The 228,251-nt window shown below is 54.2% G+C and carries 217 protein-coding genes, 3 tRNA genes, 1 rRNA gene and 1 other RNA gene (1 of these 222 running past the window's edge); 95 read left to right on the top strand and 127 right to left on the bottom strand.

Annotated features, from left to right (window positions below; genetic code table 11):
- The 3 genes in view from hldE to V6944_RS09375 are tightly spaced (at most 47 nt apart) and all read right to left on the bottom strand, a layout consistent with a single transcriptional unit that may run on beyond the window.
- A protein-coding gene (hldE, locus tag V6944_RS09385) for a bifunctional D-glycero-beta-D-manno-heptose-7-phosphate kinase/D-glycero-beta-D-manno-heptose 1-phosphate adenylyltransferase HldE (protein WP_333498753.1) crosses the window boundary here: on the bottom strand, positions 1-178 show its 5' end (the start). It extends 1,256 nt beyond the left edge of the window; 178 of the gene's 1,434 nt are visible here — the first part of the coding sequence; the start codon lies at positions 176-178; its stop codon lies beyond the left edge, outside the window.
- A 47-nt stretch (positions 179-225) separates the two neighbouring features.
- Positions 226-3,066, bottom strand: a complete 2,841-nt coding sequence (gene glnE / locus V6944_RS09380; protein ID WP_333498752.1) for a bifunctional [glutamate--ammonia ligase]-adenylyl-L-tyrosine phosphorylase/[glutamate--ammonia-ligase] adenylyltransferase — start codon at positions 3,064-3,066, stop codon at positions 226-228.
- A gap of 21 nt (positions 3,067-3,087) precedes the next feature.
- The gene (locus tag V6944_RS09375) at positions 3,088-4,389 is read right to left on the bottom strand and encodes a CYTH domain-containing protein (protein ID WP_333498751.1); all 1,302 of its coding nucleotides are present in this window, start codon (positions 4,387-4,389) and stop codon (positions 3,088-3,090) included.
- Between the two features lie 234 nt (positions 4,390-4,623).
- On the opposite strand from V6944_RS09375, the gene V6944_RS09370 reads away from it, so the two are divergent.
- Together V6944_RS09370 and V6944_RS09365 are read left to right on the top strand one after the other, a co-directional pair.
- A complete protein-coding gene (locus V6944_RS09370; RefSeq protein WP_333498750.1) occupies positions 4,624-5,244 on the top strand; it encodes a TIGR04211 family SH3 domain-containing protein in 621 nt (206 codons plus the stop codon).
- A gap of 68 nt (positions 5,245-5,312) precedes the next feature.
- A complete protein-coding gene (locus V6944_RS09365) occupies positions 5,313-6,554 on the top strand; it encodes a multifunctional CCA addition/repair protein (protein WP_333498749.1) in 1,242 nt (413 codons plus the stop codon).
- A 10-nt stretch (positions 6,555-6,564) separates the two neighbouring features.
- Here V6944_RS09365 and bacA read toward each other — a convergent pair whose 3' ends face one another.
- Positions 6,565-7,386: an undecaprenyl-diphosphate phosphatase gene (bacA, locus tag V6944_RS09360; protein WP_035893692.1), complete on the bottom strand. Its 822-nt coding sequence runs from the start codon at positions 7,384-7,386 to the stop codon at positions 6,565-6,567.
- A 92-nt stretch (positions 7,387-7,478) separates the two neighbouring features.
- The gene (gene folB, locus V6944_RS09355) at positions 7,479-7,838 is read right to left on the bottom strand and encodes a bifunctional dihydroneopterin aldolase/7,8-dihydroneopterin epimerase (protein ID WP_333498748.1); all 360 of its coding nucleotides are present in this window, start codon (positions 7,836-7,838) and stop codon (positions 7,479-7,481) included.
- 107 nt (positions 7,839-7,945) lie between these two features.
- On the opposite strand from folB, the gene plsY reads away from it, so the two are divergent.
- Entirely contained in the window at positions 7,946-8,566 is a 621-nt protein-coding gene (gene plsY / locus V6944_RS09350; protein WP_333498747.1) for a glycerol-3-phosphate 1-O-acyltransferase PlsY, read from the top strand.
- 94 nt (positions 8,567-8,660) lie between these two features.
- Here the strand turns inward: plsY and tsaD are convergent, their stop codons facing one another.
- Positions 8,661-9,674, bottom strand: a complete 1,014-nt coding sequence (tsaD, locus tag V6944_RS09345) for a tRNA (adenosine(37)-N6)-threonylcarbamoyltransferase complex transferase subunit TsaD (RefSeq protein ID WP_333498746.1) — start codon at positions 9,672-9,674, stop codon at positions 8,661-8,663.
- 236 nt (positions 9,675-9,910) lie between these two features.
- Here tsaD and rpsU point away from each other — a divergent pair, with 236 nt between their 5' ends.
- The 3 genes from rpsU to rpoD all read left to right on the top strand — a co-directional run bounded on the left by rpsU (position 9,911) and on the right by rpoD (position 14,105).
- A complete protein-coding gene (gene rpsU, locus V6944_RS09340; RefSeq protein WP_001144069.1) occupies positions 9,911-10,126 on the top strand; it encodes a 30S ribosomal protein S21 in 216 nt (71 codons plus the stop codon).
- 238 nt (positions 10,127-10,364) lie between these two features.
- Positions 10,365-12,107 (top strand): DNA primase, encoded by a 1,743-nt coding sequence (dnaG, locus tag V6944_RS09335; RefSeq protein WP_185668406.1) that lies wholly within the window; start codon positions 10,365-10,367, stop codon positions 12,105-12,107.
- A 153-nt stretch (positions 12,108-12,260) separates the two neighbouring features.
- The gene (gene rpoD / locus V6944_RS09330) at positions 12,261-14,105 is read left to right on the top strand and encodes an RNA polymerase sigma factor RpoD (protein ID WP_333498745.1); all 1,845 of its coding nucleotides are present in this window, start codon (positions 12,261-12,263) and stop codon (positions 14,103-14,105) included.
- Between the two features lie 146 nt (positions 14,106-14,251).
- Here the strand turns inward: rpoD and mug are convergent, their stop codons facing one another.
- The gene (gene mug, locus V6944_RS09325) at positions 14,252-14,758 is read right to left on the bottom strand and encodes a G/U mismatch-specific DNA glycosylase (RefSeq protein WP_333498744.1); all 507 of its coding nucleotides are present in this window, start codon (positions 14,756-14,758) and stop codon (positions 14,252-14,254) included.
- Between the two features lie 126 nt (positions 14,759-14,884).
- On the opposite strand from mug, the gene V6944_RS09320 reads away from it, so the two are divergent.
- A tRNA-Ile gene (locus tag V6944_RS09320) sits at positions 14,885-14,960 on the top strand.
- 113 nt (positions 14,961-15,073) lie between these two features.
- On the opposite strand, the gene V6944_RS09315 is transcribed toward V6944_RS09320, so the two are convergent.
- The 12 genes from V6944_RS09315 to V6944_RS09260 form a co-directional block, all read right to left on the bottom strand.
- Positions 15,074-16,525: an ATP-dependent nuclease gene (locus tag V6944_RS09315; RefSeq protein WP_032673034.1), complete on the bottom strand. Its 1,452-nt coding sequence runs from the start codon at positions 16,523-16,525 to the stop codon at positions 15,074-15,076.
- A gap of 198 nt (positions 16,526-16,723) precedes the next feature.
- A complete protein-coding gene (locus V6944_RS09310) occupies positions 16,724-16,912 on the bottom strand; it encodes a hypothetical protein (protein ID WP_032673037.1) in 189 nt (62 codons plus the stop codon).
- An 8-nt stretch (positions 16,913-16,920) separates the two neighbouring features.
- Positions 16,921-17,535: a tail assembly protein gene (locus V6944_RS09305; protein ID WP_023309411.1), complete on the bottom strand. Its 615-nt coding sequence runs from the start codon at positions 17,533-17,535 to the stop codon at positions 16,921-16,923.
- Between the two features lie 11 nt (positions 17,536-17,546).
- Positions 17,547-19,208 carry a terminase large subunit gene (locus V6944_RS09300; RefSeq protein ID WP_333498743.1) on the bottom strand — a complete coding sequence of 554 codons (1,662 nt, stop codon included), beginning with the start codon at positions 19,206-19,208 and terminating at the stop codon, positions 17,547-17,549.
- The gene (locus tag V6944_RS09295; RefSeq protein WP_316944019.1) at positions 19,192-19,548 is read right to left on the bottom strand and encodes a phage terminase small subunit P27 family; all 357 of its coding nucleotides are present in this window, start codon (positions 19,546-19,548) and stop codon (positions 19,192-19,194) included. The genes V6944_RS09300 and V6944_RS09295 overlap by 17 nt, the downstream gene beginning before the upstream one ends.
- A gap of 128 nt (positions 19,549-19,676) precedes the next feature.
- Complete coding sequence (locus tag V6944_RS09290; RefSeq protein ID WP_162184623.1) at positions 19,677-19,829, bottom strand: hypothetical protein; 153 nt, start codon at positions 19,827-19,829, stop codon at positions 19,677-19,679.
- Entirely contained in the window at positions 19,822-20,265 is a 444-nt protein-coding gene (locus V6944_RS09285) for an HNH endonuclease signature motif containing protein (protein WP_032673045.1), read from the bottom strand. The genes V6944_RS09290 and V6944_RS09285 overlap by 8 nt, the downstream gene beginning before the upstream one ends.
- Positions 20,265-20,558, bottom strand: coding sequence for a head-tail connector protein (locus V6944_RS09280; RefSeq protein WP_032673046.1), 294 nt, complete (start codon positions 20,556-20,558; stop codon positions 20,265-20,267). The genes V6944_RS09285 and V6944_RS09280 overlap by 1 nt, the downstream gene beginning before the upstream one ends.
- Positions 20,555-20,893 carry a phage head closure protein gene (locus V6944_RS09275; RefSeq protein WP_032673047.1) on the bottom strand — a complete coding sequence of 113 codons (339 nt, stop codon included), beginning with the start codon at positions 20,891-20,893 and terminating at the stop codon, positions 20,555-20,557. The genes V6944_RS09280 and V6944_RS09275 overlap by 4 nt, the downstream gene beginning before the upstream one ends.
- Positions 20,890-22,125 (bottom strand): phage portal protein, encoded by a 1,236-nt coding sequence (locus tag V6944_RS09270; protein WP_032673048.1) that lies wholly within the window; start codon positions 22,123-22,125, stop codon positions 20,890-20,892. The genes V6944_RS09275 and V6944_RS09270 overlap by 4 nt, the downstream gene beginning before the upstream one ends.
- A gap of 1 nt (position 22,126) precedes the next feature.
- Positions 22,127-22,687: an HK97 family phage prohead protease gene (locus V6944_RS09265; RefSeq protein ID WP_333498742.1), complete on the bottom strand. Its 561-nt coding sequence runs from the start codon at positions 22,685-22,687 to the stop codon at positions 22,127-22,129.
- Positions 22,688-22,738: 51 nt separating this feature from the next.
- On the bottom strand, positions 22,739-23,905 hold the full coding sequence (locus tag V6944_RS09260; RefSeq protein ID WP_032673050.1) for a phage major capsid protein: 1,167 nt from the start codon (positions 23,903-23,905) through the stop codon (positions 22,739-22,741).
- A gap of 285 nt (positions 23,906-24,190) precedes the next feature.
- On the opposite strand from V6944_RS09260, the gene V6944_RS09255 reads away from it, so the two are divergent.
- Positions 24,191-24,697 carry a hypothetical protein gene (locus V6944_RS09255; protein ID WP_032673052.1) on the top strand — a complete coding sequence of 169 codons (507 nt, stop codon included), beginning with the start codon at positions 24,191-24,193 and terminating at the stop codon, positions 24,695-24,697.
- A gap of 32 nt (positions 24,698-24,729) precedes the next feature.
- On the opposite strand, the gene V6944_RS09250 is transcribed toward V6944_RS09255, so the two are convergent.
- From V6944_RS09250 to V6944_RS09225, 6 genes are all read right to left on the bottom strand, one after another.
- Positions 24,730-24,990, bottom strand: a complete 261-nt coding sequence (locus V6944_RS09250; protein ID WP_032673054.1) for a hypothetical protein — start codon at positions 24,988-24,990, stop codon at positions 24,730-24,732.
- 214 nt (positions 24,991-25,204) lie between these two features.
- On the bottom strand, positions 25,205-26,569 hold the full coding sequence (locus V6944_RS09245; protein WP_096217611.1) for a helicase RepA family protein: 1,365 nt from the start codon (positions 26,567-26,569) through the stop codon (positions 25,205-25,207).
- Positions 26,566-26,934, bottom strand: a complete 369-nt coding sequence (locus V6944_RS09240; RefSeq protein WP_045324750.1) for a hypothetical protein — start codon at positions 26,932-26,934, stop codon at positions 26,566-26,568. The genes V6944_RS09245 and V6944_RS09240 overlap by 4 nt, the downstream gene beginning before the upstream one ends.
- Positions 26,931-27,158: a hypothetical protein gene (locus V6944_RS09235; protein WP_047361515.1), complete on the bottom strand. Its 228-nt coding sequence runs from the start codon at positions 27,156-27,158 to the stop codon at positions 26,931-26,933. Before V6944_RS09235 ends, V6944_RS09240 begins: the two co-directional genes overlap by 4 nt.
- Positions 27,151-27,336, bottom strand: coding sequence for a hypothetical protein (locus tag V6944_RS09230; RefSeq protein ID WP_047361513.1), 186 nt, complete (start codon positions 27,334-27,336; stop codon positions 27,151-27,153). The genes V6944_RS09235 and V6944_RS09230 overlap by 8 nt, the downstream gene beginning before the upstream one ends.
- Positions 27,329-27,598, bottom strand: a complete 270-nt coding sequence (locus V6944_RS09225; protein WP_110292558.1) for a host cell division inhibitor Icd-like protein — start codon at positions 27,596-27,598, stop codon at positions 27,329-27,331. The genes V6944_RS09230 and V6944_RS09225 overlap by 8 nt, the downstream gene beginning before the upstream one ends.
- 188 nt (positions 27,599-27,786) lie before the next feature.
- Between V6944_RS09225 and V6944_RS09220 the strand changes: the two genes are divergently transcribed.
- Positions 27,787-27,972, top strand: a complete 186-nt coding sequence (locus V6944_RS09220) for a YlcI/YnfO family protein (protein ID WP_047745543.1) — start codon at positions 27,787-27,789, stop codon at positions 27,970-27,972.
- Between the two features lie 294 nt (positions 27,973-28,266).
- Here the strand turns inward: V6944_RS09220 and V6944_RS09215 are convergent, their stop codons facing one another.
- From V6944_RS09215 to wecA, 12 genes are all read right to left on the bottom strand, one after another.
- Positions 28,267-29,049: a phage antirepressor KilAC domain-containing protein gene (locus V6944_RS09215; RefSeq protein WP_406807663.1), complete on the bottom strand. Its 783-nt coding sequence runs from the start codon at positions 29,047-29,049 to the stop codon at positions 28,267-28,269.
- Positions 29,046-29,255 carry a helix-turn-helix domain-containing protein gene (locus V6944_RS09210; RefSeq protein ID WP_071993127.1) on the bottom strand — a complete coding sequence of 70 codons (210 nt, stop codon included), beginning with the start codon at positions 29,253-29,255 and terminating at the stop codon, positions 29,046-29,048. Before V6944_RS09210 ends, V6944_RS09215 begins: the two co-directional genes overlap by 4 nt.
- Before the next feature lie 134 nt (positions 29,256-29,389).
- Positions 29,390-30,124: a hypothetical protein gene (locus tag V6944_RS09205; RefSeq protein WP_223866215.1), complete on the bottom strand. Its 735-nt coding sequence runs from the start codon at positions 30,122-30,124 to the stop codon at positions 29,390-29,392.
- On the bottom strand, positions 30,121-31,542 hold the full coding sequence (locus tag V6944_RS09200) for a tyrosine-type recombinase/integrase (RefSeq protein WP_032673327.1): 1,422 nt from the start codon (positions 31,540-31,542) through the stop codon (positions 30,121-30,123). Before V6944_RS09200 ends, V6944_RS09205 begins: the two co-directional genes overlap by 4 nt.
- 405 nt (positions 31,543-31,947) lie before the next feature.
- Positions 31,948-34,056 carry a YjbH domain-containing protein gene (locus V6944_RS09195; protein WP_333498741.1) on the bottom strand — a complete coding sequence of 703 codons (2,109 nt, stop codon included), beginning with the start codon at positions 34,054-34,056 and terminating at the stop codon, positions 31,948-31,950.
- Positions 34,053-34,802: a capsule biosynthesis GfcC D2 domain-containing protein gene (locus tag V6944_RS09190; protein ID WP_333498740.1), complete on the bottom strand. Its 750-nt coding sequence runs from the start codon at positions 34,800-34,802 to the stop codon at positions 34,053-34,055. The genes V6944_RS09195 and V6944_RS09190 overlap by 4 nt, the downstream gene beginning before the upstream one ends.
- A complete protein-coding gene (locus V6944_RS09185; RefSeq protein WP_333498739.1) occupies positions 34,802-35,446 on the bottom strand; it encodes a YjbF family lipoprotein in 645 nt (214 codons plus the stop codon). Before V6944_RS09185 ends, V6944_RS09190 begins: the two co-directional genes overlap by 1 nt.
- A gap of 64 nt (positions 35,447-35,510) precedes the next feature.
- Positions 35,511-35,792, bottom strand: a complete 282-nt coding sequence (locus V6944_RS09180; RefSeq protein ID WP_333498738.1) for a hypothetical protein — start codon at positions 35,790-35,792, stop codon at positions 35,511-35,513.
- A 339-nt stretch (positions 35,793-36,131) separates the two neighbouring features.
- Complete coding sequence (locus tag V6944_RS09175) at positions 36,132-38,267, bottom strand: polysaccharide biosynthesis tyrosine autokinase (RefSeq protein WP_333498737.1); 2,136 nt, start codon at positions 38,265-38,267, stop codon at positions 36,132-36,134.
- 22 nt (positions 38,268-38,289) lie between these two features.
- Positions 38,290-38,724 (bottom strand): arsenate reductase/protein-tyrosine-phosphatase family protein, encoded by a 435-nt coding sequence (locus V6944_RS09170; protein ID WP_333498736.1) that lies wholly within the window; start codon positions 38,722-38,724, stop codon positions 38,290-38,292.
- Between the two features lie 2 nt (positions 38,725-38,726).
- A complete protein-coding gene (locus tag V6944_RS09165; protein WP_333498735.1) occupies positions 38,727-39,860 on the bottom strand; it encodes a polysaccharide export protein in 1,134 nt (377 codons plus the stop codon).
- Positions 39,861-39,933: 73 nt separating this feature from the next.
- Positions 39,934-41,037 carry a UDP-N-acetylglucosamine--undecaprenyl-phosphate N-acetylglucosaminephosphotransferase gene (gene wecA / locus V6944_RS09160; protein ID WP_333498734.1) on the bottom strand — a complete coding sequence of 368 codons (1,104 nt, stop codon included), beginning with the start codon at positions 41,035-41,037 and terminating at the stop codon, positions 39,934-39,936.
- A 2,395-nt stretch (positions 41,038-43,432) separates the two neighbouring features.
- Between wecA and V6944_RS09155 the strand changes: the two genes are divergently transcribed.
- On the top strand, positions 43,433-43,723 hold the full coding sequence (locus V6944_RS09155; RefSeq protein WP_333498861.1) for a hypothetical protein: 291 nt from the start codon (positions 43,433-43,435) through the stop codon (positions 43,721-43,723).
- Between the two features lie 112 nt (positions 43,724-43,835).
- On the opposite strand, the gene prpE is transcribed toward V6944_RS09155, so the two are convergent.
- The 4 genes from prpE to prpB all read right to left on the bottom strand — a co-directional run bounded on the left by prpE (position 43,836) and on the right by prpB (position 49,370).
- Positions 43,836-45,725, bottom strand: a complete 1,890-nt coding sequence (gene prpE / locus V6944_RS09150) for a propionate--CoA ligase (protein ID WP_333498733.1) — start codon at positions 45,723-45,725, stop codon at positions 43,836-43,838.
- A gap of 39 nt (positions 45,726-45,764) precedes the next feature.
- Positions 45,765-47,216, bottom strand: coding sequence for a bifunctional 2-methylcitrate dehydratase/aconitate hydratase (locus V6944_RS09145; RefSeq protein WP_333498732.1), 1,452 nt, complete (start codon positions 47,214-47,216; stop codon positions 45,765-45,767).
- Positions 47,217-47,255: 39 nt separating this feature from the next.
- Positions 47,256-48,425: a bifunctional 2-methylcitrate synthase/citrate synthase gene (prpC, locus tag V6944_RS09140; protein ID WP_333498731.1), complete on the bottom strand. Its 1,170-nt coding sequence runs from the start codon at positions 48,423-48,425 to the stop codon at positions 47,256-47,258.
- A 63-nt stretch (positions 48,426-48,488) separates the two neighbouring features.
- Positions 48,489-49,370: a methylisocitrate lyase gene (gene prpB / locus V6944_RS09135; RefSeq protein WP_333498730.1), complete on the bottom strand. Its 882-nt coding sequence runs from the start codon at positions 49,368-49,370 to the stop codon at positions 48,489-48,491.
- 250 nt (positions 49,371-49,620) lie between these two features.
- Here prpB and prpR point away from each other — a divergent pair, with 250 nt between their 5' ends.
- The gene (gene prpR, locus V6944_RS09130; RefSeq protein WP_333498729.1) at positions 49,621-51,222 is read left to right on the top strand and encodes a propionate catabolism operon regulatory protein PrpR; all 1,602 of its coding nucleotides are present in this window, start codon (positions 49,621-49,623) and stop codon (positions 51,220-51,222) included.
- 93 nt (positions 51,223-51,315) lie between these two features.
- Here prpR and V6944_RS09125 read toward each other — a convergent pair whose 3' ends face one another.
- From V6944_RS09125 to V6944_RS09110, 4 genes are all read right to left on the bottom strand, one after another.
- A complete protein-coding gene (locus V6944_RS09125) occupies positions 51,316-52,401 on the bottom strand; it encodes a porin (protein WP_333498728.1) in 1,086 nt (361 codons plus the stop codon).
- 1,030 nt (positions 52,402-53,431) lie between these two features.
- On the bottom strand, positions 53,432-53,731 hold the full coding sequence (locus V6944_RS09120) for a DUF1889 family protein (RefSeq protein ID WP_333498727.1): 300 nt from the start codon (positions 53,729-53,731) through the stop codon (positions 53,432-53,434).
- Positions 53,732-53,934: 203 nt separating this feature from the next.
- On the bottom strand, positions 53,935-55,488 hold the full coding sequence (locus V6944_RS09115) for a peptide MFS transporter (RefSeq protein ID WP_185667889.1): 1,554 nt from the start codon (positions 55,486-55,488) through the stop codon (positions 53,935-53,937).
- Positions 55,489-56,061: 573 nt separating this feature from the next.
- Entirely contained in the window at positions 56,062-56,826 is a 765-nt protein-coding gene (locus tag V6944_RS09110; protein ID WP_333498726.1) for a siderophore-interacting protein, read from the bottom strand.
- Positions 56,827-57,062: 236 nt separating this feature from the next.
- Between V6944_RS09110 and V6944_RS09105 the strand changes: the two genes are divergently transcribed.
- A complete protein-coding gene (locus tag V6944_RS09105; RefSeq protein ID WP_333498725.1) occupies positions 57,063-57,644 on the top strand; it encodes a PadR family transcriptional regulator in 582 nt (193 codons plus the stop codon).
- On the opposite strand, the gene V6944_RS09100 is transcribed toward V6944_RS09105, so the two are convergent.
- Positions 57,641-59,161 (bottom strand): methyl-accepting chemotaxis protein, encoded by a 1,521-nt coding sequence (locus V6944_RS09100; RefSeq protein ID WP_333498724.1) that lies wholly within the window; start codon positions 59,159-59,161, stop codon positions 57,641-57,643. The genes V6944_RS09105 and V6944_RS09100 overlap by 4 nt on opposite strands.
- 365 nt (positions 59,162-59,526) lie before the next feature.
- Here V6944_RS09100 and ygjG point away from each other — a divergent pair, with 365 nt between their 5' ends.
- Both ygjG and V6944_RS09090 read left to right on the top strand, forming a co-directional pair.
- Entirely contained in the window at positions 59,527-60,918 is a 1,392-nt protein-coding gene (ygjG, locus tag V6944_RS09095; protein WP_220440917.1) for a putrescine aminotransferase, read from the top strand.
- Between the two features lie 145 nt (positions 60,919-61,063).
- Positions 61,064-63,082 carry an NADPH-dependent 2,4-dienoyl-CoA reductase gene (locus tag V6944_RS09090; RefSeq protein WP_333498723.1) on the top strand — a complete coding sequence of 673 codons (2,019 nt, stop codon included), beginning with the start codon at positions 61,064-61,066 and terminating at the stop codon, positions 63,080-63,082.
- Between the two features lie 88 nt (positions 63,083-63,170).
- Here V6944_RS09090 and rlmG read toward each other — a convergent pair whose 3' ends face one another.
- Entirely contained in the window at positions 63,171-64,307 is a 1,137-nt protein-coding gene (rlmG, locus tag V6944_RS09085) for a 23S rRNA (guanine(1835)-N(2))-methyltransferase RlmG (protein ID WP_333498722.1), read from the bottom strand.
- Between the two features lie 83 nt (positions 64,308-64,390).
- Between rlmG and V6944_RS09080 the strand changes: the two genes are divergently transcribed.
- The 4 genes from V6944_RS09080 to sstT all read left to right on the top strand — a co-directional run bounded on the left by V6944_RS09080 (position 64,391) and on the right by sstT (position 68,727).
- Entirely contained in the window at positions 64,391-64,891 is a 501-nt protein-coding gene (locus V6944_RS09080) for a M48 metallopeptidase family protein (RefSeq protein ID WP_333498721.1), read from the top strand.
- A gap of 72 nt (positions 64,892-64,963) precedes the next feature.
- On the top strand, positions 64,964-65,950 hold the full coding sequence (locus V6944_RS09075; RefSeq protein ID WP_185667881.1) for a Gfo/Idh/MocA family protein: 987 nt from the start codon (positions 64,964-64,966) through the stop codon (positions 65,948-65,950).
- A gap of 274 nt (positions 65,951-66,224) precedes the next feature.
- Entirely contained in the window at positions 66,225-67,193 is a 969-nt protein-coding gene (locus V6944_RS09070) for a TerC family protein (RefSeq protein WP_333498720.1), read from the top strand.
- Between the two features lie 286 nt (positions 67,194-67,479).
- Positions 67,480-68,727, top strand: a complete 1,248-nt coding sequence (sstT, locus tag V6944_RS09065) for a serine/threonine transporter SstT (protein WP_333498719.1) — start codon at positions 67,480-67,482, stop codon at positions 68,725-68,727.
- A gap of 20 nt (positions 68,728-68,747) precedes the next feature.
- Here sstT and V6944_RS09060 read toward each other — a convergent pair whose 3' ends face one another.
- The 3 genes from V6944_RS09060 to uxaC form a co-directional block, all read right to left on the bottom strand.
- Positions 68,748-69,299 (bottom strand): YgjV family protein, encoded by a 552-nt coding sequence (locus V6944_RS09060; protein WP_333498718.1) that lies wholly within the window; start codon positions 69,297-69,299, stop codon positions 68,748-68,750.
- Positions 69,300-69,380: 81 nt separating this feature from the next.
- Positions 69,381-70,868, bottom strand: a complete 1,488-nt coding sequence (locus V6944_RS09055) for a UxaA family hydrolase (protein WP_333498717.1) — start codon at positions 70,866-70,868, stop codon at positions 69,381-69,383.
- 14 nt (positions 70,869-70,882) lie between these two features.
- Complete coding sequence (gene uxaC, locus V6944_RS09050) at positions 70,883-72,295, bottom strand: glucuronate isomerase (RefSeq protein ID WP_333498716.1); 1,413 nt, start codon at positions 72,293-72,295, stop codon at positions 70,883-70,885.
- Positions 72,296-72,771: 476 nt separating this feature from the next.
- Between uxaC and V6944_RS09045 the strand changes: the two genes are divergently transcribed.
- The 11 genes from V6944_RS09045 to V6944_RS08995 all read left to right on the top strand — a co-directional run bounded on the left by V6944_RS09045 (position 72,772) and on the right by V6944_RS08995 (position 80,006).
- Positions 72,772-74,076, top strand: a complete 1,305-nt coding sequence (locus V6944_RS09045) for an MFS transporter (protein WP_333498715.1) — start codon at positions 72,772-72,774, stop codon at positions 74,074-74,076.
- A 129-nt stretch (positions 74,077-74,205) separates the two neighbouring features.
- Positions 74,206-74,982 carry a transcriptional regulator ExuR gene (gene exuR / locus V6944_RS09040; protein WP_333496212.1) on the top strand — a complete coding sequence of 259 codons (777 nt, stop codon included), beginning with the start codon at positions 74,206-74,208 and terminating at the stop codon, positions 74,980-74,982.
- Between the two features lie 306 nt (positions 74,983-75,288).
- The gene (yqjA, locus tag V6944_RS09035; protein ID WP_333496213.1) at positions 75,289-75,951 is read left to right on the top strand and encodes a DedA family general envelope maintenance protein YqjA; all 663 of its coding nucleotides are present in this window, start codon (positions 75,289-75,291) and stop codon (positions 75,949-75,951) included.
- A 2-nt stretch (positions 75,952-75,953) separates the two neighbouring features.
- Positions 75,954-76,334: an EnvZ/OmpR regulon moderator MzrA gene (gene mzrA / locus V6944_RS09030; protein WP_333498714.1), complete on the top strand. Its 381-nt coding sequence runs from the start codon at positions 75,954-75,956 to the stop codon at positions 76,332-76,334.
- A 147-nt stretch (positions 76,335-76,481) separates the two neighbouring features.
- Positions 76,482-76,850, top strand: a complete 369-nt coding sequence (locus V6944_RS09025) for a DUF1090 domain-containing protein (protein WP_333498713.1) — start codon at positions 76,482-76,484, stop codon at positions 76,848-76,850.
- Positions 76,851-76,876: 26 nt separating this feature from the next.
- Positions 76,877-77,182: a DUF883 family protein gene (locus V6944_RS09020; protein ID WP_185667870.1), complete on the top strand. Its 306-nt coding sequence runs from the start codon at positions 76,877-76,879 to the stop codon at positions 77,180-77,182.
- 2 nt (positions 77,183-77,184) lie between these two features.
- Positions 77,185-77,583: a phage holin family protein gene (locus tag V6944_RS09015; protein WP_333498712.1), complete on the top strand. Its 399-nt coding sequence runs from the start codon at positions 77,185-77,187 to the stop codon at positions 77,581-77,583.
- Complete coding sequence (locus V6944_RS09010; protein WP_333496216.1) at positions 77,580-77,870, top strand: YqjK-like family protein; 291 nt, start codon at positions 77,580-77,582, stop codon at positions 77,868-77,870. The genes V6944_RS09015 and V6944_RS09010 overlap by 4 nt, the downstream gene beginning before the upstream one ends.
- 191 nt (positions 77,871-78,061) lie before the next feature.
- Positions 78,062-78,454, top strand: a complete 393-nt coding sequence (locus V6944_RS09005; RefSeq protein WP_064542109.1) for a DoxX family protein — start codon at positions 78,062-78,064, stop codon at positions 78,452-78,454.
- A gap of 70 nt (positions 78,455-78,524) precedes the next feature.
- A complete protein-coding gene (locus V6944_RS09000; protein ID WP_333498711.1) occupies positions 78,525-79,511 on the top strand; it encodes a glutathione S-transferase family protein in 987 nt (328 codons plus the stop codon).
- Positions 79,512-79,640: 129 nt separating this feature from the next.
- Positions 79,641-80,006, top strand: coding sequence for a DUF805 domain-containing protein (locus V6944_RS08995; RefSeq protein ID WP_333498710.1), 366 nt, complete (start codon positions 79,641-79,643; stop codon positions 80,004-80,006).
- 64 nt (positions 80,007-80,070) lie between these two features.
- Here the strand turns inward: V6944_RS08995 and V6944_RS08990 are convergent, their stop codons facing one another.
- A complete protein-coding gene (locus V6944_RS08990; protein WP_185667865.1) occupies positions 80,071-80,967 on the bottom strand; it encodes a LysR family transcriptional regulator in 897 nt (298 codons plus the stop codon).
- Positions 80,968-81,071: 104 nt separating this feature from the next.
- Here V6944_RS08990 and V6944_RS08985 point away from each other — a divergent pair, with 104 nt between their 5' ends.
- Both V6944_RS08985 and V6944_RS08980 read left to right on the top strand, forming a co-directional pair.
- Positions 81,072-81,773, top strand: a complete 702-nt coding sequence (locus V6944_RS08985) for a pirin family protein (RefSeq protein ID WP_333498709.1) — start codon at positions 81,072-81,074, stop codon at positions 81,771-81,773.
- 26 nt (positions 81,774-81,799) lie between these two features.
- Positions 81,800-81,961: a hypothetical protein gene (locus tag V6944_RS08980; protein WP_333498708.1), complete on the top strand. Its 162-nt coding sequence runs from the start codon at positions 81,800-81,802 to the stop codon at positions 81,959-81,961.
- A gap of 33 nt (positions 81,962-81,994) precedes the next feature.
- On the opposite strand, the gene V6944_RS08975 is transcribed toward V6944_RS08980, so the two are convergent.
- The 7 genes from V6944_RS08975 to V6944_RS08945 all read right to left on the bottom strand — a co-directional run bounded on the left by V6944_RS08975 (position 81,995) and on the right by V6944_RS08945 (position 89,903).
- Positions 81,995-83,299: an L-cysteine desulfidase family protein gene (locus tag V6944_RS08975; RefSeq protein WP_333498707.1), complete on the bottom strand. Its 1,305-nt coding sequence runs from the start codon at positions 83,297-83,299 to the stop codon at positions 81,995-81,997.
- Positions 83,300-83,318: 19 nt separating this feature from the next.
- Complete coding sequence (locus tag V6944_RS08970) at positions 83,319-84,644, bottom strand: hypothetical protein (protein ID WP_333498706.1); 1,326 nt, start codon at positions 84,642-84,644, stop codon at positions 83,319-83,321.
- A 546-nt stretch (positions 84,645-85,190) separates the two neighbouring features.
- Positions 85,191-85,571: RNase P RNA component class A (gene rnpB / locus V6944_RS08965), an RNA gene on the bottom strand.
- Between the two features lie 32 nt (positions 85,572-85,603).
- Positions 85,604-86,749 carry a glycerate 2-kinase gene (gene garK / locus V6944_RS08960; RefSeq protein ID WP_333498705.1) on the bottom strand — a complete coding sequence of 382 codons (1,146 nt, stop codon included), beginning with the start codon at positions 86,747-86,749 and terminating at the stop codon, positions 85,604-85,606.
- 95 nt (positions 86,750-86,844) lie between these two features.
- On the bottom strand, positions 86,845-87,735 hold the full coding sequence (gene garR / locus V6944_RS08955; protein WP_185667859.1) for a 2-hydroxy-3-oxopropionate reductase: 891 nt from the start codon (positions 87,733-87,735) through the stop codon (positions 86,845-86,847).
- Positions 87,736-87,765: 30 nt separating this feature from the next.
- A complete protein-coding gene (garL, locus tag V6944_RS08950) occupies positions 87,766-88,536 on the bottom strand; it encodes a 2-dehydro-3-deoxyglucarate aldolase (protein WP_220440907.1) in 771 nt (256 codons plus the stop codon).
- A 26-nt stretch (positions 88,537-88,562) separates the two neighbouring features.
- Positions 88,563-89,903, bottom strand: a complete 1,341-nt coding sequence (locus V6944_RS08945; RefSeq protein WP_333498704.1) for an MFS transporter — start codon at positions 89,901-89,903, stop codon at positions 88,563-88,565.
- Between the two features lie 413 nt (positions 89,904-90,316).
- On the opposite strand from V6944_RS08945, the gene garD reads away from it, so the two are divergent.
- On the top strand, positions 90,317-91,888 hold the full coding sequence (gene garD, locus V6944_RS08940) for a galactarate dehydratase (RefSeq protein WP_333498703.1): 1,572 nt from the start codon (positions 90,317-90,319) through the stop codon (positions 91,886-91,888).
- A 54-nt stretch (positions 91,889-91,942) separates the two neighbouring features.
- Here the strand turns inward: garD and V6944_RS08935 are convergent, their stop codons facing one another.
- A complete protein-coding gene (locus V6944_RS08935) occupies positions 91,943-92,752 on the bottom strand; it encodes a DeoR family transcriptional regulator (protein ID WP_333498702.1) in 810 nt (269 codons plus the stop codon).
- Between the two features lie 268 nt (positions 92,753-93,020).
- Between V6944_RS08935 and kbaZ the strand changes: the two genes are divergently transcribed.
- From kbaZ to V6944_RS08885, 10 genes are all read left to right on the top strand, one after another.
- Positions 93,021-94,298, top strand: coding sequence for a tagatose-bisphosphate aldolase subunit KbaZ (kbaZ, locus tag V6944_RS08930; RefSeq protein ID WP_442910729.1), 1,278 nt, complete (start codon positions 93,021-93,023; stop codon positions 94,296-94,298).
- A gap of 19 nt (positions 94,299-94,317) precedes the next feature.
- Complete coding sequence (gene agaV, locus V6944_RS08925) at positions 94,318-94,791, top strand: PTS N-acetylgalactosamine transporter subunit IIB (protein ID WP_035891033.1); 474 nt, start codon at positions 94,318-94,320, stop codon at positions 94,789-94,791.
- Positions 94,792-94,801: 10 nt separating this feature from the next.
- Positions 94,802-95,581 (top strand): PTS N-acetylgalactosamine transporter subunit IIC, encoded by a 780-nt coding sequence (gene agaW / locus V6944_RS08920; protein WP_035891034.1) that lies wholly within the window; start codon positions 94,802-94,804, stop codon positions 95,579-95,581.
- Complete coding sequence (gene agaE, locus V6944_RS08915; RefSeq protein WP_123652330.1) at positions 95,571-96,449, top strand: PTS N-acetylgalactosamine transporter subunit IID; 879 nt, start codon at positions 95,571-95,573, stop codon at positions 96,447-96,449. Before agaW ends, agaE begins: the two co-directional genes overlap by 11 nt.
- A gap of 17 nt (positions 96,450-96,466) precedes the next feature.
- Positions 96,467-96,901, top strand: a complete 435-nt coding sequence (gene agaF / locus V6944_RS08910) for a PTS galactosamine/N-acetylgalactosamine transporter subunit IIA (RefSeq protein WP_333498700.1) — start codon at positions 96,467-96,469, stop codon at positions 96,899-96,901.
- Positions 96,898-98,031 (top strand): N-acetylglucosamine-6-phosphate deacetylase, encoded by a 1,134-nt coding sequence (gene nagA / locus V6944_RS08905; protein WP_333498699.1) that lies wholly within the window; start codon positions 96,898-96,900, stop codon positions 98,029-98,031. The genes agaF and nagA overlap by 4 nt, the downstream gene beginning before the upstream one ends.
- A gap of 301 nt (positions 98,032-98,332) precedes the next feature.
- Complete coding sequence (locus V6944_RS08900; protein WP_333498698.1) at positions 98,333-99,487, top strand: SIS domain-containing protein; 1,155 nt, start codon at positions 98,333-98,335, stop codon at positions 99,485-99,487.
- Positions 99,488-99,499: 12 nt separating this feature from the next.
- Positions 99,500-100,372 carry a tagatose-bisphosphate aldolase subunit KbaY gene (gene kbaY / locus V6944_RS08895; protein WP_333498697.1) on the top strand — a complete coding sequence of 291 codons (873 nt, stop codon included), beginning with the start codon at positions 99,500-99,502 and terminating at the stop codon, positions 100,370-100,372.
- A gap of 122 nt (positions 100,373-100,494) precedes the next feature.
- Positions 100,495-102,066, top strand: a complete 1,572-nt coding sequence (malX, locus tag V6944_RS08890; RefSeq protein ID WP_333498696.1) for a maltose/glucose-specific PTS transporter subunit IIBC — start codon at positions 100,495-100,497, stop codon at positions 102,064-102,066.
- A gap of 13 nt (positions 102,067-102,079) precedes the next feature.
- The gene (locus tag V6944_RS08885; protein WP_333498695.1) at positions 102,080-103,246 is read left to right on the top strand and encodes a MalY/PatB family protein; all 1,167 of its coding nucleotides are present in this window, start codon (positions 102,080-102,082) and stop codon (positions 103,244-103,246) included.
- Between the two features lie 44 nt (positions 103,247-103,290).
- On the opposite strand, the gene V6944_RS08880 is transcribed toward V6944_RS08885, so the two are convergent.
- Both V6944_RS08880 and rsmI read right to left on the bottom strand, forming a co-directional pair.
- The gene (locus V6944_RS08880) at positions 103,291-104,292 is read right to left on the bottom strand and encodes a Fic family protein (protein ID WP_333498694.1); all 1,002 of its coding nucleotides are present in this window, start codon (positions 104,290-104,292) and stop codon (positions 103,291-103,293) included.
- 2 nt (positions 104,293-104,294) lie between these two features.
- Positions 104,295-105,158, bottom strand: a complete 864-nt coding sequence (rsmI, locus tag V6944_RS08875) for a 16S rRNA (cytidine(1402)-2'-O)-methyltransferase (protein ID WP_333498693.1) — start codon at positions 105,156-105,158, stop codon at positions 104,295-104,297.
- Positions 105,159-105,220: 62 nt separating this feature from the next.
- Here rsmI and V6944_RS08870 point away from each other — a divergent pair, with 62 nt between their 5' ends.
- The 4 genes from V6944_RS08870 to dolP are packed head-to-tail and all read left to right on the top strand — an operon-like array spanning position 105,221 to position 108,853.
- Positions 105,221-107,314, top strand: a complete 2,094-nt coding sequence (locus V6944_RS08870; RefSeq protein ID WP_333498692.1) for a penicillin-binding protein activator — start codon at positions 105,221-105,223, stop codon at positions 107,312-107,314.
- Positions 107,272-107,661 carry a YraN family protein gene (locus V6944_RS08865; RefSeq protein WP_333498691.1) on the top strand — a complete coding sequence of 130 codons (390 nt, stop codon included), beginning with the start codon at positions 107,272-107,274 and terminating at the stop codon, positions 107,659-107,661. The genes V6944_RS08870 and V6944_RS08865 overlap by 43 nt, the downstream gene beginning before the upstream one ends.
- A 16-nt stretch (positions 107,662-107,677) precedes the next feature.
- The gene (gene diaA / locus V6944_RS08860; RefSeq protein WP_035891056.1) at positions 107,678-108,268 is read left to right on the top strand and encodes a DnaA initiator-associating protein DiaA; all 591 of its coding nucleotides are present in this window, start codon (positions 107,678-107,680) and stop codon (positions 108,266-108,268) included.
- 9 nt (positions 108,269-108,277) lie between these two features.
- Entirely contained in the window at positions 108,278-108,853 is a 576-nt protein-coding gene (dolP, locus tag V6944_RS08855) for a division/outer membrane stress-associated lipid-binding lipoprotein (RefSeq protein ID WP_333498690.1), read from the top strand.
- 24 nt (positions 108,854-108,877) lie between these two features.
- Here dolP and V6944_RS08850 read toward each other — a convergent pair whose 3' ends face one another.
- Genes V6944_RS08850 through V6944_RS08830 form a run of 5 tightly spaced genes read right to left on the bottom strand, consistent with a single transcriptional unit; the run spans position 108,878 to position 115,706 of the window.
- Positions 108,878-109,516, bottom strand: coding sequence for an NAD(P)H-binding protein (locus V6944_RS08850; protein WP_333498689.1), 639 nt, complete (start codon positions 109,514-109,516; stop codon positions 108,878-108,880).
- Positions 109,517-109,562: 46 nt separating this feature from the next.
- Positions 109,563-112,706, bottom strand: a complete 3,144-nt coding sequence (locus V6944_RS08845) for a CusA/CzcA family heavy metal efflux RND transporter (protein WP_333498688.1) — start codon at positions 112,704-112,706, stop codon at positions 109,563-109,565.
- A gap of 10 nt (positions 112,707-112,716) precedes the next feature.
- Positions 112,717-113,952, bottom strand: coding sequence for an efflux RND transporter periplasmic adaptor subunit (locus V6944_RS08840; RefSeq protein WP_333498687.1), 1,236 nt, complete (start codon positions 113,950-113,952; stop codon positions 112,717-112,719).
- Positions 113,952-114,296: a copper-binding protein gene (locus V6944_RS08835; RefSeq protein WP_333498686.1), complete on the bottom strand. Its 345-nt coding sequence runs from the start codon at positions 114,294-114,296 to the stop codon at positions 113,952-113,954. Before V6944_RS08835 ends, V6944_RS08840 begins: the two co-directional genes overlap by 1 nt.
- 24 nt (positions 114,297-114,320) lie before the next feature.
- Positions 114,321-115,706, bottom strand: a complete 1,386-nt coding sequence (locus V6944_RS08830) for a Cu(I)/Ag(I) efflux RND transporter outer membrane protein (protein WP_333498685.1) — start codon at positions 115,704-115,706, stop codon at positions 114,321-114,323.
- A 510-nt stretch (positions 115,707-116,216) separates the two neighbouring features.
- Here V6944_RS08830 and V6944_RS08825 point away from each other — a divergent pair.
- Positions 116,217-117,503 carry an ABC transporter substrate-binding protein gene (locus V6944_RS08825; RefSeq protein WP_333498684.1) on the top strand — a complete coding sequence of 429 codons (1,287 nt, stop codon included), beginning with the start codon at positions 116,217-116,219 and terminating at the stop codon, positions 117,501-117,503.
- A 95-nt stretch (positions 117,504-117,598) separates the two neighbouring features.
- Here the strand turns inward: V6944_RS08825 and V6944_RS08820 are convergent, their stop codons facing one another.
- Positions 117,599-118,015: a helix-turn-helix domain-containing protein gene (locus V6944_RS08820; RefSeq protein WP_333498683.1), complete on the bottom strand. Its 417-nt coding sequence runs from the start codon at positions 118,013-118,015 to the stop codon at positions 117,599-117,601.
- Entirely contained in the window at positions 118,012-118,323 is a 312-nt protein-coding gene (locus V6944_RS08815; protein WP_333498682.1) for a type II toxin-antitoxin system HigB family toxin, read from the bottom strand. Before V6944_RS08815 ends, V6944_RS08820 begins: the two co-directional genes overlap by 4 nt.
- Positions 118,324-118,514: 191 nt before the next feature.
- On the opposite strand from V6944_RS08815, the gene V6944_RS08810 reads away from it, so the two are divergent.
- Both V6944_RS08810 and V6944_RS08805 read left to right on the top strand, forming a co-directional pair.
- Positions 118,515-119,198, top strand: a complete 684-nt coding sequence (locus tag V6944_RS08810; RefSeq protein WP_185667834.1) for a copper/silver response regulator transcription factor — start codon at positions 118,515-118,517, stop codon at positions 119,196-119,198.
- Positions 119,188-120,633: a Cu(+)/Ag(+) sensor histidine kinase gene (locus V6944_RS08805; protein WP_333498681.1), complete on the top strand. Its 1,446-nt coding sequence runs from the start codon at positions 119,188-119,190 to the stop codon at positions 120,631-120,633. The genes V6944_RS08810 and V6944_RS08805 overlap by 11 nt, the downstream gene beginning before the upstream one ends.
- Here V6944_RS08805 and V6944_RS08800 read toward each other — a convergent pair.
- Positions 120,630-121,055: a YhbP family protein gene (locus tag V6944_RS08800; protein WP_185667832.1), complete on the bottom strand. Its 426-nt coding sequence runs from the start codon at positions 121,053-121,055 to the stop codon at positions 120,630-120,632. The two genes, V6944_RS08805 and V6944_RS08800, sit on opposite strands and share 4 nt — an antisense overlap.
- Positions 121,056-121,109: 54 nt before the next feature.
- Here V6944_RS08800 and V6944_RS08795 point away from each other — a divergent pair, with 54 nt between their 5' ends.
- Entirely contained in the window at positions 121,110-121,394 is a 285-nt protein-coding gene (locus V6944_RS08795) for a GIY-YIG nuclease family protein (protein ID WP_333498680.1), read from the top strand.
- Here the strand turns inward: V6944_RS08795 and V6944_RS08790 are convergent.
- Entirely contained in the window at positions 121,381-121,884 is a 504-nt protein-coding gene (locus tag V6944_RS08790; protein WP_333496243.1) for a GNAT family N-acetyltransferase, read from the bottom strand. The two genes, V6944_RS08795 and V6944_RS08790, sit on opposite strands and share 14 nt — an antisense overlap.
- Entirely contained in the window at positions 121,878-122,402 is a 525-nt protein-coding gene (gene ubiT, locus V6944_RS08785; RefSeq protein WP_333496244.1) for a ubiquinone anaerobic biosynthesis accessory factor UbiT, read from the bottom strand. Before ubiT ends, V6944_RS08790 begins: the two co-directional genes overlap by 7 nt.
- Before the next feature lie 217 nt (positions 122,403-122,619).
- Between ubiT and ubiU the strand changes: the two genes are divergently transcribed.
- The 3 genes from ubiU (at position 122,620) to V6944_RS08770 (ending at position 125,685) form a co-directional block, all read left to right on the top strand.
- A complete protein-coding gene (ubiU, locus tag V6944_RS08780; RefSeq protein ID WP_220440893.1) occupies positions 122,620-123,615 on the top strand; it encodes a ubiquinone anaerobic biosynthesis protein UbiU in 996 nt (331 codons plus the stop codon).
- A gap of 8 nt (positions 123,616-123,623) precedes the next feature.
- Positions 123,624-124,502 carry a U32 family peptidase gene (locus V6944_RS08775; protein WP_333498679.1) on the top strand — a complete coding sequence of 293 codons (879 nt, stop codon included), beginning with the start codon at positions 123,624-123,626 and terminating at the stop codon, positions 124,500-124,502.
- 175 nt (positions 124,503-124,677) lie between these two features.
- A complete protein-coding gene (locus V6944_RS08770; protein ID WP_333498678.1) occupies positions 124,678-125,685 on the top strand; it encodes a luciferase-like monooxygenase in 1,008 nt (335 codons plus the stop codon).
- 105 nt (positions 125,686-125,790) lie between these two features.
- On the opposite strand, the gene mtr is transcribed toward V6944_RS08770, so the two are convergent.
- The 12 genes from mtr to V6944_RS08710 all read right to left on the bottom strand — a co-directional run bounded on the left by mtr (position 125,791) and on the right by V6944_RS08710 (position 139,674).
- Complete coding sequence (gene mtr, locus V6944_RS08765; RefSeq protein ID WP_333498677.1) at positions 125,791-127,035, bottom strand: tryptophan permease; 1,245 nt, start codon at positions 127,033-127,035, stop codon at positions 125,791-125,793.
- A gap of 145 nt (positions 127,036-127,180) precedes the next feature.
- Entirely contained in the window at positions 127,181-129,163 is a 1,983-nt protein-coding gene (locus V6944_RS08760) for a DEAD/DEAH family ATP-dependent RNA helicase (protein ID WP_333498676.1), read from the bottom strand.
- Positions 129,156-129,236 carry a protein YrbN gene (gene yrbN, locus V6944_RS08755; protein WP_100249910.1) on the bottom strand — a complete coding sequence of 27 codons (81 nt, stop codon included), beginning with the start codon at positions 129,234-129,236 and terminating at the stop codon, positions 129,156-129,158. The genes V6944_RS08760 and yrbN overlap by 8 nt, the downstream gene beginning before the upstream one ends.
- A 106-nt stretch (positions 129,237-129,342) precedes the next feature.
- Positions 129,343-130,227, bottom strand: coding sequence for a lipoprotein NlpI (gene nlpI, locus V6944_RS08750; RefSeq protein ID WP_333498675.1), 885 nt, complete (start codon positions 130,225-130,227; stop codon positions 129,343-129,345).
- Between the two features lie 110 nt (positions 130,228-130,337).
- Positions 130,338-132,473, bottom strand: coding sequence for a polyribonucleotide nucleotidyltransferase (gene pnp / locus V6944_RS08745; RefSeq protein WP_333498674.1), 2,136 nt, complete (start codon positions 132,471-132,473; stop codon positions 130,338-130,340).
- A 359-nt stretch (positions 132,474-132,832) separates the two neighbouring features.
- Positions 132,833-133,102 carry a 30S ribosomal protein S15 gene (rpsO, locus tag V6944_RS08740; protein WP_035891092.1) on the bottom strand — a complete coding sequence of 90 codons (270 nt, stop codon included), beginning with the start codon at positions 133,100-133,102 and terminating at the stop codon, positions 132,833-132,835.
- A 152-nt stretch (positions 133,103-133,254) separates the two neighbouring features.
- On the bottom strand, positions 133,255-134,199 hold the full coding sequence (truB, locus tag V6944_RS08735; protein ID WP_333498673.1) for a tRNA pseudouridine(55) synthase TruB: 945 nt from the start codon (positions 134,197-134,199) through the stop codon (positions 133,255-133,257).
- Positions 134,199-134,603, bottom strand: a complete 405-nt coding sequence (gene rbfA / locus V6944_RS08730; protein ID WP_035891095.1) for a 30S ribosome-binding factor RbfA — start codon at positions 134,601-134,603, stop codon at positions 134,199-134,201. Before rbfA ends, truB begins: the two co-directional genes overlap by 1 nt.
- Positions 134,604-134,705: 102 nt before the next feature.
- Positions 134,706-137,396 (bottom strand): translation initiation factor IF-2, encoded by a 2,691-nt coding sequence (infB, locus tag V6944_RS08725; protein ID WP_220440891.1) that lies wholly within the window; start codon positions 137,394-137,396, stop codon positions 134,706-134,708.
- Positions 137,397-137,420: 24 nt separating this feature from the next.
- Entirely contained in the window at positions 137,421-138,908 is a 1,488-nt protein-coding gene (gene nusA / locus V6944_RS08720; protein ID WP_123651655.1) for a transcription termination factor NusA, read from the bottom strand.
- 28 nt (positions 138,909-138,936) lie between these two features.
- The gene (gene rimP / locus V6944_RS08715; RefSeq protein WP_333498672.1) at positions 138,937-139,389 is read right to left on the bottom strand and encodes a ribosome maturation factor RimP; all 453 of its coding nucleotides are present in this window, start codon (positions 139,387-139,389) and stop codon (positions 138,937-138,939) included.
- Between the two features lie 208 nt (positions 139,390-139,597).
- Positions 139,598-139,674: transfer RNA gene (locus V6944_RS08710), tRNA-Met, on the bottom strand.
- 334 nt (positions 139,675-140,008) lie between these two features.
- On the opposite strand from V6944_RS08710, the gene argG reads away from it, so the two are divergent.
- Positions 140,009-141,352, top strand: a complete 1,344-nt coding sequence (gene argG, locus V6944_RS08705) for an argininosuccinate synthase (protein WP_333496250.1) — start codon at positions 140,009-140,011, stop codon at positions 141,350-141,352.
- 113 nt (positions 141,353-141,465) lie between these two features.
- Here argG and V6944_RS08700 read toward each other — a convergent pair whose 3' ends face one another.
- A complete protein-coding gene (locus tag V6944_RS08700) occupies positions 141,466-142,371 on the bottom strand; it encodes an AraC family transcriptional regulator (protein WP_333498671.1) in 906 nt (301 codons plus the stop codon).
- 116 nt (positions 142,372-142,487) lie between these two features.
- Between V6944_RS08700 and V6944_RS08695 the strand changes: the two genes are divergently transcribed.
- Positions 142,488-143,024, top strand: a complete 537-nt coding sequence (locus V6944_RS08695; protein WP_333498670.1) for a carboxymuconolactone decarboxylase family protein — start codon at positions 142,488-142,490, stop codon at positions 143,022-143,024.
- 107 nt (positions 143,025-143,131) lie between these two features.
- Here V6944_RS08695 and V6944_RS08690 read toward each other — a convergent pair.
- The 6 genes from V6944_RS08690 to rlmE all read right to left on the bottom strand — a co-directional run bounded on the left by V6944_RS08690 (position 143,132) and on the right by rlmE (position 148,725).
- Positions 143,132-143,218, bottom strand: a tRNA-Leu gene (locus V6944_RS08690).
- Between the two features lie 13 nt (positions 143,219-143,231).
- Positions 143,232-143,564: a preprotein translocase subunit SecG gene (secG, locus tag V6944_RS08685; RefSeq protein WP_333498669.1), complete on the bottom strand. Its 333-nt coding sequence runs from the start codon at positions 143,562-143,564 to the stop codon at positions 143,232-143,234.
- Between the two features lie 225 nt (positions 143,565-143,789).
- The gene (gene glmM / locus V6944_RS08680) at positions 143,790-145,127 is read right to left on the bottom strand and encodes a phosphoglucosamine mutase (protein WP_333498668.1); all 1,338 of its coding nucleotides are present in this window, start codon (positions 145,125-145,127) and stop codon (positions 143,790-143,792) included.
- A complete protein-coding gene (gene folP, locus V6944_RS08675) occupies positions 145,120-145,968 on the bottom strand; it encodes a dihydropteroate synthase (protein WP_333498667.1) in 849 nt (282 codons plus the stop codon). The genes glmM and folP overlap by 8 nt, the downstream gene beginning before the upstream one ends.
- A gap of 95 nt (positions 145,969-146,063) precedes the next feature.
- Positions 146,064-147,995, bottom strand: coding sequence for an ATP-dependent zinc metalloprotease FtsH (gene ftsH / locus V6944_RS08670; RefSeq protein WP_333498666.1), 1,932 nt, complete (start codon positions 147,993-147,995; stop codon positions 146,064-146,066).
- Positions 147,996-148,098: 103 nt separating this feature from the next.
- A complete protein-coding gene (rlmE, locus tag V6944_RS08665) occupies positions 148,099-148,725 on the bottom strand; it encodes a 23S rRNA (uridine(2552)-2'-O)-methyltransferase RlmE (protein ID WP_035891117.1) in 627 nt (208 codons plus the stop codon).
- Positions 148,726-148,851: 126 nt separating this feature from the next.
- Between rlmE and yhbY the strand changes: the two genes are divergently transcribed.
- Positions 148,852-149,145, top strand: a complete 294-nt coding sequence (yhbY, locus tag V6944_RS08660) for a ribosome assembly RNA-binding protein YhbY (protein ID WP_185667939.1) — start codon at positions 148,852-148,854, stop codon at positions 149,143-149,145.
- A gap of 154 nt (positions 149,146-149,299) precedes the next feature.
- Here yhbY and greA read toward each other — a convergent pair whose 3' ends face one another.
- Positions 149,300-149,776, bottom strand: a complete 477-nt coding sequence (gene greA / locus V6944_RS08655; RefSeq protein ID WP_220440885.1) for a transcription elongation factor GreA — start codon at positions 149,774-149,776, stop codon at positions 149,300-149,302.
- A 246-nt stretch (positions 149,777-150,022) separates the two neighbouring features.
- On the opposite strand from greA, the gene dacB reads away from it, so the two are divergent.
- On the top strand, positions 150,023-151,456 hold the full coding sequence (gene dacB, locus V6944_RS08650; protein WP_333498665.1) for a serine-type D-Ala-D-Ala carboxypeptidase: 1,434 nt from the start codon (positions 150,023-150,025) through the stop codon (positions 151,454-151,456).
- 123 nt (positions 151,457-151,579) lie between these two features.
- Here dacB and cgtA read toward each other — a convergent pair whose 3' ends face one another.
- The 4 genes from cgtA to rplU form a co-directional block, all read right to left on the bottom strand.
- Complete coding sequence (cgtA, locus tag V6944_RS08645; protein WP_220440883.1) at positions 151,580-152,755, bottom strand: Obg family GTPase CgtA; 1,176 nt, start codon at positions 152,753-152,755, stop codon at positions 151,580-151,582.
- 15 nt (positions 152,756-152,770) lie between these two features.
- The gene (locus V6944_RS08640) at positions 152,771-153,736 is read right to left on the bottom strand and encodes a DMT family transporter (RefSeq protein WP_333498664.1); all 966 of its coding nucleotides are present in this window, start codon (positions 153,734-153,736) and stop codon (positions 152,771-152,773) included.
- Positions 153,737-153,849: 113 nt separating this feature from the next.
- Positions 153,850-154,107 (bottom strand): 50S ribosomal protein L27, encoded by a 258-nt coding sequence (gene rpmA / locus V6944_RS08635; RefSeq protein WP_035891128.1) that lies wholly within the window; start codon positions 154,105-154,107, stop codon positions 153,850-153,852.
- A gap of 19 nt (positions 154,108-154,126) precedes the next feature.
- The gene (gene rplU, locus V6944_RS08630) at positions 154,127-154,438 is read right to left on the bottom strand and encodes a 50S ribosomal protein L21 (RefSeq protein WP_003025032.1); all 312 of its coding nucleotides are present in this window, start codon (positions 154,436-154,438) and stop codon (positions 154,127-154,129) included.
- Positions 154,439-154,694: 256 nt separating this feature from the next.
- Here rplU and ispB point away from each other — a divergent pair, with 256 nt between their 5' ends.
- Positions 154,695-155,666, top strand: coding sequence for an octaprenyl diphosphate synthase (ispB, locus tag V6944_RS08625; protein ID WP_333498663.1), 972 nt, complete (start codon positions 154,695-154,697; stop codon positions 155,664-155,666).
- 182 nt (positions 155,667-155,848) lie between these two features.
- Complete coding sequence (gene sfsB / locus V6944_RS08620; protein WP_333498662.1) at positions 155,849-156,121, top strand: DNA-binding transcriptional regulator SfsB; 273 nt, start codon at positions 155,849-155,851, stop codon at positions 156,119-156,121.
- Positions 156,122-156,180: 59 nt separating this feature from the next.
- On the opposite strand, the gene murA is transcribed toward sfsB, so the two are convergent.
- The 7 genes from murA to mlaF all read right to left on the bottom strand — a co-directional run bounded on the left by murA (position 156,181) and on the right by mlaF (position 161,004).
- The gene (murA, locus tag V6944_RS08615) at positions 156,181-157,440 is read right to left on the bottom strand and encodes a UDP-N-acetylglucosamine 1-carboxyvinyltransferase (RefSeq protein WP_333498661.1); all 1,260 of its coding nucleotides are present in this window, start codon (positions 157,438-157,440) and stop codon (positions 156,181-156,183) included.
- 65 nt (positions 157,441-157,505) lie between these two features.
- On the bottom strand, positions 157,506-157,760 hold the full coding sequence (gene ibaG / locus V6944_RS08610) for a BolA family iron metabolism protein IbaG (RefSeq protein ID WP_035891140.1): 255 nt from the start codon (positions 157,758-157,760) through the stop codon (positions 157,506-157,508).
- 138 nt (positions 157,761-157,898) lie between these two features.
- Positions 157,899-158,189, bottom strand: coding sequence for a lipid asymmetry maintenance protein MlaB (gene mlaB, locus V6944_RS08605; RefSeq protein WP_333498660.1), 291 nt, complete (start codon positions 158,187-158,189; stop codon positions 157,899-157,901).
- Positions 158,189-158,824: a phospholipid-binding protein MlaC gene (gene mlaC, locus V6944_RS08600; RefSeq protein WP_333498659.1), complete on the bottom strand. Its 636-nt coding sequence runs from the start codon at positions 158,822-158,824 to the stop codon at positions 158,189-158,191. Before mlaC ends, mlaB begins: the two co-directional genes overlap by 1 nt.
- Positions 158,825-158,842: 18 nt before the next feature.
- A complete protein-coding gene (mlaD, locus tag V6944_RS08595; RefSeq protein WP_333498658.1) occupies positions 158,843-159,397 on the bottom strand; it encodes an outer membrane lipid asymmetry maintenance protein MlaD in 555 nt (184 codons plus the stop codon).
- Positions 159,398-159,401: 4 nt separating this feature from the next.
- On the bottom strand, positions 159,402-160,184 hold the full coding sequence (gene mlaE / locus V6944_RS08590) for a lipid asymmetry maintenance ABC transporter permease subunit MlaE (protein WP_185667800.1): 783 nt from the start codon (positions 160,182-160,184) through the stop codon (positions 159,402-159,404).
- Between the two features lie 7 nt (positions 160,185-160,191).
- Positions 160,192-161,004 (bottom strand): phospholipid ABC transporter ATP-binding protein MlaF, encoded by an 813-nt coding sequence (gene mlaF / locus V6944_RS08585; RefSeq protein WP_333498657.1) that lies wholly within the window; start codon positions 161,002-161,004, stop codon positions 160,192-160,194.
- 188 nt (positions 161,005-161,192) lie between these two features.
- Between mlaF and V6944_RS08580 the strand changes: the two genes are divergently transcribed.
- From V6944_RS08580 to npr, 11 genes are read left to right on the top strand one after another with little or no spacing between them, the layout of a single operon-like run.
- Positions 161,193-162,167, top strand: coding sequence for a calcium/sodium antiporter (locus tag V6944_RS08580; protein WP_333498656.1), 975 nt, complete (start codon positions 161,193-161,195; stop codon positions 162,165-162,167).
- A gap of 14 nt (positions 162,168-162,181) precedes the next feature.
- Positions 162,182-163,168: an arabinose-5-phosphate isomerase KdsD gene (gene kdsD, locus V6944_RS08575; RefSeq protein WP_317983845.1), complete on the top strand. Its 987-nt coding sequence runs from the start codon at positions 162,182-162,184 to the stop codon at positions 163,166-163,168.
- 15 nt (positions 163,169-163,183) lie between these two features.
- Positions 163,184-163,750, top strand: a complete 567-nt coding sequence (gene kdsC / locus V6944_RS08570) for a 3-deoxy-manno-octulosonate-8-phosphatase KdsC (RefSeq protein ID WP_185667797.1) — start codon at positions 163,184-163,186, stop codon at positions 163,748-163,750.
- Positions 163,747-164,322, top strand: a complete 576-nt coding sequence (gene lptC / locus V6944_RS08565) for an LPS export ABC transporter periplasmic protein LptC (protein ID WP_333498655.1) — start codon at positions 163,747-163,749, stop codon at positions 164,320-164,322. The genes kdsC and lptC overlap by 4 nt, the downstream gene beginning before the upstream one ends.
- A complete protein-coding gene (gene lptA, locus V6944_RS08560; protein WP_333498654.1) occupies positions 164,291-164,845 on the top strand; it encodes a lipopolysaccharide ABC transporter substrate-binding protein LptA in 555 nt (184 codons plus the stop codon). The genes lptC and lptA overlap by 32 nt, the downstream gene beginning before the upstream one ends.
- A gap of 6 nt (positions 164,846-164,851) precedes the next feature.
- Positions 164,852-165,577: an LPS export ABC transporter ATP-binding protein gene (lptB, locus tag V6944_RS08555; RefSeq protein WP_035891167.1), complete on the top strand. Its 726-nt coding sequence runs from the start codon at positions 164,852-164,854 to the stop codon at positions 165,575-165,577.
- Positions 165,578-165,622: 45 nt separating this feature from the next.
- The gene (gene rpoN / locus V6944_RS08550) at positions 165,623-167,056 is read left to right on the top strand and encodes an RNA polymerase factor sigma-54 (RefSeq protein WP_333496264.1); all 1,434 of its coding nucleotides are present in this window, start codon (positions 165,623-165,625) and stop codon (positions 167,054-167,056) included.
- 22 nt (positions 167,057-167,078) lie between these two features.
- Positions 167,079-167,366 (top strand): ribosome hibernation promoting factor, encoded by a 288-nt coding sequence (hpf, locus tag V6944_RS08545; RefSeq protein WP_333498653.1) that lies wholly within the window; start codon positions 167,079-167,081, stop codon positions 167,364-167,366.
- Between the two features lie 55 nt (positions 167,367-167,421).
- Entirely contained in the window at positions 167,422-167,910 is a 489-nt protein-coding gene (gene ptsN / locus V6944_RS08540; RefSeq protein WP_035891171.1) for a PTS IIA-like nitrogen regulatory protein PtsN, read from the top strand.
- Between the two features lie 33 nt (positions 167,911-167,943).
- Positions 167,944-168,798, top strand: a complete 855-nt coding sequence (gene rapZ, locus V6944_RS08535; protein ID WP_035891172.1) for an RNase adapter RapZ — start codon at positions 167,944-167,946, stop codon at positions 168,796-168,798.
- Entirely contained in the window at positions 168,795-169,067 is a 273-nt protein-coding gene (npr, locus tag V6944_RS08530; RefSeq protein WP_185667791.1) for a PTS phosphocarrier protein NPr, read from the top strand. Before rapZ ends, npr begins: the two co-directional genes overlap by 4 nt.
- A 64-nt stretch (positions 169,068-169,131) precedes the next feature.
- Here npr and mtgA read toward each other — a convergent pair whose 3' ends face one another.
- The 3 genes from mtgA to V6944_RS08515 all read right to left on the bottom strand — a co-directional run bounded on the left by mtgA (position 169,132) and on the right by V6944_RS08515 (position 173,504).
- A complete protein-coding gene (gene mtgA, locus V6944_RS08525; RefSeq protein WP_185667937.1) occupies positions 169,132-169,851 on the bottom strand; it encodes a monofunctional biosynthetic peptidoglycan transglycosylase in 720 nt (239 codons plus the stop codon).
- Positions 169,852-170,077: 226 nt separating this feature from the next.
- The gene (arcB, locus tag V6944_RS08520) at positions 170,078-172,417 is read right to left on the bottom strand and encodes an aerobic respiration two-component sensor histidine kinase ArcB (RefSeq protein WP_333498652.1); all 2,340 of its coding nucleotides are present in this window, start codon (positions 172,415-172,417) and stop codon (positions 170,078-170,080) included.
- A 163-nt stretch (positions 172,418-172,580) separates the two neighbouring features.
- Positions 172,581-173,504, bottom strand: a complete 924-nt coding sequence (locus V6944_RS08515; RefSeq protein WP_333498651.1) for a TIGR01212 family radical SAM protein — start codon at positions 173,502-173,504, stop codon at positions 172,581-172,583.
- Between the two features lie 685 nt (positions 173,505-174,189).
- Here V6944_RS08515 and gltB point away from each other — a divergent pair.
- The 3 genes from gltB (at position 174,190) to V6944_RS08500 (ending at position 181,367) form a co-directional block, all read left to right on the top strand.
- Entirely contained in the window at positions 174,190-178,650 is a 4,461-nt protein-coding gene (gene gltB, locus V6944_RS08510) for a glutamate synthase large subunit (protein WP_220440877.1), read from the top strand.
- A 9-nt stretch (positions 178,651-178,659) separates the two neighbouring features.
- On the top strand, positions 178,660-180,078 hold the full coding sequence (gene gltD / locus V6944_RS08505) for a glutamate synthase subunit GltD (RefSeq protein ID WP_333498650.1): 1,419 nt from the start codon (positions 178,660-178,662) through the stop codon (positions 180,076-180,078).
- A 209-nt stretch (positions 180,079-180,287) separates the two neighbouring features.
- Positions 180,288-181,367 carry a PDDEXK nuclease domain-containing protein gene (locus V6944_RS08500; RefSeq protein ID WP_333498649.1) on the top strand — a complete coding sequence of 360 codons (1,080 nt, stop codon included), beginning with the start codon at positions 180,288-180,290 and terminating at the stop codon, positions 181,365-181,367.
- 36 nt (positions 181,368-181,403) lie between these two features.
- Here the strand turns inward: V6944_RS08500 and sspB are convergent, their stop codons facing one another.
- The 5 genes from sspB to zapE all read right to left on the bottom strand — a co-directional run bounded on the left by sspB (position 181,404) and on the right by zapE (position 185,138).
- Positions 181,404-181,904 (bottom strand): ClpXP protease specificity-enhancing factor, encoded by a 501-nt coding sequence (gene sspB / locus V6944_RS08495; protein ID WP_333498648.1) that lies wholly within the window; start codon positions 181,902-181,904, stop codon positions 181,404-181,406.
- Between the two features lie 4 nt (positions 181,905-181,908).
- Positions 181,909-182,547: a stringent starvation protein SspA gene (sspA, locus tag V6944_RS08490; protein ID WP_185667785.1), complete on the bottom strand. Its 639-nt coding sequence runs from the start codon at positions 182,545-182,547 to the stop codon at positions 181,909-181,911.
- 299 nt (positions 182,548-182,846) lie between these two features.
- The gene (gene rpsI, locus V6944_RS08485; protein ID WP_000829818.1) at positions 182,847-183,239 is read right to left on the bottom strand and encodes a 30S ribosomal protein S9; all 393 of its coding nucleotides are present in this window, start codon (positions 183,237-183,239) and stop codon (positions 182,847-182,849) included.
- Positions 183,240-183,254: 15 nt separating this feature from the next.
- Positions 183,255-183,683: a 50S ribosomal protein L13 gene (gene rplM, locus V6944_RS08480; protein WP_185667784.1), complete on the bottom strand. Its 429-nt coding sequence runs from the start codon at positions 183,681-183,683 to the stop codon at positions 183,255-183,257.
- 324 nt (positions 183,684-184,007) lie between these two features.
- Positions 184,008-185,138 carry a cell division protein ZapE gene (gene zapE, locus V6944_RS08475; protein ID WP_333498647.1) on the bottom strand — a complete coding sequence of 377 codons (1,131 nt, stop codon included), beginning with the start codon at positions 185,136-185,138 and terminating at the stop codon, positions 184,008-184,010.
- Between the two features lie 198 nt (positions 185,139-185,336).
- On the opposite strand from zapE, the gene zapG reads away from it, so the two are divergent.
- The 3 genes from zapG (at position 185,337) to degS (ending at position 188,406) form a co-directional block, all read left to right on the top strand.
- On the top strand, positions 185,337-185,735 hold the full coding sequence (zapG, locus tag V6944_RS08470) for a Z-ring associated protein ZapG (protein ID WP_333498646.1): 399 nt from the start codon (positions 185,337-185,339) through the stop codon (positions 185,733-185,735).
- Between the two features lie 138 nt (positions 185,736-185,873).
- Positions 185,874-187,250 carry a serine endoprotease DegQ gene (gene degQ, locus V6944_RS08465; protein WP_333498645.1) on the top strand — a complete coding sequence of 459 codons (1,377 nt, stop codon included), beginning with the start codon at positions 185,874-185,876 and terminating at the stop codon, positions 187,248-187,250.
- A gap of 88 nt (positions 187,251-187,338) precedes the next feature.
- The gene (degS, locus tag V6944_RS08460; protein WP_333498644.1) at positions 187,339-188,406 is read left to right on the top strand and encodes an outer membrane-stress sensor serine endopeptidase DegS; all 1,068 of its coding nucleotides are present in this window, start codon (positions 187,339-187,341) and stop codon (positions 188,404-188,406) included.
- A gap of 54 nt (positions 188,407-188,460) precedes the next feature.
- Here degS and mdh read toward each other — a convergent pair whose 3' ends face one another.
- Positions 188,461-189,399 (bottom strand): malate dehydrogenase, encoded by a 939-nt coding sequence (mdh, locus tag V6944_RS08455; protein WP_333498643.1) that lies wholly within the window; start codon positions 189,397-189,399, stop codon positions 188,461-188,463.
- Between the two features lie 455 nt (positions 189,400-189,854).
- Here mdh and argR point away from each other — a divergent pair, with 455 nt between their 5' ends.
- The 3 genes from argR (at position 189,855) to yhcN-B (ending at position 191,333) form a co-directional block, all read left to right on the top strand.
- Positions 189,855-190,325: a transcriptional regulator ArgR gene (gene argR, locus V6944_RS08450; protein ID WP_185669807.1), complete on the top strand. Its 471-nt coding sequence runs from the start codon at positions 189,855-189,857 to the stop codon at positions 190,323-190,325.
- 376 nt (positions 190,326-190,701) lie between these two features.
- Positions 190,702-190,965: a peroxide/acid stress response protein YhcN gene (gene yhcN / locus V6944_RS08445; RefSeq protein WP_185669806.1), complete on the top strand. Its 264-nt coding sequence runs from the start codon at positions 190,702-190,704 to the stop codon at positions 190,963-190,965.
- Between the two features lie 101 nt (positions 190,966-191,066).
- Entirely contained in the window at positions 191,067-191,333 is a 267-nt protein-coding gene (gene yhcN-B, locus V6944_RS08440; protein WP_333498642.1) for a DUF1471 family stress response protein YhcN-B, read from the top strand.
- Positions 191,334-191,387: 54 nt separating this feature from the next.
- On the opposite strand, the gene V6944_RS08435 is transcribed toward yhcN-B, so the two are convergent.
- Both V6944_RS08435 and V6944_RS08430 read right to left on the bottom strand, forming a co-directional pair.
- Positions 191,388-191,663 carry a barstar family protein gene (locus V6944_RS08435; RefSeq protein WP_333496278.1) on the bottom strand — a complete coding sequence of 92 codons (276 nt, stop codon included), beginning with the start codon at positions 191,661-191,663 and terminating at the stop codon, positions 191,388-191,390.
- 27 nt (positions 191,664-191,690) lie between these two features.
- Complete coding sequence (locus V6944_RS08430) at positions 191,691-193,145, bottom strand: NAD-dependent succinate-semialdehyde dehydrogenase (protein ID WP_333498641.1); 1,455 nt, start codon at positions 193,143-193,145, stop codon at positions 191,691-191,693.
- Positions 193,146-193,245: 100 nt separating this feature from the next.
- Between V6944_RS08430 and V6944_RS08425 the strand changes: the two genes are divergently transcribed.
- Positions 193,246-194,622, top strand: a complete 1,377-nt coding sequence (locus V6944_RS08425) for a CoA transferase (protein WP_333498640.1) — start codon at positions 193,246-193,248, stop codon at positions 194,620-194,622.
- Between the two features lie 79 nt (positions 194,623-194,701).
- On the opposite strand, the gene aaeB is transcribed toward V6944_RS08425, so the two are convergent.
- The 3 genes from aaeB to aaeX are packed head-to-tail and all read right to left on the bottom strand — an operon-like array spanning position 194,702 to position 197,818.
- Positions 194,702-196,669, bottom strand: coding sequence for a p-hydroxybenzoic acid efflux pump subunit AaeB (aaeB, locus tag V6944_RS08420; protein WP_333498639.1), 1,968 nt, complete (start codon positions 196,667-196,669; stop codon positions 194,702-194,704).
- 5 nt (positions 196,670-196,674) lie between these two features.
- Positions 196,675-197,607, bottom strand: coding sequence for a p-hydroxybenzoic acid efflux pump subunit AaeA (aaeA, locus tag V6944_RS08415; RefSeq protein ID WP_333498638.1), 933 nt, complete (start codon positions 197,605-197,607; stop codon positions 196,675-196,677).
- 7 nt (positions 197,608-197,614) lie between these two features.
- On the bottom strand, positions 197,615-197,818 hold the full coding sequence (gene aaeX / locus V6944_RS08410; RefSeq protein ID WP_035891204.1) for a p-hydroxybenzoic acid efflux pump operon protein AaeX: 204 nt from the start codon (positions 197,816-197,818) through the stop codon (positions 197,615-197,617).
- 129 nt (positions 197,819-197,947) lie between these two features.
- On the opposite strand from aaeX, the gene aaeR reads away from it, so the two are divergent.
- Positions 197,948-198,874 carry an HTH-type transcriptional activator AaeR gene (aaeR, locus tag V6944_RS08405; protein ID WP_333498637.1) on the top strand — a complete coding sequence of 309 codons (927 nt, stop codon included), beginning with the start codon at positions 197,948-197,950 and terminating at the stop codon, positions 198,872-198,874.
- A 58-nt stretch (positions 198,875-198,932) separates the two neighbouring features.
- Here the strand turns inward: aaeR and tldD are convergent, their stop codons facing one another.
- The 8 genes from tldD to csrD all read right to left on the bottom strand — a co-directional run bounded on the left by tldD (position 198,933) and on the right by csrD (position 211,233).
- Positions 198,933-200,378: a metalloprotease TldD gene (tldD, locus tag V6944_RS08400; protein ID WP_333498636.1), complete on the bottom strand. Its 1,446-nt coding sequence runs from the start codon at positions 200,376-200,378 to the stop codon at positions 198,933-198,935.
- Between the two features lie 101 nt (positions 200,379-200,479).
- Positions 200,480-204,286, bottom strand: coding sequence for an AsmA2 domain-containing protein YhdP (gene yhdP, locus V6944_RS08395; RefSeq protein WP_333498635.1), 3,807 nt, complete (start codon positions 204,284-204,286; stop codon positions 200,480-200,482).
- 33 nt (positions 204,287-204,319) lie between these two features.
- Complete coding sequence (gene rng, locus V6944_RS08390; protein ID WP_064541745.1) at positions 204,320-205,789, bottom strand: ribonuclease G; 1,470 nt, start codon at positions 205,787-205,789, stop codon at positions 204,320-204,322.
- Complete coding sequence (locus V6944_RS08385; protein ID WP_333498634.1) at positions 205,779-206,372, bottom strand: Maf family protein; 594 nt, start codon at positions 206,370-206,372, stop codon at positions 205,779-205,781. The genes rng and V6944_RS08385 overlap by 11 nt, the downstream gene beginning before the upstream one ends.
- A 7-nt stretch (positions 206,373-206,379) precedes the next feature.
- The gene (gene mreD, locus V6944_RS08380; protein ID WP_185669794.1) at positions 206,380-206,868 is read right to left on the bottom strand and encodes a rod shape-determining protein MreD; all 489 of its coding nucleotides are present in this window, start codon (positions 206,866-206,868) and stop codon (positions 206,380-206,382) included.
- The gene (gene mreC / locus V6944_RS08375; RefSeq protein ID WP_163446532.1) at positions 206,868-207,875 is read right to left on the bottom strand and encodes a rod shape-determining protein MreC; all 1,008 of its coding nucleotides are present in this window, start codon (positions 207,873-207,875) and stop codon (positions 206,868-206,870) included. Before mreC ends, mreD begins: the two co-directional genes overlap by 1 nt.
- 68 nt (positions 207,876-207,943) lie before the next feature.
- A complete protein-coding gene (mreB, locus tag V6944_RS08370; protein WP_000913396.1) occupies positions 207,944-208,987 on the bottom strand; it encodes a rod shape-determining protein MreB in 1,044 nt (347 codons plus the stop codon).
- Between the two features lie 305 nt (positions 208,988-209,292).
- On the bottom strand, positions 209,293-211,233 hold the full coding sequence (csrD, locus tag V6944_RS08365) for an RNase E specificity factor CsrD (RefSeq protein WP_333498633.1): 1,941 nt from the start codon (positions 211,231-211,233) through the stop codon (positions 209,293-209,295).
- A gap of 219 nt (positions 211,234-211,452) precedes the next feature.
- On the opposite strand from csrD, the gene acuI reads away from it, so the two are divergent.
- From acuI to fis, 11 genes are all read left to right on the top strand, one after another.
- Complete coding sequence (acuI, locus tag V6944_RS08360; RefSeq protein WP_333498632.1) at positions 211,453-212,427, top strand: acrylyl-CoA reductase (NADPH); 975 nt, start codon at positions 211,453-211,455, stop codon at positions 212,425-212,427.
- Positions 212,428-212,503: 76 nt separating this feature from the next.
- Positions 212,504-213,502: a protein-methionine-sulfoxide reductase catalytic subunit MsrP gene (gene msrP / locus V6944_RS08355; protein WP_333498631.1), complete on the top strand. Its 999-nt coding sequence runs from the start codon at positions 212,504-212,506 to the stop codon at positions 213,500-213,502.
- A complete protein-coding gene (gene msrQ, locus V6944_RS08350; protein ID WP_333498630.1) occupies positions 213,502-214,101 on the top strand; it encodes a protein-methionine-sulfoxide reductase heme-binding subunit MsrQ in 600 nt (199 codons plus the stop codon). The genes msrP and msrQ overlap by 1 nt, the downstream gene beginning before the upstream one ends.
- 234 nt (positions 214,102-214,335) lie before the next feature.
- A complete protein-coding gene (aroQ, locus tag V6944_RS08345) occupies positions 214,336-214,788 on the top strand; it encodes a type II 3-dehydroquinate dehydratase (protein WP_035891225.1) in 453 nt (150 codons plus the stop codon).
- A gap of 22 nt (positions 214,789-214,810) precedes the next feature.
- On the top strand, positions 214,811-215,272 hold the full coding sequence (gene accB / locus V6944_RS08340; protein ID WP_185669788.1) for an acetyl-CoA carboxylase biotin carboxyl carrier protein: 462 nt from the start codon (positions 214,811-214,813) through the stop codon (positions 215,270-215,272).
- A gap of 10 nt (positions 215,273-215,282) precedes the next feature.
- The gene (gene accC / locus V6944_RS08335; RefSeq protein WP_185669787.1) at positions 215,283-216,632 is read left to right on the top strand and encodes an acetyl-CoA carboxylase biotin carboxylase subunit; all 1,350 of its coding nucleotides are present in this window, start codon (positions 215,283-215,285) and stop codon (positions 216,630-216,632) included.
- A 110-nt stretch (positions 216,633-216,742) separates the two neighbouring features.
- Positions 216,743-216,985, top strand: a complete 243-nt coding sequence (locus V6944_RS08330; RefSeq protein WP_333498629.1) for a YhdT family protein — start codon at positions 216,743-216,745, stop codon at positions 216,983-216,985.
- Complete coding sequence (gene panF, locus V6944_RS08325) at positions 216,975-218,426, top strand: sodium/pantothenate symporter (protein WP_333498628.1); 1,452 nt, start codon at positions 216,975-216,977, stop codon at positions 218,424-218,426. Before V6944_RS08330 ends, panF begins: the two co-directional genes overlap by 11 nt.
- 11 nt (positions 218,427-218,437) lie before the next feature.
- Positions 218,438-219,319, top strand: a complete 882-nt coding sequence (gene prmA, locus V6944_RS08320; protein WP_333498627.1) for a 50S ribosomal protein L11 methyltransferase — start codon at positions 218,438-218,440, stop codon at positions 219,317-219,319.
- Positions 219,320-219,680: 361 nt separating this feature from the next.
- A complete protein-coding gene (gene dusB / locus V6944_RS08315; RefSeq protein ID WP_333498626.1) occupies positions 219,681-220,646 on the top strand; it encodes a tRNA dihydrouridine synthase DusB in 966 nt (321 codons plus the stop codon).
- A gap of 23 nt (positions 220,647-220,669) precedes the next feature.
- Positions 220,670-220,966 carry a DNA-binding transcriptional regulator Fis gene (gene fis / locus V6944_RS08310; RefSeq protein WP_000462905.1) on the top strand — a complete coding sequence of 99 codons (297 nt, stop codon included), beginning with the start codon at positions 220,670-220,672 and terminating at the stop codon, positions 220,964-220,966.
- A 71-nt stretch (positions 220,967-221,037) separates the two neighbouring features.
- Here the strand turns inward: fis and V6944_RS08305 are convergent, their stop codons facing one another.
- Positions 221,038-221,871 (bottom strand): MBL fold metallo-hydrolase, encoded by an 834-nt coding sequence (locus tag V6944_RS08305; RefSeq protein WP_333498625.1) that lies wholly within the window; start codon positions 221,869-221,871, stop codon positions 221,038-221,040.
- A gap of 121 nt (positions 221,872-221,992) precedes the next feature.
- Positions 221,993-222,646 carry an acrEF/envCD operon transcriptional regulator gene (gene envR / locus V6944_RS08300; protein ID WP_333498624.1) on the bottom strand — a complete coding sequence of 218 codons (654 nt, stop codon included), beginning with the start codon at positions 222,644-222,646 and terminating at the stop codon, positions 221,993-221,995.
- A 361-nt stretch (positions 222,647-223,007) separates the two neighbouring features.
- Here envR and V6944_RS08295 point away from each other — a divergent pair, with 361 nt between their 5' ends.
- The 3 genes from V6944_RS08295 to V6944_RS08285 all read left to right on the top strand — a co-directional run bounded on the left by V6944_RS08295 (position 223,008) and on the right by V6944_RS08285 (position 227,810).
- Complete coding sequence (locus tag V6944_RS08295) at positions 223,008-224,147, top strand: efflux RND transporter periplasmic adaptor subunit (protein WP_333498623.1); 1,140 nt, start codon at positions 223,008-223,010, stop codon at positions 224,145-224,147.
- 12 nt (positions 224,148-224,159) lie between these two features.
- A complete protein-coding gene (locus V6944_RS08290) occupies positions 224,160-227,270 on the top strand; it encodes an efflux RND transporter permease subunit (protein WP_333498622.1) in 3,111 nt (1,036 codons plus the stop codon).
- Between the two features lie 318 nt (positions 227,271-227,588).
- A complete protein-coding gene (locus V6944_RS08285; RefSeq protein ID WP_035891258.1) occupies positions 227,589-227,810 on the top strand; it encodes a lipoprotein in 222 nt (73 codons plus the stop codon).
- 334 nt (positions 227,811-228,144) lie between these two features.
- On the opposite strand, the gene rrf is transcribed toward V6944_RS08285, so the two are convergent.
- Positions 228,145-228,251 (bottom strand): 5S ribosomal RNA (rrf, locus tag V6944_RS08280); the annotation flags it as partial.

Below are 228,251 nucleotides of genomic sequence, written 5' to 3'. Positions count from 1 at the left end.
TGTTCATCGCCACGTTTGCCGCGCCGCCAGGACGTTCTTCGATAGTTTCCACCTTCACCACGGGAACCGGGGCTTCTGGGGAAATACGGCTGGTTGGGCCATACCAATAGCGATCCAGCATGACGTCGCCAACCACCATCACTCCTGCGCGTTCAAATTCCGGCAGCGTTACTTTCATTCTTGTCTCCTGGGAGAATCAAAATTTTGGCGCGATAATAGCACATTTCACGGTTGAACCAGCCACTTCTTCCAGCTGGCGCTAACGAGTTCGCGTTCCCGAACGAAGCTTGATAAATCGACATTTCCCGGCAGTTCCTGAAGCGCCAGGTGATGTAACGCATCGCGCAACGTGGTGTAGGCGCGGGTAAGTGCCTGCGCTTCGTGCTCGTCCATAATATCGTTTTGCGCCAGCAGTTCGAGAATGCGCACATTATCCGACCAACGGGTCAGCTTCGGCTTCTCGTGGGCGTAGCGCAGCACTAGATACTGGGTAATAAACTCAATGTCGGTGATCCCGCCCGCGTCAGTTTTGATATCAAAACGATCGCGCTGTTTACCGCCAAGATGGGCGCGCATTTTTTCACGCATCTCGCGCACTTCGGTTTGCAGCGCGCTGCCTTCCCGCGCGGTGGTCAGGATCTGTCGGCGAATGTCGTCGAACTGCTGCTGCAGCTGCGGGTCACCGTAGACCACACGGGCGCGCACCAGCGCTTGATGCTCCCAGGTCCACGCTTCGTTTTGCTGATAATCAGCAAATGATTCGGCGGTGGTCACCAGCATGCCCGCCGCACCGGACGGACGCAGACGCGCATCAACCTCATACAGAATGCCGGACGAGGTGCGGGTACTGAACAGGTGCATAATGCGCTGCGCCAGACGCAGATAGAACTGACGGCCGTCGATTTCTCGTTCACCGTCGGTCATCGCATCCATCGGGCAGTCATGCAAGAACACCAGATCCAGATCCGAGCTGTAGCCCAGTTCCCAGCCGCCAAGCTTGCCGTAGCCAATGACCGCAAAACCGCGACCATGGCGCTCCCGCAGGTGCGTTGGCTGGCCATAGCGCGCCACCATCTGCACCCACGCTTGCTGGACAACGGCATCGATCATCGCTTCTGCAAGCCAGGTTAAATGGTCACTGACCTTCATCACCGGCAACGTACCAGCAATATCGGCGGCGGCAATGTGCAGCAGCTGCGCCTGCTTAAACTGGCGCAGCGCTTCCAACTGCTGCTCTTCATCCTCTTCCGGCACGCGCAGCAGATACTGACGCAGCTCGTCACGATAGGCATCGGTCGCCGTCGGTTGGTAAAGCGTGTTGGGGTCTAGCAGTTCATCCAGCAGCAGCGGGTAGCGCGCCAGCTGGCTTGCCACCATCGGAGACGCAGCACACAGGCGGATAAGATGCTTTAGGGTGCCAGGGTATTCGCTTAATAATTCGAGGTAGGTGGTACGAGTGACGATGCCACTCAGCAACGGGGTAATTCGCGTGAGCAGCACCGTGGCATCTTCACGCGAGCACACTTCGCTCAGCAGATGCGGCATCAGCGAGTCCAGCACCTGACGCCCGCGCGGGCCAATGGTGCGCTTATCCAGCTCTTTACGGAAATCAGTAATTTGCGACAACACGCGATGACGGTCATCGTTACCAAGGTGCACCAGCCCCGACGGGGTGTCATCTTCCTGCAAGGTGTCCTGCCACAGTTCGCGCCAGGATTCTGAAAGCTGCTCTTCCTGCGATGGCTCTTCATCGTCGCCGATCAGTTCGTTAAAGACGCGGCGGACTTCGGCCATCAGCGCATCCAGACGCGCGGTCATCGCCGCCCAGTCGGCAAAATGCATCCCCCACGCCAGACGGGCGCGGTTAAGGTCGTCGCCGGGCAGCGTCTGGGTCTGTTCGTCGTTGATACTTTGCAGCAGGTTTTCGAGGCGGCGTAAAAAGAGATAGGCTTCACGCAGCGCCTGCGCGTCGGTTTCCGACAGCAGATTCAGGGTTTCAATGGCTTTGAGGGTTGGCAGCAGCGAGCGGCTTTGCAGCATCGGCTCTCGCCCGCCGCGGATCAGCTGAAAGACCTGGACGATAAATTCAATTTCGCGAATACCGCCCGCACCGAGCTTGATGTTGTCCTTCAGGCCACGGCGGCGCACTTCGCGGGTGATCATCCCTTTCATATTACGCAGGGACTGGATCACGCTGAAGTCGATATAGCGGCGGAAGACAAACGGTCGCAGCATCGCCCGCAGCTCGCTGGTGTATACGCCATCGTCATCGCCCATGATCCGCGCCTTGACCATCGCATAACGCTCCCAGTCGCGCCCCTGCTCCTGGTAATAATCTTCCAGCGCAGCAAAGCTCAGCACCAGCGGGCCGCTGTCGCCAAACGGCCGCAAACGCATATCAACGCGGTAGACGAAGCCATCCTGCGTCGGCTGGTCCAACACCTTAATCAGACGCTGACCAAGACGGGTAAAGAACTGGGCGTTATCCAGCTCGCGGCGACCGCCCTGGGTGCTGCCATGTTCTGGCCAGGCGAAGATCAGGTCGATATCGGAAGAAAAATTAAGCTCTCCGCCGCCTAGTTTGCCCATCCCGAGGATCAGCAGCGGCTGCGGCACGCCTTCTGCACTGCACGGCGTGCCCCAATCGCGACAGCAGGCTTCGTAGAGCCAGTTGCGCGCATTGACGATCAGGGTCTCTGCCAGGTGGCTTAGCTGCTGTAGCGTATCTTCTTCAGATACCTGCGACAGCGCCTGTGCCCAGGCAATGCGCACCATCACCCGGCGGCGGAACAGCCGCAGGGTGCGCATCAGCGCCGTTTCATCATAAACTTCTGCCAGCTCTGCCTGGAGCCAACCCGCGTATTGCCGCCACTCATCCGCCTGCGGCGGGTCGCTTTCCAGCGACGCCAGCCACTCAGGATGCGCCGTTAAACTTTGCTGAACAAAATCACTAAAGGTGAAAACAGCCTGCGCTTCACGACCGAGCGCCTCAAGAGGAAAATCCTCCGGGGCACGCTCAACGAGTGTTTGCCAGTGCTGCTGTAACTGCGAAGAAAGCGGCGTCATACGCGGGTTCCCTGAAGTTAATTAACGTTTTCCGCTGTGCAGCCAGAACGGCTCAACCGACAGTGCTTCATTACGGAAATGTTCAATTTCAATGTGCTGACGGGTTTCGATAGCGTGGCGCAGCCCCTGCCAGTTCGCCAGCCAGCGGTCAGCCTGTTCGGTGTCGTAATAGCCGGCCAGCAGCTGAACGGTATTAATATCACGCTTCAGGCGCGGCAGTTGGTCACCGTAGGCATCACCCAACGGGTAGGCGAAAACGGTGCGCAGTTCAGCGGCCTGACGCGACAGATGAATATCGGCAAAACGTTTAAATGAGTCGGCCAGTTTGGCCTCTGCTTTGGCGTCGAGGAACGCTTCCCAGCCGCGCAGCACCAGCCATTCGGTATAGGCAAGCTTCGTCAGCGCCGTTTCACGGCTGAACACCGCATCGTGTGCGGACGCATCGCTCGCCATCAGCGCATCAACCTGGGTCAGGCCATCACGCAGCGCGGCGCTCGCCTTACGCGGCACAATACCGCCGAACAGCGTCAGGATATGGCGCACCAGACCCTGGGCATTCAGCACTTCGACTTTTGCCTTTTTGTTGCCACGTAGCCACAGCTCTTCGTGGTACTGCCAGTGGGCAAGCGCTTTTTCTAACGCCGCTTCCAGCGCCTGGCCTACCGTCGCTTTCGGCGGCAGTGAGAGAATAGTCAGCGGTTTGATCGCGCGTTCTTCATTGCCCTGCGCCAGATGATATCCGCGCGCGGCTTTGCTCAGGCTGCCCTGACGCAGCAGGCCGGTTTCCGCCAGCTGTTTCGCCAGCGTTAGTACGTCGGCGGTTTCACCGCTCAGCAGTTCAAGCTCCAGCTCGCAGATGGCCTCCTGATGCTCACCGGCTTTGACGTCACCCAGATCCAGCGCGACTTCAATGCGGCTTTTCCCCTGCGCTATCACCCACTTCTCGCGGAAGAAATCGGTGCTGAACAGCGGCTGAACCTGCTCCGCCAGCCCTTCCGGCATCTCACCGTTCGGCCAGACTTCCGCAGGCAGTTTGTCGAGCGCCAGTTCGGGCGTGCTGATATCAATATTGTATTCCGGGCGCTGATGCAGCCCGCCCACGGTGCGCCCGGCGATTTTCATCGTCATCTCATAACGACCGTTATCGCCGCGAATACGCAGCCCCATGTCATGGCGGCGCAGCCACTTATCGGCGGTTTCATAATAGATATTCAGCAGCTGAGCCGGTGGCGTGTGCTCGGCATTGAGGGTCTGAAGGTGGTTACGCAGCGTCTCAACGCCCGCATTATCAACGATAAATTTTAATTCGATTTCTTGAGCCATGATTGAATTCTTGTGGTTTCGTTGCCCGGAAATACCTTTGTGGCGAACTTACAGGTATTCTTTTTGTCAGTAGATAGTATTTTGCGACAAATTGCCATGCAATGCGCAATTTGTCGGGCTAATCGCTGATGGCGTTTTTTCCTCCTGGAGGATTCTGATTGCCGCAGAATGCTTTGCGTCGTCAGACTGTTGCCACTACTATCGTTCCACTTTTATGACAAAAACGATGATCTGATGCCAAAATTACGCTTAATTGCCATTACTTTACTGACACTTACCGCTTCCACCATCGCGCACGCTGATGAAAAGCGTTACGTTTCCGACGAATTGAACACCTGGGTCCGCAGCGGCCCGGGCGATAACTACCGTCTGGCAGGCTCCCTGAACGCAGGCGAAGAAGTCACCCTGCTGCAGACCAACGATACGACCCAATACGGCCAGGTGCGCGACAGCAACGGGCGCACCGCGTGGATCCCGCTGAAAGAGCTGACCGCTACGCCAAGCCTGCGTACTCGTGTGCCGGATCTGGAAAATCAGGTCAAAACCCTGACCGACAAGCTCAATAATATCGACACCACCTGGAACCAGCGCACCGCAGAAATGCAGAAAAAGGTCGCTGAGAGCGATAGCGTGATTAATGGTTTAAAAAATGAAAACCAGAAGCTTAAGAATGAGCTTATCGTCGCGCAGAAAAAAGTGAACGCTGCCAACCTGCAGCTGGATGACAAGCAGCGCACCATTATTATGCAGTGGTTTATGTACGGCGGTGGCGTATTGGGTATCGGTCTGCTTCTCGGTCTGGTGCTGCCACACATCATCCCAAGCCGTAAGCGCAAAGATCGCTGGATGAACTAACCCCGATTCGCGTTCTCTGTGCTTCTTTCGTATCATCATCAAAGATAAGAGACGAGGAGAAGCGTGGCGTGAAGAGTTATCTGGTCGGTGGTGCAGTTCGGGACGGGTTGTTAGGGCTACCGGTCAAAGATAAAGATTGGGTGGTAGTTGGCGCTACACCGCAGCAAATGCTCGACGCGGGCTACCAGCAGGTAGGCCGCGACTTTCCTGTGTTTCTGCACCCTGAAAGCCACGAAGAGTATGCGCTTGCCCGAACCGAGCGCAAATCAGGCTCGGGCTATACTGGCTTTACCTGCTATGCCGCACCGGACGTTACGCTGGAGCAGGATCTTCTGCGCCGCGATTTAACCGTCAACGCCCTCGCTCAGGATGCCGACGGCACTATTATTGACCCTTACGACGGCAAGTCCGACCTCCAGCAGCGCATCCTGCGCCACGTATCTCCTGCTTTCGGTGAAGACCCGCTACGCGTGCTGCGCGTGGCGCGCTTTGCCGCGCGCTACGCGCATCTGAGCTTCCGCATTGCCGATGAAACAATGGCGCTGATGCGCGAGATGACTGAGGCTGGCGAGCTGGCGCACCTCACGGCGGAGCGCGTGTGGAAAGAGACGGAAAACGCACTCGGCACCCGCAACCCTCAGGTCTTCTTCCAGACGCTGCGCGACTGCGGCGCCCTGAAAGTCCTGTTCCCGGAAATTGATGCGCTGTACGGCGTACCGGCGCCGGAAAAATGGCATCCGGAAATTGATACCGGCGTCCATACGCTGATGACCGTGACCATGGCGGCGATGCTGAGCCCGGAGATTGATGTGCGCTTTGCAACGCTGTGCCATGATTTAGGCAAGGGCTTAACGCCAAAGGCGTTCTGGCCTCGCCATCACGGCCATGGCCCGGCGGGCGTGAAGCTGGTTGAGCAGCTCTGCCAGCGGCTGAAGGTGCCAAACGAGATGCGCGACCTGGCAAAGCTGGTTGCCGAATTCCACGATCTCATCCACACCCTGCCGATTCTGCAGCCCAAAACCCTGGTGAAGCTGTTTGACGCCATCGACGCCTGGCGCAAGCCGCAGCGAGTAGAACAGATTGCGCTGACCAGCGAAGCGGACGTGCGTGGTCGTACCCATTTTGAAGCCTGCGACTATCCACAGGGCCGTCTGCTGCGTGAAGCCTGGCAGGTGGCGAAAGCGGTAGGCAACAAAGAGGTTATCGACGATGGCTTTAAAGGGCCGGAGATTCGTGAAGAGCTGACGCGTCGGCGGATTCAGGCGGTCGCGAACTGGAAGGAAAAACGTTGCCCTCAGCCCAAAGACTGAGGGCAGTTCATCAGAAGAAGACCACGTAGACAGCGGCTGCGACGATGAAGCGGTAGATAGCGAACGGGATAAACGAAATTCGTTTCACCAACTGCAGGAAGGTTTTGATAGCCACCAGGGCGACCAGGAAAGCCATCACGAAGCCCACCGCGAACATCGGAATATCGGCAGCGGTCAGGAAGTGCCAGCTCTTATAGAGATCCAGCACCGTCGCGCCCATCATCATCGGCACCGCCAGCAGGAACGAGAACTCAGAGGCCGCGTAGCGGCTCACGCCCATCAGCATACCACCAGAAATCGTCGCCCCGGAGCGGGAGAAGCCCGGCCACAGCGCCAGGCACTGGAAGCAGCCAATCGCGAAGGCCTGACGATAGCTCATATCATCAATCCCCACCGCGCTGGGCTTTTTCGGCTTCAGCAGTTCGGCCGCGATTAACAGCAGGCCGCCCACAATCAGGGCGTACATCACGTTAACCGGGTTAAACAGCGATTTGATTTTATCGTGTAGCACCAACCCTAGTACCACGGCGGGGATCATGCCAAGCAGAATATGAATCAGCGATAAACGCCCGGAGCCTTCACCTTCGTGAACCGGCGGACGCCCAAAGTTAATGCCAATCAACCCAAACAGGCGACGCCAGAACATCACCACCACCGCCAGAATCGAGCCCAGCTGGATAACTACTTCAAAGGTATCCGCCGTCTCACCTTCAAACCCCAGCAGATGGCCCACGATAATCATGTGACCAGTACTGGATACGGGCAGAAACTCCGTCAGTCCTTCGACCACACCCAAAATTGCCGCAACCAGCAGCGAGTGTATATCGCTCATTAATAAACCCTTAAAAAGTAAACAATAAAATAATCCCGGCACTAAGACCGGTATAAATGACTTTGGTTTAAATTATATGACGACTGAATGTTTTATTTCAGATTATGGCCACGCTCAATAATTACACCAACGTTGGCTGCGCGGGCGACTGCACCTGGCTTGCTGACTTTGATACGTACCCACGGGGAGTTAAAGCGAGACATCAGTAGCTCAGCCAACTCTTCCGCTACGCGTTCAACCAGCGCAAAACGACTCCCTTCGACGTGTTTGACCACCGCCTCGCTGATATCTGCATAGCTCAGGCAGTCCTCCACGTTGTCGCTGGCAGCGGCTTTGCGGTTATCCCAGCCTAATTCGATATCGAACACCAGCTTCTGTTCAATGGTTTGTTCCCAATCATAAACACCGATAGTGGTGATTACCGAAAGTTGCTCTATAAATACAATATCCATCACGACCTGCTTGGTTTTAGGCTAAACCGGATACCACTCCCGGCGAATTATGCGTATTATCCACAGATGCAGAGAATACTTCGACATTTTCAAAATGGAACAGCGTTATGAGTGCAATCGAGCCTGGCATGATCCTTCTTGCCTACCTTTGCGGCTCAATTTCCAGCGCCATTCTGGTCTGCCGCATCGCGGGGTTACCCGATCCTCGCGCCAGTGGTTCCGGTAACCCCGGCGCCACTAATGTGTTACGCATCGGCGGAAAAGGCGCAGCCGCAGCCGTTCTGATTTTCGACGTCCTGAAAGGGATGCTGCCCGTTTGGGGCGCGTATGCCCTTGGCCTCTCCCCATTCTGGTTAGGCCTGGTGGCCATTGCCGCCTGTCTGGGCCACATCTGGCCAGTATTTTTTCATTTCCAGGGTGGGAAAGGCGTTGCCACCGCGTTTGGCGCCATTGCGCCAATCGGCTGGGATCTCACCGGCGTCATGGCTGGAACCTGGCTGCTGACCATTTTGCTCAGCGGCTATTCGTCTCTGGGCGCCATCGTCAGCGCGCTGATCGCACCGTTCTACGTCTGGTGGTTTAAACCCCAGTACACTTTCCCGGTATCGATGCTCTCCTGTCTGATCCTGTTGCGTCATCATGACAACATTCAGCGCCTATGGCGACGTCAGGAGACAAAAATCTGGGCGCGTTTGAAAAAGCGTAAGCAGAAGAAAGAAGAAGAGTAACAGAAGAATTGACGTAGCCCGGCCGAGCAAAACGACGCCGGGATAGCCCCGGGGTCGGCGTGAACGCCTCGCCCGGGCTACCCTTTGTCATATTTTATGCGGCAGGCAGTTCAGCCAGCGGCCAGCGCGGACGAACGGTCACGCCCAGCGACGCATTCACGCCGGTTTTCAGGCGAACCATACCCGCATAGGCAATCATCGCACCGTTATCGGTACAGAATTCCGGACGCGCATAGAACACTTCACCACGACGTTTTTGCATCATCTCCGCCAGCTTCGCACGCAGCGTACGGTTGGCGCTCACGCCACCTGCCATCACCAGACGTTTGAAACCGGTTTGATCCAGCGCGCGTTTGCACTTGATCATCAGCGTATCCACCACCGCATCTTCAAATGCACGGGCGATATCGGCACGGGTTTGATCGTCAGCGTCATTATTGCGGATGGTATTGGCCGCGAACGTTTTCAGGCCAGAGAAGCTGAAGTCCAGCCCCGGACGGTCGGTCATCGGACGCGGGAAGACGAAGCGTCCTTCCGTGCCCTGCGAGGCCAGCTTCGATAGCATTGGCCCACCTGGGTAATCCAGGCCGAGCAGTTTCGCCGTCTTATCAAAGGCTTCGCCGGCTGCGTCGTCAATCGACTCGCCGAGCAGGGTGTATTCACCAATGCCGGTGACGCTAATCAGCTGCGTATGGCCGCCGGAAACCAGCAGCGCCACAAACGGGTATTCAGGCGGGTTATCTTCCAGCATGGGCGCCAGAAGGTGACCTTCCATATGGTGTACCGGAATGGCCGGCACGTTCCAGGCAAACGCCAGCGAACGCCCTACGGTTGCGCCAACCAACAGCGCACCGACCAGACCAGGCCCTGCGGTATAGGCAACGGCGTCGATATCTTTCGCCGTCAGATTAGCCTCTTTCAAGGCTTCCTGAATCAGGGGCACCGTCTTACGCACGTGATCGCGCGAGGCCAGTTCAGGCACCACGCCGCCGTAATCAGCATGCAATTTCACCTGACTATACAGTTGGTTGGCTAACAGACCTTTTTCATCGTCATAAATTGCGATGCCGGTTTCATCGCAGGATGTTTCAATACCCAGTACACGCATGGCTATATTTACCTCGTTTCAATACCGCGCAGTTTAGGTTTTCTATCCCGGCTTGTAAAACATTGTTCGCCCCAGGAAGCTGCCTCGTGTATACTCCTCACCCTTAAAAAGTTCATTTCAAAAAAGGCTCCGGTGCTTTACAAAGCAGCAGTAGTTGCAGTAAAATTCCGCACCATTTTGAAATAAGCTGGCGCTGATGCCAGCAGCAAACCGAATTAATCAAAGGTGAGAGGCACATGCCGGTAATTAAAGTACGTGAAAACGAGCCGTTCGACGTAGCTCTGCGTCGCTTCAAGCGTTCCTGCGAAAAAGCAGGTGTTCTGGCGGAAGTTCGTCGTCGTGAGTTCTATGAAAAACCGACTACCGAACGTAAGCGCGCTAAAGCTTCTGCAGTGAAACGTCACGCGAAGAAACTGGCTCGCGAAAACGCACGCCGTACTCGTCTGTACTAATCTCTTGAGAGCATCGGCTCTCAATTGTCAGACCGAGTTGTAGTTGCAAGGCCGTGCTTCCGAAAGGAATGCGCGGCTTGTTTTCGTTTATAAATCAGCATTTACACAAAATCATTCATGCTGTATCAAGGCGGCAAGCGAGTGAATCCCCGGAGCTTACATCAGTAAGTGACAGGGGTGAACGAACGCAGCCAACGCAGAGACAGTTTGAAGGATGAAGTGTAAATAAACGGGGCTTATGGCTGGACGAATCCCACGCGTATTCATCAATGACCTGCTGGCACGCACCGACATCATCGATCTGATCGATGCGCGAGTGAAGCTGAAAAAGCAGGGCAAGAATTACCATGCGTGCTGTCCGTTCCATAACGAGAAAACCCCCTCTTTCACCGTGAACGGTGATAAGCAGTTTTACCACTGCTTCGGCTGCGGCGCGCACGGTAACGCCATCGACTTTTTGATGAACTACGACAAGCTCGAGTTCGTTGAAACCGTTGAAGAACTGGCGGCCATGCACAATCTTGAAGTGCCGTATGAAGCCGGAACAGGCCTGAGCCAGATAGAACGCCATCAACGGCAGAATCTCTATCAACTCATGGAAGGATTAAATGATTTTTATCAGCAATCCTTCACGCAACCCATCGCCGAGCCTGCACGCCAGTACCTGGAGCAACGTGGCCTTAGCGCCGAGATTGTCCAGCGTTTTGCTATTGGTTTTGCACCGCCAGGCTGGGATAACGCCTTAAAACGTTTCGGCGGTAATGTCGACAACAGAAAGCTGCTGCTCGATGCCGGAATGCTGGTCAACAACGACCAGGGAAGAACGTACGACCGTTTCCGCAATCGCGTGATGTTCCCGATTCGCGACAAACGAGGCCGGGTGATTGGATTTGGTGGCCGCGTATTAGGTAACGATACGCCGAAATACCTCAACTCCCCGGAAACCGATATTTTCCATAAGGGTCGTCAGCTTTATGGCCTTTATGAAGCCCAACAGCATAGCGCGGAACCCCAGCGCCTGCTGGTTGTCGAAGGTTATATGGATGTCGTTGCCCTGGCGCAATACGGTATTAACTACGCCGTCGCTTCGCTGGGTACATCGACCACGGCCGACCACATCCATATGCTGTTCCGTGCGACAAATAACGTGATTTGCTGTTACGACGGCGACCGCGCCGGGCGCGATGCCGCATGGCGTGCGCTGGAAACGGCCATGCCTTACATGACCGACGGTCGTCAGCTACGCTTTATGTTCCTGCCCGACGGTGAAGACCCGGATACGCTGGTACGTAAAGAAGGCAAAGAGGCTTTTGAAGCCCGGATGGAGCATGCACAACCGCTCTCCGTGTTCTTGTTCAACAGCCTCTTACCGCAGGTTGACCTGAGTACGCCAGACGGCAGCACCCAGCTCGCAGCGCTGGCGCTACCGTTAATCAGCCAGGTACCTGGCGATGCGCACCGTATTCAGCTACGTCAAACGCTGGGCCTGAAGCTCGGCATTTTTGATGACGCGCAGCTTGATCGTTTAATGCCAAAACAGGCAGAAAGTGGTGTTGTACGCCCGACTCAGCAGATAAAACAGACGCCTATGCGTATACTGATAGGACTGCTGGTGCAAAACCCAAATCTGGCACCACTTGTCCCCCCAATGCATGGGGTGAGTCAGACGAAACTACCAGGGCTCAACCTGTTCACCGAGCTCGTAAGTCTATGCGTTGCGCAACCGGGCCTGACAACAGGCCAGCTGTTAGAGAATTATCGTGGCACAAGTGAATACTCAACACTTGAAAAACTCTCAGCCTGGAACGATATAAAGGATGAGAACGTTGAAAAAATGTTCACCGACACGCTCAACCGAATTTTTGATTCAATGCTTGAACAGCGACAGGAAGAGTTGATAGCTCGCGATCGCACGCACGGTTTAAGCAGTGAAGAACGCAGGGAGTTCTGGGAAATCAGACAGGCCCTGGAAAAAAAATGAATTCAACGGCTTAAGTGCCGAATACCGATCGGGAAGCCCCCGACAGCCGCTCGAGGCGCAGCGGCACTAATATAAGTACGCCCTCGCTTTAAATGTTGGCGGTTCGTTCGCCGACCGACACCAATCAAATGAATTAAGTGTGGATACCGTCTTATGGAGCAAAACCCGCAGTCACAGCTCAAGCTTCTTGTCCAACGTGGTAAGGAGCAAGGCTATCTGACCTATGCCGAGGTCAATGACCATCTGCCGGAAGATATCGTCGATTCAGATCAGATCGAAGACATCATCCAAATGATCAACGACATGGGCATTCAGGTGATGGAAGAAGCGCCGGATGCCGATGATCTGTTGCTGGCTGAAACCTCCAACAACACTGATGAAGACGCAGAAGAAGCGGCTGCACAGGTTCTGTCCAGCGTGGAATCTGAAATCGGGCGTACCACCGACCCGGTGCGCATGTACATGCGCGAAATGGGTACGGTAGAACTGCTGACCCGTGAAGGCGAAATCGACATCGCTAAGCGCATCGAAGACGGGATCAACCAGGTTCAGTGTTCCGTTGCCGAATACCCAGAAGCCATTACTTATCTGCTGGAACAGTACGATCGCGTTGAAGCTGAAGAAGCGCGTCTGTCTGACCTGATCACCGGTTTCGTTGACCCGAACGCTGAAGAAGATATGGCGCCTACCGCCACTCACGTCGGTTCCGAACTGTCTCAGGAAGAGATGGACGACGACGATGAAGACGAAGACGAAGACAGCGACGACAGCAGCGACGATGACAACAGCATCGACCCAGAGCTGGCACGTGAGAAATTTGGCGAGCTGCGTACTCAGTACGAGATCACTCGCGACACGATCAAAGCAAAAGGCCGTAGCCACGCCAGCGCTCAGGAAGAGATCCTGAAGCTGTCTGAAGTGTTCAAGCAGTTCCGTCTGGTACCGAAGCAGTTCGACTACCTGGTAAACAGCATGCGTACCATGATGGACCGCGTGCGCACCCAGGAACGTATCATCATGAAGATGTGCGTTGAACAGTGCAAAATGCCGAAGAAGAACTTCATCACCCTCTTCACTGGCAACGAAACCAGCGAAACCTGGTTCAACGCGGCTATCGCGATGAACAAGCCGTGGTCTGAAAAGCTGCACGACGTGAAAGACGACGTTATGCGTAGCCTGCAGAAACTGCAGCAGATTGAAGAAGAGACCGGCCTGACCATCGAGCAGGTTAAAGACATCAACCGTCGTATGTCCATCGGTGAAGCGAAAGCTCGCCGTGCGAAGAAAGAGATGGTTGAAGCGAACTTACGTCTGGTTATTTCTATCGCTAAGAAATACACCAACCGCGGTCTGCAGTTCCTTGACCTGATTCAGGAAGGCAACATCGGCCTGATGAAAGCGGTAGATAAGTTTGAATACCGTCGCGGCTACAAGTTCTCCACCTACGCTACCTGGTGGATCCGTCAGGCGATCACCCGTTCTATCGCAGACCAGGCGCGCACCATCCGTATTCCGGTGCATATGATTGAGACCATCAACAAACTCAACCGTATCTCCCGCCAGATGCTGCAAGAGATGGGTCGTGAACCGACGCCGGAAGAGCTGGCCGAACGCATGCTGATGCCAGAAGATAAGATTCGTAAGGTGCTGAAAATCGCCAAAGAGCCAATCTCCATGGAAACGCCAATCGGCGACGATGAAGATTCGCATCTGGGTGACTTCATCGAGGATACTACACTCGAGCTGCCGCTGGACTCTGCGACCACCGAGAGCCTGCGCGCTGCCACCCACGACGTTCTGGCTGGCCTGACCGCCCGTGAGGCGAAAGTCCTGCGTATGCGTTTCGGTATCGATATGAACACCGACCACACGCTGGAAGAAGTGGGTAAACAGTTCGACGTTACCCGCGAACGTATCCGTCAGATCGAAGCGAAGGCGCTGCGTAAACTGCGTCATCCAAGCCGCTCTGAAGTGCTGCGTAGCTTCCTGGACGATTAATCGCCCGGTAAAAAACGTAAAAAGCTCCCATCAGGGAGCTTTTTTTTGCCTGTCGTTTTGTGCATTCCCCGGCGGCGCTGCGCTTGGCCGGGCTACAGGCCGGAGTAGCCCGGCCAAGCGCAGCGCCGCCGGGATCGGCTCAATGCCTATAACCCGCGTGCCTTCAACGCCACGTCCAGTTCCTGATACGCCTCTACCAGTTTATCCAGCGTAATCCGGCTCAGCCCGCTCGGGTTCGGCAGCACCCACACCTCGGTATCACCAATCATGTACGTCTGCTTGCCCCACGTCGCCCCGCGCTGCCCTAAGCCGCGCTCAAAGGCCTGCTTGCCCAAAACGGCTAGTGCGGCAGGTTTGTAATGCTCAACCTTCTCAATCAACTCCTGCCCGCCGCTACGCAGCTCCTGTAGAGTGACTTCACTCGCCTGTACCGTCGGGCGCTCAACCAACTTGGTCACGCCGCAGCGGAATGCCAGCATCTGATCCGCCTCTTCCGGCTTGAGCTGGTGTTCAGTAAATCCCGCAAGATGCAGCACCTTCCAGAAGCGGTTTGCCGGATGGGCGAAGGGATAGCCCAGAGAAGAAGATGACAGCCCCGGGTTAATGCCGCAGAACAGCACCCGCAGCCCCGAATCAATAATGTCCTTAACCATAATTTTCTCGACCAATGCATCGTGAGATCAGTATAACGAATTGAAAATACATTGTTTATAAAAACAGCATGTGCGCGCTTAACGCTGGATTGGCGCCCGCTGTTACTTTATAATCGTCCGCTACCCGGCCCCTTAGCTCAGTGGTTAGAGCAGGCGACTCATAATCGCTTGGTCGTTGGTTCAAACCCAACAGGGGCCACCATAAATCAAGGGCTTGCGATGATTCGCAAGCCCTTATTACTTTCCAGGATACCTATAGGATACCGCCACTGAGTATTTATAGGTAATCCTGCATATCTTCAGATAATTTAGTTGCTAAACTATTTTCTCGACAATTTTATCAACCAAGCTATCAAACTGATCCCCAAGAACATCTATGTATTTTTTAATAGCTAGTATTCTCACCACTTCCTCCTCGCATTCCACTTCTTCTGAAATTGTTTTTGTATAGAAGTGATGATCTTCAACGCCTTTTCTTTGTATTAGCCAATCAAAATCAATTCCATATTCTTGCTGTAAAAATTCTTTAACAGCAGCATGTTGGTAAACCTCAACTTCCGGAGGACGATTGCCAGGAAAAGAAAATAAGTTCCCTCTAGGATCCTCACCTACATCAGCATCCCTAACTGCAATAGCATTTAGTCCAGATTTACTCAAAATCTCTACTGCCTTTCTTACGGCAGTTTTATCACCAACATCAGTAATCTGAATGGATTTGAGGATGTCTCGCCTTTTCAGCCTTATTACTTGGCTAAGTAGTACCTTAGCAAAATGATCCTCAACACAAACATGCAGCCCTTTAAAATGACCGTCTGAGAGTATTGATCTTATGTGCGTTGTTGAAATGCCGTCTTTTATATCCACGCCAGTTTCATCACGAATCAATAATTTACGAGCCTCTGGAGGCAATGCATTTAAAATAACACTAGAATGAGTAGAAAGAATAATTTGATGTTTTCTCCGCTCACAAACCTCCATAAGATATTTCGTAAATTCATATTGCGCACTTTCATGAAGAGACGTTTCTGGCTCTTCTAAAACAAATAAGCTCTGTTCCGGGGATGTTTCTAACATATCAACGGTATAAAGCACCCGACCTTCGCCAAAGCCCATGTTATTTTCTGAATATGAATATCCAAGTCTTTCAACCATCCCTATTTCTGTCTCTCGTTTTCTATGCGATATTCCCTGAAATGCAACATCGTCATATGGATGACCGATAATTTTAGCCATCCTTGATATTATCTCTTGGTCAACATTCCTTCTCACTGTCAAATCGAAATCCCTTCCCCCATAGACACTGAGATCACGACGCTCAACTTTTGGAATGTATACAGTAAAACCTATATAATAACAATGTCTCTCCGGCTGACGTTTATATCCAGACCAAGAAGATTTTATACGTGAAACGGTTACATCTTGAGTTCTATTAGGGTCATTGGTTTCATATTTATAAATGACACTTGAATCCATTTTAAATGGACTCGGATCAGCTTTTGATACGGGGAAAAAGTCTTTTATATAAAGCCGTTTATAATCTTGTGCTGTTACCGGTTTTTTATATGCACAAATAGCTAATTGCCCAAGAGTACTTTTACCTGCGCCATTTAAACCAGAAATTGCCGTCACAGGAAAATCCAAGCTCAGAGTAATATCCTCTATACCTCGAAAACCTTTAATATCTATACTTCTCAGAGCCGAGCCAAAATTAGCATATTTATTTCTTGGAGAGTACTTACTTTTCAATTTACTTCTTATATCAGCCATACAAATCCCTATTCTGCTGTGTAATAGCCTAAATTAAAAACATTTTTAGACTATCAGATCCTTTTTAAGCTTTCTATGCTTGATTTTGTAGTATGTAAACCCAAGTAACCTCAAGATGCAGCATGATAGTACTCAAACAAGTTACCCCGGCTGCGGCCCTAAGTACAGGCTCCTGCAACTTGAAGCATCAATGGTTGTTTATCGTCTGGGGTTTTCCGGTTTACGCCACTGATAAGGTGGAGACTTCATGCGTTGGCGGTGCCGCTGTTTAGCGGCCAACACCATAGCTGTTTTAGTGCGGATTACCAGCTTATCCTGCCCGTTAAGTTCATGGCCCTCGCGACTAGCAATCTCTTCCAGGGCAGCGATAAGTAAAATTTTATTCATATGAGCCTCTATTGCTGATCTTCTGCATAAATCCCGGCGGAGATAATTGCGCCGCCAATTTCCCGTTGCCCATAAAGCAGGGGAACGGGATTGCCAGATGCTGTCGTGTTAACGGGACCACCAAACGCATAGGAGGGTTTGTTATCAGGTTCCTGACGCATTCGCAGGCCTGATACCTGCGGGGAAAGTAACTGGACTACTCCACCCAAGGCCATTGATGCTCCAACAAGGCCAATGTTTAATGCAGCGCCCTTCCCAATCAGTGCGGCACCTGCTGGACCAAGAGCTATACCACCAGCAATCAATGCTACACCGAGAACAGCCTGGAACAGACCTGCCCGCTTACTTCCTCGTATTACCGGAATAATTCTCAGCTCATCACCCGGCCCCAGGAGTTCAAACTCTTCGTGTCCGATATTGCGGCGATCCCGGAAAATAACAAAATCCAGCCCCTTTGCCCGAGCCTCACGCAGGTAAGCATCAAAGCCATCAATGGTGTTAGATAGCGCCCTGAATACTTCATTGGCAGACGTTAACGCGCGGCGATGTGTCCTGCCAAATCGCTGAGCCATTGAGCCGCTGAGTTTTATCGTGGTTTTCATAGTAGTTAATACCTGTTGCATATTACCCCCTGTCAGATACCGTTAAATGTCGCCAACCGTTGTTTGTGGTTGTCGCTCATATCGAAAGCAAAATCCTCGTGCTCAGCCTGGAAGGTACCGAACGCCATCAGCGCGGATACAGCCGGGTCTATCTTGTTGGAGGATTTCTTCTTGTTGGGCTTAATGTTGGCGTTGGCATCCGTCTCCATCACCACGTTACCAATCGCCCAGGACAAAACAGGATCGCCGCGATGGCGCACTACCTTACGGTTAACGAACACCTCAAATGATTTCGCCACCGGACTGAACTTGAGATAGGTTTGCGGGAAAGGCTCCACATCAAGCCCTGCTCCCTGTAGCTGGGTGCGCAGGTGCGTGGCGTTCCACGTATCGAAACCCACCAGCCGGATATTGAATGTTTCAGCGTCGTGCAGAATATCGTCACGGATGCGGTCATAGTCGATGCAGTCGCCGGGGGTAGTGCGTATCCATCCCGCTTTTACCCACTGGCGGTAGATGGCGCGGTTTTTGTTGGCGACGTTAAGTAGCTGGGCTTCCGGCAGATAATGACGGGTCAGCAGGCGGATCTCCCTGTCGAACGGGAAAGCGTAACTCACGCTGGTGATGTCGCTGGTAGAGGACAGGTCAAACCCGGCGTAGCACTCCATTCCGGCCAGATCGTCTTCGTTATAGTCGAGCGCACAGGCATCCCATGCACCGGCACCCATCCACGGCGTGGAGCCCTGACACCAGATATTGAAACGTTTGGTCAGCATTTCCACCCACTGCGACGGTATGCCCCGCGCTTTCTGGATGGTTGATTCCAGTTTCGCTGAGTCAACGGACACATGCAGGTTAGGGTTAGCCTTGATCCACATTTCAGGCTGCTCAACCTCGCTTTCGTCGTCCAGTTCGTAGATCAGGACAAACAGCGAATCGTTGCTCTCTTCCCCGGCCAGAATCTGGCAGCAGTAGTCATAATGCTGTTTACAGGCAGAGACAACGTTACTCCCGGCGGTAGTGATGGCGAACAAAATCGCCTCCGGACGTGCGCCCATACCCAGCTCGAGGGCGGAATAAACGCCGTTATCCGGGTGAAGGTGGTATTCATCGACAATCGCCAGACTGGGGTTAGTCCCTTCAATGGTGGCCGCTTTCGCCGCCAGCGGCTTTAACAGGCTGTTGCTCTTCGGGAAAATGACCTTATGCGCCTGGATATTGACGCGCTTTTTCAGAGGTTTTGACAGCAGGCACATCTGGCGGGCGTCGTCGAACACGATTCGGGCCTGATCCCGGCTAACCGCCGCCGTGTAGATATCCTGCTGGCCCTTCTCCATCACCAGAAACCAGTTAGCCAGCATGGCGGCCACGGTGGATTTAGCGTTCTTACGCGGCACCTCAATAAAAGCGCTGCTGTACTTCCGGCGGCCTGACTCTCTGACCTTAAAGCCCAGCAGGTTAGCAAAGGCGAACTGCTGCCATGGCTCCAGCTCGATAGGCTGGCCCCGAAGCGGGCCTTTGACGTGCGGACAGAGCCGGGAGAACGCAATAAACCGCTCTACGGTCGCCGTATCGAACTCATAACGGGGATCATTCAGGTCTGAAAAGTACCTTTCAACGGCCTGTTTTACGCGCTTACAGGCCGGAATTTCACCGGATTTAATGGCGTTTGCGTAATCATTCCAGACGGTCAAGCTCGTCCTCCTCTTCCGTTTCTACCGGATTACGGCGGCGGCTTACCGGATCAAAGCCCAGCAGCGACGACATTTTAATCATGATTTTTTCAGCGTCGGCCTTTGCGCTAAGCGCCGGATTACGGCTCTCGCCGCCCTGGCTGTTAACAATGCTGAATCCGCGGCTGGCAAGGTCTTCCACTGCTTTGCGGTACATCGAATAGTTAACGCAAAAAAGCTCAAGGTTGTTCCAGTCGGCAGGCGTCAGATCACCGCGCTCCGCCAGCTGCTTCGCCTTTGCTTTCCACTGCTGCGCCGCGATCTCATCAAGATAGGCGGGCGGTTTGGGTGGTCTTGCCATAACTTACTGTTTACCTGTCTGTTTTATTTTCAAAAAAAACACTGTGCGTAAAAATTTGAGGGGGCGGGTGGTGCCTTGCGGCTGGGGTTTTGTCCTGAAAACCTCCCCCACCCCGTCCATGCGGCCTGTCAGCGGTTGCGGAAGCATTCCATCACCTCCCGCTCACGTTCGCTCATGCGCTTCACTGGCTGGCGCTCATTGCGTCTGGTGCGGGCCCGCACAAAGCCATCACGGCATCGGGCCAGTGACTGATACAGATTCACCACGTCTTTCTCATTCATCGCTGGCCTCATACATCCAGTTATTACGCTGTGCTGCCCGCTCTTCCTGCTCGATGTAGAGCCCTGCTTTACGATTCGCTTTGGTGATGGGGTCCTGCTGCGTGGTCTTCTGGTTATGATGTGTCTGGCATAACGGCTGGTGGTTCCACTCCGGCCAGAACAGAACATCATCACCGCCATTGATAGGGATGATGTGATCGACAATCTTTGCAGGAACGTAGAGGCCCAGCTTCTGGCACTCAACACAAAGGGGGTGACGTTTCAGATACTGAGCGCGGTACTTCTCCCATGAGGCAGAGTAACCACGGGCGCGCCGATGGCCGCGTCTGGCATCCTGCTCCCGCCACGCTTCCCGCCTGTGCTCGTCACACTTGCCGGACCTTACCCGCTTATTACATCCCGGCTCATTGCACCGGCGTAGTGGTTGCCACGGCATCAGTACACCCCCACATCACGATAGACAGACCACAACGCAGAGACAGCCATCGGTATCTCTTTGGCGTCGGTATCACCAATCATCGTGCGGTACTCGTACAGCTGAGATACGTACATCAGACAGCCAATCTTGATAGCTGGCGTAAACTCCAGCCCGTTATCAAACCGCTTGCCGATATGCTTCTGGCAAACCTCCAGCGCCGCATCGATGTACGCCTGTATCAACGTATCTTCGTAATCATCATCAATACGGCAATGCAGCTTTGCTTCATCTAGGGTGATTTCAGTAGTCATTTCTCGGTCCCCTGTTTGCAGAGAATCTCAAGGCGCGTCATACCTGAGTCCGGTATGGGCGGCCCGATAATGTTGAGCGTCGCCCCGGCAAACGGGCCAGTCAGCACCTTCAGACGGTTGGCAGCAGTAATATCTCGACGGAAACGCACCCAGACACGGATCGTTGCTTCGGCAACCTCGGCACCAGCCGCTACCAGTTCACGACCGCTGATCCCCTTAACCTCAGCCCAGATGGTTTCCCCGTCTTCCCAGATCTGAATAACCTGACCAGATGGATCTCTGTGAGTAGTGAATACCCGGATAGTTACCCGGTTTCTCAGTCCCCCGGCTCTCATGCGTCACCTTCCTTGCCGTCCTTACTGATCTTCACTTCCTGCTTCCATGCCTGGCTAAACTCATCACCACCGTCACGCGGCGGCATCCCCTCACGCTCACGGGCTTCGTTCGGGTTCATGATCCCGTTCTTGATGCCTCGCTCATAAGTGGCGTAACGCTCGGTTGGCGTGGCGCGGAGAAGGTCAGCAGAGTCAAACTCCACCTGATAGCGGCTTCCCGGAACCGGGGAGGCCACCAGCAGCGCAGATTTGATTTGTTGTTCGAAGTTCGCCAGCCACGGGCGCATGGTCATGGTGAGAAAGGCGCGGCTCGCTTCGCTAAAGTTGCTGTAGGTGCTGTTGCTGTATTCCTGGAGGAAAATAGGCGACACGTTGAACATGCGGGCAATGTCTTCGATGGTGAAGCGGCGAGAGGCCAGCCATTCGGCATCCTGGTTGCTCATACCAAGCTGCTTGTAGTCCATCCCACCTTCAAGGATCGGCACTTTCCCAGCATTTTTAGCGCCTTTGTACCGATCCAGCGCATCCATAGCCTGCTTGCCCTTCACGCTGTCGAGATACTCATTTGTGGTTATGACTCCCGCCGCCATCATGCCATCTTTCATAACGCTGGCACCGTGGCGCTGCTGAGCCAGACCTAACCCCAGCGCCTCGCGGCAGATGGAAATTGGAGAGCGCCCCAGAAAACCATCATCGGTGGCATAGCGAAGATGCAAAATCTCTTCCTGGAGGTAAGTGCGCACAGCCCCGGTAAACGGCTCAGTAATGGTGTATTTGTACTTATGCTGGCCGATACGCTCAGGAACAACCGCCCCCGGCGCATACGGATGCAGGGATTGCGGCTGACCGTCGCGCCCCCACTGGATCACCGCATAGGCGTTACCGTTCAGCAAACAATGACGCATCATTGTGCGTTTAAACTGGTAAGGCGTCTGGCAGTCGTTCGGCTGCTCGTTCAGGAGAAAATCCACCGGGTGATTGCTCAGCCACTCCCGCGCCTCACGACCATTATCATTACGGACGCGGTAGAGGTAGCAGGGCATTGTCGCCACCGCCTCACTAATAACTGACACGGCGTTCATCACCGCAGGCAGAGATTCCGCAGTACCCGCAGACACATACTCGCCTGATCCGGTATTTGGAATCCCTGCCATCGCCAGCCACTCATCAATGGTCATGCTGCGCTGTTCGGAGGATTCAGACTTACGGCCAAACGGCCAGATATTCCACATATCAAAGCCCCGCTAATTCAGCCCAGCGGCGACGGTTATCGCCAGCGCGGCGCAGTTCAGGATGTTGGGAGAAAAGCGAACGGTGAGCGATTTCCACGCCAGATTCCGGGTAGGCGGGCATTGATGTTACGGTAATTTCCCGTAGTTCAGCGGCGGTCACGGTGCGCAGATATGGAGACTGAGCAATATCCCACGCCTCTTTCAGCGCAAGGAAACCGAAGCTCATGCCTGAGATATCCCCGCGCTCCACCAGCTCCAGCACATCGTTGCCAAGCTGGGTATTCGGCGGGGTCAGCTCGAAGCGCAGCCCGGTATCGTCTTCGGACAGCACCAGCGTGCCGGATTTGGTGCGGCCCAGCAGCTGGGTATAGTTATGCTCGTACAGCGCACGCACATCGCTACCGGATGCCAGGCTGTCTTTAAACGCTCCCGGCGCAAACTGCTCGCGGAACTCATCCCAGATAACTTCTGACAGGCTGTTCCAGCGCACGGCATAGCCCACCAGCTTTTTGTTGCTGGCGCTCACTTCGGAGATACGGATTTCAAAATCGGTTGTTTTCATTACTGGACTCCACAGAGGGCAAAAAGGGGCCGCAGCCCCTTAAACGTCAAATCAGGAACCGGAGCCGGAAAGCTCAAGCACCTTTATGGCGTTGGAGTCCACCACGCCGCCGCCCAGGTATTTATCGGTATGCACCTTGTAGAAACCCGGTTCGGTGATGTTGTCAGGACGGGTACGCACGCCAGTGGTGTGATCCACAATGAAATAGCCGCGCTTGAAGTCGCCAACCGCGAGGAACGCTTTACCCGCCTCCGCATCCGGCATGGTTTCCAGATACTGAACAGGACGGCCCAGCAGCGTATCGGGAGAACCGGCAACCAGACGATCGCGCCAGATGTAATCCCCGTTGCCGTTTTTCAGCTTTTGCAGTTTTGCGGCGGTGTTGGAGTTCATCACCCATACGGCGTTCTTGCGGTATTTGGCTTTCAGCTTGTACAGCAGGTCGATCAGGCCATCAGAGGAAACGTCAGCGGCTTCCATCTTCTCCAGCGTGCCGAACGGACGGGTTTTATCAGCAGTGGCCGCGCGAGGGTAAGACAGGAACCCTTTGGATTTTTTATCACCGTCGCCGTTCACAAAGTCGCTTTCTTCGGTAGCGGTGAAGGTGTCAGCGATTTCAGAAGACAGCCAGCCCAAGATATCCACCTCGGAGAAGTCGAGAATCTCCTGGGTGGTTTTCGGGTAGGCGTAGATCGGGTTGAGTTTGATATCAACACGCTCCACCCTCGGCGTGCTGGTTTCGGTACGTGGTTCACCTTCGGTGCCGCGATTAACGGTAGTGCCGCCCACAGATACCAGCTTCTGGTATTCGTTGGTTTTGGTGGTCTTCACCGTTGCGATGGAGCGCATCACGCTATCATCCTGCAACTGGCGCATAATCTCTTTGTCCAGCTCAGGGATAACGGTATAGCCGCCGTCAGCCTGCACCAGAGTGGAGAGAGAGCGGGTATCACCGGTCATGATGTAGTGGCGCAGCTCGTCGTTGCTTACTGGCTCGCCTTCAACGGAAGTACCAGGCAGATTGCGCTGATCGTCGGCGACGGCTTCAAGACGGGTGATTTCAACTTCGAGGGAATCAGCCTGGGCGCGGAGTTCATCGAACTTTTTGCCCTCTTCTTCGTTCAGGCTGCGCTTTTCGGTGTCGGCTTTGTCAAGCATGGAGCGCATCTGGGTTTTGAGTGCTGCTTTCTGCTGGCGTAATTCGAGTAATTTCTTCATGGAGTGGTTTCCGTAACAATTAACGTTGAGACGTGAAACCAGCGCTTGGAGGGAAGGCCGTTAAATCTTTTTCTGCATCCCACAGACTGTACTCGCTACAGCTTGATTTAACGGCCAGTGGCGGCTCACGTCTGAGTGCCACTCTTCAAGATATACATGAAAAAATTTAAGGAAACCCACCTCAGAGCAGGGGGGAAGAATGAGTAAGTATGAGTACGAATAATTTACAAAAAAAGCATGTATGGATTTATCATTGACTGACTTTACGACAGAGGAGAAAGCACCATGAACCTGAGCGCAATGATTTATCCTGATACTTTTATTATTGAGGGAGAGATTTTCAAAGGTAAAAGAAACTCCCAAAAGAAACAGGTGTTAATTCCATACACTAATGAACCCGAAGTAATTATTGGTCAGCATATTATTCAAAGTGTCGGAAAAAATGAGATCAAGTTGAAAGTATTAGATATGAAGATGGTTCAAGGTGGAACGCTCAAAAGAGGTACAAAACATCCACATATGCTCACTCTCAGCATTGAAAACATAACAGAAAATGAACACAAGTCACCTACTAAAAGCAGCACATTCCACATTGGCTCGATTAACGGTGAGCAGGTTCAAGTAGGTGAAAGCAACCATATGCTTGTTAATATCAGTATTACTGAACTGGTTGAGAAGGTTGCTAAATCTGGAGATCCACAGGCTAAATCCGTGTTGAAACAATTGCTGGAAAATAGCACTGTTGCCAGCATTGTTGGTGCAGGTGCCTCAGCGTTGTTGAATTTACTGTAAAAAATGGCCTGGTATCTACCAGGCCTAATGTATCATTTCTCGCTCATCCAATCTGGTGGCGTTGGCATCTTATCTCTATATTCTTGCAAATGCTCAATCATCGCATCCAATTGTTCTCGATTAGTAGCCAGTATTTCTTCTGAAAGAGTGCTTCGAACAAAGTCATGATGATCGATCCAGAATAGTGCCCCATCTGAAAGCGCCTTCCGATATTCAGCGGTAGGCATTGCACTCATATCATGAAGCCCATAATGATCGTAATGTTCCTTTATTTCATGAATCGTAATAGGCATAAATTCTCCTTGTTTGTCTAACCTGCCGCATTTAGTGCCGCGTTTAGCAATGCCGCACTTAGCGCCGCACCAGTTTTCTCAAAAAATTACGCAAACCCAGTAATGACGGGGGTTTCAGTGAAATGCCGCACTTAGCGCGTGTATACAGGGACTAAGTGCGGCATTTGGTCATAAAACATACTAAATGCCGCACATGCCGCATTTGCCGCCGCATCTACTCGATAGTTACCGGGTAAAGGTTCTCACCCTCGATGCGAATAATTTGCTCACTCTCCAGCTTGTCCAGCCAGCGCGGGAATGACTTTCTCACTTTATCTGCCCCCAGTGTTGCACGCAGATCGTCTTTAATAACGGAGATAGTGCATGGCTCCCCCTTAGCTGTTCGGCTGCGTACTGCCTGCCATAGTGCATGGTGGTTATCGCTAAGACGGGAGACATTGGCCAATTCAGGCTCAACTTCTTTAGCCTCTCTCGGCTGATCGTGCACAACCAGAGAGCAAACAAGCTCGCCATCTTCATCGGTGTAAAGCTCTGCCGTTCTCAGGTCATACGCTTTACGCTCTGGCTCCTCCGCGTCTTTCATCTTGGTACAGGTCAGAATAAGCGCCTTTCCATCCCCTTCACGCTTAACGTTAAACTCAGTATCAAGCGCAGCGCGGAAAGCACTGGAACCGCGAGCGCCTTTCCCTTCATCTTTGCCGGAGTGGTGGACTACCAGCACTGTTGCCCCCGTTTTCTGTTTGATAACGTCACACCCCTCAATAAACGCCCCCATATCACGAGCATCATTCTCGTCGTTACCACCAAAACAACGGGCCAGCGTATCGATCACCACCATGCGAACCGGTACACCACATTCGGCTTCAATCTGCCTGGCAGCGAGAAGCACTTCCGTTACCTCTGACTCGCGCACAGGGAACACCGGACGATTGACCAGCCAGAGGTTGTCTGCCTGTATGCCATGCACCTGTTCCCATGCTCTTATACGCCGGGGAACACCTACACCACCCTCGCCAACCACATACAGCACCGCGCCGGGAGTGACCTTCTTCCCAGCCCATGGCAGACCTGCAGCGATGTGACAGGCCCACGACACGGCGAGAAAACTCTTATACGAACCGCTGGGGCCGTAAATGCTGCACAGTGATTGCGATGGCAGAAAGTGTTTAAGGATATAGTCCTGACGGATATCAAAGCCCTCAGAACCGCGAGAGAGAGGCAGCTTTGTCCTGAATTTTGCACCAGCATCTGGGAATACGCGGTGAATGCGCTGCACGTCAGACAGCATGGCATTCATTTCCCCTTCGCCTATCTCTTCCACCAGCACAGAACGCCGCGCAGTAATCATTTGTTTTCGGTCAGTATCAAGATACCCGGCATCACAAAGCTCCTCATACGGCATTGCTGCTATCTGGTTGAGGCGAGCCACCAGCTTTCCGTAACGGGTAGTTGGATCTTTATGCTGGTGGAGGGCTTTATCCAAATCGCTGCGGCTGTACTGCTTGCCATGCGCCCACAGATACGAACAGGTGAACAGGGCATCCGATACGGTTTCTACAGCTGTCAGTTGTACCGTCATTTTGGAATGCCCCCGCTCATCTGGAATTTGCCGATCAGAGGATGGAACCAGTACGCAGAGCCATATTTGCGCTTAGCGCTGCGCAGCACCAGACGCGCCGCTTCCCTGAACTTTTCATCAGGTGCAACGAACCCGCCAGATTTCAGCTTAACCAGCATCACCCCTGTGTTTTTCGCCAGTTCCTCAGCCTTTTTGGTTGAGATACCGTATTCAGCGGCCAGTGTTGCTACTGGCGTCATACCCGGAGGGATTTCACCCCCCTGACTATCAGTGAGTGACTTAACCTGTGCCTCAAGATGCAAAACCTTTTCAACCAGCAGATCAACGCGGTTAGCCAGCTCGTTAAACTTCACATTGCTGATCATTGTTTTGCCTCCTGCGATTCAGGGTCTGAAAAAGTAGAAATATCCAGTGAATTTGCCAGTTCGTCAGAGAGGCGGTTAGCCAACCCCGTTAAACTCATTACATGGATACGCTCTTCCTCACCTCTGATAGTCGCAAGGTAAGCAGCACATGACAGAAGCGCGGCAACCTCTTGCGCCAGTAACAGCAGATCTTTGTTGCTGCGGTAGGTGTAAAAGTTATCCATTGAGCACCCCCGTTGAATTCTGCTCTACCATGCTTGCCGCCAGTTGATCAGATACTCGTCTGGCCAGGCTGATAAGGTTTTCACGTTCTACCTGATCAACGTCGCACTCTTCGACAACCATCAACAACGCAGCCAGCTCACAGGCTATTGACGCGCTTTTATTGGTTAATTCACGCATGGCGTACCTCCTGAATAGCTGCGCTATCGAACTCCCAGCCACGGCGGGTGGTGTAATCGAAAAACGCAACGCGACAAGGAGACTGGGCGCGGATTTTGGCAGCGAAAACCAAATCCCAGCCGGGGAATGCAGCGCGGGCTTTATCTTCCGTGTCAGCATCAAAGCGGAGCACTACAGGTGTGCATTCTGGGGTGTGGTCTGGGGTTGCAAGGAATAACCATGTAAATTCCGGGCGAGTTTGGGTAGACTTAGTGGAAGCCATTACTGTTACCTCTATTAACGGTTTGGTTAGAGGCCCGGTTAGTGTTCCTAGCACTGCCGGGCTTCGCATTCGAAAGGTGTATGTCACCTCCGCTATTAAAACTAGACCAAAGTGAAATACACCTCAAGTCTTTTCTTCTCATTTTTTTTGCGTATACTGAAATACACCTAACACAAGGAATCACAGTAATGGCAACAGGTGCGAAGAACGCAAAATCACAAATGACAACAATTAGAATTCCCCACGAGGTGATAGAGGATATGGATCGCCTTAAGGAAGATGGAGAAAGCACGGCGGCATTTCTCGTTACTGCCGCCAAAGGCGAAATCAAACGCCGCCAGCGTAAAAAGGCCAAGGAAGCCGACAAGGAGTGATACCCAATATCTGGGTAACGGTCGAAACTACGGGAATTCTCCGGGGTATGCTGCATTGCAGTACACCCGGCACTCTGTTCCAGTTCTCCCCAGATTTGGGGAAATGGGGTGTGCGCCAATGCCGCACACCCTAAACAGCCCAATTTCTGGGTAGTTTCACGTAACCTCGCCAATGGCGCAGTTCCTGCAATCACAGGAGCGCTCAGGCTTTGACCACCAGCGCAAGGCCTGGTATGCTGATCCTGTTTAGATTTGATGTGACTACTTGGGCGACCCTGCAAGGTCGCCTTTGTTTTATTTATCACCCGCATTTTTACCCCCATCCAGTACACCAGCATCTATCAGCTTTTTAGCCAGCCACTGAACTCCCTTCGGAGTAAACTTCGCCTGCGTAAAAGCGTGCCCGTTGTTCGTGCTCTCGCCTGTCTTAAGAGTGAATCTGCCAGCATCCATATGGTGGGCATAAGGCGTCAGCTTTCCGGCCAGTGGATACATGACCCCCTGATCAATGAGGAACCGGCGCAGCTGGGTCTCTTTCACCCCAAGCAATTTCGATACCTCCCGAAATCCCATGCTGCCGGACGCCTCGACGAAGCGATCGACAAAACTTGCCTTGGTGGCAGTGATAGCGAGCTGGGTTTCGAGATGAAGGGACTTTTCAGCCAGATCAGCAGCAAGGCGCAAAGCATCCGGGAGAGACTGAGGGAGAGTAGAGACAGACTTAGCCTGGCGTTCGCAGTTGATAAAGTAGCGCCGTACCTCTCGCCCTTTATCGTTGCGCTCGACCATCGCCAGCTCTTTACCCATGTCGATAGTTATCATGTAGTCATGCTCAATCTGTTGGCGATTTTTTGCGCTCCCCGGAACGGGGGAGCTCAGATTTTCAACAGTGATGTAATCAACGCCCGCCAGAAACCCATACTGATTAATGCGCCCTTTGATCCATGTCGTGAAATCGCGCCCCACACCAAGAAAGGAATGGAGACTCCTGGCGCTAACAGATGAAACCGACTGACCGCCAATACTGCCAGGCGAGACGGGTACAAGCTCAGGTAAATTTCCCATACCATTCCTCAGGCTGTTTGTGTGCGACGAGTGGAGGCCAGATAGCAATCGAGATCGGCCTTCATATAAATGACCTTGCGCCCTACCTTATGATGTGGAATACCCACTTTTCCGGTATGAGCCCAATTAGCCAACGTTTGGGAGTTAACGCCAAGATAAGCAGCTGCTTCTGCGCGGGTCAGGCGTTCTAATGTGAAAGGAGAATTGACTAACTTCATATTTATCACCGTGTATTAATGGTTAACAACAGTGATAAATATCTATGATGACGTAATGCCTTATCAGTCCTGTAACTGGCTACAGGTTCTCATCTACCGGATGCAGAGACACAACAACCAGCAATATCCCCCCATTAACTGGCTAATGGGGGGAATACTAATTCAAGTCTTGTATATTTTTCTGGTTTTGGTGGCCTCAAGCCAGAGAGTGTTATCCAATTATCCAATGCATTCCGACTTACCCTCCCATGATAATGGGCAGCTAAAGCATCAAGAAGCGCAGTTTTCGCACCACAAGGATATTTTCCCCAGGTGAGTCTAATGACTTCAATTACCTCTGAATAATATGGACTACGTGGCCTTTTTGCCTTTTCTCTTTGAGATTCTGAAATTGCCTTCTGAGCTATTTCATTAAATTCCTTAAGAGATATCTCATCACTAAAAACCCCTTCCATTAGCAATTTAACGCCAATCCTGGCAAGGTTATCTGCATTGTTATTCATGCCAATAAAATGCAACGCAAGAGCGGCATTTAAAACAGTGATGCCATCACCCGACAATGGAACATCAGCCAAGAATGGGGTTTGTTTTTCATCCATATATAGTAAGGTTTTGATTACCTGTTCATCGCTACCAGATTCATTAGCATCCACACCAATAAAGTAAAGAAATTCCTCCAGGGGCTTTTCCGAGTCTTCAAAATAGCCAATTATTGTATTAACCATTTTGCGGGCAGAATTTTCTGAACCACCGGCTTTGAACGCATCACGCAAAATAGAAACAGATGTGGAATCAGTACCATCAACAAACAATTCGTTTATGTACGTACCAACTATCATTTTTCTAAAATCAATTTCTGATTTTGTCATGATTTATAACCTTTATTATCATTTGAAATCTCGAAGATTAGTTTTCTTTTCTGATCTTCGTTTAAACTTTCCAAAACAGCCATTAACTGAGTATTAATATCTTTTATATTTTCAGACATTCCAGCATGTTCAAGGATTGCCCGCTCTATTCTTGAGGCTGGCTCCAAAAGTTCATCGGCGCTGAAATGCAAATAACCCTGCGTAACATCGGCACTTCTCATCGTGCGGTGATTAAGTAGGCGTTTCAGGATGTAGTTTCCAACGCCCACCAGCTCAGCAACAGTGCCGAAAGTGCGACGACCGTCATGCCATTTAAACGAGATGGGCTGGAGCAAATCAGGGTTAAGTTCTGGTACGGTGGCAGCGCTTATGCGTTCGATAATATGCCTGTATTCCTTGATAACTCCCTTATCACCAGGGAAAACTAATACACCATCGGCAGCTTTCATTTTTGCTCGACGACGAAACAGTTTTAAAAGAGTCTCCGTGACAGGTAGCTCAAGCGGATCACCGTTCTTTGTGGCATCTATCCAGAAATAGCGGCCACCTAAATTAACCCTGTCCCAACTAAGCTCTAAAATTTCTGATTTGCGTAATCCGGTAAAAATCGACATTTCCACTGCATCACAAACTGCAGCAGCAATATCATCACGGCCCTGCTCGGCCAAGCTGCGAACGCTGGCTAAAGCGCTAAACCACCTGGCAAGCTCATTGGTACGGATACGCTCAGTTTTCCTGACTGTTCCATGCCATTTTCGCTTAGTGCTGAGCACCATCGTAGGAGGGTCAGGAAGAAGGGTTTTACCCTGATCGTCTCGGTAATGGTCGTGAGAGAAACGGTATATAGCCCGCAACACTCGCGCCCATAGATCAGCTTGCGCTTTACTACCGGTTCCTACACCAGCGCGTAGCGTTGATTTGTCAGCGCCAAACCACACGGAACCATCAGTTACAGCCTTATGTCTTGCCTCCACCCGCTCCCTGCTGATCGAAGCGATTGGCTGCTTCATCCAGTCACCTGAGTAATTTTGCAGGATGGAGCGATATTGCGTTGCTGTATCTGCGCTTAACCTTGCATCACGGCTCTCGATGTAAGTATCCAGTGCCTCAGCAAGCGTCACGGAAGCCTTTTCGCTAATACGCCTTTCAACATTCGGGTTTCTGCCAGTGGTGGCTACATCCCCCAACAGCTCAAGAGCCTTTGCCCTGGCATTATCAATCGTGAGATCAGGGAAGCGCCCCAGCGTGGCACGGATGAACTTGCCATTACGTTTACGGGAGATGCAGAAGCTCTTAACGCCACTGATGCCCACGCGAACACGCAGGCCGTTAACGACGGTATCACCATACTCAACCTGACCACGTTCCGCAGCTGGCAGACTTTCAAGTTTAGCTTTAGTGAATTTGAATGTTTCCACAAACACCCCATACCAAACGATTAGGGTATCCTGCAAATCGCTTGCAGGCTCCAGGATACCTATAGGATACCGCAAAGGAGTATTTTAGAGTATTTATGGTTATTTATACAGCAAATTGATATCGCATAACTAACTGAAAATTATAGATAAGTATTTTTAAGTAATAATTTGCATCCTAACTCATAATCGCTTGGTCGTTGGTTCAAACCCAACAGGGGCCACCAGATACCGCAAGGGCTGACGAGAAATCGTCGGCCCTTTGTTTTTTTCTGAGGATCTGCCCGGAATGCTCCAGTACCCGATGGAATTAGCGGCTAGAGCTATGGGGGAAAAAGCAGGTACGTAATAGCTGAGGCTATTTATGCGGGCAAAAAAAAGGACCACCGAAGTGGTCCTTTTCCATTTTTACTGCACGCCTCGCGCTTCTGTAACGTCGTACAACGAGTAGCGTTTCTGCAAGGCCTGACCACCATCACGCGTTAACGGCACCCAGTTGAAGCCAGCACGAGTGTTGGTCGGGCTAGTGCTCAACAGATCCAGCGGAATCGAAATGTAGAACCCTTTAGTGAAGCTACCTTCGCCGTAGTCATGAGAAGAGACGTTGGTTAGTGTCGCAAATGCACCGGCAGTGATCCCACTAGCGAAACGGCGTGAAATATCAATCGTACCGCCTTTATCACCTGCCAGATAACGGCCAACGCTCACTTTCACCAGGAATTCATCGGCAAACCATGGTTGCCAGTAACCGGTGAGGTTGCCTGTCGTGACGCTGTAGTCTGCCATTTTCATCGGATCATTCCAGTCACGCTGTTTGACCCAGTTGACGTCGGCACCGATCGCCCACTGTTTATCCAGTGGACGATAAATCAGCTCGCTCCCGACCCCGGCAAACATCATTTCCAGATAACCGCCATAGTTCTGCATATACCAGCCATCACCCAGAGCACCAATACGTGTGAGCTGGAGGTTGGTCAGATACAGATCGCTGCTATCGAAATATTCACGAATGTGAGTGCGCACCTGTGGGATATGACTGTCCGGAGGTGGCGCGGTGAAGTTGAACTTATCGTAGTTGTTATACAGGTTAAGCAGCACTCCACCGCCTACCGTCCAGTTATCGGTCATCTGGTAGTCAACTCGCCCACTAACCGCCATCTGGTACATGTAGAACGATTCTGGCCCGCCGATAGACTGGTTTAATACCGGCGACCAGTCGAAGCTAAACGCAGATTTTTTATCTGCCGCTTCGGCCTTCACGTGCTGCGGCTGTTGAGGTTCCTGACGTACGTCGACGTTTTCTGGCGGCGTCGCCCCCAGAGGCACGCCGCTGAAAGTCTGATCCAGCGCGGTCACATCGCTACGATGGCTAATCAGCGGTAGCGATTGGTTTTTCTCCGTCACCACAATCTGACGAGTCCCTTCAGGAAGGTTGTTCATCATAATGCGGTTTGCGCGCTCAACACCTTCAGCGCGATCGCGGTAATCGGTTTGCTCGCCGGAAACGTAAACCGTATCCCCATCACGTTCAATAGACGGTGATGACAAGCCAGCATTATCGCGCAGCGCCGTAAGTTGAGCCCTGGACACCTGAGGGTCAAGATTTGCGGGTTGTGTGTCAGGATTATAAGCTGGTTTTGACGGTTTCTGCGCCAGGCTACGTACCGTCTCAAAGTTGGTTTTCAGCGTCACGCCGAACGTCAGCGTATTCCCGCGCTCATAGCCGAGGTTAACATCACCCCAATCGCCCAGACGGTACAGCATGCCGACGTTAATAGGCGTACTTTGGACAAGGGCACCCGCACGGTCATTACGGTAGTTATTGCCGTCATATTCCACCTTAAAGCGCAGCGGTTGCCACGGCGTCTGGTACTCCACGCCGCCGAACAGCGCTGAAGGCCCACGGAAGAAGCGTTCAGAATCGATATTCCCGCCGCTGCCGCTGTAGCCTTCATCACGATGGCAAAAACGATCGCTCGCTTTACAGAACGGGTTCGTCACATTACCGCTGTTACCGACATATCCCCAGCCCATCCCCAGCGTGAAATCAAAAGGCCCTGCCGCTTTGGTCGCGACCAGATATTCACTGTCGAACAGACCGGTCCCGCCGATATCACGGAATCCTAATGAGATATCCGGTGTCCAGCGAGTTTCCTGCCACAGACGCGCTTTAAGATCGATCCCCTTATCTTTATAGGTCTGGTCACCGCTGAAATCTTCCGCGCCGTAACGTAGGGTACGCACATCCGTATAACGAATGGTACTTTCCAGCCACGGCATTAATTGCAGTGAAAGTGACCAGAAACGGTATTGATCGTTATCTCGGTAGTTCACATTGAACTCACCAGAGGGCGCCATTCGCGCGGTTGGCGTTTGCAGCAAGCCGACGCCACCAAAGTCAGACTGTGAAGGGGTGACATAAGGGGTATACAACGGCGTCCCCCAGTCTGCATTGGCAACAGAACTAAAGCCGCCGAGCGACAGCGCGATCATTGAACTGAGTGTAGTGAGCTTCATGGCGCGACAGTCCGTTGTGTGAGCAATTGGATGATGTCCTGGTTCAGAGTCTGAAACCCCTCAGGCAACGCAGAGGTTTGCAGGTTTAGCCAAATTTGGCTGCCAGGTTGCGGTTCATGGTAACGACGATTCCAGTAACCCGTGGGGACCGTTTCCGTGGTGCCATCAGGCGCAATAACGGTAACCGTATCCGCATCAATTCCCGGCTGTTGCTGATCAACCTCGACATAGGCAGAGGTCTGCTTACCCGCAACAAAGGTGGACACGGTGCGCGAACTGTTCCACAACGTGATATCCGGCTGCGAACGGGTGCTGACATACAAGCGATAGTCACCCTCCAGCGGCGGCGAATATTCTGGCTTAAGGCGCACATGATCCGGGTCAAGCGAGAGAGGATAGGCCCCCACCACCTGCAGGTGTTCAATTCGCTGACGCAGGACATTGATACGCTGCATCTGGATATATTCCCCCTGTTGCTGCAACTGGCTCGCCAGAGCGGTCAGCTTCGCCACAATGTGCTGCTGATTTTGCTGCTGCAATGCATCACTCGCAGGTGTAGAGATCTTCGCCGTTTGCCAGTCGATACCTGTCGGCAGCGCCGGGTTCATGACTAAATCGCTAAGGGTATGAGCAGCGATCTGCGTGGTTGAACAGGCAGGCTCGCAAATAAGGGTAATCTGCCCCTGGCTGTAGCTCAGCGGGGCTATCGCCATCAGAGTGGCGGTTAGCAAAAGAGGTTTCATCATCAGGAGTAGGGCTTCAGTAAAGTGAGAGACCACATCGGGCCATGAGGATGCAGGTTTTGTTCGCTATGCACGACCTTGCCTGTTTGCGCATCAACCCAGTAACGTTGGACATACGTCGCACCGTCCTGTTCTGCCGTTACGTGCTCTTCCAGCAGGCGATAATTACGCGAGGTGTCGAGAATGGTGAAGTTCTGGGTACCTGCCCAATGGAAACGAGAAGTCACCGTGGCCGAGTGGAAAGTCCCACTATTCCACTGCATCTGTACGCGCCACTGCTGCCCTTCCTGGATGCTTAGCGGACTGGATAACGGATCGGGTTTATCACTTTCAAGCTTGAGTAAGTTATCCTGGAAACCAATGGTTTTAATGATGCGCCCATTTTGTGTTGAAACCATTTTGGAGTCAGCGGTCAGCCACTTTTGTGTATTGTGTTCATTCCACGCCAGCACAATAAATGCCAGCGGGCCATCATCCACCGTCAGCGACATTGAGGCATAAGGGATACTGGCAACTTTGGTATTGTCGATCACCGCATCCTGCGAGGTAAAAGTCTGCTTGAATGTGTCTGAAATGATACCAGGACGTTGTTGGTTGCAAGCGCAAAGTAAAATAACCGCGCTGGCCAGGCATATTTTTTTATACATATTAGTCGCCGTAAGCAGGCAGAAGAATGGGGCTCAATAAGAACCCCATGATAAGGAGAGCGAATTAACGCGTAGACGTTGTGGTGCTGGTGCTGGTACCACCGTTGCTGTTGCTGTTGCTTGCAACGGCAACGCCGATAGCAACTGCACCAACGACGCCCGCACCGATTGCAACGGCAGTCCCGGTTGCTAAACCAGCGGCAGTAGCTGCAGTACCTGCTGCGGTACCTGTCGCGCCGCCAGCCGTAGTGGTTGCTGCACCTGCAGCAGCTTCTTCAGCGGCCATCGACACCGTCGGGGCAGCCAATACGCACAGCATCAGTAAACTTACTTTGTTTAATTTCATTAAGAGCCTCTTTTATTGTTTCATTGGTGTATTTCTCTGGCGGAATGTTCCCCGCCCAGGGAAAATCGAGTGAATATAAAATAATAAATCTAACCAGCACTTGTTCATTATAATCAATAAATTAAAACCACACCTATTTTTATAACAAACAATTAATCCATGTGATAATTTGGTAAGAAAATACAAAGTAACTTCTTTTGCAGGGTTAAATCATCTCGGCGCCCCTGGTATCTTCAATCATATCAGGGTGGCTTGAGGTGAGATAAATCAAATGCTCCCGTGACAGGAACATTTGAAATCAATTACTTCTCAGATCTTTATTTTAAAATCATAACAATACTATTCATAATAGTTATATGCACCATACTCATAGTAATTAGCAGTTCGTTTTTCCACACCGTTAAATATGACCCCACTCACATTAAGTTTGTTTTGTTCGAAGCGCTTCGCTGCCACTTCTATTTCTTTTAGGGTGTTCTTCTGGAAACGAGCTACCAGCATAATTGTTCCTGCATACTTGGCGGCAATACATGCATCACTTACGGCTAAAATCGGTGGGGTATCGATAATAACCAGCTCATAATTCTCAGTAGCCCAATCCATCAATTTTTTGAAATTAGCATTCATCAACAATTCGGATGGATTTGGTGGAATTTGACCTCGTGAGATAAAGTCTAAATTTTCAATCTCAGTGTTTTTAACAACATCATCAATACTGTTGCTTCCACTTAAAATATCAGAAAGACCAATTTTCTCTTTGCAATTAACAACGTGATGCATTTGACCTTTGCGTAAATCCGCATCAATTAGCAATACTTTTTTATCAGATTGGGCAATTACCGCTGCCAGGTTGGAACTGACAAATGTTTTACCTGCTTCTGGGGTCGCACCCGAAATCAGTAAAATATTATTAGTTGCTTGCATCATAGCAAAATGCAAACTCGTACGTAGGCTTCTGATTGCTTCTACAGATAAATCAGTAGGGTTATCTTTTGCTAACAGATTAACTGAACGGATGTTTTTATGTTTTTTCTTTGTAAGTTTAAGGTTTTTGTCTCTTAGCCATTTGGAATTAGGGATCGAAGCATAAACATTGAGGCCCAGGCCCTCAATATCTTCACTGCTTTCTATTCCGTTATGTAATATCTTCTTCAAAAAACAAAATGTTATTGAAGAAAAAACGCCAATAATCAAGCTGATGAATATAATTATAGCTTTTTTAGGTGCAACAGGTCTTGTTTCAGCCATTGCTGTATCAATAATACGCACATTACCAACAGTGCTGGCCTTATTAATACTCAACTCTTGTTGCTTGTTCAAAAGCAACATGTACACTTCCTGGCCAGATTGCACATCTCGAGTTAAACTTAAAATCTCCTGCTGTGTTTTCGGCATATTACCAATCCGAGTATTTAGCTTGTCTCGCTCTTTCAGCAATAATGCTTTTTTCTCCAGCAGCGTTCGGTAGGCTGGGTGATCACGAGTATATAGCTTGGAGATCTCCGCCTCTTTAAATGTCAGCTCATTTATCTGTGTTTCTAAAGAAACCGTGGTATCCAATACTGATTTGGCTTCTAAAGATAAATCAACGGATTCATTTTTCTGACGGTATTGATTTAATCGACTTTCGGCATCGTCCAGTTTAGCGCGAACGAGAGGTAATTGCTCTTTAAGAAAATCAAGACTTTTGGCTGCTTCTTCAGACTTACGACCTACGTTTTGCTGCAGGTAGTTATTACTGATGCTATTTAGAATCTTTATCGCTTCACTAGCATTATCTGCTTTATACGTTAATTGAAGCATGCCGCTATCTTTACTTAAGTCTGCGACAGATAAGTTTTCTAATATATTGTTAATTGCTGTTAATTTTTCCAGTTTAACCATTGTAAACCTGGTATCAACCGGGGCATTAATTTCACTAACCAGAAGATTAATGCCATCTTTATTGAGCAATTCGCCAATTCGACCTGAATAGGTCACGTCATTCGCCACTAATTCATAGCTATTTGGCGACAATACCTTAAGAACCATTGGAGTATCTAATAGTTCATTTGGGACAACTAATCTGGATACGGCAATTTGACCGTCGGGGTTTCCCAATAACCGAGCCAAACCTTTGCCGATAAGCGGGAAGTGTTTCTCAGTAACTACGGTATCTAAAGCGAGTTCATCAACCGTGTTCCCCAATACCATGCGGGAATTAATTAAACTAATCTCGGTTTGTGATTCAGGCTTACTATCGGGCATAATATCAGATAGTTTACTTAATACACTGTTCCCAGCACTTTGCTCAACTTGTATTAATGCACTAGCACGATAAATGGGGGTAGCCATAAACGCATAAATAATCCCAAGGCATGTAAAGATCGCCGTAATAATTACGATCTTCCATTTATTATCGAGTAACACACCGAACAGTTCACTTAGTTCAATTTTATCGCTATTATTACTAATACTCGAATTTTGTTCTGACATTTAATTAAATCTCTGTTCTTAATTATTTCTTTAACGCCAGGACCCAGCGCGCGGTGCTTTGGGCTAATTGTGTATAAACCAGCTGATACATTTCACGGCTTTTCTTATACGGGTCGCCGATCTCCATCTGGTTTTGCCAGTGACCAAACAGCATGGTCTTGCCACTGACTTCCGGGTAGCTTTTCTTGATCCGTTCGAGATGGGATTTTTCCATCACCAGGATCAGATCGTATTGCATCGCCAGACTGGAAGAGAACGCCTGTGCGCAATGGTTTTCAAGGGATAACCCGTGCTCAACCGCAACATCAGCAGCCATTTCGTTAGCTTCTTCGCCAACCAGCGCGCCTAAGCCTGCAGAATCAATCTTTTTGCCTGGCAGAGATTGGCGAAGCAAACGCTCCCCGGTCGGGGAGCGGCAGATGTTGCCGACACAAACCACTAAAATAGAATCAAACATAATTACCACTGCTTAATCATGCGAACGGATTCCGTCATGTCATTAATGCCCGTAATAGTAGGGGCTAACTGACTCAGGACGCGGTTCCAACGGGTTACAGGTGCGGTAGTGACATAGACGATATCGTACGGCTGAAGTTTGAACTCCGTCCCCATCACAAGTGCGGTAGCATCAGAAACATTCATCTGGTATACATTGGCCACTTTACCGTTGCTATCTTTGCCTCGAGTCGAACGGATAACAAAGATACCGGTTGCATCAGCGCTCATCTGGTCAATACCTTCAGCATTCCCTAATGCTTCGGTCAATGTCATCCCGCTGCGATCCATCTTCAGGGTGGCCTGCTTTTTGACTTCCCCCATCACAAACACTTTCAGGTCATCGTTACGCGGAACATACAGAATGTCGCCGTTATAGAGCATTCGGTTTTGGGTCAGGTCGCCGTTTTTCATCAACGCCTGGAGGGAGATGCGTTCGTCTTTGCCATTATGGGTTAATACCGCGTTGTTCCAGTCAGCGTTTTCCGCAAGGCCGCCGGCCTGGTTGATCGCGTCCATAATGGTTAAGGGTACGTTGGTGATCGCTTGCTGACCCGAACGAACGACTTCACCAGTGACGTAGGCTTTTTGTGAGCGGAAGGCGGCAACGCTGATGTCGATTTGTGGCGATTCAATATAGGTGGCTAACTTGCTGGTCAGCTCTTCGCGTAATTGAGGCAGGGTACGGCCAACTACGTTTACCTTCCCGGCGTAAGGGTAGAAGATAGTGCCGTCCGATTGCACCCAGTTACCGGTGTCGGATGCGCTACGGTATTGCCCCGCAGGCGTCGTCAGTTCTGGGTGATCCCACACGGTAACCATCAATATGTCACCGACACCAATATGGTACTGGTAATCCTGAATGTCGTTAGCAAGTTTCTGGTTTGGACGTGCAACGATCGGGGTCGGTTTCAGTGACTCAATCAGTTTTGGGGTAACGGTATAGACGTTGACTTTGTCATTGATATCCGCGCTGTCGTCTTTGTTGACGATCGTTTTACCAAAAGTAGTGAGATTACTGCCCGGAACGATAGTACAGCCACTCAATAAAACAGCTGAAATGAAGAGCGGTACAGCTGCTAATTTTACAGTCATCATGTTGGTCACTTGGATCGTTGAAATTGAAAAACCCAGCAGGGCTGGGTTATTTGATTAATACAATATCGAGATGCTAGCGGTTGCCGGCTGCGACATCGGCACCTGCAGCCATATCCTTTGGTTTGCTTCGTTGTGCTCTAGGGTCTGGATTGCGTTTTTGCAGTTTATTATTTGTTACCCAATAACCAGCAAACAAACTCAGAAATGCAATCAAAGAGAGCCACTCCGCGATACCCTGCTGGGAGAGCAAAATCCCCAGACTCGCGAATGCAGCAGTCAGCGCAGTCATAACCAGTACCGTCTGGCGGGCCGTTAATCCGCTGCGCATCAAAATATGGTGTAGATGATCGCGATCGGCATGGAACGGGCTCTGTCCACGGCGCATGCGGCGCACCATGACGGTCACCATGTCCATCAGCGGCAGGGCTATCACCCACAACGCTGTCACGGGTGACATCACGGCGCTTTTGCCCTGGCTGCCAAGTATCACCAGCCACAGTACGGTAAATCCGATCACCATGCTGCCAGCATCACCCATAAAAACTTTTAAACGTTTGCCGCCAAGCAGACCCATGTTCAGCATTAAGTAAGGGACCAGGGCAACGATCATAAGCAGACACCACATTGCACGTGTCGGCGAGCCCGCCAGCAAGAACACCACCATCATTGCCGCAAAAGTTGCACTAGAGACCGATCCGAGCAAACCGTCAACGCCATCAACCATATTGAATGCATTGATTGCCGCCCAGGAGGCAAACAACGTGACGATATAGCCAATCGGGCCAAGTACCAGTTCGTAGTCACCCAGAACATAGCCAAGCGTATGCAGGTAGAAACCGTTAACCATGATAATCACAGCGGACAGAGCCTGAATAAGAACACGAGGGATAACCGGCAGATCAAAGCGGTCATCGGCAATGCCCACGCATAACAGTAAGGAGATGCTCAGCAAGTAAGGAAGAAAGTGCGCTTCGCTGTGTGGCAGCACTTCAGGCCAGAACAGGTAAAACAGTACGATTGCGCAGTAGAACGAGATCCCGCCGACAAGAGGAATTTCTCCACTGTGCTGCTTACGGCCACCAGGTTTATCGACCAGACCGCACTTCAAGGCCACCACGCGAGCGATAAGGAGGACTGTCATCGCTGTTGAAAACATGATGATAATTTCTTTACTCATGGTAATACCTTTTGTTTTGGCGACGCTACCGCCCATGGCGAATGCGGATATAACCGCATACCACTGAGGATATTGATTTTGCGCACACGGAAGATGCTGTGCTAATACAGCTTATCGAATATGAGAAAAGTCCCAAGTGCCAGCATTCTATTACTTATGATTTTGCGTGTCAAAATTACATGATTGTTTGCATGCTAAGCTGGAATATGTTCTCACATGTTAATCAAAATATTAAATTCAATAAAAATTATATAAAAAACAACGACTTAAAAATGAATTTGGTTGCTGTTAAAAAATAACGATGAATTTGTTTTTTTTTAGTTCCAGTGTGTCAGCATTTGTTTTAATATGTGTTTAATTTCTTACCTTAGATATTTTAAGCACTATCAATTTATCAAGAAAATATTTTATTTATTATTTTACCACTCCTTAAATATAACTTAAACGAAATTATAAGAAAGGTTTGTTAATAACAATCCTATTTTAATGTTTTCTAGGTAGCTTGTCTCATTATTATGCGCAAGGTATTTTTCATTTTTTTTTACACTATAAAAGTGTGTAAAAATTCAGTACATAGTTATTCACGGTAATGAATTTTGTTGTCATCGCGAAAAATTTGTACGACAAATCAAAGCAATCAGAATAGTCTCAATCACATCGGGTATGGCACCCAGGCTATCTTTTTTTCACCGTTAAAACGCTTCATCACACACATACAGAAAACTGCGCAACACATTGATAATAAAGACATTTACAATGGTTTTATTAAATAAAAAAACCAAAAAAAATCTTGTTCTGTAATATTCTTACACATCCCAACATATTTTCCCACGGCATTGCAGAAACCATACCAATGATTTATGCAGCCCACGCCCCACTCTCCTTCATTTTATTACGTGGTATAAGCGAAGCGGTAGGCATTAATTTATCACTATATTACAGCACGTTATCCTATGAGCTAACCCGCGGTGAACCTTACACTGCAAAGTCTATTTAAAAACTAACAATGATAATTTTAAATACGAATCCGCACCCATTTTGTGATGTTCCAACATATTCCAGCCGCGAACGAAGTGCTGCGAAGGTGGACACACATGCAATGAGAAGGATTTATTTATCTTTTTAACTTTTCGCGAAATACCCGTGGTTAAATATTGGCTTGTTGAATAAATCGAACGTTCCGAAAATGGGGACTTCGGATCCCGTCAGTCGTTCCTGCATCCCACCCCATAGCAAAGCCAAGCTTATGATCGCCAACGGGCCGACCGACAACCCGCGCTCAAGTGGTACGGTTCACCGTCGGTCTGCCCTGAAGCGTCAGGGATGCCTTCGCAGAAGGCGCCTATGGCTGGCACGTGCTACTACCATAATTCGGTGATGAGACCCCAAACCATCGGTATTGCCATCCCCCCGCCCTGGAGAGGTTGTCTGGACATCAGAAGACAATTTATCCTGGCTAAAATAGACGCCTTCTCGGTCATTTCAACTGCCACATCGCGATCTTGATAGCGCTTTTAGGTACTTTCACTGGCAAATAGGAACACCTCAGATTCAGGAAAAGGGAAAACACGATGCGTCCAAATCCCCAGGCAAGAGAAAAGAGCAAAAGTAAACCATAAAAAATAATAGGTATTCCAGAATAATCAGGGAGGGTAGGTATCACAAATGATGATGTTTTCGGTGATGTTAAAAATATCATTGCCTCAGGTAAACAAGGTAAATGATATATAAGTTTTAATACACAAACAGACGTCGTAAACGGTAACCTCTCCTCCTCTTCAAACATAGGAATAGGCCTTGACGTAAACGCGCCAGGGGCAGGAGGTAGCCAATCAACATCAATATCAACATAATCAATTGATTTATATAAATTAAATCACAAAAAACCTCCAATGATTAACCATACAAACATGGCGCCATTGTGACTCAACAGCACCTGGCTATCAGCCCAATTCCAACAGGATACGGTTGACATCGTCAGCCTTGCTCTTTTCAGCTTCCTTTTCCACGCCTTATCATCCCCACCATAATACGGTGCCATTTAGCCTGCACCTGGTTGAATGATATTTTTATGAATATAAAGCACCGCGATACAGACACCGAAACACAGCCACAAAAATATAATTCACTGATACTACATTTATCACTAACAATGATTAAAACACTCACAATACCAATGTATAAAACAACAATCATACAGGTATCAAATAACTCACACACCCACTCCCTATCATTCAAAAATGACCAATGATTAAAATCAATAAACAGGAATAACAAATACCCTATATCTGTTTTCACAAAAAATATCTTGAGGGATAGAAAAATGAAAAAATTAACTATTTCAGCATGTGCGTTATCGGTACTGCTGCTGGCAGGATGCGTAGCAAAACCGCCCATCGCCACGGAAAGCGAAGTCAGGGATGCCGCCTCTTTCGCCCTGAACGTCGATGCATCCCAGGTGGCCATTTCGGATATTCGCCAGGATGGCGTCAAAACGAATTTTGTGGCAACCGTCGGCACCACAACTCATCGCTGCTATGTGACTAAAGCCGCGGAACCAAAATTGTATGGCGTAATATCACTGGGGGGAAGTAGCACCGTATCTGATGCTATTTGTGCAGGTGGAAATGCGGGTTCTAATACAAAAACCTGCGATGCATTATCGAAAAAATCGGGACGTTGTTAATTAGCAAAAAAACAAGCGCTATCAAAAATGGATAGCGCTTACATTTACTCATTCACGTTACACATTTTTATTATTAATAATAAGAACAGCTAACGCTCATGCCATCAGGAAATTATCCTGAGGCAATCGCCTGACGAATCTGCAGCAGCGTGGCCGGGTCATCAAGTGTGGTCAAATCCCCCGGATCGCGCCCTTCACAAATCGCCTGAATCGTGCGGCGTAGCATTTTACCGGATCGCGTTTTCGGCAACTGCGAGACAAACCAGACATGGGCCGGGCGACCAAAGTTTCCAATCTGGCTGTCAACCAGCGCCATGATGGCCTCTTTCTCAGCATGCGCGACCTCGCGATCGTCCAGGCTGTCGCTCTGTTTGGGGATCACAAACGCCACAGCGACCTGCCCTTTTAACGCATCTTTGACGCCCACCACCGCCACTTCCGCAACGTTCGGATAGCTGGAGATACTCTCTTCTATCTCACGCGTGCCCAAACGGTGCCCGGCAACGTTAATCACATCGTCGGTACGTCCTAGAATGAAGTAATAACCGTCGGCATCGCGGATGCCCCAATCAAAGGTGGCGTAAACCTGGTGGGAAAAAAGCGACCAGTAAGTTTTCACAAAACGCTCGTCATCCCCCCAGATAGTCTGGATACAGCCCGGTGGCAGCGGCCCTTCGATCACCAGCATCCCCTTCTCGTTGACCGCGCAGGGCTCACCGGTCACTTCGTTGAGCAGCTGGACATTATAGCCATACATCGGCACCCCGGGGCTGCCGAGGCGCGACGGTCTGTCATCCAGCGCGCGGGCAATCGCCATGATCGGCCAGCCGGATTCAGTCTGCCAGTAGTTGTCGATAACCGGCACACCTAGCGCCTCGGTCACCCATGCGGCGGTCGGTTCGTCGAGCGGTTCGCCCGCCAAATAGAGCGCCTCCAGCGAGGAGAGATCGTGGTGGCGGATCTGTGCGGTCGGGAATTTCTTCAGCACACGGATAGCCGTTGGTGCGGAGAACATGCGGTTGACACGATATTTTTCGACGATTTTCCACCACACGCTGCAGTCGGGATAAACCGGCAGCCCTTCGTAAACAATGGTCGCCATGCCCGCCAGAAGCGGTGCGTAGACAATATAGGAGTGCCCGACCACCCAGCCAATATCCGAAGCGCAGAAGAACACGCCACCTGCTTTACCGCCAAAAATGGTGTCCATTGAGGTTGCCAGCGCCACCGCGTAGCCGCCCACGTCGCGCTGTACCCCTTTCGGTTTACCGGTGGTGCCAGAGGTGTAGAGAATGCAGGAGATCTCGTTGGACTCAAGCCAGGCTACCGGCACGCGCGCCCCTTCATGCTGCTGACGCAGCGTGGCGAAATCGAGATCGCGCCCGGCGACGCGCGCCATTTTTGCCAGCCCACGGTTCACCAGCAGCACGCGGCGCGGCTGGTGCTGCGCCTGGTCGATGGCATCATCAAGCAGCTTTTTGTACGGCATAATTTTGCCGCCGCGTGCGCCGGCATCCGCAGAGACAATCAGCACCGGTCTGGCATCATCAATACGCGCTGCCACGCTGTGCGAAGCAAAGCCGCCGAACACTACCGAGTGGATCGCGCCAATGCGCGCGCAGGCCAGCAGCGTAATCTGTGCTTCGGCAATCATCGGCATATAGACCAGCACCCGATCGCCACGCTGCACGCCGAGCGACAGCAGCATGGAGGCGACCGCGTTCACTTCGTCATACAGCTGGCGAAAGGTAAAAGTGCGCTCCTCTTCGGTCTCTGAGGAGACGGCAATCAGCGCCAGCGCGTCCGGCTGTTTGTCCAACCAGCGGTCGATGGCGTTATAGCACAAGTTGGTGGTGCCGTCGCAAAACCAGCGGACAAACGGCGGATGGCTGCTATCCAGCGTCTGGGTAAAGGGCGCCTGCCAGTCGATACGCTGGGCCTGTTCGGCCCAGAAGGTCTCCGGCTCGGTCAGGGAACGCTGATAAAACTCGCTAAAAGACATAATGCTCTCCTGTTGAACTTACGCCTGATGAGTCGTGTTTCAGATAACGAACAGATCCATATACTCATTGACCGGCATCTGCTCCAGACGGGTTCTGTCGAGGGAGACATCCAGAATGCGCTGCTGCTGGCGGGTCGGGAACTGGCGCGCCAGGTTGATTTTGAATTTATCGATAAGCTTCGGAATACCATCGGTGCGGCGGCGGGCGTGGCCAATCGGGTACTCCACCACCACCTCTTCAAAGCGCGTGCCGTCGGTGAATTCGAGGGTAATGGCGTTGGCGATAGCGCGCTTATCCGGCGCGTGGTAATCAGCGGTAAACGCCGGGTCTTCAAAGCAATGAATCTTCTCGCGCAGGGCGTCGATGCGTTTATCCTGCGCTACGTTGTCCTCATAGTCCGCGGCGGTTAAGCGACCGAACAGCAGCGGGATCGCCACCATGTACTGGATGCAGTGGTCGCGGTCGGCCGGATTATTCAGCGGGCCTTTTTTGTCGATGATGCGAATACAGGCTTCGTGAGTGCGGATGGTCACCTTCTCGATATCGGCGGCCGTTTTGCCCGCCGCCTGCATCTGCTCATGCAGGGTCATCGCCGCTTCCACCGCCGTCTGCGAGTGGAACTCTGCCGGGAAGGAGATTTTGAACAGCACGTTCTCCATCACGTAGGAGCCGTACGGGCGCTGGAAGCGGAACGCTTCGCCCTTAAACGAGACGTCATAGAAGCCCCAGGTTTTCGCCGTCAGCGCCGACGGATAGCCCATTTCACCGGTCTTCGCCATCAATGCCAGACGCACGGCGCGGGAGGTAGCGTCCCCTGCCGCCCAGGACTTACGCGTCCCGGTGTTCGGCGCGTGACGATAGGTGCGCAGCGACTGACCGTCGACCCACGCCAGAGAAACCGCGTTGAGGATCTCATCGCGCGTCAGCCCCAGCATTTCTGCTACCACGGCGGTGGACGCCACTTTCACCAGCAGCACGTGGTCGAGGCCGACGCGGTTAAAGGAGTTCTCGAGCGCAATACAGCCCTGAATTTCATGGGCCTTAATCATCCCGGTCAGCACCTGCTTCATGGTCAGCGGCGCTTTGCCTGCGGCAACAGCGTTGCGCGACAACCAGTCCGCCGTCGCCAGAATCCCGCCGAGGTTATCGGAAGGGTGCCCCCACTCGGCAGCAAGCCAGGTGTCGTTAAAATCGAGCCAGCGGATCATCGCACCAATGTTAAACGCCGCCTGCACCGGGTCGAGCTGGAACTGGGTGCCCGGCACGCGCACGCCGTTCGGCACGACGGTGCCCGGCACAATCGGCCCCAGCAACTTTTTACAAGCCGGATACTCCAGCGCTTCCAGCCCGCAGCCCAGCGTATCAAGCAGGCAGTAATGGGCGGTGTCAAAGGCCACTTTGGAGGTGACGTCGTAGTGCATCACGTAATCCACAATATCGACGATCTCACGGTCAAACTCCGGGCGAACATTCATCATCTGAGCAGACATAGGGTACTTTTCCTGTTTTTTATCGTTAGCGGTAGGGGATTACTGACGCTTATCCAGCGGCACAAATTCGCGGTCTTCCGGGCCGGTGTAGTTGGCGGAAGGACGGATAATTTTGTTGTCCTGGCGCTGTTCGATAATGTGCGCCGCCCAGCCGGTCACGCGAGCGATGACGAACAGCGGGGTGAACATTTCGGTCGGTACGCCCATCATGTTGTAGGAGACCGCCGAGAACCAATCGAGGTTAGGGAACATCTTCTTGGTGTCCCACATCACCGACTCCAGACGGTCGGCAATGTTGTACATCTTGAGCGAACCGCCCTCCTGAGAGAGTCGTTTGGCGACGCGCTTAATCACCTGATGGCGCGGGTCGGCGATGGTATAAACCGGGTGACCAAAACCAATCACCACCTCTTTGTTTTCCACCCGTTTGCGGATATCCGCTTCGGCTTCATCCGGCGTTTCATAGCGCTGCTGGATTTCCAGCGACACTTCGTTGGCCCCGCCGTGTTTCGGGCCGCGCAGCGCGCCAATGGCGCCGATAATGGCCGAGTAAACGTCAGAACCGGTCCCGGCAATCACCCGGCTGGTAAAAGTGGAGGCGTTAAACTCATGCTCGGCGTAGAGCACCAGCGAAATGTGCATCGCCTTCTCCCAGCTGGCCGAGGGCTTTTCACCGTGCAGCAGATGCAGGAAGTGACCGCCGACCGAGTCGTCGTCGGTTTCCGGCTGGATGCGTTCGCCGTTGTGGCTGTAGTGGTACCAGTAGAGAAGGATTGAGCTGAGCGAGGCCAGCAGTTTGTCGGCAATATCGCGCGCACCGGAGACGGTATGCCCCTCTTTTTCCGGCAGCGTGCAGCCCAGCGCCGAGACGCCGGTGCGCATCACGTCCATCGGGTGGGAAGCCGCCGGCAGCGCTTCCAGCACGGTGCGCACGTTGGCCGGCAGGCCGCGCAGCGCCTTGAGTTTAATTTTGTAGGCCTGCAGTTCATCGCGGGTCGGCAGCTTACCGTGGATCAGCAGATGGGCCACCTCTTCAAACTCGCAGTGCTCCGCTAAGTCGAGAATATCGTAGCCACGATAGTGCAGGTCGTTGCCGCTTTTACCGACGGTGCACAGCGCGGTGTTTCCCGCCGGTACGCCGGAAAGGGCGACGGATTTTTTAGGCTTAATGACATGGGTGCTATTTTGCAGGATCGTTGTGTCGCTCATATTGTCCTCGTCATTATTATCATGTGTAGGGTACTGAGGGTGTCCGTGTACGCCTTATTTGGCCTACTTTTTGGTATACAACGCGTCGAGCTTCTCTTCGTACTGGTAGTAGTTGATGCTCTCGTACAGCTCATTACGCGTCTGCATCATGTCGATAACGCTTTTCTGCGTGCCTTCCTGGCGCAGCACGTTGTAGACCTGTTCGGCAGCGCGGTTCATGGCGCGGAAGGCCGAGAGCGGATAGAGCGCCATCGCCACGTGGGCGCTGCGCAGTTCATCGGTGGTAAACAGCGGCGTCGCGCCGAATTCGGTGATATTGGCGAGGATCGGTACCTGTACCGCATCGGCAAACTGGCAGTACATCGACAGTTCAGTAATCGCCTCCGGGAACAGCATGTCGGCCCCCGCTTCGACATAAGCGCGAGCGCGATCGATAGCCGCCTCCAGCCCTTCTACCGCCAGCGCATCGGTGCGCGCCATGATCACGAAGTCCGGGTCGGTGCGCGCATCTACCGCCGCCCGAATACGGTCAACCATCTCCTCTTTCGAGACGATGGCTTTGTTCGGACGGTGACCGCAGCGCTTAGCGCCAATCTGATCTTCAATGTGCAGCGCGGCGGCTCCGGCCTTACTGATCGACTTCACCGTCCGCGCCACGTTAAACGCCGATGAACCAAAGCCGATATCCGCATCCACCAGCAGCGGCAGCGGGCAAACGTCGGTAATGCGGCGAATGTCGGTCAGCACGTCGTCGAGCGTGGAAATGCCCAAATCCGGCAGCCCGAGAGAACCGGCCGCCACGCCGCCGCCGGAGAGATAAATGGCCTGATACCCGGCTCTCTGGGCCAGCAGCGCGTGGTTAGCGTTAATGGTGCCAACAATCTGTAAGGGGTTTTCTTTCGTCAGCGCAGCGCGGAATGCCTGGCCTGGAGAGTGTAGAGACATATCCCGTCCTCTTGTTATCAACTTGTTACTATCGGTTGATTCAGATAAAGCAAGGGGTATGCCAACGGCTGATTTTTCACCGCTATTTTTTAAACATCTTTGATAACAATAGATTAGCCATTCACTGCGCTATTTCTGGCGATTAAAGCGTGTCAGCTAACGTTTCACTTGTTGTTCCATAACGTTTCATTGCAACATCAATGAAACATGGTCTACACCCAATATTCGGCCCTCTTTTTTTGAGCACACAATGGCAGCCACACCTCTTCCGCCACGGGTGAATGACGACAAGCCGGTTATCTGGACGGTGTCGGTAACGCGCCTGTTTGAACTGTTCCGCGATATCAGTCTCGAGTTCGATAACCAGGCCACTATTACGCCCATCCAGCTTGGGTTTGAAAAAGCGGTGAACTACATCCGCAAGAAGCTGGCGACCGAGCGCTGCGATGCCATCATTGCCGCAGGCTCCAACGGCGCGTACTTAAAAAGCCGCCTCTCCGTGCCGGTTATCCTGATTAAACCCAGCGGTTTTGACGTGCTGCAGGCGCTGGCGAAAGCCGGCAAGCTCACCGCGTCTATCGGCGTGGTGACTTATCAGCAGACGCTGCCCGCGCTGGTCGCTTTTCAAAAGACCTTTAACCTGCGCCTTGACCAGCGCTGCTACGTCACCGAAGAGGACGCACGCGGGCAAATCAACGAGCTAAAGGCCAGTGGTATACAAGCCGTGGTGGGCGCAGGGTTGATTACCGACCTCGCCGAAGAGGCCGGGATGACCGGCATCTTTATCTATTCCGAAGCCACCGTCCGCCAGGGGTTTAGCGATGCGCTGGATATGACCCGTCTGACCCAGCGGCAAAGTCGCCGCTATGCCGCCGGTAACGGCCTGCGCACGCGTTATGCATTAGACGATATGCGTGGGGCATCCGCGCCGATGGAGCAGGTGCGCCATACCATCCTGCTCTATGCACGCTCCAGCGCGGCGGTGCTGATTCAGGGGGAAACTGGCACCGGGAAAGAGCTGGCGGCACAGGCGATCCACCGTGAATATTTTGCGAAGCTCGGCCATCGTCAGGGTAAATCCTTCCCGCCGTTTGTCGCCGTCAACTGCGGGGCGATTGCCGAATCGCTGCTGGAAGCAGAGCTGTTTGGCTATGAAGAAGGGGCGTTTACCGGCTCACGGCGCGGCGGGCGTGCCGGGCTGTTTGAAATCGCCCACGGCGGGACGCTGTTTTTAGATGAGATTGGCGAAATGCCCCTCCCCCTGCAGACCCGGTTGCTACGCGTGCTGGAAGAAAAGGAGATCACGCGCGTCGGCGGGCACCTGCCGATTCCGGTCGAGGTACGGGTGATCAGCGCCACCCACTGCGACCTGGAAGCGGAGATGAAGCGCGGGCAGTTTCGCCATGACCTGTTTTATCGCCTGAGTATTCTGCGGCTGAAGCTGTCGCCGCTGCGCGAGCGACTCGCGGATATCGTACCGCTGGCAGACCGTTTTTTGCGGCAGTCGCTGGCGGCATTGAACGCGCCGTTCAGCGAAGCGGTGCAGCAGGGGCTGGCGCAAAGCCAATCGGTACTGCTGGGCTACGCCTGGCCCGGCAATATCCGCGAGCTGCGCAATATGATGGAGCGGCTGGCGCTGTTTTTAAGCGTTGATCCGCAGCCGGCACTGAACGGTGATTTTTTACGCCAGTGCCTGCCTGAACTTACAGAATGCCGCGCCGACTCGCCGCAGCCCGTCTCGCTTACGCCGCATCAGGTGCTCGCGCAGTTTAACGGCGATAGAACCGCCGCCGCGCGCTATCTGGGGATGAGCCGCACCACCTTCTGGCGTAGGCTAAAAGCGGGAGATTAAGGTATAAAAAAGCCCCACCACAGTGGGGCAAAATATATTCAAGTAAACAGGCACATATAAAAAAAACAAACTAATGAGAGTTTGCTACCTGAATTAGAACTGGTAGGTAGCGCCCAGTACTGCCTGATCGTCGGTGGCGAAACCGAAGTTCTGATCGTCTTTCAGCAGGTTGATTTTGTATGCTGCATCAACCGCGAAGTTTTTGTTGAAGTAGTAAGCCGCACCCAGCTGAACGTATTTAACCGCGTCGAAAGAACGGCCCTGGAGTTCCGCACGCTGTTGCACGTAACCCACGGTTGGCTGCAGGCCGAAGTCGAAGGTGTAACCTGCGATAGCTTCAAACGCTTTCGACTTATCGGTGAACAGAGGGTACAGGGTGTCGCCCACTTTCATGCCAACTGGGGTCATGTTGTGAGTTTCGGTGTACATGGTTGCCAGCATGATGCTGTTCGCATCGTATTTCGCACCAACGGACCATGCTTCTGCTGTATTACCGAATGCAGGGCTGTAGGTGATGTTCGCGTCACTTACCACCTGATCGGTAGTTTTAGCACGGCTGTAAGCGGCACCCAGAGTCACACCTGAATCAGGGATTTCGTACTGGAGGGAAGTACCGAAACCTTCGCCGTTAGATTTAGCGGGCTTGTCTTGACGCTCGTTAGCGCCCTGGTACTGCAGACCCAGCGCCAGACCATCAACCAGACCGAAGAAGTTCTTGTTGCGGTAGGTCAGAACACCGGTGGTACGACCGTTCATGTAGTTGTCGGTGTACTGGTAGGAGTCACCACCGAATTCGGTCAGCACGTCGGTGTAAGAACCAATATCGTACTGGATACCGTAGTTACGACCGTAGTCGATAGAACCGTAGTCCCCCAGATCCAGACCCGCAAAGGCCAAACGGGTGGCTTCAGTCTGAGAACCTTCAGGCTGGCTCGCGTTGAACTGGTGTTCAAACTGGCCAAAACCCACTACGCCGTTAGCAATCTGAGTTTCGCCTTTGAAGCCCAGACGCGCATAGGTAGCGTCAGCGTTGCCAACGGAAGAGACGAAGTCATGCTCTCCCTTCACTTTGCCATACAGATCAAGTTTGTTGCTGTCTTTGTTATAGATTTCGGCAGCGTGAGCGGTGGATGCCAGCGCCACGAGACCGATCAGAATTGCCAGCTTGCTTTTCATCATTTTTATGTTCCTTCGATTATTATTCCCCGTAGGGATTTACCCGGTAATCCAGGCTTTTTTAATGACTCGCGAGGCGATCGCGAGTCATTAAAAAAGCCCTCCCGCAAGGGAGAGCCTAAGGCTGGTTACCGAATCCAAAGAACGAGCTGGCTTCCGAACATCCCGCAATACCCGCGGGAATCAGAATCAATTTGACGCATGCCGAACGTACGTGCAGAGGCTATCATGCTCCGCATAGAACCATTCCGTATCATTTTGCCACTCATCAATTAACAAATAATGGATCGCTAAAAAACACCACACCTGCTTTATGCAGTTTTTAATTCGGTATTTTTTGTTATGCACTCGCTATCGGTGCTGTTATTTTTTCTTTTCAACATGAAAACACCCACTATCGAAAATCAGTGAAAGCGTTTACTTCAAGTCGTAAATTTATGTAAAGCCTAATATTTGAAATGCAATCACGTCAACATGAATTAATTGTTAATCAACCTCTATATATTATGTAATAAATGGCAGCAAAGCCCCATTCCAGATAGGTTCTTACCATTTATCCCTACGAAACAAAGAGTAGACGCCAGCACAATCTATTGACCAAAATCAAATTCCGACAACGAGTGTTAATGAAATTGCAATATACTTTTAATGAATGCGCTTGATTTTGCAAATCAAAATAATGTAATCGGTTAACTTTAGCAGCACATTATTCATATTTATTTAATTTAAACCGATGAAATAAAATAATATGAAAATGTACGTTAAATTTCCTGATAAGAAAAAACCCAATAACAATAAACACCGAAACAAATAGCAAGGTAATAAAATCACTGCTAATAAATAAAATAAATAAGATGCTTAAAATAAACACATAGTGCGATTTTAATTTCATCACACGTAATACCAGCATCAGTGCAGTAGAAAGATGAATACCGTAAGATGGGGAATTGGGGGACGCTCAATAAGAAAGGATGTTTTCACGTTGAAGGTGAAAACATCCGGGATAGGTTATTGCGGTTTAAACAGGATTAACTCACACCAGTGAGCTAAGCTCTTCTCGCATGTAGGAAGAGAAGAATTCAGGGTTCTTAATCACCATATGTTCACCGGACTCGACCTTCTCTGCCCATCCGGCGACTTTATCCGTAAACCCATCGCTCCAGCCTTCCTGATGGCCGCGTTCAGCTACATCGGCAGCGCTCACCGGCATACCTAATTCTTTCAAATATTTCAGAATACCCTTCGCCGTACTTTCATCCATGGACTGTGGTACAGGCTCAGACGTGTTCATACCACCAATAAAATCCAACGCTTTATCAATGACTGCTGGCATAGGCTTGTCCTTAAAATTAACCACGTAGTAATCAAGTCTATACTATGGACCGGAATCCGCCGCAATTTCAAAGGAACCGCTCACGTTATTGCACTTATTCTCGATCAAACATCACGTTTTATACCCGTTTTGCGCAAGAACTGGTGCGCACTGCGCAAAAAAAAGCCGGTACAGCATGTACCGGCTCAGCAGTCAGAACAGGATTACGCGTTGCTAACCGGCTTTTGCTCCGCACTGGATTTCGCGTTTTCCAGCATCCGGCGAACCGGCACAATCAGCACGCACAGCACCGCCGCACAAATCAGCAGCGCGATGGAGCAGCGAGCAAACAGGTCCGGCAGCATATCCAGCTGATCGGCCTTCACGTGGCCACCGATCAGACCCGCCGCCAGGTTACCCAGCGCACTGGCGCAGAACCACAGCCCCATCATCTGGCCGCGCATTCTCTCCGGTGCCAGCAGCGTCATGGTCGCCAGACCAATTGGGCTCAGGCACAGTTCGCCGAGCGTCAGCATCAGGATGCTGCCCACCAGCCACATTGGCGATACGCCAGCGCCGCCGTTGCTCAGCACGTTTTGCGCCGCCAGCATCATCAGGCCAAAACCTGCCGCCGCACACAGAATACCGATAACGAACTTGGTGATACTGCCTGGACGGACGTTTTTACGCGCCAGCGCAGGCCAGGCCCAGCTAAAGACCGGTGCCAGCAGGATGATAAACAGGGCGTTAATCGACTGGAACCACACCGCTGGGATCTCAAAATCACCGATCATGCGGTTGGTATAGTCGTTAGCAAACAGGTTAAAGGACGTTGGCTTCTGCTCGAAGGCCGACCAGAAGAACGCAGCGGAGACCAGCAGAATAAAGCACACCAGCAGGCGCGCGCGCTCTTTACGGCTCAGGCCAGCAAAGGCAAACAGGTAGATGAAGTACAGCGCAACGGACGCCGCAATCACGTACACCAGCACGCTGGCAACCGCCACCGGGTTAATCACAATGATGCCCTGGGCAATCAGGGTGATAATCACCGCCACGCCTACCGCTAACGCCAACAGCCACGCACCGACGCCGTTTTTCTTCGCCACCGGGCTGTTCCAGGTGGAGTCGAGACCCACTTCGCTGTCGTAGCGCTTCATCGCCGGTACGGCGAACACGCGGAAGATAACCAGCGCCACCAGCATCCCGATACCACCGATGCCAAAGCCCCAGTGCCAGCCATGGGATTTAATCAGCCAACCGGAAATCAGCGGCGCGATAAATGACCCCATATTGATACCCATATAAAACAGCGAGAAGCCGCCGTCACGACGGGCATCGCCCTTTTTATACAGCGTACCGACCATGACCGAGATACAGGTCTTGAACAGACCCGAGCCCAGCACGATAAACATCAGGCCGATAAAGAACAGGTTGTCGCCCATAAAGGCCGACAGCGCGATCGACAGGTGGCCAAGCGCAATCAGGATGGAGCCATACCACACCGCCTTTTGCTGGCCAAGCCAGTTATCGGCCAGCCAGCCGCCCGGCAGCGCCGCCAGGTACATGGTCCCCGCGAAGATCCCTACAATCGCCGAGGCGTTTTCACGCGCCAGGCCCATGCCGCCGTCATAGACGGTTGCCGCCATAAACAGAATCAGTAACGGGCGGATACCGTAAAACGAGAATCGCTCCCACATTTCGGTAAAGAACAGCGAACCCAACGGGTACGGATGACCGAAAAAGGTTCGGCTTTCGTTTTTATTAACAGAGGAATGCATAGTTTCTCCAGAAGGTGCGTCGTAACGCAGGTAAGTCGTGTATACCCGTCATACTTCAAGTTGCAGGTGCGTTGGCTGCGTTCGCTCACCTCAGTCACTTACTAGAGTAAGCTCCTGGGGATTCACTCCCTTGCCGCCTTCCTGCAACTCGAATTATTTAGGGTATATGCGGGCTAACCATTTTTTAATTTTGTCGATGATTAACATCTGACACGGTATTTTTTAACCATTTGATAACCATTAAGTGGTCGTGTCTAGCCCTTGCCCCGGTATTTTTAGACGAAAAGTCGACAAAGTTCTAGTTTTACAGATTTTGTATTGGAAAACCGAATGTAGTGATTGACATCACATAACCATAGGTTTATCCGATAACAATCATTTAAAAACAACTAATTAGATAAAAATTAATCGCTAAAGAAAGCCCTAATAACGGGGCAAAATAATCGTATAAAAAGTATGGAAAACGGGGTGTTCATCATAATGATGATGGGAGATCTGGATAAATCATGAGGAGAGGGATAACAGGGAAAGGGTCGCGCTATCACGTCATCGCATAGCGCAACCGGAATGCTGTTATTTCGCGTGCCAGTAGGCGCTTGAACGCACCAGCTGCGGGTCGATAGCGTCGGTCACAAAACCATCGGTCAGGTTTTTTACCACCTTCCCTTCACCGGTCAGCCAGATAAAGTAATCCGATTCTGGTACCGTAAGCTGTGCCAGGCGCGCGGCAACGGTGGCGGCATCATAGCCGGAGATCCACTCGATATTGAAACCATCAAACCCGGCCAGATAGGCTTTGTCCGCTTCGTCTTTTACCATCACCAGCGCCGTTACCTGCGGGCGCTCCGCTAGCGTTTGCAGCGTTTCCAGACGGCGACGCAGCGCCGGCATACCGGTTTCATCGCAAACATACAGCTGCCAGGCATAATCTTCCGGCACCACCAGTGAACCGCGCGGGCCGCCGATAAGCAGCGTATCCCCGGCTTTTGCTTCTATTGCCCACTGGCTGGCAACGCCACCGTCGTGGATAAAGAAATCGTAGGCCAGCTCATGGCGCTCGGCGTTATAGAGCGGCGTATAGTCGCGAGCCTGCGGGCGTACACCGTCTGCCCACACAATGCCCTCATCGGTCATCGTCGGTGGCGTCAGAGTGCTGCCAACCTGCGGGAAAAACAGCTTGGTGTGATCGTCAAAGCCACGCGAACTAAAACCATCCAGCGCCTCGCCACCCAGCACCACGCGCTGGAAAGCGTCACCAATGCGCTCAACGCGCAGGACGGTCAGTTCACGGAAACGGAGTTCATTGCGCACGCGCTGTGGGTATTTGTTCTCTTTCATTCGGCGTCTCTCTCACAAATAGATATATCTAAATCATTTGCAAATGATAATGATTGCCAACTAAACAGAAAGCAAGTTATTTTTAAGATATATGAATAACAGCGCACAAAAAATTCACGCAAAAAATTAAAATCATTAAATATCAATACATTGACAAATTTTTCATTTTCGATATTGCTAAAGATACAACTTTAGATATAAGTTAGATATATCTAAACAACACAAGGATAAACATCATGAGACCTTTCTCTGATTCTGAACATCGCGGCCGTGGTGGTCGCGGACATCGCGGCGAACGCGGTGAGTGCGAACATCGTGGCGGGCGTGGTGAGGGCCACGGCGGTGGCGGACGTCGCCAGCGCTTCTTCGGCCACGGCGAACTGCGCCTGGTGGTCCTCAGCATCCTGAAGGATAACGCCAGCCACGGCTATGAACTGATTAAAGCCATTGAGGCGCTAACCCAGGGCAACTACAGCCCAAGCCCGGGCGTTATCTACCCGACGCTCGACCTGCTCCAGGACCAGGGGCTGATTACCGTACATGAAGAGGACGGCGGGCGTAAAAAAATCGCCATTACCGCAGAAGGCATCCAGACGCTGGAAGAAAATCAGGAACCGCTGGAGCATATTCAGGCACGGCTGAAGTCCAGGATGGTCGGGCATGAGCTACGCAAAAACCCGCAGATGAAGCGGGCGCTGGATAACTTTAAGGCGGTGCTCGACCTGAAGGTGAATCAGGGCGAGATCGGCGACGCGCAGCTGAAGCAGGTGATCGGCATTATCGACCGCGCGGCGCTGGAGATCTCGCAGCTGGATTAATGCAGGACGGTGACCGCATCCTGTAAACGGCTGGCGCGGTGTTTTACCATCGCCGACACGTTGGCGCTTTCCGCCACCAGTCCGGCGTTTTTCTGGGTGATCTCATCCAGCTTCGCCACGGCACGCGTTAAATCAGACAGCCCCGTGGCCTGTTCAGACGTAGATTGACTAATCTGCGCAATCAGCTTGGTGACATTCTGTACCTGCGAGACAATGTCATCCATCGTGCGCCCGGCAGCGTGAACCTGCTCGGAGCCTGACTGCACCTTGCTGGCGCTGGCCTCAATCAGCTGACGAATTTCGTTTGCCGCCGTCGCGCTACGGCTCGCCAGATGGCGAACTTCCCCGGCGACCACGGCAAACCCTCTCCCCTGCTCGCCCGCGCGCGCCGCTTCGACGGCGGCGTTCAGCGCCAGAATATTGGTCTGGAACGCGATATCGTTAATCAAGGTGGTGATAGAACCGATGCGCTGCGTGCTGTCAGCGATATCTTCCATGGTCTGCACCACCCGGTGCATCGCCTGGCCGCCCTGCGCCGCCGCGCCGCTGGCCGCCAACGAGAGCTTATCGGCTTCCGCCGCCGTCTGAGAGTTATTCTGCACCGACGCCGCCATCTGGCTCATGGTCGCCACCGTTTGCTGCACGTTCACTACCGTTTCCTGAGTACGCTGATTCAGATCTTCATTGCCGCGCGCCAGCACATCGCTGCCGTCGCTCACGCTATTCACCTGCGTCGAGACATCGTTTATCAACCAGCGGCACATCAACCCGAGCTGGCCAACCGCGCGTAGCGTTAGGCCCAGCTCATCGCTGCGCGGCAGCGGATCAACGCTGTTACGTTCTCCGGTTGCCACGCTGAGCGCCTGTCGCGCCACATTTTCCACCGGGCGAACAATCTGCCACTCCAGTACCAGCGTGGTCAGTAAGAGGATCACCGCCGACGCCAGCACCGCCAGAATCGGCGCGCTCAGGGCCAGCAGGCTCACCGCAAGCAGCAGGTAGAACCCCAGCATAATACTTCTGACCCGCCAGCGCAGCGGGATAGCCGACAGCTTGCCCCACCAGCGTTTGCTGATAACACGACCTTTATAGAGACGCTTATTACTGCGTTCTTCGCGAAGCGCCTGATACAGTGGCTCAACCGCCGCCACCTCTTCCTCGCTGGCTTTGGTGCGAATCGACATATAGCCAATCGTTTTGCCATTACGCACCTGGGGGATGGCGTTCGCACGCACCCAGTAATGGCCGCCGTGTTTCGGGCGATTTTTGACGATGCCGCTCCACGGCTCGCCTTGCTTCAGGGTACGCCACATATCGGCAAAGGCGGCTTTTGGCATATCGGGATGGCGCACCATATTGTGCGGCTGGCTGAGCATCTCGTGGCGACTATAGCCGCTCACCTTTATGAAGGCATCGTTTACGTGGGTGATATAGCTGTTGAGATCGGTGGTGGACATCAAAGTGGTGTGGTCGTCCAGAAGCGATTCGGACGAATTCAAGTCGGGCAGGGTAGACATACGAACATCCTTTTCAGGTGCAAAGAGAAATGTATTACAATTGTTATATCGGAGGATATTTAATTAACCTTAATTGTTAATTTTGCGTTAGATCGCAAAATCGACAAAAGCCCTACTTTCCCCACGTCATTCTTTGCTGCTCCGCCGTGGCGCAAAACCTGCTCTTTTGTAGGGCAATATGCCCAGCCGCAACGCACCTCTGCGTGACCGCTTTCACACTCTCCCGCCTCGCTGGACGATTAAATATTGTACAAGTGCGATTTTCCCAGGCGTTTATCCCGATTTTCACCGCCAACGCTGAGGTGGCGTAATCCCTGCAATACTTAAATCAGTATCGTGTGATACGTGATCCCCAGGAGCTCATTTTGAACAGGTTACCTTCCAGCGCATCGGCTCTGGCCTGCAGCGCACACGCACTGAATCTCATTGAAAAGCGAACGCTTGATCATGAGGAGATGAAAGCTCTCAACCAGGAGGTCAGGGAATACTTTAAAGAACATGTGAATCCGGGGTTTTTAGAGTACCGAAAATCTGTAACTGCCGGTGGGGATTACGGAGCCGTAGAGTGGCAAGCGGGAGGGTTAAATACGCTTGTCGACACCCAGGGTCAGGAGTTCCTCGATTGCCTGGGCGGTTTTGGTATTTTCAACGTGGGGCACCGTAATCCAGTCGTGGTTTCCGCCGTACAGAATCAACTCGCGAAACAACCGCTTCACAGCCAGGAACTCCTCGACCCGCTACGGGCGATGCTCGCCAAAACGCTGGCGGCGCTGGCGCCGGGTAAGCTGAAGTACAGCTTCTTTAGCAACAGCGGCACCGAGTCGGTAGAGGCGGCGTTGAAGCTGGCGAAAGCCTACCAGTCGCCGCGCGGCAAGTTCACCTTTATCGCCACCAGCGGCGCGTTCCATGGCAAATCGCTTGGGGCGCTGTCGGCCACCGCCAAGTCAACGTTCCGCAAGCCGTTTATGCCGCTGCTGCCGGGCTTCCGCCACGTGCCGTTCGGTAATCTCGACGCCATGCGCACGATGCTGAGCGAATGCCAGAAAACCGGCGATGACGTGGCGGCGGTGATCCTTGAGCCTATCCAGGGTGAAGGGGGCGTCATTCTGCCGCCGCAGGGCTACCTGCCCGCCGTGCGTAAGCTGTGCGATGAGTTTGGCGCACTGCTTATCTTCGACGAAGTGCAAACCGGCATGGGACGCACCGGCAAGATGTTCGCCTGCGAGCATGAGAACGTTCAGCCGGACATTTTATGCCTGGCGAAGGCGCTCGGCGGCGGCGTGATGCCGATTGGCGCGACCATCGCCACCGAAGAGGTGTTCTCGGTGCTGTTCGACAATCCGTTCCTGCACACTACCACCTTCGGCGGTAACCCGCTGGCCTGTGCGGCCGCGCTGGCGACCATCAACGTGCTGCTGACTGAAAACCTGCCCGCTCAGGCGGAGCAGAAAGGCGATATTCTGCTGGACGGTTTCCGCAGCATGGCGCGCGAATACCCGGATCTGGTCCGTGAAGCGCGCGGCAGAGGTATGCTGATGGCCATTGAGTTTGTCGATAACGAAATCGGCTATCACTTTGCCAGCGAGATGTTCCGCCAGCGCGTGCTGGTTGCCGGGACGCTCAACAACGCCAAAACCATCCGCATCGAACCGCCGTTAACCTTAACGATGGAACAGTGTGACCAGGTGCTTAAGGCGGCACGTAACGCGCTGGCGGCCCTGCGCGTCAGCCAGAGTCAGGTTGCCACCGAGCAGTAAACTCACGCCCCCTACCGTTTGGTGGGGGGGCGTTCTTTGAATCCCATCACAATCATCGCATTCCCTTTTTCCCTTTTTCCCGCCGACGGCTAAATTAGTAACTCATCCGACCACATAACAATAATTTTACATACTGGACATCCTTATGAGCTATCCGTCGCTGTTTGCCCCGCTCGATCTCGGTTTTACCCAGCTGAAAAACCGTGTGCTAATGGGCTCTATGCATACCGGGCTGGAAGAGTATCCCGACGGTGCCGAACGTCTGGCGGCGTTCTACGCGGAACGCGCGCGTCACGGGGTGGCGCTGATCGTCAGCGGCGGTATCGCTCCGGATGCTACCGGCGTAGGGATGGCGGGCGGCGCGATGCTGAACGATGTCAGCCAATTGCCGCACCACCGCACCATTACCGACGCCGTCCATCAGGAAGGGGGCAAAATTGCGCTGCAGATTCTGCATACCGGGCGCTACAGCTACCAGCCAAACCTTGTGGCCCCTTCTCCACTTCAGGCCCCCATCAACCGCTTTACGCCGCGCGAACTCACCCACGAAGGTATTCTGAGGCTTATCGACGACTTCGCCCACTGCGCCCAGCTGGCGCGGGAAGCAGGCTACGATGGCGTGGAGGTGATGGGCTCGGAAGGTTACCTGATTAACGAATTTCTCGCCGCGCGCACCAACCAGCGCGACGATCAATGGGGCGGCAGCTATGACAACCGCATGCGCTTCGCGGTAGAAGTGGTGCGCGCCGTACGCCAGCGCGTCGGGAAAGACTTTATTATTATCTATCGCCTGTCGATGCTCGACCTGGTAGACAACGGCGGCACCTTTGATGAAACCGTACGCCTCGCTCAGGCGATCGAAGCCGCGGGCGCAACGATCATCAACACGGGGATCGGCTGGCACGAAGCGCGGATCCCAACTATCGCCACGCCGGTACCACGCGGCGCGTTTAGTTGGGTGACGCGCAAATTAAAAGGTTTGGTCACCGTTCCGCTGATTACCACTAACCGTATTAACGATCCGCAGGTGGCAGACGATATTCTGGCACGCGGCGATGCCGATATGGTGTCGATGGCCCGCCCGTTCCTTGCCGATGCCGAGCTGCTGTCAAAAGCTCAGTCGGGACGCAGTGATGAGATCAACACCTGTATCGGCTGCAACCAGGCCTGTCTGGATCAGATCTTTGTTGGCAAGGTAACCTCATGCCTGGTCAATCCCCGCGCCTGTCACGAAACCAAAATGCCGATCCTTCCAGCGACCACGCGCAAAAACCTGGCAGTCGTCGGCGCAGGCCCAGCGGGGCTGGCGTTTGCGATCAACGCTGCCGCGCGCGGCCATCAGGTGACGCTGTTCGACGCCAGTGCGGAGATCGGCGGGCAGTTTAATATCGCCAAACAGATCCCCGGCAAAGAAGAGTTTTACGAAACGCTGCGCTACTACCGCCGGATGATCGACGTCACCGGTGTGACGCTGAAGCTCAACCAGCGCGTCAGCGCCGACGATCTTCTCAGCTTTGATGAAGTGATCCTATCAACCGGGATCGCGCCGCGTACCCCGCCGATCGACGGCATCGATCATCCGAAAGTGCTGACCTATCTGGACGTGCTGCGTGACAAGACACCGGTGGGGCAGCGCGTGGCGATCATCGGCTGTGGCGGCATCGGTTTTGATACGGCGATGTACTTAAGCCAGCCGGGCGAGCCCACCAGCCAGAATATCGCCGAGTTTTGCGTGGAATGGGGTATCGATACCAGCCTGCAGCAGTCGGGCGGCCTGCGCCCGGAAGGGCCGCATCTGGCCCGCAGCCCGCGGCAGATTGTGATGCTGCAACGTAAAGCCAGCAAGCCGGGCGAAGGGTTAGGCAAAACCACCGGCTGGATCCACCGCACCACCCTGCTTTCACGCGGCGTGAAGATGATCCCGGCGGTCAGCTACCAGAAGATAGACGACGAGGGGTTACACGTTGAGATAGGCGGTGAAGCGCAGGTGTTAGCGGTCGATAACGTGATTATTTGTGCCGGTCAGGAGCCAAACCGTGCGTTGCAGGAACCGTTACAAGCGGCAGGTAAGACGGTGCATCTTATCGGTGGTTGTGATGTGGCCAGTGAACTGGATGCTCGGCGGGCGATTGCGCAGGGGACGAAGCTGGCGCTTGGAATTTAACATGCCCCCGGCGTCGCGTTCGCTCGGCCGGGCTACATCAACGGTAGCCCGGCCGAGCGAATGCAACGCCGGGAAAGGTTCTATCTCATTAACGACGACGGCCTAACTTCACCGCCTTCAGGATCACAAACTTGTTGTTGGTGGCGATGGTTTCGCAGTTACCAAAAATCTTCTTCAGTTTGTGGAAATAGTCCAGATGACGGTTCGCCACGATATACAGTTCGCCGTTAATTTTCAGGCAGCGGCGGGCGTGGTGGAACATCTCCCACGCGATGTTATCGGTCAGCGCATGCTTCTGGTGGAACGGCGGGTTGCAGAACACCGCGTTGAAGCGGAACGGTTCTACGCCGGAGAGCGCGTTGTTAATCATAAACTCGCTGCGATCCAGTGCGTCCGGCAGGTTAGTTTCCACGTTCAGGCGGCTGGACGCAACCGCCATCGGTGATTCATCAACAAACACCACGCTGGCTTCTGGGTTTTTCGCCAGCAGCGTCATGCCCAGCACGCCGTTACCGCAGCCCAGATCGACAATCTCACCTTCCAGGTTTTCCGGCAGATGCTCCATAAAGAAGCGCGCGCCAATATCCAGCCCGGTACGGGAGAAGACGTTCGCGTGGTTGTGGATAGTCCAGTCGGTGCCTTCTAGCTTCCAGCTCAGGGTTTGCGCGGTGTCAGCCAGCGCCGGTTTGGTGAAGGTGCCGTTGATCAGGCGCGCCTTTTTCCATGCAAGCGTGGTAGTGGTTGGGCCCAGCACTTTTTCAAACAGCTCAAGCGTAGAGGTATGGATATCACGCGCTTTCGCACCGGCGAGAATGCGCGTTTCTGGCGTGACCACGTCGCGCAGCGCACGCAGCTGCTGCTCCAGCAGCGCCATGGTTTTCGGCAGCTTAATCAGCACGACGCCCGGCGCCTGCGGGTATTCCGCGGTGCTGTCGAGGAATTTCACGCTCGACTCGGCAATGTCGTTGTGGCGCAGGTTTTCACGCGTCGCCAGCTCGCTTAAATAAGAGTCGCCAATGCTGTACGGCGTATGTTCCGCCAGCGCGCAGGCCAGCGCACCGAAGGTATCATTCAGGATAAGTACCGGGCCGCGAATCTCAGTATCGTCCAGCTGTTGCAGCAGATATTCATCGGCTGCTTCCCACGCCAGCAGTGGGTTAACGTCGTCCGTCTCCGGGAAACGTTTAAGTGTCAGTGAACGGAAACCGTTGTCTGTGTGGCTCATCGGCCCTCCTGAATGGTAAAATTTCGGCGTATCCCTGAAAAGGGTGCGTGAGTATACACTTTTTATGATTGGCATGGGCAAAGATGAACCAACTAACTTACCTCCAGGGCTACCCGGAACATTTGCTTTCTCAAGTGCGAACGCTGATTGCTGAACAGCGTCTGGGGGCGGTGCTGGAAAAACGCTACCCGGGCACCCACGATTTCGCCACCGATAAAGCCCTCTGGCAGTATACCCAGGATCTGAAAAGCCAGTTCCTGCGCAACGCGCCGCCCATCAATAAGGTGATGTACGACAACAAGATCCACGTGCTGAAGAACGCGCTCGGGCTACACACGGCGGTGTCTCGCGTGCAGGGCGGCAAACTGAAAGCCAAAGCCGAGATTCGTGTCGCTACCGTATTTCGCAACGCGCCGGAGGCTTTTTTGAAGATGATCGTGGTGCACGAGCTGGCGCACCTGAAAGAAAAAGATCACGACAAAGCGTTCTATCAACTGTGCTGCCACATGGAGCCGCAGTACCACCAGCTGGAGTTTGATACCCGTTTGTGGCTGACGCATCTTTCGTTAAAGGAATCTGCGTAGTCGCCCACTGGCAATGTCATAAAGGCGTGTTACATTGACGAAAGAATCCCTTTATGGAGCCAGAAGGCGTTTATGATACGTTTCGCAGTGATTGGGACAAACTGGATCACCCGCCAGTTTGTCGATGCCGCGCATGAGACCGGCAAGTACAAGTTGACCGCCGTCTATTCCCGCAGCCTTGAGCAGGCGCAGACCTTTGCCAACGATTATCCCGTCGAACATCTGTTTACGTCGCTGGATGCCATGGCGCAAAGCGAAGACATTGACGCGGTTTATATCGCCAGCCCTAACTCACTCCACTTCCCGCAGACTAAGCTGTTTTTACAGCATAAAAAGCATGTGATTTGCGAGAAGCCGCTGGCTTCCAACCTGCATGAAGTCGAGCAGGCTATTGCCCTCGCGCGGGAAAATCAGGTGGTGCTGTTCGAAGCGTTCAAGACCGCCAGCCTGCCTAACTTCCAGATTTTGCAGCAGTCGCTGGAGAAAGTTGGCCCGGTACGTAAGGCGTTTATCAACTACTGCCAGTACTCCTCACGCTACCAGCGCTATCTGGACGGCGAAAACCCAAATACCTTTAATCCGGCCTTCTCTAACGGCTCGATTATGGATATCGGTTTTTACTGCCTGGCCTCCGCGGTAGCCCTGTGGGGTGAGCCGAAGCAGGTACAGGCGTCTGCCAGCCTGCTGGATAGCGGCGTTGATGCGCACGGTATCGCGGTGCTCGACTACGGCGATTTCAGCGTGACGTTGCAGCACTCTAAGGTCAGCGACTCTACCCTGCCGAGCGAAATTCAGGGCGAAGCCGGCGCGCTGGTAGTGGAGAAAATCTCCGAGTGCCAGAAGGTCTCCTTCATCCCACGCGGTAGCAAAGCGCAGGATCTCAGCCAGCCTCAGCATATTAATACTATGCTGTATGAAGCCGAGGAGTTTGCGCGCCTGGTCGAAAACAACGAAGTGGACCATCCTGCCCTTGAAGTGAGCCGTATCACCGCGAAGGTTCAGACGGAAATTCGTCGCCAGACCGGCGTTGTTTTCCCGGCGGATGTCCCTGCCGCGTAAAACAACGTAAAGCACATGTTACAGGCCATTGACGAAATCAATGGCTTGTCATATTTTGTTACGCGCAAAGGGGAGTAACTTCCTTGTCGGTGGATCGTCATTACGATACGTGCAAAACCGTATCCGGTCGCCGAGCAACGGAAAACGAATGCGCCACCGCATTCGTTTTTAGTTGTAAGTGAGACCTTGCCGGAAGGCGAGGTCTATGCATAAAAAAGCAGCGGCTATCGTCTTCTGACGTTAGCCGTTTTTTTTATGCGTAAGGAAAAATTCTATGAATACAGTCGGCACACCGTTGCTGTGGGGCGGATTCGCTGTCGTCGTGGTGATTATGCTCGCTATCGACCTGTTCCTGCAGGGCCGTCGAGGCGCGCACACCATGTCCATGAAACAGGCGGCAGCCTGGTCGCTGGTATGGGTCACCCTCTCATTACTGTTTAACGCCGCGTTCTGGTGGTATCTGGCGGAAACTCAGGGCCGCGCGGTCGCAGACCCGCAGGCGCTGGCCTTCCTCACCGGCTACTTGATCGAGAAATCGCTGGCGGTAGACAACGTCTTCGTCTGGCTGATGCTGTTCAGCTACTTCTCGGTGCCTGCGGCGCTGCAGCGCCGCGTGCTGGTTTACGGCGTACTGGGCGCGATCGTGCTGCGTACTATCATGATCTTCGCGGGAAGCTGGCTTATCTCCCAGTTCGAATGGCTGCTGTATCTTTTCGGGGCGTTCCTGCTGTTCACCGGGATTAAAATGGCGCTGGCGAAGGAAGATGAAGGCGGGATTGGTGACAAACCGCTGGTGCGCTGGCTGCACGGGCATTTGCGGATGACCGACAAGATCGAGAACGAGCACTTCTTTACCCGTAAGAACGGCGTGCTGTTTGCTACACCGCTGCTGCTGGTGCTGATTCTGGTTGAGTTGAGCGACGTTATCTTCGCGGTCGACAGTATTCCGGCTATCTTTGCGGTCACCACCGATCCGTTTATCGTACTGACCTCTAACCTGTTTGCGATCCTCGGTCTGCGTGCGATGTACTTCCTGCTGGCGGGCGTGGCAGAGCGCTTCTCGATGCTGAAGTACGGGCTGTCGGTAATCCTGGTGTTTATCGGTATCAAGATGCTGATCGTCGATTTCTACCATATCCCAATCTCGGTATCGCTGGGCGTGGTCGGCGGGATCCTGGCATTCACCCTGATTCTCAACGCCTGGGTTAACCACCGAAACGACCTGAAAAAACAGAAGCTGTAACCCGTAGCCCGGCCGAGCAAAGCGACGCCGGGAGTCGCTCCGAGCTTCCCCGGGGTCGGCGTGAAACGCCTCGCCCGGGCTACATCAATCCTGCTAATCACGTCACAAATTGTAAATCATTAGTTAAATAATATGACATGTGACGTAAATTCCAGCATTTTATACTTCCCCAAACCACGACTTTCCTTATACTCGATCGAGCAAACACTTTTTTACATCCAGACATAAACGTAACAAATAATACGTCGCTGGAAAGGCAACACACATCACTCTAAGGAATGCATTGATGACAAAACCATCCGCACCACCCGGCTTTTTGCGTTTTATAACCAGCGGCAGTCTGGTTAAACAAATTTTGGTTGGGCTGATCCTGGGGATTCTGCTGGCCATCGTTTCCAAACCGGCCGCCATCGCCGCTGGCCTGTTGGGTACGCTGTTTGTCGGCGCACTGAAAGCCGTCGCACCGGTGCTGGTATTAATGCTGGTCATGGCCTCCATTGCCAATCACCAGCAAGGGCAAAAAACCAATATCCGTCCGATTCTATTTCTCTACCTTCTGGGTACCTTTGCCGCCGCGCTGACCGCAGTACTCTTTAGTTTCCTCTTCCCTTCTACGCTGCACCTCAGTGCCGCGGCAGAGGATATCGCTCCGCCTTCTGGCATCGTGGAAGTGCTGCGCGGCCTGCTGATGAGCATGGTTTCAAACCCAATCAGCGCGCTGATGAATGCCAACTATATCGGCATTCTGGTGTGGGCTGTGGGCTTAGGCTTTGCGCTGCGCCACGGTAACGACACCACCAAAAATCTGATCAACGATATTTCCCATGCGGTGACCTTTATTGTCAAAGTGGTGATCCGTTTTGCGCCGCTCGGGATCTTCGGTTTAGTCTCCTCCACGCTTGCCACAACCGGCTTTGAAACCCTCTGGGGCTATGCGCAGCTGCTGCTGGTACTGATTGGCTGTATGCTGCTGGTCGCGCTGGTGATAAACCCGCTGCTGGTCTTCTGGAAGATTCGTCGCAACCCGTATCCGCTGGTCATGGCCTGTCTGCGCGAAAGCGGCGTGTATGCTTTCTTTACCCGCAGCTCTGCCGCTAATATTCCGGTGAATATGGCGCTGTGTGAAAAGCTCAATCTGGACCGGGATACCTACTCCGTCTCCATCCCGCTGGGCGCCACGATTAACATGGCCGGGGCGGCAATCACCATTACGGTATTAACACTAGCGGCAGTCCATACGCTGGGGATTCCGGTAGATTTACCTACCGCGCTGCTGCTGAGCGTGGTGGCTTCGCTGTGCGCCTGTGGGGCATCTGGGGTGGCGGGCGGTTCTCTGCTGCTGATCCCGCTGGCCTGTAACATGTTCGGCATCCCGAACGACGTCGCCATGCAGGTCGTCGCCGTTGGCTTTATTATCGGTGTGCTGCAGGACTCCTGCGAAACGGCGCTCAACTCGTCAACTGATGTGCTGTTTACCGCCGCGGCTTGCCAGGCGGAAGACGATCGCCTGGAAAAGAACGCCCTGCGTAGCTAACGCTCTGATCCCCTTCGCCATCAGGCGGAGGGGTTCTCTTCCTGCACCTTCTTCTCGACCTTAAACGGGTCAATCCCCTTACGCTGCATCCGCCAGAAGCGAATGATGTTCAGGCCGTTCATCACCAGGAAGCTGCCCTCAATCATCGTGCCGCCAATTGAACCAAGCCAGAAGTTATGGATAACCCAGCAAAGCGTGGAACACCACATCACGCAGCGTACCGTCAGCCCTTTACAGCGGAACAACGCCCAGGTACTGGCCACCGTGCCGGCGATCGGCAACAGTTCCATAGCATGGTGCAATTTGCTTAGCCCAAGAATCAGCGTCAGCGCAATAAAGACGAACATCACCCAGATCCGGCGCGTGTAGACCGAAATAATGGTTCGGATAACGTTCAGTTCAGCGCTCATCCCGGCGGGAATCGCCCCCATCAGGAAGAAGTGCACGCCAATGGTGGCGCTGTAGAGGGAAAGCTGAAACTTAAAGCGCCGTTCATCGCGGTTGATGAAGGTAGTGATACCGATGATAAATGCCAGAACGCCAACGCCCTGGGCCAACCAATACGCCGTCATGAGAGATCCTTGTTAAACAGCATAAAAAAACGGCGCTTCACACAATGAAACGCCGTTTTATCGTATCAGATCACATTTTTATTACAACGTGACACCACTCTTAAAGATGGCCAGCTCGCGGAAATCATTGCGCTCGTTGCAGGTCTGCTTGCCGTTGGCGAAGTCGACGATAACGTCAACAAACTCTTCCAACAGCTGAGGCATCGCTTTACCGTGAATCAGTTGGCCAGCATTGAAGTCGATCCAATGTTTCTTCTTCTCAGCCAGCTCGCTGTTGGTGGCAATTTTCACCGTCGGCACGAAACCACCGTAAGGGGTACCGCGACCGGTACTGAACAGCACCATATGGCAGCCCGCGCCCGCCAGGGCACTGGTCGCCACCGCATCGTTACCCGGTGCGCTGAGCAGGTTCAGACCGTGCGTCTTCAGGCGTTCACCGTAGCGCAGAACGTCAACCACTTTGCTGGAGCCCGCTTTCTGCGTGCAGCCCAGTGATTTATCTTCCAGCGTGGTGATACCACCCGCTTTGTTGCCCGGCGATGGGTTCTCGTAGATTGGCTGGTCGTGGGCAATGAAGTACTGCTTAAAGTCATTGACCATGGTCACCAGCTTGCCGAAGGTCTCTTCATCACGACAGTGGCTCATCAGCAGCTGCTCGGCACCGAACATTTCCGGCACTTCGGTCAGCACGGTGGTGCCGCCATTGGCAATCACGTAGTCGGAGAAACGACCCAGCATCGGGTTGGCGGTAATGCCGGACAGGCCATCAGACCCGCCGCACTCCAGACCAAACTTCAGCTCGCTCAGTTTACCCGGCTCGCGTTTGTCATTGCGCATCACGCTGTACAGCTGATGGAGATGTTCGATCCCTGCTTCCACTTCGTCTTCCTGGTGTTGGCAGACCATAAAGTGAACGCGTTCAGGATCGAACTCCCCTAAGGTTTCGCGGAACGCATCGACCTGGTTGTTTTCACAACCCAGGCCAACCACCAGCACCGCACCCGCATTCGGGTGACGCACCATGTTTTGCAGCATGGTGCGGGTGTTGATGTGATCGTCGCCGAGCTGCGAACAGCCGTAGGTGTGGCTGAAGAGATGAACGCCGTCGATACCTTCGGCATCGTTGGTCTCTTTCAGGAAACGGTTCTGCATCTGGCGAGCCATGGCGTTCACGCAGCCCACGGTCGGCAGGATCCAGAGTTCGTTACGCACGCCCACGTCACCGTTCGCGCGGCGGTAGATCTGCACGTCACGATCGACGGGCTGGGCAACCTCTGCCTGGAAATCAGGTTGGTAGCTATACGTGTCCAGATCGCTGAGATTGGTGCGCGTGTTGTGAGCATGAATATGCTCGCCCGCTGCCACATCCACCAGCGTGTGACCAATCGGTAAACCGTATTTAATGACGTTTTCACCCTTCGCAATATCGCGTAAGGCGAATTTGTGGCCACGCGTGACCGCCTGACGCAGGGTAATCACCTGCCCATCAACGGTGACTTCGGTTCCTTCGGCCAAATCAGCGAGCGCTACCGCGACGTTATCCAGCGCATGGATCTTGATGTATTGCATACCAACCCCAGACTTTAGTTCAGTTCAATGGCGAAGTAGTCACGCGCATTGTTAAAGCAAATGTTTTTCACCATCTCACCCAGCAGTTGGATGTCAGCAGGCGCTTCGCCCGCAGCAACCCAACGGCCGATCATCTGGCAAAGAATACGACGGAAGTATTCATGACGGGTGTAAGACAGGAAGCTACGGCTGTCGGTCAGCATGCCGACGAAGCGGCTCAGCAGGCCCAGCTGTGCCAGCTGAGTCATCTGACGTTCCATACCGTCTTTCTGATCGTTGAACCACCAGCCGGAACCGAACTGCATCTTGCCCGGCATACCTTCACCCTGGAAGTTACCGATCATGGTGCCCAGCACTTCGTTATCGCGTGGGTTCAGGCAGTACAGAATGGTTTTTGGCAGCAGGTTCTGTTCGTTCTGTTTGCTCAGGAGCTTAGACAGCTCTTCCGCCATTGGGCGGTCGTTGATGGAGTCGAAGCCGACGTCCGCACCCAGCAGTTTGAACTGACGCAGGTTGTTATTACGCAGCGCGCCGATGTGGTACTGCTGTACCCATTCGCGACGTGCGTATTCAGCGCCCAGGAAGACCAGTACGGCGGTTTTGAACTGGGCGACTTCGTGCTCGCTCAGGGTTTCACCGGCCAGACGGCGTGCCAGGATGCTATCCAGTTCCGCTTCGTTAGACTCCGCAAACAGGACAACGTCCAGCGCGTGGTCAGACACTTTACAGCCGTGCGCGGCGAAGTGATCCAGACGCTTGGTCAGCGCAGTCTGCAAGTCTGCAAAGCGACGGATATCGGTGTCAGACACTTCACCCAGTTTCGCCATGTAGTCGTTGAAGGTCGCCAGTTCGATGTTGAACGCTTTATCCGGGCGCCAGCTCGGCAGCACTTTCACGTCAAAGGAACCGTCTTTCGCGACGGCTGCATGATGTTCCAGAGAATCGATCGGGTCATCGGTGGTACCGACCATTTTCACGTTCATCTGCTTCATGATGCCGCGGGCGGAGAATTTGTCCTGAGCCAGCAGCTCGTTGCACTCATCCCAGATTTCGCTAGCGGTAGACGGTGACAGCAGTTTACCGGTGATGCCGAATGGGCGACGCAGCTCGAGGTGAGTCCAGTGGTATAACGGGTTGCCGATGGTGTGCGGCACGGTAGCAGCCCACGCGTCAAACTTCTCGCGGTCAGACGCATCGCCGGTGCACAGGCGTTCCGCTACGCCATTGGTACGCATCGCGCGCCACTTGTAGTGGTCGCCTTTCAGCCAGATGTCATACAGGTTTTTAAAACGATAGTCTTCCGCAACCTGCTGTGGCGGCAGGTGGCAGTGATAGTCGAAAATCGGCTGATCTTTTGCGTAGTCGTGGTACAGACGGCGGGCAAATTCGGTGTCTAACAGAAAATCTTCAGTCATGAACGGGGTCATTATCGTCTTCCTCTCAACGAGTGGGTCAGATGTTTATCTGTAATGCTGTCAAAGTTATCACACCAATTTCGTTCAACCGAAGATTTTTTCGTGAGTTAGATCAATAAACCTTGACAAAAAATGACAGAAAAAATGCTGAAACACCTCTGCAGGCCGCGCCGCGCCTGGCCTAGCCTATCTACCCCTTAAACCGTACGGAAAATACCTCTTTTGTGACGGTATTCACCTTTTAAAGTTGTATGACAAGTTATCTTGCACCCCGTCGAAACACATTGAACGACGGAATGCAGTCGACGTGGTCGATAGAGACACCTGATTGAGCGGTACGGATACCGAATTCAGCACGCGTACTTACTGGCAAGTTCGGGCCGTACCGGGAAGTATTACTCCGGTAAGCCCCTTCGAGAATGACATCTTCCGGCAACACGGGAGGATGGCTGCAGGACTCGCAGTTATAACAACACGATGAGGTTTACATGCGTAAAATTAAAGGGTTACGTTGGTACATGATCGCACTGGTGACGATGGGCACCGTGCTGGGCTACCTGACACGTAATACCGTGGCGGCAGCTGCGCCGACTCTGATGGCTGAGCTGCACATTTCCACACAGCAATACTCTTACATCATCGCTGCTTACTCTGCAGCTTACACCGTGATGCAGCCGGTTGCCGGCTACGTTCTGGACATTCTGGGTACCAAAATCGGCTACGCCTTCTTCGCCGTTGCCTGGGCTGTATTCTGCGGCGCGACTGCGCTGGCAGGCAGTTGGGGCGGTCTGGCCATCGCACGTGGTGCGGTGGGTGCGGCTGAAGCGGCAATGATACCTGCGGGTCTGAAAGCGAGCTCCGAGTGGTTCCCGGCGAAAGAGCGTTCTATCGCGGTAGGTTACTTTAACGTTGGTTCGTCTATCGGCGGCATGATTGCGCCACCGCTGGTGGTCTGGGCTATCGTGATGCACAGCTGGCAGATGGCGTTCATTATCTCCGGTGCGTTGAGCTTCATCTGGGCAATGTCCTGGCTCATCTTCTACAAACACCCACGCGATCAGAAAAAATTAACTGACGAAGAACGTGAGTACATCATTGGTGGTCAGGAAGCACAGCACCAGACCAACAACGCGAAGAAAATGTCTCCATGGCAGATCATTCAGACCCGTCGCTTCTGGGGTATCGCCCTGCCGCGCTTCCTGGCTGAACCAGCATGGGGTACCTTCAACGCCTGGATCCCACTGTTCATGTTCAAAGTCTATGGCTTTGACCTGAAAGAAATCGCCATGTTTGCGTGGATGCCAATGCTGTTCGCTGACGTAGGCTGCGTACTGGGTGGTTACCTGCCGCCGCTGTTCCAGCGCTGGTTTGGCGTGAACCTGATTGTGTCCCGTAAAATGGTTGTCACCATGGGCGCCCTGCTGATGATTGGCCCAGGGATGATCGGTCTGTTCACCAGCCCATACATTGCTATCGCCCTGCTGTGCCTCGGTGGCTTCGCTCACCAGTCTCTGTCCGGCGCGCTGATTACGCTCTCTTCTGACGTCTTCGGTCGTAACGAAGTGGCTACCGCGAACGGTCTGACCGGGATGGCGGCGTGGATGGCGAGCACCATGTTTGCACTGGTCGTTGGTGCGCTGGCTGATACCATCGGCTTCAGCCCGCTGTTTGCCGTACTGGCTATCTTCGACCTGTTAGGGGCGCTGGTTATCTGGACCGTGCTGCAGAATAAGCAGGCTGACGATGGTGAATCCGGCGCGAATCGTCCTACGCAGCAGGCGACGCAAAACTAAACTGTAACGGATGTCCGTTTTCACAAAAGCCGCCTTGTTACAGGCGGCTTTTTTCATGTCATAATGTGGTTAGCTGCTCGTAAAAGTGGTATAACAAATTTAATCTGCCGTACCCTGCCTGGAGAGCATATGGAAATCGCCGACTCACGTCGCTTGTATCAGCAACTGGCCGCTGAACTAAAAGAACGCATTGAGCAAGGCGTCTACCTTGTGGGCGATAAGCTGCCTGCGGAACGCTTTATTGCCGATGAAAAGAGCGTCAGCCGCACCGTGGTTCGCGAAGCGATTATTATGCTGGAAGTCGAAGGGTATGTTGAAGTCCGTAAAGGCTCCGGCATTCACGTCATTTCCAATCAGCCGAAATACCATCAGATGCCGGACGAAACGCTGGAGTTTGCCAACTACGGCCCGTTTGAGCTGCTGCAGGCACGTCAGCTGATTGAGAGCAACATCGCAGAGTTCGCCGCCACCCAGGTCACCAAGCAGGACATCATGAAGCTGATGGAGATCCAGGAAAATGCACGCAAAGAGCAGTGCTTCCGCGACTCCCAGTGGGATCTCCAGTTCCACGTGCAGGTTGCTCTGGCGACGCAAAACACCGCGCTTGCGGCCATCGTTGAAAAAATGTGGACCCAGCGCGTGCACAACCCGTACTGGAAAAAACTCCACGACCATATCGACGCCCGCACCGTGGATAACTGGTGTGACGATCACGACCAGATCCTGAAAGCGCTGATTCGCAAAGATCCACACGCGGCAAAAATTGCCATGTGGCAGCATCTGGAGAACACCAAGCTGATGCTGTTCAACGAAACCAGCGATGATTTTGAGTTCAATGCTGACCGCTATCTGTTTGCGGAAAACCCGGTCGTTCACCTCGATACGGTCGCTATCGGCGGCAAATAAGCGTTCTTAGCGCTCCCCAAGGCTTACCTGACTTTTCGCGTGGGTAAGCCTTTGTAAATCCCCTAGCCACTCCCCGCTCGAAACCGCAAAATCGTTCTGCAACAAATTGCAATTTCTATGACGAAAAACCGTGCCATTTGTTACAATTGCATGCATTTTGCCTTTTTGTTGTTCAGCAGTAGATTATTTTGCCAAAACAGGGACTGTTCAGCGCGTATTTACCGCGATGCTATTAAAATAGAAATACAGAGAAGACCGTCGCAGCGCGTTCAGGCATTACGTTAATCGATGTACCAGGAATCGTGAATGGAACTACTAACCCAACTCTTAAATGCCTTATGGAGCCAGGATTTTGAAACCCTCGCTAATCCGTCCATGATCGGTATGCTCTATTTTGTCTTATTTATGATCCTGTTCCTTGAGAACGGTTTGCTGCCGGCCGCGTTTTTACCGGGCGATAGCCTGCTGGTGCTGGTCGGCGTACTGATTGCTAAAGGCGCGATGGGTTTCCCGCAAACGGTCCTTCTGCTCACCGTCGCTGCCAGCCTCGGCTGCTGGCTTAGCTATATTCAGGGCAAGTGGCTGGGCAATACCCGTATCGTCCAGAACTGGCTTTCGCATCTTCCAGCCCACTACCACCAGCGCGCGCACCATCTGTTTCATAAGCACGGTCTCTCTGCGCTGCTGATTGGTCGCTTTATCGCGTTCGTGCGTACCCTGCTGCCAACCATTGCCGGAATTTCAGGCCTGAACAACGCGCGCTTCCAGTTCTTCAACTGGATGAGCGGCCTGCTGTGGGTACTGATTCTGACCACCCTTGGCTATCTGCTGGGTAAAACCCCGGTATTCCAGAAATACGAAGACGCGCTGATGTCGTGCCTGATGCTGCTGCCGGTGGTACTGCTGGTCGTCGGCCTGATCGGTTCACTGGCGGTCGTGTGGAAGAAGAAATACGGTAATCGAGGCTAACGATGGCGGCAAACCGCATTCTGCTACGTCGATTGGCGATGAGTCTGGGCATGATGCTGATGTTATGCATCATGCTTTGGCTATGGGCTGCACTGCAACGCGAAGAATCTACGCTGGCCATTCGCCCAATGAATCAGGCCAGCATGCCCGACGGCTTCTCTATTTCTCATCATCTGGATGCTAATGGCATTCGCTTTAAGAGCATCACGCCGAAGGATGATGCCTTATTGATTACCTTTGAATCCAGCGAACAGAGCGCCGCGGCAAAGCGCGTGCTGGATAACAGCCTGCCGCACGTCTACGTGATTGCGCTGCAGGATGAAGATAACGACCCGGCAAGCTGGCTATCCCGTCTTCGTGACACCTCGCATCGATTTGGTTAGTCACTTCCAGGAATCCGAATACTTTCACCAACTTTGGTGATCTTGTATTTTAGTTACTATGCTTAGTATTGTGGGTGACGCAACGGCGCTATCCGCAGACCGGAAAAAGTACATGCCGATGTACTATGCACAATGGAAGGTTCATACATGAAATACCGCATCGTTCTTGCTCTGACTCTCGCGTCTCTTAGTGCGAGCGCAGCAGCAACATCACTTTGTCAGGAAAAAGAGCAGGACATTCAGCGCGAGATTGGCTATGCCGAGAAGCATAACAATCAGCACCGTATCGACGGCCTGAAAAAGGCGCTGAGCGAAGTCCAGGCACACTGTACTGACAGCAAGCTTCGCGCCGATCATCAGGAAAAAATTGCGGAACAGAAGGACGAAGTTCGCGAGCGCGAGCAGGATCTGAAGGAAGCAGAACAGAAAGGCGATGCGGATAAAGTGGCAAAACGCGAGCATAAGCTGCAGGAAGCCAAAAAAGAACTTAACGCGCTGGAATCCCGCGCATATTGAGTGGAAATCCTTAAAGGAGAGATACGATGGCTAAAGATTCGACATCAGATCAGTTACGCGCAGAGCTGAAGGCCCTGTCCGATACCCTGGAAGAAGTCCTGAATGCTTCCACCGACAAATCCAAAGAGGAGATGAGCAAACTGCGCAGTAAAGCAGAGAGCGCGCTCAAAGAGAGCCGTGACCGCCTGGGTGAAGCGGGCGAAGTGCTGACAAAGCAAACGCGTGAAGCGGCGGCGAAAGCCGACGGCTACGTGCGTGAAAACCCATGGACCGGCGTCGGTATTGGCGCGGCTGTCGGGCTGGTGCTGGGCGTCCTGCTGACGCGTCGCTAAGCATGAGTCAATCTCAACACGCGCCGGGGCCGGGAAAGAACATTCTCGGCATCGGCCAGCGCATTGTTACCCTCGTGGTTCAGATGGTCGAAACGCGGCTGCGCTTAGCGGTCGTTGAGCTGGAAGAGGAGAAAGCCAACCTCATCCAGATCTTGTTAATGGCCGGGCTTACCCTGCTGTTTACCGCATTCGGCCTGATGAGCCTGCTGGTGCTAATCATGTGGGCAGTCGACCCGCAATATCGCCTTATCGTGATGGCCGCCACCACGGCAACGCTGCTGCTACTTGCACTGATTGGCGGCATATGGACCCTGCGCAAAGCCCGCCGTTCCACCCTACTGCGCCATACCCGCCACGAACTGGCTAACGATCGCGCCCTGCTGGAGGAGGATGAACCATGAGTCCACGTCAGGAGCGAGAGGAACGCAAAGCGTATCTGCTGCGGGAAATTCAACAGCAACGGCTGGATATGAGCGCCAGCCGTCGCGACTGGCTAGAGGCCACACAACCCTACGATCGCGGCTGGGACCGCCTGGTGAGCCTGCGCTCATGGGTGATGGTTGCCAGCAGCGCGATGGCGGTGGTTTCTTTACGTCATCCACGTTTTCTGGTGCGCTGGGCTCGCCGTGGCCTGGGCGTCTGGAGTACCTGGCGCATGGTCAGGAATATTCTGCGCCGCTCCGTTTAGCCTTCCCCCCTGCTTTTTTCACTGCCATACATCGTTGCTCAGATTCTTTGAAGAACTTCAACAGTTTTCCTTGCTAACAATTGTTATACGTCACAGTTATATTTCTCTCCATCGACAGCAGCTACGCGCTATCAACGTGTAAACGCTCAATAAAACGGTTTAACTGCCCGCAAGGTTCTCTGGAGAGAAAGATGAAAAAATTAGAAGATATTGGTTTCCTGGTCGCACGTATTCTGATGCCGATTCTGTTTATCACCGCTGGCTGGGGCAAAATCACCGGGTATGCGGGTACGCAGCAGTATATGGAAGCAATGGGTGTCCCTGGTTTCCTGCTGCCACTGACCATTCTGCTTGAGTTTGGCGGCGGTCTGGCGATTCTGTTCGGTTTCCTGACTCGTACCACCGCGCTGTTCACCGCAGGCTTCACCCTGCTGACCGCCTTCATCTTCCACAGCAACTTTGCTGAAGGCATGAACTCGCTGATGTTTATGAAAAACCTGACCATCGCTGGCGGCTACCTGCTGCTGGGTATCACCGGTCCAGGCGCATTCAGCATCGACCGCGTGCTGAATAAAAAGTGGTAAGCGCACTATACTGAATGAATAAAAAAGCGAGGAGATATCTCCTCGCTTTTGCTATCAGGAGGAGAACATCATGGGACAATTGATCGATGGCGTCTGGCAGGACGTCTGGTATGACACCAAATCCACCGGTGGACGTTTCCAGCGTTCAGTTTCCGCATTTCGCAACTGGTTGACCGCCGACGGCGAGCCGGGCCCAACCGGCAACGGCGGTTTTGCCGCCGAGAAGGATCGCTATCACCTGTACGTCTCTCTCGCCTGTCCATGGGCGCACCGCACGCTAATCCTGCGTAAGCTCAAAGGACTGGAGCCGTTTATCTCGGTTTCCGTCGTAAACCCGCTCATGCTGGAAAACGGTTGGACCTTCGATGCCGATTTCCCGGCCGCCACTGGCGATACGCTTTATCAGCATCAGTTCCTTTATCAACTCTATCAGCATGCCGATTCCAACTACTCCGGGCGCGTAACCGTACCGGTGCTGTGGGATAAAAAGAACCAGACTATCGTCAGCAACGAATCTGCCGAGATCATTCGCATGTTCAACACCGCCTTTGATGCACTGGGCGCCAAAGCGGGTGATTACTATCCGGTCGCGCTGCGCGAGCAGATTGACGAGCTGAATAGTTGGATCTACGACACGGTGAACAACGGGGTCTACAAAGCCGGTTTCGCCACCAGCCAGGCGGCCTATGATGACGCCGTGGAGAAAGTCTTTAGCTCGCTGGATCGTCTGGAGACGATCCTCGGCCAGCATCGCTACCTGACCGGTAATCAGCTCACCGAAGCTGACATTCGCCTGTGGACAACATTGATCCGCTTCGATCCGGTTTACGTGACCCACTTCAAATGCGATAAGCATCGCATCAGCGACTATCTGAATCTGCACGGCTTCCTGCGTGATATCTACCAGATGCCGGGTATTGCTGAGACCGTCGACTTCGACCATATCCGCAACCACTACTTCCGTAGCCACAAAACCATTAACCCGACCGGGATTATCTCCATCGGGCCATGGCAGGATCTGGACGAGCCTCACGGCCGCGACGCACGTTTCCGCTAAGCACACCGGGCATCGGTCCTCGATGCCCAATTAATTCACCCCATCAATATTTACCGCCTTTTCATTCACGACTATCCTTAGCTTGATCGCTTTAAAAACAAGTGATTAATGGTCAACTGAGGCATAAAAATGGATTGGTATCTCAAGGTTCTACGTAATTACATTGGGTTTGGCGGCCGCGCCCGTCGTAAAGAGTACTGGATGTTCATTCTGGTGAACGTCATTTTGACGCTCGTGCTGGGCGTGGTGGATAAGATGCTGGGCTGGCAGCGCGCTGGCGGCGAAGGGATCCTCACCACCATTTACGGCATTCTGGTCTTTATTCCGTGGTGGGCAGTACAGTTCCGTCGACTACACGACACCGATCGCTCGGCGTGGTGGCTGCTGCTACTGATCATTCCGGTGATTGGCTGGATTGTGATCATCATCTTTAACTGCCAGAACGGTACAGCTGGCGACAACCGTTTCGGACCGGATCCGAAGCGTCTTTCCTGATCCCGGCGTCGCTTCGCTCGGCCGGGCTACATGTTGCAGGTAGCCCGGACGAGGTGCGAAGGGTTTATTTCGCGGTTAACAGCTTTTGAATCTCACGCAGACACCAGGACTTGGCTTCACCCATGCTGTCGCGACGCCAGGCCATGATAATATCAATCTCGCTGGTATATTCCGGGCTCACCACGCGTAAGCGCCCCTGTGCGATATCTTCTTCGACCATCGGATACGGCATGGTCGCTACGCCCAGGCCAGCTAATAGCGCCTGACGCTTCTCTTCCATTGACGTGACCGTCAAACGCGGCTGTTTATCCAGCAGCTGTACCGTCAGCACCGGGCGTTCGCGGGCGGTGTCAGCAATCGCCACGCCACGATACTTCACGCGCGTCACTTCCGACAGCGGCTCGGCTTCCTGATGGATAGGGTGATCCGGCGCGGCGACATACACGTTCATCACCGAATAGAGCTTGCGGGAGTTAATCTCCGTCGATGAGCGAAAGTGCATATCCGGCGCAATCACGATATCCGCCCGCCCCTGCTCCAGGCGCTCCCAGGCCCCCGCCAGCACTTCGGTAATAATCGACAGTTGGGTATTAGATTTAGTTGCCAGCTTTTCCACCAGCGGGAACAGAGCCGAGGTCGGGATCAGCGCTTCTGCCACGATAGTTAGATGGGTTTCCCAGCCGCGAGCCAGCGCTTCGGCATCGGTCGTCAGCTTATCGGCGGCTTCCAGCAGCACGCGCCCACGTTCCAGCAGCATGCGCCCCACGTTAGTGAATTTTGTTCGATGACCCGAGCGGTCAAACAGCACCACGTCCAGCTCTTCTTCCAGCTTTTGCATGGTGTAGCTTAATGCCGAAGGCACGCGTCCGAGCTCATCAGCCGCGGCGGCAAAGCTTCCGCGTCTATCGATGGCGTCCATTACTCGTAGTGCTTCCAGCGTCAGTGCTCTCTCTTTAGCCATGGCGTGCTCATTCAGTAAATTTGAACATACCGGGCAGAATATCTGGCTAACAATGCAGCGTCCATACCTTTACCATTGTTTTAGTGTAAAGGAGGGTCAAGAAGATGATTACCACAAGAACAGCGAAACAGTGCGGACAGGCAGACTTCGGTTGGCTGCAGGCTCGCTACACCTTCTCTTTTGGGCACTACTTTGATCCGAAGCTGCTGGGCTACGCCTCACTGCGCGTGTTGAATCAGGAAGTGCTCGCACCGGGCGCCTCATTCCAGCCGCGCACCTATCCAAAAGTCGATATTCTGAATCTGATTCTGGAAGGTGAAGCAGAGTACCGCGATAGCGAAGGCCACCATATTCATGCCAAAGCCGGTGAAGCGCTGCTGATTGCCACTCAGCCAGGCGTGAGCTACAGCGAGCATAATCTGAGTAAAGACAAGCCGTTAACCCGGATGCAAATCTGGCTCGACGCCTGCCCGGAGCGCGAGAACTCGCGCGTGCAGAAGATCAAACTGAAAGAGACCGACCACCAACTTTTAGCCTCGCCGGACGGCAGCCAGCATAGTTTACAGCTGCGCCAGCAGGTATGGCTGCACCATATCGAGCTTGCCAAAGGCGAGCAGGTCAGCCTGCAGCTGCACGGGCCGCGTGCCTATCTGCAGTCGATTCATGGCACGGTTCACGCGCTGGCTCACGAGGCGGAAAAACAGTCTCTGACCTGCGGTGATGGGGCATTTATCCGCGATGAGAGCAATATCACACTCGTGGCTGATACCCCTCTGCGCGCTTTGCTGATAGATTTACCGGTGTAACGATTTTCAGGGGCACCGAAGACAAAATGAGTAAGCGAAACAACAAAAAGCAGCACAAGGCCGTCGTCGTTAAAGCACCACAGCCGCTCAGTACGCCAAAAACCTTTGGCTTAGATGAGATGCTGAACGAGCTGGAAGCCATTGTTTGTGAAGCAGAACGTCATCAGGCAGAAGAACGCGCCGCCTGAGAAGATGCCCCGGCCAGACACCGGGGCTATTTTTTACGCGAGCTTGCTCGCCATAATCTGAATCACCTGCTTGTCCGTCTGCTGCATGGAGTGGCAGGCCAGCGAGCAGAGGTTGCTAATCGACTGCTCCACATCGTTCGCCACAATCCCCTCGTTCCCGGTTACCGCCGTTTCATCCAACGCCATCAGCACCGCTTTCCATGCCGACGACACGCTGGTTGATACCTTCATCGCGCAGCTGTTGGACGCGCCATCGCAGATAATACCGCTGACGTCGCCGATCATGCTGCTGATGGCCATCGAGATGCAGCGGTAGCTGCCGTCGATAAGCCAGCAGATACCGGCCGCGGCCCCCATAGAGGCAGTGGTAGCCGCACAAAGCGCCGACAGCATCGGCAACTGGTGATGGATATAGATAGCCGTCAGGTGTGAAAGAATCAGCCCACGGGCCATTTTCTCCTGCGAGCAGCCCAGATGCTCCGCCACTACCACCACCGGCATAGTTGCAGCAATGCCCTGATTGCCAGAGCCTGAGTTGCTCATTGCCGGCAGGCAAGCGCCGCCCATACGCGCATCCGACGCCGCCGAGGTGCGGATCATGATGTCGGTCAGCAGATCTTTTGCCAGTAGCCCACGCTCCCGCTGGCGTTGCAGGGTCGCCCCAATATGCAGGCCGTACGGCGCACGCAGCCCTTCATGGGAGAGCGCGCTGTTCAGCAGGGCGGCATCGAGGATAAAGCTTATCTTTTCAAACGGCACCTGCTCGGCAAACTCAACGACCTGCTCCAGAGTGACGCTCTCAAGGGATACCGTCTGCTCTTCTTCTGCGCCTTCGCAATTGCTAGCATCCAGCAGCGTCACGCCATTTTTCACTACGCGAATCACCCGCGTATGCCCACCGGCAATGGTCACCGTCGCCGATTCGTCGAGGGTATAGACCGTGGCGCTGGCATAGAGCACGTCATCGCACGGCTCTTCCATCGTCACCGACACTTTACCGCTGGCCAGCAGAACCTTGGCCGCCGTAATGTCCTCCACCGACGCGCCCTTCAGCACTTCCAGCCCGGCCTGCGCGTCGCCGCCCAGCGCACCCAGCGCGGCGGCAATCGGCAACCCCACCATCCCCGTACCCGGCACGGTAACACCCATGCCGTTTTTCATCAGGTTCGGCGACACTTTAGCCACGATGTGGCTGACCCTGCCCGCCAGATGCGAGGCGGCAATCGCGCTCGCCAACGCCAGTGAAACCGGTTCAGTGCAGCCCATTGCGGGCTTTACGTTCTGTTTTACCGCCTGAATCATGTCATCCCAGAGCGGATTCATTGATACATCAACCATGTTCATTACCACGCGTTAATCAGGAGAAGGCCAGGAACGGCGAGACGCAGAGCAGCAGGCCGGTGATGACGATAATCACCAGAGAGACGCCTTTATATTTGTGCAGCGCTGGCACCTTGTAGACCAGCCAGGCCGGGATAAGACAGCCGACCATGCCGAAAATCGGGCTACAGATAGAGGTGAAGCTCAGCACTGGCGCATTAAGCACGATAGCGCTCCAGGCCAGCAGGATGGCGAAGATCATAATCCCGCGCTGGACCAGCTTCTGATTGATTTTGTCCTCTGGCATTTTGCGACGCAGCAGGTTGATAACGATCCCCTGCGTCGCTTCGCGGAAGCCCAGGTAAACGCCGAAGAAGGCGGTCATCACGGCAAAGATATTGAGGATCACGCTCACCACGGTCACCCATGCACCTGCGCTGCCGTTAATAAACTGGGCGGCAATCGCCAGCGCCGAGATGTTCTGTTCGTAGGCTTTCACCGCTTCATCGTGACCCATCGCCAGCGTAAAGGAGACGGCGTAGAAGAAGACCACCACAAACAGAATGCCGAAGGCAATATTCATCGCCCGCAGCGCCTTGTGGCGCGCTACTTCGCGAGATTTTTCTTTTGAGCGATAGGAGATAACCATCGGGCTCAGGGTTTGAATAAACAGGATAGAGGTCAGGGTAAACGGCAGCGTGATAATGGCGTTTTTAATCAGCAACCCCATCGGCGGCAGCGTCCCGGCGTTGTACAGATGCCACATACCGACCATCGACACCCCAAGTGCCGCCACCACCAGCAGTTTGGTCAGCACCATAAAGCTGGAGACTTTAAACAGCAGCTTCTCCCCGCGCGACGATATCGCCACCAGCACGCAGATCAGCACCAGGCCGTAGAACGGGTTTTCGGAGAGCAGTCCGTCGGTTACACCGAAGGTATGCAGATAGGAGGCACTGTCGTTGGTGATCGCCGTGGAGTAAACGAACATCCAGATAACCAACATGATGAAGTAGAGCGCACCGAGTAAGATCCCCCAATTTTTGCCAAGGTAGCCGCTGATAACGCTTGGGTAGTCTTTACACTCCGGCGATTCGGCCAGGGTGTTGATAAACAGGCGCTGGAACAGGTACATCGCCGGGTAGCCAACGATGGAGGAGAGCAGGAAGACCCACAGCCCCATCAGACCAACCTGAACCGGCAGGAACACGATCCCTGCCCCAATCGCCATCCCGATACTCATGATGACCCAGCCAACGTCGGTACTGTCGAATTTTATTGCTTCCTGCCATTCACTGTCTGACATGCCCGCTCGCGCGGCCGCAGACGACGTCGGCGCGGTTGTAATTGAGATTGTTTCCATAACAAATTCTCACTCTTAGTATGTAGGGGTTTATTGTTTTAATGCAGTTTGATGTTCCGGGTAGTGCGAATATTACAGGCTTATTCACTGCCTTTTTTAGAGTGAGAAAATGATAGCGCGGCTTCAGGAGAAAAAACTTGCAACTCTTTGCGCAGGAAAACGCCGAAAATAGAAAGTATTCCTATGATTAGCGCAAAATTAACCAATGCATTTCTCTTTAACTGAAAAAAGAGAGATTCAGATTGTTGTCGTCTTTGGATGAATAATCATAACGAATTGTTTTGTAAGGAATTTTAATAAAGTGCCGATTTCTACGATGGCCCACGCCAGGTGGGTTTTGTGAGATAGCGCAATGATCCGTGTTAATAAGATGTGAAGTGAAAGAATGGCAAAAAATGATGACTATCACACCACCGCATCAATTTAGTGAATAACTCCATTGTTTGTATGGATATGGTAAACAATCAGAATATAACGCTACTGAAATGGTATGTTCTTCCTTGCGCGCAGAAAAGCAAAAACCCCGCCGAGGCGGGGTTTTTTAAGAGGTGAAACTGACCGATAAGCCGGGTTCTGTCGTGGACAGTCATTCATCTAGGCCAGCAATCGCTCACTGGCTCAAGCAGCCTACCCGGGTTCAGTACGGGCCGTACCTTATGAACCCCTATTTGGCCTTGCTCCGGGTGGAGTTTACCGTGCCACGGACTGTTACCAGCCGCGCGGTGCGCTCTTACCGCACCCTTTCACCCTTACCTGATCCCGCTTACGCGGGCCATCGGCGGTTTGCTCTCTGTTGCACTGGTCGTGGGCTGTTACACCCCCCAGGCGTTACCTGGCACCTTGCCCTATGGAGCCCGGACTTTCCTCCCCTCCGCCCGTCTCCCCCGAAGAGGACGACGACGAAGCGGCGACTGTCTGGTCAGCTTCGGCGCGCAGTATAGAGGGTTTGCGCGCCGATGTCACCCTTCGATCCGCATCCCCACCTGAATGGTGGCGGCGATGTTCCGGGAGGTCTGATAAATGTTTTCCGCCGCATCGCGGAAAGCCTCTTCCAGCGACCCAATGCGGTTCAGCACGCTGAATACCGAATCAATGCCGTACTGGTGCACCACGCCAACATCGCGCGTCAGGCTACCAGCAATGCCGATAACCGGTTTATGGTACTTCTTCGCCACGCTGGCTACGCCTACCGGCACCTTGCCGTGAATGCTCTGACTATCGAGACGACCTTCGCCGGTAACCACCAACGTGCAGTCGTGGATATGCTCTTCCAGATTCAGCGCCTGGGTCACAATCTCAATGCCGCTACGCAACTCTGCGCCCAGGAACGCCATCAGCGCCGCCCCCATTCCGCCCGCGGCGCCAGAGCCCGGCACGGTTTTCACGTCGATGCGCAGCGAGGCTTTGATCGCCTCCGCATAGTGCGCCAGGTTGCGGTCCAACTCGGCGATCATCGCCTCGGTCGCCCCTTTCTGCGGGCCAAAGATGCAGGAAGCGCCCTGCGGCCCCGTCAGCGGGTTCGTCACATCGCAGGCCACGCGAATTGCGCAGTGCTGCAGGCGAGCGTCCAGGCCGGAAATATCAATGTGATTAAGGCTCATCAGGCTGCCGCCACCAAAGCCAATCTCCTTGCCCTGGGCATCGCACAGCTTCGCACCCAGCGCCTGCACCATACCGGCACCGCCGTCGTTGGTCGCGCTGCCGCCAATGCCGATAATAATGTTCTTCACCCCGCTTTCCAGCGCCTGGAGGATCAGCTCCCCGGTGCCGTAAGAGGTGGTAATCAGCGGGTTACGCTGTTCTGGTGGCACTAATGCCAGGCCGCTTGCGGCAGCCATTTCAATAAAGGCGGTATTTCCGTCGCCGGAGATCCCCCACTGTGCTTCCACGGCTTCGCCAAGCGGGCCGGTGACCGTCGACATCACCGAACGCCCCTGCGTGGCCGCAATCATCGCCTCAACCGTTCCTTCTCCACCGTCGGCGACCGGCACTGACACGAATTGCGCTTCCGGAAAGATTTCCCGAAATCCTTTTTCTATTGCCTGAGCTACCTCGGTGGCAGAAAGGCTTTCTTTATAAGAGTCTGGGGCGATTACGATTTTCATATCTGAGCCTATTAGCGCACGACGCCGGAGGGCGTTTCACAGCTCCGGCCTACCCTGTAAGCCCGGCACGCAATGCGCCGCCGGGCACAACGTCCTTAGCGAGTGACTTCCACTTTCGCCAGCTTCTCGTAATAGCACGCCAGAGCGCTATGGTCGGCGGTTCCCAGACCATCGGCACGCAGCGCCTGCATCATTTCCATCACCGCCGCGGTCAGCGGCAGCTGTGCACCGACGCCGTGCGAGGTATCCAGGGCGTTCGCCAAATCTTTAATATGCAGGTCGATACGGAAACCTGGCTTGAAGTTACGGTCCATCACCATCGGTGCTTTCGCGTCCAGCACGGTGCTGCCCGCCAGACCGCCGCGAATCGCCTGATAAACCAGATCCGGGTTCACGCCCGCTTTGGTCGCCAGAGTCAGCGCTTCAGACATCGCCGCAATGTTCAGCGCCACGATCACCTGGTTTGCCAGCTTGGTGACATTACCCGCACCGATGTCGCCGGTATGTACCACCGAACCCGCCATCGCTTTCATCAGGTCGTAGTACTTATCGAAGATAGCTTTATCACCGCCTACCATCACCGACAGCGTACCGTCGATGGCTTTTGGCTCACCGCCGCTGACCGGCGCATCCAGCATCTCTACGCCCTTCGCCTTCAGCGCATCGCTAATTTCACGGCTGGCCAGCGGGGCAATCGAACTCATGTCGATAAGCACGGTGCCCGGCTTCGCGCCTTCGATAATGCCGTTTTCGCCCAGCGCCACGTCTTTCACGTGCGGAGAGTTTGGCAGCATGGTGATGATCACATCACACTGCTCGGCAATCGCTTTTGCCGTGGTTGCCGTTTCGGCACCGGCGGCAATCACTTCAGCGATCGTTTCAGGATTACGGTCAGAAACCACCAGCGAGTAACCTGCTTTCAGCAGATTTTTACTCATCGGTTTACCCATGATACCCAGGCCAATAAAACCAACTTTCATCGTCATTTCCTCAAATGTGTGTGTATTCGGTGGTGGTTACTTCTTGAAGGCGTCGGCCAGCTTCTGCGTACCGGCGCGGAACACGCCCAGATCGCTGCCAACCGCCACAAAGGTTGCGCCCCACTCCAGATAGCGGCGCGCATCGGCTTCTACCGGCGCCAGAATGCCGCTCGGCTTACCGTGCGCTTTGGCACGGGCGAAAATGTGTTGAATCGCTTGCTGCACTTCCGGGTGAGAAGCGTTGCCCAGATGGCCTAACGCGGCGGCCAGGTCGCTTGGGCCGACGAAGATCCCGTCAACGCCGTCGGTAGCGGCAATAGCATCAACGTTGTCGACGCCCAGCTGGCTCTCGATCTGCACCAGGATGGTGATGTTCTTATTGGACTGCGCGAAGTAATCCGGCACGGTGCCAAACATGTTGCCGCGATGCGAAACGGATACACCGCGAATGCCTTCTGGCGGATAGCGAGTAGAAGAGACCGCCTGCGCGGCTTCTTCTTCGGTTTCTACGAATGGAATCAGGAAGTTGTAGAAACCGATATCCAGCATACGCTTGATAATCACCGGCTCGTTGGTCGGGATACGCACCACCGGTGCGCTCGCGCTGCCTTTTAAGGCCATCAACTGCGGGATGAGCGTCGTCACGTCGTTCGGCGCATGCTCACCGTCCAGTACCAGCCAGTCGAAACCAGCCAGTCCTAACACTTCAGTGCTGATTGGGCTGGAGAGTGCGGACCAGCAGCCAATCTGAACCTGTTTGGCAGCCAGTGCCGCTTTGAATTTGTTAGGGAAAATCGCGTTATCCATTTTCATTACCTTAAGTTAGTCGTGGCTTACTTACGCAGTTCCAGACGTTTGATGTCGCCTACCACGAACAGGTAGCAAACCATCATCATCAGCGCAGAGCAGCCTACAAAAATCAGTGCGCCATTAAAGGAGTGCAGCTCACTCACGATATAGCCAATCACCAGCGGAGTGACGATAGACGCCACGTTGCCGAAGACGTTAAACAGCCCGCCGCACAGCCCAACAATCTCTTTCGGTGCCACATCGGAGATAACCGGCCAGCCGAGTGCACCAAAGCCTTTACCGAAGAATGCCAGCGCCATCAGGGTTACCACCAGCGCGGTGTTATCGGTGTAGTTACACAGAATAATCGTCGATGCCAACAGCATGCCCAGCACGATAGGCAGCTTACGAGCAAAGGTCAGCGTACAGCCGCGGCGGATCAGGTAGTCAGAGAACAGACCGCCCAGCACGCCACCGGCAAAGCCACACAGCGCCGGGATAGACGCCACAAGCCCTACTTTCAGAATCGACATCCCTTTATCCTGCACCAGGTAAATCGGGAACCAGGTGAGGAAGAACCAGGTAATGGTGTTCAGGAAGTACTGACCAAAGAAGATCCCTAACATCATACGGCTGCTGAGTAACTGCTTGATGTACTCCAGCTTCGGACCTTTTGCCGCATCGCTGCCCGGCTTTTTATGGTCCATATCAACCACGGCGCCGTTATCCGCAATAAACTTCAGCTCGTCTTTGGACATACGTGGATGGTCGGTTGGGTTGTGAACAAACTTCACCCACATCCCGGTCAGCACTAAGCCAATCACGCCCATGACGGTAAAGACGTGTTCCCAGCCCCAGGCGAAGGTCAGCCAACCCAGCAGCGGAGAGAACAGCGCTAACGAGAAATACTGCGCGGAGTTAAAGATAGCGGATGCGGTACCGCGTTCTTTGGTCGGGAACCAGGCCGCCACGATACGGGCGTTCGCAGGGAAAGATGGCGCTTCGGAGAAACCCAACATAAAGCGCATAAAGAACATGGAGATGCCTGCCCACGCTAATGGGAAGAAACCAACAAAGCCCTGCAGGAAAGTGAACAGCGACCAGAAGAACAGGCTGTAGGTGTACACTTTCTTCGAACCAAATTTATCCAGTAACCAACCACCGGGGATCTGCATGAGCAAATAAGCCCAACCGAACGCAGAGAAGATATACCCCATTTCTACCGCGCTAAGCCCCAGCTCTTTCGCCACCGATGTACCGGCAATGGAGAGTGTGGCACGGTCAGCATAGTTAACGGCCGTAACAATAAAAATAACTAACAAAATTAAATAACGAGTCGGCATTCCTTTCGTTGATCCAGAAACATCAGCTGTATCATGTATCATTTTATTATCCTCGGGGGCACAGAGCGCCTTAATTATATTGTTATTATTAAGGCAGTATTTCGCTGATTATTTATTGATAACAAGCGGCTAAAAAACAAATAAGTCACTATGAAATCGGGATTCAGTATAATCAGGAAATCAGCGCCAGACATTGTGCAAAAACACAATTTCAATGCTTAAAAAAATCTTTTAGTTATACATATGCACACAACACTGGGCGCTGATGCACAATTTCACGCTTTGATACCCTTGCGCCAAGCGGCATCACGATAATAAGTGATCTTTATCACATTTTTAAACTTCAACACCTGACATGCTTTATTCCATAATCAAAGTGTTCTTATTTTCAATAATGAAAACCCTAACACTTATATCTTTTATTTTTTGCCCCGCTGGCTGGAGAATACTGGACAATGGCTAACATTGAAATCAGACAAGAATCGCCGACTGCTTTTTATATTAAAGTGCACGACACTGATAATGTGGCGATTATTGTTAACGATAACGGATTAAAAGCAGGAACGCGTTTTCCTGATGGTCTGGAATTAATTGAACATATTCCCCAGGGGCATAAAGTGGCTCTGGTGGATATTCCCGAACGTGGCGAGATTATCCGCTACGGCGAGGTCATCGGCTATGCCGTTCGCGATATCGTGAAGGGCAGCTGGATTGATGAGTCCACGGTCATTCTGCCGGAAGCGCCGCCGTTGAACACGCTCCCGCTAGCCACCAAAGTGCCGGAAGCGCTGCCGCCGCTGGAAGGCTACACCTTCGAAGGCTACCGCAACGCCGACGGCAGCGTCGGCACGAAAAACCTGCTGGGCATCTCCACCAGCGTGCACTGCGTGGCGGGCGTGGTGGATTACGTGGTCAAGATTATTGAACGCGATCTGCTGCCAAAATACCCGAACGTCGATGGCGTGGTAGGCCTTAACCACCTGTACGGCTGCGGCGTGGCGATTAATGCCCCGGCGGCCATCGTGCCGATCCGCACCATCCATAACCTCGCCCTGAACCCGAACTTTGGCGGCGAAGTGATGGTGGTCGGCCTCGGCTGCGAAAAACTGCAGCCAGAACGCCTGCTGCAAGGGACCGAAGATGTGCAGAGCATCCCGGTCGACAGCGCCAGCATTGTGCGCCTGCAGGACGAACAGCATGTCGGCTTTAGATCAATGGTGGACGACATTCTGCAGGTGGCCGAACGCCACCTGGAAAAACTCAATAAACGCCAGCGTGAAACTTGCCCGGCGTCTGAATTGGTCGTTGGGATGCAGTGTGGCGGCAGCGATGCCTTCTCCGGCGTCACCGCCAACCCGGCAGTGGGCTACGCGTCCGATCTGCTGGTTCGCTGCGGCGCAACCGTCATGTTCTCAGAAGTCACCGAAGTGCGTGACGCCATCCACCTGCTCACCCCGCGCGCCATCAACGAAGAGGTCGGTAAACGCCTGCTGGAAGAGATGGCCTGGTACGATAACTACCTCGATATGGGCCAAACCGACCGCAGCGCCAACCCGTCTCCGGGCAACAAAAAAGGCGGTCTGGCAAACGTGGTAGAAAAAGCGCTGGGCTCTATTGCCAAATCAGGCAAGAGCGCCATCGTGGAAGTGCTGTCGCCGGGCCAGCGCCCAACCAAACGCGGCCTGATTTATGCCGCCACCCCGGCGAGCGATTTCGTCTGCGGCACCCAACAGGTGGCCTCCGGCATTACCGTGCAGGTCTTCACCACCGGCCGCGGTACGCCTTACGGCCTGATGGCCGTGCCGGTCATTAAGATGGCCACCCGCACCGAGCTGGCGAACCGCTGGTATGACTTAATGGATATTAACGCCGGGACCATCGCGACAGGCGAAGAGACGATTGAGGATGTTGGCACGAAGCTGTTTGAGTTTATTCTGGATGTCGCGAGCGGGCGGAAGAAAACCTTCTCGGATCAGTGGGGGCTGCATAACCAGCTGGCGGTGTTTAACCCGGCGCCGGTGACCTGATTCCCCGATATTGAATGAAAAACGTCATCGGGAGGCAATCATGCCTCCCGTTTTTTATGCGCTCACCAAAATCACCTCAATGCCCTGTCGACGCAACCCTTCCAGACTTTCATTCGGCACACCCTCATCGACAATAATCACATCAATGCGCTGTGTATCAATAATCTTATGCAGGCTGGAGCGGTTAAATTTCGTCGAATCCGTGACAACGACAATGCGTTCAGCCACTTCACACATCCGGCGGTTAAGCCGGGCTTCGTCTTCATTATGCGTGCTGATACCGCGCTCGAGATCAATGGCATCGACGCCAAGGAACAGAATGTCGAAGTGGTAATTCTGTAACGACTGCTCCGCCTGGTCGCCGTAAAACGACTGCGACTGACGACGCAGGTGGCCGCCGGTCATCAGCAGCTCAACGCCTTCTGACTCCAGCAACGCATTCGCAACGTTCATGCCGTTAGTCATGGCAATCACATCCGTATGCTGGCGCATCAACCGGGCAATTTCATAAGTAGTGGTACCGGAGTCAAGAATGACGCGGTGGCCGGGTTTGATCAGCTCCACGGCGGCTTTTGCGATGCTACGCTTCACCGCCGTATTCAGAGAGCTTTTATCTTCGACAGAGGGTTCGGTCGCTGGCGTATTGCTATCACAGATAAGTGCGCCGCCGTAGGCACGCACCGCAATGCCCTGCTTCTCCAGGAAAGCCAGATCGTTACGGATCGTTACCGTTGATACGCCGAACCATTCAGAAAGATCGTTTACCTGCACGCTACCCTGCTGCCGCAACCGCTGGATAATCTGCTCGCGTCTTTCACTGGTTCCGGTCACACGCTTATCGGCAGAAGAGTCGGTGTTGCTCATAGAGATTCCTTTGATTAATTCTTTCGTTTCATTTCTTTTTGCTTATTAACACCTTTCTTTTATCGGAATGCAAGCCTTAAAAAGGCCTCGTACGACGACAAACCCTCACAAGAAAGCTTTCATTATGTTTCTTTTGTGAAACAGATCCGAAAATGGAAATCTTTCATTTTATTTTTAAATCCTCGTAACGCAGTATTAAATGAAACAAAACGAAAGATAAGTATCATTACAATCTGAGTTGGAGAGGAAAGTGAAATATCTTACCACTATGGTGGAGCAGCACAAACGGGGGAACACAAACGGAATTTATGCCGTTTGTTCCGCGCATCCACTGGTACTCGAATCCGCCATTCGTTATGCCCAGGCAAAACAGACCCCGCTGCTCATTGAAGCAACGTCGAACCAGGTCGATCAGTTTGGCGGCTATACCGGCATGACCCCGGCGGATTTTCGCCACTTTGTCTGCGAGTTGGCTGATTCACTGCACTTCCCGCAGGATCGCCTGATTCTGGGGGGCGATCATCTTGGTCCTAACCGCTGGCAAAATCTGCCAGCCGATCAAGCGATGAATAACGCCGACGATCTGATCAAAAGCTATGTGGCGGCTGGCTTTAAAAAGATCCACCTCGATTGCAGCATGTCCTGCGAGGGCGATCCCGTTCCATTAACCGATGCGATCGTTGCCGAGCGCGCGGCTCGTCTGGCTAAAATTGCCGAGCAGACCTGCACTGAACACTTTGGCGAATCGGATCTTGTGTACGTTATTGGCACCGAAGTTCCCGTACCTGGCGGTGCCCACGAAGCATTAACTGAACTCGCCGTCACGACGCCTGATGCCGCTCGAGCCACGCTGGAAGCGCACCACCATGCGTTTGAAAAGCAAGGACTGGATGCCATCTGGCCACGCATTATCGCGCTGGTTGTCCAGCCGGGCGTTGAGTTTGACCATACCCACATTATTGATTACCAGCCGCAGAAAGCGGTCGCACTGAGCAGAATGGTGGAAGCCTATGACACGCTGGTCTTCGAAGCCCACTCCACGGATTATCAGACACCGCAGTCGCTGCGTCAGTTAGTGAAAGATCATTTCGCTATTCTGAAAGTCGGCCCGGGGCTGACCTTCGCCCTGCGCGAAGCGCTGTTCTCACTGGCAGCGATTGAAGAGGAACTGCTTCCCGCCAAAGCCTGCTCTGGTCTGCGCCATGTCCTTGAAACCGTGATGCTCGATCGCCCGGAATACTGGCAAAGCCACTACCACGGCGATGGCAACGCCCGCCGTCTGGCCCGTGGCTATAGCTACTCTGACCGTGTTCGCTACTACTGGCCAGACAGCCAAATTGATGAAGCTTTTGAAAGGCTGGTACGCAATCTGGCGGATGAACCCATTCCCTTGCCGCTCATCAGCCAGTACCTCCCTTTACAGTACGTAAAAGTACGCGAGGGAGATCTCAACGCCACACCGCGTGAACTCATCATTAACCATATTCAGGACATACTTCAGCAGTACCACGCCGCCTGTCAGGGCGTTCCGTCTCATAACGAATAACAACAAAGAGGAAAGCGCTATGCCAAATATCGTACTCAGCCGCATCGATGAAAGACTGATTCATGGTCAGGTCGGCGTGCAGTGGGTCGGGTTTGCGGGGGCAAATCTGGTATTGGTCGCCAATGACGAAGTCGCGGAAGACACCGTGCAGCAGAATCTGATGGAAATGGTACTGGCTGAAGGGATAGCCGTGCGTTTCTGGTCACTACAGAAAGTTATCGACAATATTCACCGCGCTGCTGACCGGCAGAAAATTTTGCTGGTGTGCAGAACGCCGGCTGATTTTCTTAAGCTGGTTGAAGGCGGCGTTCCCGTCACCCGCATCAACGTAGGAAACATGCACTACGCCGAAGGTAAGCAACAAATTGCCAAAACCGTTTCTGTCGACGCCAATGATATCAACGCGTTCAACGGCCTGAAGGCCGCCGGAGTGGAATGCTTCGTTCAGGGCGTTCCGACAGAACCTGCTTTGGATCTCTTTAAACTACTTTGAGGGATTCACAATGGAAATTAGTCTGTTACAGGCTTTTGCACTAGGCATTCTCGCCTTTATTGCAGGCCTGGATATGTTCAACGGGTTAACGCATATGCACCGTCCGGTGGTGCTGGGGCCGCTGGTGGGTCTGATTCTGGGCGATCTGCACACCGGTATTCTTACCGGGGGTACGCTGGAGCTGGTGTGGATGGGTCTGGCGCCGTTAGCCGGTGCCCAACCACCGAACGTCATTATCGGTACCATTGTGGGTACGACGTTTGCCATTACCACCGGCGTGAAGCCTGATGTTGCCGTCGGTGTTGCCGTACCGTTTGCTGTCGCCGTGCAAATGGGCATTACTTTCCTGTTCTCCGTGATGTCCGGCGTCATGTCCCGCTGCGACCGTATGGCGGCCAATGCCGATACCGCAGGTATTGAACGGGTCAACTATCTGGCGCTGCTGGCGTTAGGCATTTTCTACTTCCTCTGCGCTTTCCTGCCGATTTACTTCGGTGCGGAACATGCGAAAACCGCCATTGATGTCCTGCCAGAACGTCTGATTGATGGGCTGGGCGTCGCGGGCGGCATCATGCCAGCAATCGGTTTTGCCGTGCTGCTGAAAATCATGATGAAAAACGTCTACATCCCTTATTTCATCATTGGTTTCGTTGCCGCTGCCTGGCTCAAGCTTCCGGTCCTGGCCATTGCCGCCGCCGCGCTAGCCATGGCACTTATCGATCTGCTACGTAAATCTCCTGAACCGACTCAACCTGCGGCACAGAAAGAGGAATTCGAAGATGGCATCTAATCAACAGACCCTGCCGAGTGTTTCCGACAACGAAGAGACGCTGCTGACCGGTGTTAACGAAAACGTTTATGAAGATCAGCGTATTGGCGCAGACCTGACTAAAAAAGATATTAACCGCGTGGCCTGGCGTTCCATGCTGCTGCAGGCCTCTTTTAACTATGAGCGAATGCAGGCTTCCGGCTGGCTTTATGGCTTACTGCCTGCACTGAAAAAGATCCATACCAACAAGCGCGACCTCGCGCGCGCCATGAAAGGTCACATGGGGTTCTTCAACACCCACCCGTTCCTGGTGACCTTTGTGATTGGCATTATTCTGGCGATGGAGCGTTCGAAGCAGGACGTAAACAGTATTCAAAGCACCAAGATTGCCGTCGGTGCGCCGCTCGGCGGCATTGGCGATGCCATGTTCTGGCTGACGCTACTGCCTATTTGCGGCGGTATTGGCGCGAGTCTGGCGCTTCAGGGCTCCATCCTCGGCGCTATCGTCTTCATTGTGATGTTCAACGTGGTGCATCTCGGCCTGCGCTTTGGTCTGGCCCACTATGCCTACCGCATGGGCGTCGCGGCGATTCCGCTTATCAAAGCCAACACCAAAAAGGTGGGACATGCGGCATCAATCGTCGGTATGACCGTCATCGGTGCGCTTGTTGCCACCTACGTTCGTCTGAACACCACGCTTGAAATTAAAGCGGGTGATGCCGTCGTCAAACTGCAGGCTGACGTTATCGACAAACTGATGCCAGCCTTTTTACCGTTGGTTTATACCCTGACCATGTATTGGCTGGTTCGTCGTGGCTGGAGCCCGCTGCGCCTCATCGGCATCACAGTTGTGCTGGGTGTCGTCGGTAAATTCTGCCACTTCCTGTAAAACAAAAGAGGTCTGAGATGTTGGGAATTATTTTGACCGGGCATGGCGGATTTGCCAGCGGGATGGAAAAAGCGATGAAGCAGATCCTCGGCGAGCAAACGCAGTTTATCGCCATCGATTTTCCTGAAACCTCCACCACCGCGCTGCTCACTTCGCAGCTTGAACACGCGGTGAACACGCTGGACAGTGAGGACGATCTGGTGTTTCTGACCGACCTGCTTGGCGGCACGCCATTCCGCGTGGCCTCCACGCTGGCGATGCAAAAGCCCGGCAGAGAGGTGATTACCGGCACTAACCTGCAACTCCTGCTGGAAATGGTGCTGGAGCGGGAAGGCCTGAGCAGTGAAGCCTTTCGACTACAGGCGCTGGAGTGCGGGCACCGCGGCCTGACGAGCCTGGTTGATGAGCTGGGACGCTGCCGTGAAGAGGTTCCAGCAGAGGAAGGGATATGACGCAGACGCTTCGCGCCAGACGTCTGCTGACGGAGCAGGGCTGGCTTGACGATCACCAGATAAGCATTGATGACGGTGTCATTACCGCCATCGCCCCCATTCCATCAGGCACGACGCAGCGCGACGCTGAACTGCTGTGTCCAGCCTATATCGATACCCACGTCCACGGCGGCGCGGGGGTCGATGTCATGGATGAAGCACCAGATACGCTCGACAAGCTGGCAATGCATAAAGCACGTGAAGGGGTGGGTAGCTGGCTCCCTACCACCGTTACCGCGCCGATGGCGCAGATCCACCTCGCGCTAGAGCGTATTGCAGTGCGCTGCCATTCCGGCGGCCCTGGCGCTCAGGTTTTGGGTAGCTACCTTGAGGGCCCTTACTTCACGCCACAGAATAAGGGCGCTCATCCTCCTGAACTGTTCCGGGAATTGGACATCCGCGAGCTGGATAAGCTAATCGCCCTCTCCCAGGGCACGCTGAGGGTCGTCGCCCTCGCGCCGGAAAAACCAGGCGCGATACAGGCGATTACGCATCTTAAGCGCCAGGGCGTGCGGGTAATGCTGGGGCATAGCGCGGCAACCTGGGCGCAGACCAACGCCGCTTTTGATGCAGGCGCTGATGGTCTGGTGCACTGCTATAACGGCATGACCGGCTTACATCATCGGGAGCCTGGCATGGTCGGGGCGGGGTTAACCGACCCACGGGCGTGGCTGGAACTGATTGCCGACGGGCACCATGTTCACCCGGCCGCCATGAAGCTCTGCTGTTGTTGTGCGAAAGATCGGATCGTATTGATTACGGATGCCATGCAGGCTGCGGGTATGCCTGACGGCCCTTACACGCTGTGCGGTGAAAAGGTCGAGATGCGCGGCGGTATTGTACGAACCGCTTCCGGCGGTCTGGCGGGGAGTACGCTTTCGGTAGATGCCGCCGTACGTAATATGGTTGAGCTCGCGGGGATTTCTCCTGAAGAGGCAATCCATATGGCCTCGCTGCACCCTGCTCGCCTTCTGGGGGTAGACCAACAGCTGGGTTCGCTACAGGCAGGTAAACGCGCCAGTATTATCGCCCTCGACGGCGGTCTGCATGTGCAGCGCGTCTGGATTCAGGGTCAGCATCTTTCCCTTTAACCCACCTTTACGATGAGATTATTTGGCCTTTGTTCATCGAACGAAGGCCTTTCTTTTCCTTTCTTTTAATCAAACCACTAATCCGCTGATGATTTTATCTATGCATTACAAATCAATAAGATAGAAAACAACAGCGTTTCATTGATCACAATTTTCGTTTTATTTCATTTTGCATCATTGAACTTTCGGTTTCTTTTCTATAGATTTTAATTAACTGATACGCGATAAAGTGAAACGAAACGAAAGACAACGACATTTTGCCCGCGTCGGATGTGGAATTCACAAGACTAAGGACTGAGTTATGCCAGAAATCTATACCCCCGCACCCGCTGCAACCGGTACCTGGACCGAAGAAGAGATCCGCCAGCAGCCCAACAGCTGGATCCGCTCGCTGAATAATATCGCCAGCATCCGATCCGATATTGACGGGTTTCTTGAACCATTACTGTATAAACACGATCTGCGGATCGTGCTGACCGGAGCCGGCACCTCTGCATTTATCGGCGAGATCGTCGCTCCCTGGCTTGCCAGCCATACCGGCCAGAACATCAGCGCAGTACCGACTACCGACCTTGTCACTAACCCAATGGATTATCTAAACCCGGCGCATCCACTGCTGCTGGTCTCTTTTGCGCGTTCCGGCAACAGCCCGGAGAGCGTCGCCGCCGTTGAGCTGGCGAATCAATTCGTGCCTGAATGCTACCACCTGTCAATTACCTGTAACGAAGCAGGCAGCCTGTATAAAAACGCGGTCAATAGCGACAACGCCTTCGCCCTGCTGATGCCAGCAGAAACCCACGATCGCGGCTTTGCGATGACCAGCAGCATCACCACGATGATGGCAAGCTGTTTGGCCGTGTTTGCGCCGCAGGTCATCAACAGCGAGACCTTCCGCGACGTCGCCGACCGCTGCCAGGTCATCCTGACCTCACTGGGTAACTTCAGCCACGGTGTCTTTGGCCACGACGCCTGGAAACGAATCGTCTATCTCGGTAGCGGTGGATTGCAGGGCGTTGCGCGGGAGTCTGCCCTGAAGGTGCTCGAGCTTACGGCCGGTAAACTGGCGGCATTCTATGACTCACCAACCGGTTTCCGCCACGGGCCAAAATCGCTGGTCGATAGCGAAACGCTTATCGTGGTGTACATCTCCAGCCACCCTTACACACGCCAGTACGACCTGGATCTACTGGCGGAGCTTCGCCGCGATCGCCAGGCAATGCGCGTGGTCGCGATTGCGGCAGAAACGGATGCCATCATCGAAGCTGGCCCGCATATTCTGCTACCGCCAGCGCGCCACTTTATCGATATGGAACTGGCATTCTGCTTCCTGACCTACGCCCAGATCTTTGCCCTGACGCAGTCAATTCATGTTGGTAATACGCCAGATACCCCATCCGCCAACGGCACGGTTAACCGTGTAGTACAAGGCGTTGTTATTCACCCCTGGCTGGCTTAAGAGGAATACATCATGAGCATTATTTCTACCAAATACCTTCTGCAAGACGCCCAGGCGAAAGGCTACGCGGTGCCAGCCTTCAACATTCATAACGCCGAAACTATCCAGGCCATCCTCGAAGTTTGCAGCGAAATGCAGTCGCCGGTGATCCTCGCCGGAACGCCAGGCACGTTTAAACACATTGCGCTGGAAGAGATCTACGCGCTGTGCCGCGCCTACTCCAATACCTACGATATGCCGCTAGCGCTGCATCTTGATCACCATGAATCCCTGGACGATATTCGCCATAAAGTGAATGCAGGCGTACGTAGCGCCATGATTGATGGCAGCCACTCTCCGTTTGAAGAGAACGTGAAGCTCGTGAAATCGGTGGTGGATTTTTGTCATGCCCATGATTGCAGCGTAGAAGCCGAACTCGGACGTTTAGGCGGCGTGGAAGACGACATGAGCGTCGACGCGGAAAGTGCTTTCCTGACCGACCCGATGGAAGCAAAACGCTTTGTTGAGCGCACCGGCGTAGATAGCCTTGCCGTCGCCATTGGCACCGCACATGGCCTCTATACCAAAAAACCAAAGATCGATTTCCAGCGCCTGGCGGAGATTCGTGAAGTGGTGGATATTCCGCTGGTGCTGCATGGCGCAAGTGATGTACCGGATGAATATGTACGCCGCACTATCGAGCTTGGCGTATGTAAGGTTAACGTCGCGACCGAATTGAAAATCGCCTTCGCTGACGCAGTCAAAGCATGGTTTATTGAAAATCCGCAGGGTAACGACCCGCGTTATTACATGCGCGTCGGTATGAATGCCATGAAAGAAGTGGTGCGCAGTAAAATCAATGTATGCGGTTCTTCTCAACGCTTGTTATCTACGCAGCATGATTAATATCCGTTAACAGATTTGCTCATAAAATATATTAATAACAACTTACCTCTCATTTTGAAAAGGTCATGATTAATTTCTCATGACCTTCATATTATACTAATGGAAATAATGGAGTACTCTACATGACACAGGAAAATTCCATAAAGTCACGAGTATGGGAATTTTTTCAAAGCCTCGGCAAAACATTTATGTTCCCCGTCTCTTTATTGGCGTTCATGGGGTTATTATTAGGGGTTGGCAGTTCAATTACCAGCCCTTCAACAATTAAAAGCTTTCCATTTCTGGGAGGTGAACTCACACAATTAACGTTTGGTTTTATCGCTACCGTCGGCGGTTTTGCCTTCACCTATTTACCGGTCATGTTCGCCATCGCGATTCCATTCGGCATGGCAAAAAGAAATAAAGCCGTAGGGGCTTACTCAGGATTTGTCGGCTATATGCTGATGAATATGAGCATTAACTATTATCTGACCGCCACCCACCAGCTTGCTGATGCCGCCACCATGAAGCAGGTAGGACAGTCGGTGGTACTGGGCGTGCAGACGTTAGAAATGGGGGTGTTAGGCGGTATCATTGCCGGGGTTATCACCTATTTTCTGCATGAGCGCTTTCAGGACACCGTATTACATGATGCCTTTGCCTTCTTTGGTGGCATCCGCTTCGTCCCGATCATTACCTCACTGACGCTCTCCATCGTCGGTCTGATACTCCCTATTCTCTGGACTTACGTGGCCATGGGCATTGCCGGTATTGGCCACATCATTCAAAGCACCAGCGTGTTCGGCCCGTTCCTGTACGGTGTAGGGGTGCTACTGCTCAAACCTTTTGGCCTCCACCATATTCTGCTCGCCATGGTACGCTTTACCCCCGCAGGCGGTATTGAAATGGTCAACGGGCACGAAGTGGCTGGCGCATTAAATATCTTCTACGCTGAGCTTAAAGCTGGCCTGCCGTTCAGCCCACATGTTACCGCATTTTTATCACAAGGCTTTATGCCAACCTTTATTTTTGGTTTACCTGCCGTCGCCTATGCTATTTATCGGACAGCGAAACCAGAAAATAGACCTATTATTAAAGGGCTGTTACTTTCCGGCGTATTAGTTTCCGTTATTACCGGCATTTCCGAACCTATTGAATTCTTATTCCTGTTTATCGCACCTGCACTATATGTATTCCATATTATTATGTCGGGCCTGGCATTAATGGTAATGGCGATTCTTGGCGTCACCATTGGTAATACCGATGGCGGTATTCTGGATCTGTTAATTTTTGGAGTGATGCAAGGAACATCGACCAAATGGTACTTACTGTTCCCAGTCGGCGTGGTCTGGTTTGCCGTCTACTTCCTGGTATTCCGTTGGTACATCTTAAAACACGATATTAAAACACCGGGTCGTGAAGATTCATCTGATGGTGCTGCGCAGGCAGTCGCTGCCAACACCAAAGCTCGCGGTAAATCGAAATACGATCACGGCGTGATTTTGAATGCGCTTGGCGGCAAAGAAAATATCAGTTCCCTGGATAACTGTATCACCCGACTGCGTCTGGTCGTGAAGGACATGACAAAGGTCGATCAGCAGACCTTAAAAAATGCTGGCGCACTTTCCGTGGTCGTTCTCGATGCGCATAGCGTACAGGTGATCATCGGCCCTCAGGTACAGAGCGTAAAAACCGGCATTGAAGCCTTAATTTAATCAGGAGTTAGCCATGTTCGATTTCGACAAAATCATCGAGCGTAAAAGCGACAAGTGTCGTAAATGGGATCACCAATTTGTCTGCTCTCGCTTCGGGGAAGTCCCACAGGATTTTATTCCGCTATGGATTGCCGACATGGATTTTACGTCACCTCCTGCGGTTATCGAAGGCTTCCAGCGTATTGTTGAGCACGGGACCTTTGGCTACACCTACAGCTTTGATGAATTTTACGATGCCGTGATCGGGTTCCAGCGCGACCACCATCACGTCAACGTCGAACGCGACTGGATAACGCTCACTTATGGCACCGTCTCGACGCTGCACTATCTGGTGCAGGCCTTTTGCCAGGCGGGCGATAGCGTCATGATGAATACGCCGGTTTACGATCCTTTCGCCATGGCAACGCAGCGCCAGGGCGTGCAGGTTCTGGCGAATCCACTGAAGATTGAAGATAACCGCTATCATCTGGACTTTACGCTTATCGAAACCCAGCTTAAGCAGCACAAGCCTAAACTGTGGTTCCTGTGCTCTCCGCATAATCCGTCCGGGCGTATCTGGACACTGGGTGAAATTCGTCAGGCATCTGATTTATGCCAACGCTATGGCGTTATTCTGGTGGTTGATGAGGTTCACGCTGAGCACCTTCTGGAAGGGGAGTTTACCAGTTGTCTGGCCTCCGGCTGCGCCGCGCAGGATAATCTCATCCTGCTCACCTCACCCAATAAGGCGTTTAACCTGGGTGGGCTAAAAACCTCTTACTCCATCATCCCGGACAAGCATCTGAGAGCGCGCTTCCGTCAGCGCCTGGAACAGAACTCGATTACCTCTCCGAATATTTTTGGCGTATGGGGGATTACGCTTGCCTACCAGCATGGGCTGCCGTGGCTTGATGCGCTCAATGGCTATTTACGGAGTAACGCCCACTATCTTGCCGATGCCATTCAGACGCATTTCCCGGAATGGAAAATGATGACGCCGGAGTCATCTTATCTGGCGTGGATTGATGTTAGCGGCAACGGGCGCACCGCAACTGAAGTAGTGAATCACTATGCTCGGCACGCGGGGGTGATCATTGAAGACGGTAGCCATTATGTTCAGGATGGGGAACGCTTTATTCGCATTAACTTCGGTACACAGCGGTACTGGCTGGAGCGTGCGATAGAAAGGATGCAAAGCTAGTATTACGTAAAAACCACACCCTGAGGGTGTGGTTTTTGCAGAAACTAACATACCCGCCAGACGCCACCTTTAGTGGCGCCAACACGTTGTAGCGCCCCTTTTTGCTGCAATGTCTTAAGGTATCGTTCAATCGTTCTCGTTGAAACGCCACACTCCTGGGCCAGCGTCTTTGCCGAGCTCTCAGGCCTGACAGATAGCATTTGTAAAATCTGTTTTTCGATTGCCGTGAGATCAATGACACTTTCTTCCGACATTTCTTCCGACATTTCTACCGACATTGCCGTCGTTTTTTCCAAACCTTCTTTCAGTGCCGCAGCGATGTTTTCCAGCATAAACGCAATAAACAACGTGCAATCACTCTGGCGATCGCACTGCCCCAGCACGTGATAATAACGATCTTGCTGATAGTGAATGAGCGTTTCGACAGGCAACCAACCAAGCTCACTACGCCACTCGCTGAGAATCAGCGTCTGCCACAGGCGCCCCATCCGTCCGTTACCATCGGCAAAAGGGTGAATAAATTCGAACTCATAGTGGAACACTGCGCTCGTAATTAACGGATGAATATCCGTTGTTTTCAACCACTGCAGCAGTTCATCTATCAAACGTGCAATTTGCGAGGCGGGTGGTGCCATATGGACCAGTTTCTGACCACGATAGACACCGACATCGCCTGCACGTAGCTGACCGGGGGCATCAACCAGCCCCGTCATTAAGATCCGATGCGCTTTAAGCAAATCCGGTAAACGATGGCTTTTCCATTCCGGCATATGGTCATAAGCCAGAAGGGCATTTCTGACTTCCTGGATATCTTTCGCGGGTGCCAGTACTCGCTTTCCCTCCATCAACGCAGTGACCTGCCCGGCGGTGAGGGAGTTGTGCTCAATGGCCAACGAAGCCTGAATAGTACGTATTCGGTTTTCTTTACGCAGCAAAGGAGATGCCCGACCCGCCATCGAAGCCCAATGGCCCATTAACTCGCCAATCTCAACAACCTGGCTGAGTATTCCTGGGCTAATAACAAACGGTGGTTGGTAGGCGCTCACCCTTACTCCCCCTGCTGCTCCAGTGCATACTTATACAGCGCATTCTTCTTCACGCCGTGGATTTCCGCCGCCAGCGCCGCCGCCTTCTTCAGCGGCAGTTCAGCCTGTAACAGCGCCAGGGTGCGCAGCGCATCGGCAGGCAGTTCGTCTTCATGCGCTTTGTGCCCTTCTACAATCAGCACCATCTCGCCTTTACGGCGGTTTTCATCTTCTTTCACCCACGCCAGTAGCTCGCCTACCGGCGCACCGTGAATGGTTTCCCAGGTTTTGGTCAGCTCGCGCGCCAGCACCACGTAGCGGGATTCCCCCCAGACGGCGACCATATCTTCCAGGCTGTCGAGCAGACGGTGGGTGGATTCGTAGTAAATCAGCGTGCGTGGTTCAGTTTCGATAGCCTTCAGCGTATCGCGACGACCTTTTGATTTCGCAGGCAGGAAGCCTTCATAGCAGAAGCGGTCAGATGGCAGGCCGGCAGCACTCAGGGCAGCGATCGCCGCACATGGGCCCGGCAGCGGCACCACGCGGATACCCGCTTCGCGACAGGTACGCACCAGATGGTAGCCAGGGTCGTTGATAAGCGGCGTTCCGGCGTCAGAAACCAGCGCGATGTTCTGCCCTTCCTTCAGTTTCGCCACCAGCGTTTCCGCTTTTTGTTGCTCATTGTGATCGTGTAAGGCAAACAAACGGGCGTTAATGGCGAAGTGTTGCAGCAATAAACCTGTATGACGGGTGTCTTCAGCCGCAATTAAATCAACAGCTTGCAATACTTCGAGCGCTCGTTGGGTAATATCAGCCAAATTTCCGATAGGAGTAGGTACAATAAAGAGTTGGCCTTGAGAATTATCCGCCGATTCGTGTTGTTTCATTGTTTCGTCCGTATTGCCGATTTAATATTGAGCATTGCGTAAAAAATATTACTGGATACAGAATGGTACCCTCAACATTTTCTCGTATGAAAGCCGCGCGCTGTCTGCCGGTCGTCCTGGCAGCGCTGCTGTTTGCAGGCTGTGGCACCCAGGCCCCCGATCAGAGTGCAGCCCAACTTCAGGGCGCGACGCAGGCTGACTCCGGCTTTTATCTGCAGCAGATGCAGCAAAGCTCGAATGATAGCAAGACCAACTGGCAATTACTCGCCATTCGTTCATTGCTGAAGGAAGGCAAGAGCCAGCAGGCGCTGGAGCTGTTCAATCAGCTGCCGCAGCAGCTGAACGCTGCCCAGCGTCAGGAACAGGCGCTGTTAGCGGTTGAACTGAAGCTGGCGCAGAAAGATTACGCTGGCGCACAGGCGCTGCTGCAAAAGCTGAAAGCCGATGATTTCGACACGGCGCTGCAGGCACGTTTCTGGCAGGACGCCATCAGTGCCGAGCAGGGTAAACCGTCCCTGACGCTGCTTCGCGCCCTGATTGCCCAGGCACCGCTGCTGACCACTCAGCCCGAAAGACAGCAAAACAGCGATACCACCTGGCAGGCACTTTCCTCTATGACCCAGGAGCAGGCCAACGCGCTGGTGATCAATGCGGATGAAAACGTGCTGCAAGGCTGGCTCGATCTGCAGCGTGTCTGGTTCGATAACCGTAACGATCCCGATATGCTGAAGGCCGGTATTAAAGACTGGCAGACCCGCTATCCGCAGAACCCTGGCGCGAAAGTGCTGCCGTCGCAGCTGGCGAACGTACAGAACTTTAAGCCAGCGTCGGTCAACAAAATCGCCCTGCTATTGCCGTTAAACGGCCAGGCAGCGGTGTTTGGCCGAACCATCCAGCAAGGCTTTGAAGCGGCGAAGAACGGCACCATGCCGGTAAGCGGCAGCGCGGTACCGGAACAGGTCGCGCAGGCAGCAACCACCGCCGTGGTGAGCCCATCGCAGGCGGAAGTCAGTGACCTGACCACGCCGCAAAGCCAGGCACCGGTTCAGGCGCCAGCAGCGGCCCCAGTTCAGGCCGCGCAGGCCAACAACGCAGCCTCGCCTGCGGCTCAGGCACCAGCGGCCGAGGCGGCTCCTGCTCAAACACCGGCAGTACAGCCCGTCGCAAGCGTGGCAGCAAACCCATCGGCAGAGCTGAAAATCTACGACACCTCTTCCCAACCGCTGAACCAGATCCTGGCGCAGGCCCAGCAGGACGGCGTCAGCCTGGTGGTTGGCCCGCTGCTGAAAAACAACGTTGAAGAGCTGATGAAAAGCAACACCACGCTGAACGTGCTGGCGCTGAACCAGCCGGAAGCGGTAAGCAACCGTGCTAACGTCTGCTACTTTGCGCTGTCGCCAGAAGATGAAGCCCGCGATGCGGCGCGTCATATTCACGATCAGGGCAAACAGTCTCCGCTGCTGCTGATGCCGCGTAGCGCCCTCGGCGATCGCGTCACCCAAGCCTTTGCTGACGAGTGGCACAAAGTCGGTGGTGGAACGGTCTTACAGCAGAAATTTGGTTCACTGTCCGAGCTGAAAGGCGGCGTAAACGGCGGCTCCGGTATCTCGCTGTCCGGCACCCCGGTTATCTCCGCGCAGTCTCAGCCGCAGGGCGTCACCATCGGTAATCTGACCATTCCAGCCGCACCGACCGACGCGCAAATCACCGGCAGCAACAAAGTAGACGCGGCCTATATTCTGGCAACCCCGGAAGAGATCGCCTTTATCAAACCGATGATTGCGATGCGTAACGGCAGCCAGAGCGGCGCGATGCTGTACGCCAGCTCCCGCAGCGCACAGGGTACCGCTGGCCCGGATTTCCGTCTGGAGATGGAAGGCCTGCAGTACAGCGAAATCCCCATGCTTGCTGGCAGCAACCCGGCGCTGATGCAGCAGGCGCTGCGCGCGGTGAACAATGACTATTCCCTGGCGCGTCTGTACGCCATGGGGGCTGATGCCTGGGCGTTGGCTAATCACTTCGCGCAGATGCGCGGCGTGCCAGGCTTTGAGCTGAACGGCAATACCGGCGATCTCAGCGCCACTCAGGACTGCGTGATTAACAGGAAGTTATCATGGCTCAAATACCAGCAGGGGCAGGTAGTTCCCGCCAGTTAACGACAAAACAGGTTGGCGACACCGCGGAACAGCGCGCGCGTCGCTGGCTTGAAGGCCAAGGACTGGCGTTTATCGCCGCCAACGTGCGCGAGCGCTGCGGCGAAATTGATTTGATTATGCGGGAAGGGACGGTCACGGTTTTCGTGGAAGTTCGCTATCGCAGTTCGGGGTTTTACGGCGGTGCTGCCGCCAGCGTAACCCGGAGCAAACAAAACAAACTGCTACAAACTGCCCGCTTGTGGCTTGCCCGCCACAATGGGAGTTTTGACACTGTGGATTGCCGTTTCGATGTGATAGCCTTCACGGGCAATGAAATCGAATGGTTTTCAAACGCTTTTAGCTCATAGAATGTAAAGGGATATCGTGCTCGAAAGAATCAAAGTGTGCTTCACCGAAAGCATTCAAACCCAAATCGCCGCGGCGGAAGCGCTCCCGGACGCTATCTCCCGAGCTGCGATGACCCTGGTACAGTCGCTGCTGAATGGCAACAAAATTCTCTGTTGTGGTAACGGTTCATCTGCTGCCAACGCACAGCATTTTGCTGCCTGCATGATTAACCGTTATGAAACAGAGCGTCCCGGTTTACCTGCGATTGCACTTAATTCCGATAATGTGGTCTTAACGGCAATAGCGAACGATCGCCTGCATGATGAAATCTATGCCAAGCAGGTGCGTGCGCTGGGCCACGCTGGTGATGTTCTGCTGGCTATTTCAACCCGTGGCAACAGTCGCGATATCGTCAAAGCGGTAGAAGCGGCTGTCACGCGTGACATGACTATCGTCGCTCTAACCGGCTATGACGGCGGCGAACTGGCAGGCCTGCTCGGTCAACAGGATGTGGAGATCCGCATTCCGTCGCACCGCAGCGCCCGTATCCAGGAGATGCACATGCTCACGGTAAACTGTCTGTGTGATTTGATTGATAACACCCTTTTCCCACACCAGGACGACTAAGGAGAACAAATGAAGGTGATTTCGACCCTCGCGGTCCTTATTTCCGCACTGCTGCTCCAGGGATGTATTGCAGCCGCCGTTGTCGGCACGGCTGCAGTCGGTACCAAGGCCGCAACTGACCCGCGAACGGTGGGAACTCAGGTGGATGACAGCACGCTGGAAGTTCGCGTGAACAGCGCCCTGTCAAAAGATGCGCAAATTAAGAAAGAGGCGCGCATTAACGTAACCGCCTACCAGGGTAAAGTGCTGCTGACCGGTCAGACGCCGGACCTGAGCCTTGCTACTCGTGCGAAGCAGATCGCCGTTGGCGTTGATGGCGCAACTGAAGTGTTCAACGAAGTGCGTCAGGGCCAGCCGATTAGCCTCGGTACGTCCTCTTCCGACACCTGGATTACCACCAAAGTCCGCTCCCAGCTGCTGGCGAGCGATCAGGTGAAATCCTCTAACGTGAAGGCCACCACCGAAAACGGTGAAGTGTTCCTGATGGGTCTGGTCACCGACCGCGAAGGTAAAGCCGCGGCCGATATTGCCAGCCGCGTGAGCGGCGTGAAGCGCGTCACCACCGCGTTCACCTTCATCCAGTAAGTCCTTACTCTCCGCCCGGCAGGCTCACTGCCGGGCGATTTCCCTTAGTTTACTCGACGACAACACCTTAACCGGTGCCGTGTCAGGGTGTCTGGCTTCTCTCAGCATCGCTTTCGCCACATCGTGTGCTTCAATCGCCTTCCCGTTCCCCGGCAGCAGGCTAAACAGCGGAGCCAGCAGACGCTCGTTCAGGCGTGGCGTACCGCGTTGGCCGAGCAACATTGAAGGCCGAGCAATCACCAGCCGCGGCCAGCCCTGGTCTATCAGCGCCGCTTCCATTTCTCCCTTCACCCGATTGTAGAAAAAGGGGGAGTTCGCGTTTGCGCCCATCGCGCTAACCACCAGCAACTGCTGTCCGCCCAGCCGCAGGCCGGCCCGGGCGGTTTCCAGCACTAAATCGTAGTCGACGTGGCGGAAAGCGGCCTTCGAACCCGCATCGCGGATCGTGGTGCCGAGGCAGCAGAAAACGGTATCGACAGGCGAGGTGACCTTCGTCAGCGCCGCACTGAGATCGGGGTCATGTGGATTGACGATCCCAAAGGCGTGCTCCAGCGGATGACGTGTGGGCGCGACGATGGATTCCACCTGTGATTCCCGGCGAAGCAGGTTAAGTAAGTGCCCACCAACAAGGCCGGTGGCACCGGTAATGAGGACGTGGTGCATGGAGTCTCCGTGTATTCCCGGCGTCGCAAAGCTCGGCCGGGCTACCTTATCGGCTGCGTCGATGGCGATGCAACCATATCAATTTATAGGCCGCCGGAATGATAAACAGTGACAGCAGCGGCGCGGTGATCATGCCACCAATCATCGGCGCGGCAATGCGGCTCATCACTTCGGAACCGGCCCCGGCTCCCCATAGTATGGGCAATAGCCCGGCAATAATCACGGCCACCGTCATCGCTTTTGGCCGCACGCGCAGCACGGCCCCATGATACAGCGCCTCGTCCAGCGCCTGCGGGCTAAAGGTGTCGGCCTTTTGCAGCCGCGGTTCGGCTTCAATCGCATGACGCAGATACATCAGCATCACCACGCCAAACTCCGCCGCCACCCCCGCCAGGGCGATAAACCCGGTTCCCGTTGCCACCGACATATGGAACCCTTGCCAGTAGAGGAACCAGATGCCGCCCACCAGCGCAAACGGCAGGCTCATCAGAATCAGCAATGCTTCATCCACCCGGCGGAAGGCCAGATAGAGCAGGATGAAGATAATCATCACCGTCATCGGCACCATCAGCTTGAGTTTCTTATTGGCATGTTCCAGCAGCTCAAACTGCCCGGAAAACGCCACGCTGATGCCCGGTTTCAGGGTTACACTGCGGCTAATCGCCGTTTGCAGGTCATGCACGACGGAGACCATGTCGCGGTCACGGGCATCAATGTAAATCCAGCTCGCCGGGCGCGCGTTCTCGGTTTTCAGCATCGTCGGGCCGGAAACCACCTTCACGTCAGCCACATCGCCGAGCGTGATTTGCTGCTTCGTCGGCGTGAGAATCGGCAGCTGGCGCAGTGCCGTCGGGCCATCGCGGAAACCTTGTGGATAGCGGATATTGATAGGATAGCGCGCTACGCCTTCCACCGTTTCCCCCACCGTCGCCCCGCCGATTGCCGACGAGACAAACAGCTGCACATCACCCACCGTCATACCGTAACGCGCGGCTTTCTCCCGGTTGATATCAACGTCAATATAGCGCCCGCCCTCCAGCCGTTCAGCCAGTGCGGAGACCACGCCCGGCACGGTTTTGGCCACCGTTTCAATACGCTGGGCGGCTTCATCAATATCCGCCAGCGACGTACCGGAAACCTTGATCCCAATCGGGCTTTTAATCCCGGTGGAGAGCATATCAATACGGTTACGAATCGGCGGCACCCACAGGTTCGCCAGCCCCGGCAGCCGCACGGTGGCATCCAGCTCGTCGATAATCTTGTCGAGCGTCATCCCCGGCCGCCACTGATCTTGAGGCTTGAGCTGGATGGTGGTTTCAATCATCTCCAGCGGCGCGGAGTCGGTGGCGGTTTCCGCTTTCCCGGATTTACCAAACACCGAGGCCACTTCCGGCACCGTCTTAATCAGCTTATCGGTCTGTTGCAGCAGCACCGCTGCCTGCCCCGGTGAAATCCCCGGTAGCGTCGAAGGCATATACAGCAGGTCGCCTTCGTTAATTTTCGGCAGAAACTCACCGCCCACTTTGCTAAGCGGCCACAGCACGGTGAAGATTGACAGCAGTGCCACCAGCAAGGTGAACTTCGGCCACTTCAGCACCTTCAGCAGCAGCGGGTGGTAGATCGCAATCAGGAAGCGGTTCAACGGATTCCGCGATTCCGCTGGGATCTTACCTTTGATCCAAAAGCCCATCAGGATAGGGATCACCACGATTGCCAGCGCCGCCGCCCCCGCCATGGCGTAGGTTTTGGTAAACGCCAGCGGGCCAAACAGGCGCCCTTCCTGCCCTTCGAGGGTGAAGATCGGAATAAACGACAGCGTGATAATCAGCAGGCTGATAAACAGCGCCGGCCCCACCTCCACCGCCGCATCGGTGATCTCTTTCCAGCGGGTAGCGTTATCCATCGGTTCATCGGGATGCGCCTCCTGCCAGTGTTCGAGCCGCTTGTGGGCGTTCTCGATCATCACGATCGCCGCATCCACCATCGCGCCGACGGCAATGGCGATCCCGCCCAGCGACATGATGTTGGCGTTCAGTCCCTGGAAATGCATCACGATAAAGGCGATGCACAGCCCCAGCGGCAGCGAGACGATCGCCACCAGCGCCGAGCGCACGTGCCAGAGGAACAGCGCGCAGACCACCGCCACCACGATAAATTCTTCAATCAGCTTGGAGCGCAGGTTGTCGATGGCCCGGTCAATCAGTTGGCTGCGGTCGTAGGTGGTGACCACCTCAACCCCTTCCGGCAGGCTTTTTTGCAACGAGGCGAGCTTCTCTTTCACCGCCGAAATCACTTCACGGGCGTTCTTGCCCGAGCGCAGCAGCACCACGCCGCCCGCGACTTCACCCTCGCCGTTCATTTCAGCAATACCACGGCGCATTTCCGGGCCGACCTGCACCCGCGCCACGTCTTTCAGGTAGACCGGTACGCCGTTCACTTCGGCCTTCAGGACGATATGGTTAAAGTCTTCCAGGCTTTTGAGATAGCCGGTGGCGCGTACCATATATTCCGCTTCGGCCATCTCCACCGATGAACCGCCCGCCTCCTGGTTGGAGGTGGTCAGCGCCTGCTTCACATCGCTAAGACTGATGCCGTATTGGGCAAGCTTCATCGGGTCGACCTGCACCTGATACTGCTTCACCACGCCGCCAACGGAGGCCACTTCCGCCACGTTAGGAATGGTTTTCAGCTCATATTTGAGGAACCAGTCCTGCAACGAGCGCAGTTCGGCAAGGTCGTGCTTGCCGCTTTTGTCCACCAGCGCATATTCAAAGATCCAGCCCACGCCGGTGGCGTCCGGGCCAATCTCCGAACTGACGCCCTGTGGCAGCTTGCCCTGCACCTGATTGAGGTACTCCAGCACGCGCGAGCGCGCCCAGTAGAGGTCGGTGCCGTCCTCAAAAATCACGTACACGTAGGAGTCGCCAAACTGCGAGAAACCGCGCACCGTTTTCGCTCCCGGCACCGACAGCATGGTGGTGGTGAGCGGGTAGGTCACCTGATTTTCGACAATCTGCGGCGCCTGCCCCGGATAGCTGGTTTTGACGATCACCTGTACATCAGAGAGGTCCGGCAGCGCATCCACCGGCGTATTGACGATAGTCCAGGCGCCCCAGACGCTTAAAAACAGCACGCCCATCATCACCAGAAAACGGTTGGCGACCGAGCGCCGGATAATCCATTCAATCATCACCGTCTCCTTAATGCCCGGCGTGGGCGTCGGCGGTATGCCGCATTCTGTCCAGCGCGCCGCTGATATTGGCTTCGGAATCAATCAGGAACAGGCCGTTCAGCACCACCGATTCCCCTTCCGATAAACCTGCGCCAATGCCGGCCTGATGCTGCGATTCATGCAGCACCTGGATTTTTTTCGGCACAAATTCGCCGTTGCTCGCCACCGTAATCACCCGCTGCTCATCGCCGGTATCAATCACCGCCTGAGACGGGATCAGCAGCATCTCGTCGCTTTGCGCGTTCAGCTTCAGGTAGGCGTTCATCCCCGGCTTCAGCAGTTCATCCGGGTTATTGACCTGCAAACGCACCTGCAGCGTGCGCGTAGTTTGATCGACGCTCGGCAGGATAGACCATTTCTGGATCGGGAAGGTTTTGTCGGGGTAGGCCGGAATCGCCACCGTAAACTGGGTGGAGTCTTTGAGCAGATAAGCGATCGACTCCGGCACGGCGGCGGTGATCCACACCGGGTCCATGCCCTGAATCTGCGCCACCACGCTGTCTTTGGCGATGTTCATGCCGCTTTTCAGGCTAAAGGCTGTCAGCACGCCGTCGATAGGCGCGGTAAGGGTAAAGCGCGTCTGTACGCGGCGTGTGCTACGCATCCGCTGGATATCCGCTTCCGGCATACCCGCCAGCCGCAGACGTTCCAGCACGCCATCAAGCTGGCTTGCCGTGCCGCCTGAGTTCGCCAGCAGCAGGTATTCGCTCTGCGCTTCCACCCACGAAGGAATGGTGACCTCAACCAGCGGCGTGCCCTTACGCACTTTGTCGCCCACCGTCAGCGGGGAGACCTTTTCGATAAACCCTTCGGCGCGCGCCTGGACAATCACAAACTGGTATTCGTTGTAGCTGACGTTCGCGGGAAGAGTCTGACCATAGTTGAGGCGGCCCTTGCTGACTTTCTCCGTACGCAGCCCCAGGTTGTGCACCTGAGTGGGGTCGATACGGACGCCGCTCGACTGCGCATCCCCGCCCTCATCGGCGTATTTCGCCACCAGGTCCATGTCCATAAACGGCGATTTACCCGGCTTATCGAAGCGCACGTCGGGCTTCATCGGATCGTACCAGTACAGCACCTTACGCTCGGTAGGCTGAGATTCAGCCTCGGCGTTCGGCGCCATAAAGCGGCTTATCGCCGCCGTCGCCAGGCCGCCAATAATCAGGCTACAGACAATGGCGGCCGTATATTTTAATTTAGCCATCAGATTGACTTAATATCCTGGAGCAGCGAGATGTTCCCCTGCTGAATAAAGGAGAAGTTCACGTGACTCCCCTCTTTCAGCTGATTAATCGCTTCGGTGGGCGCGGTATAGGTAAAGCGCATGGTCATCGCTGGCCAGCCAATGGCGGGAATCGCTTCGTGGGCGATGGTGATTTTTTTCGCCGCTTTATCCACGGACTGCACCACGCCGGTACCCTGAATAACCGCCTGCTGGGTCTTCATTTCCATCATCTGGCCATGTCCGTCATGCTGCATTTCGGCGGCCTGAACGTTCAGCGTCATCGCCATCAACATTCCGCCAACCAGCATCGTTACGTTACGCATATCGAGAATCTCCTGAATAAAGGGTTACGCTTTCCAGCCGCCACCAAGTGCGGTGAATAGATTAATTTCGTTAACCTGTTGGGAATAAAGTAAATCGAGGATCGCCTGCTGTGTGGTGAAGATAGCGCGCTCGGCATCGAGCACTTCGATATAGCTCACCGCACCGCTGGCATATAATCCGCGGGCGCGCTGCAGAGTAATTTGCAGCGACGCTAAATAACGCTGCTGCGCCACCAGTTGGCCTTCGATGCTCTCGCGTAGCGACAGCGCATCAGCCACCGCTTTAAAGGCTGCCTGAATTTTCTGTTCGTAGTTCACCACCGCCTGACGCTGCTTCACGTTAGCCAGTGCCAGGTTGGCCTCGTTACGCCCAGCGTTGAAGATGGGCAGATCCACCTTCGGCACGAAGTTCCACATGCCGCTGGCCGCATTGAACAGGCTAGAGAGCGACGAACTGCTGCTCGAAATACCGCTAGTTAGCGTTATCGACGGGAAGAAGGCCGCGCGGGCCACGCCGATATTGGCATCCGCCGCGCGCAGCTGGTGCTCGGCCTCCATGATGTCCGGACGCTGAAGCAGAATGGTCGACGGCAGGTTAGCTGGCAGCGGCAGTGGCTTTACCGCCGTGACGTTCTGCGCGTCATCGCTTAGCGGGGTGTTGTAGGTGCCCAACAGCTGCTGCAGCGCATGATTGGCCTGCGCCAGCTCACCTTCCCGCTGGGCAATATCGGCACGGGTGCTTTCAATCACTCCGCGCGCCTGCTCCAGCGCCAGCACGTTGGTGCTGCCGGTAACCAGCTGTTGTTCCACGAACGCGTAGGACTGCTGGTAGTTACGCAGCGTCTCTTTGGCTATTGCCAACTGGGCTGCTAGCCGCCGCTGGTTGAAGTATGCCTGCGAGACGTTCGTCACCACCACAATCTGCGCCGCGCGCTGGGCGGCCTGACTGGCAAAGAAGCTCTGACGGTCCGCTTCGCTCATGTTTTTCAGCTTGCCGAAAAAGTCGAGCTCAAAGCTCAGGTTCAGGCTCGCGCTATAGCTTTTAGTGGTGGCGTTTTTTCCCTGCAGGTCGCCTTCATAGCTTCCGCCCGTCGAGCCATTTAGCTGCGGGTAGCGGCCGGCGTCGGTCACGTTGTACTGCGCGCGTGCGGCTTCGACGTTCAGCACCGCCATGCGTAAATCACGGTTGTTGTGCAGGGCGACATCAATCAGGCGTTTCGCCTGTGGGTCGACGAAAAAGGTCTGCCAGCCGGTCTCCTGCCACTGGCCACCGCTCGGCACCAGCGTCCTCTGAGACAGCGAAAACTGCTGAGGCACTACGTTTTCCGGCTGTCGGTAATCCGGCGCCAGCGAGGTGCATCCGGCCAGAATGAACGCCATCATCAGCGTCAGTTGTTTTACTTTACACATGTCACGTCCTGTTCAGCCGAATCAAAAGGGGCTGGCTATGTGGCTACTTTACGGAGGTGACTCTGTTTGCTCGGTGACAGGTTAATGACAAAGCTGTCATTTACGCGCGGTGGGACGTGATCGGCATGGCGAAAAATAAGCCGCAATCGCGGCGGGAAATAATAATGGGCCAAAAAATCGCTCTTTTTTGCTGCAATATTCATTGGCGATCACGCTTTCACGGAAAAAGGCTAGCGCGCTCACGAATTTATTCTCTTGCTCCCCCCCGTGTTTATTTAGCGCAAAACGACAACGGTAATCTTTTCATACGGTTAAATTCTCGAGAGTAAATATCGCCTGATTTTCCTTGTGAACTCAACCACATAATTATCTGATATTCATGGAATTACATTTTCGAAACATTGTTTCATCCTTGCCACGCTCCTATCATCATTTTCGTTCCTTTTTTCACCAATCCTTACCTCTGTTCAGGGATGGCAAATATCTACCGTAAAAAATCGGAGTCAATATATGCAATTCAAAACCAAAGCGCTGGGTTTGGCCCTGTTAATTAGCCTTTCACATAATGCTTTCAGCGAAGAACTGGATGTCTGGATCCGCGCCAGCAACGATTCAAAAGTGATTTACCAACAGCTTGCGGACCAGTTTAAAAAAGAGACCGGGATATCGATTAAATACTTCAACGCGGTGACCGACTTCGACCAGCGTCTGGCACGGGCGGCCACCGGCAACGCGCTGCCGGATGTGGTGTTCAACGATGCGATTATCGTCGGCCAGATGGTGCAGCTTGGCATCGTCGATGAAATTAAGCCGGGCGAGCTAAAGGGCGGCGGTGATGTCTATGAGGCGGCGTGGAAATCCACCCAGCTGCCGGACGGTAAATATTACGGCGTCCCAACCTCCGCGCATACCTACGCGCTGTTTATTCGTCAGGACTGGCTGAATAAGCTCAACCTAAAAGCCCCTACTACCTGGGAGGAGCTGAAAAACGTGGCGAAGGCGTTTACCCATGACGACCCGGACGGCAACGGTAAAAACGACACCTATGGCTTTACCATGCCGTTAGCCACCACCCGCGGCTATGCCAGCTCGTTCTCGTCCTCCTATCTGTGGCAGGCGGGAGCGAACTACCTGGTAGCAACGCAGCCGGGGAAATTTAAAGCGGCGCTGGACAGCAAAGAGATGGTCACCGCGATGACGTTTATGCGCGGGATGGTGTGCGAAGGGCTGGCGCAGCCGGGGGCGATTAACCACACCACCGCCGATGCCAACACCTCGTTCCGTTCCGGGCAGACCGGGATGTACTCCTCCGGCCCGTACCACATCGCGCTGTTCGATAAAGATCCGGGCAAAGAGACTTACACCGTCGTGCCACCACCGGCAGGCCCCGGCGGTGCCATCTCCATGGCGGAAGGCACCACGGCATTCCTGATGAAAACCAGCCAGCATAAGGCGGCAGCGAAACGGTTCCTTGAGTTCTTGATCTCGCCTGAGGGGCAGAAGATCGGTATGGCGACCGATAGCACTTCAATGCCGATCGTCCGTCTGCCCATTAACAAGACGCTGAACATCAAGGATTATCACGACGATCCGCGCTGGGAAGTGTTCGCGGAAACCTACGCCAAAGAGGGGCGCTACATGCCGCAGATCCCAAACTGGATCCCGGTGCGGCAAATCACCGCCGACGGCTTTAATAAAATCTACGCCAGCTGCGACGGCGATATCCCCACCGTGCTGAAGGAGATCAACGGCAAGGTGAACGAGGAGTTGAAGCGCCAGAACGCCTGGGCGGAATAAATGTAGCCCGGACGAGGCCGTCAGCGCCGACTCCGGGGTAGCTCGGTGCCAAACCCGGCGTCGCATGCGCTCGGCCGGGCTACACGAATATGTGCTTAATCTACAAATGCTGATACGGGGAGGTTAAAGCGTTTTGCCAGCGCGCGCATATGATCGAGCGTCAGGGCCCGCTCTCCATTCAGTATTCGGCTGACTAACGATCTTTGACCTATTTCATGCTCAAAATCTGACTGCTTTAGTCCATGCTGGTCCATCAACACACGCAGTAGCGCTACGCCGTTACATCCGGTTGCAATACGTGTATTAAATGCAGCAAACTCTACGGCACTATCTTCATAGGCCGCTATTTTGCTGGCCAGCATATCAACAAGAGGGCTATCGGGCTCGTTCTCCAACAGATACTCAATCAGCTCCAGCGCCTCTTCATAATCTTTACGAGATGTACTCCCACCCAACAGTGGCACAATGCTGGCGAGATCGTTGGCCGCTTTGATCGCTTCGCTGAAAATCATTCTCTATGCTCCCGATAATATTTTGTTAATCGGTCATACTCCGGATGTGTGGTGATATGTTTAATAAACACCTTTCCCCGTTCGAAATCGGCAAAAAACATCATTCTCAATGTGTTACCGCTAATATCAATAACCCACCATTTATCCCGGTACTTCATACGATCCAGGCTGCTAAAATACTGCCCGAGTTCATCCGGAGTAGCGGCGTTCGCTCGTTTTAAAACCCGATATGTATCATCCAGTGCGGTGGTCTCGTTTGGGTATTTCCTCACCGCCTCATCAAATGGCGCCCTTGATATGACATGCACGACATAACCTCCATGTTTCCATATTGGAACATTTTAGCAAGCTACCATTTTGTTGACAATACGGAAACAATATCCATATCCAGACAGCGCGCTCGCCTTCTCTTCCGTTTAAGGAAACTCCCCATCAGGTATTCCGTCCTCGCCGACTCCTCATTAGAATGGCTCCATCACACAGCGGCGATGGAGGGCAGATGAAAATTCTGGTGGTGGAAGACGAGGTCAAAACGGGCGAATACCTGGCAAAGGGGCTGACGGAAGCGGGCTTTGTGGTGGATCACACCGACAACGGCCTCAACGGTTATCACCTGGCGATGACCGCCGATTACGACCTGATTGTGCTGGATATTATGCTGCCTGACGTCAACGGCTGGGATATTGTGCGCATGCTGCGTGCGGCCAACAAAGGAATGCCGATCCTGCTGCTCACCGCGCTCGGCACCATTGAGCATCGGGTGAAAGGGCTGGAACTGGGCGCCGATGATTATCTGGTGAAACCCTTCGCTTTTGCCGAACTGCTGGCGCGCGTCAGAACGCTATTGCGCCGTGGAGCGGCAGTGATCGTTGAGAGCCAGTTGCAGGTTGCCGATCTCACGCTCGACAGAGTCTCCCGCAAGGTGACCCGCGGCGATACGCGCATCACCTTGACCAGCAAAGAGTTTACGCTGCTGGAGTTCTTCCTGCGCCATCAGGGCGAGGTGCTGCCGCGTTCACTGATCGCCTCCCAGGTCTGGGATATGAATTTCGACAGCGATACCAACGCCATCGACGTCGCCATCAAGCGCCTGCGCGCCAAAATTGATAACGACTTTACCCCGAAGCTGATTCAGACCGTTCGCGGCGTAGGCTACGTACTTGAGGTTCGCGATGAAGGTTAACGCGCGCCGCCGCCCGTTCTCGCTTGCCACCCGCCTGACCTTTTTTATCAGCCTGGCGACCATTCTCGCGTTTGCCGCCTTTACCGGAATGATGCTGCATTCGGTGGAAAAACACTTCGCCGAGCAGGATGTGAATGACCTCAAGCAGGTGAACGCGACGCTAAATGCGCAGCTCACCGCGCCAGATGCCTCAGAGGCCGAGAAGCTCGCCAATATCCAGAGCGCGCTGGCGGGCTATCGCAATATCGTCGTGCTATTGCGCAGCGAAAACAACCCGCTGCTGTATCGCTCCCCCAGCGGACCAGATCTGTCGCCGATCTTTGCCTCTCCCCAGTTTTCCCAGGCGTTGAAATCCCAGCGCATGTTCCGCTGGGTCGGCAGCAGTATGCCGCCGATGGAGGGGCACGACGCCAGCGCCATGCCGACGGCGACCTACCGGGTTATCGCCTCAACGATCCAGAGCGATACCCAGCGCTATACGCTGCTGACCGCGCTATCGATAGACTTCCATCTGCACTATCTCAAAGAGCTCAAGCGCAACCTGATGATGATCGCCGCCGTCATCAGCCTGTTTATCGTGGTGATCGTGCTGATCGCGGTACGTAAAGGCCACCAGCCGCTGCGTGACGTCAGCCTGGAGATCAAAAATATCACCTCGGAAAATCTCGACATGCGGCTGGATCCCACCCGCGTGCCGATCGAGCTGGAGCAGCTGGTTATCTCGTTTAATCAGATGATCGGCCGGATCGAGGATGTGTTCCGACGCCAGGCCAACTTCTCCGCCGATATCGCCCACGAGATGCGCACGCCAATCACCAATCTGGTCACCCAGACCGAGATAGCGCTCAGCCATCCCCGGACGGTCAAAGAGCTGGAAGATGTGCTTTACTCCAGCCTTGAGGAGTACAACCGGATGGCGAAAATGGTCAGCGATATGCTGTTTCTGGCACAGGCGGATGAGAACCTGCTGGTGCCGGAGAGCGTACCACTGGATCTGCAGACGGAAACCATGAAGGTGTTTGAGTTCTTTGAAGCCTGGGCGGAAGAGCGCGACGTGGCGCTGCGCTTTGTCGGGCAACCGTCGCTGGTGATGGGCGATCCGCTGATGATCCGCCGGGTCATTAACAATCTGCTCTCCAACGCCATCCGCTACACCCCGCGCGGGATGTCGGTCACCGTCCAGGTGAGCGCGCATGACGATAGGGTCGTCTACAGCGTGGAAAATCCAGGTACGCCGATTGCCGAGGAGCATTTGCCGCGCCTGTTCGATCGCTTCTACCGGGTCGATCCTTCACGGCAGCGGAAAGGGGAAAACAGCGGAATTGGGCTGGCCATCGTGAAGTCGATCGTCCGGGCGCATCACGGAAAGATTAGCGTGACGTCAGATACCGTCGCCACGCGCTTTATCATTGAATTACCGACGCTTAAGGCTTAGTCGCGCAGCCAGTGCAGCTTCTTGCCGAAGCCGAGCGTGTTGTCGGTGAACTTCAGTTCATCGAGGCGTAGTTCCCACACCGGCGCGGAGAGCATCCGGGCAACGGGGAAACGTTTGACGTAGAGCGCGCGTTTTTCATCGGCTTCGTCACCGCTCAGCAGGCGAATTTCGCCTTTGAACTGCACGCCACGAATCAATGCCACGGTCTTTGGCTGACCATTGATCGTCCCGGCGACCGGCGCCTGTTGTCCCGTCATCTGGCCATGGCGCGTGGTCTCTTCGCTGAGCAGATAAAAGGCGACGCGCTGCGCGTCGTAAACGTAGAACGCGTTCGCGCACCAAAGCTCGCCTTCCTTTGCGACGCACCAGCTGACAACATGCTGTTTTGCCAGCCACTTACTAATGGCAGTGAGGGTTTCCATCCGTTCTCTCCGTTATGCTATGGTGCGTTCACCCACACTGACAGGTTGCCACACGTGCATTGGTTTCTTTATCTCGTCCGTACCGAGGACGACAAATTGTACACCGGTATCACCACCGATGTTGAACGACGGTTCCACCAGCATCAAAGCGGTAAAGGGGCGAAAGCGCTGCGCGGCAAAGGTGAGCTACGGCTGGCGTTTTCCGGTGAGGTTGGCGAGCACTCGCTGGCGCTGCGCCTGGAGTACCGCATTAAGCAGCTAACGAAGCGCCAGAAAGAGCGCCTCGTCGCAGGTGACGGTTCATTCGAAACGTTACTGGGCAGTCTTAAACACGATTGAAGTGGTCGGAATACTCCACCAGCCCGTGAACGCCGTTCAGCGCATCGTCCGCCAGACCGTGAACCATAAACGCCTCTTCGGTGCCAGGCCAGCGACAGCGCAGGTCATACTGTGCCGCGCGCTCAAAGCCAAAACGACCGTAGAGTTCAGGTTCACCCAGCGTCACTACCGCCGCGTAGCCAAATTCATTGAGCGAATCCAGCCCTTCATAGACCAGCTGACGCGCCAGCCCCTGACCACGGTAGGCTTCGTCTACCGCCAGCGGTGCCAGACCCACCCACTGTAACTCTTCGCCTTCAATGCTGACCGGGCTAAACGCGACGTAGCCGACAACGTGGCCTTCATCGTCCGTTGCCACCAGCCCCAGCGTAATCAGACCGTCTTCGCGCAGCTCGCGGACCAGATTGGCTTCGCCGTCACGGTTGAAGGTACGGCGCAGCAGCGCGTCGATACCTGGAGCATCAATTCCAATTTCTACTCGAATCAGCATGGCTCACCTACCGATGTATGTTTAGTTTCTGATGGTGATTTTAGGCCAGCCTCTACGAAATCAGCCAGCTGCATCAGCATCATGCGCAGCGCTTTCGGCATCTGCTCAAGCTCAATGGCATCCATCAGGTTTTTGACATAGAGACCCAGCTCCGTATCCCCTTCAATCACCAGGCGGCGCTGGAAGAAGAGCGTATCCGGGTCCTGTTTGCGCGCGGCGATCATTAACAGATCGCTCGCCTCAGCGCTAAAGCTCACGTCCGCCTGAGCGGCGTCGCTGACGATTAAGCGCCCGTTCTCAACGGAGGTAAACCAGGTGAGGCCAATATCACGCACCTCAATACTCAGCCAGCGGCCGTCAAGAAAATCCAGTTCACCGTCATCCAGCGCCTGGCGGAACTGCCAGCTTAACACCTGCTGAAGGACCTGCCGTTTAAGCGCAAACGGCGTGAATTTCACCGGAACGCTCATCAGAGTCGGTGCAACATGGACCAGACGTGAACGCAGTTTATCCAACACAAGCTTTACTCCCTGAATGCAATAGTTCCGTTATTTTGCCATATCAGTTAAACGACATAGCGGCGTAAATCAACAATTATGTCGTGAGGTAGGCGGATTATTGGCGCCATCAATACGCTTTTGTCTGCCTCAAATCAAAAATGCGTCGCGATAGGTTAACTAAAATCTCCATTCATTAACAATAATGCGCCCTGCTGGGCCTAACTCAGGAATAATTATGGAGTTGCTCTGCCCTGCCGGAAACCTCCCGGCGCTAAAGGCGGCTATCGAAAACGGAGCCGATGCGGTGTACATCGGGCTGAAGGACGATACCAACGCCCGCCATTTCGCCGGTCTTAATTTTACCGAAAAGAAACTGCAGGAAGCCGTTAACTTCGTGCATCAGCATCGCCGTAAGCTGCACATCGCGATTAACACCTTTGCCCACCCGGACGGCTACGTCCGCTGGCAGCGCGCCGTCGATATGGCCGCGCAGCTGGGCGCCGATGCGCTGATCCTCGCCGACCTCGCCATGCTTGAGTATGCCGCAGAGCGCTATCCGCATATTGAGCGCCATGTCTCCGTTCAGGCATCAGCGACCAACGAAGAGGCGATTAATTTCTATCATCGCAACTTTGACGTGGCCCGCGTGGTGCTGCCGCGCGTACTGTCTATTCACCAGGTGAAGCAGCTCGCTCGCGTTACACCGGTGCCGCTGGAGGTATTCGCCTTTGGCAGCCTGTGCATCATGGCCGAAGGTCGCTGCTATCTCTCATCTTACCTGACCGGTGAGTCGCCGAATACCGTTGGCGCGTGTTCACCCGCACGCTACGTGCGCTGGCAGCAAACCCCGCAGGGGCTGGAGTCTCGCCTTAACGAAGTGCTGATCGACCGCTATCAGGATGGCGAAAACGCGGGCTACCCGACGCTGTGCAAAGGCCGCTATCTGGTCGATGGCGAGCGCTATCACGCGCTGGAAGAGCCAACCAGCCTCAACACCCTGGAGCTGCTGCCGGAGCTGCTGGCCGCCAATATCGCCTCGGTGAAAATCGAAGGCCGCCAGCGTAGTCCGGCGTACGTCAGCCAGGTGGCGAAGGTGTGGCGTCAGGCGATTGACCGCTGCATGGCTGACCCGCAGAACTTCGTCCCGCAGGCCGCGTGGATGGAGACGCTTGGCTCGATGTCAGAAGGCACCCAGACCACCCTCGGGGCCTATCACCGTAAATGGCAGTAGGAACAGCAATGAAATATTCATTAGGACCGGTGCTTTACTACTGGTCAAAAGAGACGCTGGAAGATTTTTACCAGCAGGCCGCTAACAGCAGCGCCGATACCATCTACCTCGGTGAAGCAGTGTGCAGCAAACGTCGCGCCACCAAAGTGGGCGACTGGCTGGACATGGCGAAATCTCTCGCCGGTAGCGGCAAACAGGTCGTGCTCTCTACGTTGGCGCTGGTTCAGGCATCATCCGAGCTGGGCGAGCTTAAGCGCTACGTGGAAAACGGTGATTTTCTGGTTGAAGCCAGCGACCTTGGGGTGGTGAATCTGTGCGCCGATCGCAAGCTGCCGTTCGTCGCCGGCCACGCGCTGAACTGCTACAACGCCGTGACCCTGCGCCTGCTACAAAAGCAGGGCATGGTGCGCTGGTGCATGCCGGTTGAGCTGTCCCGCGACTGGCTGGTGAACCTGCTCAATCAGTGTGAAGAGCTGGGCATCCGCGATAAGTTTGAAGTGGAAGTGCTGAGCTACGGCCATCTGCCGCTGGCCTACTCCGCCCGCTGCTTTACCGCACGCTCGGAAGATAAGCCAAAGGATGAGTGCGAGACCTGCTGCATCAAGTACCCGAACGGGCGCAGCATGTTGTCGCAGGAAAATCAGCAGGTGTTCGTGCTGAACGGCATTCAGACCATGAGCGGCTACGTTTATAACCTCGGCAACGAACTGACGTCGATGCACGGATTGGTCGATATGGTACGTCTGTCGCCGATGGGCAATGAGACTTTCGCCATGCTCGACGCCTTCCGCGCTAACGAAAACGGCGCTGCCCCGCTACCGCTGACCGCCAATAGCGACTGTAACGGTTACTGGAAGCGTCTGGCCGGGCTGGAGCTGCAGGCCTAAACATCCCCGGCGTCGCTGCGCTCGGCCGGGCTACCGTTCGTCTGTAGGCCTGATAAGCGCAGCGCCATCAGGCATTTTCTGACCAGTATCCGCTGTATAAAGCTCACTTTGTTAACAACATTCACTATTCTTTAATGCAGTATGAAAAGATTAGCAGCTAGCAAAGTGAGCCTTTATGACTGACAAAACCGTTGCATTCTCGGTGCTCGATCTCGCGCCGATCCCTCAGGGCTCCTCCGCACGAGAAGCCTTCTCCCATTCGCTCGATCTGGCACAGCTCGCTGAAAAGCGTGGCTACCACCGCTATTGGCTGGCAGAACACCACAATATGGTGGGTATCGCCAGTGCAGCAACCTCGGTGCTGATTGGCTACCTCGCCGCCCACACCACCACGCTGCATCTGGGTTCCGGTGGCGTGATGCTGCCTAACCACTCACCGCTGGTGATTGCCGAGCAGTTCGGTACGCTCAACACGCTCTATCCTGGCCGCATCGATCTTGGGCTTGGCCGTGCACCGGGCAGCGATCAGCCAACGATGCGCGCGCTGCGCCGTCATATGAGCGGGGATATCGATAACTTCCCGCGCGACGTCGCGGAGCTGGTGGACTGGTTTGATGCGGTCGACCCTGACCCGCAGGTACGCCCGGTACCGGGCTACGGTGAGAAGATCCCAGTGTGGCTGCTCGGTTCCAGCCTTTATGGCGCGCAGCTTGCCGCGCAGCTCGGCCTGCCGTTTGCTTTCGCCTCACACTTCGCCCCGGACATGCTATTCCAGGCGCTGCATCTCTATCGCACCAACTTCAAGCCGTCGGCGCGGCTGGAAAAACCGTATGCGATGGTGTGCATCAATATCATCGCTGCCGACAGCAACCGCGATGCCGAATTCCTCTTTACCTCCATGCAGCAGGCGTTCACGAAGCTGCGTCGTGGAGAGACCGGGCAACTACCACCGCCGATTCAGCAGATGGAGCACTTCTGGACGCCATCGGAGAAATACGGCGTTGACCAGGCGCTACGGATGTCGCTGGTGGGTGATAAGGCGAAAGTGCGCCACGGTCTGGAGTCAATTCTGCGGGAAACACAGGCGGATGAGATTATGGTTAACGGCCAGATTTTCGATCATCAGGCGCGGCTGCATTCGTTTGGGTTGGCGATGGATGTGAAGCAGGAATTGTTGGGATAGCCCGGAATCAACAGGTAGCCCGGCCGAGCGAAGCGACGCCGGGGGAAAACCCCGGAGTCGGCGTAAACGCCTCGTCCGGGCTACGACAAGTATTGGATTGTTGACCTACTGATAAACCGGCAGCAGATTAAAGCTCGACAGCACGTGCACTAACGCGTTCCCCACACCAAAGACCAGAATCAACGCAATCATCGGCTTACCACCCCAGACGCGGAATTTCGGGCTACCGAAGCGCTTGCGGGATTTGCGTGCCAGCAGCGCCGGGACAATCGCCGCCCAGATGGTCGCCGCCAGCCCTGCATAGCCAATGGCATACAGGAAACCGTTCGGCCACAGCAGGCCACCGATAATCGGCGGCAGGAAGCTCAGCAGCGCAGTTTTGAAACGGCCCAGCGCAGAGTCATCAAATTTGAACAAATCCGCCAGATAGTCAAACAGACCCAGCGTCACGCCAAGGAACGAACTCGCCACCGCAAAGTTCGAGAACACCACCAGCAACAGATCCAGGCTACGGCTATTGAGCACGCCACTCAGCGCCTGTACCAGCACATCAATGTTACCGCCCTTCTGCGCAATGCCGATAAACTCCGGACGTGGGATGTTGCCCATCGTCCCCAGCAACCACACGGTATAGAGCACCAGCGCCAGCAGCGTGCCGTACACCAGGCACTTCGCGATGGTCTTAGGATCTTTGCCGTAATACTTCATCAGGCTCGGTACGTTACCGTGATAGCCAAACGAGGCCAGACAGAACGGCAGCGTCATCAGCAGGTAAGGCGTATAGCTGGCGTGAGACTCAGCCACGTTAAACAGCGTGGCGGGCGTGACGTGGCCCATCAGGCTACCGAAGGTCAGGAAGAAGGTAATCACCTTGGCGCCCAGCACAATAGCGGTCATGCGGCTCACCGCTTTGGTGCTCAACCACACCACGAACGCCACCAGCAGCGCAAAGCCAAAGCCTGCGGCCCGAGGCGGGACGTTCAGCGACATCTCAGCGAAGGTGTGATGCAGAATCGAGCCGCTCGCCGAGATATAGGCGTAGGTCAGAATGTAGAGCACGAAAGCAATGGAGATGCCGTTCACCACGTTCCAGCCCCTGCCCAGCAGATCTTTGGTAATGGTATCGAAGCTCGAACCAATACGGTAGTTGAGGTTCGCTTCGAGGATCATCAACCCTGAGTGCAGCATGCAGAACCAGGTAAACACCAGCGCCGCCATCGACCAGAAGAACCACGCCCCAGACATGACCACCGGCAGAGAGAACATTCCCGCACCAATGATGGTGCCGCCGATGATCACCACGCCGCCAAGCAGCGAAGGTGACGTTTGGGTGGTGGTTAGTGTCGCCATACAGCCTTTTCTCCAGTGTATTATTTTGCTACTGCATTTTAATGTGTCGCACTGTACCAGTACACGAGTACAAATGGAATAAAAAAAGCCCCAATCATGACGATCGGGGCTGTATATATTACTTTACGCTTTTAAACCGTGAGGCTTATGCGTCACCGCCGAAACGACGACGACCAGTAGAGTCATCACGACGTGGAGCAGCGCCTGCATCATCACGGCGCGGCGCACGGTTACCACCGTCACGACGCTCACCGCTGAAACGACGACCATCACCACGGCCGCCTTCACGACGCTCGCCGCCGAAACCACGACCTTCGCCACGACCGCCTTCACGACGTTCACCACCGAAGCTACGACCGCCTTCACGACGTTCGCCGCCGAAGCTACGACCGCTGCGCTCTGGACGAGGCTGCGCGTCGCCGATCAGCTGCATGTTCATCGGTTTGTTCAGGATACGAGTGCGAGTAAAGTGCTGCAGTACTTCGCCCGGCATGCCTTTTGGCAGTTCGATAGTAGAGTGGGTACCGAACAGCTTGATGTTACCGATGTAACGGCTGCTGATGTCGCCTTCGTTCGCGATAGCGCCAACGATGTGACGAACTTCAACGCCGTCATCACGACCCACTTCAATGCGGTACAGTTCCATATCGCCAACGTCACGACGTTCGCGCTTAGGACGATCTTCACCACCGCGTTCTGCACGGTCGCCACGTGGGCCACGGTCATTGCGGTCGTTACGGTCACGACGTTCGAAACGATCGTCACGGTCACGGAACTCACGCTTAGGACGCATTGGCGCATCTGGTGGAACGATCAGAGAACGTTCGCCCTGTGCCATTTTCAGCAGCGCAGCGGCCAGCGTTTCAACGTCCAGCTCTTCGCCTTCAGCCGTCGGCTGGATTTGCGCCAGCAGTGCACGGTACTGATCCAGATCGCTGCTTTCCAGCTGCTGCTGTACTTTCGCGGCGAATTTTTCCAGACGGCGTTTGCCCAGCAGATCTGCGTTTGGCAGCTCAACTTCTGGAATGGTCAGCTTCATAGTACGTTCGATGTTGCGCAGCAGACGACGCTCGCGGTTCTCAACGAACAGCAGCGCACGGCCAGCACGACCCGCACGACCGGTACGACCGATACGGTGAACGTAAGACTCGGAGTCCATTGGGATGTCGTAGTTAACAACCAGGCTGATACGCTCAACGTCCAGACCACGTGCCGCAACGTCGGTTGCGATCAGGATATCCAGACGACCGTCTTTCAGACGATCCAGAGTCTGCTCACGCAGAGACTGGTTCATGTCACCGTTCAGCGCGGCGCTGTTGTAGCCGCTACGTTCCAGGGCTTCAGCCACTTCCAGGGTCGCGTTTTTGGTACGAACGAAGATAATCGCCGCATCAAAATCTTCCGCTTCCAGGAAACGTACCAGCGCTTCGTTTTTGCGCATGCCGTACACAGACCAGTAGCTCTGGCTGATGTCCGGGCGGGTCGTTACGCTGGACTGAATGCGTACTTCCTGTGGATCTTTCATAAAGCGACGGGTAATACGACGGATAGCTTCCGGCATGGTTGCAGAGAACAGAGCGGTCTGATGACCTTCTGGAATCTGAGCCATGATGGTTTCAACGTCTTCGATAAAGCCCATACGCAGCATTTCATCAGCTTCGTCAAGTACCAGACCGCTCAGTTTAGAGAGATCCAGGGTACCGCGCTTCAGGTGGTCAAGCAGACGACCTGGAGTACCGACGACAATCTGTGGCCCTTGACGCAGGGCGCGTAACTGCACGTCATAACGCTGGCCGCCGTACAGGGCAACCACGTTTACGCCGCGCATATGTTTAGAGAACTCAGTCATTGCTTCAGCCACCTGAACCGCCAGTTCGCGGGTCGGGGCCAGCACCAGGATTTGAGGTGCTTTCAGCTCAGGATCAAGATTGTTCAGCAGTGGCAGGGAAAACGCTGCGGTTTTACCACTACCTGTCTGGGCCATACCCAGAACGTCACGACCGCCCAGCAGGTGCGGAATGCACTCAGCCTGGATCGGAGATGGTTTTTCGTAACCCAGATCGGTAAGGGCTTCAAGGATAGGAGCCTTCAGGCCCAGATCTGCAAAAGTGGTTTCGAATTCAGCCATGTAGTACAAGTGCCTCGATATTAATGGCGGCCAGTCTACATAACTCATCATGAAATTGATCTGCAATTTTCATTGAAAAGTGTGAACCGGCTCAAAGTAGGTGTATTAACGAACAACAACGCCCTCACCCGCGAAGGTGATGGCAATCAAAAAAGATTACGGGCTGATGTAGTCGTCAGCTATTGCTGGTCCGATTCTGCCAGGTCATCTTGGTCCTGGCCCAGGAGCGATAATTCCAACAATGCGTATCGGTGCTCAACGTAGTTGTGTACGTTGTTGGCAACCGCCAGTTTGAACAGTGCCGTAGCGCTGTTCTTGTCCCCAAGACTTAGGTAATACTTACCTAAATAGAAGTTGGTTTCACTGAGATGCTCAGCGAGCGAGGTGTTATCCGTTGCGTCCGCCTTCAGGCGTTCCATTAACGTTTTCTCGTCAATGTTGCCTAAGTAGAACTCGACAATGTTCCATCCCCACTGTTCTTTATCCGATTTGTCGAAGCGTTGCTTCAACGCCTCTTTCGCCTGCTTCTCATCGAGCTTCTGCTCAGCGAGATAAAGCCACAGACTGCGGAAAGGATCATTGGGATCGTCTTGATAAAACGCCAGCAGATCATCTTGCGCTAACTTCGCACGGCCACCGTAATAAAGCGCGATGCCGCGGTTCAAGTGCGCATAATTGTAAGTTGGATCAAGCTCAAGTACAGAATCAAACGCTTCATAGGCAGCATCAAAATTGCCTGCCTGCGTTAAATAAATGCCTAAGTAGTTGAATACTTCAGGCATATCAGGTCGGATTGCCAGCGCTTGCGAGAAATCGTTACGCGCTAATGCCCTCAGACCGAGACTATCATACAACACTCCGCGCTCATATAAAAGCTGTGCGCGTTCGTCATCGGTTAAAGCCCGACTGGCAAGAATTTGTTCCATGCGTGCCAGGATCACTTCCTGCTGTAAAGTCGGTTGCAATGGCACTGCGAGGACTTCACTCTTACGCCAGGCAGAGGTGCTGCATCCTGCCAGGGTGAGTGCTGTCGCAACGAAACACCAGCGCAAAAAAGGCTTCATTTCCCACTCCCGAAGACAACAATTGGATGAACGTCCTGTCCCCCGCCTGCAAACAAGGCATCCGGCCAGCTAAATGTGCCCTCCGCAAACGCGGAGGGCAAAGGCAAACCTTACTCGCCCTGCTCTGCTGCCGGAGCTGGTGCTGCGGCGGCTGGCTGAGACTGCTCGGTTGCTTCTTTAATGCTCAGACGGATACGGCCCTGACGGTCAACTTCCAGAACCTTAACCGGTACTTCCTGATTCATCTGCAGGTAGTCAGTCACTTTCTCAACACGCTTGTCAGCGATCTGAGAGATGTGTACCAGACCTTCTTTACCGCCGCCGATGGCAACGAATGCGCCAAAGTCAACGATACGGGTCACTTTACCGTTGTAGATACGACCTACTTCGATTTCTGCAGTGATCTCTTCGATACGACGGATAGCGAATTTCGCTTTTTCACCGTCGGTCGCAGCGATCTTCACGGTACCGTCATCTTCGATTTCGATGGTGGTGCCGGTTTCTTCGGTCAGGGCACGGATAACAGAGCCGCCTTTACCGATAACGTCTTTGATCTTGTCTGGATTGATCTTAATGGTGTGGATACGTGGAGCGAACTGAGAAATATCGCCACGTGGCGCGTTAATCGCCTGTTCCATCACGCCCAGGATGTGCAGACGTGCACCTTTAGCCTGGTTCAGAGCAACCTGCATGATCTCTTTGGTGATACCTTCAATTTTGATATCCATCTGCAGCGCAGAGATACCGTCGCGGGAACCCGCAACTTTGAAGTCCATATCGCCCAGGTGGTCTTCGTCGCCCAGGATGTCAGACAGAACAACAAAGTTGTCGCCTTCTTTCACCAGACCCATCGCGATACCCGCAACGGCAGCTTTGATAGGCACGCCTGCGTCCATCAGCGCCAGGGAAGCACCACATACGGAAGCCATGGAAGAAGAACCGTTAGATTCGGTGATTTCAGAAACCACACGAACGGTGTACGGGAACTTGTCCAGCTCTGGCATCACTGCCAGCACGCCGCGTTTCGCCAGGCGGCCGTGACCAATCTCACGGCGCTTAGGAGAACCGACCATACCGGTTTCGCCTACGCAGTACGGAGGGAAGTTGTAGTGGAACAGGAAGTTGTCAGTACGCTCGCCCATCAGCTCGTCGAGGTTCTGTGCGTCACGGGTGGTGCCCAGGGTCGCAGTAACCAGCGCCTGAGTTTCGCCACGGGTGAACAGCGCGGAACCGTGAGTACGTGGCAGAACGCCAGTACGTACGTCCAGACCACGGATCATGTCTTTTTCACGGCCATCGATACGCGGCTCGCCTGCCAGTACGCGGCTACGAACAACGTTTTTCTCGATAGCGTGCAGGATTTCACCCAGTTCGTTAGCGTCCAGGGTTTCATCTTCTGCAACCAGTTGAGCGATGGTTTCAGATTTGATCACGTCAACCTGAGCATAACGCTCTTGTTTGTCGGTGATGCGGTAAGCGTCGCTCAGGCGAGATTCTGCCAGCGCAGCAACGCGCGCATTCAGCGCTTCGTTGACGGCTTCTGGCTGCCAATCCCAACGTGGTTTGCCCGCTTCTTTAACCAGCTCGTTGATTTCTTTGATAACAACCTGCTGTTGCTCGTGACCGAACACAACGGCACCCAGCATCTGGTCTTCGCTCAGCAGTTCAGCTTCGGATTCAACCATCAGTACGGCAGCTTCGGTACCGGCAACAACCAGATCCAGCTTGCTCTCTTTCAGTTCGTCCTGAGTTGGGTTCAGTACGTACTGGTCGTTGATGTAACCCACGCGAGCAGAACCGATTGGACCGTTGAACGGAATACCGGACAGGGACAGGGCAGCAGATGCGCCAATCATCGCAACGATGTCTGGGTTAATCTGTGGGTTAACGGAAACTACGGTCGCGATAACCTGAACTTCGTTAACGAAGCCTTCTGGGAACAGCGGGCGAACCGGGCGGTCAATCAGACGCGCAATCAGGGTTTCGCCTTCGCTTGGACGGCCTTCACGACGGAAGAAGCTACCAGGGATACGACCAGCAGCGTAAGTACGCTCCTGATAGTTAACGGTCAGCGGGAAGAAATCCTGGCCTGGCTTGGTTTTTTTCTGGCCGACAACGGTAACGAATACCGCGGTGTCGTCCATGCTAACCATCACAGCAGCAGTCGCCTGACGCGCCATCATGCCGGTTTCCAGCGTGACAGTGTGTTGGCCGTACTGGAACTTACGAACGATCGGATTAAGCAAAATTCTATCCTTTCTTATTAAATGGCGGCACACCCTCTGGCGTACCGACCGATGAAACCGATCTTCTTTGCATCCTCGCGACTAATGACAACCCTAACCCGATGCGGGTAAAGCCTCTCATTAGCCGCGCGAACCTCTGCAACGAAGAATATGCACAACAACAATACATTATACCCGTTATCTTTCAAAATACTGCTGTGTCGGTAATTTCAGCTCAATTTTGTCTAAACGAGACGTAGACAGGGAGGATTTACCGGGACGCAGACAGCGTTTTTACGGGCACTAAAATTCTTTTAAATTGCCGTCGCCTGGTGGAAAAAAGGGGCCATAAAGGCCCCTCTTTCTGAAACTCGCTAGAATTAGCGACGCAGACCCAGACGCTCGATCAGCGCGGTGTAGCGTGCAACATCTTTACGTTTCAGGTAGTCGAGCAGTTTACGACGCTGAGAAACCATGCGCAGCAGACCACGACGGCTGTGGTGATCTTTTTTGTGCTCTGCAAAGTGACCCTGCAGGTGGTTGATCTGTGCAGTCAGCAGTGCAACCTGAACTTCGGTAGAACCACTGTCGTTCGCGCCACGACCGAACTCAGAAACGATTTGTGCTTTAGCTTCAACGCTTAGAGACATTTTGAACTCCAAATTTAAAAGAAAGAAAGGGTGCCGATCTCTAATTCAGCAACCCCTGATATAACGCTTGCCGATTGTTAAACAATTAAGCAGGCGTTAAGCCGCGACATTCTACTCGCAGCGCTCTGTTATCGCAAGCCACACAATCTGGCTTACTCGGTGTATTCGACCACCAGGCGGCGTGGTGCCACACGGCCTTCATCGTCGATTTCACCCATGCCGAGGAATTTGCCCTCTTCACCTTCCGTCACGCGAACCAGACCTTCCAGCGGCGCACCTGACGTCCGCACCGGGTTACCATTTTTAAAGTAGACCGATGAGGTTAAAGGGAGATTGACTATCGGGTAGTCTGAAGCCGGACTGTCCATTGGCATTAATAGCGGATCGAGCAGTTCCGCTGCCGGAACGCCCTGCTGCTCGGCCTGTTCGACCAGCGCATACAACTGTTCCAACGTCACCATACGGTCGACCGGGTATTTGCTGACCGCCAGACGACGCAGGAAAATCACGTGCGCGCCGCAGCCGAGCTTTTCACCCAGATCGTCGATAATGGTTCGAATATAGGTGCCTTTTGAGCAGTGAATTTCCAGCTCCAGCTCGTTGCCTTCGTGACGAATAAACAGCAGCTCATAGACGGTAATCGGACGCGCTTCACGCGGTACGTCAATGCCTTGACGCGCATATTCGTACAACTTCTTGCCCTGATACTTCAGCGCCGAATACATGGATGGCACCTGTTGGGTGTCTCCACGGAAGCTCTCCAGCGCTTCAGCCAGCTGCGCATCGCTGAAGGCCACCGGACGTTCTTCCACAATTTGTCCGTCGGCGTCCGAGGTATCGGTGCGCTGGCCCAGGCGGGCAATCACACGATAACGCTTGTCGGAATCCAGCAGGTACTGGGAAAATTTGGTGGCTTCACCGAGGCAAATCGGCAGCATACCGGTAGCCAGCGGGTCCAGCGCGCCGGTATGCCCGGCACGGTTGGCGTTATAAATACGCTTTACCTTCTGCAGCACATCGTTGCTGGACGCACCCTGCGGTTTGTCCAGCAACAATACGCCGTGAATATCACGGCCGCGACGACGAGGACGACTCATCAGTCCTCCTTGCTGTCGTCCGCAGGATTCACACGACGTTCGTCGTCATGTTTCACCACGCTGGTCACCAGGTTGGACATACGCATACCTTCAACCAGTGAGTTGTCGTAGAAGAAGGTCAATTCTGGCACGATACGCAGACGCATCGCTTTGCCCAGCAGGGAACGGATGAAGCCAGATGCTTCCTGTAACGCTTTGATGCCAGCTTTGATAGCCGCTTCATCTTTGTCGTTCAGGAAGGTCACAAACACTTTGGCATAGGCCAGGTCACGAGACATTTCAACACCAGAAACGGTGGTCATCATGCCCAGACGAGGATCTTTAATTTCGCGCTGCAGGATGATTGCGATCTCTTTTTGCATCTCCTGGGCCACGCGCTGCGGGCGACCAAATTCTTTCGCCATAATAAATTCTCCAGACAAAAAAGGGGCCTATCAGCCCCTTTTGAAATAATTGCCGGGTTGCGCGAGGCGATCCCGGCCTACAATCGACAATCTTAACGAAGATTAAGCGATGGTACGTTGGATCTCGATGATTTCGAACACTTCGATCATATCGCCAACGCGAACGTCGTTGTAGTTCTTAACGCCGATACCACATTCCATGCCGTTACGGACTTCGTTAACGTCATCTTTGAAGCGGCGCAGGGATTCCAGCTCGCCTTCATAGATAACCACGTTGTCGCGCAGAACGCGGATTGGGTTGTGACGCTTGATGGTACCTTCGGTAACCATACAGCCCGCGATCGCACCGAATTTCGGTGATTTGAACACGTCACGAACTTCAGCCAGACCAATGATCTGCTGTTTCAGTTCTGGGGACAGCATGCCGCTCATTGCCGCTTTCACTTCGTCGATCAGGTTATAGATGACGGAGTAGTAGCGCAGATCCAGGCTTTCTGACTCAATAACTTTACGCGCAGAGGCATCAGCACGTACGTTGAAGCCAACCAGGATAGCATTGGATGCTGCAGCCAGGGTTGCGTCGGTTTCGGTGATACCACCTACGCCAGAACCGATGATCTTCACTTTCACTTCGTCGGTAGACAGTTTCAGCAAGGAGTCGGAGATCGCTTCCACAGAACCCTGTACGTCGGCCTTCAGTACGATGTTCACTTCGTGAACTTCGCCTTCGGTCATGTTGGCGAACATGTTCTCGAGTTTAGATTTCTGCTGACGAGCCAGTTTAACTTCACGGAATTTACCCTGACGATACAGAGCAACTTCACGCGCTTTCTTCTCGTCACGAACGACGGTCACTTCGTCACCGGCAGCCGGAACACCGGACAGACCCAGGATTTCCACTGGAATGGATGGACCCGCTTCCAGCACTTCCTGACCCAGTTCGTTACGCATCGCACGAACGCGACCGTATTCGAAGCCGCACAGCACGATATCGCCCTTGTTCAGGGTACCTTCACGAACCAGGACGGTAGCGACTGGGCCACGACCTTTATCCAGGAAGGATTCGATAACCGCACCGCTTGCCATACCTTTACGAACCGCTTTCAGCTCCAGAACTTCAGCCTGCAGCAGGATAGCGTTCAGCAGGTCATCGATACCGGTACCTGCTTTTGCAGATACTGGGATGAACTGCGATTCGCCGCCCCACTCTTCCGGCATAACGCCGTACTGAGACAGTTCGTTCTTCACGCGGTCCATATCAGCTTCTGGCTTATCGATTTTGTTCACAGCAACAACCAGAGGCACCTGCGCCGCTTTCGCGTGCTGGATTGCTTCGATGGTCTGCGGCATCACGCCGTCGTCTGCTGCAACAACCAGAACAACGATATCCGTTGCCTGAGCACCACGAGCACGCATGGAGGTAAACGCAGCGTGACCCGGGGTATCCAGGAAGGTGATCATCCCGTTTTCAGTTTCAACGTGATATGCACCGATGTGCTGGGTAATGCCGCCCGCTTCGCCAGAGGCCACTTTCGTAGAACGAATGTAGTCCAGCAGAGAGGTTTTACCGTGGTCAACGTGACCCATGATGGTCACAACTGGTGCGCGCGGTTCAGCCGCTGCACCGGTGTCACGGTCGCTCATTACCGCTTCTTCCAGCTCGTTTTCACGACGCAGGATAACTTTGTGGCCCATCTCTTCGGCAACCAGCTGTGCGGTTTCCTGGTCGATGACCTGGTTGATGGTGGCCATGGCGCCCAGCTTCATCATCGCTTTGATGACCTGAGAGCCTTTCACCGCCATCTTGTTAGCCAGATCGCCAACGGTGATGGTTTCGCCAATCACAACGTCACGGTTAACGGCCTGAACCGGCTTCTGGAAGCCCTGCTGCAGTGCGGAACCTTTACGCTTGCCACCTTTACCACCGCGACCAGCAGCACGTGCTTCTTCGCGATCGGCTTTAGATTCAGCGTGTTTGTTGCCTTTCTTCTGAGGACGAGCTGCTTTCGCCGCAGTGCGGGTACGGCCACGGCCACCTTCAACTTCGCGGTCATTTTCGTCTTCAGCCTGTCGAGCGTGCTGAGAGGTAGTGACGTGATAATCGCTAGCATCTTCAATCGGTTCAGCGGTATTCACACCATTCTTCTCGTTTTCTTCTGCCATACGGCGAGCTTCTTCCGCTACGCGGCGCGCTTCTTCTTCAAGCTTGCGACGTGCTTCTTCTTCCGCTTTGCGCTTCAGCTCGGCAGCTTCATTTTCACGGCGGGCTTTTTCGGCCTGGGCAGTTTTGGTCATATCGTCGGTCTGTTGATTGCTCACTTTGTCTTTTTCCGCAGCTTCACGTTTCGCTTTATCAGCGGCTTCACGATTAGCTTTTTCTGCGGCCTCACGTTCAGCTTTTTGTTGCGCCTCGCGTTTAGCTGCTTCTTCAGCTTCACGACGGGCTTGCTCTTCCGCTTCACGCTGCGCCTGCTCTTCCGCGGCCAGGCGTTCAGCCTCTTGCGGATCGCGTTTCACAAAGGTGCGTGTCTTGCGGACTTCGATTTGTACCGATTTGCTTTTTCCACCGGTACCTGGAATGTTGAGAGTACTGCGCGTTTTGCGCTGCAAAGTCAACTTATCTGGAGCAGAACCATTTTCACGGTTCAGATGCGCCAGTAAGGTTTGCTTCTCTTGTGCGGACACAGAGTCATCAGCGCCCTTCGGGATGCCCGCATCAGCAAATTGCTGTACCAGGCGATCCACGGAGGTCTGTATTTCTGCAGCCAGCGTTTTTACGGTTACATCTGTCATACTGTTCCTTCCTGCTACAGTTTATTACGCTTCGTCACCGAACCAGCAGATATTACGGGCAGCCATAATCAGCTCACCGGCTTTCTCGTCGGTTAAGCCTTCGATATCCACCAGATCATCAATACCTTGTTCGGCGAGATCTTCCAGCGTACAAACACCACGGGCAGCCAGTTTGAAGGCCATCTCACGATCTAATCCTTCCAGATTCAGCAGATCGTCAGCCGGTTTATTATCACCGAGGCTCTCTTCCTGGGCCAGTGCCAGAGTGGTCAGTGCGTTTTTAGCACGCTCGCGCAGTGCTTCAACGGTATCTTCATCCAGGCCATCAATAGCCAGCAGTTCTTTCATTGGCACGTAGGCCAGTTCTTCCAGCGTGGAGAAGCCTTCTTCAACCAGCACGGTAGCGAAATCTTCATCAATATCGAGATATTTAGTGAAGGTATCGATAGCCGCGTGTGCTTCAGCCTGGTGCTTCGCCTGCAGGTCATCAACGGTCATGACGTTGAGTTCCCAGCCGCTCAGCTGAGACGCCAGACGGACGTTCTGACCGTTACGGCCAATCGCCTGCGCCAGGTTACCCGCTTCAACCGCGATATCCATGGTGTGCTTGTCTTCGTCAACCACAATGGATGCAACGTCAGCCGGAGCCATCGCGTTGATCACGAACTGCGCCGGGTTGTCGTCCCACAGCACGATATCGATACGTTCGCCGCCCAGCTCGGTAGAGACCGCCTGAACACGCGCGCCGCGCATACCAACGCAAGCACCGACTGGGTCGATACGTTTGTCGTTAGTCTTCACAGCGATTTTGGCACGAGAACCCGGGTCGCGAGCAGCGGCTTTGATTTCGATAACTTCTTCGCCGATTTCTGGCACTTCAATGCGGAACAGTTCGATCAGCATTTCTGGCTTAGAACGGGTGACGAAGAGCTGCGCGCCGCGCGCTTCCGGACGTACGGAGTACAGAACGCCGCGAATACGGTCACCTGGACGGAAGTTTTCACGCGGCAGCATGTCTTCACGCAGGATAACCGCCTCAGCGTTGCTACCGAGGTCCAGAGAGATGTTGTCGCGGTTAACTTTCTTCACCACGCCGGTGATGATCTCACCTTCATGCTCACGGAACTGGTCAACAACCATTGCGCGTTCAGCTTCACGTACTTTCTGTACGATAACCTGTTTTGCCGTCTGGGTCGTGATACGGTCGAAGGTGACAGATTCGATCTGATCTTCAACGTATTCGCCCACGTTCAGGCTTTCGTCTTCGAAGCGTGCCGCTTCGAGGGTGATTTCTTTAGTCGGTTGGGTCACTTCTTCGACAATAACCCAACGACGGAAGGTGTCGAAATCACCGCTACGGCGGTCAATTTCAACGCGAACGTCGATCTCTTGTTCGTATTTTTTCTTCGTTGCTGTAGCCAGCGCACTTTCCAGCGCTTCAAAAATTTTCTCGCGTGGCAGTGATTTTTCGTTGGAAACGGCTTCAACAACGGCCAAAATTTCTTTGTTCATCGCGGGCTTTTCACCTCAATCCAGACTGTTAAAAGTGGGGAACCAGGTTCGCCTTCTGGATGTTACTCAGCGCGAACACTTCATCTTTACCGTCGACTGTCACGGTGATCATCTCACCGTCTACCGCTTTAATAACGCCCTGCCACTTACGACGGTTCTGAACCGCCATACGCAGGACCAGCGCAACCTCTTCACCCATGAAACGCACATAGTGTTCAGCAGTGAACATAGGACGGTCGAGGCCCGGAGAGGAAACTTCCAGGTTGTAAGCCACAGTAATAGGATCTTCAACGTCCATCACCGCGCTTACCTGGTGGCTCACATCAGCACAATCATCAACATTGATGCCATCTTCACTATCAATATAGATGCGCAGTGTGGATGTGCGACCGCGAATAAATTCGATGCCGACCAGTTCGTAGCCTAAGGCTTCAACCGGCGCTGTAATCATCTCTGTTAATTTTTGCTCTAATGTGGACAAACCCACCCCCAAGACATAAAAAAAGGGCCTAAAGCCCAGTTATTCTGTAGTCAGATAACAAAAAACCCCGATAAATCGGGGCTTTAGATAACTGAACCCTATAGCCGCAACTGCGGCCTGGAGAACCTTCCGAAAGAATTTTTTTTCAAATCCAGCTACGAAGGCCTAAGTCTCCACAGTATATTTGAAAATGAACTCTAAGGGAAAGTGGTTGCGGGGGCCGGATTTGAACCGACGACCTTCGGGTTATGAGCCCGACGAGCTACCAGGCTGCTCCACCCCGCGCCTGAAACGTGGCAAATTTTACTCGTTTTGAGCAAAAAGTGCAAATAATGCTGGGATTTGGTACCGAGGACGGGACGTAAAATCGGCCTACAGTATAGTGACCTTGATCACAGCTTGTCAACCTCACATTCTATGCAGAAGAAATGCGTACGCCATCGCGGTATGGTAACCATGGCAACCGGCGCTGACGGCGCGGATTTTTTGAATAAAAATGCATGAATCCCTTCCGATGCCAGCCAAAACATGATTAAATGAAAACTCATTTATTTTGCATAAAAATTCACTGACAGCGAAAGCGATTTATCCTTCAGTCAATCAAGCAGGGTTTTACTTTATGACGACGATTCTCAAGCATCTTCCAGCAGGTCAACGTATTGGTATCGCCTTCTCTGGCGGTCTCGACACCAGCGCAGCGCTGCTGTGGATGCGACAAAAAGGAGCTGTCCCTTATGCATATACTGCAAACCTGGGCCAGCCTGACGAAGAAGATTATGATGCGATCCCTCGTCGTGCTATGGAATATGGCGCAGAGAATGCTCGCCTGATCGATTGCCGTAAGCAACTGGTTGCTGAAGGTATCGCCGCCATTCAATGTGGCGCCTTCCACAACACCACCGGTGGTCTGACCTATTTTAACACCACCCCGCTGGGCCGTGCCGTGACCGGTACCATGCTGGTTGCCGCCATGAAAGAAGATGGCGTTAACATCTGGGGTGATGGCAGTACTTATAAAGGCAACGATATCGAACGTTTCTATCGTTACGGCCTGCTGACCAACGCTGAGCTGCAAATCTATAAGCCGTGGCTTGATACCGACTTTATCGACGAACTTGGCGGCCGTCATGAAATGTCTGAATTCATGATTGCCTGCGGCTTCGACTACAAGATGTCCGTTGAGAAAGCCTACTCCACCGACTCCAACATGCTGGGCGCCACTCACGAAGCGAAGGACCTTGAGTTCCTGAACTCCAGCGTGAAGATTGTTAACCCAATCATGGGCGTGAAGTTCTGGGATGAGAACGTGAAGATCCCAGCAGAAGAAGTCACGGTGCGTTTTGAGCAAGGTCATCCGGTCGCGCTGAACGGTAAAACCTTCAGCGACGACGTCGAAATGATGCTGGAGGCGAACCGCATCGGTGGCCGTCACGGTCTGGGTATGAGCGACCAGATTGAAAACCGTATCATCGAAGCGAAGAGCCGTGGCATCTACGAAGCCCCGGGGATGGCGCTGCTGCACATTGCCTACGAGCGTCTGCTTACCGGTATCCACAACGAAGATACCATCGAACAGTATCATGCTCACGGCCGCCAGCTGGGTCGTCTGCTGTATCAGGGCCGCTGGTTCGATTCTCAGGCACTGATGCTGCGCGATTCCCTGCAACGTTGGGTTGCTAGCCAGATTACCGGTGAAGTGACCCTGGAGCTGCGTCGCGGTAACGACTACACCATCCTGAACACCGTGTCTGACAACCTGACCTACAAGGCTGAGCGTCTGACGATGGAAAAAGGCGAGTCCGTGTTCTCTCCAGACGATCGTATCGGTCAGTTGACCATGCGTAACCTGGATATCACCGATACCCGCGAGAAGCTGTTCGGCTATGCGAAGACAGGTCTGCTGACCGCCTCTTCCGCTACCGGCCTACCGCAGGTAGAGAACCTGGAAAACAAAGGTAAATAAGCCTGCGTTGAGAAGGTAAAAGGCCGCATGAGCGGCCTTTTTTGCATCTGGGGATTGCTTGGGTTCACTGAGATCCCGGCGTCACTGCGTTCGGCCGGGCTACTAAAAGTGCCCTATCGGCGCCGCCATTCTCCTGGCGTCTGGCCATAGTGCTTTTTGAAGGTTTTTGAAAACGATGCCAGCGACTGGAATCCGCAGCGTTCAGCAATGACATCAAGCCGGGCCTGTCGGTCCTGATGCAGCAATCGGGCGGCCATCGCCATGCGTAATTGGGTAAGCCAGGCCTGCGGCGTCAGGTGGTAAGCGCGGGCAAAGTGACGAGCAAAGGTCGCGCGCGATAAAAAGGCGCGGGCGGCCATACTTTCCATCGTCCAGGGCTGTTCCGGCATGGCCAGAACGGCCAGCACTGCGGGCATCAATCGTTCATCACGCATCAGGCGTAGTAAACCACCGGGCGGTTCCTCTGCTCCCAGCAGCGTTCGTAGCAGCAGAACCAGCAGCGTATCACCGAGGCTTCGCACAATCGCACTGCCTCCGGGATGCTCGGCCAGGCTTTCACGCACCAGAACGTTGAGCAGAATCTCCAGCTCCGGGCAATCTTCCCGCTCGTCGGTGTGCAGATGAATAAGCTCCGACTCTTCGGCGAACAGCCAGCTAACGTGCGGGCCAAAATAGAACTCGCCGCACAGCATCTCCAGCGCATCGCTCTCGCTGCCGGTACGCATTTCGGTCAGCGTACCGTTAAAGCGATGAGCCACTGGCAAAACCTGCCCCCACTCCACCAGGCTCTCCATCAGATGCGGCGAGCCGTGAGGCAACAGGATAACATCTCCCGCGCGCATATGCCGGGTTTGATTCCCCACGGTAAGACGCCCTTCCCCCCGCAGCACAAAATGCCAGGGCACGATGCCAGCACGCATCTGGTCGTGCCCCGCCTGCCAGCGCCCGCCGAAGCGACAGTGAAGATTCACTTCGCAGCGTGGGGCCAACAGCGTCAAGAGATGGCTAAGGCTATCCATAACACTCCTGAGACGATAAGACAAAAAGATGAGACGAAGAACGCCAGTCTAGCACGCCTCGTTCCACTAAGATGACGTCATTGCCACTACAAACCCTCTAGTAACAGGAGTATGTCATGAGCCGTTTAGCAGAAATTCGCGAACAAGATGCAACAGGTAAAGCCGCAGAGATCTTTAGCGGGATTAAAAAAGCGATGGGGAAAGTGCCAAATGCCTACCTGACCATCGGCGGGCATTCACCGGAGTCGCTGCAACAAGCATTGGCGCACAACGCCATGCTGCATAAAGGGAGCCTGAACGCGAAGGAATTGGAGGCGATCAACCTGGCGGTGAGCGAAGCCACCGGCTGCGATTACTGCCTGGCAGCCCACAGCATGATGGCGAAAAAAGCCGGCTTCAGCAGCGAACAGATTCGCGAGCTACGTCATGCAGAGTATGCTGAAGATGCTCACCTCGATGCGCTGGCTAAATTCTCACAAACGCTGGTGACCACCACGGGTACGCTGCCGGAAGCCGATGTTGCCGCACTGCGCGACGCCGGGTTCAGCGACCGTCAGGTGATTGAAGCCATCAGCGCCATCAGCGCTATTCTGTTTACCAATATGGTGAACCGGGTGAACGACACCGTAGTTGACTTCCCAAAGGCTGACTAGTCCGCAGAGTGCCGGATGGCGGCGTTGCCTTATCCGGCCTACGAAACCACGGTGGTTTTCTATAGACGAAAAAAAAGACGCTTTTCAGCGTCTTTCTTTCGGAATATTGGTACTGAGGATGGGACTCGAACCCACAAGCCCGTTAGGGCACTACCACCTCAAGGTAGCGTGTCTACCAATTCCACCACCTCAGCACGGATACTACTATTAATGCGGGATATCGCTGGCCGGCTGTGCCGGTGCCGCTGGCTGAGTCGTTTGCTCAGTCTTAGGCGCAGTCAGATTTTCCCACTCGCTTCCTTTATTGGTCTTGTTACTGTTGATGTTGCCCAGTACCAGACTGATAATGAAGAACAGCGTCGCAAACACAGCGGTCATACGGGTCATGAAGTTACCAGAACCGCTTGAACCAAACAACGTGCCGGAAGCGCCTGCTCCAAAGGAGGCTCCCATATCAGCGCCTTTACCTTGCTGCAGCATAACGAGGACCACAAGGCCAATCGCTACAATAAGGAAAACAACTAAAAGAGCTTCGTACATAATCAACCTGTTCCTTGCGGGGACACCGCGTACCAAGTGCTTCTACCAATAAAGCGGGATGTTTATGTTTCCCACTGAAGCGGGTGTGAATACTAACCAAAGCGAATGACCTTCGCAAGGGCAATTTCGACACATTGTATCAACTGCGGAAAAAAACAGCAAAACAACGCATAATCAGCAATAAAAAGGCGGCAAGCGCCACCTTTTTAATCACTTACATCACGGTTATACCGCTTTTACCGCATCGGCAATACGGTGAGCAAACGCAGTGACCTGCGTTTCTTCTTCACCTTCCACCATGACGCGAATCAGCGGCTCGGTGCCAGATTTACGCAACAGCACACGACCACGGTTACCCAGCGTCGCTTCGACTTCCGCCGCTGTCGCCTTCACAACCTCATTTTCCAGCGGGTTGGATTTACCGTCGGTGTAACGCACATTAACCAGCACCTGCGGGAACATCTTCATACCACTGCACAGATCGTGCAGGCTCATATGATTACGTACTATCGCCGCAATCACCTGCAGGCCAGCTACGATGCCATCACCGGTGGTGGTTTTATCCAGCAGGATAACGTGACCGGAGTTTTCCGCTCCAATGCGCCAGCCTTTCTCCTGCATTTTTTCCAGTACATAGCGGTCGCCGACCTTCGCACGAGTAAACGGAATACCCAACTGCTTCAGCGCCACTTCCAGACCCATGTTGCTCATCAGCGTACCTACCGCGCCACCGCGCAGTTGGCCCTGACGCAACGCTTCGCGTGCGATGATGTACATGATCTGATCGCCATCGACTTTGTTACCTTCGTGGTCAACCATGATGACGCGGTCGCCGTCGCCATCCAGCGCAATCCCCAGATCGGCTTTTTCCGCCAGCACGCGCGCCTGCAGCGCACGCACGTCGGTAGCGCCCACTTCTTCGTTGATATTCACACCGTTTGGCTCACAGCCGATAGCAATCACGTTCGCCCCCAGCTCGCGCAGTACGTTCGGCGCAATGTGGTAGGTGGCGCCGTTCGCGCAGTCAACGACGATTTTCAGATGGTTGAGGCTCAGTTCGTTCGGGAAGGTCCCTTTGCAGAACTCAATGTAGCGGCCCGCAGCATCGACGATACGGCTGGCTTTACCCAGCTCGGCTGAGTCCACACAGGTGATCTCTTTTTCCATTTCGGCTTCAATCGCTTCTTCCACCTCATCCGGCAGTTTGGTGCCGTCGATGGAGAAGAACTTGATACCGTTGTCATAGAATGGGTTATGCGATGCAGAGATAACGATGCCAGCTTCCGCGCGGAAAGTACGGGTCAGATAAGCGACCGCAGGCGTTGGCATTGGGCCGGTGAAGGAGGCAGACAGCCCCGCCGCCGCCAGACCCGCTTCCAGCGCTGACTCCAGCATATAGCCAGAAATGCGGGTATCTTTACCGATAATGATTTTACGCGAGCCGTGACTTGCCAGCACTTTACCCGCCGCCCAGCCGAGCTTCAGCACAAAATCAGGAGTGATTGGCGCATCGCCTACGCGGCCACGGATCCCATCGGTACCAAAATACTTGCGATTACTCATAACGTTTTTTTCCCTTCGCAGACAGCGTGGCTTCAACCACACGCATCGCCTCAACAGTTTCTTTGACATCGTGGACGCGAACGATATGCGCGCCCTGCATAGCTGCAATCACCGCACACGCCAGGCTGCCGCTAAGGCGTTCTGATGGCCCCACATTCAGCAGTTGGCCAATCATCGATTTCCGCGACATACCGACGAATAGCGGCAGGCCGAAATGATGGAATTCTGACAGGCGAGCAAGTAATGCGTAATTGTGGGAGAGATTTTTACCGAAACCGAACCCCGGGTCGAGCAACAATTTCTCTTTTCCGATCCCCGCACGTTCACAGCGCGCAATCTGCTCAACAAAATACTGATTGACCTCGGCAAAAACATCGTCGTATTTCGGCGCTTCCTGCATCGTTTTTGGATTGCCTTGCATATGCATTAGCGACACCGGCAGCCCGGTTTCCGCTGCAGCTTCCAATGCTCCCGGTTCGCTCAGCGAGCGGATATCGTTGATGATATGCGCACCCGCGCGGGCGGACTCACGGATCACCTCAGGTTTGGAGGTATCTACCGAAATCCACACTTCGAAGCGCTGGGCAATCGCTTCGACCACCGGGATCACGCGTGCCAGTTCTTCTTCCACGCTGACGTCCAATGCACCAGGGCGCGTCGATTCGCCGCCGACATCGATAATCGTCGCGCCAGCGTTAATCATCAGGTTCGCATGTTTCACCGCCTCAACCAGCGTATTGTGCGTGCCGCCGTCGGAGAACGAGTCCGGCGTAACGTTGAGGATCCCCATCACGTGTGGATGGGAAAGATCCAGGATGGAGCCCTGGGCGGTGAGTTTCATAGCGAATCCTTCTGAGTTCTTATTGGTGGCATAAAAAAACCCTGGAGCAAGCCCCAGGGTTTCAGGTGAAGCACAGTCATCAACGATGGGATAACTTATTTGTCGCCCAGCTGCTCTGACATGGTGCCAGAGTCCGGAGCACGTGGTTCATCAACAGGACGTGGCGCACTTGGTTTACCCGTATTGCCAGAGTTGTTGGATGAACCAGGTTCTTCCCAGCCCGCTGGCGGACGCACATCACGGCGAGCCATCAGGTCGTCAATCTGCGGTGCATCGATGGTCTCATATTTCATGAGCGCATCTTTCATTGAATGCAGAATATCCATGTTGTCGTTCAGGAGCTGGCGAGCACGAGCGTAGTTACGTTCGATAAGCGCTTTAACTTCCTGGTCGATGATACGTGCAGTTTCATCGGACATGTGTTTCGCTTTGGCGACGGAACGGCCCAGGAATACTTCGCCCTCTTCTTCCGCGTACAGCAGCGGACCGAGTTTGTCGGAGAAGCCCCATTGGGTCACCATGTTACGCGCCAGATTAGTCGCGACTTTAATGTCGTTCGACGCACCGGTAGAAACATGTTCTACGCCGTAAATAATTTCTTCTGCCAGACGACCGCCGTACAGGGTGGAGATCTGACTTTCCAGTTTCTGACGGCTGGCGCTGATAGCGTCGCCTTCAGGCAGGAAGAAGGTCACACCCAGCGCACGACCGCGTGGGATAATCGTCACTTTGTGCACCGGATCGTGCTCCGGTACCAGGCGACCGATAATCGCGTGGCCTGCTTCGTGATAAGCGGTAGATTCTTTCTGCGCTTCCGTCATCACCATGGAGCGACGTTCCGCACCCATCATGATTTTGTCTTTCGCTTTTTCGAACTCAACCATCGATACCACGCGCTTGTTGCCGCGCGCTGCAAACAGTGCTGCTTCGTTCACCAGGTTCGCCAGATCTGCACCGGAGAAGCCAGGGGTACCACGAGCAATGATTGCTGCATCAATATCAGGTGCCAGCGGCACGCGACGCATATGCACTTTCAGAATCTGTTCACGACCGCGAACGTCCGGCAGACCGACCACAACCTGACGGTCGAAACGACCTGGACGCAGCAGGGCTGGGTCAAGTACGTCTGGACGGTTAGTCGCCGCGATAACGATGATACCTTCGTTACCTTCGAAGCCATCCATTTCAACCAGCATCTGGTTCAGCGTCTGCTCACGTTCATCGTGACCACCGCCCAGACCTGCGCCACGCTGGCGGCCTACGGCGTCGATTTCATCGATGAAGATGATGCACGGTGCCGCTTTCTTAGCCTGCTCGAACATGTCACGCACACGAGATGCACCGACACCCACGAACATTTCTACGAAGTCAGAACCGGAAATGGTGAAGAACGGTACTTTCGCTTCGCCAGCAATCGCTTTTGCCAGCAACGTTTTACCGGTACCCGGAGGGCCAACCATCAGCACGCCTTTCGGGATTTTACCGCCCAGCTTCTGGAAGCGGCTCGGCTCACGCAGGTACTCAACCAGCTCACCCACCTCTTCTTTCGCTTCGTCGCAGCCTGCAACGTCGGCAAAGGTGGTTTTAATCTGGTCTTCCGTCAGCATGCGCGCCTTGCTCTTACCGAACGACATGGCACCTTTGCCACCGCCGCCCTGCATTTGGCGCATGAAGAAGATCCAGACGCCGATCAGCAGCAGCATCGGGAACCAGGAGATGAAGATAGAAGCCAGCAGGCTTGGTTCTTCAGGCGGCTCACCAACCACTTTGACGTTTTTCGTCAGCAGGTTGTCAAGCAGCTTCGGATCGTTAACCGGGATGTAAGTCGTGTAACGGTTACTATCTTTCTTGGTAACGTTGATCTCACGTCCGTTGATACGCGCTTCGCGAACCTGGTCGTTATTGACCTCTTGCAGGAAGGTAGAATAATCCACCTTATGGCCGTTCGATTCGCTGGGCCCAAAGCTCTGGAATACTGACATCAGCACAACGGCAATGACCAGCCAGAGTATTAGGTTTTTCGCCATGTCACTCAAGGGATTAACCTCATATTACAACTGTGTTAAAAACAGCGTCAGGATACTCTATATCCAGTTTCTTTCAAACTTTCGTTTGAAAAACCACCGTCTATCACTTTCGCCCGGTCGCTACAATGTACACTTCACGTGAACGCGCACGAGAAGAGTCCGGCTTACGAACTTTAACCTTCGTAAACAGGGAGCGAATTTCCCTTAGATACTCATCGAAGCCTTCGCCCTGGAACACTTTCACTACAAAATTTCCGCCCGGCGCTAGCACATCACGAGCCATTTCAAGCGCCAGTTCCACCAGATACATGGCCCGGGGGATGTCAACCGCCGGCGTTCCGCTCATGTTTGGTGCCATATCTGACATGACAACTTGTACTTTACTGTCACCCACGCGTTCCAGTAATGCCTTCATCACGAGTTCATCACGAAAATCGCCCTGAAGGAAGTCCACACCAACGATTGGATCCATAGGTAGAAGATCGCAAGCGATAATGCGGCCTTTGCCGCCAATCTGCGTGACCACGTACTGTGACCAGCCTCCCGGTGCGGCACCGAGGTCGACAACCGTCATCCCCGGTTTAAAAAGTTTGTCACTTTGCTGTATTTCATCAAGTTTAAACCAGGCACGGGAACGTAACCCCTTTTTCTGTGCCTCTTGAACATATTTATCGCTAAAGTGTTCCTGAAGCCAGCGGCTTGAACTGGCAGAACGCTTTTTACCTGTCATTTAACATTCCCATCGGGGCAGTTCATCGTAGCCTTTCGGCGTAAATTTCTACGCATCGTTTGGCGATATATGGGAGATGGCGGTAGAATGACCCGTTTTCAATCCCAACGTAAGCAAAAATATACGATGAATCTGAGTACTAAACAAAAACAGCACCTGAAAGGTCTCGCACATTCGCTCAAGCCTGTAGTTATGCTTGGCAACAATGGTTTGACCGAAGGGGTACTGGCCGAGATTGAACTAGCGTTAGAGCACCATGAACTTATCAAGGTGAAAGTCGCCTCGGAAGACAGAGAGACCAAAACTTTGATTGTGGACGCTATCGTTCGCGAAACCGGCGCCTGTAATGTACAGGTCATCGGTAAGATACTGGTGCTTTATCGCCCTGGTAAAGAACGCAAAATCTCGTTGCCACGTTAAGAATATCCTAATTTCTGACACAACATTGTGTTAAATGAGGGATTTTCTCTACGAGGGCTAGCAACATGCCACGCTCTTATGCTTGATAAAAGGCCGCTATGCGGCCTTTTTCTTATCTTTACACTTGCTCAATAATTTCAGTGTTGAACAAATTTTACAGATAATCCACGTTGATGATTTCGAATTCAACTTCGCCACCCGGGGTACGGATGGTCACCACGTCGTCCTGCTCTTTGCCGATCAGCCCACGCGCAATCGGTGAGTTGACGGAAATCAGGTTCTGTTTGAAGTCAGCTTCGTCATCACCCACGATGCGATAAGTCTGCTCTTCGTCGTTATCCAGGTTCAGCACCTTCACGGTGGCACCGAAGATCACACGGCCATTGTTCGGGATCTTGGTGATGTCGATAACCTGCGCATTGGACAGCTTCGCTTCGATATCTTTGATACGACCTTCGCAGAAGCCCTGCTGCTCACGGGCAGCGTGATACTCTGCGTTTTCTTTCAGGTCGCCGTGCTCGCGCGCTTCAGCGATAGACGCAATGATTTCTGGGCGGCGAACTGACTTCAGAAAGTCCAGCTCTTCACGCAGTTTTTCTGCACCACGAAGGGTCATCGGAATAGCTTGCATTGTTATACCTCTTAAACATTCCTGTAGGGAGCGGTTCGCCCCGCTCCGGCTGCTAAGCCCGCCTGGGTCGCTATTAACACCAGGCCAGAAGCAAAAGAAAACCGACCCGGGTACGAAGCCCCAGGTCAGCAGCAATTTTTAATTTGATACGTATTTTACCCCGAAGTTCACTACGGGTCATCGTTTACTTTACAGGGCGTTGCGCCGTAGTATGACGGCTTGTTTCCAGGTTGTTAGCGCGAGAATATGCGATTTCCTAGATTTATCATCGGATTGACTACCAGTATAGCGTTTAGCGTTCAGGCCGCGAATGTTGATGAATATATCAATCAGCTTCCCGACGGGGCCAACCTCGCGCTTCTGGTACAGAAAGTGGGCGCACCCGCGCCGCTGATTGATTATCACGGCCAGCAGATGGCGCTGCCGGCCAGTACCCAAAAGGTGCTCACCGCGCTGGCCGCCCTGCTCCAGCTTGGCCCGGATTTCCGCTTTACCACCACGCTTGAGAGCAAAGGCAGCGTGGACAATGGCACCCTGAAGGGCGACTTAATTGCGCGATTTGGCGGCGATCCTACGTTAAAACGTCAGGATATTCGCAATATGGTCGCTACCTTGAAAAAGTCGGGCGTACAGAATATTGACGGTAACGTGCTAATCGATACCTCCATCTTCGCCAGCCACGATAAAGCCCCAGGCTGGCCGTGGAACGATATGACCCAGTGCTTTAGTGCACCGCCTGCGGCCGCTATTATCGACCGCAACTGCTTCTCGATTTCACTTTATAGCGCCCAGAAAGCTAACGATTTGGCGTTTATTCGTATTGCCTCTTACTACCCGGTGACCATGTTCAGTCAGGTACGTACGCTGGCCAAAGGCTCGCCGGAAGCACAGTACTGCGAGTTGGACGTCGTGCCAGGCGACCTGAACCGCTATACGCTCACCGGCTGCCTGCCGCAGCGCACGGACCCACTGCCGCTGGCATTCGCCATTCAGGATGGAGCCAGCTACGCCGGGGCGATTATCAAAGACGAGCTGAAGCAGGCCGGGATTACCTATACCGGAACCCTTCTGCGCCAGACGCTGGTCAACGAGCCGGGGACGGTCATCGCCAGCAAGCAGTCGGCACCGTTGCACGACCTGCTGAAAATCATGCTGAAGAAATCAGACAACATGATTGCTGATACCGTATTTCGCATGATTGGCCATTCGCGCTTTGGCGTGCCTGGCACCTGGCGCGCGGGTTCCGACGCGGTTCGCCAGATTCTGCGTCAGCAGGCTGGCGTGGATTTAGGCAACACGATTATCGCTGACGGCTCCGGCCTGTCGCGCCATAACCTGCTGGCGCCAGCGACCATGATGCAGGCGCTGCAGTACATCGCCCAGCATGATAACGAGCTGGACTTCATCTCAATGCTACCGCTTGCCGGACACGATGGTTCGCTACAGTACCGCGCGGGTCTGCATCAGGCTGGCGTAGATGGCAAGGTTTCGGCAAAAACCGGCTCACTGCAGGGCGTATACAACCTGGCGGGCTTTATTACCACCGCGAGCGGGCAACGCATGGCGTTTGTACAGTATCTGTCGGGGTACGCGGTGCCGCCGGCGGATCAGCGTAATCGACGCATTCCGCTGGTACGCTTTGAGAGCCGGTTGTACAAGGATATTTATCAGAACAACTGATAAAAAAGGGCCGCAAACGCGGCCCTTTTTATTTGATATTTGTAGCCCGGACGAAGTGTGATAACACCGACTCCGGGGGATCCCGGCGTCACTTCGTTCGGCCGGGCTACAGTGGACGTTGAATTAACGTTTGTAGATGAACTCAACGCCTTCTTCGTCGTCTTCATCCCAATCGTCATCCCACTCTTCGTCTTCAGCTTCTGCGGCGACTTCGTCCAGCTGCTGACGATGGTAGTCATCCCACATGAACTCGACTTTCTCTGGCTGTTTCGCTTCTTCAGCCTGAGCAATTGGGTTCTCGATGATGAAGTTCATCACATCCCAACACAGGTCTTTCACGCCAACCTGGCTTGCTGCGGAGATCAGGTAGTACTTATCTTCCCAACCCATCGCTTCGGCAATCGCTTTAGCTTTAGCTTCAGCTTCCGCTTTATCCATGGTGTCGATCTTGTTGAAAAGCAGCCAGCGTGGCTTACTCGCCAGCTTCTCGCTGTATTTCTCAAGCTCACCAATGATGATTTTTGCGTTTTCAGCCGGATCGGAGCCGTCGATCGGATCGATATCGATGATATGCAGCAGTACACGGCAGCGCTCAAGGTGCTTCAGGAAGCGGATACCGAGGCCAGCGCCTTCGGATGCGCCTTCAATCAGCCCAGGAATATCGGCGATCACAAAGCTCTTCTCGTTGTCTACGCGCACCACGCCAAGGCTTGGCACCAGCGTAGTAAACGGATAGTCAGCCACTTTCGGTTTAGCCGCGGAAACCGCACGGATAAAGGTCGACTTACCGGCGTTCGGCATACCCAGCATGCCCACGTCCGCCAGCAGCATCAGTTCGAGCTGCAGGTCGCGCTTATCGCCTGGCGTACCCATGGTTTTTTGACGCGGCGTACGGTTAACGGACGATTTAAAACGGGTGTTACCCAGACCGTGCCAGCCACCTTTAGCGACCATCAGACGCTGACCGTGTTTGGTCATGTCGCCCATGGTTTCGCCGGTGCCCTGATCGATAACACGCGTACCGACCGGCACCTTGATAGTGACATCTTTACCACGTTTACCGGTACAGTCACGGCTTGCACCGTTCTGACCACGCTCGGCGCGGAAAGATTTTTCGAAACGGTAGTCGATCAAGGTGTTCAGGTTCTCGTCGGCTTCCATCCAGACGTCGCCGCCATCACCGCCATCGCCACCGTCAGGGCCGCCACGTGGAATATATTTTTCACGGCGGAAGCTTACGCAACCATTACCGCCATCACCTGCTACGACCAGGATCGTTGCTTCATCAACAAACTTCATTTTACTCTCCGTAAATCATTCGCCTGCGCGGGGTAACGGAACAACCGCTTCACGCTTACGCCACCGCCCCCAAAGACGATGACCAATGGCGGAATACATCGCGCCCGCAACCACGACAAACGCACCGAGGTAACCAATAAGGTTCAACATCGGTCTGGCGAAGAAATCGGGCCAGGCCATTGATAACAAATCTGAAAATAACAGGGTAAACAGAGGAGTCAGCGTGATTAACGCGCTCACCTGTGCCGCCTGCCAGCGCGCCATGGCTTCCGCCAGCGCCCCATAACCGACCAGTGTGTTCAGACCACAGAAGATCAGACAGGCTAGCTGCCAGTCGCTCAGTTGCCCGATAACCTCAGGCTTGGCTAATGGCAGCAATGAAATTGTACATAAAGTGTACAATAAAAAGAGGATCTGCTGTGAGGCCAGACGCCGCAATAACACCTTTTGCGCGACACCGTAGCTCACCCAGACCATCGCCGCGCTAACCCCAAAAATGACACCCCAGGTGTAATCGGTCAGGCGGGTAAAAATTTCAATCAGACTGGTGTTAAAGAACATCACCAGCCCGCAGATAAGCATGATTGCGCCAACTATCTGCGTACCGCGCATCTTCTCTTTAAGAATAAAGACGCTGGCGACCATCATCCCGACGGGCGAGAGTTGGCCAATAACCTGAGATGCCGTCGGACTCACATACTGCAGCGATGAGCTAAACAGCACGAAGTTACCGAACAGCCCGCCGGTAGCGATAAGTAGCAGCACAAGCCAGCGTGGGTCGCGAAACAACCGCAAAGAGGGCAGCTTGCGCTTCCAGGACAAAATGAGGCCAAGACCACAGCTTGCCATCAGAAAGCGATAGAAGACGATTGTGGGCGGCTCCATGACCTCCAGAACCTGCTTCATGGCAATCGGAAGTGCGCCCCAGCATACTGCTGTGGTGAGCGCCAATAGAATGCCAATGCCCGCCTGCTGCTTCATACCGGATTCCCTGCCCTGAAACGGTGGTACAACCCATCATTTTTCTGGCGTCGAATGTAAAAAGCCCCGCAACACGTTGCGGGGCTTTCATCCGTTACCGGGACGCGAAAAACTTATTCAGCAACGATGCTGATATAACGACGGTTTTTCGGGCCTTTCACTTCGAATTTCACTTTACCGTCTGCTTTAGCAAACAGAGTGTGGTCTTTGCCGCAGCCTACGTTAGAGCCAGCGTGGAACTGAGTACCACGTTGACGAACGATGATGCTACCAGCCAGAACGGATTCGCCGCCAAAGCGTTTTACGCCAAGACGTTTAGCTTCTGAGTCGCGACCGTTACGAGTCGAGCCACCAGCCTTTTTATGTGCCATTTAATCTGCTCCCCTTAACTTAAGCGCTGATGCCAGTAATTTTCACATCAGTGAACCACTGACGATGGCCCTGCTGCTTACGGTAGTGTTTACGACGACGAAACTTAACGATTTTAACTTTCTCGCCACGACCGTGAGCAACAACTTCAGCTTTGATAACGCCGCCATCAACGAAAGGAACGCCGATTTTGACTTCTTCACCGTTTGCGATCATCAGAACTTCAGCGAATTCAACAGATTCGCCAGTTGCGATGTCCAGCTTTTCCAGGCGAACGGTCTGACCTTCGCTAACTCGGTGTTGTTTACCACCACTTTGGAAAACCGCGTACATATAAACTCCGCTTCCGCGCACAACTTTATGTGATTCAGAGTGCGCTATAAATATTCACAATAGGGCGCGAATATTACGCAAAACGCGAGCCTTTGACAAGTGCTACCATCAATACATGCAGAAAAAAAATACAACCTGCACGGCAGCGTTTATCTGAGGCGTTTTTTCAGTACAATCGTCCCTACAACTCTAACGTAAAACCTTCGTTATCCCCTATGGATAAGTGGTAAACAGGACACTAAGCCCGGCTTTTGAGATGAATCTACAACAAATCAATGAGTTAACCGCGCAGGATATGGCGGGTGTCAATGCGACGATTCTTGAGCAGCTCAACTCGGACGTCCAATTGATCAATCAGCTTGGCTATTACATCGTCAGCGGCGGCGGGAAACGGATTCGTCCGATGATCGCCGTACTGGCTGCTCGTGCCGTTGGCTATCAGGGAAATGCCCACGTCACTATCGCTGCGCTGATCGAATTTATTCATACCGCGACACTGCTGCACGACGACGTTGTCGATGAGTCCGATATGCGTCGCGGCAAGGCGACAGCAAACGCGGCCTTTGGTAACGCAGCCAGCGTGCTGGTTGGCGACTTTATCTATACGCGCGCCTTCCAGATGATGACCAGCCTCGGTTCGCTGAAGGTGCTGGAAGTCATGTCTGAAGCGGTAAACGTCATCGCGGAAGGCGAAGTCCTTCAGTTGATGAACGTCAACGACCCGGACATCACCGAAGAGAACTACATGCGCGTCATCTACAGCAAAACGGCGCGTCTGTTCGAAGCGGCGGCGCAGTGTTCAGGTCTGCTTGCGGACTGTACGCCTGAGCAAGAGAAAGGGCTGCAGGACTACGGCCGCTATCTCGGCACCGCTTTCCAGTTGATTGACGATCTGCTCGACTACAGCGCCGATGGTGAAACGCTGGGTAAAAACGTGGGCGATGACCTCAACGAGGGAAAACCGACGCTGCCGCTGCTGCACGCTATGCGTAACGGCACTCCGGAGCAGGCTCTGCTGATTCGTGGCGCTATTGAGCAGGGCAACGGTCGCCATCTGCTTGAGCCGGTGCTGGACGCGATGGCCGCCTGCGGTTCACTGGAGTGGACGCGCCAGCGCGCTGAGGAAGAAGCAGACAAAGCGATTGCTTCCCTGACATCGCTGCCGGATACCCCATGGCGCGATGCGCTTATCGGGCTTGCCCATATCGCCGTTCAGCGCGATCGCTAATCCCTGCTCACTGAGCTAAAAAGTTTCACAAAGCGCCGAAAGGCGCTTTTTCTTACCCAAAATTTGATGTTTTCCTAATTTAATCAAACTTACTAGAACTCTTTATGAACTTACCGAAAAGAGCGATACAGTATATTCCTCACTCAACGTATCGAGTTAACAACCGTTTTCAGGGAGGAAGTATGGAGCAGTTTAACGACTGGCATCCCGCCGATATTATCGCGGGGTTACGTAAAAAAGGGACATCAATGGCGGCAGAATCACGTAAGCACGGCCTAAGTTCATCCACGTTAGCCAACGTGCTTTCACGTCCATGGCCGAAAGGTGAGATGATCATTGCCAGCGTACTGGAGACGGACCCTTGGGTCATCTGGCCGTCACGTTATCACGATCCGATCACCCACGCATTTGTCGACAGAACGCAGTCTATTCGCGGACGTAAGCGGAAGAATTAGCGGAATAAGAGGAAAAAAGCGCCCATTGGTGTCCATGGGCGCTTGAATAGCAGCGGCGATTATTCGCCTTTGATACGTTCGATATTGGCGCCTAAAGCACTCAGTTTATCTTCAATGCGCTCGTAGCCGCGATCGATGTGATAGATACGATCGACGATCGTAGTGCCCTGAGCAATACAGCCAGCTAACACGAGGCTTGCAGAGGCTCGCAGGTCAGTTGCCATCACCTGTGCGCCGGAGAGCTGCTCAACGCCGTGGCAAATCGCGGTGTTGCTTTCGATTTCTGCACGAGCGCCCATACGGATAAGTTCAGGAATGTGCATGAAGCGGTTTTCGAAGACCGTTTCAGTGATCACGCCAGTGCCTTCCGCAACCATGTTCAGCAGCGTGAACTGAGCCTGCATGTCCGTCGGGAATGCCGGATGTGGCGCGGTACGCACGTTTACCGCTTTCGGGCGCTTGCCGTGCATGTCCAGGCTTATCCAGTCTTCACCGACTTCAACATCCGCACCGGCTTCACGCAGCTTCGCCAGAACGGCATCCAGCGTATCCGGCTGCGCGTTGCGGCAGACAATTTTCCCGCCGGAGATCGCTGCCGCCACCAGGAAGGTGCCGGTTTCAATGCGGTCAGGCAGAACGCGGTAGACGCCGCCACCCAGACGCTTCACGCCTTCGATGGTGATGCGATCGGTACCCTGGCCCGTTACCTTAGCGCCCATGGCGTTGAGGAAGTTCGCCGTATCGACGATTTCCGGCTCACGCGCGGCGTTTTCGATGATGGTGGTGCCTTCCGCCAGCGTCGCGGCGGACATGATGGTGACGGTCGCGCCAACGCTGACCATGTCCATCACGATATGCGCACCTTTCAGACGACCGTTAACGGTCGCTTTGACGTAACCTTCTTCCAGCTTAATTTCTGCACCCAGTTGCTCAAGACCAGAGATATGCAGGTCGACCGGACGCGCACCGATGGTGCAGCCACCCGGCAGAGAAACCTGACCCTGACCAAAACGCGCTACCAGCGGCCCCAGCGCCCAGATAGAAGCGCGCATGGTTTTCACCAGGTCGTACGGCGCACAGAAGACGTTTACTGAGCCCGCGTCGATCCACACGGAGCCATTACGCTCAACTTTTGCACCCAGCTGAGTCAGCAGCTTCATGGACGTATCAACGTCTTTCAGCTTCGGTACGTTCTGGATTTCTACCGGGTCTTCTGCCAGCAAAGCGGCAAATAGAATCGGCAGGGCAGCGTTTTTAGCACCGCTAATGGTGACCTCGCCCTGAAGGCGGGTTGGCCCCTGCACACGAAATTTATCCATCAAATCTAATCTCTGTTAAGTATTCACGTTCGCCACCGGAAAAGTGCGCACACTTTTCCCCTGGCTCAAAAACCGTTGAGTTTGCGATCGCGTGCCCACTCTTGTGGGGTATACGCCTTGATCGACAGGGCATGAATGCGGTTATCCGCAAGGTACTCCATCAGCGGGCCGTAGATCGTCTGCTGCTTCTTGACCCGGCTCATGCCATCAAACATCTCACCCACGGCAATAACCTGGAAGTGGCTGCCATCGCCAGAAACGAGAACTTCCTGAAGGGAGAGTGCGTTCATCAGCACGGTCTGAATTTCATTATTTTCCATAGGTTCGCATTTCATTTGAGAGTGAAAACAAGCCCCACATCTTAGAGGAAAGTGGCGCGGTCTTAAACAAGCAAAAAGCCCCATCGTTGAGATTGATGGGGCTTTGTCAGAAACCACAACAGTAACGTGCTGAAACTGTTAGGGGATCATGCCTTCTGGCAGGTTGTACAAGCTTTTCAGGGTCACCAGCTTTTCGCTGACCCCTTCCAGGCTCGGCGTACGACCCTGCGCGCGGATAAGCTCAACCAGGTGCACCAGCAGCGCCAGGCCCGCCGTATCGACGCGGCTCAGGCCGCTGAGGTCGAGAACCGATACCTCCTGCGTGGCTTCGTTTCTGGCATCCCAAAGGGACACCAGAAAGTCCTGATCCAGTTCACCGTGCAGCGCCAGGCGTTCGCCGTCGCGCTTCCAGCTTAGCTGTTCAGCCATTATTTTTTCTGTTCCATGGTGATTGGCTGAGCAGAAATGGATTTCAGCTGTGCGGTCAGGCCATCAATGCCCTTCGTGCGCAACAGGTCGCTCCATTCGTTCTGCTTGGTGGTGATCATGCTCACCCCTTCCGCAATCATGTCATACGCCTGCCAGTTACCCGTCTGGGTATTTTTACGCCACTGGAAGTCCAGGCGCACCGGAGGACGGCCGTTAGGGTCAATGATGGTTACGCGGATAGGCACGATGGTCGCATCGCCCAGCGGTTGTTCTGGTGCAATCTGGTAGGTCTGACCGTGGTACATCGCCAGCGCCTGACCGTACGCCTGCTTCAGGTATTCACGAAACGCGGTGAAGTAAGCTTCACGCTGCGCAGGCGTCGCGTCTTTATAGTAACGGCCCAGCACCAGCGCACCGGCGTATTTCACCTGCACGTACGGCAGCAGTTCCTGATCGACCACGTCGCGGAGGTAGTTCGGGTTAGAACGAATCTTCGGTTGTTCATTCTTCAGGCGATCGAACGTCTTCTGCGCCGCTTCATTCATCAGCTTATAAGGGTTAGTTTGGTCTGCCGCAGTGGCCGCCGTTAACGGCGCAATCACCAGCATGGCGACCATCAGTAAACGTTTAAACATGTCGAGTATCTCCTGAGATTAATTCGTCGCGCCAGTGGCAGGCGTCGCCGTACCAGTATGTCCGTCTGTAGAACCCTGCGCATCGCCTGAATTCTGATTGTCGCTGCCTTTACTGTTGTAAAGGAACTGGCCAATCAGGTCTTCCAGTACCATCGCTGATTTAGTGTCCTGGATGGTACCGCCATCTTTAAGAATAGACGTTCCCAGGTCAGGATCTTCAAAGCCGACGTTCAGCGCCAGATACTGTTCACCCAGCAGACCTGAAGTACGAATGGCCAGCGAGCTGGTATCAGGAATATGGTTATAGCGATCTTCGATGTCGATTGCGACGCGCGGTAAGTAGGTTTTCGGATCCAGTTCAATGTCCGCAACGCGACCAATCACCACACCGCCAATCCGCACCGGTGAACGGTTTTTCAGGCCGCCGATGTTATCGAAGGTGGCGTAAATGCGGTAGGTTGGTTCTGATTTCATTGACGAAACGTCCGCCGCCTTCAGGCAGATAAACAGCGCCGCCAGCAGGGCAACCAACAGAAAAATACCAACCCAGATTTCACTCTTTTTCGTTTGCATTCACTCAATTCCCAAACATCAGTGCCGTCAGCACAAAGTCCAGCCCAAGAACCGCCAGCGAGGAGTGCACCACGGTGCGCGTCGTCGCCCGGCTAATTCCGGCAGAAGTGGGGATCGCATCGTAACCGTTAAATAACGCAATCCATGTCACCGTAATGGCGAAAACAACGCTCTTGATCAGGCAGTTCACCAGATCCAGACGCCAGTCCACCGCATTTTGCATTGCCGACCAGAAGAACCCGGCATCAATACCCTTCCAGCTCACGCCGACCAGCGAACCGCCCCAGATGCCAACCGCCACGAAGATAATGGTCAGCAACGGCAGCGAGATAACTCCTGCCCACAAGCGAGGGGAGATAACGCGACGCAGCGGATCCACCGCCATCATCTCCATGCTGGAGAGCTGCTCGGTAGCGCGCATCAGGCCAATTTCCGCCGTCAGCGCAGAACCCGCGCGTCCGGCAAACAGCAGCGCGGCAACCACCGGCCCCAGTTCGCGCAGCAGCGACAGCGCCACCAGCATGCCAAGACTGGTCTCAGCGCTATAGGTGGTCAGCACCAGGTAACCCTGCAGCCCCAGCACCATGCCGATAAACACGCCCGACACGATGATGATAACCAGGGAGAGCACGCCGACGTTATACAGCTGGCGAACCAGCAACGGCGCGTGTTTGCGGAACTCCGGCTTGCCGACAACGGCATTGAATAACATTAACCCAGCGCGCCCAAACGTCGCGACGGTCTTAATCCCGCGATGTCCAAGCGCTGCCAGTGCATTTAACAGCATGAGTAGATTAGCTCCCTGTGCCGATGAGATCGCGGCGATAGTCGCCCGCAGGATAACGGAACGGCACCGGGCCGTCGGCAATACCGTCGAGGAACTGACGCACTCGAGGATCGCTATTTTCCTGCAATGAAGAGGCGCTGCCGTGCGCGACAATTTTCTGGTCCGCCACGATATACGCGTAATCCGCAATGCTCAGCACTTCCGGCACATCGTGAGAAACCACAATACAGGTGACACCCAGCGCACTGTTGAGTTCAGAAATCAGCTTCACCAGCACGCCCATGGTGATAGGGTCCTGACCGACGAAAGGCTCGTCGAACATGATGAGATCCGGCTCCAGCGCAATAGCGCGCGCCAGCGCGGCACGACGGGCCATACCGCCGGACAACTCCGATGGCATCAGCATTGCAGCCCCGCGCAGGCCAACGGCCTCCAGCTTCATCATCACCGTGCTTTTCAGCAGCGGCGCCGGTAGACGGGTGTGCTCGCGAATCGGATACGCCACATTGTCGAACACGTTCATGTCGGTAAACAGCGCACCGGACTGAAACAGCATGCTCATACGCTTGCGCACGGTATAGAGGCGGGAGCGTGACATCTTCGGCACGTTCTCACCATCAAAGAGGATCTCTCCGCTATCTGGGGGGATCTGCCCGCCAATCAGGCGCAGCAGCGTGGTCTTGCCAATCCCCGACGGGCCCATAATCGCGGTGATTTTTCCGCGCGGCACCGAGAGCGAGATATTGTCGAAAATGACCCGACTACCACGTGAAAACGTGACGTCTCGCACCTCGACCAGATTCTCGATATTTTGGCTCATAGGCTTACCTTTCCAGGTCCTTAAGTAGAGCAAACTCCTGCTTGCCCCCGCATTCTTACAGAATCCTAACCGCTCTGGTTAACGAAATCTGGCATTTGTTTTACTTTTCCAGCGCATAAAGTCAAAATTAGGAATTCGTTACGTCCAGACGTGCGGACCGACGATTATACCCGAATAAAGGACTTTAGATGCTTTTAGCTACGGCTCTGTTAATAATTGGTTTACTTCTGGTGGTCTACAGCGCCGACCGCCTCGTGTACTCCGCCTCGATTCTGTGCCGTGCTTTAGGTGTCCCTCCTCTGATTATAGGTATAACCGTTGTCAGCATCGGTACCTCGCTGCCGGAAATCATCGTCTCTGCCGCCGCCTCCCTGCACGGGCAGGTCGATCTGGCCATCGGCACCGCCGTCGGATCCAACATCGTCAACATTTTGCTGATCCTCGGACTGACCGCCCTGTTCCACCCATTTACCGTGCATTCTGATATTCTGCGCCGCGAATTACCGCTAATGTTGGTAGTGAGCCTGGTCGCAGGCTATGTGTTGTATGATGGCGAACTGTCATGGTTTGACGGTGTCTTCTTATTTATTCTGGCCGGGCTCTGGCTGTTGTTTATCATTAAAATAGCCCGCCTTGCCGAGCGCGAGGGTAACGACAAATTTACCCAGGAGCAGTTGGCCGAACTGCCGCGCGATGGGTCGCTGCCCGTAGCCTGCCTCTGGCTCGGCGTAGCGCTGATTATCATGCCGATGGCGACCCAGATGGTGATTGATAACGCCACCGTGCTGGCCAACTACTTCGCAATGAGCGAACTGACCATTGGCCTGACGATTATCGCGCTGGGTACCAGCCTGCCGGAGCTGGCGACCGCCATTGCGGGTGTACGTAAAGGTGAAAACGATATTGCGGTCGGCAATATCATCGGCTCGAATTTCTTTAATATTGCTATCGTGCTGGGGCTTCCCGCCCTTATCGCGCCGGGGGCGTTTAACCCTCTCGCGTTTACCCGGGACTACGGCGTGATGATGCTAGTCAGCGTGGTCTTCGCCCTGCTGTGCTGGCGCCGCCGCCAGGTTGGCCGCGTCGCGGGCGTGTTGTTGATCGGCGGGTTTGTGGTATGGCTGGCGCTGCTCTACTGGGGCACGCCGCTTTTCATCGAATGAACTGGGATAACACTATGTCGCAAATAGATTTGCCGTCAGATTTCGACTTCCAGCAGGCAGGAAGGGACGTTCTGGCGATTGAACGGGAAGGGCTGGAACAGCTAGATCAATACATTAACCAGGATTTCAGCGCCGCCTGCGAGAAGATCTTCTACTGCACCGGCAAAGTCGTGGTCATGGGGATGGGTAAGTCCGGGCACATTGGTCGCAAGATGGCGGCCACCTTCGCCAGCACCGGAACCTCCGCCTTCTTCGTTCACCCAGGCGAAGCAGCGCACGGCGATTTAGGCATGGTCACGCCGCAGGACGTCGTCATCGCCTTATCCAACTCCGGCGAGTCCAATGAAATTCTGGCGCTCATTCCAGTATTAAAACGTCTTCGCGTGCCGCTTATCTGCATGACCAGTCGTCCGGACAGCAGCATGGGCCGCGCAGCGGATATTCATTTATGCGTCAAGGTTCCGCGAGAAGCCTGCCCGCTCGGGCTGGCCCCAACCTCCAGTACCACAGCAGCACTGGTGATGGGCGATGCGTTGGCGGTGGCATTACTGAAAGCACGCGGCTTTACCGCTGAAGATTTTGCCCTTTCGCACCCCGGCGGCGCACTGGGTCGTAAGCTTCTGCTGCGCGTTAACGATATTATGCATACGGGCGATGAGATTCCGCACGTCAGCGTCGACGCGTCGCTGCGCGATGCCCTGCTGGAGATCACCCGCAAAAATCTGGGCATGACCGCCATCTGCGATGACAATATGCAGATCAAAGGTATTTTCACCGACGGTGACCTGCGACGCATCTTCGATACCGGCGCCGATGTGCGCAGTCTCGGCATCGCTGACGTGATGACGCCGGGCGGTATTCGCATTCGCCCTGGTATGCTGGCGGTCGATGCGCTGAACCTGATGCAATCCCGTCATATCACCTGCGTGCTGGTTGCCGATGGCGACCATCTGCTAGGTGTGATACATATGCACGACCTACTGCGCGCAGGCGTAGTGTAATCAAGGATATATAGAATGAGTAATGCTGTCGCATCGGTCGCCACCTGTTATGGCCCGGTGAGTCCACAATTTATGGCGAAGGCGGAGAAAATCCGCCTGCTGATCCTCGACGTTGACGGGGTGCTTTCTGACGGCCTTATCTACATGGGCAATAGCGGTGAAGAGCTAAAAGCTTTTAACGTCCGCGATGGCTACGGCGTGCGTTGCGCCCTCACCTCTGATATCGACGTGGCGATTATTACCGGGCGAAAGGCTAAACTGTTAGAAGACCGCTGCGCCACGCTCGGCATCACCCATCTTTACCAGGGGCAGTCGGATAAACTGATCGCCTACCGCGAGCTGATAGCAAAACTGCATCTCCAGCCGGATGAAGTTGCCTACGTGGGTGATGACCTGATCGACTGGCCGGTGATGGCAGAAATTGGTCTTAGCGTGGCCGTCGCAGATGCACACCCCCTGCTGCTGCCGAAAGCCGATTACGTGACGCGTATTGCGGGCGGCCGCGGCGCGGTTCGTGAAGTCTGCGACCTGCTGCTAATGGCACAAGGGAAGCTGGAAGAAGCCAAAGGGCAATCGATATGAGTAAAACCAGACGTTGGGTTATCATTGTGCTATCGCTGGTTGCGCTTGTCCTGATCGGCCTGAATCTTGCCGATAAAGACGACAGCGCCCAGGTGGTGATTAACGCAAGCGACCCAACCTACAAAAGCGAACATACCGATACCGTGGTGTACAGCCCCGAGGGCGCACTCAGCTACCGGTTAATTGCCGAGCACGTGGAGTATTTTTCCGATCAGGCGTTGTCATGGTTTACCCATCCTTTTTTGACAACCTATGACGCCAACAAGGTGCCGACCTGGTCGATTAAAGCAGATAAAGCCAAGCTCACTAATGATCGCATGCTGTATCTCTATGGGCACGTTGAAATCAACGCGCTGACAGAAGACTCACAACTGCGTAAGATTACGACGGATAATGCCCAGGTAAACCTGACGACTCAGGACGTTTCCTCTGACGATCTGGTGACGTTATACGGAACAACATTTAATTCCAGCGGCCTGAAAATGCGCGGCAATTTACGCAGCAAAAACGCCGAGCTGATTGAAAAGGTTAGAACCTCTTATGAAATTCAGAACAAACAAACTCAGCCTTAAGCTGGCACTTGCCGGTTCCTTGCTGGCCGCCAGCCTGCCGGCAATGGCGCTTACCGGTGATACCAATCAGCCGATTCATATTGAATCCGATCAGCAGTCGCTGGATATGCAGGGCAACGTCGTGACCTTCACCGGTAACGTCGTGGTAACCCAGGGCAGCATCAAAATCAACGCCGATAAGGTCGTCGTAACCCGTCCGGCGGACCAGAAAGGCAAAGAAGTCATCGACGGTTACGGTAACCCGGCAACCTTCTACCAGATGCAGGACAACGGCAAGCCGGTAAAAGGCCGCGCCTCGAAAATGCATTATGAGCTGGCAAACGACTTCGTGGTGCTGACCGGCAATGCTTACCTTGAGCAGTTGGATAGCAACATTAAAGGCGACAAGATTACTTATCTGGTCAAAGAGCAGAAAATGCAGGCGTTTAGCGACAAAGGTAAACGCGTAACCACCGTGCTGGTTCCATCGCAGCTGCAGGACAAGTCCAAAGACCAGGCTCCGGCACAGAATAAGAGTAACTAATTCGTTATGGCGACATTAACTGCAAAAAATCTGGCGAAGGCCTACAAAGGCCGCCGCGTGGTGGAAGATGTCAGTCTGACCGTGAATTCCGGTGAGATTGTGGGTCTGCTTGGGCCAAACGGCGCGGGCAAAACCACCACCTTCTACATGGTGGTCGGGATCGTTCCTCGTGATGCCGGTAATATCATCATCGATGATGAAGACATCAGTCTGCTGCCGCTGCACGCCCGCGCGCGTCGTGGTATCGGCTATCTGCCGCAGGAAGCCTCCATCTTCCGTCGCCTGAGCGTCTACGACAACCTGATGGCGGTGCTGCAGATCCGTGATGATCTCAGCAACGAACAGCGTGAAGACCGCGCCAAAGAGCTGATGGAAGAGTTTCACATCGAGCATCTGCGCGACAGCCTTGGCCAAGCGCTTTCCGGCGGTGAACGTCGCCGCGTTGAAATCGCCCGTGCGTTGGCGGCAAACCCGAAATTTATCCTGCTGGATGAACCGTTTGCTGGCGTTGACCCGATCTCCGTTATCGATATCAAACGCATTATCGAACATCTCCGCGACAGCGGCCTTGGCGTGCTGATCACCGACCACAACGTACGTGAAACGCTGGCCGTGTGTGAACGGGCCTATATCGTTAGCCAGGGGCACCTGATTGCCCACGGTACCCCTCAGGAGATCCTACAAGACGAACATGTTAAACGCGTGTATCTTGGGGAAGACTTCAGACTCTGATAGGGTAGTGGTTTACGACGTTAGCGGGAGATATTCGTTCTGAACATGAAGCAAGGTTTGCAATTAAGGCTCAGCCAACAGCTTGCCATGACGCCACAGCTGCAACAGGCAATCCGTCTGCTGCAACTGTCTACGCTGGAACTTCAGCAGGAACTCCAGCAAGCGCTGGAGAGCAATCCCCTGCTTGAGCAAACCGATCTTCACGAAGAAGTAGAGACTCAGGAAACCGTCGATAACGAAACGCTGGACAGCGTCGATGCGCTAGAAAAACCCGATATGCCCGAAGAGCTGCCGCTCGACGCCAGTTGGGATGAGATCTATACCGCCGGAACCCCTTCCGGGACCGGCGCTGATTATCAGGACGATGAGTTACCGGTTTATCAGGGTGAAACCACCCAGTCGCTTCAGGATTATCTGATGTGGCAGGTTGAGCTGACGCCGTTTACCGATACCGACCGGGCGATTGCCACCTCGATCGTCGACGCCGTGGACGATACCGGTTACCTCACCGTCACGGTGGAAGACATTCTTGAAGGCATTGGTGACGAAGAGGTTGGCCTCGATGAAGTGGAAGCCGTGCTCAAGCGGATCCAACGCTTCGATCCGGTCGGCGTCGCCGCCAAAGATCTCCGCGATTGCCTGCTGATCCAACTTTCTCAGTTCTCCCCCACTACGCCGCGTATCGCTGAAGCCCGTTTGATTATCAGCGATCATCTCGATCTGCTCGCCAACCACGATTTCCGTTCACTGATGCGCGTCACGCGGCTGAAAGAGGACGTGCTGAAAGAGGCGGTGGATCTGATTCAGTCGCTGGATCCACGTCCGGGCCAGTCGATCCAGACCGGTGAACCGGAGTATGTGATCCCAGACGTACTGGTGCGCAAGGTGAACGATCGCTGGGTCGTTGAGCTGAACGCCGATAGCATACCGCGTCTGCAGATCAACCAACACTACGCGGGAATGTGCAACAATGCCCGTAACGACGCCGACAGCCAGTTTATCCGCAGCAACCTGCAGGACGCAAAATGGCTGATTAAGAGCCTTGAGAGCCGTAACGATACGCTGCTGCGGGTCAGCCGCTGCATCGTTGAACAGCAGCAGGCCTTTTTCGATCTCGGCGAAGAGTATATGAAACCGATGGTGCTGGCAGATATCGCCCAGACCGTCGAGATGCACGAGTCCACCATTTCGCGTGTTACCACGCAAAAGTATTTGCATAGCCCACGAGGCATTTTCGAGCTTAAGTATTTCTTCTCCAGTCACGTGAGTACCGAGGGCGGCGGCGAAGCCTCTTCCACGGCGATTCGCGCGTTGGTTAAGAAATTAATTGCCGCGGAGAACCCCGCAAAACCACTGAGCGACAGTAAACTGACCACCATGCTCTCTGAACAGGGTATCATGGTGGCACGGCGTACCGTTGCAAAGTACCGAGAGTCTTTATCCATTCCGCCGTCTAACCAGCGTAAACAACTGGTCTGACACCACTGATAAGGAAGACACTATGCAACTCAACATCACTGGACACAACGTCGAAATTACCGATGCAATGCGCGAATTTGTGAATGCGAAATTCGTTAAGCTCGAACAGTATTTCGAGAGGATCAATCAGGTCTACATTGTGTTGAAGGTGGAGAAATTGACGCACATCTCGGATGCAACGTTGCATGTTAACGGGGGCGAACTTCATGCTAGCGCGGAAGGCAAGGATATGTACGCCGCCATCGACGGTTTGATCGACAAACTGGCGAGACAGTTAAACAAGCATAAAGACAAACTAAAACAACATTGATTGTCCGAGCAGTCGCCCGATATGCCCGCATACCGGGCGATGCTTAGGTGAAATTATGACAAATAACGATTCGGCTCTTCAACTGAGCAATGTCCTTAACCAGGAATGTACCCGCAGTGCTGTGCACTGTCAGAGTAAGAAACGCGCGCTGGAAATCATCAGCGAACTGGCGGCAAAACAGCTGAGCCTGCCTCCGCAGGTGGTCTTTGAGGCGATTTTGACCCGCGAGAAGATGGGGAGTACCGGTATTGGTAACGGTATCGCCATTCCTCACGGCAAGCTGGAAGAGGATACGCTGCGCGCGGTTGGCGTGTTTGTGCAGCTGGAAACCCCGATCGCCTTTGATGCTATCGACAATCAGCCCGTCGATTTACTCTTTGCGCTCCTGGTGCCGGCAGACCAGACCAAAACCCACCTGCACACGCTGTCCCTGGTGGCAAAACGTCTGGCGGATAAAACCATTTGCCGTCGTCTGCGCGCTGCGCAGAGCGACGAAGAGCTGTATCAAATCATCACCGATACGGAAACTCACGATGATGCATAATGGACATCACATCGTACTGAGGAGAAACGGTACATGGTACTGATGATCGTCAGCGGCCGCTCTGGCTCGGGAAAATCGGTCGCCTTACGCGCGCTGGAAGACATGGGTTTCTACTGCGTCGATAACCTGCCGGTCGTGCTGCTGCCAGAACTGGCAAAAACGCTCGCCGACCGGGAAATATCGGCCGCCGTCAGCATCGACGTGCGTAACATGCCCGAATCACCCGAAATCTTTGAGCGGGCCATGGAAAACCTGCCGGATAACTTCTCTCCGCAGCTGCTGTTCCTTGATGCCGATCGCAACACCCTGATTCGTCGCTACAGCGATACCCGCCGCCTGCACCCTCTCTCCAGTAAGAATCTGTCGCTGGAAAGCGCCATTGATGAAGAGAGCAATCTGCTGGAACCGCTGCGCTCCCGCGCTGACCTGATCGTCGATACCTCCGAGATGTCGGTTCACGAACTGGCGGAGATGCTGCGTACTCGCCTGCTGGGCAAACGCGAGCGCGAGCTGACGATGGTGTTCGAATCTTTCGGCTTCAAGCACGGTATTCCGATTGATGCCGACTACGTCTTCGACGTCCGTTTCCTGCCGAACCCGCACTGGGATCCTAAGCTGCGTCCGATGACAGGCCTGGACAAACCGGTGGCCGCGTTCCTTGACAGGCACACGGAAGTTCACAACTTTATCTATCAAACGCGCAGCTATCTTGAGCTATGGTTACCTATGCTGGAAACCAATAACCGTAGCTATCTGACCGTGGCGATTGGTTGTACCGGCGGTAAACACCGTTCGGTCTACGTTGCCGAACAGCTGGCTGACTACTTCCGCTCGCGCGGCAAGAACGTGCAGTCTCGTCATCGGACGCTGGAAAAACGCAAATCATGACCGTAAAGCAGACCGTTGAGATAACCAACAAGCTGGGCATGCACGCCCGCCCGGCGATGAAGCTGTTTGAGTTAATGCAAAATTTCGACGCAGAGGTTCTGCTGCGTAACGATGAAGGGACCGAAGCGGAGGCGAATAGCGTCATTGCGCTGCTGATGCTGGACTCGGCCAAAGGCCGTCAGATTGAGGTCGAGGCCACCGGGCCGCAAGAAGAAGAGGCGCTGGCCGCGGTGATTGCGCTGTTTAATGCCGGGTTCGACGAAGACTAGTCCGCCGCCCGGGCTACCGGTTTAATGTAGCCCGGCCGAGCGCAGCGACGCCGGGCCCCCCCGGTTAATACAGCTTATTTTCCCGCATAAACCCTTCCCCGCCCAACTGACGCATCTGACGTAAAATCCACGCCTGACGGCTGCGTACATACCCTGACGGCGCATTGGCTTTAAAACGAATTGGGTTAGGCAGCACCGCGGCCAGCAGCGCGGCTTCCGCCATCGTCAGCTTGCTCGCAGGCTTATGGAAATAGCGCTGAGACGCCGCTTCCACACCAAAAATACCGTCGCCAAACTCAGCAATATTCAGATAAACGGTCAGAATACGCTTCTTACTCCAGACCGTCTCCATGCCCAGCGTCAGACCGGCTTCCAGCCCTTTACGCACCCAGCTGCGCCCATCCCACAGGAACAGGTTCTTCGCCGTCTGCTGCGACAACGTAGAGGCGCCGCGAATCCGGTTTTCATTACGCTCGTTATGCGCCAGCGCTTTCTCAATCGCCGAGACGTCAAAACCCCAATGGTCCGGGAATTTTTGATCCTCAGCGGCGATCACCGCCAGCCCCATAAACGGCGAGATAGCGTCCATGCTAACCCAATCAGAGTGCGCCACGTAGCCAAAGTCGCCCGTCATCCAGGCGCCAATTTGACGCTCAATCATCACTGCGGAGAATGGAACCGGCAGAAAACTGAATGCGGCAATACCACCGCCCCAGAAAAGCGCCAGCAGCAGCAACAGTCGCCAGAACAATTGTTTTAGCCCCGCAACCTTCCTCAAAGCCATCTTCTTCACGCTAACTCTCTGACGCCGATTAATATTTCTGATTAAGTCGTTATGCTTCACACATTTTACTGATTCACGTAACAAACATTTTAAGTTTTGCTATCTTATTGAGCGTGCAATCGTATTTCAGGTTGTGTCAAAAACAAAAAAATAGAGCTAATCAGCTGACGCAGCCACCAGTTCCCTGGTGTTGGCGCAGTATTCGCGCACCCCGGTCAAGCCGGGGTCATTTTTTATCAGCGCTCGCTACCCACGCTTTCAGCACCGCAACGTCCTGCTGCCACTCAGACTTCATCTCTTCAACCCATTCACCCACGTTATCCCACCAGGCAGGTAAATCCGGCGACTGGATCTGCTGCCCCAGTTGCTGCAGGTGACGCAGACCGACGGAGCCAGCTGCACCTTTGATCTTATGACCTTCCTCGACGATGCCTTTCTGGTCGCGCGCGGTCAGGTTCGACTCCAGCACCGCCAGATAGCCCGGCATCATCTTCTCGAAGACCGCCAGACCGTCGGTAATCAGCTTCGGTCCAACCAGATCGATGTACTGTTCCAGCATTGGAATATCCAGTAGCTGCTGCGATTTACTGCTTTCTACAGGCGTCACGGCACTCTCCTCTTCGTCTTCAACGGTGTCCCAGAACTTCTTGATCATCGCCGTCAGGGCCGGCACCGAGAGCGGTTTACTCAGCACATCGTCCATCCCGGCTTCCAGATACTCTTTTTTATCTTTAAGCACGTTCGCCGTCAGCGCGACCAGCGGTGGTAAATCGTCAGCGTGGTATTTACGCGTCAGCTCGCGGGAAATATCCAGCCCGGTCATGTCCGGCAGCTGGATATCCAGCAGCACCAGGTCATATTCACCGGGGGTGAACATTTCCAGCGCATCCTTACCGGTCATCGCCACGTCGACGCTATTCCCCAGCTTCTCAAGCACCGAGCGGGCAACAATGACGTTCAGTTCAATGTCTTCCACCAGCAGGACGTGCAGCGCCGGCAGCGGCAGCTCATCGTCCTCAAACGCGTCTTCAACCTCTTCCGCCACCGCCGGTGCATGTACCGTCAGGGTGAAGATGGCGCCATGTCCGGCCTGGCTTGAGACTTCAATATCACCGCCCATGCTTTTCGCCAGACGGCGGGAGACCGCCAGACCGATACCGGTGCCGGTAGCAGGCTTGCCCCCCTGGCTGTCTTTAACCTGATAATACATAGCGAAGATTTTATCCTGCTCTTCCTGCGGGATCCCGATACCGGAGTCTTCAACCTCAAAGTGAAGCATATCGCCAGCGTCATAGCGTACGCGCACCGTCACGCTCCCCTGCTGGGTGAACTTCACGGCGTTGCTGATAAGGTTCCACAGAATCTGGCGCAGTCGGGTGCCGTCGGTAATCACCTTATGCGGCAGCGGCAGCGTTGGCTCCATCACGAAGCGCAGCCCTTTTTGCTGCGCCTGCAGGCCGGAGAGGTTTTCCAGGTCAGCCAGGAAACCGGTGAAATCGACCGGCTGGTTATCCAACTGGACTTTCCGGCGCTCCATTTTGTCCATATCGATAATATCGTTGAAGATATTGCCCAGCGTAACCGCCGAGACATGGATGGTTTTCAGGTATTTTTCCTGCTCGGCGGTCAGGTTGGTGTCGAGCAGGATGCGACTTAAACCGACGATGCCATTTAGCGGCGTACGCAGCTCGTGGCTGATGGTAGAGATAAAGGTGGTCTTGTCGCGACTGGCGCGCTCGAGCGCGTCCTGATAGCGCTTACGCTCGGTAATATCGCGACCAAAGCCCATCAGGCCATGACGTTTACCGACGCGGTCATAGTACGGCACCTTGCGGATCTCAAAGCAGGCTTTGCGACCATCAGGATAGTCGAGCCACTGTTCGTAGGTGAGTGAAACGTTGTGACGGAAGACTTTTTCATCGGTTTCAATGACTTTCGCCGCCGCCTCAGGAGCATAAACCTCTTCCGGGTGCAGGTGAATCAGCTGCTTCTCGCTTTTGCCGGTCAGCAGTTCCATCGCCCGGTTACAGCCGGAAAACTCTTTATCTTCATTGCGATAGAAGACCAAATCGGGAGAGGCATCCAGGAAGGAGCGCAGGAAAGAGGACTGCTGTTCGAGGCGAATCTGCGTCTCTTCACGCTCCTGAACCTCAATACGCAGCTGCTCGAGCGTAGCAAGACGCTCGGCCTCAGCTTTTTCTCGGTCGCTAATTTCCTGATTCAGCTGAGAGATATTGTCTTTGAGCTGGACGTTCAGCTTGAGGTCGCGTTCGCGCATCTCTTCAAGCTTTTCCACCAGCCGGGAGAGACGCTGTCGTGACTCTTCCAGCTGTTCCACCACCACCGACAGGAAGTAAACCGCCCAGGGGGTAATCAGCAAACCGAAGAAGATAGAACGAATAACATCAATGCTTTCGACCTGACCGTGCAGCACCATGGTCACTGCCATCTGCACCACAATGGCCAGCACCACCAGCGCCAGCGCCAACAGTAATGAGAAACGTACCAGACCCAGCTTCATCATCAGGTCGACGTAATACTGCGCCAGCATACGGATTTGCTTCATAAGGGATTCCTTAACGACAACGTCGTTCAATCATACCCAATTCTGAGCGTAGCGCGGTAGGTTGTGAGAAAAATGCGGGGATTATCTACTAATTGGGCTCGGGAGCCTTCCCGGCGGCGCTGCGCTTGGCCGGGCTACACGGCTGTTGTAGGCTGCCGCAGCGCTATGGCTGCACCCACGGCTGGCCCAACGCTGAGCCCTGCACGCCGTGCTCATTCAGGTATTTATCCAGCTCCACCATCCCGGTCCAGCGGTTCTCACACCACAGCGGAGCCAGCAGCGTCGGGCGACGTGCGCTGGCAGAAATGCGGTGATAAATCACCTCCGGCGGCGTATGGCGAATCATCTCGCCCGCGGTGACCGTATAGTCGTCCAACGCAATCCCGTTCAGACGCCCGGCTTCCCAGGCTTTCGCCATGATGCTGCCGGTGACAATATGTAGCGGATGCAGCTTAATCCCGTCGACACCCGTCTCAACGACCTGCTCAAGCGTCTCCAGACATTCGCGCTGCCCTTCGCCCGGCAGGCCGACAATCAGGTGGCTGCACACCTTCAGGCCGCGTTCGCGCGCCAGACGGGTGGTGTTCTGATAGCAGGCAAAATCATGGCCGCGGTTAATACGGTGCAGCGTTTTATCGTGTGCCGTTTGCAGGCCAAGCTCCAGCCACACTTCATAGCCCTGCTCGTGGTATTCACTCAACAGGTCAAGCACCGCCTCCGGTACGCAGTCCGGGCGCGTGCCGACGCACAGCCCGACGATATTTGCCTGACTGATGGCCTGCTGGTACATCGAACGCAGCACCTGCACTTCGGCAAAGGTACTGGTATAGGCCTGAAAGTAGGCCAGGTAGCGTTTTGCGCGATTCACCAGGTTCGCCTGGTGCGCCAGCTGCTCGGCAATCGACTTATGTTGCTGCTCTTCATCGGCAAACGAGGCCACATTGCAGAACGTGCAGCCACCGCGGCCGATGGTGCCATCGCGGTTGGGACAGCTAAATCCACCATGCAGCGTCAGTTTATGAACCTTTTCGCCGTAACGACGCGTAAGATCCCCACCAAACATATTGACTAATTTTTGTAACTGCATAATCTGATAGACCGGCCTGAAGAAAGGGGCCAAGCCTGCCATTTTTAGTCTCGATCGGCGATGACCTGGATCAATCGTCATGTAGACCTTTTACCTCATTGCATAACCAATCAAAATAACTGCAATTTCATTCACAGCCATATAGATTATTTTTACTTATGTTCAGCGGCTAATTTGCAAAAATCTATCTGCCGTTGAAAAACAGAGTGATCCTATACCCCTACACTCCATGCCAGCATTAAATGCTACTTATCGTGATATAAACAGTGCATGACGATTAAAACAGCGCTTTCAGATAGTGAGACAGATCACACTAGCTAATCCCATTCAGCACGCTTAACGCTAACCAAAAATGACACATTTTTCTTATATATCATTATCTTAAATGCTCCATAGCACATTTCTGTATAAATAAGATTGCCATTTGACCTATGTATCGATTCCCGATAAGTTGGGCATCCGCTGGAAGCTTTCTGGATGAGCAGTCTGCTCATCATATTTATGCAGTAATTGAGATTCCCTCTTAAGCAAGTCCTCAAACTTGTGCGACCTACGCGAAAAGGATAAAAGAGGGCGAATGCGAGGTTAGGCAGATGAATGCCATACCCCGTCGCCATGCTCTTGCTGTGCCTTGCGCGCAATCGATTAAGGGGGCGTCCCGTAGAGCCTGGGGAGGTTCACTGATATGTTGTACGATAAATCCCTTGAGAGGGATAACTGTGGTTTCGGCCTGATCGCCCACATAGAAGGCGAACCTAGCCACAAGGTAGTGCGTACCGCGATACACGCACTGGCCCGAATGCAGCACCGTGGCGCGATTCTCGCCGACGGTAAAACCGGTGACGGTTGTGGTCTGCTGCTGCAAAAACCTGACCGTTTCTTTCGCATCGTCGCCGAAGAGCGCGGCTGGCGCTTAGCGAAAAACTATGCCGTTGGGATGCTGTTCCTGAATAAAGATCCTGAACGAGCTGCGGCATCTCGCCGTGTTGTAGAAGAAGAACTGCAGCGTGAAACCCTGTCTATCGTCGGCTGGCGCGATGTGCCAACCAACGAAGGCGTATTGGGTGAGATCGCCCTCTCCTCTCTGCCTCGCATTGAACAAATTTTTGTAAACGCCCCTGCGGGCTGGCGCCCACGCGATATGGAACGCCGCCTGTTTATCGCGCGTCGTCGTATCGAAAAGCGCCTCCAGGAAGATAAAGACTTCTACGTTTGTAGCCTGTCGAACCTGGTCAATATCTATAAAGGTCTGTGTATGCCGGCGGATTTGCCGCGCTTCTACCTGGACCTAGCGGACCTGCGCCTGGAATCAGCCATCTGCCTGTTCCACCAGCGCTTCTCCACTAACACCGTGCCACGCTGGCCGCTGGCTCAGCCGTTCCGCTATCTGGCGCACAACGGCGAAATCAACACCATCACCGGTAACCGCCAGTGGGCACGTGCGCGTACCTATAAGTTCCAGACCCCACTGATTCCGGATCTGCACGACGCTGCGCCGTTTGTTAACGAAACCGGCTCCGACTCCAGCTCCATGGATAACATGCTTGAGCTGCTGCTGGCGGGCGGGATGGACATCATCCGCGCCATGCGTCTGCTGGTACCACCGGCCTGGCAGAACAACCCAGATATGGACCCGGACCTGCGTTCATTCTTCGACTTTAACTCCATGCACATGGAACCGTGGGACGGCCCGGCAGGTATCGTCATGTCTGACGGTCGCTACGCTGCCTGTAACCTCGACCGTAACGGTCTGCGTCCCGCGCGCTACGTCATCACCAAAGACAAGCTCATCACCTGCGCCTCTGAAGTCGGTATCTGGGATTACCAGCCTGACGAAGTGGTTGAAAAAGGCCGCGTAGGCCCGGGCGAGCTGATGGTTATCGACACCCGCAGCGGCCGCATTCTGCACTCGGCCGAAACCGACAACGATCTGAAAAGCCGCCACCCGTACAAAGAGTGGATGGAGAAGAACGTTCGCCGCCTGGTGCCGTTCGAAGATCTGGCGGACGACCGCGTTGGCAGCCGCGAGCTGGACGACGATACCCTCGCCAGCTACCAGAAACAGTTTAACTACAGCGCCGAAGAGCTGGATTCCGTTATCCGCGTACTCGGTGAAAATGGCCAGGAAGCGGTCGGCTCAATGGGTGACGATACCCCGTTCGCCGTGCTCTCCAGCCAGCCGCGTATCATTTACGACTACTTCCGCCAGCAGTTTGCGCAGGTGACCAACCCGCCAATCGACCCGCTGCGTGAAGCACACGTGATGTCGCTGGCAACCAGCATCGGCCGCGAGATGAACGTCTTCTGCGAAGCAGAAGGCCAGGCGCACCGCCTGAGCTTCAAATCACCGATTCTGCTGTACTCCGATTTCAATCAGCTCACTACGATGAAAGAGGAGCACTACCGCGCCGACACGCTGGATATCACCTTCGATGTGACGGAAACCAACCTCGAAGAGACGGTGAAAGCGCTGTGCGATAAAGCCGAACAGATGGTCCGTAACGGTACCGTTCTGCTGGTGCTCTCTGACCGTAACATCGCTAAAAATCGTCTGCCGGTACCGGCACCGATGGCGGTAGGCGCTATCCAGACCCGTCTGGTTGATAAGAGCCTGCGCTGCGATGCCAACATCATCGTCGAAACCGCTAGCGCCCGTGACCCGCACCACTTTGCGGTGCTGCTCGGCTTTGGCGCCACGGCTATCTACCCGTACCTGGCTTATGAAACCCTGGGTCGTCTCATCGATACGCATGCTATCGAGAAAGATTACCGCACGGTGATGCTGAACTACCGTAACGGCATCAACAAAGGCCTGTACAAGATCATGTCCAAAATGGGCATCTCGACCATCGCATCTTACCGTTGCTCCAAGCTGTTTGAAGCGGTCGGCCTGCACGATGATGTGGTCGATAACTGCTTCCAGGGCGTAGTGAGCCGCATCGGCGGCGCGTCGTTCGATGACTTCCAGCAAGATTTGCTGAACCTGTCGAAGCGTGCCTGGCTGGCGCGTAAACCGCTGGAACAGGGCGGCCTGCTGAAGTACGTCCACGGTGGCGAATACCACGCCTACAACCCGGACGTGGTACGCACCCTGCAACAGGCGGTACAGAGCGGCGAATACAGCGATTACAAAGAATATGCAGAGCTGGTGAACAACCGCCCTGCAGCAACGCTGCGCGACCTGCTGGCGATTAGCCCGAACGGTGAAACCGTCAACCTGGCCGACGTTGAGCCAGCAAGCGACCTGTTCAAGCGTTTCGATACCGCTGCGATGTCTATCGGCGCACTGAGCCCGGAAGCACACGAAGCGCTGGCCGAAGCAATGAACAGCATCGGCGGCAACTCGAACTCCGGCGAAGGCGGCGAAGACCCGGCGCGTTACGGCACCAACAAAGTGTCACGCATCAAGCAGGTGGCTTCCGGTCGCTTTGGCGTGACGCCAGCGTACCTGGTTAACGCTGACGTGATTCAGATTAAAGTTGCCCAGGGCGCGAAGCCAGGTGAAGGCGGCCAGTTGCCGGGTGATAAAGTCACCCCGTACATCGCCAAACTGCGCTACTCCGTACCGGGCGTGACGCTGATTTCGCCTCCGCCACACCACGATATTTACTCTATCGAGGATCTGGCGCAGCTGATTTTCGACCTGAAACAGGTCAACCCGAAAGCGATGATCTCCGTGAAGCTGGTTTCCGAACCGGGCGTGGGCACCATCGCAACCGGCGTGGCAAAAGCCTATGCCGACCTTATCACCATCGCTGGCTACGACGGCGGCACCGGTGCAAGCCCACTCTCCTCCGTGAAGTACGCAGGCTGCCCGTGGGAACTGGGCCTGGTCGAAACGCAACAGGCGCTGGTCGCTAACGGCCTGCGTCACAAGATTCGTCTGCAGGTGGATGGCGGCCTGAAAACGGGTGTCGACATCATTAAAGCGGCTATCCTCGGCGCAGAAAGCTTCGGCTTCGGTACCGGGCCAATGGTCGCGCTGGGCTGTAAATACCTGCGTATTTGTCACCTGAACAACTGCGCAACCGGCGTGGCAACTCAGGATGAGAAACTGCGTAAGAACCACTATCACGGCCTGCCGTTCAAAGTGACCAACTACTTTGAATTCATCGCCCGTGAAGTGCGCGAGCTAATGGCTGAACTGGGCGTAACCCGTCTCGTTGACCTGATTGGCCGCACCGACCTGCTCAAAGAGCTGGATGGCTTCACCGCCAAGCAGCAGAAGCTGGAGCTGTCTCGTCTGCTGGAAACCGCTGAGCCACATCCTGGCAAAGCGCTGTACTGTACCGAGAACAACCCGCCGTTTGATAACGGCGTGCTGAACGCGCAGTTGCTGCAGCAGGCAAAACCGTTTGTGGATGAACGCCAGAGCAAAACCTTCTGGTTTGATATCCGCAACACCGACCGTTCCGTTGGCGCATCGCTGTCTGGCTATATTGCCCAGACCCACGGTGACCAAGGGCTGGCGGCAGACCCGATTAAAGCGCACTTCAGCGGTACCGCGGGCCAGAGCTTCGGTGTGTGGAACGCAGGCGGCGTTGAGCTGTACCTGACCGGCGATGCCAACGACTACGTCGGTAAAGGCATGGCGGGCGGTCTGCTGGCCATTCGTCCTCCGGTAGGCTCTTCCTTCCGCAGCCACGAAGCGAGCATCATCGGCAACACCTGTCTGTACGGCGCGACCGGCGGTCGTCTGTACGCTGCTGGCCGCGCGGGTGAACGTTTCGGCGTGCGTAACTCCGGGGCGATTACCGTCGTAGAAGGCATCGGCGACAACGGTTGTGAATACATGACCGGCGGTATTGTCTGCGTGCTGGGCAAAACGGGCGTTAACTTCGGTGCCGGTATGACGGGCGGCTTCGCCTACGTACTGGATGAAGACGGTGATTTCCGCAAGCGCGTGAACCCGGAACTGGTAGAAGTGCTGGATGTCGATACATTGGCCATTCACGAAGAGCATCTGCGCGGCCTGATTACCGAGCACGTGCAACTGACCGGTTCTTCCCGCGGCGAAGAGATCCTGGCGCACTGGGAGACTTACTCCGCGAAGTTCGCGCTGGTTAAGCCGAAGTCCAGTGATGTGAAAGCCCTGTTGGGTCACCGTAGTCGTAGCGCAGCTGAGCTGCGTGTGCAGGCGCAGTAAGAGGTCATCATGAGTCAGAACGTTTATCAATTTATCGACCTGCAGCGCGTTGATCCGCCAAAGAAACCGCTGAAGATCCGCAAGATCGAGTTTATTGAGATCTACGAGCCGTTTTCCGAAGGCCAGGCCAAAGCACAGGCAGACCGCTGCCTGTCCTGCGGTAACCCTTACTGCGAGTGGAAATGTCCGGTACACAACTACATCCCTAACTGGCTGAAGCTCGCCAACGAGGGGCGTATTTTTGAAGCCGCTGAGCTGTCACACCAGACTAACACCCTGCCAGAAGTCTGCGGGCGCGTTTGTCCACAAGACCGTCTGTGCGAAGGTTCCTGTACGCTGAACGACGAGTTCGGCGCGGTCACCATCGGCAACATCGAACGCTATATCAACGATAAAGCGTTCGAGATGGGCTGGCGTCCGGATATGACCGGCGTGAAGCAGACCGACAAGAAAGTCGCCATCATCGGCGCAGGCCCAGCGGGCCTGGCGTGTGCTGACGTGCTGACCCGTAACGGTGTGAAGGCCGTGGTCTTTGACCGTCACCCTGAAATCGGCGGTCTGCTGACCTTCGGTATCCCAGCCTTCAAGCTGGAAAAAGAGGTGATGACCCGACGCCGTGAGATCTTCACCGGCATGGGGATTGAGTTCAAACTCAACGTGGAAGTGGGCCGTGACGTTCAACTGGATGACCTGCTGAAGGATTACGATGCCGTCTTCCTCGGCGTGGGCACCTATCAATCCATGCGCGGCGGCCTGGAGAACGAAGACGCTTCCGGCGTATTCGATGCGCTACCGTTCCTGATTGCCAACACCAAGCAGATGATGGGCTTCGGCGAAACCGCTGAAGAACCTTACGTCAGCATGGAAGGCAAGCGTGTGGTGGTACTGGGTGGCGGTGATACCGCGATGGACTGCGTACGCACCTCCATTCGCCAGGGCGCAACGCACGTGACCTGTGCCTACCGTCGTGATGAAGAGAACATGCCGGGCTCCAAACGCGAAGTGAAAAACGCGCGTGAAGAAGGCGTGGAATTCCAGTTCAACGTCCAGCCGCTGGGCGTGGAAGTGAATGCCAACGGCAAGGTCTGCGGCGTGAAAATGGCGCGTACCGAAATGGGTCAACCGGATGCGAAAGGCCGCCGTCGCGCGGAGATCGTCGCCGGTTCCGAGCACGTGGTTCCTGCTGACGCCGTGGTGATGGCGTTTGGCTTCCGTCCGCACAGCATGGAATGGCTGGCGAAACACAGCGTCGAGCTGGACTCGCAGGGCCGCATCATTGCGCCTGAAGGAAGCGATAACGCCTTCCAGACCAGCAATCCGAAAATCTTCGCCGGTGGTGACATCGTGCGCGGCTCGGATCTGGTGGTCACCGCGATTGCCGAAGGTCGTAAAGCGGCTGACGGGATTATGAACTACCTGGAAGTGTAAAACCGTTCCGGCTCCCCTGCCTAAGCGTTACGCTGACGGATGGGGAGCCTGTATTTCTCTGCTAAATACTCGTCTACATATTCTTTGAAAGCGGCTCGCAAACGCGGGCGTAACTCAATGTAATACCACTCCCCTGGATTGACCCTGCAATGCCTGGAGCGTATTGGTTGCGATACCTTTTATTTCGCCGCTAGCGCATCAGGGATGACATGACCATACCAACATCACTTCAGCCCGCTGAGGATTACCAGCAAATCCATGACGGTATTATCCATCTGCTGGACACCGCCCGTACTGAAACCGTCCGCAGCGTCAACGCCCTGATGACGGCAACCTATTGGGAAATAGGGCGACGGATTGTCGAGTTTGAACAAAACGGGCAAGCGCGGGCGGCCTACGGCTCTCAGCTGATTGAACGCTTATCGGTAGATTTAACTCAGCGGTATAAGCGTGGGTTTTCTAGCAGAAACCTGTGGCAGATAAGAACGTTTTATCTCTATTTTCAAGAAGTTGAAATTCTGCAGACAGTGTCTGCAGAATCTTCGTTTCTGATACAGCTTGCCCGAGCTTTCCCTCTTCCGTGGTCAGCCTATGTCCGCTTACTGTCAGTCAAAGACGCTAATGCCCGTCAATTTTATGAAAAAGAGACATTACGTAACGGTTGGTCGGTAAGACAGTTAGAGCGGCAAATTGCCACGCAGTTTTACGAGCGGACGCTGCTATCCCATGACAAATCAGCCTTGCTGCAACAGGGCACGCCTACCGTCCCCGAGCTTTTACCGGAACAGGCACTGCGCGACCCTTTCATTCTGGAATTTTTAAACCTGAAGGACGAATATTCAGAGTCTGATCTTGAAGAAGCGCTCATAAACCATCTGATGGACTTTATGCTGGAACTGGGCGATGACTTTGCGTTTATAGGCCGTCAACGTCGCTTGCGGATTGACGATAGCTGGTTTCGCGTCGACCTGCTATTTTTCCACCGAAAATTACGTTGTCTATTGGTTATCGACCTGAAAGTCGGCAAATTCAGCTATGCCGATGCAGGGCAAATGAATATGTACCTGAACTATGCTAAAGAGCATTGGACTATACCGGGAGAAAATCCGCCCGTGGGGCTCATTCTGTGTGCGGAGAAAGGGGCAGCACACTACTCACTGAACGGTCTGCCCAATACCGTGATGGCAAGCGAATGCAGAGTCCAGTTGCCTGATGAAAAACGGCTAGCAGATGAGCTGATTCGCTCGCAAAAAGCACTGGCCGCGCGGGGTAATTCATTGTCTGACTGACAAAACAAAACAGGCCCCAAAGGGCCTGTTCTCATCTTACTTCACTACGCGGAGCGCTGGGCGTCCACCGCGAGGCGGCGGTGGCGTATCATCCGGGTCGTTATCATCGCTGATATCGGGCTTATCGCCGTCAATCACTGACATCACCGTTTCGCTTCCACCGTTATCCACGTCCTGATCGTCGTTGAAACTGTCCGCATTTTCATCGTATGCAGTTTCAGGTTCAAACATGGTTCCGGCGCCGTTCTCACGGGCATAGATAGCCAGCACGGCGGCCAGCGGCACGTTAACCTGACGCGGTACGCCGCCAAAGCGCGCGTTAAAGCGCACTTCGTCGTTGGCCAGCTCAAGGTTGCCCACCGCGCGCGGCGCGATGTTCAACACGATCTGCCCATCACGCGCGTATTCCATTGGCACGTTCACGCCTGGCATCATGACATCGACTACCAGATGTGGCGTCAGCTGGTTATCCAGCAGCCACTCGTAGAACGCACGCAGCAGGTACGGACGGCGTGGGGAAAGCTGTGATACTTCCATTCAATTAACCCCGGCCAAGGCGCATTTCGCGCTCGGCTTCCGTTAAGGACGCGAGGAAAGAGTCACGTTCGAAGACACGAGTCATATAGCCTTTCAGCTCTTTCGCACCCGCGCCAACAAGCTCGATGCCCATTACCGGCAGACGCCACAGCAGTGGAGCCAGGTAGCAATCGACGATGCTGAACTCATCGCTCAGGAAGAACGGCTTCTGGGTGAAGACCGGCGCAATGGCCAGCAGCTCTTCACGCAGCTGTTTACGCGCAGCGTCAGCCTGAGCAGCGGAGCCATTCATCACTGTATTCATCAGTGAGTACCAGTCTTTCTCGATGCGGTGCATGTACAGGCGGCTTTCACCACGTGCGACCGGGTAAACAGGCATCAGCGGCGGATGAGGGAAACGCTCATCCAGGTATTCCATAATGATGCGTGACTCCCACAGAGTCAGTTCACGATCCACCAGTGTCGGTACGCTTTGATTCGGGTTGAGGTCAATCAGATCCTGCGGTGGATTGTCCTTTTCCACGTGCTCTATCTCAAAGCTGACGCCTTTCTCAGCCAGCACGATGCGGACCTGATGGCTATAGATGTCAGTAGGACCAGAAAACAGCGTCATTACCGAACGTTTGTTGGCAGCGACAGCCATGAAAACCTCCAGGTATATTCAGAATTTTTACTGCTACCAGCCACAACGGCGGCTAGCCAGATGATTAGCCCTATCTGCACGCTGAACAACATTCTCGTTCACGAATTAAACAAAAAATGAACAATCGCGCGCATTTGGGCAGAAAATTGGATGATAGTCTACCAGATTTTGAACGGCTTGTGGTGAGGGGATTCCGGAAAAGCGGAAAAAGAGCCCAGCGGCCATCGAATTGCAGGTATAAAAAAACCCGCCGGAGCGGGTTTTTTTCGCCAATTGTTGTCTGCCGAAGCAGAAACAAATTAACGCTTGGAGAACTGAGGACGACGACGTGCTTTACGCAGGCCGACTTTCTTACGTTCAACCTGACGAGCATCACGAGTAACGAAGCCAGCTTTACGCAGTTCGGAACGCAGGGACTCATCGTACTCCATCAGAGCGCGGGTGATACCGTGACGGATCGCACCAGCCTGACCAGAGATACCACCACCTTTAACAGTGATGTACAGATCCAGTTTCTCAACCATGTCGACCAGTTCCAGCGGCTGACGAACTACCATGCGGGCAGTTTCACGACCGAAGTACTGTTCCAGAGAACGTTGGTTGATAACGATTTTGCCGTTGCCCGGTTTGATGAAAACGCGAGCTGCGGAACTTTTGCGGCGACCAGTGCCGTAGTATTGATTTTCAGCCATTGCCTATAATCCCGATTAGATGTCAAGAACTTGCGGTTGCTGTGCCGCGTGGTTGTGCTCGTTACCCGCGTAAACTTTCAGTTTACGGAACATTGCACGACCCAGCGGGCCTTTTGGCAGCATGCCTTTAACCGCGATTTCAATCACACGCTCAGGATGGCGAGCAATCATCTCTTCAAAGGTCGCTTCTTTAAGACCACCGACGTAGCCAGTGTGACGATAGTACACTTTGTCAGTACGCTTGTTGCCGGTTACAGCAACTTTGTCAGCGTTCAGAACGATGATGTAATCACCAGTATCTACGTGCGGAGTGTATTCCGCTTTGTGCTTACCGCGCAGGCGCAGAGCCAGTTCGGAAGCCAGACGGCCCAGAGTTTTACCGGTCGCGTCAACAACATACCAGTCGCGTTTTACGGTTTCTGGTTTAGCTGTAAAAGTTTTCATTAAAAGCTTACCCAAATAAATTAGTTACACGTTGGTGAACACCCAAACGTTTTGTCAGTTGAGGTTCACACGACATTGTCCAGCAAACCTACCCCTTCGAATAGCCTATGCCGGCGCAGAGAAAGTTTTGGGAAAAAAACTCTCTTGTAACGTGGGGTCGCAAGATTATAGAGAAGTCGGGGTCAAAGATCGACCCCTTTATGAGATTTGACGCGGGTTTTGTTTGCCCATGTAACCCGGCCGAGCGAAGCGACGCCGGGAATTCGTGCGGAGGTTCCCCGGGGTCGGCATAAACGCCTCGCCCGGGCTACATCGGCTATGCATTTATGGCATGTGCGGACGCTTCAGATACTCTTCGCTCTGCATCTCCTGCAAGCGCGACAGGCAACGCTGGAACTCAAACTTCAGCCGCTCGCCCTGATAGATGTTGTAAAGCTCCACCTCGGCGCTGACCACCAGTTTCACGTGGCGTTCATAGAACTCATCCACCAGCGCAATAAAGCGGCGGGCCTCGCTCTCCAGCAGCGGCGTCATTATCGGCACGTCGTAGAGCATCACGGTGTGGAACAAACGCGAGAGCGCGATGTAGTCATGCTGACTGCGCGCATCGACGCACAGCGTGGTGAACGACACCGCCAGCGTCTGGTTCTCAACGCCCAGCGTCGGCAACTGACGGTGGTTAATCTCCAGCGTCGTCTGGTTCTGCTGCGCGGTCCCCGCCAGTGCGAGCCACAGCTTGTTCATCTGCTGACGCGTATCGGCATTCAGCGGTGATAGCCACAGATGCGCCTGCGTTAACGTTCGCAGACGATAGTCGATGCCGGCATCAACGTTCATGATATCGCAGTGTTCTTTAATCGCTTCAATCGCCGGCAGGAAGCGCGCACGCTGCAGGCCGTTGCGGTAGAGCTCATCCGGCGGAATGTTAGAGGTCGCCACCAGCGTAATACCACGGGCAAACAGCGCCTTCATCAGGCCGCCAAGCAGCATGGCATCGGTGATATCGGAAACAAAAAACTCATCGAAGCACAGCACGTCAGTTTCCGCTTTAAACCGTTCGGCGACGATTTCCAGCGGGTCGCTATGCCCTTGCAATTCGCCCAACTCTTCGTGCACCCGCAGCATAAAGCGGTGGAAGTGCAGACGCTGTTTACGCGTGCCCGGCAGACTCTGATAGAACATATCCATCAGCCAGGTCTTGCCGCGCCCTACGCCGCCCCACATATAAAGGCCGCGCACCGCAGGCGGGGTGTCAGCCTCCTTCTTACCCAGCAGCTTGCCAAAGCGCGCGCGCAGGCCACCGCCGGAGACAGGTGCAGGTGCGGGCGTTTTGTTTTGCAGTTCCTGGTAAATAGTGTCGAGGCGGTTAACCGCCTCACGCTGAACGTCATCGGGTTGATGACTGCCCTCTTCAAGAGCCTGAAGATAGCGCGATGTGGGGGACTGGCTTTGCATGATCTAATTGTTATTCCTTTGAAAACCGGTATGTCTTACTTCACGATTGACTAAAAAAAGTCCGTTCTACACTACGCGATGATGCGTCAGGATTCCACTTCTACGGGATTAGCGGTTATAGTGGCACTATCGGGCGCTGGCATGGAGCTGCCGAAGCTGCCAATACCCTATGGAACTATAAAACAACGGGAGATGTTCATGACCTGGGAATACGCGCTAATTGGGTTAGTTGTCGGTATCATCATCGGTGCCGTGGCCATGCGTTTTGGTAATAGCAAATTACGTCAGCAGCAGGCGCTGCAGTACGAGCTGGAGAAAAACAAAGCCGAGCTGGAAGAGTATCGCGAAGAGCTGGTCAGCCATTTTGCCCGCAGCGCGGAACTGCTTGATAACATGGCAGACGACTACCGCCAGATTTATCAGCACATGGCGAAAAGCTCCAGCAACCTGCTGCCGGGCATGTCTCCAGATGCCAACCCGTTCCGTAACCGTCTGGCCGAATCCGAAGCGGGTAACGACCAGGCGCCGGTTCAGATGCCGCGCGACTATTCTGACGGCGCATCCGGCCTGCTGCGTAGCGGCGCAAAACGCGATTAATCTGCATTCCATAAATATTTCACGGGCGCATCATTTGCGCCCGTCCTCTTCTGCTCACGCCGACTATATTTACTTCAATAACATCAGTCTTTTCGGGAAGTATTGTCCTTGCATACAGGGTCATGAGGGCCAGCATCAATGAAGAAATCGACTTTACTGTTAAGTGCACTGGCGTTAAGCATCGGGTTATCACTCGCCGTACCGGCTCCGGTACTGGCTTCGCTGCCGACGCAGGTTCCAGGCCAGGGCGCCCTGCCAAGCCTCGCGCCGATGCTGGAGAAAGTGCTGCCCGCCGTGGTGAGCGTGAAGGTAGAGGGCACCGCGCCGGTGAATCAGCAGGTTCCGGATGAGCTGAAGAAATTCTTTGGCGATGACGGCAGTAACCCGGCAAATGAACCCACACAGCAGTTTGAAGGGCTGGGCTCCGGGGTCATCATTGATGCCATCAAAGGCTATGTGCTGACCAACAACCATGTGGTGAGCGACGCACAGAAGATCAGCGTCCAGCTTAACGATGGCCGTGAATTTGAAGCCAAGCTTATCGGCAGCGACGACCAGAGCGATATCGCCCTGCTACAAATCCAGAAAGCCAGTCACCTGACGCAAATTACCATCGCCGACTCCGACAAGCTGCGCGTGGGCGATTTCGCCGTCGCCGTCGGTAACCCGTTTGGTCTCGGTCAGACCGTGACCTCCGGGATTGTCTCGGCGCTGGGCCGCAGCGGCCTGAACCTTGAAGGGCTGGAAAACTTTATTCAGACCGATGCCGCCATTAACCGCGGTAACTCCGGCGGCGCGCTGCTCAACCTGAACGGCGAGCTGATTGGCATCAACACCGCTATTCTGGCGCCTGGCGGCGGTAGCATCGGTATCGGCTTTGCCATCCCGAGCAATATGGCGCAAACCCTGGCACAGCAGCTGATTCAGTTTGGTGAAATCAAACGCGGCCTGCTCGGCATCCGCGGTATGGAAATGACCGCCGATATCGCGAAAGCGTTTAATCTTGACGTGCAGCGCGGCGCCTTCGTCAGTGAAGTGCTGCCAAACTCCGGCTCAGCCAAAGCCGGGATTAAGTCCGGTGACGTGATCACCAGCCTGAACGGTAAACCGCTGAACAGCTTCGCCGAACTGCGTTCCCGTATTGCCACAACTGAACCAGGCTCGAAAGTGAAACTGGGTCTGTTGCGCGACGGCAAACCGCTGGAAGTCGAAGTCACGCTGGATAAGAGCACCTCATCCACCGCCAGTGCACAGCTAATTATCCCAGCGCTGGAAGGGGCAACCCTGAGCGATGGTCAGGCGAAAAGCGGCACCAAAGGGGTGGTGATTTCCAACGTCGAGAAAGGTAGCCCGGCCGCTCAGGTAGGTCTGCATAAAGATGACGTGATCATCGGTATTAACCGCCAGCAGACCGAATCGATTGCCGAGCTGCGTAAGGTGCTGGAAACCAAACCGGCGGTGATTGCACTCAACGTTATGCGCGGCAACGAGAGCATCTACCTGCTTATGCGCTAATCCTCGGAAACCGGACATAGCATGCAATGTATGTCCGGTAAACTCGTGGTATGCTTCGCTCAGTTTCTTCATCAACGATGCTTGTATCATGCTTCTAAAGCTCTTACGTTCCGTCGCACTAGGTTTACTGGTTGGCGGTATATTGATTGTGACCGTCCCCTCTTTGCGTCAGTGGAATCCATTAGCCACTCAGCGCTTTAGCAGCACGGATGAAACGCCCGCCAGCTATAATCCGGCGGTGCGCCGCGCCGCGCCTGCGGTGGTTAACGTCTATAACCGCAGCCTGAACAGCAGCACCCACAGCCAGCTGGAGATTAAAACGCTCGGTTCCGGTGTGATTATGGATCAGCGCGGGTACATCATTACCAACAAACACGTGATCAACGATGCGGACCAGATTATCGTCGCGCTGCAGGACGGCCGGGTGTTTGAAGCGCTGCTGGTTGGCTCCGATAGCCTGACCGACCTCGCGGTACTCAAAATTAACGCCACCGGTGGCCTGCCGGTGATCCCGATTAACCCCACCCGCGTACCGCACATCGGCGACGTAGTGCTGGCTATCGGCAACCCGTATAACCTCGGTCAGACCATCACCCAGGGGATTATCAGCGCCACTGGTCGTATTGGCCTGAACCCAAGCGGCCGACAGAACTTTCTGCAAACCGATGCCTCCATCAACCACGGTAACTCCGGCGGCGCGCTGGTGAACTCGCTGGGCGAACTGATGGGTATCAACACCCTCTCTTTCGATAAGAGCAACGACGGCGAGACGCCGGAAGGGCTGAGCTTTGCGATCCCATTCCAGCTGGCGACCAAAATTATGGATAAGCTCATCCGTGACGGTCGCGTGATCCGCGGCTTTATCGGCATTAGCGGTCGTGAAATTGCGCCGCTGCGCGCGCAGGGCGGCGGTATCGATCAGATTCAGGGGATTGTGGTTAACGAAATCGCCCCGGACGGCCCGGCCGCGCAGGCAGGCATTCAGAACAACGACGTAATTATCTCGGTGAACGGTAAACCGGCGGTTTCCGCACTGGAGACCATGGACCAGGTCGCGGAGATCCGCCCAGGTTCAGTGATCCCAGTAGTGGTTATGCGTGATGATAAGAAGTTGACGATGCAGGTGACGATTCAGGAATATCCGGCGTCGAACTAAACGACCAAATGCAAAGGGGCCATCGGCCCCTTTGTTCTATTCCACGCTCAGGTTTTATTTATTAATAAAATCTTCGCCAAGCTGAATATCTTTTCTCAGCGTATCCAGCATCCCTTCCAGCGCCTGCTGCTCGTAAGCGCTCAGTTTGCCAATAGACTGACGTTCTTCAATCCCGTTTTTGCCGAGCAGCAGCGGCTGTGAGAAGAAACGAGCGTATTCGCCGTCACCTTCAACATAGGCGCACTCAACCACCCCTTTCTCGCCCTGCAAGGCGCGAACCAGAGACAGCCCAAAGCGCGCTGCAGCCTGGCCCATAGAGAGCGTGGCTGACCCGCCACCGGCTTTTGCTTCCACCACTTCGGTACCCGCATTCTGGATACGCTTCGTCAGGTCATTCACTTCCTGCTCGGAGAAACTGCCCCCTGGGATTTGCGACAATAAAGGAAGAATCGTGACGCCGGAGTGGCCACCGATAACCGGGACTTCGACATCGCCGCATTTTTTACCTTTCAGTTCAGCGACGAAGGTATTGGAGCGGATGATATCCAGCGTGGTCACGCCGAACAGTTTATTTTTGTCGTACACGCCCGCCTTCTTCAGCACCTCGGCGGCGATCGCCACGGTGGTGTTGACCGGGTTGGTAATGATACCAATGCAGGCTTTAGGCGCGGTTTTTGCGATTTGTTGCACCAGGTTTTTGACAATCCCGGCGTTAACGTTAAACAGATCGGAGCGATCCATACCGGGTTTACGAGCCACCCCAGCAGAGATCAGGACAACATCCGCCCCTTCCAGCGCAGGCGTCGCATCTTCACCAGAGAAACCTTTGATGTTCACATCAGTCGGAATATGGCTGAGATCGACAGCCACGCCAGGCGTGACGGGGGCAATATCATAGAGGGAGAGTTCTGAACCTGAAGGCAGTTGGGTCTTTAGTAGTAGGGCAAGCGCCTGGCCAATACCGCCGGCGGCACCAAGGACTGCGACTTTCATCCTAAACTCCTTATTATGGTTAATGACATTCAGGTAATAACCTGTCGTGGACCGCATAACCGACGCAAGAGATACCTGTTGTTACTCCGTTGCGGCGACCTTAATTCACAAGGTAAATAATTACAATATAATTGCTTACAGAATGCGGCGCCTCCAGCAGCATTGCTGGCGTTACCGCACTACTCCCAGAAAAAGGTCTATCTACGAAACCAAACTTTCATCAACTATCGATTACAATATACTCAGCATGTTGCGTAAAACAACAGCAATTTAATAACAATTCATTTACTTTTAACTTATTTGGATCCCGTGATATAGGCATGTTTCTTAGGTCTAATTTTTGCTAAAATCCCGCCTTTCTCTATTTGGCCTAGCCCCTTGGGATAAATTGTTTTGCATAAAAATTCACCTATATGCATAATAATGTTAATTTCACCACCATAGTCAGGTGACTTATGCGAAGTTCCACTAAACAAGAAGAATTAGTTAAAGCCTTTAAAGCATTACTGAAAGAAGAAAAATTTAGCTCTCAGGGCGAAATTGTTCAGGCATTGCAGGAAGAAGGCTTCGATAATATCAACCAGTCCAAAGTCTCCCGTATGCTGACAAAGTTTGGCGCAGTGCGTACCCGCAACGCCAAAATGGAGATGGTTTACTGCCTGCCTGCTGAGCTGGGCGTGCCGACCACCTCCAGCCCGCTGAAGAACCTGGTTCTGGATATTGACTACAACGACGCTGTCGTCGTCATTCATACCAGCCCTGGTGCGGCGCAGCTGATCGCGCGTCTGCTGGACTCGCTGGGCAAAGCGGAAGGCATTCTTGGCAGCATTGCCGGTGATGACACGATCTTCACCACGCCTGCTCGGGGTTTCACTGTTAAAGATCTCTACGAGGCCATTCAGGTTCTGTTCGAACAGGAACTGTAATCCCTCGCGATACTCCTCTGGTTTCTCCGGAGGAGTCTGTTTTCCCGCCAACGCCCCGCCGTTTTCACTGCCGTTCCGTTAACATTTAGTGCGATTCTTTGTGCATTCACATAGATGTAGTGAATATATCTCGACTTAAGCGCACAAAACATCAAATTATCCTATCTTTTTGATTTTACGCATTATTAGCCGACGACTTTGCCAAAATATGCGTTTTTTTATACGTATATGTTCTAAAAATGACGATTCCTGACAAGTAATTACACGAGAAACAATTAGCGGGGTATTAATATTTCATGTGATTAGTGTATACTTAATTTCGTGATGAGGGTCACAAAACAAAGGCCTTCCAAAAAAATTCGACGAGGTGAGTATCATGAAAATCAAAACTACCGTTGCCGCTCTGAGCATCCTATCCGTTATCTCGTTTGGCGCTTTCGCCGCTGATTCTATCAACAGCGACCAGGCACAAACCCGTCAGTCAATCGGCACCGTTTCCATCGGTTCCGTCGGTTCAACCCCGATGGATATGCATGAGATGCTGAACAAGAAAGCGGAAGAACAAGGTGCATCGTCTTACCGCATCATTGAAGCGCGTACCGGCGATCGCTGGCATGCAACGGCTGAACTGTATAAATAAGACGCAGTACGTCGGTATTGAGTAAAGAATATCCCCAGCGGTCCCAGGAATAAGCATCAGCATCCTCTCACCGCTGCACAATAAGGTGAGGAGTAAAGTATATGAAAAGCGCAATTATCATCGCATCCCTTGGTCTGGCATCCGTACTCTCTTTCGGCGCAAGCGCCGCAGTACATCAGGTGAGCGCAGACCAGGCACAGAACCTACAGTCCATGGGCACCGTTTCCGTTTCACAGATAGGTAGCGACCCAATGGATATGCGTAGCCAGTTAGCCGCAAAAGCAGAAAAAGAAGGCGCTAGCAGCTACCGCATTATCGAAGCCCGTACCGGCGACAGCTCGCACGCTACGGCTGAACTGTACAAATAAACCCTCGTCGTCTTGTCCGACGACTTGCCCTCGCCTTTCGGCGAGGGCTTTTTTTTACCCGCGCTGAACGTTAAAGCGCAGCATCCCTTCCAGCTCTTCTTCTGCTTCATCAAATAGCAGAATCAGCGCACCATAGCGTCGGCGCTGCTTATCGTCCATGTGCAGGAATTCAATCTCCAGCGGCAGCGGTATTACATTGCCAGTCACCACGTTCCAGAGCGCATCCAGATCGCGAATCGACTCACGATCGAGGGCAAAAAGACGGGCGAATTCCCGATAAAAATCGCCCTGATCCTCTATCTCGTCAAAATCAAAAGTATAGATTTTCATCTTACGCCCTCTCTCCCATTCAACAGACTAAAGTCCCCCAATGTGCAGCGTTTTCACCTCGAGGTACTCTTCTAGCCCCAGCACTGAACCTTCGCGCCCAAGCCCCGACTCCTTCACGCCGCCAAACGGCCCCAGCTCGGTTGAAACGACACATTCGTTAATGCCGATCATACCGCTCTCCAGCGCCTGCGCGACGCGGAAGACGCGCGACAGGTTCTGGGTGTAGAAATAGGCTGCCAGGCCGTAAGGTGTATTATTCGCGCGCTGAATAACTTCATCTTCATCGCTAAAACGGAAGCAGGCCGCCAGCGGACCAAATGTCTCCTCCTGCGCCAGCAGCATTTTTTCCTGACAGTCGCCCAGCACCGTCGGCTGCCAGAAGTTACCGCCCAGCGCATGCGGCTGCCCACCAGCCAGCACTTTGGCCCCTTTCGCGACAGCATCCTCAACATGTTCGCGCACTTTTTTAACCGCAGCAGCCTCAATCAATGGCCCCACGATCACGCCGTCATCCAGCCCGTTCCCCACTTTCAGTGCCTTCACAGCGGCGGCAAGCTGGCTGACGAAGCGCTCATACACGCTGTCGTGAATATAAAAACGGTTAACGCTCACGCACACCTGTCCGGCGTTGCGGAACTTATTGGCGATAGCCCCCTGAACGGCGGCGTCAATATCCGCGTCTTCAAAGACGATGTACGGCGCGTTGCCGCCGAGCTCCATGGAGACTTTCTTCATGGTTTCTGCTGCGTTACGCACCAGCGTTTTACCCACCGAGGTTGATCCGGTAAAAGAGATTTTACGCACGTCATGGCTTGCCATAATCGCGTCGCTAATCTCCAGCGTATTCCCCGCCACGGCGTTCAACACCCCGTCCGGAATCCCCGCTTTCTTCGCCAGCGCCAGCAGTGCGAACGCGCACAGTGGCGTGTTATTGGCGGGTTTAATCACCCCGGTACAGCCAGCCGCCAGCGCCGGGCCAAGCTTGCGGGTGAGCATCGCCATCGGGAAGTTCCACGGCGTAATCGCCGCTACCACGCCGATAGGCTCACGGGTCGCCAGAATGCGTGAGCCCGGTTTCGCTGGCGGAATTATCTCGCCGTTCGCCCGTTTCCCCTGTTCGGCAAACCACTGGATAAAGCTCGCTGCGTAGTCCACCTCGCCCTCCGCCTCTTTCAGCGGTTTGCCCTGTTCGATGGTCATCAGCTTCGCCAGCCAACTTTTATGTTCGATGATGAGCTGATACCAGCGATACAGCAGCTCCGAGCGTGCCTTCGCCGTTTTCGCCCGCCAGAGTGGAAACGCGCGGGCGGCGGCGGCAATCGCCTGTTCCGTCTCCTGCTGACCGGCCTTTGCGACTTTGGCGACAACCTCACCCGTCGCAGGGTTGAGCACATCAAAGGTGGTACTAAGCTGGTGCCATTCGCCGTTCACCAGGTAGCCCGTCTGAAAGAGATCGTTGTCCTGCCATGCTTGCGTGGTCATTACACCCTCCTGAAAAGTGTTTCCATCTAAGTATAGCTATCGCTTTTGGCGTAATAGTTGTCAGAATAACGATAGTCTTATTAACGGAAAGGAGCCTGCGGTGAAACGTGAATATCCTGTTTTTGATAAGCTGTGCCACGAGCTTGGGCTAGCACATCTGGCGAGCGATCGCGCGACGTTCACCAGCACAGAACCGGTCTATCCGACGCCGTTTGCCATCGGAGAGGCAGCCGCCTTCGCGCTAGCGCTACAAGGGCTGATGCTCGATGTGCTGCGAGGCAAGCAGCAGGAAATTACCGTCGATTGCCATAGCGCTGCCGCCTCAACCCACGCGGTCACCTTCCAGCAGCAGAACGGCTATAACTGGCAGTACAACGACCCGGACTACCCCACCACTGATTTCTACCTCACTGCCGACAACCGCTGGATTTTCCTGCACGGCGGCTACCCGCGTTTGCGTGATGGCATTCTGGATATTCTCGACGTGCCCAATAACCGTAGCCGTGTGGCGCAGGCCGTGGCGAAGTGGGAAGCGCAGAAGCTGGAGCAGACCATTGCCGACGCTGGGCTGTGCGCCGCCATTGCCCGCAGTCGTGAAGAGTGGCTGGCACATCCGCAGGGGCTGGCGGTGAGTCAGGAGCCACTGATTCGCCTGACGCGGCTGACCGATAGCGCCCCGAAGGCACGTCGTTACGATACGCCACGGGTGCTGAAGTCGCTGCGCGTGCTGGATGCCACCCACGTGATAGCCGGGCCAACGGCGACCCGCGGCCTGGCGCAGATGGGCGCCAATGTACTGCACCTTTCATCCCCTTATCGTCCACGGATTTTGCCGTTTGACGTTGATACCAACCACGGCAAACGCAACGCGTATCTTGAACTCTCCACCACCGAAGGTCGCGAGACGGCGGCGAAACTGGTCCGCGAAGGTGATGTGTTTGTGCAAAGCTACCGTCCCGGCGCGCTTGCCCGCTATGGCCTGAGTGATGAAGAGATGGCGCAGATCAATCCCCAAATCATTACGGTTAACCTGAACTGCTACGGCCACCGTGGGCCGTGGAAAACACGGCCGGGCTTCGAGCAGCTTGCTCAGACCGTGACCGGTATGGCGGTAGCACAGGGCGGCGCGGGCCAGCCGATGCTGGGGCCAACCTATCCGAATGATTATCTGAGCGGCTATCTCGCCACGCTTGGCGTGTTGATGGCGCTGGAGCGTCAGCGTAATGAAGGCGGTGCATGGCGGGTAGATGTGTCATTGTGCCGGACGGCGACGTGGCTACAGCAGTTGGGGGGCATTGCGGATTTTCAGACGATTGCCCCACCAGGCGAAGCGGCGATTACCCGTTGTATGGTGACCGAGCAGGGACCATTCGGCGAGTTAAGCTACTTCAACAGCGCGCTGGCGCTTGCACAAACACCGATGGCGTTTGCGATGCCGGCCATGCCGTTAGGGGCGCATCGCGCGGAATGGTGGTAGGGCTCCCGGAGTCGCTGCGCTCGTCCGGGCTACCTGCGATTTGTAGCCCGGACGAGCGCAGCGACTCCGGGAAAAACACTTAACTACTCGTGAGTGCACCCTGGTATTTATGCAGCATCAACACCAGCCGCTCAACCGGCTGGGTCACCTGTTCAGGCGCTTCCCAGACCCGCAGTTTTTCCTGATAAACCCCCAGCTCTTCCAGCAAGCGCGTAAAGTAATAGCGGCGCTTGTCGTCGCTGCTGGCAGAGATCACCTTGTCTGCCGTGCGGCGCAGTTGATGGTGGAACGCCGACAGATCGTCATTCACCGGAATTGGCGCATCACGCAGGCGCTGGTGCGCAATAATCAGCGTCAGCGCCAGGCGGAATTTGGCGATATCACCGGGGAACTTGTTCAGCAGTAAGAACAGCTGCTGGTAAAGCCCCGGCAGGTGGTTCTCTTTCCGACGCGCCATATTGGTGGTCATCGCCGATACCGCTGCAAACACAAACTGGTTCAGCAGCACGCGCCCGGTACGCAGGCGGGAGTTATCGCGGATCAGCAGAATAACGATAAACGCCATGAAGCAGCCGACAATCTGCCCTAATGCGCTATCAAGGAACTGGCTGAAGTGGAAGGTCATCGGGTTATCCAGCACCAGAATGTTGATGGTACTGGCCAGCGCCCCCATCGAGCCCAGCCGCCTTTTTTGCACTTCAATACCGATAAAGAAGCACATCACCGCCAGGCTGATACACAGCAGCAGCATGCTCTGTTGGGTCGCGGGAATGATGATCAGGAAATAGAGCGCCCCCAGCGGCAGCGCCGCGATGGTGCCGTAGATAAAGTCTATCGCCACCATGCGCGGGTTCGGCAGGCGCATCGCCAGCGAGGTGACCACGGCGATCATCACCATCGCCCCGCTACCGGATGTCCAGCCGGTCCACAGCCAGAACAGAATGCCCAGCGCACAGGAGAGCGTGGTGCGCCAGAAGTTAATCATCGCGTGGTGACGCTCGGCGGATTCCGGACGCACCACCACTTCACTTTGCAGGATCTCTTCTTCGCGGGCGCTGATTTTGGCATTGCCAATCACCCCACGCTTGAGCAGCAGATAACGCGTCGCGGCCCCCACCCAGCTGTAGATAGTGACCGGCGTATCGTGCTCGCCCGTCCACGCCAGCACGCGGCGCATCCGTTTTAGCTGACGATGAACATCCTGCACCGTCTCAACCGGCGCTTCGAACAGCTCGCGATAGGCGTCAGTGACCAGCTCAGGCCGCGAGTTTTGCATGATGAAGGTTTCACAGGCCTGGGTCACCATGGTCAGCGAAACGGTGTTCAGCGCCTTCAGGCGGCGGTTGGCCCACGCCCAGCGTGAGGACTCCATGTTCAGGTTGCTGCGCATCCCTTCCAGCGCCGCCGTACGACGCAGCAGCGCCAGCCAGGCCTTGTCCATTTCATCGCTGTCACCGTGCTTGATACACAGCTGCATCAGGCGATATTGATCGATGAGGATGCCGTCGAGTTCGTTATCGATCTCTTTTTTGATCGATCGCGGCGAAAACAGGAGATCGGCGACGATCGCACAGATAATCCCCAGCACGATCTCGCTGCAGCGTTCAACGGCAAACTGCGGCGTCAGTAGCGGTTCGGCCTGAATGGTGATGACGATAATCAGCGCCGTGTAGCCGGACAGCCCCCAGGCATAGGAGTTCTCCACGCGCACCAGCGACGAAATCCAGGTACAGAAACCGGCCCAAATACTGCAGACCAGCAGCATCAGCAGCGGCGCACGAATCATGGTGATGATAATCACCAGCGCCGCAATACAGCCGATAAAGGTGCCGACAATACGCAGCATCCCGCGATAGCGAATCGCCCCTGCATAGGGTTCCCCACCTGCGGCAAAGGCCGGGCCAGCCGCCACGATGGCGGCAGTCAGTACCGCCCAGCGGGGCGTTTCAAGCTGAAAGTGAAAGCCGACGAACAGCGCCAGCACCACCGCGCACGCCAGTTTGACGGCAAAGCGGATGTGCTGGTTGGCAATACTAAAAATGCCCATGGCGATTAACCGAACTCACGCAGACGCAGCGCTAACTTCTGGAAGAAGCTCATGCGGCTGGCATCGCGATCTTTCTCGCCAGTAATGACCACCGTGGCGGTAGTCCCCGCAGGCCACAGGTTGCCTGTCTGTTCATCCAGACGAATACGCACCGGCACACGCTGAGCCAGACGAACCCATTCGAGGTTGGAGTCGATGGTCGCCATCCCTTTGCTGTCAACGCTGCTGCTGGCGTTCGTCACGCCTGCCGCGACACTATCAACGGTGCCTTTAATCACATGGTTGCTGCCCAGCGGGGTAATTTCGGCACGGTAGCCCGGACGCACGCTTGAGAGCTTGGTCTCTTCAAGGTAGGCCATCACGTAGAAGGAATGCTGTTTAACCAGCGCCACCGCCGTCGAGCCGCGGGTGATAAATTCACCAGCATAGACGTTAAGGTTAGTCACCCAGCCATCTGCCGGGGCACGGATCACCGTACGGTCAAGGTCAAGGCGCGCCAGGTCGCGGGTCGCCTGCGCTTTAGCAAGCTGGTGCAGCACGGTTTGTAGAACGTTATTGGATTGGTCAATCTCTTCGCGCGACATCGCGATGACGCCCAGCTTATTTCGACGCCCGGCTTCACGACTTTTTTCATCGGCCAGCGCTTTATAATAGGCCACATCTGCGTCAGCCTCTTCCAGCGCCTTCTTGTAGCGCGGCTGATCAATGATAAACAGCACCTGATTTTTGCTAACCAGTTGGTTATCCTTGACCTCAACGTCGGTAATCAGGCCGGAAACGTCAGGGGCAATAGCAACAACGTCCGCGCTAAAACGCGCATCGCGCGTCCACGGAGATTCGGTGTAATAGACCCAGGCGCGGAAAATAGCGATGAACGCCAGGATGACCAGTATCACCGTAATAGCGGTGCGGGAGATTTTTCTTGTTAGTGTTTTCACATCTACCTCAGACGAACAAACGTGATATTAGATAAAACAGGCAGCAGTACAGTGCGGTGTTGAACAACGCAGGATGCCAGACAAAGTCGTAGATCCCGGTCGGCGTCAGCACGCGACGCACCAACCAAAAAATGGCGAGCGATAAGAGCAGCTCAAAGAAAATCGGCGGGAATGAGAGACCGAAAATCACGATGACAGGAAACAGGCTCATGTTGACCTTACTAGACTAGCGTGCAGGTGAGATTGGAACTTTAATTATTCAGCTAACAGTATTTTAACGTAACTGTTATCGCCTTATCTACATAGTGTGATGCAAATCACTTTTAAGCCAGAGTGAACAATGGAACGACTAAAACGGATGTCGGTGTTTGCCAAAGTAGTCGAGCAAGGCTCCTTTACCGCCGCGGCGCGCCAGCTACAAATGAGCGTTTCGTCCATCAGCCAGACTGTCTCTAAACTGGAAGATGAGCTGCAGGTCAAACTGCTTAACCGGAGTACTCGCAGCATTGGCTTAACCGAAGCCGGTAAAATTTACTACCAGGGCTGCCGACGCATGCTGTTAGAAGTTCAGGATGTGCACGAGCAGCTTTACGCCTTTAACAACACGCCAATTGGGACGCTGCGCATTGGTTGTTCTTCAACTATGGCACAAAATGTCCTCGCTGCCATGACGGCGGAGATGCTGAAAGAGTATCCAGGATTAACGGTGAATCTGGTGACGGGAATTCCGGCGCCGGACCTGATTGCCGATGGGCTGGACGTGGTGATCCGCGTGGGCGCGCTGCAGGACTCCAGCCTCTTCTCCCAACGCCTTGGCAGCATGCCGATGGTCGTCTGCGCATCGAAGAAATACCTCGCGCAGTATGGCGTGCCCGAAAAGCCGGCGGACCTGAGCAACCATTCGTGGCTGGAATATAGCGTACGTCCCGATAACGAATTTGAGCTGATTGCCCCCGAAGGGCTGTCGACAAAGCTGCTGCCGGAAGGCCGATTCGTGACTAACGATCCGATGGCCATCTCTCGTTGGTTGGTGGCCGGTGCGGGCATTGCCTACGTGCCGCTGATGTGGGTGATCAATGAGATCAACAGCGGTGAGCTGGAGATCTTATTCCCGCGCTATCAGTCCGATCCTCGTCCGGTGTACGCGCTGTATACCGAAAAGGACAAGCTGCCGCTGAAGGTGCAGGTCTGTATTAACTATCTGACCGACTATTTTGTCGAAGTGGCGAGGTTATTCCAGGAAATGCGGGGAAGAAGGAAGGAATAGCCGTAGGCCGGATAAGCAAACATCAATGCACCTCAAAATGAGGTGCATTTTTTTCAGGTCAGGCAGTGCCGCCCACCGTTAAATTGTCCACTTTCAGGGTTGGCTGGCCGACGCCAACCGGCAGGCTCTGGCCTTCTTTGCCACAGACGCCTACACCGTTATCCAGCTTCAGATCGTTACCGACCATGGAAACCTGCTGCATAGTTTCGATACCGGAACCGATAAGCGTCGCCCCTTTCACCGGTTTGGTCACCTTACCGTTTTCAATCAGATAGGCTTCCGAGGTGGAGAAGACAAACTTGCCGGAAGTGATATCCACCTGGCCGCCGCCAAAGTTTGGCGCGTAGAGGCCGTACTCGACGGATTCAATGATCTCCTGCGGCGTGGATTTCCCGGCCAGCATGTAGGTGTTGGTCATACGCGGCATCGGCAGGTGCGCGTAGGATTCGCGGCGGCCGTTACCGGTAGGCGCAACGCCCATCAGACGAGCATTAAGCTTGTCCTGCATATAACCTTTGAGGATCCCGTTTTCGATCAGCACGTTGTACTGGCCCGGTGTCCCTTCATCGTCGATCGCCACGGAGCCGCGACGATCGGACATCGTGCCATCATCAACGATAGTACAGAGTTCAGAAGCCACCAGCTGGCCCATCTGGCCGCTGAAGACTGAGGTGCCGCGACGGTTGAAGTCACCTTCAAGACCGTGACCGACCGCTTCGTGCAGCAGTACGCCCGGCCAGCCCGCGCCCAGCACAACCGGCAGCGTGCCCGCAGGTGCAGCCACCGCAGAGAGATTCACCAGCGCCATGCGCACCGCTTCTTTCGCCCAGGCATCGGCGCGCACTTCACCGTCGAGGTCGGCAAGGAAGTAGTCATAGCCAAAACGACCGCCGCCACCGCTGGCGCCACGCTCGCGTTTACCGTCGTCTTCCACCTGCACGCTAACCGACAGGCGTACCAGCGGGCGCACGTCGGCGGCCAGCGTACCGTCGGTCGCAGCAACCAGAATCAGTTCATAGACGCCGGTCAGGCTCGCCGTCACTTCCTGCACGCGGTGGTCCGCCGCACGCGCGACGCTGTCAACACGGCGCAGAATATCCAGCTTCTCTTCGCGGGTCATGCTTTGCAGCGGATCCAGCGAGGTATAAAGCGCCGGGTGTTCTACCGCACCCAGCGTCTGCACTTTACCATTGCCCGCATCGCGCACGATGGTGCGTGCCGCCTGCGCACTCTGTTCCAGCGCCAGCAGGCTAATCTGGTCGGCGTAAGCGAAACCGGTTTTCTCACCGCTCACTGCACGCACCCCAACGCCATGGTCGATATTGTAAGAACCATCTTTAATGATGCGATCTTCTAAAACCCAGGATTCGTGGTAGCTGGACTGAAAATAGAGATCGCCATAGTCCAGACGGCGCTCCGTGAGTTGACCAAGAATGGCGAACAGATCCTGATGATTCAGGCCGTTCGCTGCCAGCAATTGTTCACTTACCAGGTTTAGACTCATTATTTCGCTACTCGTTAATGGCCCGCGCGCCTCACGCATTTCGGGCCGGTATTCCGGGTGTTTGTCTTATGAGATTGAGGCAATTCAAGGCTTGCGTCAAATCATGGCTTTTTGCCGCTGCGCGCCTGGCGCAGCACTTCGTTAATCTGTGGCTTATCAATCGGGCCGGTGATGCGATAGCGCAGTATCGACACTTTGTTCCACAGCGGCCCCAATACTTTGGTCGCGGCAAACACCGCTGCGCCGATAATCGGGTTCACCGCGAACGCCGTCGCCACGCTGACCGTCGCCGAAATTTCCGGCGCAACGATGGCTTCCATATCCAGCTCGCGGCGCACCAGGTTAACCGACCCTTTCATGGCGATATCCGCCTCCAGGCCGTCCACCAACGTATCATCCGTGTTCAGTACGCCGTCTTTGATCCACGCGGTGCTGCGGATGGAGTCAAAGTAGAAGCCTTCGCTGAAGGTGTCGCTAAAGTCAAAACGCAGTTTACGCAGCAGCGCATCGACGCTCAGCAGACGCAGCAGCTGTCCGGCATGTCCAGTCGAGAGATCGGTAAACTGCCCTTTGCTAACGTGTGATTTCAGGATCCCGTTAAGCGAAGCGACGTCCGGCTGCCACGGTTTATCGCGCCAATGTAAATCGTAGTCTACATCAACGGAAGAATCGCGAATCGGCGTCGAAACCCCGAAGAAAGCCGTGGCCTCATCAATCTTGTTGCCGTGAATTTTGCCTTTCAACGACGTACGCTGCCCGGATGGCGAGTTCACCCAAACGCCATCGGCGGTCAAGCGGCCAAAGCCAGTGTCCACCAGCCCGTTGGCAAGAGTTAAGGTGTCGCCCTTGATGTTGAAGTCACCATCAATGCGACCATACTTCTGCCCCCACAGCCAGCATTCAGCGCAGCGCAACTGTAGGTCAGGCCAGCCGCGAAAATCAATATCGCTGCTGGTTGCGGTAGTACTGAGCGTGTCGCTAGAGGCGGCCTGCGCCAGCGGATTCGCCGACGGGTTATAGTAGAGATAGCGCACGGCAGCCTGCCACGGCGCGTGATTTTTCATCGTCAGGCTGGCGTTAATTTCACGCCCCTGCGCTTCCACGCGGGTACCGTCTACCGTCGGCTGGGACACCACGCTCAGATTATTCCACTGCTGGCCCGCAAAGGTCAGCGACGGGGTGCGCAACGTGATGTTCTCCGGGAACGCGGCGGCGGAGCTTACGCCATCAGCCGCGCCGTGCTGGAACAGCGCCAGCCACTGCGCACCGTCCATCGGCGGCATATTTAATTCAACGCCCGGCGTTTGTGGCAGCGGCGGAATCGTCCGGCTGTCAGAGGCCCAGATGGCGCTCTCCAGCGTCAGCTTTTTCCCCAGCAACCAGCGGCTGTTGAGATGGTTATCCGGGCCCATGTTACCGGTCAGGTCAAAACTATGCAGGTTACCGTCGACATTGAGCTTCACGGGCAGCGATTTCCCCGCCGCCTTATCCGCCGGGGACGGTAAGCTACTGCTCACATTTTGCAGATCGCTGGTAATGCCCACCTTGTAGGTTGCACTGCCGTGATACGGCAGTTCGATGGCGACGTTACCTTTCCACGGCACGCTGCCTTTAAGCGCATCATTAAGCTGTTTTGGCAGCACGCCTGTTTTCGCCGGCTGCCAGTCCGCCTGCATGTTGACGCCCACCTGATAGGATTTCTCGCCCTCTTTGGTGGTGAAATCGACGTTCAGCGGCTGATTGAACCAGGTAGCGGTTAGCGGCTCACTCGTCAGGTTGCCGTTATCAAAGCTAAAGCGGCCTTTGAGGTTATGCAGCGTGCTGCCGAGCGGTTTGATAAACAGGCTGTTGTTGTTCAGCGCGACATTACCGGTCGCTTTTACCAGCTCGCCGTCCAGCGGGATATCAAGACGTAAGCGGGCGCTCACATCGCCATCAAGCTGGAGTTCTTCCAGGGTCGCGCCGAGAGATTTGTCGAGCGGCGTCTGCTGGAAATACGGGCCGACGGCTTTGCCTGGGCCGTTGATATCAGCATCAATCAGCAGCTTCTCTTTGGCGTAGTCCGGAATCGCCGCGTCAAGATTGCTGGCAGTCACGCCGCCGAGCGCCGCTTTATCCGCCTTCATCCACAGACCAGCATTGATAAAGTTAAGCTCGATATTCAGATTGGTCAGCGCAGGCCAGTCCGGCTGGAAGGCGAAGGTCGCATCGTGCAGCGGCACATAGACCTGGAACTGACCTTCGTTATGCTCGTACGGGAACAGATGCGGGTTGCCGCCGTAAACCAGCGTGGCGTTCTCTGCCTTACCGGCTTTGATGGCACCGCTCAGGTAGTCAACCAGCTTCGTCCCCATCAGGTTTTCAGGGAAGTAGCGCCAGGCCTGCCCGCCGTCGTCGGTGCTGATACCGGCCAGAATGCCCAGCCACGGCTGATCGTCCTTCGGCTGCAGATAGCGGAAACCACCGGCGGCGCGAACGCCCGTCGCCGTCACGTCAATATCACGCCCATCGAGCATGAATCCTCTATCGTCATTGACCCAGTTAAGGGTCGCGGCGCCTTTGGCAATCTCCAGCGGCGCGCGGAAGACGTGCTCGTACGGCATCTTCGCGTCTTTCATCGCCACATGCAGCGAACCATGCTCTACGCTGCCGGTAATATATCCAGAGATGTTCTCGGCGCCGGGCAGCAGCTTCCATTGCTTCCAGCCGAGGTTATTCCAGCTCGCGTTAAAGCGCGTTTTGCCGGTGTCCTGTAGCGGAATATCAATTGCCAGCGTATCGACCATGCCCGCAGGCTGGGCGGTGCGCCAGATATCGGCAACCTCAGGTGAGAGCTTTTCAGCAATCGGCAGCAGGCCGTTCAGCCCGGCGGGTGAAAGATGGCTGGCGCGAATGCGCAGTTCGTCGCTACGCTGATGATTCGGGCCGCCCACCTCTTGCGCCGGGATCCACGCCAGCGCCAGCGCACCGCGTGGCCACGGCGTATCGTCGATGGTAATACGGGTATCAGGGATGCGAACTTCCCAGCCCTCTTTCTCACGCGACAGGTGCGCGGTGAGATTATCTACCGCCAGATGATGTTCCTGCTGGTCACCCTGCCAGCTGGCACCGCCCTGCTTAAGCAGAACGTCGCCGCTGGCGATTTCGCCTTTATCCAGCGACGCCCAGCCTTCAAGGCTGAAGCGGGCGCTGGTCAGCGCAATGTTGTCCTGCATCCACTGGCCGAGCCACGGCTTCACGTCGATATCGTCGGTCTGGAGCCATAAGCGTCCTTTGTTCAGCAGGCCGTTTTCATCGCGCAGATCCATACGAACTTTCATCACCCCGTGCTGCCCGGTAAGGCTGGAGAGGCTCAGCTCCCCTTCGGCACGGTGGCGGTTGTCATCGTTCACCCAGGTCAGCTGGGGAATGGCCAGCTCGGCGCGCTGCCCGGAGAGGGTCAGGAAGCTTAAGTGGCTGTCGCGAAGGATGAAGTGGTCAAACTGGCGCAGGAACAGATCGCCGAGGCGATCGCCCTTGAGGCTATCACCACCATCGTTACTTTGCAGCGGCGTGTTGGTATGGATTTGCAGCTGCCAGAAGGTCAGCTCGCGAAACTGCCAGCGCATATGCATCAGGCTTTGCCAGACATCCAGCGCCATAGAAGCGCGTTTGATGTCCAGCGTGCCACCGTCCTGCATGGCGACATGAATATCGCGCACATCCAGCGTCGGGCCAAAGTTTTGCCAACTGGCGTGCAGCTGGGAGGCGGAAACCGGCAGCCCGGTCACCGCTTCAATTTTGGTCAGCAGCTCGGGGCGCCATTTATCCAGATGTGGCAAAGCGAGACGCAGGCCACTCACCAGCAGCGCGACAACGATAATCAGTGTTGCTACGGTGAGCAGTAAAATCCCCGGCAATCGCCTCACGCATCTCTCCTTGGGTCGCAGCAGGCTGCGTAATTACATCATAACCACATCAAACTGCTCCGGGTTATAGAGCGGTTCAATCTGGACTTTAACCTGCTTACCGACAAAAATTTCCACTTCCGCCAGCGCGTGGGACTCTTCACCCTTCAGCGTTTCGGCCACGGAAGGAGAAGCGTACACCAGGAAGCGATCGGAATCATAAGCGTGATGCACGCGGACGATTTCACGCATAATTTCATAACACACCGTTTCAACGGTTTTCACCGTACCGCGGCCATGACAGGTCGGGCATTCGGTGCACAGCACGTGTTCAACACTTTCACGCGTGCGCTTACGGGTCATTTCTACCAGTCCCAGCGGCGAGAACCCGTTAACGCTGGTTTTGACGCGGTCTTTACTCAGCGCTTGTTCCAGCGAGTGCAGCACCCGGCGACGATGGTCTTCATTATTCATATCGATAAAGTCGATGATGATAATGCCGCCGAGGTTACGCAGGCGCAGCTGACGCGCAATCGCCTGGGTGGCTTCGATGTTGGTGTTGAAAATCGTGTCATCAAGATTACGGTGGCCGACAAAGGCCCCGGTATTGATGTCAACGGTGGTCATCGCTTCGGTCTGATCAATAACCAGATAGCCACCTGATTTGAGTTCAACCTTACGCTCCAGCGCACGCTGGATTTCATTCTCAACGTCGAAGAGATCAAAGATAGGCTGGCGACCGCTGTAGTGCTCAAGCTTACTGGTCATTTCAGGCATATATTCAGCCGTGAATTCCATTAACGCTTCGTAGGTCAAACGGGAATCAACGCGAATTTTATCCAGCTGGGCGTCAGCAAAGTCGCGGAGCACACGCTGCGCCAGCGCCAGTTCACCGTACATCTGGTAGCGAGTCTGTGGGCGCTTCTTACGCTCCATGACCTTGGTCCAGACGCGCTTAAGGTAGGCGGCGTCAGAGGCTAAATCCTCTTCACACACCCCTTCTGCAGCGGTACGAATGATAAAGCCGCCCTGCTCATCGCAATAATCCGCAACCACTTTCTTTAAGCGGTCACGCTCGGCTTCACTTTCAATACGCTGCGACACGCCGACGTGCGAGGCGCCGGGCATAAAGACCAGATAGCGGGAAGGTAGGGTGATGTCGGTGGTCAGACGCGCGCCTTTGGTTCCCAGGGGATCTTTCACCACCTGAACCATCAGGTCCTGGCCCTGACGCACCAGTTCAGAAATATCGCGGACGGTGAACTGCTTTTGCTCTTCACCCGCCACGCATTCGGTATGCGGCATGATATCGGAGGCGTGAAGGAACGCCGCCTTATCGAGACCAATATCTACAAAAGCCGCCTGCATACCCGGTAAGACACGACTAACACGACCTTTGTAGATATTGCCTACTATCCCGCGTCGCGCTTCACGCTCAATATGAATTTCCTGTAAAATGCCGCCATCGATATACGCCACTCGCGTCTCCGATGGCGTCACGTTCACTAATAGTTCAGCCGTCATGTGTATCCCTTTTTTCACGTAGCGAGTTAAAGTTACTCAGCAACTCATACGTTTCCACCAGCGGTAAGCCGACTACGGCGTGATAGCTGCCATTTATCTTCCTGACGAAACAGCCACCCAGCCCTTGAATACCGTATGCACCTGCTTTATCTAAAGGTTCGCCGCTCGCAACATAGTCTGCAATGTCTTCCTCGGACAGCGTCCGGAAGGTCACGTCAGTCATCACCAGACAGTCGAGCGTGTGCTGGCTATCAGCCAGCGCAACGGCGGTCATCACCTGATGGGTTTTTCCTGATAGCTTACGCAGCATCGCTGCCGCATGAGCCGTATCGCGCGGTTTCTCCAGCACTTCACCGTTGAGGACAACAATCGTATCAGCCCCGAGAACAGGAAGGTCGAGGCGAGTTAACGCAACGCCTGCCTGCGCTTTCTCTCGCGCCAGGCGCGCCACGTACTGCTGCGCCGGCTCTTGTGGGCGACGCTGCTCTTCAATGCCGGGAACCACTTTCTCAAACGTCATGCCTAGCTGAGTGAGAAGTTCCTGACGACGCGGGGAACCTGAAGCAAGATAGAGAGATACCATAACGACCTTATTGAACGGCAAATTGCTGGCGAACTTTCCGCATCAGAAGAAATATCCACGGCCAGAGCACGCCGTTTACTACACTACTCCAGAACACTTCAGGTCGGAAAGAGACGTTGATCACTAAAAACTCTGCCCAGAAAACAATAATATCCGTCGCGAGCGAGAGCAGCATAACCACCAGCGCCTGTTGCCAGAGCGCCAGGTTGCGGAACAGCTGATACTTCAGCGCCACCAGATACGCCACGATGCTCAACGACAGCGCACGCACGCCAAGCGTTGAACCACTGATGAGATCCAGTATGGCACCCATCACGAGGCCCGTGCCAACATTCACGCGATGCGGCAGCGCCAGTGACCAGTAAAGCAGGATGAGCAGTACCCAGTTTGGCCGGAAAACGATCAGGTCGTCCGGCCAGGGCATAACCTGTAGCAGCAGTGCGATAAGAAACGAGAGCCAGATTACCCAGCGTCCCTGGCTACGGTAACTTGCCACTATTGCCCCCCTGCGGAGGGTTGCGGTGGCGGCGTACCCGCAGGCGGCGTGGTTAACCCGGTTGCCGGAGCGGGAAGCTGCGGCCCCATGGTTTCAGGAGACGGCAGCACCTGAGGCATCATCTGCATCAGACGTTCGTTGGCGACGCGATGCACCTCTTCCGGTGTCATCGGGTTGGTCCCGTTTCGATCCGCGCCCCACAGCAGCAGCAGATAGCGTAAACGCTGCAGACCCGCCGTTGGACGAGCCTGAATCACCGTGTACGCGCGCTGCGTATCCAGCTTAACAGACGAGACGACGCCAACCGGATAGCCTTCCGGGAAACGCCCGCCCAGGCCGGATGTTACCAGCACATCACCCACACGAATGTCGGTATTGGCCGGCAGATGCTCCAGCTGTAGATCGTCCGTGCAGCCGTTACCGGCGGCAATCACGCGAATATCGTTACGCAGAACCTGAATCGGCAGCGCGTGGGTGGCATCACAAATCAGCAGCACGCGGCTGGTGAGCTTCGCGACAGCCACAACCTGACCCACAACGCCTTTATCGCTGATCACCGGCTGGCCTTCGTAAACGCCGTTCACGCTGCCTTTGTCGATAACCACCTGGTCGCTGTAGGGATCGTTAACCGTTGAGATCACCTGCGTCACCATTTTCTGTTCGTCCTGGCGCAGCGGTGAACCTAACAGTTCACGTAAACGGGCATTTTCTTGCTTGTACTGACCAAGCATCAGCAGGTCGCTGTTTTTCAGCAGCAGTTCCTGACGCAGTGCACGGTTTTCGAGTTCGAGCTGATCGCGTGAAGCCAGCGTTTGCGAGACGCTATCGAGCAGTTCACGAGGACCATTAGAAACAAAGTAGAAAGGACTGACGGCAGTATCCATGTACGTTCGGATTTGACTGAACATACCGAGGCGGCTGTCGGCGATAATGACACCCAGCGCCACCAGCACCGCCAGAATAAGGCGAATCTGCAGCGACGGGCCACGGCTAAAAATGGGCTTCATAGGCTATGCGTATTCTCGTGTCAGTGAAATTGAGGGTAGCCTTCTGGCTACCCTGAACCTCATGCTGACTACTCTTCGCTAAACAAGTCGCCGCCGTGCATATCGATCATTTCCAGCGCCTTGCCGCCGCCACGCGCTACGCAGGTCAGCGGATCTTCAGCAACGACAACTGGAATACCGGTCTCTTCCATTAACAGGCGGTCAAGGTTGCGCAGCAGCGCGCCACCACCGGTCAGAACCATACCGCGCTCGGAGATGTCAGAAGCCAGCTCTGGTGGGCACTGTTCCAGTGCAACCATTACTGCGCTCACGATGCCGGTCAGCGGCTCCTGCAGCGCTTCGAGAATCTCGTTGGAGTTTAGCGTGAAGCCACGCGGAACGCCTTCTGCCAGGTTACGGCCACGCACTTCGATTTCACGCACTTCGTCACCCGGGTAAGCGGAGCCGATTTCATGCTTGATACGTTCTGCGGTTGCTTCACCAATCAGAGAGCCGTAGTTACGACGAACGTAGTTGATGATCGCTTCGTCGAAGCGGTCGCCACCGATACGCACAGAGGAGGAGTAAACCACGCCGTTCAGGGAGATAACGGCCACTTCAGTGGTACCACCACCGATATCCACAACCATGGAGCCGGTTGCTTCAGAAACCGGCAGGCCTGCACCAATTGCTGCAGCCATCGGTTCTTCAATCAGGAACACTTCACGAGCGCCAGCGCCTTGAGCAGATTCACGAATCGCACGGCGTTCAACCTGGGTTGCGCCAACCGGTACACAGACCAGTACACGCGGGCTTGGGCGCATAAAGCTGTTGCTGTGAACCTGTTTGATGAAGTGCTGGAGCATTTTTTCGGTCACGAAGAAGTCAGCGATAACGCCGTCTTTCATCGGACGAATAGCCGCGATGTTACCCGGCGTACGGCCCAGCATCTGTTTTGCGTCATGACCTACGGCAGCCACGCTTTTCGGTGAACCGGCACGATCCTGACGAATGGCGACCACGGAAGGCTCATTCAATACGATGCCTTGTCCTTTTACATAAATCAGGGTATTCGCGGTACCCAGGTCAATGGACAGGTCATTGGAAAACATGCCACGAAATTTTTTCAACATACTAAGGGATAATCCTGAAAGCTGGGGCGGAAGAATAAAATCCGCTTACTTTACCAACCACACGCAGCAGCGACAAGGCGCAAAAATCATCTGCAACGGTGAAAATTAGTGCAGTTCGTTACCTCTGTTACAAATCCAGCCTGAGTCCTTCAGTGCAGGGAGACTCACTGCCGCTCCATCCTGGATTTGTACCTGTCAAAGGTCGCCACATGCATGATGCGTCTTTTTTCCCAGCGAGCAGACATGCACACTCCCGGAAAAAACCGCGCGCGTTATTCTACGTGATAAACACGTTAAACAGCAGGTCAAACCGAATATCTTTGCGAATATTTTTTCACATTTGAGTCAAGTGGCTGGGAAGCGGCAAAAAAATCGCCCTGACCGCCGAAAACTCCGCATTTGGTCAGCTCCTGCCATTCGCCTCGACTGCGCACGCCCGCCGCGAAAACCTGTATCGACGTACCTTTACAGGCCTCTACCAGACTTTGTACCAACAGCTGGTTTTGACTGCGCTTTTCAATATTTCGCACCAGCACCGGATCTATCTTAATCAGCTCAACGTCGAGCTGCTTAATCCAGGTGGTGCTGACTAAGGCTAAACCTGCCTGCGTTACCGCGACCCGAACGCCTAATGCATGGATTAAACGGACGACTGGCTGTAAACGCGTCATATGTTGACAGACATCTACCTCTGCAAGTTCAAAAATAATCCGTCGGCGCTGCGATTTTTCACACTGCATCAAGGTATCGCGCAGCCAGCGCTGGAAACGCGGGCGAATCAGCGACTCAACCGTTACCTGAATGGCCAGGTTTTCCTCCGGCCAGAAACCGAGGAACGGGATCAGGCGGGTAATCTGCTGGCGGTCGTACTCTTCGCCGAGGCCAAACTCCAGTACCATCGGCAGGTATTCTGCGGCAATCACCTCTTCTTTACCGTCAAAGATACGGCACATCAGTTCGCGGTGGTGAACGCTACCATCGAGGTTGACCGCCGGTTTTTGATACAGGCGCGGGCCGCCACGGCTGAGCATCTGCTCAATCAGGGTGCGCCAGCGGACGTTGCCGCGCCCTTTCTCCGGCAACGAATCATCATAAATCGCCCAGCTGTTGCTGCCCTGCAGCACCGCATTACGCACGGCGGCTTCCGCGTGTTCCATCACCTGTTCGGTGGTCTGCCCGCTACGCCAGGCACAAATGCCAATGTGCATCATGTCATCGCGATCGAGGATTTTCGCCAACGGCAGTCCATCAATGGCTTTGAGCAGTTGCCCGGCGATGCTGTCAGCTTCTTTTAACGTACGGTGCGGCAGCAGAACGGTAAAGTCGCTGCGGCGATAGCGGGCCAGCAGCGCGCCGGGGTAGCGCATAATAAAGGTAGAGAGCAGGTTGATAAGGGTAAAGACATGCTCTTCTGCTGCCGCGCGGCCCCAATTTTCACGCAGGAAGTCGAAGTCCGGCAGACGGATCATCATCACGATACCGTGGGAGCCAACGTTTTCCTGGTCGTCGAGCAGCGTCGCCAGCTGGTTATCAAAGAACAGACGGTTGCTGAGGCCGGTTTTCGAATCCTGGGCCGCATAGGAGCGGATCAGCGTATCCAGACGGCTGCGCTGCTCGCCGGCAAACTGAATTTCCGAAAGCAGCATATCCAGCGCAGAGCTGGTGCGGGCAGGCCATTCATGAATATTACCTTTGGCTTTCGGCCCACGCTCGCCGTTTAGAATGCGAATAGAGCGCAACTCCAGCAGTTCCTCCCCGGCCAATTGTCGCCGTAGCCAGCGCACGGCGATAAATACCACCAGTACCATAAAGGCAATGGTGATGGTCAGCGGCGCGGTGGTCATCAACGAGCGAAAGTAGTTGGCCATCGGATCCTGATAGACCAGATGAATCTTCATGCCGGGATGCTTAAGCGACGGGACTTCCATTTCGCGGAATTGATAGTGGCTGCCAGCGGGCTGATAGCTGCTGGTACGACTATGGTGGAACAGCGCTTTGCCGTTGAGCGTGAAATCGATGCGCACGATATCGAGCGGCACCATGATCTCATCAAGCTGATGGTCGAGCTTGTCGAACGGCGTATTGACCAGGCGGTTATCCAGCACGGTCGCCACGGCCTGCACGCGATTGGCTATCTTGTACTGTATGCCGTTATAAAAACTCAGCGAGGAGCCGATTAACGTCACAAAGATGGTGAGCCCGGTTAAGAGCGTAAAAAAGGCTGAGAACTTCGTCGTTAATCGCATCCCTGTGTTAACTCCGTTGGTTAATCGTCCCCGATAAGTGTCGGGCGCCTGCGTCCGTGCATTACTATTAGAAGTAAGCACTAACATATCAAACCAGGGCGGCATACTACCAAACCTGGAGGATCTGGCAATTTATTGCGCCAAATCGCCAACAAATAATGATAAACGAGTATAGTCCCCGGTAACTTTTTTCACTATCAGTCCATGTAAGGAAGGGTTATGCAGGCACTCATCTTAGAACAGCAGGATGGCAAAACTATCGCCGCAGTGAAGGCCGTCGACGACAGCCTGCTGCCGCAGGGTAACGTTACCGTCGATATCCAGTGGTCCAGCCTGAACTATAAAGACGCGCTCGCCATCACCGGGAAAGGGAAAATCATCCGTAACTTCCCAATGGTGCCGGGCATCGACTTCGCCGGTACAGTTCATACCAGCGATGACGCGCGCTTTACCCCAGGCCAGCAGGTGCTGCTGACCGGCTGGGGCGTGGGCGAAAATCATTGGGGCGGTCTGTCCGAGCGCGCACGCGTCAACGGCGACTGGCTGGTTCCGCTGCCGGCAGGCCTTGATGGTCGTAAAGCTATGATCATCGGCACCGCAGGCTTCACCGCGATGCTGTGTGTAATGGCGCTGGAAGATGCAGGCGTACGTCCTGAAGACGGTGAAATCGTGGTGACCGGCGCTAGCGGCGGCGTGGGCAGTACCGCTATCGCCTTGCTGCATAAGCTGGGTTATCAGGTGGCGGCGGTGTCCGGTCGCGAAAGCACCCATAGCTACCTTCGCGCGCTGGGGGCAAACCGTATTCTGGGTCGCGATGAGTTCGCAGAAACCCGTCCGCTGGAAAAACAGATCTGGGCTGGTGCGGTCGATACCGTGGGCGAGAAAGTGCTGGCCAAAGTGCTGGCGCAGATGAACTACGGCGGTTGCGTGGCGGCCTGCGGCCTGGCCGGCGGTTTTGCGCTGCCAACCACCGTGATGCCGTTCATCCTGCGTAATGTACGCCTGCAGGGGGTGGATTCGGTGATGACCCCGGCAGCACGTCGCGCCGAAGCCTGGAAACGTCTGGTTACCGATTTGCCTGAATCCTTCTTCGCGCAGAGTGCAACAGAGATTAGCCTTGCTCAAGCACCTGAATTTGCGGATAAAATCATCTGCAATCAGATCCAGGGCCGCACCCTGGTCAAAATTGACTAAGCACTTATTTTTCAAGGCGCGCTCGCGTTAATTTGACTCCTCCGCCATGCTTAGCAAAAGCCTGCCGGAGGAAGTCATGAAAGCCCGTAAATTAACTGAAGCAGACGTCACCGCCGAGTCTGTTTTTATGCTCCAGCGCCGCCAGGTGCTGAAGATGCTTGGTATCAGCACCGCTGCTGCCTCACTTCCACTGCACGCCTCTAGCCTGACGGACTGGTTTAAAGGAAACGATCGCCCACCGGCGCCTTCCGGGCAGCCATTGACCTTCAGCAAGCCCGACGAATGGCAGAATAAACTGACGCTGACGCCAGAAAATAAAGTCACCGGCTACAACAACTTCTATGAGTTCGGCCTCGATAAAGCCGACCCTGCCGCGAACGCCGGAAGCCTGCCCGTAAATCCGTGGAAGCTAACCATTGGCGGCGAGGTGGCAAAACCGCTGACGCTCGATCATGACGATTTAACCAAACGCTTCCCGCTGGAACAACGTATCTACCGCATGCGCTGCGTGGAAGCCTGGTCAATGGTGGTACCGTGGATTGGTTTCCCGCTGCATAAGCTGCTCGCCGCCGTCGAACCCACCAGCAACGCGAAGTACGTGGCCTTTAAAACGCTCTACTCCCCAGAAAACATGCCTGGACAGAAGGACCGATTTATCGGCGGCGGCCTTGCCTATCCTTATATAGAAGGATTGCGTCTGGATGAAGCCATGAACCCGCTGACGCTTTTGACCGTCGGCGTTTATGGCAAAGCGCTGCCGCCGCAAAACGGTGCGCCGATTCGTCTGACCGTGCCGTGGAAGTACGGCTTTAAGGGAATTAAGTCGATTGTCAGCATTATGCTGACCCGCGAACGCCCAGATTCCACCTGGAATCTCGCAGCACCGGACGAATACGGCTTCTTTGCCAACGTGAACCCGCACGTTGATCACCCTCGCTGGTCACAGGCAACAGAGCGTTTTATCGGTTCCGGCGGCATTCTCGACGTGCAGCGTCAACCGACGCTACTGTTTAACGGCTATGCCGATGAGGTGGCTTCGCTCTATCGTGGGATGAATTTACGGGAGAATTTTTAATGCGTTTAACGGCGACACAAGTCACCTGGCTGAAGGTTTTCCTGCATCTTGCGGCATTTTTACCGTTTGTCTGGCTGTTCTGGGCCGTCTCTCAGGGACAGCTAAGCGCCGACCCGGTAAAGGACATTCAACATTTTACCGGTAGGATGACTCTGAAATTGCTGCTGGCGACCTTGTTGGTCGCCCCGCTGGCGCGCTACGCTAAACAACCGTTGCTGATTCGCACCCGCCGCCTGCTGGGATTATGGTGCTTTGCCTGGGCAACAATCCACCTCACCAGCTACAGCGTTCTGGAACTGGGTATTCACAATCTGTCGCTATTAGGTCAGGAAATTGTTACTCGCCCCTATCTTCTGCTGGGATTTGCCTGCTGGCTGATTTTATTGGCCCTGACGGTGACATCTACCCAAGCGATGCAGCGAAAATTAGGCCGACGCTGGCAGCTTTTGCATAACTTCGTCTATCTTGTGGCGATCCTCGCGCCGATACATTTCCTCTGGTCGGTAAAGATTATCTCACCACAACCGGTTATCTACGCGGCCATCGCGATCGTGCTTTTAGCCTGCCGTTATAAGAAGTTTCGCCAGTGGTGGCGCTAGTTTCGTGATATGTGCGGTTTACCGCAATTCTCTTATAGTCAGACGTTCTTTACACGATAGCAGTTGATAATCTTCCCTGATAAGACCAGTATTTAGCTGCCAAATGCTACGAAATAGTTATAATGTGCGACCTTGGTTTTCCTGACAGGGTTTTTACCCCCCTGAAAAGGTGACAATCGCGCATCGAAGGTATATTTTGTTTTTTACCCGAGAATTGCAGGAGATAGCAGCACAATGACTGACAAGTTTCGCATTTTGCTTTTGAACGGTCCGAACCTGAATATGTTAGGCACCCGTGAGCCAGAGAAGTACGGCACGCTGACGCTTTCCCAGATCGTAAGCCGCTTAACCGCGGAAGCTGAAACCCTGAACGTCACGCTCGACAGCCTGCAGTCCAACGCCGAGTACGTCCTCATCGACCGTATTCATCAGGCTAAAGACAATATTGACTATATCCTGATTAATCCGGCCGCGTTCACGCACACGAGCGTTGCCCTTCGCGATGCGTTGCTGGCGGTGAGCATCCCGTTTATCGAGATCCACCTGAGCAACGTTCATGCGCGCGAACCATTCCGCCATCATTCGTATCTGTCTGATATCGCTTCTGGCGTTATCTGCGGACTCGGCGCTGACGGCTATTCATACGCTTTACAGACGGCGGTAAAACGCCTGTCACAATCAAACTAAACAAAGAGTACGGAACCCACTCATGGATATTCGTAAGATTAAAAAACTGATCGAGCTGGTCGAAGAGTCTGGCATCAACGAACTGGAAATTTCTGAAGGTGAAGAGTCAGTGCGCATCAGCCGCTCAGCTCCAAACACCGGTATTCCAGTGATGCAGCAGGCCTACGCAGCACCTGTCATGCAAGCGCAAGCACCTGTTGCAGCAGCTGCACCAGCTGCAGCTGAAGCTCCGGCTAAAGCTGAAATCAGTGGTCACATCGTACGTTCCCCGATGGTTGGTACTTTCTATCGCACTCCAGGCCCGGATGCTAAAGCATTCGTGGAAGTTGGTCAGAAAGTTAACGTGGGCGACACCCTGTGCATCGTTGAAGCGATGAAAATGATGAACCAGATCGAAGCTGACAAAGCAGGGACTGTGAAAGCAATCCTGGTAGAAAGCGGTCAGCCAGTTGAATTTGACGAGCCTCTGGTCGTCATCGAGTAACGAGGCGAAGATGCTGGATAAAATTGTCATCGCCAACCGCGGCGAGATTGCACTGCGTATTCTTCGTGCCTGTAAAGAACTGGGCATCAAGACCGTCGCTGTGCACTCCACTGCGGACCGCGATTTAAAACACGTACTGCTGGCGGATGAAACGGTCTGTATTGGCCCGGCTCAGTCCGTAAAAAGCTATCTGAACATCCCGGCTATTATCAGCGCTGCTGAGATCACCGGGGCTGTTGCGATTCACCCAGGCTATGGCTTCCTCTCCGAGAACGCCAACTTTGCCGAGCAGGTTGAACGTTCCGGCTTTATCTTCATCGGCCCGAAAGCCGACACTATCCGCCTGATGGGCGACAAAGTGTCCGCGATCACCGCCATGAAGAAAGCGGGCGTACCAACCGTGCCGGGCTCTGACGGCCCGCTGGGCGAAGATATGGATGTTAACCGCGCGCATGCTAAACGCATCGGCTACCCGGTTATCATCAAAGCCTCTGGCGGCGGCGGCGGTCGCGGCATGCGCGTAGTGCGCAGTGACGCAGACCTGGCGCAGTCCATTGCCATGACCAAAGCGGAAGCCAAAGCAGCTTTCAGCAACGACATGGTTTACATGGAAAAATACCTGGAAAATCCTCGCCACGTCGAGATTCAGGTACTGGCTGACGGTCAGGGCAACGCTATCTATCTGGCTGAACGTGACTGCTCCATGCAGCGTCGTCACCAGAAAGTTGTCGAAGAAGCACCAGCACCGGGCATTACCCCGGAACTGCGTCGCTACATCGGCGAACGCTGCGCGAAAGCGTGCGTGGATATCGGCTACCGTGGCGCGGGTACTTTCGAGTTCCTGTTCGAAAACGGCGAGTTCTACTTCATTGAAATGAACACCCGTATCCAGGTAGAGCACCCGGTTACCGAGATGATCACCGGCGTTGACCTTATCAAAGAGCAGCTGCGTATCGCTGCCGGTCAGCCGCTGTCCATCAAGCAAGAAGAAGTCCATGTCCGTGGCCATGCGGTAGAATGCCGTATCAACGCCGAAGACCCAGACACCTTCCTGCCAAGCCCGGGTAAAATTACCCGCTTCCACGCGCCGGGCGGCTTTGGCGTTCGTTGGGAATCTCATATCTACGCTGGCTACACCGTACCACCGTACTATGACTCAATGATCGGCAAACTCATCTGCTACGGTGAGACCCGTGACGTGGCAATTGCTCGCATGAAGAATGCGCTGCAGGAACTGATCATCGACGGTATCAAAACCAACGTTGATCTGCAGATGCGTATCATGGCCGACGAGAACTTCCAGCATGGTGGTACCAACATCCACTATCTGGAGAAAAAACTCGGATTACAGGAAAAATAATCCTGTTATCGCAGCAAAAGGCCGGATTTTCCGGCCTTTTTTCTTTTTCTCTCCCCTCATCTTTGCCTTGCGGTACAATCCCCGCTTTCTTCATCCACAAGGGACAAAAAATGGACAAGCGTTTTGTTCAGGCCCATAAAGAGGCGCGCTGGGCGCTGTGGCTAACCCTTCTCTATCTTGCTGCGTGGTTAGCGTGTGCTTACTTACCTGACTCCACGCAGGGTATCTCCGGCCTGCCGCACTGGTTTGAAATGGCCTGCCTGCTGATGCCGCTGGTTTTTATTTTGCTGTGCTGGCTGATGGTCCGCTTTGTCTTCCGCGACATCCCGCTGGAGGATAAAGATGCAAACTGAGATTATCATCGTTCTCGTGCTTTACCTGTTCGTGGTGTTCGGCCTGTCGCTGTATGCCATGCGTAAGCGCAGCACGGGTTCCTTCCTCAGCGAATACTTCCTCGGCAGCCGCTCGATGGGCGGCTTTGTGCTGGCCATGACGTTGACGACGACCTACATCAGCGCCAGTTCCTTTATCGGTGGGCCGGGTGCCGCCTATAAATACGGGCTGGGCTGGGTACTGCTGGCGCTGATCCAGGTGCCGACAATCTGGCTGTCGCTGGGGGTACTCGGTAAGAAGTTCGCCATTCTGGCACGACGCTATAACGCCATTACCCTCAATGACATGCTGCAGGCGCGCTACCAAAACCGTGCGGTGGTATGGATTGCCAGTATCAGTCTGTTGGTGGCTTTCGTCGGAGCGATTGCGGTGCAGTTTATCGGCGGTGCGCGCCTGCTGGAGACGGCGGCGGGCATTAAGTATGAGAACGGTCTGCTGATCTTCGGCATTACCATTGCTCTGTACACCGCCTTCGGCGGCTTCCGCGCCAGCGTGCTTAATGACACGATGCAGGGCATGGTGATGCTGATTGGCACCATCGTGCTGCTGGTTGGCGTGGTGCATGCCGCAGGCGGGCTGCATAACGCAGTGGATACGCTGGAGCAGATTAACCCGCAGCTGGTCTCGCCGCACGGCGCAGATGACATCCTGACGCCGACCTTTATGACCTCCTTCTGGGTGCTGGTCTGCTTCGGGGTGATTGGCCTGCCGCATACCGCCGTTCGCTGTATCTCGTATAAAGACAGTAAGGCGGTGCATCGCGGGATTATCATCGGCACTATCGTTGTGGCGGTGCTGATGCTGGGGATGCATCTGGCAGGCGCGCTGGGCCGTGCCGTGCTGCCGCACCTGACCGTGCCGGATCTGGTGATCCCGACGCTGATGGTGCAGGTATTACCGCCATGGGCGGCTGGCCTGTTCCTTGCCGCGCCGATGGCCGCTATTATGTCGAACGTGAACGCCCACTTACTGCAAGCGTCGGCGACCATCATTAAAGATCTGTGGCTCAGCGCGAGCCCGACTAAAATTCGTAATGAGCACCGCATTAAGCGCATCTCCACCTGGACGACGCTGGTGCTCGGTATTCTGATGATGCTTGCCGCCTGGCGTCCGCCAGAGATGATTATCTGGCTGAACCTGCTCGCCTTTGGCGGGCTGGAAGCCGTATTCCTGTGGCCATTAGTGCTCGGCCTGTACTGGGAGCGTGCGAACGCTGCCGGGGCGCTAAGCGCGATGATTGTCGGCGGCGTACTGTACGCCGTATTGGCCACGTTTAACGTTCAGTACCTGGGCTTCCATCCAATTGTGCCCTCGTTACTGCTAAGTTTGCTGGCGTTTGTCGTCGGGAACCGTTTTGGTCAACCCGTCGTACAGGCTGCCGTCATTTCTTCTGATAAATAAAGAGTTTTGCCATGCCGTGGATCCAACTGAAACTGAACACAACCGGCGCCAATGCCGAAGATCTTAGCGATGCGCTGATGGAAGCCGGTTCGGTCTCCATTACCTTCCAGGATACGCATGACACGCCGGTCTTTGAGCCGCTGCCGGGTGAAACGCGTCTGTGGGGCGATACCGACGTTATCGGCCTGTTCGACGCAGAAACCGACATGAAAGAAGTGGTTGCCATCCTGGAGCAGCATCCGCTGCTGGGCGAAGGTTTTGCCCACAAGATTGAGCAGCTAGAGGATAAAGACTGGGAGCGCGAGTGGATGGATAACTTCCACCCGATGCGTTTCGGCGAGCGTCTGTGGATCTGCCCAAGCTGGCGCGATGTGCCGGACGTTAACGCCGTTAACGTGATGCTCGATCCAGGCCTGGCCTTCGGTACCGGCACGCACCCAACCACCTCTCTGTGCCTGCAGTGGCTGGACGGGCTGGATTTAACCGGCAAGACGGTGATCGACTTCGGCTGTGGCTCCGGGATCCTCGCGATCGCCGCGCTGAAACTGGGCGCCGCCAAAGCGATCGGGATCGATATCGATCCGCAGGCGATTCAGGCCAGCCGCGACAACGCTCAGCGCAACGGCGTTTCCGAACGTCTGGAGCTGTATCTGCCGCAGGACCAGCCAGAAGCCATGAAAGCCGACGTGGTGGTCGCTAACATCCTGGCAGGCCCATTACGCGAGCTGGCACCGTTAATCAGCGTGCTGCCGGTTACAGGCGGCCTGCTGGGGCTTTCCGGTATCCTGGCAAGCCAGGCGGAAAGCGTCTGCGAAGCCTATGCCGACCTCTTTGACCTCGACGCCGTTGTTGAGAAAGAAGAGTGGTGTCGCATTACCGGGCAAAAAAAATAATCCTCTCACAATGCGGCCTGTAGGCCGCATTTTCTCCCTACCCGCTCTCCATTTCCCGCCATAAATGCGAGCAAGATCGCATTTCTTCCTTCATTTTTGTTCACTAAATCATCGAGTTAGTCATCATCTCACCGCCATTACGTAAGAAATCACGAGAAGTTTTATGATTTTCTCAATGAGCACAAATCACCCACTTAGACTTAATAGCATGATTAATATAAATATTTATCTTTGATTCGTTCTCAAGGCTGAGATTCATTGATCTACAACATCTGATTGCTCAAAGTTTGGCCTTTCATCTCGTGCAAAAAATGCGTAATATACGCCGCCTTGCAGTCACAGTATGGTCATTTCTTAACTCATGCGTATCGGACAACACCAGCTCAGAAATCGACTGATCGCAGCGCCAATGGCTGGCATTACTGACAGACCATTCCGGACGTTGTGTTACGAGATGGGAGCCGGATTAACCGTATCCGAGATGATGTCCTCTAACCCGCAGGTCTGGGAGAGCGATAAATCTCGCTTACGTATGGTGCACGTTGATGAACCAGGAATTCGAACCGTGCAAATCGCCGGTAGCGATCCTGAAGAGATGGCCGGAGCCGCCCGCATTAATGTGGAAAGCGGTGCCCAGATTATTGATATCAATATGGGCTGTCCGGCAAAAAAGGTGAATCGCAAGCTCGCAGGCTCAGCCCTACTGCAATACCCGGATCAGGTGAAGGCTATCCTGAACGCGGTTGTAAAGGCGGTGGACGTTCCTGTCACACTCAAGATTCGCACTGGCTGGGCTCCGGAACACCGTAACTGTATAGAGATTGCCCAACTGGCCGAAGACTGTGGCATTCAGGCCCTGACCATTCATGGACGCACACGCGCCTGTTTGTTCAATGGTGAAGCTGAATATGACAGCATTCGGGCAGTTAAGCAGAAAGTTTCCATTCCGGTTATCGCGAATGGTGACATTACTGACCCGCTTAAAGCCAGAGCTGTACTCGACTATACGGGGGCTGATGCCCTGATGATAGGCCGTGCCGCTCAGGGAAGACCCTGGATCTTTCGGGAAATCCAGCATTATCTGGACACTGGGGAGCTGCTTGCCCCACTGCCACTGGCAGAGGTTAAGCGCTTGCTTTGTGCGCATGTTCGGGAACTGCATGACTTTTATGGTCAGGCAAAAGGGTACCGAATTGCGCGTAAACACGTATCCTGGTATCTCCAGGAACACGCTCCAAATGACCAGTTTCGGCGCACATTCAACGCCATAGAGGATGCCAGCGTACAGCTGGAGGCGTTGGAGGCATACTTCGAAAATCTTGCGTAATGAAATAAAGAGCTGACAGAACTATGTTCGAACAACGCGTAAATTCTGACGTACTGACCGTTTCTACCGTTAACTCTCAGGATCAGGTAACCCAAAAACCCCTGCGTGACTCGGTTAAACAGGCACTGAAGAACTATTTTGCTCAATTGAATGGTCAGGACGTTAATGACCTGTATGAGCTGGTACTGGCTGAAGTAGAACAGCCCCTGTTGGACATGGTGATGCAATACACCCGTGGTAACCAGACCCGCGCAGCCCTGATGATGGGCATCAACCGCGGTACTCTGCGTAAGAAACTGAAAAAATACGGCATGAACTGATACTAATCAGTTAATTGCTTGATTTTGAAGGCGCTACTCGGCATGGGGAAGCGCCTTTTTTATTGCCTGTTTTACGCCTCAGCGTAGACGATGCGGTAGCCCTGAGCCTCTGGTATCACCCGCGCAAAGCCTGACCCACCAAAGTGCATCCCCGCCACCAGCCACTTTTCCGCAGCAGCCTGCGCCAGAATACGTTTACGCGATGCTTCCGCCTGTTCGCCATCAATATCGAAAGCGATACTCACCTCAGGATGCGCGGTCTGAATATAGGGGAAATGGACAATATCGCCCCAGATAATCAGGCTGGCCTCCGGAGTATCCATTCTGAAGCCCGTATGCCCCGGCGTGTGTCCAGGCAAAGGGACAGGATGAATTCCCTCGATAATCGGCGCATCACTCAACAAGTGCACACGCTCGCCGTAGGCCGCGAGCGTTTGACGCGCACGAGTAAAGTTACGCTGCTGACGTTCATTGGCCTGCGCAAATCGCGCATCGTCCAGCCAGAATGCCTTCTCAAGCGGATGTAGATAGAGTTCGGCGTTGGGATAAACCATCAGGCCCTCCTCGTCCAGCAAGCCCCCCAGATGGTCAGGATGGGCATGGGTCAGCAACACCGTATCCACCGCTTCAGGCTGGACACCTGCACCCTGTAAATTAGCTTTCAGCTGCCCACCCACGTTATTGACCCCACCCGTTCCAGAATCCACCAGAATCATTCGGCCGCGCCCGCGGATAAGATAACCGTAGATATGCAGATTTCCAGGGTCGGTAATCCCTGCCTGGCGCTGGATCTCCCCGGCTTCTGTCGTGCTAATACCGGACAGGAGTTCAAGACTCGCTGCCATATTATCGTCGCTGAGCGGCGTCACCAGAAAGTCGCCAATCTGACGGGAAATCACGTTCATAAACAACTCGTTACGGGGATGATGAGTAGAAGAATAAGATGACAGAAGCTGAAAGCAGAGGACAGCGGAAGCAGAGCCAGATGAATTATCTTCAGGCTTCCCTGCCTGAAAGGACGGGCGGTTACTGATTAACGACCAGCGCAGGCCGGGTAGCCCACAGACTTTGGGCGCAGATGGTTGCCATAATATTGTCGACCAGTAGCGGAGCCTGCTGGTAGAGATCGAACGGCTGAGGGCTCATTAGCCAGTTTTTGATAATACCGCTAAATGCGCTATGTAATACGATCAATACAATCTCAATATTTGTATCAACGGGTAATATTCTGTTACGTACGCAGGACTGCAATATATTTCTTATGGCATCGTAGCTAAAACCTATCTTCCCTCGGATTTCATGCTCCGGTATCATATCGCTGCCAAATTCACACTTATGATACAAAATCTGCATCAAGGCACGCTGACGTGGCGTTTCAGCAATATATTGCAAACCGACGACAAATTTATTTCTTAAGTTTAATAACGGATTGGCGCTATTTGTTTGTATCAATTTATGATGAATTAAATCACGCAGCGGAAGCTGTTCTTCCCACATCGCATTAAATAATTCGCTTTTACTGGCAAAATGCCAATAAACCGCGCCGCGTGTTATCCCTGCGGCATCAGCAATGTCGGTCAGCGTAGTGTTACTCACTCCCCGCTGCGCAAACTGCTCAATTGCCGAGTCAAGCAGCAACTGGCGCGTCTTGAGCGCCTCTTCTTTCGTTTTTCTGGCCATAGCCTGTGTCGCTTACCGCAGAATTTGCGGTGGATGGAAAATCAATTTAATTCAATTTACCATTGAGACTAGCCTTAATATTTACCAAAAAGTTTGATAAGTGCTGAAAATCAATAAATCCATTAAATGTATATTTAAATTAATTAACATTCATATTGTGAATATATTTTTTCTTTCCACCTCTGAGTAAATTCTCCAATCCTGCTTTTTTTGCGTTTCCGTGCCTTTGATGATTGTCCAAAAATAACTATCTCTTACATCCACCGATGTTTATTTGTAGGATAACGAACTGCTTTTTTTATTCACCCTTTCTTTCACAGATTTTTAGTCAAACCTGGCTATCAATCTATAAGGAACAGCAATGACGAGTCACGCCAGGGTTACACTTTTATCCAGCTTAATTATCTCTGCGGCATTACTTAGCGGCTGCGATAATTCTGGAAGCCAACAAGCGCATGCGCCAATGCCTCAGGTTACCGTTCACACCGTGAACAACGCGCCATTGTCCATCACCACAGAATTACCGGGTCGGACCTCCGCGTTTCGCGTTGCTGAAGTTCGCCCGCAGGTCAGCGGCATTATTCTCAAACGCAACTTTGTCGAAGGTAGCGACGTAGAAGCTGGACAATCTCTTTATCAAATTGACCCGGCAACCTACCAGGCAGCCTATGACAGCGCCAAGGGCGACCAGACCAAAGCGGAAGCCGCCGCGGTTATCGCTCACCTGACGGTGAAGCGCTATGTCCCTCTGTTGGGCACCCAGTACATCAGTCAGCAGGACTATGACCAGGCGGTCGCTACCGCACGTCAGGCCGATGCCGATGTCATGGCAGCAAAAGCAGCCGTAGAGAGCGCCCGCATTAATCTGGCCTACACCAAAGTCACCTCACCGATTACCGGTCGTATCGGTAAATCCAGCGTCACCGAAGGCGCTCTGGTAACCAACGGCCAGTCTGATGCCCTGGCCACGGTGCAGCAACTTGACCCTATCTACGTTGATGTAACCCAATCCAGCAGCGACTTTATGCGCCTCAAGCAAGAAAGTCTGCAGCAGGGCGGCGACGCGAAAAGCGTTCAGCTACTCATGGAAAACGGCCAACCTTACGCGCTGAAAGGTTCCCTACAGTTCTCCGACGTCACCGTCGATGAGAGCACCGGCTCCATCACCCTACGGGCGATTTTCCCGAACCCACAGCACGCGCTGCTACCGGGGATGTTCGTTCGCGCTCGCATTGATGAAGGCGTAAATCCAAACGCTATGCTGGTTCCGCAGCAGGGTGTGACCCGTACACCGCGTGGTGATGCAACGGTGCTATTGGTTAACGATAAGAACCAGGTGGAAACGCGTAGCGTGGTTGCGGCCCAGGCCGTTGGCGACCAGTGGCTGATTACCAGCGGCCTGAAAGCTGGCGACAAAGTCATCGTCAGCGGGCTGCAGAAAGTCCGTCCAGGCGCCACCGTGAAGGCTGAAGAGGATACCGCGGCTCCGGCTGCGCAATAAGGTACCGATTAAATGTCTAAGTTTTTTATCCATCGACCGGTGTTTGCCTGGGTTCTGGCCATCATCATGATGATTGCTGGCGGCCTGGCGATACTACAGCTGCCTATCGCCCAGTACCCGACGATTGCCCCGCCTGCGGTGGCTATTTCAGCGACCTATCCGGGCGCTGATGCGCAAACCGTACAGGATACCGTCACCCAGGTTATCGAACAGAACATGAACGGTATCGATAATCTGATGTACATGTCCTCCACCAGTGACTCGGCAGGTTCCGTGACCATCACCCTGACCTTTAAGTCAGGGACCGATCCGGATATTGCCCAGGTGCAGGTGCAGAACAAGCTCTCTCTGGCAACGCCGCTACTGCCGCAGGAAGTACAGCAGCAGGGTATCAGCGTCGAGAAGTCGAGCAGCAGCTTCCTGATGGTGGCCGGGTTTATCTCTGATAACCCAACGACCGTACAGGACGATATTTCTGACTATATCGCTTCTAACGTTAAGGACCCTATTAGTCGCCTGAACGGTGTGGGCGACGTGCAGCTCTTTGGTGCGCAATATGCGATGCGTATCTGGCTCGACGGCAACCTGCTGAACAAATACAGCCTGACGCCGGTGGACGTTATCAACCAACTGCAGGTACAGAACGATCAGATTGCGGCAGGCCAGCTGGGCGGTACGCCAGCGGTGAAAGGCCAGCAGTTGAACGCCTCTATTATTGCGCAAACGCGTCTGAAAGACCCGGTTGAGTTCGGTAAAGTGACCCTGCGCGTGAACGCCGATGGCTCGGTAGTGCATCTGAGCGACGTCGCGCGTATTGAGCTCGGCGGTGAAAACTACAACGTGGTTGCACGTATTAACGGCAAGCCGGCATCAGGTCTCGGGATCAAACTGGCGACCGGAGCGAACGCGCTGGATACCGCCAATGCGATCAAAGCCAAGCTCGCGGAGCTGCAGCCGTTCTTCCCGCAGGGGATGAAGGTGGTCTATCCGTACGACACCACGCCATTCGTCACCATCTCAATTCATGAAGTGATTAAGACGCTGTTTGAGGCGATTATTCTCGTCTTCCTCGTCATGTATCTGTTCCTGCAGAACATTCGCGCGACCCTGATCCCGACGATTGCGGTACCGGTGGTGCTTCTCGGAACCTTTGCCGTACTGTCGATGTTCGGCTACTCGATAAACACCCTAACCATGTTCGGGATGGTGCTCGCGATAGGCCTGCTCGTCGATGATGCCATCGTGGTGGTGGAAAACGTCGAGCGTGTGATGGTCGAGGAGAAGCTATCGCCCGTCGAGGCCACCGAGAAGTCGATGGAGCAGATCCAGGGTGCGCTGGTTGGGATCGCGATGGTGCTGTCGGCGGTATTCGTACCGATGGCCTTCTTCGGGGGCTCAACCGGGGCTATCTATCGCCAGTTCTCGATCACCATCGTTTCCGCCATGGCGCTGTCGGTACTGGTCGCCCTGATCCTCACCCCAGCGCTGTGCGCCACGCTGCTGAGACCCGCTTCTGCGGATCACTATGAGAAGAAAGGATTCTTCGGCTGGTTTAACAACAAATTTGATCAGAGCGTTAACCACTACACCAATAGCGTCAGCGGTATTCTGCGCGCTACCGGACGCTACCTGCTTATCTACCTGCTGATCGTGGTGGGGATGGCGGTACTGTTTATGCGCCTGCCAACTTCATTCCTGCCGGATGAAGACCAGGGCGTGTTCCTGACCATGGTACAGTTACCGGCTGGTGCGACGCAGGAGCGTACCCAGAAGGTGCTGGATACGGTGACCCACTACTACCTCAATAACGAAAAGGCGAACGTTGAGAGCGTCTTTACGGTTAACGGTTTTAGCTTCAGCGGCCAGGGACAGAACTCCGGTATGGCGTTCGTCAGTCTGAAACCGTGGGATGAACGTAGCGGCAATGAAAACAGCGCAGAGTCGGTCATCAAGCGTGCCACTATGGCCTTCAGTCAGATTAAAGATGCGATGGTCTTCCCGTTCAACATGCCGGCGATTATCGAGCTGGGTACGGCGACCGGGTTCGACTTTGAACTGATTGACCAGGGCAACCTTGGCCATACGGCACTGACTCAGGCGCGTAACCAGCTTCTTGGCATGGTACAGCAGCATCCGGATCAGCTGGTTCGTGTGCGTCCAAACGGCCTCGAAGATACCGCGCAGTTCAAACTCGATGTCGATCAGGAAAAAGCGCAGGCGCTGGGCGTTTCGCTGTCTGACATCAACGAGACTATTTCTGCGGCGTTGGGCGGCTACTACGTAAATGACTTTATCGACCACGGTCGCGTGAAGAAGGTCTACGTTCAGGCAGACGCGAAATTCCGCATGCTGCCAAGCGACGTCAACAACATGTACGTGCGCAGCTCAAACGGTGAGATGGTGCCATTCTCTGCCTTTGTCACTTCACGCTGGGTGTATGGCTCTCCGCGTCTGGAACGCTATAACGGTCTGCCATCCATGGAGATCCTCGGTGAAGCGGCACCGGGTAAGAGTACCGGTGAGGCAATGACGCTGATGGAACAACTGGCCAGTAAGCTGCCTTCTGGCATCGGCTTTGACTGGACGGGAATGTCCTATCAGGAACGTCTGTCCGGCAATCAGGCTCCTGCACTGTATGCCATCTCTCTGATCGTCGTCTTCCTGTGTCTGGCAGCGCTTTATGAGAGCTGGTCGATTCCATTCTCCGTTATGCTGGTTGTTCCACTGGGCGTTGTCGGTGCGCTGCTGGCTGCCTCGTTGCGCGGCCTGAATAATGACGTTTACTTCCAGGTGGGTCTGTTGACCACCATCGGCCTATCGGCGAAGAACGCCATTCTGATCGTCGAGTTTGCTAAGGATCTGATGGATAAAGAGGGGAAAGGCATCATCGAAGCCACGCTTGAGGCATCACGTATGCGTCTGCGTCCGATTCTGATGACGTCTCTAGCCTTTATCCTCGGCGTCATGCCGCTGGTTATCAGCCACGGTGCGGGTAGCGGGGCCCAGAACGCCGTCGGTACCGGCGTAATGGGCGGGATGCTGACCGCCACACTACTGGCAATCTTCTTCGTGCCGGTATTCTTTGTAGTGGTCAGACGTCGCTTTACCAAACACTCTGAGTAGCACGATCACTCATGATAAAAGGCGCCTATGGGCGCCTTTCTTTTTACCGATTAGTCATGAAGATTAGTACAGCAAGCTCAATGCGTTAGACCACCACGCCATCAGTTACGCTGCGCTGCTCATCATTTCGTTATTTTCCTCTGCATCATTTCTACATAATCTCGCCATTTTCAGTCCCCCTTCTCCACGATATTTACGAACCACATAAATTGAGATAAATCCCCCTATCTATAGGCTATAGCGCAGGTGATAAAATAAGCCATTCCGTAATACGGCATATTTCTGGCGTAATGAAACGGATTATTTAGAGGCAACATCATGAAAAAATTTATTCTGGTGACACTGCTGGCAACGCTGCTCGCTGGCTGTGCGCATGATTCACCTTGTGTACCCGTTTATGACGATCAGGGCCGTCTGGTTCACACCAACACCTGTATGAAAGGTACCACTCAGGACAACTGGGAAACCGCAGGTGCTATCGCCGGTGGCGCAGCTGCTCTGGCAGGTCTGACATTGGGTATCGTTGCACTGACCAAATAACACAACGGCCAGAAGGCGCCCGCTTTCTGGCCCTTTCCCTTACTTATTGGCAGCGTCGAAATAGCATAGGCATAGCTTTTATTTCTAACCAACTCAGCCCCCACCTTTTAATTCCAGCCAGTAATCTAAATTACCAATCATAATAAAGAGATAGCGAGTAATGTCTTATTTTCAATACCGTGTTTATTTCGAAAGGGATACTTCAATGAGGCAGGAATACTTTTTATTGTAGGCCGGACGTACAGCAGCGACCCCGGGATGTTCACCGCACTTTCATTTTCCGCAGACGTAAAAAAGCCCATCCGTCAGGATGGGCTTTTTTACTTTAATTGATGTCTGGCAGTTCCCTACTCTCACATGGGGAGACCCCACACTACCATCGGCGATACGGCGTTTCACTTCTGAGTTCGGCATGGGGTCAGGTGGGACCACCGCGCTACA

Source organism: Kluyvera sp. CHPC 1.2972, from assembly GCF_036759925.1.
GTDB lineage: Bacteria > Pseudomonadota > Gammaproteobacteria > Enterobacterales > Enterobacteriaceae > Kluyvera.
The sequence above is the reverse complement of the archived record's forward strand: the minus strand, read 5'-3'. Positions and strand labels throughout refer to the sequence as shown.

What these genes read in the sequence shown, in the direction of transcription:
- glnE (WP_333498752.1), bottom strand. Translation starts at nt 3,066, where the DNA reads ATGACGCCGCTTTCTTCGCAGTTACAGCAGCACTGGCAAACACTCGTT.
- V6944_RS09375 (WP_333498751.1), bottom strand. Translation starts at nt 4,389, where the DNA reads ATGGCTCAAGAAATCGAATTAAAATTTATCGTTGATAATGCGGGCGTT.
- V6944_RS09370 (WP_333498750.1), top strand. Translation starts at nt 4,624, where the DNA reads ATGCCAAAATTACGCTTAATTGCCATTACTTTACTGACACTTACCGCT.
- bacA (WP_035893692.1), bottom strand. Translation starts at nt 7,386, where the DNA reads ATGAGCGATATACACTCGCTGCTGGTTGCGGCAATTTTGGGTGTGGTC.
- folB (WP_333498748.1), bottom strand. Translation starts at nt 7,838, where the DNA reads ATGGATATTGTATTTATAGAGCAACTTTCGGTAATCACCACTATCGGT.
- plsY (WP_333498747.1), top strand. Translation starts at nt 7,946, where the DNA reads ATGAGTGCAATCGAGCCTGGCATGATCCTTCTTGCCTACCTTTGCGGC.
- tsaD (WP_333498746.1), bottom strand. Translation starts at nt 9,674, where the DNA reads ATGCGTGTACTGGGTATTGAAACATCCTGCGATGAAACCGGCATCGCA.
- rpsU (WP_001144069.1), top strand. Translation starts at nt 9,911, where the DNA reads ATGCCGGTAATTAAAGTACGTGAAAACGAGCCGTTCGACGTAGCTCTG.
- dnaG (WP_185668406.1), top strand. Translation starts at nt 10,365, where the DNA reads ATGGCTGGACGAATCCCACGCGTATTCATCAATGACCTGCTGGCACGC.
- rpoD (WP_333498745.1), top strand. Translation starts at nt 12,261, where the DNA reads ATGGAGCAAAACCCGCAGTCACAGCTCAAGCTTCTTGTCCAACGTGGT.
- mug (WP_333498744.1), bottom strand. Translation starts at nt 14,758, where the DNA reads ATGGTTAAGGACATTATTGATTCGGGGCTGCGGGTGCTGTTCTGCGGC.
- V6944_RS09315 (WP_032673034.1), bottom strand. Translation starts at nt 16,525, where the DNA reads ATGGCTGATATAAGAAGTAAATTGAAAAGTAAGTACTCTCCAAGAAAT.
- V6944_RS09310 (WP_032673037.1), bottom strand. Translation starts at nt 16,912, where the DNA reads ATGAATAAAATTTTACTTATCGCTGCCCTGGAAGAGATTGCTAGTCGC.
- V6944_RS09305 (WP_023309411.1), bottom strand. Translation starts at nt 17,535, where the DNA reads ATGCAACAGGTATTAACTACTATGAAAACCACGATAAAACTCAGCGGC.
- V6944_RS09295 (WP_316944019.1), bottom strand. Translation starts at nt 19,548, where the DNA reads ATGGCAAGACCACCCAAACCGCCCGCCTATCTTGATGAGATCGCGGCG.
- V6944_RS09290 (WP_162184623.1), bottom strand. Translation starts at nt 19,829, where the DNA reads ATGAATGAGAAAGACGTGGTGAATCTGTATCAGTCACTGGCCCGATGC.
- V6944_RS09285 (WP_032673045.1), bottom strand. Translation starts at nt 20,265, where the DNA reads ATGCCGTGGCAACCACTACGCCGGTGCAATGAGCCGGGATGTAATAAG.
- V6944_RS09280 (WP_032673046.1), bottom strand. Translation starts at nt 20,558, where the DNA reads ATGACTACTGAAATCACCCTAGATGAAGCAAAGCTGCATTGCCGTATT.
- V6944_RS09275 (WP_032673047.1), bottom strand. Translation starts at nt 20,893, where the DNA reads ATGAGAGCCGGGGGACTGAGAAACCGGGTAACTATCCGGGTATTCACT.
- V6944_RS09270 (WP_032673048.1), bottom strand. Translation starts at nt 22,125, where the DNA reads ATGTGGAATATCTGGCCGTTTGGCCGTAAGTCTGAATCCTCCGAACAG.
- V6944_RS09265 (WP_333498742.1), bottom strand. Translation starts at nt 22,687, where the DNA reads ATGAAAACAACCGATTTTGAAATCCGTATCTCCGAAGTGAGCGCCAGC.
- V6944_RS09260 (WP_032673050.1), bottom strand. Translation starts at nt 23,905, where the DNA reads ATGAAGAAATTACTCGAATTACGCCAGCAGAAAGCAGCACTCAAAACC.
- V6944_RS09255 (WP_032673052.1), top strand. Translation starts at nt 24,191, where the DNA reads ATGAACCTGAGCGCAATGATTTATCCTGATACTTTTATTATTGAGGGA.
- V6944_RS09250 (WP_032673054.1), bottom strand. Translation starts at nt 24,990, where the DNA reads ATGCCTATTACGATTCATGAAATAAAGGAACATTACGATCATTATGGG.
- V6944_RS09245 (WP_096217611.1), bottom strand. Translation starts at nt 26,569, where the DNA reads ATGACGGTACAACTGACAGCTGTAGAAACCGTATCGGATGCCCTGTTC.
- V6944_RS09240 (WP_045324750.1), bottom strand. Translation starts at nt 26,934, where the DNA reads ATGATCAGCAATGTGAAGTTTAACGAGCTGGCTAACCGCGTTGATCTG.
- V6944_RS09235 (WP_047361515.1), bottom strand. Translation starts at nt 27,158, where the DNA reads ATGGATAACTTTTACACCTACCGCAGCAACAAAGATCTGCTGTTACTG.
- V6944_RS09230 (WP_047361513.1), bottom strand. Translation starts at nt 27,336, where the DNA reads ATGCGTGAATTAACCAATAAAAGCGCGTCAATAGCCTGTGAGCTGGCT.
- V6944_RS09225 (WP_110292558.1), bottom strand. Translation starts at nt 27,598, where the DNA reads ATGGCTTCCACTAAGTCTACCCAAACTCGCCCGGAATTTACATGGTTA.
- V6944_RS09220 (WP_047745543.1), top strand. Translation starts at nt 27,787, where the DNA reads ATGGCAACAGGTGCGAAGAACGCAAAATCACAAATGACAACAATTAGA.
- V6944_RS09210 (WP_071993127.1), bottom strand. Translation starts at nt 29,255, where the DNA reads ATGAAGTTAGTCAATTCTCCTTTCACATTAGAACGCCTGACCCGCGCA.
- V6944_RS09205 (WP_223866215.1), bottom strand. Translation starts at nt 30,124, where the DNA reads ATGACAAAATCAGAAATTGATTTTAGAAAAATGATAGTTGGTACGTAC.
- V6944_RS09195 (WP_333498741.1), bottom strand. Translation starts at nt 34,056, where the DNA reads ATGAAGCTCACTACACTCAGTTCAATGATCGCGCTGTCGCTCGGCGGC.
- V6944_RS09190 (WP_333498740.1), bottom strand. Translation starts at nt 34,802, where the DNA reads ATGATGAAACCTCTTTTGCTAACCGCCACTCTGATGGCGATAGCCCCG.
- V6944_RS09185 (WP_333498739.1), bottom strand. Translation starts at nt 35,446, where the DNA reads ATGTATAAAAAAATATGCCTGGCCAGCGCGGTTATTTTACTTTGCGCT.
- V6944_RS09180 (WP_333498738.1), bottom strand. Translation starts at nt 35,792, where the DNA reads ATGAAATTAAACAAAGTAAGTTTACTGATGCTGTGCGTATTGGCTGCC.
- V6944_RS09175 (WP_333498737.1), bottom strand. Translation starts at nt 38,267, where the DNA reads ATGTCAGAACAAAATTCGAGTATTAGTAATAATAGCGATAAAATTGAA.
- V6944_RS09170 (WP_333498736.1), bottom strand. Translation starts at nt 38,724, where the DNA reads ATGTTTGATTCTATTTTAGTGGTTTGTGTCGGCAACATCTGCCGCTCC.
- V6944_RS09165 (WP_333498735.1), bottom strand. Translation starts at nt 39,860, where the DNA reads ATGATGACTGTAAAATTAGCAGCTGTACCGCTCTTCATTTCAGCTGTT.
- wecA (WP_333498734.1), bottom strand. Translation starts at nt 41,037, where the DNA reads ATGAGTAAAGAAATTATCATCATGTTTTCAACAGCGATGACAGTCCTC.
- prpE (WP_333498733.1), bottom strand. Translation starts at nt 45,725, where the DNA reads ATGTCTTTTAGCGAGTTTTATCAGCGTTCCCTGACCGAGCCGGAGACC.
- V6944_RS09145 (WP_333498732.1), bottom strand. Translation starts at nt 47,216, where the DNA reads ATGTCTGCTCAGATGATGAATGTTCGCCCGGAGTTTGACCGTGAGATC.
- prpC (WP_333498731.1), bottom strand. Translation starts at nt 48,425, where the DNA reads ATGAGCGACACAACGATCCTGCAAAATAGCACCCATGTCATTAAGCCT.
- prpB (WP_333498730.1), bottom strand. Translation starts at nt 49,370, where the DNA reads ATGTCTCTACACTCTCCAGGCCAGGCATTCCGCGCTGCGCTGACGAAA.
- prpR (WP_333498729.1), top strand. Translation starts at nt 49,621, where the DNA reads ATGGCAGCCACACCTCTTCCGCCACGGGTGAATGACGACAAGCCGGTT.
- V6944_RS09125 (WP_333498728.1), bottom strand. Translation starts at nt 52,401, where the DNA reads ATGATGAAAAGCAAGCTGGCAATTCTGATCGGTCTCGTGGCGCTGGCA.
- V6944_RS09120 (WP_333498727.1), bottom strand. Translation starts at nt 53,731, where the DNA reads ATGCCAGCAGTCATTGATAAAGCGTTGGATTTTATTGGTGGTATGAAC.
- V6944_RS09115 (WP_185667889.1), bottom strand. Translation starts at nt 55,488, where the DNA reads ATGCATTCCTCTGTTAATAAAAACGAAAGCCGAACCTTTTTCGGTCAT.
- V6944_RS09110 (WP_333498726.1), bottom strand. Translation starts at nt 56,826, where the DNA reads ATGAAAGAGAACAAATACCCACAGCGCGTGCGCAATGAACTCCGTTTC.
- V6944_RS09105 (WP_333498725.1), top strand. Translation starts at nt 57,063, where the DNA reads ATGAGACCTTTCTCTGATTCTGAACATCGCGGCCGTGGTGGTCGCGGA.
- V6944_RS09100 (WP_333498724.1), bottom strand. Translation starts at nt 59,161, where the DNA reads ATGTCTACCCTGCCCGACTTGAATTCGTCCGAATCGCTTCTGGACGAC.
- V6944_RS09090 (WP_333498723.1), top strand. Translation starts at nt 61,064, where the DNA reads ATGAGCTATCCGTCGCTGTTTGCCCCGCTCGATCTCGGTTTTACCCAG.
- rlmG (WP_333498722.1), bottom strand. Translation starts at nt 64,307, where the DNA reads ATGAGCCACACAGACAACGGTTTCCGTTCACTGACACTTAAACGTTTC.
- V6944_RS09080 (WP_333498721.1), top strand. Translation starts at nt 64,391, where the DNA reads ATGAACCAACTAACTTACCTCCAGGGCTACCCGGAACATTTGCTTTCT.
- V6944_RS09075 (WP_185667881.1), top strand. Translation starts at nt 64,964, where the DNA reads ATGATACGTTTCGCAGTGATTGGGACAAACTGGATCACCCGCCAGTTT.
- V6944_RS09070 (WP_333498720.1), top strand. Translation starts at nt 66,225, where the DNA reads ATGAATACAGTCGGCACACCGTTGCTGTGGGGCGGATTCGCTGTCGTC.
- sstT (WP_333498719.1), top strand. Translation starts at nt 67,480, where the DNA reads ATGACAAAACCATCCGCACCACCCGGCTTTTTGCGTTTTATAACCAGC.
- V6944_RS09060 (WP_333498718.1), bottom strand. Translation starts at nt 69,299, where the DNA reads ATGACGGCGTATTGGTTGGCCCAGGGCGTTGGCGTTCTGGCATTTATC.
- V6944_RS09055 (WP_333498717.1), bottom strand. Translation starts at nt 70,868, where the DNA reads ATGCAATACATCAAGATCCATGCGCTGGATAACGTCGCGGTAGCGCTC.
- uxaC (WP_333498716.1), bottom strand. Translation starts at nt 72,295, where the DNA reads ATGACCCCGTTCATGACTGAAGATTTTCTGTTAGACACCGAATTTGCC.
- V6944_RS09045 (WP_333498715.1), top strand. Translation starts at nt 72,772, where the DNA reads ATGCGTAAAATTAAAGGGTTACGTTGGTACATGATCGCACTGGTGACG.
- exuR (WP_333496212.1), top strand. Translation starts at nt 74,206, where the DNA reads ATGGAAATCGCCGACTCACGTCGCTTGTATCAGCAACTGGCCGCTGAA.
- yqjA (WP_333496213.1), top strand. Translation starts at nt 75,289, where the DNA reads ATGGAACTACTAACCCAACTCTTAAATGCCTTATGGAGCCAGGATTTT.
- mzrA (WP_333498714.1), top strand. Translation starts at nt 75,954, where the DNA reads ATGGCGGCAAACCGCATTCTGCTACGTCGATTGGCGATGAGTCTGGGC.
- V6944_RS09025 (WP_333498713.1), top strand. Translation starts at nt 76,482, where the DNA reads ATGAAATACCGCATCGTTCTTGCTCTGACTCTCGCGTCTCTTAGTGCG.
- V6944_RS09020 (WP_185667870.1), top strand. Translation starts at nt 76,877, where the DNA reads ATGGCTAAAGATTCGACATCAGATCAGTTACGCGCAGAGCTGAAGGCC.
- V6944_RS09015 (WP_333498712.1), top strand. Translation starts at nt 77,185, where the DNA reads ATGAGTCAATCTCAACACGCGCCGGGGCCGGGAAAGAACATTCTCGGC.
- V6944_RS09010 (WP_333496216.1), top strand. Translation starts at nt 77,580, where the DNA reads ATGAGTCCACGTCAGGAGCGAGAGGAACGCAAAGCGTATCTGCTGCGG.
- V6944_RS09005 (WP_064542109.1), top strand. Translation starts at nt 78,062, where the DNA reads ATGAAAAAATTAGAAGATATTGGTTTCCTGGTCGCACGTATTCTGATG.
- V6944_RS09000 (WP_333498711.1), top strand. Translation starts at nt 78,525, where the DNA reads ATGGGACAATTGATCGATGGCGTCTGGCAGGACGTCTGGTATGACACC.
- V6944_RS08995 (WP_333498710.1), top strand. Translation starts at nt 79,641, where the DNA reads ATGGATTGGTATCTCAAGGTTCTACGTAATTACATTGGGTTTGGCGGC.
- V6944_RS08990 (WP_185667865.1), bottom strand. Translation starts at nt 80,967, where the DNA reads ATGGCTAAAGAGAGAGCACTGACGCTGGAAGCACTACGAGTAATGGAC.
- V6944_RS08985 (WP_333498709.1), top strand. Translation starts at nt 81,072, where the DNA reads ATGATTACCACAAGAACAGCGAAACAGTGCGGACAGGCAGACTTCGGT.
- V6944_RS08980 (WP_333498708.1), top strand. Translation starts at nt 81,800, where the DNA reads ATGAGTAAGCGAAACAACAAAAAGCAGCACAAGGCCGTCGTCGTTAAA.
- V6944_RS08975 (WP_333498707.1), bottom strand. Translation starts at nt 83,299, where the DNA reads ATGGTTGATGTATCAATGAATCCGCTCTGGGATGACATGATTCAGGCG.
- V6944_RS08970 (WP_333498706.1), bottom strand. Translation starts at nt 84,644, where the DNA reads ATGGAAACAATCTCAATTACAACCGCGCCGACGTCGTCTGCGGCCGCG.
- garK (WP_333498705.1), bottom strand. Translation starts at nt 86,749, where the DNA reads ATGAAAATCGTAATCGCCCCAGACTCTTATAAAGAAAGCCTTTCTGCC.
- garR (WP_185667859.1), bottom strand. Translation starts at nt 87,735, where the DNA reads ATGACGATGAAAGTTGGTTTTATTGGCCTGGGTATCATGGGTAAACCG.
- garL (WP_220440907.1), bottom strand. Translation starts at nt 88,536, where the DNA reads ATGGATAACGCGATTTTCCCTAACAAATTCAAAGCGGCACTGGCTGCC.
- V6944_RS08945 (WP_333498704.1), bottom strand. Translation starts at nt 89,903, where the DNA reads ATGATACATGATACAGCTGATGTTTCTGGATCAACGAAAGGAATGCCG.
- garD (WP_333498703.1), top strand. Translation starts at nt 90,317, where the DNA reads ATGGCTAACATTGAAATCAGACAAGAATCGCCGACTGCTTTTTATATT.
- V6944_RS08935 (WP_333498702.1), bottom strand. Translation starts at nt 92,752, where the DNA reads ATGAGCAACACCGACTCTTCTGCCGATAAGCGTGTGACCGGAACCAGT.
- kbaZ (WP_442910729.1), top strand. Translation starts at nt 93,021, where the DNA reads ATGGTGGAGCAGCACAAACGGGGGAACACAAACGGAATTTATGCCGTT.
- agaV (WP_035891033.1), top strand. Translation starts at nt 94,318, where the DNA reads ATGCCAAATATCGTACTCAGCCGCATCGATGAAAGACTGATTCATGGT.
- agaW (WP_035891034.1), top strand. Translation starts at nt 94,802, where the DNA reads ATGGAAATTAGTCTGTTACAGGCTTTTGCACTAGGCATTCTCGCCTTT.
- agaE (WP_123652330.1), top strand. Translation starts at nt 95,571, where the DNA reads ATGGCATCTAATCAACAGACCCTGCCGAGTGTTTCCGACAACGAAGAG.
- agaF (WP_333498700.1), top strand. Translation starts at nt 96,467, where the DNA reads ATGTTGGGAATTATTTTGACCGGGCATGGCGGATTTGCCAGCGGGATG.
- nagA (WP_333498699.1), top strand. Translation starts at nt 96,898, where the DNA reads ATGACGCAGACGCTTCGCGCCAGACGTCTGCTGACGGAGCAGGGCTGG.
- V6944_RS08900 (WP_333498698.1), top strand. Translation starts at nt 98,333, where the DNA reads ATGCCAGAAATCTATACCCCCGCACCCGCTGCAACCGGTACCTGGACC.
- kbaY (WP_333498697.1), top strand. Translation starts at nt 99,500, where the DNA reads ATGAGCATTATTTCTACCAAATACCTTCTGCAAGACGCCCAGGCGAAA.
- malX (WP_333498696.1), top strand. Translation starts at nt 100,495, where the DNA reads ATGACACAGGAAAATTCCATAAAGTCACGAGTATGGGAATTTTTTCAA.
- V6944_RS08885 (WP_333498695.1), top strand. Translation starts at nt 102,080, where the DNA reads ATGTTCGATTTCGACAAAATCATCGAGCGTAAAAGCGACAAGTGTCGT.
- rsmI (WP_333498693.1), bottom strand. Translation starts at nt 105,158, where the DNA reads ATGAAACAACACGAATCGGCGGATAATTCTCAAGGCCAACTCTTTATT.
- V6944_RS08870 (WP_333498692.1), top strand. Translation starts at nt 105,221, where the DNA reads ATGGTACCCTCAACATTTTCTCGTATGAAAGCCGCGCGCTGTCTGCCG.
- V6944_RS08865 (WP_333498691.1), top strand. Translation starts at nt 107,272, where the DNA reads ATGGCTCAAATACCAGCAGGGGCAGGTAGTTCCCGCCAGTTAACGACA.
- dolP (WP_333498690.1), top strand. Translation starts at nt 108,278, where the DNA reads ATGAAGGTGATTTCGACCCTCGCGGTCCTTATTTCCGCACTGCTGCTC.
- V6944_RS08850 (WP_333498689.1), bottom strand. Translation starts at nt 109,516, where the DNA reads ATGCACCACGTCCTCATTACCGGTGCCACCGGCCTTGTTGGTGGGCAC.
- V6944_RS08845 (WP_333498688.1), bottom strand. Translation starts at nt 112,706, where the DNA reads ATGATTGAATGGATTATCCGGCGCTCGGTCGCCAACCGTTTTCTGGTG.
- V6944_RS08840 (WP_333498687.1), bottom strand. Translation starts at nt 113,952, where the DNA reads ATGGCTAAATTAAAATATACGGCCGCCATTGTCTGTAGCCTGATTATT.
- V6944_RS08835 (WP_333498686.1), bottom strand. Translation starts at nt 114,296, where the DNA reads ATGCGTAACGTAACGATGCTGGTTGGCGGAATGTTGATGGCGATGACG.
- V6944_RS08830 (WP_333498685.1), bottom strand. Translation starts at nt 115,706, where the DNA reads ATGTGTAAAGTAAAACAACTGACGCTGATGATGGCGTTCATTCTGGCC.
- V6944_RS08825 (WP_333498684.1), top strand. Translation starts at nt 116,217, where the DNA reads ATGCAATTCAAAACCAAAGCGCTGGGTTTGGCCCTGTTAATTAGCCTT.
- V6944_RS08820 (WP_333498683.1), bottom strand. Translation starts at nt 118,015, where the DNA reads ATGATTTTCAGCGAAGCGATCAAAGCGGCCAACGATCTCGCCAGCATT.
- V6944_RS08810 (WP_185667834.1), top strand. Translation starts at nt 118,515, where the DNA reads ATGAAAATTCTGGTGGTGGAAGACGAGGTCAAAACGGGCGAATACCTG.
- V6944_RS08805 (WP_333498681.1), top strand. Translation starts at nt 119,188, where the DNA reads ATGAAGGTTAACGCGCGCCGCCGCCCGTTCTCGCTTGCCACCCGCCTG.
- V6944_RS08800 (WP_185667832.1), bottom strand. Translation starts at nt 121,055, where the DNA reads ATGGAAACCCTCACTGCCATTAGTAAGTGGCTGGCAAAACAGCATGTT.
- V6944_RS08790 (WP_333496243.1), bottom strand. Translation starts at nt 121,884, where the DNA reads ATGCTGATTCGAGTAGAAATTGGAATTGATGCTCCAGGTATCGACGCG.
- ubiU (WP_220440893.1), top strand. Translation starts at nt 122,620, where the DNA reads ATGGAGTTGCTCTGCCCTGCCGGAAACCTCCCGGCGCTAAAGGCGGCT.
- V6944_RS08775 (WP_333498679.1), top strand. Translation starts at nt 123,624, where the DNA reads ATGAAATATTCATTAGGACCGGTGCTTTACTACTGGTCAAAAGAGACG.
- V6944_RS08770 (WP_333498678.1), top strand. Translation starts at nt 124,678, where the DNA reads ATGACTGACAAAACCGTTGCATTCTCGGTGCTCGATCTCGCGCCGATC.
- mtr (WP_333498677.1), bottom strand. Translation starts at nt 127,035, where the DNA reads ATGGCGACACTAACCACCACCCAAACGTCACCTTCGCTGCTTGGCGGC.
- V6944_RS08760 (WP_333498676.1), bottom strand. Translation starts at nt 129,163, where the DNA reads ATGGCTGAATTCGAAACCACTTTTGCAGATCTGGGCCTGAAGGCTCCT.
- yrbN (WP_100249910.1), bottom strand. Translation starts at nt 129,236, where the DNA reads ATGAAAATTGCAGATCAATTTCATGATGAGTTATGTAGACTGGCCGCC.
- nlpI (WP_333498675.1), bottom strand. Translation starts at nt 130,227, where the DNA reads ATGAAGCCTTTTTTGCGCTGGTGTTTCGTTGCGACAGCACTCACCCTG.
- rpsO (WP_035891092.1), bottom strand. Translation starts at nt 133,102, where the DNA reads ATGTCTCTAAGCGTTGAAGCTAAAGCACAAATCGTTTCTGAGTTCGGT.
- truB (WP_333498673.1), bottom strand. Translation starts at nt 134,199, where the DNA reads ATGAGTCGTCCTCGTCGTCGCGGCCGTGATATTCACGGCGTATTGTTG.
- rbfA (WP_035891095.1), bottom strand. Translation starts at nt 134,603, where the DNA reads ATGGCGAAAGAATTTGGTCGCCCGCAGCGCGTGGCCCAGGAGATGCAA.
- infB (WP_220440891.1), bottom strand. Translation starts at nt 137,396, where the DNA reads ATGACAGATGTAACCGTAAAAACGCTGGCTGCAGAAATACAGACCTCC.
- nusA (WP_123651655.1), bottom strand. Translation starts at nt 138,908, where the DNA reads ATGAACAAAGAAATTTTGGCCGTTGTTGAAGCCGTTTCCAACGAAAAA.
- argG (WP_333496250.1), top strand. Translation starts at nt 140,009, where the DNA reads ATGACGACGATTCTCAAGCATCTTCCAGCAGGTCAACGTATTGGTATC.
- V6944_RS08700 (WP_333498671.1), bottom strand. Translation starts at nt 142,371, where the DNA reads ATGGATAGCCTTAGCCATCTCTTGACGCTGTTGGCCCCACGCTGCGAA.
- V6944_RS08695 (WP_333498670.1), top strand. Translation starts at nt 142,488, where the DNA reads ATGAGCCGTTTAGCAGAAATTCGCGAACAAGATGCAACAGGTAAAGCC.
- secG (WP_333498669.1), bottom strand. Translation starts at nt 143,564, where the DNA reads ATGTACGAAGCTCTTTTAGTTGTTTTCCTTATTGTAGCGATTGGCCTT.
- glmM (WP_333498668.1), bottom strand. Translation starts at nt 145,127, where the DNA reads ATGAGTAATCGCAAGTATTTTGGTACCGATGGGATCCGTGGCCGCGTA.
- folP (WP_333498667.1), bottom strand. Translation starts at nt 145,968, where the DNA reads ATGAAACTCACCGCCCAGGGCTCCATCCTGGATCTTTCCCATCCACAC.
- ftsH (WP_333498666.1), bottom strand. Translation starts at nt 147,995, where the DNA reads ATGGCGAAAAACCTAATACTCTGGCTGGTCATTGCCGTTGTGCTGATG.
- rlmE (WP_035891117.1), bottom strand. Translation starts at nt 148,725, where the DNA reads ATGACAGGTAAAAAGCGTTCTGCCAGTTCAAGCCGCTGGCTTCAGGAA.
- yhbY (WP_185667939.1), top strand. Translation starts at nt 148,852, where the DNA reads ATGAATCTGAGTACTAAACAAAAACAGCACCTGAAAGGTCTCGCACAT.
- greA (WP_220440885.1), bottom strand. Translation starts at nt 149,776, where the DNA reads ATGCAAGCTATTCCGATGACCCTTCGTGGTGCAGAAAAACTGCGTGAA.
- dacB (WP_333498665.1), top strand. Translation starts at nt 150,023, where the DNA reads ATGCGATTTCCTAGATTTATCATCGGATTGACTACCAGTATAGCGTTT.
- cgtA (WP_220440883.1), bottom strand. Translation starts at nt 152,755, where the DNA reads ATGAAGTTTGTTGATGAAGCAACGATCCTGGTCGTAGCAGGTGATGGC.
- V6944_RS08640 (WP_333498664.1), bottom strand. Translation starts at nt 153,736, where the DNA reads ATGAAGCAGCAGGCGGGCATTGGCATTCTATTGGCGCTCACCACAGCA.
- rpmA (WP_035891128.1), bottom strand. Translation starts at nt 154,107, where the DNA reads ATGGCACATAAAAAGGCTGGTGGCTCGACTCGTAACGGTCGCGACTCA.
- rplU (WP_003025032.1), bottom strand. Translation starts at nt 154,438, where the DNA reads ATGTACGCGGTTTTCCAAAGTGGTGGTAAACAACACCGAGTTAGCGAA.
- ispB (WP_333498663.1), top strand. Translation starts at nt 154,695, where the DNA reads ATGAATCTACAACAAATCAATGAGTTAACCGCGCAGGATATGGCGGGT.
- sfsB (WP_333498662.1), top strand. Translation starts at nt 155,849, where the DNA reads ATGGAGCAGTTTAACGACTGGCATCCCGCCGATATTATCGCGGGGTTA.
- murA (WP_333498661.1), bottom strand. Translation starts at nt 157,440, where the DNA reads ATGGATAAATTTCGTGTGCAGGGGCCAACCCGCCTTCAGGGCGAGGTC.
- ibaG (WP_035891140.1), bottom strand. Translation starts at nt 157,760, where the DNA reads ATGGAAAATAATGAAATTCAGACCGTGCTGATGAACGCACTCTCCCTT.
- mlaB (WP_333498660.1), bottom strand. Translation starts at nt 158,189, where the DNA reads ATGGCTGAACAGCTAAGCTGGAAGCGCGACGGCGAACGCCTGGCGCTG.
- mlaC (WP_333498659.1), bottom strand. Translation starts at nt 158,824, where the DNA reads ATGTTTAAACGTTTACTGATGGTCGCCATGCTGGTGATTGCGCCGTTA.
- mlaD (WP_333498658.1), bottom strand. Translation starts at nt 159,397, where the DNA reads ATGCAAACGAAAAAGAGTGAAATCTGGGTTGGTATTTTTCTGTTGGTT.
- mlaE (WP_185667800.1), bottom strand. Translation starts at nt 160,184, where the DNA reads ATGCTGTTAAATGCACTGGCAGCGCTTGGACATCGCGGGATTAAGACC.
- mlaF (WP_333498657.1), bottom strand. Translation starts at nt 161,004, where the DNA reads ATGAGCCAAAATATCGAGAATCTGGTCGAGGTGCGAGACGTCACGTTT.
- V6944_RS08580 (WP_333498656.1), top strand. Translation starts at nt 161,193, where the DNA reads ATGCTTTTAGCTACGGCTCTGTTAATAATTGGTTTACTTCTGGTGGTC.
- kdsD (WP_317983845.1), top strand. Translation starts at nt 162,182, where the DNA reads ATGTCGCAAATAGATTTGCCGTCAGATTTCGACTTCCAGCAGGCAGGA.
- kdsC (WP_185667797.1), top strand. Translation starts at nt 163,184, where the DNA reads ATGAGTAATGCTGTCGCATCGGTCGCCACCTGTTATGGCCCGGTGAGT.
- lptC (WP_333498655.1), top strand. Translation starts at nt 163,747, where the DNA reads ATGAGTAAAACCAGACGTTGGGTTATCATTGTGCTATCGCTGGTTGCG.
- lptA (WP_333498654.1), top strand. Translation starts at nt 164,291, where the DNA reads ATGAAATTCAGAACAAACAAACTCAGCCTTAAGCTGGCACTTGCCGGT.
- lptB (WP_035891167.1), top strand. Translation starts at nt 164,852, where the DNA reads ATGGCGACATTAACTGCAAAAAATCTGGCGAAGGCCTACAAAGGCCGC.
- rpoN (WP_333496264.1), top strand. Translation starts at nt 165,623, where the DNA reads ATGAAGCAAGGTTTGCAATTAAGGCTCAGCCAACAGCTTGCCATGACG.
- hpf (WP_333498653.1), top strand. Translation starts at nt 167,079, where the DNA reads ATGCAACTCAACATCACTGGACACAACGTCGAAATTACCGATGCAATG.
- ptsN (WP_035891171.1), top strand. Translation starts at nt 167,422, where the DNA reads ATGACAAATAACGATTCGGCTCTTCAACTGAGCAATGTCCTTAACCAG.
- rapZ (WP_035891172.1), top strand. Translation starts at nt 167,944, where the DNA reads ATGGTACTGATGATCGTCAGCGGCCGCTCTGGCTCGGGAAAATCGGTC.
- npr (WP_185667791.1), top strand. Translation starts at nt 168,795, where the DNA reads ATGACCGTAAAGCAGACCGTTGAGATAACCAACAAGCTGGGCATGCAC.
- mtgA (WP_185667937.1), bottom strand. Translation starts at nt 169,851, where the DNA reads ATGGCTTTGAGGAAGGTTGCGGGGCTAAAACAATTGTTCTGGCGACTG.
- arcB (WP_333498652.1), bottom strand. Translation starts at nt 172,417, where the DNA reads ATGAAGCAAATCCGTATGCTGGCGCAGTATTACGTCGACCTGATGATG.
- V6944_RS08515 (WP_333498651.1), bottom strand. Translation starts at nt 173,504, where the DNA reads ATGCAGTTACAAAAATTAGTCAATATGTTTGGTGGGGATCTTACGCGT.
- gltB (WP_220440877.1), top strand. Translation starts at nt 174,190, where the DNA reads ATGTTGTACGATAAATCCCTTGAGAGGGATAACTGTGGTTTCGGCCTG.
- gltD (WP_333498650.1), top strand. Translation starts at nt 178,660, where the DNA reads ATGAGTCAGAACGTTTATCAATTTATCGACCTGCAGCGCGTTGATCCG.
- V6944_RS08500 (WP_333498649.1), top strand. Translation starts at nt 180,288, where the DNA reads ATGACCATACCAACATCACTTCAGCCCGCTGAGGATTACCAGCAAATC.
- sspB (WP_333498648.1), bottom strand. Translation starts at nt 181,904, where the DNA reads ATGGAAGTATCACAGCTTTCCCCACGCCGTCCGTACCTGCTGCGTGCG.
- sspA (WP_185667785.1), bottom strand. Translation starts at nt 182,547, where the DNA reads ATGGCTGTCGCTGCCAACAAACGTTCGGTAATGACGCTGTTTTCTGGT.
- rpsI (WP_000829818.1), bottom strand. Translation starts at nt 183,239, where the DNA reads ATGGCTGAAAATCAATACTACGGCACTGGTCGCCGCAAAAGTTCCGCA.
- rplM (WP_185667784.1), bottom strand. Translation starts at nt 183,683, where the DNA reads ATGAAAACTTTTACAGCTAAACCAGAAACCGTAAAACGCGACTGGTAT.
- zapE (WP_333498647.1), bottom strand. Translation starts at nt 185,138, where the DNA reads ATGCAAAGCCAGTCCCCCACATCGCGCTATCTTCAGGCTCTTGAAGAG.
- zapG (WP_333498646.1), top strand. Translation starts at nt 185,337, where the DNA reads ATGACCTGGGAATACGCGCTAATTGGGTTAGTTGTCGGTATCATCATC.
- degQ (WP_333498645.1), top strand. Translation starts at nt 185,874, where the DNA reads ATGAAGAAATCGACTTTACTGTTAAGTGCACTGGCGTTAAGCATCGGG.
- degS (WP_333498644.1), top strand. Translation starts at nt 187,339, where the DNA reads ATGCTTCTAAAGCTCTTACGTTCCGTCGCACTAGGTTTACTGGTTGGC.
- mdh (WP_333498643.1), bottom strand. Translation starts at nt 189,399, where the DNA reads ATGAAAGTCGCAGTCCTTGGTGCCGCCGGCGGTATTGGCCAGGCGCTT.
- argR (WP_185669807.1), top strand. Translation starts at nt 189,855, where the DNA reads ATGCGAAGTTCCACTAAACAAGAAGAATTAGTTAAAGCCTTTAAAGCA.
- yhcN (WP_185669806.1), top strand. Translation starts at nt 190,702, where the DNA reads ATGAAAATCAAAACTACCGTTGCCGCTCTGAGCATCCTATCCGTTATC.
- yhcN-B (WP_333498642.1), top strand. Translation starts at nt 191,067, where the DNA reads ATGAAAAGCGCAATTATCATCGCATCCCTTGGTCTGGCATCCGTACTC.
- V6944_RS08435 (WP_333496278.1), bottom strand. Translation starts at nt 191,663, where the DNA reads ATGAAAATCTATACTTTTGATTTTGACGAGATAGAGGATCAGGGCGAT.
- V6944_RS08430 (WP_333498641.1), bottom strand. Translation starts at nt 193,145, where the DNA reads ATGACCACGCAAGCATGGCAGGACAACGATCTCTTTCAGACGGGCTAC.
- aaeB (WP_333498639.1), bottom strand. Translation starts at nt 196,669, where the DNA reads ATGGGCATTTTTAGTATTGCCAACCAGCACATCCGCTTTGCCGTCAAA.
- aaeX (WP_035891204.1), bottom strand. Translation starts at nt 197,818, where the DNA reads ATGAGCCTGTTTCCTGTCATCGTGATTTTCGGTCTCTCATTCCCGCCG.
- aaeR (WP_333498637.1), top strand. Translation starts at nt 197,948, where the DNA reads ATGGAACGACTAAAACGGATGTCGGTGTTTGCCAAAGTAGTCGAGCAA.
- tldD (WP_333498636.1), bottom strand. Translation starts at nt 200,378, where the DNA reads ATGAGTCTAAACCTGGTAAGTGAACAATTGCTGGCAGCGAACGGCCTG.
- rng (WP_064541745.1), bottom strand. Translation starts at nt 205,789, where the DNA reads ATGACGGCTGAACTATTAGTGAACGTGACGCCATCGGAGACGCGAGTG.
- V6944_RS08385 (WP_333498634.1), bottom strand. Translation starts at nt 206,372, where the DNA reads ATGGTATCTCTCTATCTTGCTTCAGGTTCCCCGCGTCGTCAGGAACTT.
- mreC (WP_163446532.1), bottom strand. Translation starts at nt 207,875, where the DNA reads ATGAAGCCCATTTTTAGCCGTGGCCCGTCGCTGCAGATTCGCCTTATT.
- mreB (WP_000913396.1), bottom strand. Translation starts at nt 208,987, where the DNA reads ATGTTGAAAAAATTTCGTGGCATGTTTTCCAATGACCTGTCCATTGAC.
- csrD (WP_333498633.1), bottom strand. Translation starts at nt 211,233, where the DNA reads ATGCGATTAACGACGAAGTTCTCAGCCTTTTTTACGCTCTTAACCGGG.
- acuI (WP_333498632.1), top strand. Translation starts at nt 211,453, where the DNA reads ATGCAGGCACTCATCTTAGAACAGCAGGATGGCAAAACTATCGCCGCA.
- msrP (WP_333498631.1), top strand. Translation starts at nt 212,504, where the DNA reads ATGAAAGCCCGTAAATTAACTGAAGCAGACGTCACCGCCGAGTCTGTT.
- msrQ (WP_333498630.1), top strand. Translation starts at nt 213,502, where the DNA reads ATGCGTTTAACGGCGACACAAGTCACCTGGCTGAAGGTTTTCCTGCAT.
- aroQ (WP_035891225.1), top strand. Translation starts at nt 214,336, where the DNA reads ATGACTGACAAGTTTCGCATTTTGCTTTTGAACGGTCCGAACCTGAAT.
- accB (WP_185669788.1), top strand. Translation starts at nt 214,811, where the DNA reads ATGGATATTCGTAAGATTAAAAAACTGATCGAGCTGGTCGAAGAGTCT.
- accC (WP_185669787.1), top strand. Translation starts at nt 215,283, where the DNA reads ATGCTGGATAAAATTGTCATCGCCAACCGCGGCGAGATTGCACTGCGT.
- V6944_RS08330 (WP_333498629.1), top strand. Translation starts at nt 216,743, where the DNA reads ATGGACAAGCGTTTTGTTCAGGCCCATAAAGAGGCGCGCTGGGCGCTG.
- panF (WP_333498628.1), top strand. Translation starts at nt 216,975, where the DNA reads ATGCAAACTGAGATTATCATCGTTCTCGTGCTTTACCTGTTCGTGGTG.
- prmA (WP_333498627.1), top strand. Translation starts at nt 218,438, where the DNA reads ATGCCGTGGATCCAACTGAAACTGAACACAACCGGCGCCAATGCCGAA.
- dusB (WP_333498626.1), top strand. Translation starts at nt 219,681, where the DNA reads ATGCGTATCGGACAACACCAGCTCAGAAATCGACTGATCGCAGCGCCA.
- fis (WP_000462905.1), top strand. Translation starts at nt 220,670, where the DNA reads ATGTTCGAACAACGCGTAAATTCTGACGTACTGACCGTTTCTACCGTT.
- V6944_RS08305 (WP_333498625.1), bottom strand. Translation starts at nt 221,871, where the DNA reads ATGAACGTGATTTCCCGTCAGATTGGCGACTTTCTGGTGACGCCGCTC.
- envR (WP_333498624.1), bottom strand. Translation starts at nt 222,646, where the DNA reads ATGGCCAGAAAAACGAAAGAAGAGGCGCTCAAGACGCGCCAGTTGCTG.
- V6944_RS08295 (WP_333498623.1), top strand. Translation starts at nt 223,008, where the DNA reads ATGACGAGTCACGCCAGGGTTACACTTTTATCCAGCTTAATTATCTCT.
- V6944_RS08290 (WP_333498622.1), top strand. Translation starts at nt 224,160, where the DNA reads ATGTCTAAGTTTTTTATCCATCGACCGGTGTTTGCCTGGGTTCTGGCC.
- V6944_RS08285 (WP_035891258.1), top strand. Translation starts at nt 227,589, where the DNA reads ATGAAAAAATTTATTCTGGTGACACTGCTGGCAACGCTGCTCGCTGGC.